This window comes from Streptomyces sp. HUAS YS2 (assembly GCF_033343995.1).
Classification (GTDB): domain Bacteria; phylum Actinomycetota; class Actinomycetes; order Streptomycetales; family Streptomycetaceae; genus Streptomyces; species Streptomyces solicathayae.
The window spans coordinates 3,456,236-3,683,538 of sequence record NZ_CP137573.1 but is presented as its reverse complement, the minus strand read 5'-3'; the positions used below and the strand labels follow the sequence as shown (position 1 = coordinate 3,683,538).

General features: G+C 71.4%; 212 protein-coding genes, 3 rRNA genes and 1 pseudogene (2 of these 216 running past the window's edge). 132 read left to right on the top strand and 84 right to left on the bottom strand.

Annotated elements, in window-relative coordinates:
- A protein-coding gene (locus R2D22_RS16795; protein ID WP_318104392.1) for an MFS transporter crosses the window boundary here: on the top strand, positions 1-489 show its final stretch. The gene continues 810 nt to the left of window position 1, outside the view; the window shows 489 of its 1,299 coding nt (coding positions 811-1,299); its start codon lies beyond the left edge, outside the window; the stop codon is at positions 487-489.
- Here R2D22_RS16795 and R2D22_RS16790 read toward each other — a convergent pair.
- Complete coding sequence (locus R2D22_RS16790) at positions 468-1,409, bottom strand: sigma-70 family RNA polymerase sigma factor (RefSeq protein WP_318104389.1); 942 nt, start codon at positions 1,407-1,409, stop codon at positions 468-470. The two genes, R2D22_RS16795 and R2D22_RS16790, sit on opposite strands and share 22 nt — an antisense overlap.
- A gap of 49 nt (positions 1,410-1,458) precedes the next feature.
- Complete coding sequence (locus R2D22_RS16785; RefSeq protein ID WP_318104388.1) at positions 1,459-1,860, bottom strand: DUF6479 family protein; 402 nt, start codon at positions 1,858-1,860, stop codon at positions 1,459-1,461.
- A 149-nt stretch (positions 1,861-2,009) separates the two neighbouring features.
- On the opposite strand from R2D22_RS16785, the gene R2D22_RS16780 reads away from it, so the two are divergent.
- The gene (locus R2D22_RS16780; protein WP_318104387.1) at positions 2,010-2,519 is read left to right on the top strand and encodes a SigE family RNA polymerase sigma factor; all 510 of its coding nucleotides are present in this window, start codon (positions 2,010-2,012) and stop codon (positions 2,517-2,519) included.
- A gap of 80 nt (positions 2,520-2,599) precedes the next feature.
- Complete coding sequence (locus tag R2D22_RS16775) at positions 2,600-3,919, top strand: hypothetical protein (protein ID WP_318104384.1); 1,320 nt, start codon at positions 2,600-2,602, stop codon at positions 3,917-3,919.
- Positions 3,920-3,936: 17 nt separating this feature from the next.
- Here the strand turns inward: R2D22_RS16775 and R2D22_RS16770 are convergent, their stop codons facing one another.
- The 5 genes from R2D22_RS16770 to R2D22_RS16750 form a co-directional block, all read right to left on the bottom strand.
- A complete protein-coding gene (locus R2D22_RS16770) occupies positions 3,937-5,634 on the bottom strand; it encodes a bifunctional 3'-5' exonuclease/DNA polymerase (RefSeq protein ID WP_318104382.1) in 1,698 nt (565 codons plus the stop codon).
- 70 nt (positions 5,635-5,704) lie between these two features.
- Positions 5,705-6,268, bottom strand: a complete 564-nt coding sequence (locus R2D22_RS16765; RefSeq protein ID WP_318104381.1) for a sugar O-acetyltransferase — start codon at positions 6,266-6,268, stop codon at positions 5,705-5,707.
- Between the two features lie 332 nt (positions 6,269-6,600).
- Complete coding sequence (locus tag R2D22_RS16760; RefSeq protein ID WP_318104378.1) at positions 6,601-8,799, bottom strand: FtsX-like permease family protein; 2,199 nt, start codon at positions 8,797-8,799, stop codon at positions 6,601-6,603.
- Positions 8,793-9,584 carry an ABC transporter ATP-binding protein gene (locus tag R2D22_RS16755; protein WP_318104377.1) on the bottom strand — a complete coding sequence of 264 codons (792 nt, stop codon included), beginning with the start codon at positions 9,582-9,584 and terminating at the stop codon, positions 8,793-8,795. Before R2D22_RS16755 ends, R2D22_RS16760 begins: the two co-directional genes overlap by 7 nt.
- 97 nt (positions 9,585-9,681) lie before the next feature.
- Complete coding sequence (locus R2D22_RS16750; protein WP_318104374.1) at positions 9,682-11,835, bottom strand: FG-GAP repeat domain-containing protein; 2,154 nt, start codon at positions 11,833-11,835, stop codon at positions 9,682-9,684.
- Positions 11,836-11,924: 89 nt separating this feature from the next.
- Here R2D22_RS16750 and R2D22_RS16745 point away from each other — a divergent pair, with 89 nt between their 5' ends.
- On the top strand, positions 11,925-13,055 hold the full coding sequence (locus tag R2D22_RS16745; protein WP_318104372.1) for a DUF2786 domain-containing protein: 1,131 nt from the start codon (positions 11,925-11,927) through the stop codon (positions 13,053-13,055).
- 10 nt (positions 13,056-13,065) lie between these two features.
- On the opposite strand, the gene R2D22_RS16740 is transcribed toward R2D22_RS16745, so the two are convergent.
- Entirely contained in the window at positions 13,066-13,557 is a 492-nt protein-coding gene (locus R2D22_RS16740) for a hypothetical protein (RefSeq protein WP_318104370.1), read from the bottom strand.
- Positions 13,558-13,800: 243 nt separating this feature from the next.
- Here R2D22_RS16740 and R2D22_RS16735 point away from each other — a divergent pair, with 243 nt between their 5' ends.
- Positions 13,801-14,013: a DUF397 domain-containing protein gene (locus R2D22_RS16735; protein WP_318109808.1), complete on the top strand. Its 213-nt coding sequence runs from the start codon at positions 13,801-13,803 to the stop codon at positions 14,011-14,013.
- 113 nt (positions 14,014-14,126) lie between these two features.
- Here R2D22_RS16735 and R2D22_RS16730 read toward each other — a convergent pair whose 3' ends face one another.
- Positions 14,127-14,624: an ATP-binding protein gene (locus tag R2D22_RS16730; RefSeq protein ID WP_318104368.1), complete on the bottom strand. Its 498-nt coding sequence runs from the start codon at positions 14,622-14,624 to the stop codon at positions 14,127-14,129.
- A 314-nt stretch (positions 14,625-14,938) separates the two neighbouring features.
- On the opposite strand from R2D22_RS16730, the gene R2D22_RS16725 reads away from it, so the two are divergent.
- The 6 genes from R2D22_RS16725 (at position 14,939) to R2D22_RS16700 (ending at position 20,538) form a co-directional block, all read left to right on the top strand.
- The gene (locus R2D22_RS16725; protein WP_318104367.1) at positions 14,939-15,811 is read left to right on the top strand and encodes a helix-turn-helix domain-containing protein; all 873 of its coding nucleotides are present in this window, start codon (positions 14,939-14,941) and stop codon (positions 15,809-15,811) included.
- Between the two features lie 76 nt (positions 15,812-15,887).
- Positions 15,888-17,345: an aldehyde dehydrogenase family protein gene (locus R2D22_RS16720; protein ID WP_318104366.1), complete on the top strand. Its 1,458-nt coding sequence runs from the start codon at positions 15,888-15,890 to the stop codon at positions 17,343-17,345.
- 138 nt (positions 17,346-17,483) lie between these two features.
- A complete protein-coding gene (locus R2D22_RS16715; protein ID WP_318104364.1) occupies positions 17,484-18,023 on the top strand; it encodes a DinB family protein in 540 nt (179 codons plus the stop codon).
- A 42-nt stretch (positions 18,024-18,065) separates the two neighbouring features.
- Positions 18,066-18,716: a PadR family transcriptional regulator gene (locus tag R2D22_RS16710; protein WP_318104363.1), complete on the top strand. Its 651-nt coding sequence runs from the start codon at positions 18,066-18,068 to the stop codon at positions 18,714-18,716.
- A gap of 101 nt (positions 18,717-18,817) precedes the next feature.
- On the top strand, positions 18,818-19,774 hold the full coding sequence (locus R2D22_RS16705; protein WP_318104362.1) for an ATP-binding cassette domain-containing protein: 957 nt from the start codon (positions 18,818-18,820) through the stop codon (positions 19,772-19,774).
- A complete protein-coding gene (locus R2D22_RS16700) occupies positions 19,771-20,538 on the top strand; it encodes an ABC transporter permease (RefSeq protein ID WP_318104361.1) in 768 nt (255 codons plus the stop codon). Before R2D22_RS16705 ends, R2D22_RS16700 begins: the two co-directional genes overlap by 4 nt.
- Before the next feature lie 60 nt (positions 20,539-20,598).
- On the opposite strand, the gene gad is transcribed toward R2D22_RS16700, so the two are convergent.
- On the bottom strand, positions 20,599-22,005 hold the full coding sequence (gad, locus tag R2D22_RS16695) for a glutamate decarboxylase (protein WP_318104360.1): 1,407 nt from the start codon (positions 22,003-22,005) through the stop codon (positions 20,599-20,601).
- A gap of 43 nt (positions 22,006-22,048) precedes the next feature.
- On the bottom strand, positions 22,049-23,362 hold the full coding sequence (locus R2D22_RS16690) for an ion channel protein (protein ID WP_318104359.1): 1,314 nt from the start codon (positions 23,360-23,362) through the stop codon (positions 22,049-22,051).
- 111 nt (positions 23,363-23,473) lie between these two features.
- Between R2D22_RS16690 and R2D22_RS16685 the strand changes: the two genes are divergently transcribed.
- Positions 23,474-24,253 carry a MerR family transcriptional regulator gene (locus R2D22_RS16685; protein WP_318104358.1) on the top strand — a complete coding sequence of 260 codons (780 nt, stop codon included), beginning with the start codon at positions 23,474-23,476 and terminating at the stop codon, positions 24,251-24,253.
- Positions 24,254-24,335: 82 nt separating this feature from the next.
- On the opposite strand, the gene R2D22_RS16680 is transcribed toward R2D22_RS16685, so the two are convergent.
- Entirely contained in the window at positions 24,336-24,704 is a 369-nt protein-coding gene (locus R2D22_RS16680) for a YbjQ family protein (protein ID WP_318104356.1), read from the bottom strand.
- Between the two features lie 131 nt (positions 24,705-24,835).
- Between R2D22_RS16680 and R2D22_RS16675 the strand changes: the two genes are divergently transcribed.
- On the top strand, positions 24,836-25,525 hold the full coding sequence (locus tag R2D22_RS16675) for a DedA family protein (protein WP_318104355.1): 690 nt from the start codon (positions 24,836-24,838) through the stop codon (positions 25,523-25,525).
- A 64-nt stretch (positions 25,526-25,589) separates the two neighbouring features.
- Here R2D22_RS16675 and R2D22_RS16670 read toward each other — a convergent pair whose 3' ends face one another.
- Positions 25,590-27,272 carry a threonine/serine exporter family protein gene (locus R2D22_RS16670; protein WP_318104353.1) on the bottom strand — a complete coding sequence of 561 codons (1,683 nt, stop codon included), beginning with the start codon at positions 27,270-27,272 and terminating at the stop codon, positions 25,590-25,592.
- 143 nt (positions 27,273-27,415) lie between these two features.
- Positions 27,416-27,907, bottom strand: a complete 492-nt coding sequence (locus R2D22_RS16665) for an inorganic diphosphatase (RefSeq protein ID WP_318104352.1) — start codon at positions 27,905-27,907, stop codon at positions 27,416-27,418.
- A gap of 102 nt (positions 27,908-28,009) precedes the next feature.
- On the opposite strand from R2D22_RS16665, the gene dacB reads away from it, so the two are divergent.
- The 7 genes from dacB to R2D22_RS16630 all read left to right on the top strand — a co-directional run bounded on the left by dacB (position 28,010) and on the right by R2D22_RS16630 (position 36,429).
- The gene (gene dacB / locus R2D22_RS16660; RefSeq protein ID WP_318104350.1) at positions 28,010-29,434 is read left to right on the top strand and encodes a D-alanyl-D-alanine carboxypeptidase/D-alanyl-D-alanine endopeptidase; all 1,425 of its coding nucleotides are present in this window, start codon (positions 28,010-28,012) and stop codon (positions 29,432-29,434) included.
- Positions 29,435-29,506: 72 nt separating this feature from the next.
- The gene (locus R2D22_RS16655; protein ID WP_318104349.1) at positions 29,507-30,637 is read left to right on the top strand and encodes a zinc-dependent metalloprotease; all 1,131 of its coding nucleotides are present in this window, start codon (positions 29,507-29,509) and stop codon (positions 30,635-30,637) included.
- Positions 30,638-30,835: 198 nt separating this feature from the next.
- Complete coding sequence (gene tilS, locus R2D22_RS16650; RefSeq protein ID WP_318104347.1) at positions 30,836-31,873, top strand: tRNA lysidine(34) synthetase TilS; 1,038 nt, start codon at positions 30,836-30,838, stop codon at positions 31,871-31,873.
- Positions 31,874-31,914: 41 nt separating this feature from the next.
- Positions 31,915-32,454: a hypoxanthine phosphoribosyltransferase gene (hpt, locus tag R2D22_RS16645; protein WP_067161225.1), complete on the top strand. Its 540-nt coding sequence runs from the start codon at positions 31,915-31,917 to the stop codon at positions 32,452-32,454.
- Positions 32,455-32,626: 172 nt separating this feature from the next.
- A complete protein-coding gene (gene ftsH, locus R2D22_RS16640; protein WP_318104345.1) occupies positions 32,627-34,654 on the top strand; it encodes an ATP-dependent zinc metalloprotease FtsH in 2,028 nt (675 codons plus the stop codon).
- A gap of 98 nt (positions 34,655-34,752) precedes the next feature.
- Complete coding sequence (gene folE / locus R2D22_RS16635) at positions 34,753-35,358, top strand: GTP cyclohydrolase I FolE (RefSeq protein WP_318104344.1); 606 nt, start codon at positions 34,753-34,755, stop codon at positions 35,356-35,358.
- Between the two features lie 78 nt (positions 35,359-35,436).
- Entirely contained in the window at positions 35,437-36,429 is a 993-nt protein-coding gene (locus tag R2D22_RS16630; RefSeq protein ID WP_318104343.1) for a hypothetical protein, read from the top strand.
- Between the two features lie 8 nt (positions 36,430-36,437).
- On the opposite strand, the gene R2D22_RS16625 is transcribed toward R2D22_RS16630, so the two are convergent.
- The 6 genes from R2D22_RS16625 to R2D22_RS16600 form a co-directional block, all read right to left on the bottom strand.
- Positions 36,438-36,926: a DUF3180 domain-containing protein gene (locus tag R2D22_RS16625; protein ID WP_318104342.1), complete on the bottom strand. Its 489-nt coding sequence runs from the start codon at positions 36,924-36,926 to the stop codon at positions 36,438-36,440.
- A 48-nt stretch (positions 36,927-36,974) separates the two neighbouring features.
- Positions 36,975-37,574, bottom strand: a complete 600-nt coding sequence (gene folK, locus R2D22_RS16620; RefSeq protein ID WP_318104340.1) for a 2-amino-4-hydroxy-6-hydroxymethyldihydropteridine diphosphokinase — start codon at positions 37,572-37,574, stop codon at positions 36,975-36,977.
- Positions 37,571-37,930: a dihydroneopterin aldolase gene (gene folB, locus R2D22_RS16615; RefSeq protein ID WP_315892565.1), complete on the bottom strand. Its 360-nt coding sequence runs from the start codon at positions 37,928-37,930 to the stop codon at positions 37,571-37,573. The genes folK and folB overlap by 4 nt, the downstream gene beginning before the upstream one ends.
- Before the next feature lie 203 nt (positions 37,931-38,133).
- A complete protein-coding gene (locus R2D22_RS16610; RefSeq protein WP_318104337.1) occupies positions 38,134-38,604 on the bottom strand; it encodes a nuclear transport factor 2 family protein in 471 nt (156 codons plus the stop codon).
- On the bottom strand, positions 38,601-39,461 hold the full coding sequence (gene folP / locus R2D22_RS16605; RefSeq protein WP_318104336.1) for a dihydropteroate synthase: 861 nt from the start codon (positions 39,459-39,461) through the stop codon (positions 38,601-38,603). Before folP ends, R2D22_RS16610 begins: the two co-directional genes overlap by 4 nt.
- 47 nt (positions 39,462-39,508) lie before the next feature.
- On the bottom strand, positions 39,509-41,398 hold the full coding sequence (locus R2D22_RS16600; RefSeq protein ID WP_318104334.1) for a phosphatidylglycerol lysyltransferase domain-containing protein: 1,890 nt from the start codon (positions 41,396-41,398) through the stop codon (positions 39,509-39,511).
- A gap of 145 nt (positions 41,399-41,543) precedes the next feature.
- On the opposite strand from R2D22_RS16600, the gene R2D22_RS16595 reads away from it, so the two are divergent.
- Positions 41,544-42,656, top strand: a complete 1,113-nt coding sequence (locus R2D22_RS16595) for an alpha/beta hydrolase (protein WP_318104333.1) — start codon at positions 41,544-41,546, stop codon at positions 42,654-42,656.
- Here the strand turns inward: R2D22_RS16595 and R2D22_RS16590 are convergent.
- A complete protein-coding gene (locus R2D22_RS16590; RefSeq protein WP_318104332.1) occupies positions 42,643-43,617 on the bottom strand; it encodes an ABC transporter ATP-binding protein in 975 nt (324 codons plus the stop codon). The two genes, R2D22_RS16595 and R2D22_RS16590, sit on opposite strands and share 14 nt — an antisense overlap.
- 141 nt (positions 43,618-43,758) lie before the next feature.
- Between R2D22_RS16590 and R2D22_RS16585 the strand changes: the two genes are divergently transcribed.
- The 5 genes from R2D22_RS16585 (at position 43,759) to R2D22_RS16565 (ending at position 47,761) form a co-directional block, all read left to right on the top strand.
- Positions 43,759-44,445: an ABC transporter permease gene (locus R2D22_RS16585; protein WP_318104329.1), complete on the top strand. Its 687-nt coding sequence runs from the start codon at positions 43,759-43,761 to the stop codon at positions 44,443-44,445.
- Positions 44,445-45,110 (top strand): ABC transporter permease, encoded by a 666-nt coding sequence (locus R2D22_RS16580; protein ID WP_318104328.1) that lies wholly within the window; start codon positions 44,445-44,447, stop codon positions 45,108-45,110. Before R2D22_RS16585 ends, R2D22_RS16580 begins: the two co-directional genes overlap by 1 nt.
- A 19-nt stretch (positions 45,111-45,129) precedes the next feature.
- Positions 45,130-46,119 (top strand): ABC transporter substrate-binding protein, encoded by a 990-nt coding sequence (locus R2D22_RS16575; RefSeq protein ID WP_411977029.1) that lies wholly within the window; start codon positions 45,130-45,132, stop codon positions 46,117-46,119.
- Between the two features lie 107 nt (positions 46,120-46,226).
- Positions 46,227-47,297 carry a coiled-coil domain-containing protein gene (locus R2D22_RS16570; protein WP_318104324.1) on the top strand — a complete coding sequence of 357 codons (1,071 nt, stop codon included), beginning with the start codon at positions 46,227-46,229 and terminating at the stop codon, positions 47,295-47,297.
- A complete protein-coding gene (locus R2D22_RS16565; RefSeq protein ID WP_318104323.1) occupies positions 47,294-47,761 on the top strand; it encodes a GNAT family N-acetyltransferase in 468 nt (155 codons plus the stop codon). The genes R2D22_RS16570 and R2D22_RS16565 overlap by 4 nt, the downstream gene beginning before the upstream one ends.
- A gap of 24 nt (positions 47,762-47,785) precedes the next feature.
- Here the strand turns inward: R2D22_RS16565 and R2D22_RS16560 are convergent, their stop codons facing one another.
- Together R2D22_RS16560 and R2D22_RS16555 are read right to left on the bottom strand one after the other, a co-directional pair.
- A complete protein-coding gene (locus R2D22_RS16560; protein WP_318104321.1) occupies positions 47,786-48,928 on the bottom strand; it encodes an NADH-quinone oxidoreductase subunit D in 1,143 nt (380 codons plus the stop codon).
- 77 nt (positions 48,929-49,005) lie between these two features.
- The gene (locus R2D22_RS16555; RefSeq protein WP_318104320.1) at positions 49,006-50,022 is read right to left on the bottom strand and encodes an SAM-dependent methyltransferase; all 1,017 of its coding nucleotides are present in this window, start codon (positions 50,020-50,022) and stop codon (positions 49,006-49,008) included.
- 97 nt (positions 50,023-50,119) lie between these two features.
- Between R2D22_RS16555 and R2D22_RS16550 the strand changes: the two genes are divergently transcribed.
- Genes R2D22_RS16550 through R2D22_RS16540 form a run of 3 tightly spaced genes read left to right on the top strand, consistent with a single transcriptional unit; the run spans position 50,120 to position 52,656 of the window.
- Complete coding sequence (locus R2D22_RS16550) at positions 50,120-51,319, top strand: sensor histidine kinase (RefSeq protein WP_318104319.1); 1,200 nt, start codon at positions 50,120-50,122, stop codon at positions 51,317-51,319.
- A 49-nt stretch (positions 51,320-51,368) separates the two neighbouring features.
- A complete protein-coding gene (locus R2D22_RS16545) occupies positions 51,369-52,043 on the top strand; it encodes a response regulator (RefSeq protein ID WP_318104317.1) in 675 nt (224 codons plus the stop codon).
- 4 nt (positions 52,044-52,047) lie between these two features.
- On the top strand, positions 52,048-52,656 hold the full coding sequence (locus tag R2D22_RS16540; protein ID WP_318104315.1) for an AAA family ATPase: 609 nt from the start codon (positions 52,048-52,050) through the stop codon (positions 52,654-52,656).
- A gap of 44 nt (positions 52,657-52,700) precedes the next feature.
- On the opposite strand, the gene R2D22_RS16535 is transcribed toward R2D22_RS16540, so the two are convergent.
- Positions 52,701-53,792 (bottom strand): DUF5937 family protein, encoded by a 1,092-nt coding sequence (locus R2D22_RS16535; RefSeq protein WP_318104314.1) that lies wholly within the window; start codon positions 53,790-53,792, stop codon positions 52,701-52,703.
- Between the two features lie 101 nt (positions 53,793-53,893).
- Between R2D22_RS16535 and R2D22_RS16530 the strand changes: the two genes are divergently transcribed.
- The gene (locus R2D22_RS16530; protein ID WP_318104313.1) at positions 53,894-54,100 is read left to right on the top strand and encodes a hypothetical protein; all 207 of its coding nucleotides are present in this window, start codon (positions 53,894-53,896) and stop codon (positions 54,098-54,100) included.
- Between the two features lie 13 nt (positions 54,101-54,113).
- Here the strand turns inward: R2D22_RS16530 and R2D22_RS16525 are convergent, their stop codons facing one another.
- Positions 54,114-55,277: a threonine aldolase family protein gene (locus tag R2D22_RS16525; RefSeq protein WP_318104311.1), complete on the bottom strand. Its 1,164-nt coding sequence runs from the start codon at positions 55,275-55,277 to the stop codon at positions 54,114-54,116.
- 125 nt (positions 55,278-55,402) lie between these two features.
- Between R2D22_RS16525 and R2D22_RS16520 the strand changes: the two genes are divergently transcribed.
- From R2D22_RS16520 to R2D22_RS16475, 10 genes are all read left to right on the top strand, one after another.
- A complete protein-coding gene (locus R2D22_RS16520; RefSeq protein WP_318104310.1) occupies positions 55,403-56,332 on the top strand; it encodes a Rossmann-like and DUF2520 domain-containing protein in 930 nt (309 codons plus the stop codon).
- The gene (panC, locus tag R2D22_RS16515) at positions 56,329-57,330 is read left to right on the top strand and encodes a pantoate--beta-alanine ligase (RefSeq protein WP_318104309.1); all 1,002 of its coding nucleotides are present in this window, start codon (positions 56,329-56,331) and stop codon (positions 57,328-57,330) included. The genes R2D22_RS16520 and panC overlap by 4 nt, the downstream gene beginning before the upstream one ends.
- A complete protein-coding gene (locus R2D22_RS16510) occupies positions 57,327-59,057 on the top strand; it encodes an L-aspartate oxidase (RefSeq protein ID WP_318104308.1) in 1,731 nt (576 codons plus the stop codon). The genes panC and R2D22_RS16510 overlap by 4 nt, the downstream gene beginning before the upstream one ends.
- Positions 59,054-60,082: a carboxylating nicotinate-nucleotide diphosphorylase gene (nadC, locus tag R2D22_RS16505; protein WP_318104306.1), complete on the top strand. Its 1,029-nt coding sequence runs from the start codon at positions 59,054-59,056 to the stop codon at positions 60,080-60,082. The genes R2D22_RS16510 and nadC overlap by 4 nt, the downstream gene beginning before the upstream one ends.
- Positions 60,082-60,885, top strand: a complete 804-nt coding sequence (locus R2D22_RS16500) for a type III pantothenate kinase (RefSeq protein WP_318104305.1) — start codon at positions 60,082-60,084, stop codon at positions 60,883-60,885. Before nadC ends, R2D22_RS16500 begins: the two co-directional genes overlap by 1 nt.
- A 124-nt stretch (positions 60,886-61,009) precedes the next feature.
- The gene (locus R2D22_RS16495) at positions 61,010-61,564 is read left to right on the top strand and encodes a hypothetical protein (RefSeq protein WP_318109802.1); all 555 of its coding nucleotides are present in this window, start codon (positions 61,010-61,012) and stop codon (positions 61,562-61,564) included.
- A 14-nt stretch (positions 61,565-61,578) separates the two neighbouring features.
- Positions 61,579-61,755, top strand: coding sequence for a hypothetical protein (locus R2D22_RS16490; protein ID WP_318104303.1), 177 nt, complete (start codon positions 61,579-61,581; stop codon positions 61,753-61,755).
- Between the two features lie 135 nt (positions 61,756-61,890).
- Positions 61,891-62,325, top strand: coding sequence for a BlaI/MecI/CopY family transcriptional regulator (locus R2D22_RS16485; protein ID WP_318104302.1), 435 nt, complete (start codon positions 61,891-61,893; stop codon positions 62,323-62,325).
- 9 nt (positions 62,326-62,334) lie between these two features.
- Positions 62,335-62,877 (top strand): amino-acid N-acetyltransferase, encoded by a 543-nt coding sequence (locus R2D22_RS16480; RefSeq protein ID WP_318104301.1) that lies wholly within the window; start codon positions 62,335-62,337, stop codon positions 62,875-62,877.
- A 144-nt stretch (positions 62,878-63,021) separates the two neighbouring features.
- Positions 63,022-63,357: a histone-like nucleoid-structuring protein Lsr2 gene (locus R2D22_RS16475; protein ID WP_318104300.1), complete on the top strand. Its 336-nt coding sequence runs from the start codon at positions 63,022-63,024 to the stop codon at positions 63,355-63,357.
- Here the strand turns inward: R2D22_RS16475 and R2D22_RS16470 are convergent.
- Positions 63,336-63,887 carry an SCO3374 family protein gene (locus R2D22_RS16470; RefSeq protein ID WP_318104297.1) on the bottom strand — a complete coding sequence of 184 codons (552 nt, stop codon included), beginning with the start codon at positions 63,885-63,887 and terminating at the stop codon, positions 63,336-63,338. The genes R2D22_RS16475 and R2D22_RS16470 overlap by 22 nt on opposite strands.
- A 443-nt stretch (positions 63,888-64,330) precedes the next feature.
- On the opposite strand from R2D22_RS16470, the gene R2D22_RS16465 reads away from it, so the two are divergent.
- A complete protein-coding gene (locus R2D22_RS16465; RefSeq protein ID WP_318104296.1) occupies positions 64,331-66,856 on the top strand; it encodes an ATP-dependent Clp protease ATP-binding subunit in 2,526 nt (841 codons plus the stop codon).
- Positions 66,857-66,933: 77 nt separating this feature from the next.
- Here R2D22_RS16465 and R2D22_RS16460 read toward each other — a convergent pair whose 3' ends face one another.
- From R2D22_RS16460 to R2D22_RS16450, 3 genes are read right to left on the bottom strand one after another with little or no spacing between them, the layout of a single operon-like run.
- Positions 66,934-69,789 carry an NACHT domain-containing protein gene (locus tag R2D22_RS16460; RefSeq protein WP_318104294.1) on the bottom strand — a complete coding sequence of 952 codons (2,856 nt, stop codon included), beginning with the start codon at positions 69,787-69,789 and terminating at the stop codon, positions 66,934-66,936.
- Complete coding sequence (locus R2D22_RS16455; protein WP_318104292.1) at positions 69,786-70,121, bottom strand: trypco2 family protein; 336 nt, start codon at positions 70,119-70,121, stop codon at positions 69,786-69,788. Before R2D22_RS16455 ends, R2D22_RS16460 begins: the two co-directional genes overlap by 4 nt.
- Before the next feature lie 2 nt (positions 70,122-70,123).
- Positions 70,124-73,114 (bottom strand): NACHT domain-containing protein, encoded by a 2,991-nt coding sequence (locus R2D22_RS16450; protein WP_318104291.1) that lies wholly within the window; start codon positions 73,112-73,114, stop codon positions 70,124-70,126.
- A 490-nt stretch (positions 73,115-73,604) separates the two neighbouring features.
- On the opposite strand from R2D22_RS16450, the gene R2D22_RS16445 reads away from it, so the two are divergent.
- Positions 73,605-74,303, top strand: a complete 699-nt coding sequence (locus tag R2D22_RS16445; protein ID WP_318104290.1) for a M23 family metallopeptidase — start codon at positions 73,605-73,607, stop codon at positions 74,301-74,303.
- Positions 74,304-74,323: 20 nt separating this feature from the next.
- Here R2D22_RS16445 and R2D22_RS16440 read toward each other — a convergent pair whose 3' ends face one another.
- A complete protein-coding gene (locus R2D22_RS16440) occupies positions 74,324-74,878 on the bottom strand; it encodes a TetR/AcrR family transcriptional regulator (protein ID WP_318104286.1) in 555 nt (184 codons plus the stop codon).
- Between the two features lie 146 nt (positions 74,879-75,024).
- On the opposite strand from R2D22_RS16440, the gene R2D22_RS16435 reads away from it, so the two are divergent.
- Positions 75,025-76,605 carry an MDR family MFS transporter gene (locus R2D22_RS16435; protein WP_318104283.1) on the top strand — a complete coding sequence of 527 codons (1,581 nt, stop codon included), beginning with the start codon at positions 75,025-75,027 and terminating at the stop codon, positions 76,603-76,605.
- A gap of 67 nt (positions 76,606-76,672) precedes the next feature.
- Here the strand turns inward: R2D22_RS16435 and cseC are convergent, their stop codons facing one another.
- The 5 genes from cseC to R2D22_RS16410 form a co-directional block, all read right to left on the bottom strand.
- Positions 76,673-77,977 carry a two-component system sensor histidine kinase CseC gene (cseC, locus tag R2D22_RS16430; protein WP_318104279.1) on the bottom strand — a complete coding sequence of 435 codons (1,305 nt, stop codon included), beginning with the start codon at positions 77,975-77,977 and terminating at the stop codon, positions 76,673-76,675.
- Between the two features lie 28 nt (positions 77,978-78,005).
- Positions 78,006-78,710, bottom strand: a complete 705-nt coding sequence (cseB, locus tag R2D22_RS16425) for a two-component system response regulator CseB (RefSeq protein WP_318104277.1) — start codon at positions 78,708-78,710, stop codon at positions 78,006-78,008.
- Positions 78,711-78,738: 28 nt separating this feature from the next.
- Positions 78,739-79,413, bottom strand: coding sequence for a hypothetical protein (locus R2D22_RS16420; RefSeq protein WP_318104275.1), 675 nt, complete (start codon positions 79,411-79,413; stop codon positions 78,739-78,741).
- Positions 79,401-79,961, bottom strand: a complete 561-nt coding sequence (locus R2D22_RS16415) for a SigE family RNA polymerase sigma factor (protein WP_318104273.1) — start codon at positions 79,959-79,961, stop codon at positions 79,401-79,403. Before R2D22_RS16415 ends, R2D22_RS16420 begins: the two co-directional genes overlap by 13 nt.
- 217 nt (positions 79,962-80,178) lie before the next feature.
- Positions 80,179-81,117, bottom strand: a complete 939-nt coding sequence (locus tag R2D22_RS16410; protein WP_318104270.1) for an HhH-GPD family protein — start codon at positions 81,115-81,117, stop codon at positions 80,179-80,181.
- Positions 81,118-81,436: 319 nt separating this feature from the next.
- Here R2D22_RS16410 and R2D22_RS16405 point away from each other — a divergent pair, with 319 nt between their 5' ends.
- The gene (locus tag R2D22_RS16405; protein ID WP_318104267.1) at positions 81,437-82,231 is read left to right on the top strand and encodes a hypothetical protein; all 795 of its coding nucleotides are present in this window, start codon (positions 81,437-81,439) and stop codon (positions 82,229-82,231) included.
- Between the two features lie 46 nt (positions 82,232-82,277).
- Here the strand turns inward: R2D22_RS16405 and disA are convergent, their stop codons facing one another.
- Positions 82,278-83,336: a DNA integrity scanning diadenylate cyclase DisA gene (gene disA / locus R2D22_RS16400; RefSeq protein ID WP_318109801.1), complete on the bottom strand. Its 1,059-nt coding sequence runs from the start codon at positions 83,334-83,336 to the stop codon at positions 82,278-82,280.
- 257 nt (positions 83,337-83,593) lie between these two features.
- Positions 83,594-84,997, bottom strand: coding sequence for a DNA repair protein RadA (gene radA, locus R2D22_RS16395; protein WP_318104264.1), 1,404 nt, complete (start codon positions 84,995-84,997; stop codon positions 83,594-83,596).
- A 150-nt stretch (positions 84,998-85,147) separates the two neighbouring features.
- On the opposite strand from radA, the gene R2D22_RS16390 reads away from it, so the two are divergent.
- On the top strand, positions 85,148-86,926 hold the full coding sequence (locus tag R2D22_RS16390; protein WP_318104262.1) for a BACON domain-containing protein: 1,779 nt from the start codon (positions 85,148-85,150) through the stop codon (positions 86,924-86,926).
- Between the two features lie 11 nt (positions 86,927-86,937).
- Here the strand turns inward: R2D22_RS16390 and R2D22_RS16385 are convergent, their stop codons facing one another.
- Positions 86,938-87,810, bottom strand: a complete 873-nt coding sequence (locus R2D22_RS16385; RefSeq protein ID WP_318104260.1) for a DUF3109 family protein — start codon at positions 87,808-87,810, stop codon at positions 86,938-86,940.
- A gap of 40 nt (positions 87,811-87,850) precedes the next feature.
- On the opposite strand from R2D22_RS16385, the gene R2D22_RS16380 reads away from it, so the two are divergent.
- From R2D22_RS16380 to ilvD, 4 genes are all read left to right on the top strand, one after another.
- A complete protein-coding gene (locus R2D22_RS16380; protein ID WP_318104257.1) occupies positions 87,851-88,783 on the top strand; it encodes a Ppx/GppA family phosphatase in 933 nt (310 codons plus the stop codon).
- Positions 88,784-88,858: 75 nt separating this feature from the next.
- Positions 88,859-89,695 carry a sugar phosphate isomerase/epimerase family protein gene (locus tag R2D22_RS16375; RefSeq protein ID WP_318104256.1) on the top strand — a complete coding sequence of 279 codons (837 nt, stop codon included), beginning with the start codon at positions 88,859-88,861 and terminating at the stop codon, positions 89,693-89,695.
- The gene (locus tag R2D22_RS16370) at positions 89,692-90,303 is read left to right on the top strand and encodes a TetR/AcrR family transcriptional regulator (protein WP_318104254.1); all 612 of its coding nucleotides are present in this window, start codon (positions 89,692-89,694) and stop codon (positions 90,301-90,303) included. Before R2D22_RS16375 ends, R2D22_RS16370 begins: the two co-directional genes overlap by 4 nt.
- A gap of 117 nt (positions 90,304-90,420) precedes the next feature.
- On the top strand, positions 90,421-92,274 hold the full coding sequence (gene ilvD / locus R2D22_RS16365; RefSeq protein WP_318104252.1) for a dihydroxy-acid dehydratase: 1,854 nt from the start codon (positions 90,421-90,423) through the stop codon (positions 92,272-92,274).
- 58 nt (positions 92,275-92,332) lie between these two features.
- Here the strand turns inward: ilvD and R2D22_RS16360 are convergent, their stop codons facing one another.
- A complete protein-coding gene (locus R2D22_RS16360) occupies positions 92,333-94,480 on the bottom strand; it encodes a protein kinase domain-containing protein (protein WP_318104249.1) in 2,148 nt (715 codons plus the stop codon).
- 127 nt (positions 94,481-94,607) lie between these two features.
- On the opposite strand from R2D22_RS16360, the gene R2D22_RS16355 reads away from it, so the two are divergent.
- The 6 genes from R2D22_RS16355 (at position 94,608) to proC (ending at position 98,440) form a co-directional block, all read left to right on the top strand.
- Complete coding sequence (locus R2D22_RS16355; protein WP_318104246.1) at positions 94,608-94,901, top strand: SH3 domain-containing protein; 294 nt, start codon at positions 94,608-94,610, stop codon at positions 94,899-94,901.
- 153 nt (positions 94,902-95,054) lie between these two features.
- Complete coding sequence (locus tag R2D22_RS16350; RefSeq protein WP_318109799.1) at positions 95,055-95,315, top strand: peptidase; 261 nt, start codon at positions 95,055-95,057, stop codon at positions 95,313-95,315.
- A gap of 28 nt (positions 95,316-95,343) precedes the next feature.
- On the top strand, positions 95,344-95,868 hold the full coding sequence (locus tag R2D22_RS16345) for a hypothetical protein (protein ID WP_411977142.1): 525 nt from the start codon (positions 95,344-95,346) through the stop codon (positions 95,866-95,868).
- Between the two features lie 95 nt (positions 95,869-95,963).
- Complete coding sequence (locus R2D22_RS16340) at positions 95,964-96,812, top strand: ABC transporter ATP-binding protein (RefSeq protein ID WP_318104242.1); 849 nt, start codon at positions 95,964-95,966, stop codon at positions 96,810-96,812.
- Positions 96,809-97,546, top strand: a complete 738-nt coding sequence (locus tag R2D22_RS16335) for an ABC transporter permease (protein WP_318104240.1) — start codon at positions 96,809-96,811, stop codon at positions 97,544-97,546. The genes R2D22_RS16340 and R2D22_RS16335 overlap by 4 nt, the downstream gene beginning before the upstream one ends.
- 84 nt (positions 97,547-97,630) lie before the next feature.
- Positions 97,631-98,440, top strand: a complete 810-nt coding sequence (proC, locus tag R2D22_RS16330) for a pyrroline-5-carboxylate reductase (protein ID WP_318104238.1) — start codon at positions 97,631-97,633, stop codon at positions 98,438-98,440.
- Between the two features lie 8 nt (positions 98,441-98,448).
- Here proC and R2D22_RS16325 read toward each other — a convergent pair whose 3' ends face one another.
- On the bottom strand, positions 98,449-99,051 hold the full coding sequence (locus tag R2D22_RS16325; protein ID WP_318104236.1) for a cysteine hydrolase family protein: 603 nt from the start codon (positions 99,049-99,051) through the stop codon (positions 98,449-98,451).
- A 75-nt stretch (positions 99,052-99,126) separates the two neighbouring features.
- On the opposite strand from R2D22_RS16325, the gene R2D22_RS16320 reads away from it, so the two are divergent.
- Positions 99,127-100,263 (top strand): GlxA family transcriptional regulator, encoded by a 1,137-nt coding sequence (locus tag R2D22_RS16320; RefSeq protein ID WP_318104235.1) that lies wholly within the window; start codon positions 99,127-99,129, stop codon positions 100,261-100,263.
- Here the strand turns inward: R2D22_RS16320 and trpS are convergent.
- Positions 100,230-101,228, bottom strand: a complete 999-nt coding sequence (trpS, locus tag R2D22_RS16315; RefSeq protein WP_318104233.1) for a tryptophan--tRNA ligase — start codon at positions 101,226-101,228, stop codon at positions 100,230-100,232. The genes R2D22_RS16320 and trpS overlap by 34 nt on opposite strands.
- Before the next feature lie 860 nt (positions 101,229-102,088).
- On the opposite strand from trpS, the gene R2D22_RS16310 reads away from it, so the two are divergent.
- The 11 genes from R2D22_RS16310 (at position 102,089) to R2D22_RS16260 (ending at position 114,198) form a co-directional block, all read left to right on the top strand.
- Positions 102,089-103,612: ribosomal RNA gene (locus R2D22_RS16310) — 16S ribosomal RNA — on the top strand.
- 284 nt (positions 103,613-103,896) lie between these two features.
- A 23S ribosomal RNA gene (locus R2D22_RS16305) occupies positions 103,897-107,013 on the top strand.
- Positions 107,014-107,086: 73 nt separating this feature from the next.
- Positions 107,087-107,203, top strand: a 5S ribosomal RNA gene (gene rrf / locus R2D22_RS16300).
- Together the 16S, 23S and 5S rRNA genes form the textbook arrangement of a ribosomal RNA operon.
- 81 nt (positions 107,204-107,284) lie before the next feature.
- Positions 107,285-107,932: an HAD family hydrolase gene (locus R2D22_RS16295; protein WP_318104231.1), complete on the top strand. Its 648-nt coding sequence runs from the start codon at positions 107,285-107,287 to the stop codon at positions 107,930-107,932.
- Positions 107,933-107,976: 44 nt separating this feature from the next.
- Positions 107,977-109,176: an MFS transporter gene (locus R2D22_RS16290; protein WP_318104229.1), complete on the top strand. Its 1,200-nt coding sequence runs from the start codon at positions 107,977-107,979 to the stop codon at positions 109,174-109,176.
- The gene (locus R2D22_RS16285) at positions 109,145-110,320 is read left to right on the top strand and encodes an acetoin utilization protein AcuC (RefSeq protein WP_318104227.1); all 1,176 of its coding nucleotides are present in this window, start codon (positions 109,145-109,147) and stop codon (positions 110,318-110,320) included. The genes R2D22_RS16290 and R2D22_RS16285 overlap by 32 nt, the downstream gene beginning before the upstream one ends.
- Positions 110,321-110,476: 156 nt before the next feature.
- Positions 110,477-111,292 carry a phosphatase gene (locus R2D22_RS16280; RefSeq protein WP_318104224.1) on the top strand — a complete coding sequence of 272 codons (816 nt, stop codon included), beginning with the start codon at positions 110,477-110,479 and terminating at the stop codon, positions 111,290-111,292.
- A gap of 128 nt (positions 111,293-111,420) precedes the next feature.
- Entirely contained in the window at positions 111,421-111,630 is a 210-nt protein-coding gene (locus R2D22_RS16275) for a helix-turn-helix domain-containing protein (RefSeq protein WP_318104222.1), read from the top strand.
- A 173-nt stretch (positions 111,631-111,803) separates the two neighbouring features.
- Positions 111,804-111,902: a 30S ribosomal protein bS22 gene (locus tag R2D22_RS16270; RefSeq protein ID WP_003948845.1), complete on the top strand. Its 99-nt coding sequence runs from the start codon at positions 111,804-111,806 to the stop codon at positions 111,900-111,902.
- A gap of 167 nt (positions 111,903-112,069) precedes the next feature.
- Positions 112,070-113,116, top strand: coding sequence for an NAD-dependent epimerase/dehydratase family protein (locus R2D22_RS16265; RefSeq protein ID WP_318104219.1), 1,047 nt, complete (start codon positions 112,070-112,072; stop codon positions 113,114-113,116).
- Positions 113,117-113,118: 2 nt separating this feature from the next.
- Entirely contained in the window at positions 113,119-114,198 is a 1,080-nt protein-coding gene (locus R2D22_RS16260) for a lysophospholipid acyltransferase family protein (protein WP_318104216.1), read from the top strand.
- 119 nt (positions 114,199-114,317) lie between these two features.
- Here the strand turns inward: R2D22_RS16260 and R2D22_RS16255 are convergent, their stop codons facing one another.
- From R2D22_RS16255 to R2D22_RS16245, 3 genes are all read right to left on the bottom strand, one after another.
- Positions 114,318-115,520: a DUF5667 domain-containing protein gene (locus tag R2D22_RS16255; protein ID WP_318104214.1), complete on the bottom strand. Its 1,203-nt coding sequence runs from the start codon at positions 115,518-115,520 to the stop codon at positions 114,318-114,320.
- Positions 115,521-115,797: 277 nt separating this feature from the next.
- Positions 115,798-116,589: an ECF subfamily RNA polymerase sigma factor, BldN family gene (locus tag R2D22_RS16250; protein ID WP_318104211.1), complete on the bottom strand. Its 792-nt coding sequence runs from the start codon at positions 116,587-116,589 to the stop codon at positions 115,798-115,800.
- Positions 116,590-116,983: 394 nt separating this feature from the next.
- Positions 116,984-117,928 (bottom strand): HAD family hydrolase, encoded by a 945-nt coding sequence (locus R2D22_RS16245; protein ID WP_318104209.1) that lies wholly within the window; start codon positions 117,926-117,928, stop codon positions 116,984-116,986.
- A gap of 117 nt (positions 117,929-118,045) precedes the next feature.
- Here R2D22_RS16245 and R2D22_RS16240 point away from each other — a divergent pair, with 117 nt between their 5' ends.
- The 6 genes from R2D22_RS16240 (at position 118,046) to hemB (ending at position 124,527) form a co-directional block, all read left to right on the top strand.
- Positions 118,046-118,321 carry a glutaredoxin family protein gene (locus tag R2D22_RS16240; protein WP_318104206.1) on the top strand — a complete coding sequence of 92 codons (276 nt, stop codon included), beginning with the start codon at positions 118,046-118,048 and terminating at the stop codon, positions 118,319-118,321.
- Between the two features lie 272 nt (positions 118,322-118,593).
- On the top strand, positions 118,594-119,397 hold the full coding sequence (locus tag R2D22_RS16235) for a redox-sensing transcriptional repressor Rex (protein ID WP_318104204.1): 804 nt from the start codon (positions 118,594-118,596) through the stop codon (positions 119,395-119,397).
- Positions 119,394-120,749, top strand: a complete 1,356-nt coding sequence (locus R2D22_RS16230; protein WP_318104202.1) for a glutamyl-tRNA reductase — start codon at positions 119,394-119,396, stop codon at positions 120,747-120,749. The genes R2D22_RS16235 and R2D22_RS16230 overlap by 4 nt, the downstream gene beginning before the upstream one ends.
- Complete coding sequence (gene hemC / locus R2D22_RS16225; protein WP_318104199.1) at positions 120,746-121,732, top strand: hydroxymethylbilane synthase; 987 nt, start codon at positions 120,746-120,748, stop codon at positions 121,730-121,732. Before R2D22_RS16230 ends, hemC begins: the two co-directional genes overlap by 4 nt.
- Entirely contained in the window at positions 121,729-123,399 is a 1,671-nt protein-coding gene (locus R2D22_RS16220; RefSeq protein ID WP_318104196.1) for a bifunctional uroporphyrinogen-III C-methyltransferase/uroporphyrinogen-III synthase, read from the top strand. The genes hemC and R2D22_RS16220 overlap by 4 nt, the downstream gene beginning before the upstream one ends.
- A gap of 129 nt (positions 123,400-123,528) precedes the next feature.
- Complete coding sequence (gene hemB, locus R2D22_RS16215; protein ID WP_318104194.1) at positions 123,529-124,527, top strand: porphobilinogen synthase; 999 nt, start codon at positions 123,529-123,531, stop codon at positions 124,525-124,527.
- Here hemB and R2D22_RS16210 read toward each other — a convergent pair.
- Positions 124,481-124,774 carry a winged helix-turn-helix transcriptional regulator gene (locus R2D22_RS16210; protein WP_318104193.1) on the bottom strand — a complete coding sequence of 98 codons (294 nt, stop codon included), beginning with the start codon at positions 124,772-124,774 and terminating at the stop codon, positions 124,481-124,483. The two genes, hemB and R2D22_RS16210, sit on opposite strands and share 47 nt — an antisense overlap.
- 1 nt (position 124,775) lies before the next feature.
- On the opposite strand from R2D22_RS16210, the gene R2D22_RS16205 reads away from it, so the two are divergent.
- A complete protein-coding gene (locus tag R2D22_RS16205) occupies positions 124,776-125,045 on the top strand; it encodes a DUF1876 domain-containing protein (RefSeq protein ID WP_318109797.1) in 270 nt (89 codons plus the stop codon).
- 57 nt (positions 125,046-125,102) lie between these two features.
- On the opposite strand, the gene argS is transcribed toward R2D22_RS16205, so the two are convergent.
- The gene (gene argS / locus R2D22_RS16200; RefSeq protein WP_318104191.1) at positions 125,103-126,881 is read right to left on the bottom strand and encodes an arginine--tRNA ligase; all 1,779 of its coding nucleotides are present in this window, start codon (positions 126,879-126,881) and stop codon (positions 125,103-125,105) included.
- Between the two features lie 178 nt (positions 126,882-127,059).
- Between argS and lysS the strand changes: the two genes are divergently transcribed.
- Positions 127,060-128,781, top strand: a complete 1,722-nt coding sequence (lysS, locus tag R2D22_RS16195) for a lysine--tRNA ligase (protein WP_318104188.1) — start codon at positions 127,060-127,062, stop codon at positions 128,779-128,781.
- A gap of 228 nt (positions 128,782-129,009) precedes the next feature.
- Here the strand turns inward: lysS and R2D22_RS16190 are convergent, their stop codons facing one another.
- From R2D22_RS16190 to R2D22_RS16180, 3 genes are all read right to left on the bottom strand, one after another.
- Entirely contained in the window at positions 129,010-130,359 is a 1,350-nt protein-coding gene (locus R2D22_RS16190) for a DUF2637 domain-containing protein (protein ID WP_318104186.1), read from the bottom strand.
- A gap of 131 nt (positions 130,360-130,490) precedes the next feature.
- Positions 130,491-131,216 carry a DUF3558 family protein gene (locus R2D22_RS16185; protein ID WP_318104184.1) on the bottom strand — a complete coding sequence of 242 codons (726 nt, stop codon included), beginning with the start codon at positions 131,214-131,216 and terminating at the stop codon, positions 130,491-130,493.
- Positions 131,217-131,333: 117 nt separating this feature from the next.
- A complete protein-coding gene (locus tag R2D22_RS16180; protein WP_318104181.1) occupies positions 131,334-132,266 on the bottom strand; it encodes a DUF3558 domain-containing protein in 933 nt (310 codons plus the stop codon).
- Between the two features lie 171 nt (positions 132,267-132,437).
- Between R2D22_RS16180 and R2D22_RS16175 the strand changes: the two genes are divergently transcribed.
- Positions 132,438-133,631 carry an RtcB family protein gene (locus R2D22_RS16175; RefSeq protein ID WP_318104179.1) on the top strand — a complete coding sequence of 398 codons (1,194 nt, stop codon included), beginning with the start codon at positions 132,438-132,440 and terminating at the stop codon, positions 133,629-133,631.
- 78 nt (positions 133,632-133,709) lie between these two features.
- Here the strand turns inward: R2D22_RS16175 and R2D22_RS16170 are convergent, their stop codons facing one another.
- Positions 133,710-134,471: an SDR family NAD(P)-dependent oxidoreductase gene (locus R2D22_RS16170; RefSeq protein WP_318104176.1), complete on the bottom strand. Its 762-nt coding sequence runs from the start codon at positions 134,469-134,471 to the stop codon at positions 133,710-133,712.
- Positions 134,472-134,569: 98 nt separating this feature from the next.
- On the opposite strand from R2D22_RS16170, the gene R2D22_RS16165 reads away from it, so the two are divergent.
- From R2D22_RS16165 to R2D22_RS16155, 3 genes are all read left to right on the top strand, one after another.
- Entirely contained in the window at positions 134,570-135,040 is a 471-nt protein-coding gene (locus tag R2D22_RS16165; protein WP_318104174.1) for a hypothetical protein, read from the top strand.
- A 208-nt stretch (positions 135,041-135,248) separates the two neighbouring features.
- Positions 135,249-136,904, top strand: coding sequence for an alpha/beta fold hydrolase (locus R2D22_RS16160; protein WP_318104172.1), 1,656 nt, complete (start codon positions 135,249-135,251; stop codon positions 136,902-136,904).
- Positions 136,901-138,508 (top strand): alpha/beta hydrolase, encoded by a 1,608-nt coding sequence (locus R2D22_RS16155; RefSeq protein WP_318104170.1) that lies wholly within the window; start codon positions 136,901-136,903, stop codon positions 138,506-138,508. Before R2D22_RS16160 ends, R2D22_RS16155 begins: the two co-directional genes overlap by 4 nt.
- Before the next feature lie 34 nt (positions 138,509-138,542).
- Here R2D22_RS16155 and R2D22_RS16150 read toward each other — a convergent pair whose 3' ends face one another.
- Positions 138,543-139,976: an FAD-dependent monooxygenase gene (locus tag R2D22_RS16150; RefSeq protein ID WP_318104169.1), complete on the bottom strand. Its 1,434-nt coding sequence runs from the start codon at positions 139,974-139,976 to the stop codon at positions 138,543-138,545.
- Between the two features lie 146 nt (positions 139,977-140,122).
- Between R2D22_RS16150 and R2D22_RS16145 the strand changes: the two genes are divergently transcribed.
- Positions 140,123-140,701 carry a TetR/AcrR family transcriptional regulator gene (locus R2D22_RS16145; protein ID WP_318104167.1) on the top strand — a complete coding sequence of 193 codons (579 nt, stop codon included), beginning with the start codon at positions 140,123-140,125 and terminating at the stop codon, positions 140,699-140,701.
- Between the two features lie 100 nt (positions 140,702-140,801).
- Here the strand turns inward: R2D22_RS16145 and R2D22_RS16140 are convergent, their stop codons facing one another.
- Positions 140,802-141,536, bottom strand: coding sequence for a Mut7-C RNAse domain-containing protein (locus R2D22_RS16140; RefSeq protein ID WP_318104165.1), 735 nt, complete (start codon positions 141,534-141,536; stop codon positions 140,802-140,804).
- A 168-nt stretch (positions 141,537-141,704) separates the two neighbouring features.
- Here R2D22_RS16140 and R2D22_RS16135 point away from each other — a divergent pair, with 168 nt between their 5' ends.
- The gene (locus R2D22_RS16135; protein ID WP_318109795.1) at positions 141,705-142,142 is read left to right on the top strand and encodes a GNAT family N-acetyltransferase; all 438 of its coding nucleotides are present in this window, start codon (positions 141,705-141,707) and stop codon (positions 142,140-142,142) included.
- 40 nt (positions 142,143-142,182) lie between these two features.
- Here the strand turns inward: R2D22_RS16135 and R2D22_RS16130 are convergent, their stop codons facing one another.
- Positions 142,183-143,049 carry an AraC family transcriptional regulator gene (locus R2D22_RS16130; RefSeq protein ID WP_318104164.1) on the bottom strand — a complete coding sequence of 289 codons (867 nt, stop codon included), beginning with the start codon at positions 143,047-143,049 and terminating at the stop codon, positions 142,183-142,185.
- A 71-nt stretch (positions 143,050-143,120) separates the two neighbouring features.
- On the opposite strand from R2D22_RS16130, the gene R2D22_RS16125 reads away from it, so the two are divergent.
- Entirely contained in the window at positions 143,121-143,723 is a 603-nt protein-coding gene (locus tag R2D22_RS16125; protein WP_318104161.1) for a TIGR03086 family metal-binding protein, read from the top strand.
- Positions 143,724-143,779: 56 nt separating this feature from the next.
- Here the strand turns inward: R2D22_RS16125 and R2D22_RS16120 are convergent, their stop codons facing one another.
- Entirely contained in the window at positions 143,780-144,034 is a 255-nt protein-coding gene (locus R2D22_RS16120; RefSeq protein WP_318104160.1) for a hypothetical protein, read from the bottom strand.
- A 194-nt stretch (positions 144,035-144,228) separates the two neighbouring features.
- On the opposite strand from R2D22_RS16120, the gene R2D22_RS16115 reads away from it, so the two are divergent.
- Complete coding sequence (locus tag R2D22_RS16115) at positions 144,229-145,107, top strand: ABC transporter substrate-binding protein (RefSeq protein WP_318104158.1); 879 nt, start codon at positions 144,229-144,231, stop codon at positions 145,105-145,107.
- Between the two features lie 270 nt (positions 145,108-145,377).
- Here R2D22_RS16115 and R2D22_RS16110 read toward each other — a convergent pair whose 3' ends face one another.
- Both R2D22_RS16110 and R2D22_RS16105 read right to left on the bottom strand, forming a co-directional pair.
- Positions 145,378-145,779 carry a MerR family transcriptional regulator gene (locus tag R2D22_RS16110; RefSeq protein WP_318104155.1) on the bottom strand — a complete coding sequence of 134 codons (402 nt, stop codon included), beginning with the start codon at positions 145,777-145,779 and terminating at the stop codon, positions 145,378-145,380.
- Between the two features lie 83 nt (positions 145,780-145,862).
- On the bottom strand, positions 145,863-146,417 hold the full coding sequence (locus R2D22_RS16105) for a hypothetical protein (protein WP_318104152.1): 555 nt from the start codon (positions 146,415-146,417) through the stop codon (positions 145,863-145,865).
- A 280-nt stretch (positions 146,418-146,697) separates the two neighbouring features.
- On the opposite strand from R2D22_RS16105, the gene hemL reads away from it, so the two are divergent.
- The 8 genes from hemL to R2D22_RS16065 all read left to right on the top strand — a co-directional run bounded on the left by hemL (position 146,698) and on the right by R2D22_RS16065 (position 154,911).
- Entirely contained in the window at positions 146,698-148,005 is a 1,308-nt protein-coding gene (hemL, locus tag R2D22_RS16100; protein WP_318104150.1) for a glutamate-1-semialdehyde 2,1-aminomutase, read from the top strand.
- Complete coding sequence (locus tag R2D22_RS16095; protein WP_318104148.1) at positions 148,002-148,682, top strand: histidine phosphatase family protein; 681 nt, start codon at positions 148,002-148,004, stop codon at positions 148,680-148,682. Before hemL ends, R2D22_RS16095 begins: the two co-directional genes overlap by 4 nt.
- A gap of 161 nt (positions 148,683-148,843) precedes the next feature.
- A complete protein-coding gene (locus R2D22_RS16090) occupies positions 148,844-150,085 on the top strand; it encodes a polysaccharide deacetylase family protein (protein WP_318104146.1) in 1,242 nt (413 codons plus the stop codon).
- Positions 150,086-150,195: 110 nt separating this feature from the next.
- Positions 150,196-150,801: a TlpA family protein disulfide reductase gene (locus R2D22_RS16085; RefSeq protein WP_318104143.1), complete on the top strand. Its 606-nt coding sequence runs from the start codon at positions 150,196-150,198 to the stop codon at positions 150,799-150,801.
- Positions 150,802-150,805: 4 nt separating this feature from the next.
- Positions 150,806-151,543: a cytochrome c biogenesis CcdA family protein gene (locus tag R2D22_RS16080; RefSeq protein ID WP_318104141.1), complete on the top strand. Its 738-nt coding sequence runs from the start codon at positions 150,806-150,808 to the stop codon at positions 151,541-151,543.
- A 4-nt stretch (positions 151,544-151,547) separates the two neighbouring features.
- Entirely contained in the window at positions 151,548-153,251 is a 1,704-nt protein-coding gene (resB, locus tag R2D22_RS16075; protein ID WP_318104140.1) for a cytochrome c biogenesis protein ResB, read from the top strand.
- Complete coding sequence (gene ccsB, locus R2D22_RS16070) at positions 153,248-154,324, top strand: c-type cytochrome biogenesis protein CcsB (protein ID WP_318104139.1); 1,077 nt, start codon at positions 153,248-153,250, stop codon at positions 154,322-154,324. Before resB ends, ccsB begins: the two co-directional genes overlap by 4 nt.
- Before the next feature lie 56 nt (positions 154,325-154,380).
- Complete coding sequence (locus R2D22_RS16065; protein WP_318104137.1) at positions 154,381-154,911, top strand: SRPBCC domain-containing protein; 531 nt, start codon at positions 154,381-154,383, stop codon at positions 154,909-154,911.
- Between the two features lie 17 nt (positions 154,912-154,928).
- Here R2D22_RS16065 and R2D22_RS16060 read toward each other — a convergent pair whose 3' ends face one another.
- The 6 genes from R2D22_RS16060 to R2D22_RS16035 all read right to left on the bottom strand — a co-directional run bounded on the left by R2D22_RS16060 (position 154,929) and on the right by R2D22_RS16035 (position 162,353).
- A complete protein-coding gene (locus tag R2D22_RS16060; protein WP_318104136.1) occupies positions 154,929-156,470 on the bottom strand; it encodes an ABC transporter substrate-binding protein in 1,542 nt (513 codons plus the stop codon).
- Complete coding sequence (locus R2D22_RS16055; protein WP_318104135.1) at positions 156,467-158,536, bottom strand: hypothetical protein; 2,070 nt, start codon at positions 158,534-158,536, stop codon at positions 156,467-156,469. Before R2D22_RS16055 ends, R2D22_RS16060 begins: the two co-directional genes overlap by 4 nt.
- 110 nt (positions 158,537-158,646) lie before the next feature.
- Positions 158,647-159,555 carry an isopenicillin N synthase family dioxygenase gene (locus R2D22_RS16050; protein WP_318104134.1) on the bottom strand — a complete coding sequence of 303 codons (909 nt, stop codon included), beginning with the start codon at positions 159,553-159,555 and terminating at the stop codon, positions 158,647-158,649.
- Positions 159,548-160,000, bottom strand: coding sequence for a nucleoside deaminase (locus R2D22_RS16045; protein WP_411977141.1), 453 nt, complete (start codon positions 159,998-160,000; stop codon positions 159,548-159,550). The genes R2D22_RS16050 and R2D22_RS16045 overlap by 8 nt, the downstream gene beginning before the upstream one ends.
- Before the next feature lie 40 nt (positions 160,001-160,040).
- Positions 160,041-161,453, bottom strand: coding sequence for an MFS transporter (locus R2D22_RS16040; RefSeq protein ID WP_318104126.1), 1,413 nt, complete (start codon positions 161,451-161,453; stop codon positions 160,041-160,043).
- A gap of 48 nt (positions 161,454-161,501) precedes the next feature.
- Complete coding sequence (locus R2D22_RS16035; RefSeq protein ID WP_318104124.1) at positions 161,502-162,353, bottom strand: NAD(P)H-binding protein; 852 nt, start codon at positions 162,351-162,353, stop codon at positions 161,502-161,504.
- 153 nt (positions 162,354-162,506) lie between these two features.
- Between R2D22_RS16035 and R2D22_RS16030 the strand changes: the two genes are divergently transcribed.
- Both R2D22_RS16030 and R2D22_RS16025 read left to right on the top strand, forming a co-directional pair.
- On the top strand, positions 162,507-162,995 hold the full coding sequence (locus R2D22_RS16030) for a MarR family winged helix-turn-helix transcriptional regulator (RefSeq protein WP_318104122.1): 489 nt from the start codon (positions 162,507-162,509) through the stop codon (positions 162,993-162,995).
- A 133-nt stretch (positions 162,996-163,128) separates the two neighbouring features.
- The gene (locus R2D22_RS16025) at positions 163,129-164,070 is read left to right on the top strand and encodes a DMT family transporter (RefSeq protein WP_318104120.1); all 942 of its coding nucleotides are present in this window, start codon (positions 163,129-163,131) and stop codon (positions 164,068-164,070) included.
- Here the strand turns inward: R2D22_RS16025 and R2D22_RS16020 are convergent.
- Both R2D22_RS16020 and R2D22_RS16015 read right to left on the bottom strand, forming a co-directional pair.
- The gene (locus tag R2D22_RS16020; protein ID WP_318104117.1) at positions 163,961-164,857 is read right to left on the bottom strand and encodes a LysR family transcriptional regulator; all 897 of its coding nucleotides are present in this window, start codon (positions 164,855-164,857) and stop codon (positions 163,961-163,963) included. The two genes, R2D22_RS16025 and R2D22_RS16020, sit on opposite strands and share 110 nt — an antisense overlap.
- Complete coding sequence (locus tag R2D22_RS16015) at positions 164,857-165,252, bottom strand: PLD nuclease N-terminal domain-containing protein (protein ID WP_318104115.1); 396 nt, start codon at positions 165,250-165,252, stop codon at positions 164,857-164,859. Before R2D22_RS16015 ends, R2D22_RS16020 begins: the two co-directional genes overlap by 1 nt.
- A 171-nt stretch (positions 165,253-165,423) precedes the next feature.
- Between R2D22_RS16015 and R2D22_RS16010 the strand changes: the two genes are divergently transcribed.
- Positions 165,424-166,881, top strand: coding sequence for a menaquinone biosynthesis decarboxylase (locus R2D22_RS16010; protein ID WP_318104114.1), 1,458 nt, complete (start codon positions 165,424-165,426; stop codon positions 166,879-166,881).
- Positions 166,878-167,780: a menaquinone biosynthesis prenyltransferase MqnP gene (gene mqnP, locus R2D22_RS16005; protein ID WP_318104113.1), complete on the top strand. Its 903-nt coding sequence runs from the start codon at positions 166,878-166,880 to the stop codon at positions 167,778-167,780. Before R2D22_RS16010 ends, mqnP begins: the two co-directional genes overlap by 4 nt.
- An 18-nt stretch (positions 167,781-167,798) precedes the next feature.
- Here mqnP and R2D22_RS16000 read toward each other — a convergent pair whose 3' ends face one another.
- Positions 167,799-168,410, bottom strand: coding sequence for a rhomboid family intramembrane serine protease (locus tag R2D22_RS16000; RefSeq protein WP_318104112.1), 612 nt, complete (start codon positions 168,408-168,410; stop codon positions 167,799-167,801).
- An 89-nt stretch (positions 168,411-168,499) separates the two neighbouring features.
- Between R2D22_RS16000 and R2D22_RS15995 the strand changes: the two genes are divergently transcribed.
- Positions 168,500-169,180, top strand: coding sequence for a UbiX family flavin prenyltransferase (locus R2D22_RS15995; RefSeq protein ID WP_318104111.1), 681 nt, complete (start codon positions 168,500-168,502; stop codon positions 169,178-169,180).
- Here the strand turns inward: R2D22_RS15995 and R2D22_RS15990 are convergent.
- A complete protein-coding gene (locus R2D22_RS15990) occupies positions 169,177-169,314 on the bottom strand; it encodes a hypothetical protein (RefSeq protein WP_318104108.1) in 138 nt (45 codons plus the stop codon). The genes R2D22_RS15995 and R2D22_RS15990 overlap by 4 nt on opposite strands.
- 113 nt (positions 169,315-169,427) lie before the next feature.
- On the opposite strand from R2D22_RS15990, the gene R2D22_RS15985 reads away from it, so the two are divergent.
- The 4 genes from R2D22_RS15985 (at position 169,428) to R2D22_RS15970 (ending at position 173,124) form a co-directional block, all read left to right on the top strand.
- Positions 169,428-169,883, top strand: a complete 456-nt coding sequence (locus R2D22_RS15985) for an Lrp/AsnC family transcriptional regulator (protein ID WP_318104107.1) — start codon at positions 169,428-169,430, stop codon at positions 169,881-169,883.
- A 48-nt stretch (positions 169,884-169,931) separates the two neighbouring features.
- Entirely contained in the window at positions 169,932-171,095 is a 1,164-nt protein-coding gene (gene mqnE / locus R2D22_RS15980) for an aminofutalosine synthase MqnE (RefSeq protein WP_318104105.1), read from the top strand.
- 70 nt (positions 171,096-171,165) lie between these two features.
- Positions 171,166-171,462, top strand: a complete 297-nt coding sequence (locus R2D22_RS15975; protein WP_318104103.1) for a DUF4229 domain-containing protein — start codon at positions 171,166-171,168, stop codon at positions 171,460-171,462.
- 342 nt (positions 171,463-171,804) lie between these two features.
- The gene (locus R2D22_RS15970; protein ID WP_411977028.1) at positions 171,805-173,124 is read left to right on the top strand and encodes a dicarboxylate/amino acid:cation symporter; all 1,320 of its coding nucleotides are present in this window, start codon (positions 171,805-171,807) and stop codon (positions 173,122-173,124) included.
- Positions 173,125-173,232: 108 nt separating this feature from the next.
- Here R2D22_RS15970 and R2D22_RS15965 read toward each other — a convergent pair whose 3' ends face one another.
- On the bottom strand, positions 173,233-175,473 hold the full coding sequence (locus tag R2D22_RS15965; protein ID WP_318109793.1) for an NACHT domain-containing protein: 2,241 nt from the start codon (positions 175,471-175,473) through the stop codon (positions 173,233-173,235).
- 118 nt (positions 175,474-175,591) lie between these two features.
- On the opposite strand from R2D22_RS15965, the gene R2D22_RS15960 reads away from it, so the two are divergent.
- A complete protein-coding gene (locus R2D22_RS15960; RefSeq protein WP_318104098.1) occupies positions 175,592-175,897 on the top strand; it encodes a hypothetical protein in 306 nt (101 codons plus the stop codon).
- Positions 175,898-176,015: 118 nt separating this feature from the next.
- Here the strand turns inward: R2D22_RS15960 and R2D22_RS15955 are convergent, their stop codons facing one another.
- Positions 176,016-176,264, bottom strand: coding sequence for a hypothetical protein (locus R2D22_RS15955; RefSeq protein WP_318104096.1), 249 nt, complete (start codon positions 176,262-176,264; stop codon positions 176,016-176,018).
- A gap of 41 nt (positions 176,265-176,305) precedes the next feature.
- On the opposite strand from R2D22_RS15955, the gene R2D22_RS15950 reads away from it, so the two are divergent.
- The 3 genes and pseudogenes from R2D22_RS15950 (at position 176,306) to R2D22_RS15940 (ending at position 179,211) form a co-directional block, all read left to right on the top strand.
- On the top strand, positions 176,306-176,686 hold the full coding sequence (locus R2D22_RS15950) for a hypothetical protein (protein WP_318104094.1): 381 nt from the start codon (positions 176,306-176,308) through the stop codon (positions 176,684-176,686).
- 60 nt (positions 176,687-176,746) lie between these two features.
- Positions 176,747-176,905: pseudogene (locus R2D22_RS15945) on the top strand (dicarboxylate/amino acid:cation symporter); the annotation flags it as partial.
- Between the two features lie 320 nt (positions 176,906-177,225).
- Positions 177,226-179,211: an FG-GAP repeat domain-containing protein gene (locus R2D22_RS15940; protein WP_318104092.1), complete on the top strand. Its 1,986-nt coding sequence runs from the start codon at positions 177,226-177,228 to the stop codon at positions 179,209-179,211.
- Positions 179,212-179,290: 79 nt separating this feature from the next.
- On the opposite strand, the gene R2D22_RS15935 is transcribed toward R2D22_RS15940, so the two are convergent.
- Positions 179,291-180,415: a gamma-glutamylcyclotransferase family protein gene (locus R2D22_RS15935; RefSeq protein ID WP_318104089.1), complete on the bottom strand. Its 1,125-nt coding sequence runs from the start codon at positions 180,413-180,415 to the stop codon at positions 179,291-179,293.
- Between the two features lie 175 nt (positions 180,416-180,590).
- On the opposite strand from R2D22_RS15935, the gene R2D22_RS15930 reads away from it, so the two are divergent.
- Positions 180,591-181,235, top strand: coding sequence for a TetR/AcrR family transcriptional regulator (locus tag R2D22_RS15930; protein WP_318104088.1), 645 nt, complete (start codon positions 180,591-180,593; stop codon positions 181,233-181,235).
- Here R2D22_RS15930 and R2D22_RS15925 read toward each other — a convergent pair.
- Together R2D22_RS15925 and R2D22_RS15920 are read right to left on the bottom strand one after the other, a co-directional pair.
- Positions 181,204-182,082 carry a MaoC family dehydratase gene (locus R2D22_RS15925; RefSeq protein WP_318104087.1) on the bottom strand — a complete coding sequence of 293 codons (879 nt, stop codon included), beginning with the start codon at positions 182,080-182,082 and terminating at the stop codon, positions 181,204-181,206. The two genes, R2D22_RS15930 and R2D22_RS15925, sit on opposite strands and share 32 nt — an antisense overlap.
- Before the next feature lie 4 nt (positions 182,083-182,086).
- Entirely contained in the window at positions 182,087-183,412 is a 1,326-nt protein-coding gene (locus R2D22_RS15920) for a 3-oxoacyl-ACP reductase (protein WP_318104086.1), read from the bottom strand.
- A 50-nt stretch (positions 183,413-183,462) separates the two neighbouring features.
- Here R2D22_RS15920 and R2D22_RS15915 point away from each other — a divergent pair, with 50 nt between their 5' ends.
- Together R2D22_RS15915 and R2D22_RS15910 are read left to right on the top strand one after the other, a co-directional pair.
- On the top strand, positions 183,463-184,788 hold the full coding sequence (locus R2D22_RS15915; RefSeq protein ID WP_411977027.1) for an acetyl-CoA C-acetyltransferase: 1,326 nt from the start codon (positions 183,463-183,465) through the stop codon (positions 184,786-184,788).
- 157 nt (positions 184,789-184,945) lie between these two features.
- Entirely contained in the window at positions 184,946-186,829 is a 1,884-nt protein-coding gene (locus tag R2D22_RS15910; protein ID WP_318104085.1) for an AMP-dependent synthetase/ligase, read from the top strand.
- Positions 186,830-186,842: 13 nt separating this feature from the next.
- Here R2D22_RS15910 and R2D22_RS15905 read toward each other — a convergent pair whose 3' ends face one another.
- Positions 186,843-187,478, bottom strand: a complete 636-nt coding sequence (locus R2D22_RS15905; protein ID WP_318104084.1) for an HAD family hydrolase — start codon at positions 187,476-187,478, stop codon at positions 186,843-186,845.
- A 119-nt stretch (positions 187,479-187,597) separates the two neighbouring features.
- Between R2D22_RS15905 and R2D22_RS15900 the strand changes: the two genes are divergently transcribed.
- The 3 genes from R2D22_RS15900 to R2D22_RS15890 are packed head-to-tail and all read left to right on the top strand — an operon-like array spanning position 187,598 to position 191,075.
- Positions 187,598-189,913 (top strand): Tox-REase-5 domain-containing protein, encoded by a 2,316-nt coding sequence (locus R2D22_RS15900; RefSeq protein ID WP_318104083.1) that lies wholly within the window; start codon positions 187,598-187,600, stop codon positions 189,911-189,913.
- Between the two features lie 20 nt (positions 189,914-189,933).
- Entirely contained in the window at positions 189,934-190,656 is a 723-nt protein-coding gene (locus R2D22_RS15895; RefSeq protein WP_318104082.1) for a hypothetical protein, read from the top strand.
- On the top strand, positions 190,653-191,075 hold the full coding sequence (locus R2D22_RS15890) for a hypothetical protein (protein WP_318104081.1): 423 nt from the start codon (positions 190,653-190,655) through the stop codon (positions 191,073-191,075). The genes R2D22_RS15895 and R2D22_RS15890 overlap by 4 nt, the downstream gene beginning before the upstream one ends.
- 314 nt (positions 191,076-191,389) lie before the next feature.
- Here the strand turns inward: R2D22_RS15890 and R2D22_RS15885 are convergent, their stop codons facing one another.
- The 4 genes from R2D22_RS15885 to R2D22_RS15870 form a co-directional block, all read right to left on the bottom strand.
- Positions 191,390-192,748 (bottom strand): SMI1/KNR4 family protein, encoded by a 1,359-nt coding sequence (locus R2D22_RS15885; RefSeq protein WP_318104080.1) that lies wholly within the window; start codon positions 192,746-192,748, stop codon positions 191,390-191,392.
- Between the two features lie 76 nt (positions 192,749-192,824).
- A complete protein-coding gene (locus R2D22_RS15880; protein WP_318104078.1) occupies positions 192,825-193,337 on the bottom strand; it encodes a mycothiol transferase in 513 nt (170 codons plus the stop codon).
- Positions 193,334-193,732: a DnaJ family domain-containing protein gene (locus tag R2D22_RS15875; RefSeq protein ID WP_318104076.1), complete on the bottom strand. Its 399-nt coding sequence runs from the start codon at positions 193,730-193,732 to the stop codon at positions 193,334-193,336. Before R2D22_RS15875 ends, R2D22_RS15880 begins: the two co-directional genes overlap by 4 nt.
- Positions 193,733-193,840: 108 nt before the next feature.
- Positions 193,841-194,044, bottom strand: a complete 204-nt coding sequence (locus R2D22_RS15870; protein ID WP_003967102.1) for a cold-shock protein — start codon at positions 194,042-194,044, stop codon at positions 193,841-193,843.
- Between the two features lie 259 nt (positions 194,045-194,303).
- Between R2D22_RS15870 and R2D22_RS15865 the strand changes: the two genes are divergently transcribed.
- Complete coding sequence (locus R2D22_RS15865; RefSeq protein WP_318104074.1) at positions 194,304-195,179, top strand: menaquinone biosynthetic enzyme MqnA/MqnD family protein; 876 nt, start codon at positions 194,304-194,306, stop codon at positions 195,177-195,179.
- Between the two features lie 9 nt (positions 195,180-195,188).
- Here the strand turns inward: R2D22_RS15865 and R2D22_RS15860 are convergent, their stop codons facing one another.
- Positions 195,189-196,247 (bottom strand): alpha/beta hydrolase, encoded by a 1,059-nt coding sequence (locus tag R2D22_RS15860; protein ID WP_318104072.1) that lies wholly within the window; start codon positions 196,245-196,247, stop codon positions 195,189-195,191.
- Between the two features lie 148 nt (positions 196,248-196,395).
- Between R2D22_RS15860 and mqnC the strand changes: the two genes are divergently transcribed.
- Complete coding sequence (gene mqnC, locus R2D22_RS15855; protein WP_318104071.1) at positions 196,396-197,595, top strand: cyclic dehypoxanthinyl futalosine synthase; 1,200 nt, start codon at positions 196,396-196,398, stop codon at positions 197,593-197,595.
- Between the two features lie 7 nt (positions 197,596-197,602).
- The gene (locus tag R2D22_RS15850; protein ID WP_318104070.1) at positions 197,603-198,202 is read left to right on the top strand and encodes a hypothetical protein; all 600 of its coding nucleotides are present in this window, start codon (positions 197,603-197,605) and stop codon (positions 198,200-198,202) included.
- 182 nt (positions 198,203-198,384) lie between these two features.
- Here R2D22_RS15850 and R2D22_RS15845 read toward each other — a convergent pair whose 3' ends face one another.
- The 3 genes from R2D22_RS15845 to R2D22_RS15835 all read right to left on the bottom strand — a co-directional run bounded on the left by R2D22_RS15845 (position 198,385) and on the right by R2D22_RS15835 (position 200,558).
- Positions 198,385-198,957 carry a DUF3152 domain-containing protein gene (locus R2D22_RS15845; protein WP_411977026.1) on the bottom strand — a complete coding sequence of 191 codons (573 nt, stop codon included), beginning with the start codon at positions 198,955-198,957 and terminating at the stop codon, positions 198,385-198,387.
- 229 nt (positions 198,958-199,186) lie between these two features.
- Positions 199,187-200,017 (bottom strand): hypothetical protein, encoded by an 831-nt coding sequence (locus R2D22_RS15840; RefSeq protein ID WP_318104066.1) that lies wholly within the window; start codon positions 200,015-200,017, stop codon positions 199,187-199,189.
- A 10-nt stretch (positions 200,018-200,027) separates the two neighbouring features.
- Complete coding sequence (locus R2D22_RS15835) at positions 200,028-200,558, bottom strand: SigE family RNA polymerase sigma factor (RefSeq protein WP_318104065.1); 531 nt, start codon at positions 200,556-200,558, stop codon at positions 200,028-200,030.
- 168 nt (positions 200,559-200,726) lie between these two features.
- On the opposite strand from R2D22_RS15835, the gene R2D22_RS15830 reads away from it, so the two are divergent.
- Together R2D22_RS15830 and R2D22_RS15825 are read left to right on the top strand one after the other, a co-directional pair.
- Positions 200,727-201,419 (top strand): demethylmenaquinone methyltransferase, encoded by a 693-nt coding sequence (locus tag R2D22_RS15830; protein ID WP_318104063.1) that lies wholly within the window; start codon positions 200,727-200,729, stop codon positions 201,417-201,419.
- Positions 201,420-201,515: 96 nt separating this feature from the next.
- Positions 201,516-202,799: a geranylgeranyl reductase family protein gene (locus tag R2D22_RS15825; protein ID WP_318104062.1), complete on the top strand. Its 1,284-nt coding sequence runs from the start codon at positions 201,516-201,518 to the stop codon at positions 202,797-202,799.
- On the opposite strand, the gene R2D22_RS15820 is transcribed toward R2D22_RS15825, so the two are convergent.
- Positions 202,765-203,748: a GlxA family transcriptional regulator gene (locus R2D22_RS15820; protein ID WP_318104060.1), complete on the bottom strand. Its 984-nt coding sequence runs from the start codon at positions 203,746-203,748 to the stop codon at positions 202,765-202,767. The genes R2D22_RS15825 and R2D22_RS15820 overlap by 35 nt on opposite strands.
- Before the next feature lie 85 nt (positions 203,749-203,833).
- Between R2D22_RS15820 and R2D22_RS15815 the strand changes: the two genes are divergently transcribed.
- Complete coding sequence (locus R2D22_RS15815) at positions 203,834-204,715, top strand: NAD(P)-dependent oxidoreductase (protein ID WP_318104059.1); 882 nt, start codon at positions 203,834-203,836, stop codon at positions 204,713-204,715.
- A gap of 78 nt (positions 204,716-204,793) precedes the next feature.
- Positions 204,794-206,062: a benzoate/H(+) symporter BenE family transporter gene (locus R2D22_RS15810; protein WP_318104057.1), complete on the top strand. Its 1,269-nt coding sequence runs from the start codon at positions 204,794-204,796 to the stop codon at positions 206,060-206,062.
- Here R2D22_RS15810 and R2D22_RS15805 read toward each other — a convergent pair.
- Together R2D22_RS15805 and R2D22_RS15800 are read right to left on the bottom strand one after the other, a co-directional pair.
- Positions 206,059-206,739 carry a response regulator transcription factor gene (locus tag R2D22_RS15805; protein WP_318104056.1) on the bottom strand — a complete coding sequence of 227 codons (681 nt, stop codon included), beginning with the start codon at positions 206,737-206,739 and terminating at the stop codon, positions 206,059-206,061. The genes R2D22_RS15810 and R2D22_RS15805 overlap by 4 nt on opposite strands.
- Complete coding sequence (locus R2D22_RS15800) at positions 206,736-208,043, bottom strand: sensor histidine kinase (RefSeq protein WP_318104054.1); 1,308 nt, start codon at positions 208,041-208,043, stop codon at positions 206,736-206,738. The genes R2D22_RS15805 and R2D22_RS15800 overlap by 4 nt, the downstream gene beginning before the upstream one ends.
- Positions 208,044-208,232: 189 nt before the next feature.
- On the opposite strand from R2D22_RS15800, the gene R2D22_RS15795 reads away from it, so the two are divergent.
- Positions 208,233-210,053 carry an ABC transporter permease gene (locus R2D22_RS15795; RefSeq protein ID WP_318104052.1) on the top strand — a complete coding sequence of 607 codons (1,821 nt, stop codon included), beginning with the start codon at positions 208,233-208,235 and terminating at the stop codon, positions 210,051-210,053.
- Between the two features lie 67 nt (positions 210,054-210,120).
- Here the strand turns inward: R2D22_RS15795 and R2D22_RS15790 are convergent, their stop codons facing one another.
- Positions 210,121-210,915 carry a C40 family peptidase gene (locus tag R2D22_RS15790; protein WP_318104049.1) on the bottom strand — a complete coding sequence of 265 codons (795 nt, stop codon included), beginning with the start codon at positions 210,913-210,915 and terminating at the stop codon, positions 210,121-210,123.
- Between the two features lie 694 nt (positions 210,916-211,609).
- Between R2D22_RS15790 and R2D22_RS15785 the strand changes: the two genes are divergently transcribed.
- The 14 genes in view from R2D22_RS15785 to nuoN are tightly spaced (at most 17 nt apart) and all read left to right on the top strand, a layout consistent with a single transcriptional unit that may run on beyond the window.
- Positions 211,610-211,969: an NADH-quinone oxidoreductase subunit A gene (locus R2D22_RS15785; RefSeq protein WP_030494815.1), complete on the top strand. Its 360-nt coding sequence runs from the start codon at positions 211,610-211,612 to the stop codon at positions 211,967-211,969.
- A gap of 17 nt (positions 211,970-211,986) precedes the next feature.
- Complete coding sequence (locus R2D22_RS15780) at positions 211,987-212,541, top strand: NuoB/complex I 20 kDa subunit family protein (protein WP_318104028.1); 555 nt, start codon at positions 211,987-211,989, stop codon at positions 212,539-212,541.
- On the top strand, positions 212,538-213,272 hold the full coding sequence (locus R2D22_RS15775) for an NADH-quinone oxidoreductase subunit C (protein WP_318104026.1): 735 nt from the start codon (positions 212,538-212,540) through the stop codon (positions 213,270-213,272). The genes R2D22_RS15780 and R2D22_RS15775 overlap by 4 nt, the downstream gene beginning before the upstream one ends.
- Positions 213,269-214,594, top strand: a complete 1,326-nt coding sequence (locus R2D22_RS15770) for an NADH-quinone oxidoreductase subunit D (protein WP_318104024.1) — start codon at positions 213,269-213,271, stop codon at positions 214,592-214,594. The genes R2D22_RS15775 and R2D22_RS15770 overlap by 4 nt, the downstream gene beginning before the upstream one ends.
- Positions 214,591-215,334 carry an NADH-quinone oxidoreductase subunit NuoE gene (gene nuoE, locus R2D22_RS15765; RefSeq protein ID WP_318104022.1) on the top strand — a complete coding sequence of 248 codons (744 nt, stop codon included), beginning with the start codon at positions 214,591-214,593 and terminating at the stop codon, positions 215,332-215,334. The genes R2D22_RS15770 and nuoE overlap by 4 nt, the downstream gene beginning before the upstream one ends.
- Positions 215,334-216,683: an NADH-quinone oxidoreductase subunit NuoF gene (gene nuoF, locus R2D22_RS15760; protein ID WP_318104020.1), complete on the top strand. Its 1,350-nt coding sequence runs from the start codon at positions 215,334-215,336 to the stop codon at positions 216,681-216,683. Before nuoE ends, nuoF begins: the two co-directional genes overlap by 1 nt.
- A complete protein-coding gene (locus R2D22_RS15755; RefSeq protein WP_318104018.1) occupies positions 216,680-219,163 on the top strand; it encodes an NADH-quinone oxidoreductase subunit G in 2,484 nt (827 codons plus the stop codon). The genes nuoF and R2D22_RS15755 overlap by 4 nt, the downstream gene beginning before the upstream one ends.
- On the top strand, positions 219,160-220,521 hold the full coding sequence (nuoH, locus tag R2D22_RS15750) for an NADH-quinone oxidoreductase subunit NuoH (RefSeq protein WP_318104016.1): 1,362 nt from the start codon (positions 219,160-219,162) through the stop codon (positions 220,519-220,521). Before R2D22_RS15755 ends, nuoH begins: the two co-directional genes overlap by 4 nt.
- Positions 220,514-221,092 carry an NADH-quinone oxidoreductase subunit NuoI gene (nuoI, locus tag R2D22_RS15745; protein ID WP_318104015.1) on the top strand — a complete coding sequence of 193 codons (579 nt, stop codon included), beginning with the start codon at positions 220,514-220,516 and terminating at the stop codon, positions 221,090-221,092. Before nuoH ends, nuoI begins: the two co-directional genes overlap by 8 nt.
- Positions 221,089-221,916, top strand: coding sequence for an NADH-quinone oxidoreductase subunit J (locus R2D22_RS15740; RefSeq protein ID WP_318104013.1), 828 nt, complete (start codon positions 221,089-221,091; stop codon positions 221,914-221,916). The genes nuoI and R2D22_RS15740 overlap by 4 nt, the downstream gene beginning before the upstream one ends.
- Positions 221,913-222,212, top strand: a complete 300-nt coding sequence (gene nuoK, locus R2D22_RS15735) for an NADH-quinone oxidoreductase subunit NuoK (RefSeq protein ID WP_018101339.1) — start codon at positions 221,913-221,915, stop codon at positions 222,210-222,212. The genes R2D22_RS15740 and nuoK overlap by 4 nt, the downstream gene beginning before the upstream one ends.
- An 11-nt stretch (positions 222,213-222,223) precedes the next feature.
- Positions 222,224-224,116, top strand: a complete 1,893-nt coding sequence (gene nuoL / locus R2D22_RS15730; RefSeq protein WP_318104009.1) for an NADH-quinone oxidoreductase subunit L — start codon at positions 222,224-222,226, stop codon at positions 224,114-224,116.
- 5 nt (positions 224,117-224,121) lie between these two features.
- A complete protein-coding gene (locus tag R2D22_RS15725; RefSeq protein WP_318109790.1) occupies positions 224,122-225,726 on the top strand; it encodes an NADH-quinone oxidoreductase subunit M in 1,605 nt (534 codons plus the stop codon).
- Positions 225,723-227,303, top strand: partial view of an NADH-quinone oxidoreductase subunit NuoN gene (gene nuoN / locus R2D22_RS15720; protein ID WP_318104007.1) — the 5' portion only. It continues 69 nt past the right edge of the window; 1,581 of the gene's 1,650 nt are visible here — the first part of the coding sequence; it begins with the start codon at positions 225,723-225,725; the stop codon falls past the right edge of the window. The genes R2D22_RS15725 and nuoN overlap by 4 nt, the downstream gene beginning before the upstream one ends.

The following is a 227,303-nucleotide window of genomic DNA, read 5'->3' as shown; positions in this document are numbered from 1 at the left end:
CTGCTGCTGGGGTCGCGGTGCGCACGGCCGATCGCGGCGCGCCTCGGCTACGGGCGGGCTCTCGGCCTCGCCGGGCTGTGGATGGCGCCGGCCGGGCTGCTCGTGCCGCTCGTGGACCGTGGGCCCTGGCTGTGGATCGCGGGCGCGGGCTGGCTGCTATCCCTGTTCAGGATCGGGACGAACAACGTCCTCGGCGTCAGCCTGCGCCAGCGGATGACCCCCGACCCTCTCCTCGGCCGCATGAACGCGACCTTCCGCTTCCTTCTCACCGGCGCCCTCGCCATCGGCGCCGCTGTGGCCGGACTCCTCGGCGAACTCGCGGGCCTGCACGCGACCCTGTGGGTCGGCGGGGCCATGATCGCCCTCTCCTGCCTGCCCGTGTTCCTCTCCCCGGTACGGGCGCGGCGCGAACTGCCGCAGGAGCAGCCGCTGATGTCCGGTTCCGTCACCGTGGCCGGTGACCGGGATCAGTCCCGTGTAGGGGGCTGAGGGGCGCCGGCCGGGAGCGGGCTCACGGTCAGCCGGTCCAGGTGGTCCTCGTCGGCGACGAGGTCGATCGCGGCGATGCGGTTCTCCAGGACGGTGAAGCCGACGACGCACCGCGGTTTTCCGGCCGGGTCCCACGTCAGGCCGGTCATGCCGTCGATCAGGACCGGGCCTTCGAGCGGGACCGGGACGGCCTCGGCCGCCCGGCCGGCGAAGGTCTCCGCCACGGCGCGGGCGCCGTGCGCCGGAGTCGCGCCGGTCGTGACTGCGGTCGCGTCGGCGCGCAGCACCACGTCCGGGTCGAGCAGGGCGAGCAGGGCCTCGGCGTCGCCGCTCCGCGCGGCGGCCAGGAACGCCGTCACGACCTCCCGCTGGCGCTCCGGATCGGGCTCGGGCAGATCGTCCAGGCCCTGGACGCGTCGCCGGGCCCGGCCGGCGAGCTGCCGGGTGGCCGCCGGGGTGCGGTCCACGATCGGCGCGATGTCCTCGAAGGGCACGGCGAACAGGTCGTGCAGGACGAAGGCGAGCCGTTCGCCCGGCGTGAGGGTGTCCAGGACGGCCAGGAGAGCGGTCTCGGCCGCGTCGGACAGCAGGGCCCGTTCCTCGGGGTGGGTGGTCTCCTCCGGCCGGTGCGGCCCTTCCGTCTCGGTGCGGGACGTACGTGAGTGGAGCATGGTGAGCGAGACCCGGCCGACGGCCGTGGTGAGCCAGTCGGCCAGGTTCTCGATCGCGGCGGTGTCGGCGCGGTTCAGCCGCAGCCAGGTCTCCTGGACGGCGTCGTCCGCCTCGCCGAACGAGCCGAGCATCCGGTACGCCACGGCCCGCAGTCGCCCACGCTGCTCCTCGAAGCGCCGGGCCAGGAGTGCGCGCTCGTGCTCGTACCGGTGCTCGTCCACCACTGCGGATGCCTTTCGCGACGGCATGGCTCACCTCTCCGGGGAGTGACCCGCGGGATCCCCCGGATGGGACGGCTCAGTCGCCGTGCCCGGTGCCGCCGCTGCCGAATCCACCGCTGGAGATGCCGCCCCAGCGCCGTTTCTCCTCGCTCGGCGGCTCCGGCGAGGTCTCGGTGCCGGAGGTGCCGCCGTCGTTGAGCTGGTACGGCATGAGCCGGTGCTCGCCGTCCGTGTGAGGCATCTCCGCCGGCCGGCGGTACTCGATCATCTCACCAGGCAGCTGGTCCGTCTCCGGACGGTGCGGCTGCTCTTCCGGCTTGGGGGTCCGGGACTCGCGGTCGCGGATGTAGCGCCCCCATGCGAAGGCGCCGATGAGCATGGCGACGAGCACCAGGCCGCCGAGGACCTGGCCGAGCCCGTTCTGCCAGACCCCGGCCACCGACATCATGTCTGCGGTCTGCAGGGCAAATGCGTTCATACCCGAACAAATACCCGGTTCGGAGCGTCGTCAGACATGCCTCGGGATCTCGTACGGGAATCGGTGAAACATTCTCCGGGGCCCATCGCGTCAATTCGATGAAGGACGAACGAGGCACACGGCCGAGGGACGAGGGGGAGACGCGGCGCATGAGAAGGTCCCGCACGGAGGAGTTCATGGAGTTCGCCTCCGCCCGGTCCGGGCACCTCTTCCGGTCGGCATGCCTGCTGACCAGCGGCGACACCCACCTCGCCGAGGACCTGGTGCAGGAGACGCTGGGCCGGATGTACACGCTGTGGGGGCGCGTCACCCGGATCGGCAACCCCGCCGGATACGCCCAGACCGTGCTCGTCCGCGCCTTCCTCAGTCACCGGCGCCGGAAGTCCGCCACCGAGCGTCCGCTCGGGGAGCTGCCCGACCGGGCTCCGGACACGGGCGACGACCCGGCCCTGCGGATCGCGCTGCTCGACGCGCTGGCCCAGCTGGCACCGAAGGACCGGGCGGTCGTGGTGCTGCGGTACTGGGAGGACCGCAGCATCGAGGAGACCGCCGACGTGCTGCACGTCAGCTCCGCCGCGGTCCGCACCCGCTCGGTGCGGGCGCTGGCGAAGCTCAGGGAACAGCTCGGCGGCAGCATCACCGAGTTCGCCACCCGCTGACCCGGGCCCCGGGCACGCGCCCGGTCCGCCACCGAACGTTCAGGCTTTTCACCACACACACCGACCGGAGTTGATTCGGCATGCCCCAGGAACAGGACCAGCACCCCTTCGAGGAAGAGCTGGGCGCGGTCATGCACCGCACCGGCGACAGCTTCAGCGCCGCCGCTCTGCCCGACCTCGCCTCGCGCGGCCTGAGCCGGGGGCGGCGTCGGCTGGCGCGCCGCCGCGCCGGCGCCGTGGGCGGCAGCGTGTTGGCGCTCGCCCTGGTCGCCGTCGGCGGCGCGTACGGCGGCGGGCTGCTCGGCGGGAACGGTCCGGAGCGGGTCGACCAGTCCTCGGTCGGCGCCGGGGGCCGGGCGGAGAACGCCTCCGGCCAGGCCTCCGCGGCCCCGGACAAGGGAGGCAAGGGGCTCCGGGAGGCGCAGATCCCGGTCCGCGACCTGGCCGAGATCCTGAGGACGAACACCCCGGCCGGAAAGTGGTCCTTCGAGAACCTCGACGGCACGGGCCAGTCCGTCCTCGGAGTGTTCGACGACGGCAAGGGCAAGGCGGGCGTCTCCGTCGGCCTGTACCGCGCCGGGGAGGGCCGGGAAGCCGGGGCCGACCAGGTCTCCTGCCCGAACGAGGAGTTCGTCCCGTACGACGCCTGCACCAGCACCCGGCTGGCCGACGGCGCGCGGCTGATGGTGCTCCAGGGCTACGAGTACCCGGACCGGCGCGTCGACACCAAGGCATGGCGGGCCGTACTGCTCACCAAGGACGGGTTCCTGATCGACGCGAGCGAGTACAACGCCGCCGCCGAGAAGGACGCCCCGATCAGCCGACCGAACCCGCCGTTCTCGCCGGCGCAGCTCAAGACCCTCGTGACGGCCGAGGCGTGGCGTCCGCTGCTGAAGCAGCTGCCTGAGCCCGTGAAGCCCGCGCCCGGCTCGGGGGGCGCGTACCAGCCGCCCGCGACCCCGTCGGGCAAGGACGTCCAGGCGACGCTGCGCTCCCTGCTGCCCAAGGGCCTGCGGGTGACCTCCAAGGGCGGCGAGGGCGAGTTCGGGTACGTGGTCGTCGACGACGGCAAGGGCAAGAGCCTCGTCCAGATCAACGTGCAGCCCGACATGGGGGACGTGGCGGACCAGCTGTACACCGGCAGCGGCGTGACCACCCTGCCGAACGGCACGAAGGTGAAGCTGGAGAAGAAGCCGGGCGAGAAGGGCGGCGCGGGCGTCGTCTGGTGGACGGCCGACACGATGCGCAAGGACGGATTCCGGGTCGTCGTCTCCGCGTTCAACGCGGGTGCGCAGCACGAGGCCGCGACCCGCGAGGAGCCGGCGCTGACGCTGGAGCAGCTGAAGGGCATCGCGCTGAGCCCGAAGTGGGAGGCGCTGCCGCGCACGGTGCAGCAGTAGCTGCGCCCGGCCCCGGTTCACTTCGCGTCCGAGTACCGCTCCACCGTGGCGGTCGTGAACGGGAAGCGGACCGGGGTCTTGCCGAAGGCGATCCGCCCGGCCTCTTCTCCGGCCGCGCGGATCGCCTCCGTCACCGCCCCGGCCTCCTCGGCCGGGCAGTGCACGATCACCTCGTCGTGCTGGAAGAAGACCAGCTCGGCCCGCATGCCGGCGGTCGCGCGGCGCAGCGCGGCCAGCATCAGCAGTGCCCAGTCGGCGGCGCTGCCCTGCACCACGAAGTTCCGCGTGAAGCGGCCCCGGGCCCGGGCGTCGCCCGAGGCGTACCCGGGGACGAACGCCCCGTCGCCACCGGCCGGTTCGCCCTCGCCGCCCTCCTGCGGGATGCCCGCCTCCTCGGCGTCGCCCGCACCGGCGGCGCGGGGGCTGGTGCGGCCCAGCCAGGTGCGGACGAGCCGACCCTCCTCGCCCGCCTTCGCCGCGTCGTCCACGTACGCCACCGCCCGGGGGAACCTGCGGCGCAGCGCGGCCAGGTTCTTCAGGCCGTCGCCGCTGGTCTGGCCGTAGATCGCGCCGAGCAGCGCGATCTTCGCGTGGTCGCGGTCGCCGGAGAACGCCCGGTCGGACAGGCGGGCGTACAGGTCGTCGTCGTGCCCGGCGACCTCCATCAGGCCGGGGTCCCGGGAGATCGCGGCCAGCACCCGGGGCTCCATCTGGTCGGCGTCCGCGACGACCAGCCGCCAGCCCTCGTCGGCGACGACGGCCTGCCGGATCACCTTCGGGATCTGCAGGGCGCCGCCACCGTTGGTCGTCCAGCGGCCGCTGACCGTGCCGCCGGGCAGGTACTCGGGCCGGAACCGGCCGTCCCGCACCCAGTCCTGGAGCCAGCTCCAGCCGTGTGCCACCCAGATCCGGTACAGCTTCTTGTACGCGAGCAGCGGCTCCACCGCCGGGTGGTCGATCTCCGCCAACTCCCAGCGACGGGTGGACTTCAGCCGGATCCCGGCCGCGGCGAAGGCGCGGATCACGTCGGCCGGCAGGTCGGGGCGGACCCGGCGGCCGAGGGCCGCGGACACCTCGTCGGCGAGCTCGGCGAGGCGGCGCGGCTCGCCGCCGCCCGCGTACCGCTCGCCGAGCAGTTCCCGCAGCAGCTCGCGGTGCACGTCCGCCCGCCACGGCAGCCCCGACCGGTGCATCTCCGCCGCCACCAGCATCCCCGCCGACTCGGCGGCGGTGAGCAGCCGCATCCTGCCGGGATGCTCGGCCGCGTCGTGCCGCCGCTGCTGGTCCGCGTACACCTCCAGGAGGCCCTCGAAGGGAACGGGAGCCGCCGGCTGCGGCTCGAACAGCGAGTCCTGTGAGCCGGGTTCGGCGGCGCGCAGGGGAGGGTCGGGCGGTACGGGCGCGTTCCGCAGCCGGGCCAGCGCGGCCGCCGCGGACCGGGGCTCGCCGAGCCGCCCCTCGTGGCCGAGCAGCAGCAGTTCGGCGTCCTCGACGTCGTAGCAGCGCTCCACGCGCACCCCGGCGGCGAGCAGCCGTGGGTAGACCTCCGCCGTGGACCGCCACACCCAGCGGGCCACGTCCGGCCGCGACCGGACCGCCGCGACGAGATCCGGCTCGTACCGCACGTCCCCGGCGGGCGTCCCGTCCGGACGGAGGGGGACGAGCCGCGCGCCGTCCCCCTCCGCCTCCGGCGCGAGGGCCCAGCGTTCGTTCATGGGTGCGAGTCTGGCAGCCGGCACTGACAGCACGGCGGAGGCGGCGCGGGGGCGGAGCGGGGCCTGTCCGTCATTCCAGCTCGCGCACCACTCGCGCCGGGTTGCCGACCGCGAGGACGCCCGCCGGCAGGTCCTTGACGACCACCGACCCCGCCCCGACCACCGTGTTCGCGCCGATCGTCACTCCGGGGCACACGATCACCCCGCCGCCCAGCCACACGTTGTCCCCGAGGGTGATCGGTATGCCCTTCTCCCAGCCGGCCCTGCGCCGCTCCGCGTCGAGTTCGTGCGTGGGCGTGAGGAGCTGGACGTTGGGCCCGATCTGGACGTCCGCGCCGATCGTGATGGGTGCGACGTCCAGGAAGACCGCGTTGAAGTTCACGAACGTGCCGTCGCCGATGCTGATGTGCCGGCCGAAGTCGCAGTGGAACGGCGGCCGGATCCTGACCCCTTCGCCCACCGACCCCAGCAGCTCCACCAGCAGCTCGGTGCGGCCCGCGAGGTTCGGCAGGACGTCCCCGGTCGCGTTGTACGCCGCGCACAGCCCGGCCGCCCGCCGCGACTCGGCGGCCAGTTCGGGGTCGTCCGGCACGTACCACTCGCCGGCCAGCATCCGCCGCTTGTTCTCGCCCATCGTCCGCCCCTCCCTGCTCCGTGATCCCGTCGGTGAGGGTCTACCCGCGGCTCGCACGACCGTACGCGACCCTGGCGAGAACCGGACACTTGTACGAAGAATGTGGGTCCCTGTGCAGAACCGTCCCGCCGGCGCCCGGCCTGCGCGCGAGCCCTCGCCCGCCCCGCCCCCACCCGAGCCTCTGCCCGCCCCGCCCGCGCCCGCGCCCGCCCCGCCCGCGCCCGCCCCGCCCGCGCCCGCGCCCGCCCCGCCCCGCCCGCGCCCGCGCGTGGCCGGGGCGGGGGCCCCGGCTCCGACCCTGGCCCCCGCCCCGCTCCGTCCACCATCGCCGCTCAGCGCGTCAGCCGCCACGCGGGAAGCACCGCGGCCACCGTCGCGACCACCGCGCAGGTCCCCGCCGCCGCGCCCACCGCGGCCCACGGCACGGCCACCGCCACGGGCGCCGACAGCGACGCCAGCGCCGCCCCCAGCCCCGCCAGACCGACCGCCGTCACGGCCACCCCCAGCACCGACCCGATCGCCACCGAGAAGAGCGCCTCGCCCGCCACGACCCGCAGGATCTGCGCGCGCGTCGCCCCGGTCATGCGCAGCGCGCCGAGCTCCCCGCCGCGTACCGAGGTGGCCATGACCAGCGTGTTCGCCAGCGCGATGACCGTGTACACGACCGCGATGCCGAGCACGAGCATGAGGCCGAGGCGGGTGTTCCGGTTGACCGGAGGGTGGGTCTCGGCCGCCCACGCGTCGGCCGTCCGCACGGTGCCGCCGGTGGCGGCCATGGCCCGCTCCAGCGCGGGACCGCCCGAGACGTCGCCGCCGACGTCGATCCGGTCGACGGTCGTGCCGGGTGCGTTCGCCGTCGTCACGTACGGCCCGTTGTCGCCGGTGCCGGGCGCGAGGACCGCGACGACCCGCAGCGTCGTCGTCCGCCCGTCGGCGAGCCACACCTGCACCCGGTCGCCGATCCGGCGCCGCTCCCACTCCTGGTTGACGACGATCGAGCGGTCGTCGAGGTCCCGTACGTCCCCGGCCAGCACCGGAAGCCGGGCCAGGTCCGCGAAGGCGGCCGGGTCGGCGACGGCCCGCGCGCCGTACTTCACCAGCGCCGCGTCGCCGTCCCGCACGAAGACGGAGGTCGCACCGGTCGCGGACACGGTCGCGCCCGCCACCGCCCGCAGCCCGTCCGCGGACAGCCCCCGGCCGGCGCCGAGGCCGACACCCCGAGCTCCGGCACCCGAAGCCCCGGCACCAGCGCCCCCGGCCCCGCCCTCGCCGCCCGTGATCACGTAACCCGCCGCCGTCTGCTCCCGCGACTCCGCCCCCTTCGCCGTGGTCACCGTGACCGCCGAGCCGAACAGCGAACCGGCGAGCGCGACCGTGACCAGCACGGGCGCGGCGACCGCCGACGTGCGGCGCAGGGCCGCGGCCGTGTTCGCGCGGACCAGCATCCCGGTGACCCCCGGCAGGGGCAGGAGGCGCGCCACGGGCCGTACGAGCAGCGGGGCGAGCAGCGCCACGCCGGTGATCATGATCATCGGCTGCGTCGTGTACGTCTTGCGCTTGAGCAGCGTGTACGGGTCGTCCACGCACGTCCACACGAGCAGCACGACCCCCGTAAGGAGCAGGCCAGCGCCGAGCAGGCGGCGGCCGAGCGGCAGCACGCCGGTGTCTACGTCGGCCTCGCGCAGCGCGGCCGTCGGCCCGATCCGTCCGGCCCGCCGGGAGGCGGCGACCGCGCCGGCGACGGCGACCGTCACCCCGGTCCAGAACGCGGCGTGGAACGGCCAGCGGGCGTCGCCGATGGCGAACCATTCCGGGGCGACGCCCTCGTCCACGAGCAGCCGGGCGAGCCGCGGCGCGGCCCACGCTCCCAGCGCGCAGCCCGCGGCGGACGCGAGGACGCCGACCCCGGCGGCCTCGGCCAGCAGCAGTCGGCGCACCTGGCCGGGGGTCGCCCCCGCGGTGCGCAGCAGCCCGAACTCGCGGCGGCGCAGCGCGACGGCGAAGGCGAAGGTGGAGGCGACGACGAAGACCGAGACGAAGGACGTGACACCGCCGGACGTGCCGAGCAGCGCGTTGAGCGCGACGAGCGCCTGTTCGTCCCGCTCGGGGTCGGGGTCCGCGAGCCGCCGGTCGGCCCCCGTGAGGACCTGGGCGCGGTCGCCGACGAGCGCGCGGACCCGGTCGGCGGGGCCGTGGACCCCGACGGCGTCCGGGCCGCCGGCGACCGTCACCCGCCAGCGGGTGCGCAGTTCGTTCAGCAGTGCGGCGTCCACAGGGTGTGGACGGTCCAGCTTCTGCGCGGCCCGCACGGTGTCCGGCCCGCGCTGTACGTCGACCTCGACGGTGTCCTGCCCCATGACGACGACGGGCGCGGCGGCGAACCGTTCCGGCTGCCGCTCGGGCGCGTGGAGCGTGGACGCGAGCCCGAGGCCCATGGTCGTGAGCAGCCCGACCCCGAGCGCCAGCGCGACGAAGCTTCCGACGAACCCGGCCCAGCGGGTCCGAAGTCCGGTGAGCGCGACGGTCAGCATGCGAAGCCCCCCGCCTCGGCGGCACCCGTCTCCAGCGTCGCCATCCGCGTCGCGACCTGCTGCGCCGTCGGGGACGTCAGTTCGCCGTGGACGCGACCGTCGACGAGGAAGACGACGCGGTCCGCGTACGACGCGGCGACCGGGTCGTGGGTGACCATGACGATCGTCTGGCCCTCGCGGTCCACCAGCTCCCGCAGCATCCCGAGGACGTCGCGGCTCGTGGCCGTGTCCAGTGCGCCGGTCGGCTCGTCGCCGAACAGGACGGCCGGCCGGGTGATCAGGGCCCGCGCGATCGCCACCCGCTGCTGCTGCCCGCCGGACAGCTCGCCGGGCCGGTGCCCGGCCCGCGCCCCGAGGCCGACGCGCTCCAGCGCGCCCCGCACCTCGGCGCGCGAGGGTCGGCGGCCCGCGAGCCGCAGCGGCAGCGCGACGTTCTGGGCGGCGGTCAGCGACGGCAGAAGGTTGAACGACTGGAAGACGAAACCGATCCGGTCCCGCCGCAAAAGCGTCAATCGCCGCTCGCTCAGCCCCTCCAGGGCCACCCCGCCCACCTCGACCCGCCCGGAGGTGGGCCGGTCGAGCCCGGCGGCGCACTGCAGCAGCGTGGACTTGCCGGAGCCGGACGGCCCCATGACGGCGGTGAAGGACCCGGCGGGGAAGGCGAGTTCGACGCCGTCGAGGGCGCGTACGTCGCCGTAGTGGCGGCGGAGTCCGGTCAGGCGGACGGCGGGTGCGGGTGCGGCTGCGGGCCCGGTGGTGTGAGCGGCTGCGGCTGTTGAGGTCATGCCCCAAGCCAACCGCCGCGGAGGCTCCCGATCACGACCCTTGGCGGGCGTCCTGGGGGTAGGGCTGCCCCTACCCCCAGGCTCCCTTCAGCAGGCGTTACTTGATGCTGGCGAAGGACTTCCAGCCGGTGCCGATCTTGGCGCCGGAGCCGATGGCCCCGGTGCCGGTGCCGGCGTAGCGGTACAGGTCACCGGCGGTGGTGCGGCCGATGATGTCGTTCTTGCCGTCGCCGGTGAGGTCGCCGATGCCGATCATGTTGACCATGCCGCCCCAGCCGGAGCCGATCTTCACGCCGGAGCCGATGGTGCCGCGGCCGGTGCCGAGGTAGCGGTAGAGGTAGCCGGTCGACGTGCGGGCGATCAGGTCGGCGTTCTTGTCGCCGTTGAGGTCGCCGGTGCCGACGATGGTCAGCGACTTCCAGCCGGAGCCGATCTTGCCGACGCGGGTCAGTCCGCCGGTCGTCGTGCCGGTGTACAGGTACAGGTCGCCGGTGGAGATCTGGCGGGCGATCAGGTCCGGCCTGCGGTCGGCGTTGAAGTCGCCCGAGTAGGTCAGGGCGTCGAACGCGGCCCAGCCGCTGCTGCCGATCCTGGCGTTGGGCGCGGCCGGCGTGACCGGCGTACCGCAGGCCGGGTTGTAGCGGTACAGCTCCCCGGCGGCGGTGCGGACGAGGGTGTCGTTGCAGCCGTCGCCGTTGAGGTCCCCGAAGGGCACCACGTACGACGTGGTCGGCCACGTCCCGCCGCTGACCTTCGTGGTGAGGGTGTGGTTGGCGTTGCCCTGGTAGACGTACAGCGCGCCCGCGGTGGTCTGCGCGTACAGGTCCGGGAAGCCGTCCTTGCCGACGTAGTCGCGGTGCTTGGCCGGGGCCGGGGGCGTGGTGAGACCGGTGCCGGCGGCCCAGAGCTGGTCCTCCTGCGCCCAGACCGCGGTGGCGTCACCGTCGGGGGCGACGGCGACCCGGCCTTCGGCGTACGAGCTGCCCGCGCGGCTGAGCTGGGAAGGCGCGGTCCACGTCCCGTTGATCCGGGCCGAGGTGTAGAAGCGCCGGTCGTCGTCGGTCGTGCCGCTCTGGGCCCAGCCGACCTGCACGGTTCCGTCGGCGCCGATCGCCGCGTCGAACTGCTCGGGCACGTACCCCGTGGAGAGGGTCTTGACCGCGGTCCACGCGCCGTCCGGGGTCCGCGAGGCGGTCCGCACGCCGATGACGTTGTCCTCGCCGGCAGCGACGTCCTCGGTCCAGACGAAGGTGACCTCGCCCGTCGGACCGACGAGCGGATCGAGGACCGCGGCGAAGTCGCCCATCGGACGCGCCGCGTCGATCGTCCAGCTCCCGCCGCCGGCGGCCCGGACCGCGGTGACGAGGGCCGTGGTCGTCGAGCCGGGGCTCTCGATGTACTTCACCCAGGCCAGCGCGGCCGTGCCGTCCTGGCCGATGCTCAGCTGCGGGGTGCCGCCCTCGTTGGGCGCAGAGACCGGCTTCGGGGCAGTCCACTGCGTGGAGCCCGCGGGCCGCTCGACGCTCATCACGGTCCGGCCGGACTCGGTCTGCTCGTCCCACACGGCCGTGACCGCGCCGTCCGGTGCGATCGCGACCTGCGGCCAGTAGGCCGAGGCGCCGCCCAGAACGCGGGGCGCCGACCACGCGCCGGCGCCCGTGCGCTCCGACACGTACAGGACGCTGCCCTGGCTCGAAGTGCTCTCGCGCCAGACCGCCACGCTCTTGCCGGCGGTCGCGTCGTGCGCGAAGGCCATGTCGCCGATCGCGGCGCGGGTGGCGATCGTGCTCGGCGCCGGCCAGGCGGTCGCCCCCTTCGCCAGGCTGGTCGCCCGCAGGACCGAGGTGCTGCCCAGGTCCTCGACCCAGGTCACGGTCATGGAGCCGTCCGCGGCGGGCGTCAGCCTGACGGACTGCATGCCGTCCTTCGTGGTGCTCAGGACCTTGGCCGGACCCCAGACCGTGCTGCTCGCGGGACGGACCGCGACGTTCAGCTCGGCGTCGAGCGTGCCGGCGGGCCAGCGGTACCAGACCGCGACGGCGGTGCCGTCCGTCGTCGTCGCCACGTCGATGACGGACTTTCCGTCGGTCGCCCCGGTCAGCGCCGTCGGCGTGCTCCAGGACCCCGACTGGGCCGCCGCCGCGACGCCGGCCGTCGCCAGGACGGCCGTCGCGGCGGTTCCGATGCCGATCCCCCCCAGGGCCAGCGCCGGAACCAGTGCCGCAGTGACGATTCTTCTGTTGTGCTTCAAGAAGTGTTCCTCCCCCTTGTACAGGTGCGCGCGACAGTAACAGTCGCCCTGGGAGACCATGAAACGGGTTTCCACTACCGAGGGGTGACGTGAGCAGCACGGTTCAGAAGGCGTTCGAGGCGCTGTACGCGGAGGGCGACCACGCCCTCGACACGGCGGCCTCGCTGCTCGCCGCCGACACCGCCGCCGACGCGGAACTCGCCCGCCGCGGCGCGGAGTTCGTGCGCACGGCCTGGGAGCGCGGCTGGCAGCCCGCGGATCTCGCGCGGATCGTCCGGCGCGACCTCGACGAGCAGCACCTCCGCCTCCTCGCCGGGCTCGTCACCGCCGAGACTCGCCGCTACTCCGTCCTGCCGCCCCGCTGGGACGCGCAGCTCGCGGAGCTGGACGCCGAGCCCTGGCGGGCCGACCGGTTCTCGTACGCGACCGCCGTCCTGGAGCTGTACCGGCTGCTCGTCCGGCTGCCGGCGCTGGAGGCCGTCGGGCCGGTGCCCGGCGACTCGCTCCTGCCGCCGCCCGTCGCAGGCGAGCCGCGCATGCTGACCCGGGTCCGGGCGCTGCTCGCCAAGGCGGAGGGGACCACCTTCCCCGAGGAGGCCGAGGCGCTGACCGCCAAGGCGCAGGAGCTGATGGCCCGGCACAGCCTGGACGAGGCCGCGCTCGCCGCCCGCCGCCCGGACGCCGCCCGCGAGACGCCGGGGGCGGTACGGATCGGGGTGGACGCCCCGTACGAGACGGCGAAGGCGATCCTGCTGGACGCGGTGGCCTCCGCGAACCACTGCCGGGCCGTGTGGAACGAGCCGTACGGCTTCTCGACGGTCGTCGGCTTCGAGGCCGACCTGGAGCCGGTGGAACTGCTCTACACCTCGCTGCTGGTGCAGGGCACGGCCGCGATGACCCGTGCGGAGGCGGCCCAGCGCGCGGGCGGGCGCAAGCGCACGAAGTCGTTCCGGCAGTCGTTCCTGCTGGCGTACGCCAACCGGCTCGGTTCGCGGCTGGCGGCCACCTCGCGGCGCGTCGCCGCCACGGAGCCGACGCTCCTGCCGGCCCTGGCCTCCCGCGAGGTCGCGGTGACGGAGCGGGCGGACGCGATGTTCCCGGAGACCCGTACGACCCGGGTCCGGGCCGCCTGGGACGAGGCCGGATGGACGCACGGAACCTCGGCCGCCGACGCGGCGGCCCTGCACCCGGGCCGGCCGGAGGTCCCGCCGGCGGGCTGAGAGCGGCCGGCTAGGGGAGCTCGATCGCGTCCGAAGCCGATGCGGAGGCGGCCCCCGACGGCGCCGGATCCGCCTCCGTCAGCGTGTCCTTCGTGCCGCTCTTCCAGGCGACGACGAGCTTCTTCCCGTCGTTCGACTCGATGGTCCCCTCGGTCCGCTGGTTCGCCCCGTCGGTGCAGGTCAGGCGCAGAGTGACGGCGTCCGTCAGCTTGCCCTGGCAGACCTGCCCGGCCGCGATGACGACCGCGTGGCTCCTGCCGATGGACAGCCCGACGGGCTTCCCGTCGGTGATCCCCGCCCAGGACCCCTCCGGGCCGGTAGGCGCGGAAGGCACCGGGGAGGCGGTGGCGCGCGACGACGGCGCGGACGTCCGCCCGGCCGACGGCTCGGGGTCGCCCGACCGGTCCGCGGCGGGCTTCCCGCCCCCACTGCATGCCGTCAGGACGAGTGCCGCGGCGGCCACGCCCACCACGGCGGCGGAGCTTCGCTGCGTCGAGAACATCGCGCCAAGCTACCAAGGAGTAGCCGACGGCGTGGGGACCTTCGGGGGACCTCCGGGGCACCTTCACGCGCTCTCCCCGCCTGCCCCGTACGCTCGGTGGCGTAGTCGATACGCCACCCCGCGTGCACGTGCATCTGCTCATGCATTGGCATATGAACACAGCTATGATCCGAGACAGTTGACATCTGCACCAACCGTCTCGGGGAGCTACCAGTGCATCACGCGCACCACGCGTACAACGGCATGGCGGCAACGGAGCTGCGGGGTGTCGTCTGGCAGAAGAGCAGGCACAGCAACTCGCAGGGATCCTGCGTGGAGTTCGCGAAGTTGCCGGGCGGGAATGTCGCCGTGCGCAATTCGCGCCACCCCGACGGGCCCGCGCTGGTCTACACGCGGGCCGAGATCGAGGCGATGCTGCTGGGCGTGAAGGACGGGGAGTTCGACCACCTGGTGTGATCCCGACGTGCGACCACCTGGTGTGATTCCGCCGTACGAGCGGTGCGTGTGCGTGGAGGGCCCCGGCGATCCGAAGTCGCCGGGGCCCTCCTCGTACGCGTACCGCGGGCCGGCTACTCCGGGCCGATCCGGAACAGCGCCCAGACCACCTTGCCCTGGAGCGTCCCGGCCAGCGGGTGCCAGCCCCAGCCGTCGCTGAACGAGTCGACCAGGAACAGCCCGCGCCCCGATTCGGCGGCGAAGTCCTCGTCGCCCTGGCGGGCCTCCGGGCTCTCCTGGCTGGGGTCGCGGACGGCGCAGACCAGCCGGCTCGTCCAGCGCATCAGGTGCAGGCGGACCGACGGGGCCTGGCCGTCCTCGTGCGGGGCGTCGGCCGGGAGTGCGTGCCGCAGCGCGTTCGTGACGAGTTCGGAGACGACCAGGGCGACGTCGTCGAAGCGTTCGTGGAGATCCCACTGGGTGAGCGTCGACTGCGTGAACTTCCTGGCGCCGCGGACCGCTTCGTAGCGGGGCGGCAGGGCGCAGGAGGCGGAGCTGGAGACGGCCGCGGGATCGATCGGCGGAAGCCCCTGCCGTAACGGCTCGAGCATGGTCGATCCATTCGTCCCCATGCGAGGCACTCCCGGGATTCGCGGCTGTGGTGCTACAACACGAACGAGCACGCAGGTGCGCGGGGTCCATGGTTCCGAATGCGACCATCGGATGCAAGGGCAGATGCACGTGCACGCGCCGGACCTGTCCGTCCCCGTGCCGTTTGTTGTGCATATCTTCTGCCGACCACTTTCACGCTGCGGCCGAAGAGGCCCTCTTTCCGTAATCGAATGTGTACGGGCTGAAGCGTTTTGGTGGCAGAATCCGGGGCTCGGAGAGTTCGGGGGTGCTCCCGTCCGAGAACACCAACCGACGCGAAGGGGAGGCCGGAGCCGTGACCGCAGGCGAAACCGGCGGGACGAGCGGGAGTGTCGTGCGACGCATTCTGCTGGGCTCACAGCTCAGGCGGCTGAGGGAGTCGCGTGGCATCACGCGCGAGGCGGCCGGCTACTCGATCCGTGCATCCGAGTCGAAGATCAGTCGTATGGAGTTGGGAAGGGTGAGTTTCAAGGCCAGGGACGTCGAGGACCTCCTCACCCTGTACGGCGTCAGCGACGACATGGAGCGCGGCTCGCTGCTCGGGCTCGCCCGTGAGGCCAACGTGGCGGGGTGGTGGCACAGCTTCGGCGACGTGCTGCCCGGCTGGTTCCAGACGTACATCGGCCTGGAGGGTGCGGCCTCGCTCATCCGCATCTACGAAGTCCAGTTCGTGCACGGCCTGTTGCAGACCGAGGCCTACGCCCACGCGGTGGTCTCGCGCGGCATGCCCGACGCCCCGCGTGCCGAGATCGACCGCCGGGTCGCGCTCCGCCTGGAGCGGCAGAAGGTGCTCGTCTCCGAGAACGCGCCGCACTTCCACGCGGTGCTCGACGAGGCGGCGCTGCGCCGCCCGTACGGCGACCGGACGGTCATGCAGGGCCAGTTGCGGCACCTCATCGAGATCTCCGAGCACCCCAACGTCACGCTCCAGGTGATGCCGTTCAGCTTCGGCGGCCACGCCGGCGAGAGCGGCGCCTTCACGATGCTGAGCTTCCCCGAGTCGGACCTGTCGGACATCGTCTACCTGGAACAGCTGACCAGCGCCCTGTACCTCGACAAGCGCGAGGAGGTCGCGCAGTACGCCCGGGTGATGGAGCGGCTCCAGGGAGACAGCCCCGATCCCGAAGGAAGCCGCGATCTTCTTCGAGGACTCCTTCAACTCTCCTGAGACATAAGTACGATGACGTGACGTCAGTGCAGTCACGTTTCCGATGTCCGCCACCGCGGTCGGGGGGTCTCGTCGTATGTCCTACTTCACCGAGCTGGCACACCAGTACATAGACGGCGAATGGAAGCCCGGCAGCGGCTCGTGGGACATCATCGACTTCGACCCCTACACCGGGGAGAAGCTCGCGGCGATCACCGTGGCCACGGCCGACGAGGTCGACCGCGCCTACCGGGCCGCCGAGCGTGCCCAGACCGCGTGGGCGGAGACCAACCCGTACACCCGGCGGCTGGTCTTCGAGCGGGCGCTGCGGATCGTCGAGGAGCGCGAGGAGCAGATCGCCGAGACGATCGTCGCGGAGCTCGGCGGCACGCGCCTGAAGGCGGCCTTCGAGCTGCACCTGGCGAAGGAGTTCCTGCGCGAGGCGATCCAGCTGGCGCTGCGCCCCGAGGGCCGGATCCTGCCTTCGCCGGTGGACGGCAAGGAGAACCGCGTCTACCGGGTGCCGGTCGGCGTGGTCGGTGTGATCAGCCCGTTCAACTTCCCCTTCCTGCTGTCGATCAAGTCGGTCGCGCCTGCCCTCGCGCTCGGCAACGCGGTCGTCCTCAAGCCGCACCAGAACACGCCGATCTGCGGCGGCACGCTGGTCGCCAAGGTGCTGGAGGACGCGGGCCTGCCGCCGGGCCTGCTCAACGTGGTGGTCACCGACATCGCAGAGATCGGCGACGCGCTCCTGGAGCACCCGGTCCCGAAGGTCATCTCCTTCACCGGCTCCGACAAGGTCGGCCGGCACGTGGCCACCGTCTGCGCGGCCCGGTTCAAGCACGCGGTCCTCGAACTCGGCGGCAACAGCGCCCTGATCGTGCTGGACGACGCCGACGTGGACTACGCCGTCGACGCGGCGGTGTTCAGCCGTTTCGTGCACCAGGGCCAGGTCTGCATGGCGGCCAACCGGATCCTGGTGGACCGGTCGCTGGAGGCGGAGTTCACCGAGAAGTTCGTCGCCAAGGTCAGGACGCTGCGGGTGGGCGACCCGACCGACCCGGCGACCCACATCGGCCCGCTCATCAACGGGCAGCAGGCCGAGGCGGTCACCGCGCTCGTCGAGCAGACCGTCGCCGACGGCGCGACGGCGCTGCTGCACGGCTCCGCCGAGGGCAACGTGGTCTCCCCGACCGTTCTGACCGGGATCGCGGCCGATGCGCCCGTCCTGACCCAGGAGATCTTCGGTCCGGTCGCGCTGATCCTGCCGTTCGACGGCGAGGACGAGGCGGTGCGGATCGCCAACGACACCCCGTACGGCCTCAGCGGAGCCGTCCACACGGGTGATGTCGAGCGCGGCGTGCGGATCGCCAAGCGCATCCACACCGGAATGATCCACATCAACGACGGCACCGTGCACGACGAGCCGATCGTGCCCTTCGGTGGCGAGAAGCACTCGGGCGTCGGCCGGCTCAACGGCGACTCGATGATCGACGCCTTCACCACCCAGAAGTGGATCTCGGTGCAGCACGGCCGCAGCCGCTTCCCGTTCTGACCGTTCTGATCTTTCCGATCATCTCCTGAAGAGGCTCTTGCGGACAGAACCTGTCCGCAAGGGTCCCTAACGTGAGGGGTGTCGAGAGGGCGCAGGGTCCTCCCGGACACCACAGGCCAACACCCCAAGGCGGACAGCATGGTTACCTTCGTTCCCGCGGAGACCCCCGGCGACGAGCGCGGCGCGTTCCTCAACTTCGTCGAGGCGCAGCGCGCGGCGGTCCGCCGCGCGGCGTTCGGCCTGACCGAGGAGCAGGCGGCGAGCCACCCCAGCGCGAGCGAGCTGAGTCTGTCCGGCCTGATCAAGCACGTGGCGGAGGTCGAGCTCAGCTGGCTGCGGATGGCGCAGCAGCGGCCGAACGAGCGTCAGCGCACCAAGGAGACCTGGGCGGACGCCCACCGGCTCGTGGACGGCGAGACGATCCCGGAGACGCTGGCGTTCTGGGACGGCGTGGTGAAGGAGACCGAGGAGTTCGTCCGGTCGGTGCCGAGTCTGGACGACACCTTCCCGCTGCCGCCCGCGCCCTGGTTCCCGAAGGACGGCCGGGTCAGCATCCGCTGGATGCTGCTGCACCTGGTGCAGGAGATCGGTCGGCACGCCGGACACGCGGACATCATCCGCGAGTCCCTGGACGGGAAGAACTCGTTCGAGCTGATCGACCTGGAGCGCGAGGGGTGAGCGCGCCTACCCTGGTCAACGTTGACTAGGGAGGTACGCAGCATGTCGGCGATCCGGCTTCTGGTCCTGGGCGCGGTCAAGCAGCACGGCCGCGCCCACGGCTATCAGGTCCGCAACGACCTGGAGTACTGGGGCGCGCACGAGTGGTCCAACGCCAAGCCCGGCTCGATCTATCACGCGCTGAAGCAGATGGCGAAGCAGGGACTGCTGCACGCGTACGAGATCGCGCCGAGCACGGCCGGCGGCCCGCCGCGGGTCGAGTACGAGCTCACGGAGCAGGGGGCCGAGGAGTACTTCGCCCTGCTGCGCGAGGCGCTGACGACCTACGACCAGAAGATGGACGTCCTCTCGGCGGGCCTCGGCTTCATCGTCGACCTGCCGCGGGCGGAGGTGGTGGAGCTGCTGCGCCGGCGGGTGCGCGCGCTGGACGAGTGGCGCGAGGCGGTCACCACGTACTACACCCCGGAGGGCGGGCCGCAGCAGCTCGGGCACATCGGCGAGATCATGCACTGCTGGGTGCACTCGGCCGACGCCGGCAAGGAGTGGACGCTCGGGCTGATCGAGCGGATCGAGGGCGGGGCCTACGTGTTCGCCGGCGAGGGCGAACCGTTCGTCGGGGTGCTCGCCGAGGGGCAGGAGAACCCCTTCGCGACGGACCGGACCAAGGACGGGATGACCGGCGAGGCCGGCTGATCCCGCCCGGACGAATCAGCTAATCAAGTTTGACCAATCAGATCCGGGGCTATACCTTCCCCAGTGGTCAAGTTTGACTACTGGGTTTTCGGGAGGTGCGGATGACGGACGCGATCGTCGTCGAGGGCGCGCGGAAGCGGTACGGGGACCAGCCGGCCCTGGACGGATTCGACCTGGCCGTGCGGCGCGGCACGGTCCACGGGGTCCTCGGGCCCAACGGCGCGGGGAAGACCACCATGGTGCGGATCCTGGCCACCCTGCTGCGCCACGACGAGGGCGAGGTGAGGGTCGCCGGGTGCGACGTACGGACCGAGGCGGACCGGGTGCGGCGGCGGATCGGCCTGCTCGGCCAGCACGCGGCCCTGGACGAGCAGCTGGGCGGCCGGCAGAACCTGGAGATGTTCGGCCGGCTGTACCACCTGGGCGCGCGGCGCGCCGGGGAGCGGGCCGACGAGCTCCTGGAGCGGTTCGGGCTCTCGGACACCGGGCGCAAGGCGGTCGGGCAGTACAGCGGCGGCATGCGGCGCCGGCTCGACCTGGCGGCCTCGCTCATCACCGAGCCGGAGGTGCTCTTCCTGGACGAGCCCACCACCGGGCTCGACCCGCGCGGCCGCGCGGAGGTGTGGGACTCGGTCCGCTCCCTGGTCGGCAGGGGTACGACGGTGCTGCTGACCACGCAGTACCTGGAGGAGGCCGACCGACTTGCCGACCGGATCGCGGTGGTGGACCGCGGCCGGGTGGTCGCCGACGGCACGCCGGACGAACTGAAGTCGCGGGCCGGGCAGGACCGGATCGACGTGGTCGTACGGGACGCGCGGCGGCTCGCCGAGGCGGCCGGGCTGCTGCCGGTCCCGCCCGGCGACGTGGTGGTGGACCCGGACCGGCGGCGGGTCAGCGCACCGGTGACCGACCGGATGGCCTCGCTCGCCGAGACCGTACGCGCCCTGGAGGCGGCCGGGATCGAGGCGGAGGACATCGCGCTGCGGCGGCCGACGCTCGACGAGGTCTTCCTGCGGCTGACCGGAGAGCGGGACGAGCGCGAGGAGGTGGCCGCATGAGCGCGGCGGCGTACGCGGTGAGCGACTGCTGGACGATGACCCGGCGCGAGCTCACGCACTGGTCGCGGCAGCCGGTGCAGGTGCTGGTCGGCCTGGTGTTCCCGGTGATGATGCTGCTGATGTTCGGCTACCTGGTCGGCGGCGGCCGGGGTGTGCAGGGCGAGTACGTCGACTTCCTGATGCCCGGGATGCTCACGCTGACCATGGTGTTCGGCCTGGAGGGCACCATGACGGCGGTCACCCGGGACCTCGAGAAGGGCGTGATCGACCGCTTCCGCGCCATGCCGATGGCCGACGGCGCGGTGCTCGTCGGCCGGGCGGCCGCCGACATGCTCCAGTCGACGGTCGGGCTGCTGCTGATGACCGGGGTCGGGTACGCGATCGGCTGGCGGACGAGCGGCGGCCCCGGGGCGTTCCTCGGGGCGATGGGGCTGCTGCTCCTGCTGCGCTTCGCGATGCTGTGGATCGGGATCTTCCTGGCGCTGGTCGCGGGGCGGGCGGAGTTGGTGCAGGCCGTGCAGATCCTGGTGTGGCCGATCGGGTTCCTGTCCAACGCGTTCGCGACGCCCGAGGCGATGCCGGGCTGGCTGGGCACGGTCGTGGAGTGGAACCCGATGTCGGCGACGGCGACGGCGGTCCGGGAACTGCTCGGCAACCCGGGCGGCGAACCGGGCTGGACCCTGGTGGCGGTGCTGTGGCCGCTCGCCCTGCTCGCCGTGTTCTTCCCGCTGGCGGTGCGCCGGTTCGGCCGGCTGGGCGCGTAGCCGGCCGAAGGCGTGCTGCGGTGGCCGCCCCGCCCCTGGGGTCCGTCCGGCGGACGGGCTCTAGTGGTGGAAGGCGGTCGCCGCCTGCCGGTCGTCGGTGAACGGGTGCGGCTGGCGGCGCAGTTCGGGCAGGAGCCGGCCCAGGTCCTCGACGAACAGCCCCGCGAGATCCTCGGAGAAGCCGTTGCGGCAGACCACGCGGATCACCGACAGGTCCTCCCGGTTGGCGGGGAACGTGTACGCGGGGACCGTCCAGCCGCGCTCGCGCAGCCGGCGCGAGACGTCGAACACGTCGAAGGAGGTCACGTCGTCGGCGGTGGTGAAGGCGAAGACCGGTAGTTGGTCGCCGCGGGTGAGGAGTCGGAAGTCGCCCAGGGCCTCGATCCGTTCGGCGAGGGAGCAGGCGACGTCCCGGGTGGTCTGCTGGACCGCCCGGTAGCCCTCCCGGCCCAGCCGCAGGAAGTTGTAGTACTGGGCGACGACCTGGGCGCCGGGCCGGGAGAAGTTGAGCGCGAACGTCGGCATGTCGCCGCCCAGATAGTTCACCCGGAACACCAGTTCCTCGGGCAGTTCGGCCTGCGAGCGCCACAGCGCCCAGCCGACGCCCGGGTAGACCAGGCCGTACTTGTGGCCCGAGGTGTTGATCGAGGAGACCCGGGGGAGCCGGAAGTCCCAGACCAGGTCCTCGTCGACGAAGGGCGCGACCATCGCGCCGGACGCCCCGTCCACGTGGACGGGGATGTCGAGGCCGGTGCGCTCCTGGAGGGCGTCCAGGGCGGCGCAGACCTCGGCGACGGGCTCGTACGAGCCGTCGAAGGTCGAGCCGAGCACGGCCACCACGCCGATGGTGTTCTCGTCGCAGAGGTCGGCGGCGGCCTGCGGGTCGAGGTGGTAGCGCTCGCCCTCCATGGGCACCAGGCGGGGCTCGACCTCCCAGAAGTTGCAGAACTTGTCCCAGCAGACCTGGACGTTGACACCCATCACCAGATTGGGCCGGGCCGTCGCCGGATAGCGGTCCTTGTTCCGGGCGGCCCAGCGGCGCTTGAGGGCCATGCCGGCGAGCATGCACGCCTCGCTGGAGCCGGTGGTGGAGCAGCCGACGCCGGCTGACGGGTCGGGGGCGTTCCAGAGGTCGGCCAGCATGGCGACGCAGCGGCGCTCCAGCTCGGCGGTGCGCGGGTACTCGTCCTTGTCGATCATGTTTTTGTCGCGGCACTCCGCCATCAGCACCCCGGCCTGCTGCTCCATCCAGGTCGTGACGAAGGTGGCGAGGTTCAGCCGGGAGTTGCCGTCCAGCATCAGCTCGTCGTGGACGAGCTGGTACGCGCTCATGGGCGGCAGCGGCCCGTCGGGCAGGCGGTGCAGGGGCGGCGCCTCGGTCATGCCGCCGACGGGGTTGGCCTCGCCGAAGAACGGGTTGACGGGGGGTCGGCGGGCCGGTTCGGGAGAGCCTTTGTGCAGGGCCATGGAGTACTCCTGAAGAACGGGGATCGGGGATCGGGGGCGGGGGTCAGTGCAGGGCGTGACCCGAGGCGTCGAGTTCGAGCTGGGGCCGGCCGGTGACGACCAGCCAGGCGGGCAGCGAGGCCAGGCACAGCAGGGCGAGCATCGCGGGCGAGGCGGCGAGCACGGCGGCGGTGAACAGGCTCACCCAGCCCTGCCGGGTGGTCGCCAGGAGCACGCCGAGGACGCCTGCGGCCACGCCGATCGACGGGTCGACCTCCGGCACGACGGCGTGGGCGAACAGGCCGAAGGCGGCTCCGACGAACACGGCGGGGAAGATCCGGCCGCCGCGGAAGCCGCAGGCGGCGGCGACGAGCAGGGCGACGAGCTTGACCGCGGTCATCTTCGCCAGATCCCCGGCGGACCAGGCGCCGATGTCGGAGGTGAGCTCCTTGACCTGCTCCAGCCCTTTGAACAGCGTCAGGGGGCCGCCGAGGGCGCCCAGGAGCCCCAGCAGCAGGCCGCCGAGCGGAAGCATCAGCATCGGGTGCCTGAGTCTCTGGAAGCCCGTGTGGATCGATGGGAAGGCGTAGCAGCCCAACAGCCCGACGAGCGCGGCGAGGGTGGCGACCGTCATGGCGGCCAGGAGGTCCCCCCAGCCCGGGTGGGTGAGCACGGGCAGGTCCATGTCGAAGGTCGGGTGGGCGAGGAGGGTGGTGGTCATCGCGCCGGCCCCGGCTGCCGCCAGCGGCGCGAACAGCCGGTCCCACAGCGAGGCCTCCCCGGGCGAATGGGTGAGTGCCTCGGAGATCACCAGGGCGGCCGCGACCGGAGTGCCGAACAGCGCGCCGATGGTGCCGGCCGAGGCGAGCGACACCCACAGGGCCGCGGGCGCGCCCGGCGCGGCCCGGCGGCCGAGCCAGTGGGCGAGCCCGATGTTTGCGGCGATGATCGGGAACTCGGGTCCCAGGCTGACGCCGCCGGCGAGGGCCAGCGTGCTCGCGATCAGCAGGCCGGGGATGACGCCGGGGGACAGGGGCGGACCGCCCAGTCCGGTGGTGGCGGGGTCAGGGCCGGCGTGCCCGTACACCTTCCAGACCACCAGGCCGACCGCGATGCCGGTGGCGGTGAGCATCGAGATCATCCAGAGGGACGAGTAGCGGCCGATGCCCAGGGCGTCCGGCAGGGTCTCCCAGAGGACGTTCTCGAGGTTCTCCGCGAGCCCCTCGACCGCCAGGAAGAGCAGACTCGTCATCACGCCGACGAGGATCGCGGGCAGGGTGAGCCGCAGCAGGGTCCGCGCGGGCGTCGCCGGATGGACGACTGGCTCGGCCGGGGCGGCGCCGTCGGCGGGGGCGGCTGAGGGGGTATCAGGGGCCACCGACCCACCATAAGCGTCCAAATCCGGCATAACATCCCGAGATTCGGGCTTGAACCTCACGTGACGTGAGGCAGCACGCTGGATCTCGACACCAGAAGGGAGCGGGAAACGGTGAGCTTTTCCGTGGGACAGGTCGCCGGTTTCGCCGGAGTGACGGTGCGCACGCTGCACCACTACGACGAGATCGGACTGCTCTCCCCGAGCGCGCGCAGCCACGCGGGACACCGGCGCTACGACGAAGGCGACCTCGACCGGCTGCAGCAGGTCCTGTTCTACCGGGAGCTCGGCTTCCCGCTCGACCAGGTCGCGGTCCTGCTCGACGACCCCGAAGCGGACCCGCAGGAACACCTGCGGCGGCAGCACGAGCTGCTCTCCGCCCGGATCGCCGAGCTGAAGAAGATGGCCGAGGCCGTCGAGCACGCCATGGAGGCGAAGAAGATGGGCATCAACCTCACGCCCGAGGAGAGGTTCGAGGTCTTCGGGGACAAGGACCCGGAGCAGTACGCCGAGGAGGCCGAGGCCCGCTGGGGCGGCACCGACGCCTACGCCGAGTCCCAGCGCCGCACGGCCCGCTACACCAAGGCGGACTGGAAGCGCATGCAGGACGAGGCCGCCGACTGGGGCAGCCGCTACGACGCCCTGATGGGGGAGGGCGAGCCGTCCGACGGCGAGCGGGCCATGGACATGGCCGAGGAGCACCGGCTGCACATCGACGCGTGGTTCTACGAGTGCGGCTTTCAGATGCACACCTGCCTCGGCGACATGTACGTCGGCGACGAGCGCTTCAAGGCGTTCTACGACAGCATGCGCCCCGGCCTCGCCGAGCACCTGCGCGACGCGATCCACGCGAACGCGCGGCGCCACGGGTACACCCCGGAGGACGTCGGCTAGTCCGTACGGGGGATGGCGGCGCCGTACGGGGGAGGCGGCGCCACCTTCCCCGTACGGCCCGTACCGATCGGGCCCGTACCGCTCAGGCGCGCGGTGCGATCACGGCGGCCGTGCCGTACGCGCACACCTCCGTGCCGACGTCCGCGGCCTCCGTCACGTCGAAGCGGAACATCAGCACCGCGTTCGCGCCGCGCGCCTTCGCCTGCTCCACCAGCCGCTCCATCGCCTGGTTGCGGGTCTCCACGAGGGTCTTCGTCAGACCCTTCAGCTCGCCGCCGACCATCGACTTCAGGCCCGCGCCGATCTGGCTGCCGAGATGCCGGGAGCGGACGGTCAGCCCGAAGACCTCGCCGATGACCTGCTTGACCTCGTACCCGGGCACGTCGTTCGTCGTGACCACCAGGACATCGGCCTGCGGGCGCTGCCCGCCGCCGTACTCGTCGATACTCATGGCGACAGCCTCGCGCCGGAGCGTTCCCCCCGCATCCCGGGAGGGGCCGGTGGAACCCAGGGCGTTCACCGGGCGTTGATAACTTGGGGCAGCCGTCCCCGCCCCCATGCGAACCTGGAGCCCGGATCCCCGTGAATACGCTTGCCCTCGGACCGAGCTGGCTGGACCCGGACTACCTGATCCAGACCTTCGGTCTGATCGGTGTCCTGGTCATCGTCTTCGCCGAGTCCGGACTCCTCATCGGCTTCTTCCTGCCCGGTGACTCGCTGCTGTTCACCACCGGCCTGCTGGTCACCACCGGCAAGCTCGACACCCCGCTGTGGATCGTGTGCACGCTGGTGGTCGCCGCCGCGATCATCGGCGACCAGGTCGGCTACCTCTTCGGCCGGAAGGTCGGCCCCGCGCTCTTCTCGCGCCCGGACTCCAAGCTGTTCAAGCAGGAGAACGTGGAGAAGGCGCACGAGTTCTTCGAGAAGCACGGCCCGAAGTCGCTGATCCTGGCCCGCTTCGTGCCCATCGTGCGCACGTTCACGCCGATCATCGCCGGCGTGAGCCGGATGAACTACCGCTCCTTCCTGATCTTCAACGTCATCGGCGGCGTGCTGTGGGGCGCCGGCGTCACACTGCTCGGCGCGTCCCTCGGCAAGGTCGAGTTCGTGCACAGGCACATCGAGGCGATCCTCATCGCGATCGTGCTCATCTCCGTGATCCCGATCGTCATCGAGTTCCTGCGGGCCCGCTCCCAGAACAAGAAGGCCCAGGCCGCCGAGCAGGACGGCGGCGCCCCGCAGTCCGGCCGCGGCCGCCACGCCAAGCGCTGAGCACGCCGCCGGCCCGCCCGGCGGGCCGGGCCGGAAACGGGCCGGCTCGGAAGCGGGCCGGCCCCTAGAAGCCGCGCGTGCGCTTCGCCGCGCGGCGGGCCGCGCCCGCGCCCGGGGCCCGCATGAACATCCGGGCCAGCTCGCTACCCAGGTTCACGCCGATCGCGATCGCCAGGGCCAGCGCCGCCGCCTTCGCCAGCGAGGCGAAGCCCTGGTCCAGGTTGTTCTGGGCGATCGCGAGCACACCGAAGTACGTCGCCGAACCCGGCAGCAGCGGGCCGATCGCCGCCGTCACGTACGGCAGCGACGAGGTGTGCTCGTACCGGGCGATCAGCTGGCCGAACAGACCCACCAGACCGGCCGCCACCGCCGTCGCCATCACCGACGAGCCGCCCGCCGTCACCGCGATCGACGCGTACACCACCCAGGCGACACCGCCGTTCAGGGTCGCGAACAGCACCGTCGCCCGGCTCTGCTGCAACAGCACCGCGAACGTCAGACACAGCACCATCGCCGCGAGGATCTGCACCACCGGCCGCTCGACCGGCCGCAGCACCCCCTCAGGGCTCAGCTCCACGCCGAACTGCACGGCCACGTACAGCACCGACAGCACACCGACCACGATCGCCACGAAGAAGTACCCGACCTCCAGGAGCCGGGCCGAGGCCGTGATGTAGAAGCCGGTCAGACCGTCCTGCACCGCCGAGACCAGCGCCCGCCCCGGGATCAGCGCGAACAGCCCACCGGTGATGACCGCCGACGGCCGCGGCTCGGCGTGCAGCAGCGTGAGCAGCACCCCCATCGTGGCCGGCGGCATCGCCGCCACCAGGAACTGGTAGAACTCCGGCAGCCCGCGCCCCGCGCACAGCCACGCCAGCCGGTCGCCGAGCACCGCACCGAGCGCCGCCACCAGGAACACCGCGGGACCACCACCGAGCAGCACCGACGCCGCCCCGGCCAGCACGCCCGCCGCCAGGGTCAGCACCCAGCCCGGGTACGGGTGCCGGTTGCGCCGGATCTCCGCGAGCCGCCGGTACGCCTCCTCCGGCGAGACGTCGTGGTCCACCGCGTTGATGTCGGCGAGCAGCTGGTAGACGGCCGCCAGGCGGGTGTAGTCGGTGCCGCGGCGGCGCACCGTCCGGTTCGCCGTGACCGGGGCGTCCACCAGCGACGGCTGGTACGTGACCGAAAGCAGCGTGAACGTCACCGTCGGCTCGCAGCGGTCGAGCCCGTAACTGCGGCAGATCGCGAACATCGCCGCCTCGACGTCCTCCGCGCCCTCACCGCCCGCGAGCAGCAGCTCGCCGATGCGGAGCGTCAGGTCGAGCACACGCGGCACGTTCGGGCCGGTGACACCCTCCGCCGGCGCCTGCTCCGGCACCGGCCGCTCCCCGACCGGCAGCCGCAGCATCGTCCGCATCCGGTCCTGCCACGGCGCGTCCTTCGACAGCCGCACCATCGGCACGCCGTACGCCGGGGTGAACGCGGGCGGCGACGACTTCGCCGTGTACGTCGACGGCGTCGCGAAGGCGGAACCTTCCTGCTCGGCAGGAACCTCAGGCTCCGGGGCCTCGAGCCCCTCCGGCAGCGCGAACTCCGAGGTCGCCTGGTCCTCCTCGGGCGGGGCGGGCTGCTCGACCCCGGCCGGCGGTGTGAACGCGCTGCGCGCCTCGTCCGACTGCGGCTTCTGCTCCTCGGGACCCTCCTGCGGAGCCTCCTCCGAGCCGCCGCCCGGCCTCGCCACCACTCGCCTCGCCCTCACTCACTCCCGGCCCGGACACACGATCGGTCCCAGTATGAACGCGCGACGGGCGGCGCACCCGGCGTGGGGTGCGCCGCCCGTCACGGACAGCGGGGAGCGGACCGGCACGGCGGCCGGACCGGACCGGCTCAGTGGCCGCCCTGCTCCTGGAAGCGCTTGTACGACTTCTCGACCTCGGCCTCGGCCTCGGCGCGGCCGACCCAGTCGGCGCCCTCGACGGACTTGCCCGGCTCCAGGTCCTTGTAGACCTCGAAGAAGTGCTGGATCTCCAGGCGGTCGAACTCCGACACGTGGTGGATGTCGCGCAGGTGCTCGACCCGCGGGTCCGTCGCCGGGACGCACAGCAGCTTGTCGTCGCCGCCGGCCTCGTCGGTCATGCGGAACATGCCGATCGCGCGGCACTTGATGAGGCAGCCCGGGAAGGTCGGCTCGTCGAGGATGACCAGCGCGTCCAGCGGGTCGCCGTCCTCGCCCAGGGTGTTCTCGATGTACCCGTAGTCCGCCGGGTAGGCGGTCGACGTGAAGAGGCGGCGGTCCAGGCGGATGCGGCCGGTCTCGTGGTCGACCTCGTACTTGTTGCGGGACCCCTTGGGGATCTCGATGAGAACGTCGAACTCCACGGGTGGCTCCTCCTGAATCAACACATGTCAATGCTCGCGACGGCGCGCGGTGATTAAGTGTCCCTCACGCAGGTGTGTGATCGCGAAAGGGGCTGGTCAGCGATGCCGGAGCCGAGACTGTGGCAGCTCACGGCGGGCTCGGCCGTCCTGGGGCTCGTCCTGGCCGCCGGAGCGGTGGCCGCGGCCGGACCATGGGACAACGGTCAGCGTAAGGCCGAGCGGGCCAAGGCGGCCGTCGCGGACCGGACAGGTGGCACACATCACGCCGCCGCCCGCTCCGCCGAAGGCCTCCCGCCCGCCCCCGAACCGGCCCCCAGCGCCCCCGGAGTCCTCACCCCGCTCGGCACCTCCGCCCCCGCCGCCGCGGCCGCCGGCCGCCCCGCCGACCTCGCCGCGACCCTCGTCCCGCTGCTCGGCGACCCCGGCCTCGGCCCACTGCGCACCGCCTCCGTCGTCGACGTCGCCACCGGCCGGCAGCTGTACGGGCAGGGCGCGGCCACCCCCATGACCCCCGCCTCCACCGTCAAGATCGCCACCGCCGCCGCCGCGCTCACCGCGCTCGGCCCCGACCACCGCATCGCCACCACCGTCACCGCAGCCCCCGACGGCCGCACCGTCACCCTCGTCGGCGGCGGCGACCCCACCCTCGACCGGACCGGCCTGCGCGCCCTCGCCACCGGCACCGCCCGCGCCCTGCGCGACCGCGGCGTCACCGACGTCACCCTCCGGTACGACACCACCCGCTACACCGGCCCCGCCCTGCACCCCATCGGCCCCAACGACAACCTCGCCCCCGTCAGCGCCCTGATGCTCGACGAGGGCCGGCTCGACCGCTCCACCAGCGGCCCCGCGCCCCGCGCCACCGACCCCGCCGCCGACGCCGCCGACGCGTTCGCCGGCCTCCTGCGCGACACCGGCGTCACCGTCCGCCGCGGCCCCGCCGCCGGCCGCGCGCCCGCCGGGGCCACCGTCGTCGCCAAGACGTACTCCCGCCCGCTCTCCGCCCTCGTCGAGCGCATGCTCACCCACAGCGACAACGACCTCGCCGAGGCCCTCGCCCGCCAGACCGCCCTCGCCGCCCGGAAGCCCGCCAGCTTCGCCGGCGCCCAGCAGGCCGTCCGCGACCGCCTCAAGACCCTCGGCGTCCCCCTCGCCGGCGCCCGCTTCGCCGACGGCAGCGGTCTCGACCGCAACGACCGCGTCTCCGCCGCCACCCTCACCGCGATCCTCACCCGCGCGGCCGACCCCGCCCGCCCCGAACTCCGCCCCGTCCTCACCGGACTGCCCGTCGGCGGCTTCAGCGGCACCCTCAGGACCCGCTACGGCACCGACCGCACCGCCGCCGGAGCCGGCACCGTCCGCGCCAAGACCGGCACCCTCACCGGCGTCAACACCCTCGCCGGAACCGTCGTCACCGCCGACGGCCGGCTCCTCGCCTTCGCCTTCCTGGCCGGCCGCACCCCCTCCCCGTACACCGCCCAGCCCGCCCTCGACCGCCTCGCCGCCGCCCTCGCCCCCAGAGGCTGACCGACCCCCGACCCCAACGGCTGACCGGCCCGAACCCTCACCGATCGCGTCCCGAGAACGTACGGTTGACGCATGACGAGCATCGGTGGTGCCGAGATGGTCGACTGGAATCTCGCGGTCGCGACCGCGACCCGCCTGGTGCGCCCGGGCCCCGAAGTGAGCCGCGACGAGGCCCGCGAGGTCGTCGCGGAGCTCCGCCGCCACGCCAAGGCGTCCGAGGAACACGTGCGCGCCTTCACCCGGATGATCCCCGAGGGCCACGAACCACCCGACACACCCGTCCTCGTCGTCGACCGCGCCGGCTGGATCCGCGCCAACGTCGCCGGCTTCCGCGAACTGCTCTCCCCGCTCCTCGGCAAGATGCAGGAACGCCGCACCGCCACCCCCGGCGGCGCCGTCCTCGGCACCGTCGGCGGCAAGGTCACCGGCGTCGAACTCGGCATGCTCCTGTCCTTCCTCGCCTCCCGCGTCCTCGGCCAGTACGAGACCTTCGCCCCCGCCACCCGCGAACTCCCCGCCGCCGAGAACGGCGGCGGCCGGCTCCTGCTCGTCGCCCCCAACATCGTCCACGTCGAACGCGAACTCGCCGTCGCCCCCCACGACTTCCGGCTCTGGGTCTGCCTCCACGAGGAGACCCACCGCACCCAGTTCACCGCCGTCCCCTGGCTGCGCGACCACCTCCAGGGCGAGATCCAGTCATTCCTCGCCGCCACCGACATCGACCCCGCCACCGTCCTCGAACGCCTCCGCGAGGCCGTCCAGGCCTTCAGCGGCGGCCGCCCCGAGGGCGAGGAGGGGGAACCCTCACCGTCCCTCGTCGAACTCGTCCAGACCCCCGAGCAGCGCGAGATCCTCGGCCGCCTCACCGCCGTCATGTCCCTGCTCGAAGGCCACGCCGACTACGTCATGGACGGCGTCGGACCGCAGGTCGTCCCCTCCGTCCAGGAGATCCGCGAGAAGTTCCAGCAGCGCCGCGCCCGCGGCGCGTCCCGCCTCGACCTCGCCCTGCGCCGGTTCCTCGGCCTCGACGCCAAGCTCCGCCAGTACCGCGACGGCGAACGCTTCGTCCGCGCCGTCGTCGACCAGGTCGGCATGGACGGCTTCAACCGCATCTGGACCTCGCCGAACACCCTCCCGACCAAGACGGAGATCGCCGAACCCGCCGACTGGATCGCGAGGGTGCACCGTAAGGCAGACTCCTGAGCCGGGTGAGGCCGACGACAGAAGAAAGCCCCACCAATCACCCATCCGAGGGACCGTAGGCGAGGGGTAGGCGTGCAATGCTCGGGTAACGGCCAAGTTCTGTCACCATCGTCGCACTCTCAGTGACCGAACCCCTTGTTCCGACCGTTAAGTCACCGACCGAGGCACCCCCTCTCCTCTCCACGAAGGGCACCGGACATGGGTCCCCATCCTGCGGTCGCGGCGATACGCCTGGCGGTCCGCCGCGTACTCCACGACGTCCTCACCGAACACCGGGCCGGCACCGCCGCCCCCACCGACGCGGTTCCCTCCCCGGAACCGACCACCCCGCTGGTGCTCGTCGCCTGCTCCGGCGGCGCCGACTCCATGGCGCTCGCCTCCGCGCTCGCCTTCGAGTCCCGCAAACTCGCCGTCCGCGCCGGCGGCATCACCGTCGACCACGGCCTCCAGGGCGGCTCCGACGTCCGCGCCGCCGAAGTCGTCACCCGCCTCACCGCCATGCGCCTCGACCCCGTCGAGTCCGTCGCCGTCACCGTAGGCCGCGAAGGAGGACCCGAAGCCGCCGCCCGCGACGCCCGCTACGCAGCCCTCGACGACGCCGCCGACCGCCACGGCGCCGCCGCGATCCTGCTCGGCCACACCCGCGACGACCAGGCCGAGACCGTCCTCCTCGGCCTCGCCCGCGGCTCCGGCATCCGCTCGCTCTCCGGCATGGCCGCCGTCTCCGGCGCCGCCCGCCGCTACCGACGGCCCTTCCTCCAGCTCGACCGGCAGACCGTCCGCAAGGCCTGCGTCGCCCAGGAACTCGCCGTCTGGGACGACCCGCACAACAGCGACCCCGCCTACACCCGCTCCCGGCTCCGCCACGAAGGCCTGCCCGCCCTGGAGAAGGCGCTCGGCAAAGGGGTCGTCGAAGCGCTCGCCCGGACGGCCCAGCTCTCCCGCGACGACGCCGACGCCCTCGACTCCTGGGCCGCCGACGCCGAAGCCCTCGTACGCGACGAGGCCGGCCGCCTCGAGTGCGCCAAACTCCACGGCCTCCCGCCCGCCGTACGCCGCCGCGTACTGCGCCGCGCCGTGATCGCCGAAGGCGCCCCCGCCGGCTCCCTCTTCGCCCGCCACATCGAGGAAGTCGACCGGCTGATCACCGGATGGCGGGGCCAAGGGGCCATCAATCTGCCCGGCCGCGTCGAAGCACGACGTCAGGGTGGCAGACTGGTCATCCGGCAAGGCTGACGCAAGCTGCAACGAAAGTGACCCGGGTGAACGAGAAGGACATGGGCACCGACCTCCAGTCGGTGCTCATCACCAAGGAAGAGATCGACGCGAAGCTGGCCGAGCTGGCCGCGAAGATCGACGCGGAGTACGCGGGCAAGGACCTGCTCATCGTCGGCGTCCTCAAGGGCGCGGTGATGGTGATGGCGGACCTCGCGCGTGCGCTGTCCACCCCCGTCACCATGGACTGGATGGCCGTCTCGTCGTACGGCGCCGGCACCCAGTCCTCCGGCGTGGTGCGGATCCTCAAGGACCTCGACACCGACATCAAGGGCAAGCACGTCCTGATCGTCGAGGACATCATCGACTCCGGCCTGACGCTGTCCTGGCTGCTGTCGAACCTCGGCTCGCGCGAGCCGGCCTCCCTCGAGGTCTGCACCCTGCTGCGCAAGCCCGACGCCGCGAAGGTCGCGATCGACGTCAAGTGGATCGGATTCGACATCCCCAACGAATTCGTCGTGGGATACGGCCTCGACTACGCCGAGAAGTACCGCAATCTCCCCTTCGTGGGCACGCTCGCACCGCACGTCTACGGCGGCTGAGCACTTCTGCACACACCGGACGCCGCACGGGAACCCGCACCGCCCTCCCACCGTTGAAGCATGGGAAGGCGGTCGCGGGCGACAATGCTGAGGTACCGTCCGAAGAACAGCTTTTTCTCATAGCAGCATTTACCTACGGGCAGGAGGGACGGGGCGTTCTCGCTCCGTATGGATGGACGTGAAGCGATACTTCCGTGGGCCGGTCATGTGGATCGTGCTGGCCGTCCTCGCCGTGGTCGTGTTGATGCAGGTCGTCGGCTCGTCCGGCGGCTACAAGACGGTGGACACCGCCAAGGTCGTCCAGGCGATCGACGACAACCAGGTCGACCAGGTCAAGCTGACCACCGGCGACGAACAGATCATCAAGGTCGAGCTGAAGGACGGCGCCGACCAGAAGAAGTACGGCGGCGGCGACAAGCTCCAGGCCAGCTACATCGGCACCCAGGGCGCCGACCTCGCCACCACACTCCAGAAGAAGTACGCGGCCGGCGAGATCGAGAACGGTTACACCGTCTCGCCCTCGAAGCAGTCCCCGTTCGTCTCGGTACTGCTCTCCCTGCTGCCCTTCGTCCTCATCGTGGTCGTCTTCCTGTTCCTGATGAACCAGATGCAGGGCGGCGGCTCCCGGGTCATGAACTTCGGGAAGTCCAAGGCCAAGCTCATCACCAAGGACACCCCCAAGACGACCTTCGCCGACGTCGCGGGCTCCGACGAGGCCGTCGAGGAACTCCACGAGATCAAGGAATTCCTCCAGGAACCGGCGAAGTTCCAGGCCGTCGGCGCCAAGATCCCCAAGGGCGTGCTGCTCTACGGCCCGCCCGGAACCGGCAAGACCCTCCTCGCGCGCGCCGTCGCGGGCGAGGCCGGCGTGCCGTTCTACTCGATCTCCGGCTCCGACTTCGTCGAGATGTTCGTCGGCGTGGGCGCGTCCCGCGTCCGCGACCTCTTCGAGCAGGCCAAGGCCAACGCCCCCGCCATCGTCTTCGTCGACGAGATCGACGCCGTCGGCCGACACCGCGGCGCGGGCCTCGGCGGCGGCCACGACGAGCGCGAGCAGACCCTGAACCAGCTCCTCGTCGAGATGGACGGCTTCGACGTGAAGGGCGGCGTCATCCTGATCGCCGCCACCAACCGGCCCGACATCCTCGACCCGGCGCTCCTGCGCCCCGGCCGCTTCGACCGGCAGATCGCCGTCGACCGCCCGGACATGCAGGGCCGCCTGGAGATCCTCAAGGTCCACCAGAAGGGCAAGCCGGTCGCCCCGGACGTCGACCTGGGCGCGGTCGCACGCCGCACCCCGGGCTTCACCGGCGCCGACCTGTCGAACGTGCTGAACGAAGCGGCGCTCCTCACGGCGCGCAGCGACAAGAAGCTGATCGACAACACGTCCCTGGACGAGGCGATCGACCGCGTGGTCGCGGGCCCGCAGAAGCGGACCCGGATCATGTCGGACAAGGAGAAGAAGATCACCGCGTACCACGAGGGCGGTCACGCCCTGGTCGCGGCGGCCTCGCCGAACTCCGACCCGGTCCACAAGATCACCATCCTGTCCCGCGGCCGGGCCCTGGGCTACACCATGGTCCTCCCGGAAGAGGACAAGTACTCCACCACCCGCAACGAGATGCTCGACCAGCTGGCGTACATGCTGGGCGGGCGCGCGGCCGAGGAACTGGTCTTCCACGACCCGACCACGGGCGCCGCCAACGACATCGAGAAGGCCACCGCCACGGCCCGCGCGATGGTCACCCAGTACGGCATGACCGAGCGCCTCGGCGCGATCAAGTTCGGCGGCGACAACACCGAGCCGTTCCTCGGCCGGGAGATGGCGCACCAGCGCGACTACTCGGAAGAGGTCGCCGCGCTCGTCGACGAAGAGGTCAAGAAGCTCATCGAGACGGCGCACAACGAGGCCTGGGAGATCCTGGTCGAGAACCGCGACGTCCTCGACAACCTGGTCCTCCAGCTCCTCGAGAAGGAGACCCTCGGCAAGGAGGAGATCGCCGAGATCTTCGCCCCGATCGTGAAGCGCCCGGCCCGCCCGGCGTGGACCGGCTCGGCCCGCCGCACCCCGTCCACCCGCCCGCCGGTCCTCTCCCCCAAGGAGCTGGCCCTGACCAACGGCGCGTCCCCCGCGTCGGCGGCGACCGTGGACACCACGAAGGCGATCGAGGTCGCTCCGGAGGACACCCCGGAGGCCTGACCGGATCAACCCGGAATGGAAGCCGCGCCCCCACAGGTTCTAGCCTGTGGGGGCGCGGCTCTTATCGCGCAAAGTCAGACAGACGGAACGAGGCACAGATGACCGACCCGGTGACGCTGGACGGCGAGGGCACGATCGGCGAGTTCGACGAGAAGCGCGCCGAGAACGCCGTACGAGAGCTCCTCATCGCCGTCGGCGAGGACCCCGACCGCGAGGGCCTGAGGGAGACGCCGGCGCGCGTTGCACGTGCATATCACGAACTCCTTTCAGGTATGCGGCAGGAGCCTGAGGATGTTCTGACCACGACTTTTGACCTGGGTCACGACGAGATGGTCCTCGTGAAGGACATTGAACTCGTTAGCTTCTGCGAACATCATCTCTTGCCGTTCCACGGCGTGGCCCACGTTGGCTACATCCCGGCGGAGAGTGGCAAGATCACGGGCCTGTCCAAGCTGGCCCGGCTCGTCGATGTCTTCGCGCGCCGGCCGCAGGTGCAGGAGCGACTGACGACGCAGGTCGCCGATTCGCTGATGAAGATCCTTGACGCGCGCGGCGCGATTGTCGTGATCGAGGCCGAGCACATGTGCATGTCGCTGCGAGGCATCCGCAAGCCGGGTGCGAAGACGACGACCTCGGCGGTACGTGGCCAACTGCGTGACGCTACTACGCGCGCCGAGGCCATGTCTCTGATATTGGCCAGGTGACTCAGAAGGCGGCCGTTTGTTCGTGATGCCCCATACCGTCCCGATCAGTGGAATTGATCACTGATCGAGGGGATCGGTATGGGGTACGGGCTTTCCAGCAAGCAGCTGGTGAACCTGGTCGAGGGGTGCGCCCAGGCGAAGACGGTCGTCCCAGGCCAAGCGATGTGGACGCTGGACGGCGACCGGACGGTGCAGACGACCGTCGTCGACGTGACGGCGGTGAAGGGGCGCCAGGCCGTGGAGGTGGTCACCGACCATATGGCCTTCATAGCCAGCCCGGATCTGCTGCTCCTCACGCCGGACGGCTGGACGCACGCCGCGGACGCCGAGGGCGCCACAGTGGCGTGGACGCATGCGCGGAAACTGTGCCGTGAGCGGTTGACGATTTGGCCGGGGTACGAGTTCGGCTACTTCGTCGGCGCGACCTGTGCCGACGGCACGACCGGCAAGAACTACGTGTCCCTCGTCGTCAACGAGGAGTGGTTCGCGTCGCGGTATGCGGCGGCCCTGACCGCCTGCACGGGGTTGCCTGCCAGGCTGGAGCCCGTGACCCGACCGTCCGGCTATCTGAAGCGGGACCTGCCGGGCTTCCGAGTGCGGGTGGTGTCCTCGTACCTCTCCGACGCCCTGCGGCACTACGTGGGCGGCGACGCCCACCACATGCGGCAGCGCTTCCCGCGTGTCGTCCTGCGCGACATAGACACCTTCCAGGGCTTCCTCGACGGGTACATCGACGGTGACGGCTGCGAGAAAGGGGGTGGCTGGGGGCGCTTGATCACGAGTGCCAACGTGCCGTTCCTGATCGAGGTCGCGAGCATCATCGGTGCGAGGTTCACCCCAGCGAAGCGGGGGCTGGCTTCGCAGCTCTGTGTGTCGAATCGCTGGCAGAGCCGTGGCACCTTCGTGCCCGAGCACCACCCCCTCGACCCTCCGGAATCCTCCTGGGTCCAGGTCCGCGAGGTCCGCCCCCGCCCCGCCCTCGGGGCCAAGCCCTTCACGTTCTACAGCTACAGGCTCGAGCCGCACCCGACCTTCATGGTCAACGGGCACCTCGTGCGCGAGTCCTGGTAGTGCTCGCGTTACGACACGTGGGCCGTGCCCGCTCCGTTGTTGTCCTCGTCCTCGGGGAGCTTGCAGACGCGTTCCAGGAAGAGGGCGGCGGCGATGACGGCGATGCCTGCCGCGACCGAGAAGCCGGCGTAGATGGCCTGGTCGCGGCGGGCGGGGACGTCGAGGGAGCCGAGCAGGAAGACGCCGGTGCCGCCGTACATCCCCGAGACGACGGCGGCCACCAGGGCGCTGGCCTGGCCGAAGACGACCGCGCGGGCGGCCATCAGGGGTTCGACGCCCTTCGCGCCGGGCCGTCGTTCGCGCTGCGCCTTGAGGCGGACGCGGATCGACAGGGCCGTGGCGGTGAGGACGACGGCGATCGCGGCGAGCACGATGGGCGCGGCGAGCGGGACGCTCGGCAGCGTGCCGAAGGCGTCCCAGAGCCGGGCCGCGCCCCAGGAGAGGATCCCGGCGCCGAGGAAGAGTCCGGCGAGGACCTTCAGCCGTAGTTGTTTCACCGGGTGCCCTTCGTGGTCGGTCGGCGCAGCTCTCGCTGAGCGTAACGGCTACTCGGGGAGTCGGAGTTCCAGGTCGGGGCGGGGCTCGACGCCGGTGCGGCCGATTTCGGCCAGGAGCTCGGCGACGGGGCCGTGGCCGGCGAGGCGGGCCTCGGGCTCGACGTCGTGCCAGGGGGCGAGGACGAAGGCGCGCTGGTGGGCGCGGGGGTGCGGCAGCGTGAGGACGGGGTCGTCGGAGACGACGTCCGCGTAGGCGACGATGTCGACGTCGATGGTGCGGGCGCCCCAGCGCTCCTCGCGGACGCGGTGGAAGGCCTCCTCGACGGCGTGGGCGCGCTCCAGGAGGGAGGAGGGCGGCAGCGTGGTCTTCACGACGACGACGGCGTTGAGGTACGAGGGCTGGGAGCCGGGTGCGACGCCCCAGGGCTCCGTCTCGTAGACGGGGGAGACGGCCTTGACGCGGACGCCGGGGGTGTCCTCGAGGGCGTCGATGGCGCCCTGGAGGGTCTCCAGGCGGTTGCCGAGGTTCGCGCCGAGGGCGATGACGGCTCGTTTGGGGTTGGACAGCGTGACGTCCGCGGCGTCGACCGTCTCGACCACGGAGGCGGGCACGGGCTGCACGGTCGGGTCACTGTGCGTGGCGTTCATACGCGGCTCCGGGTGATGGTGATGGTGACGTCGTCGAAGGGCACGGTGATCGGCGCGTCCGGCTTGTGGACGACGACCTCGACCTCCTGGACTCCGGCGTGCTTGAGGCACTGCTGGGCGATCCGTTCGGCGAGGGTCTCGATCAGGTCGACCGGTTCGCCCTGCACCACGTCCACGACCTCTTCGGCGACGACGCCGTAGTGGACCGTCTTGGCCAGGTCGTCGTCGGCCGCGGCGGGGCGGGTGTCCAGGCCGAGCACGAGGTCCACGATGAAGGTCTGGCCTTCCTCGCGCTCCTTGGGGAAGACGCCGTGGTGTCCTCGGGCCTTGAGGCCGCGCAGCGCGACACGATCCACGCGAATCACTCCTGCTGTCGTAGTTCTGTGCACACGCCAGCCGGGTGCGGACGGCCGGGTGTCCTTCGTCGAATCTACCTGCGGGCACCGACAGCGCTTGCCCGTGGGGGCGGTGGGCGGGGGGCCGCAGGGGCTGGTAGCCGCGCCTACCCAGTGGCCGGGGTTCCAATCCATCGGGTTCGGCCGGATGGCCTCCTGACCGGTCAGGAACCGGGTTCCTGGCTCTCTTCCTCGTCGTTCTCGGTGAGTACCGGGGAGGCGTGGTGGGACCAGAGTTTCCAGCCGTCGAATGTGCGGCGGAACACATTGGTGGCGACGACGAGCTGGCCGACGAGCGGGCCGAGTTCGGCGCCGTCCTCGGCGGGGCCGCCGCTGAGGATGTTCTCGGTGCAGGTGACGACGGCCACCTCGCCGGCGAGGGCGATCTTGACGTCGGTGAGGAAGAACTGGATGTACTCGGTGTTCGCCATGATCAGGGCGTACGAGCGGAGTACTTCGCCGCGGCCGGTGAGGACGGGCCAGCCGGGGTGGACGCAGGAGATCACGCTGTGCGGTGCGCCGTCGTGGCCGGAGAGCCACAGCTCGGAGACCGTTTCGAAGTCGCCCCGTTCCATCGCCTCGTAGAAGGCGGTGTTGGCGGCCTCGACCGCCCGGGTGTCGGTCTCGCGGGTCACCTGGCTCCTTCGACGGCTCTGGCGACCCGGACGGCGTCGGCGGTGGCCCGGACCTCGTGGACGCGGACGGCCCAGGCGCCTTCGTGGGCGGCTATCGCGGAGACGGCGGCGGTGGCGGCGTCGCGTTCGCGGGCGGGGGGCGGGGTGGTGCGGCCGTCGGCGAGGACGGCGCCGAGGAAGCGTTTGCGGGAGGCGGCGACGAGGAGCGGTCGGCCGAGGTCGTGGAGCTCGGCGAGGTGGGCGACGAGGGCGAGGTCGTGCGGGGCGAGTTTGGCGAAGCCGAGGCCGGGGTCGACGACGATGCGTTCGGGGGCGATGCCGCCGTCGATGACTGCCTCCATGCGGGTGCGCAGTTCGGCGAGGACTTCGCCGACGACGTCGTCGTAGACGGCGAGGTTATTCATGTTGTCGCTGAAGCCGCGCCAGTGCATGACGACGAAGGGGACCTCGGCGGCGGCGACGGCGGGGATCATTCCGGGGTCGGCGAGGCCGCCGCTGACGTCGTTGACGAGTGCGGCGCCGGCGGTGACGGCCTGGGCGGCGACGCTGGCGCGCATGGTGTCGACGGAGACGGTGACGCCTTCGGCGGCGAGGCCCCGGACGACGGGGACGACGCGGCGGAGTTCCTCCTCCTCGTCGACGCGGGTGGCGCCGGGGCGGGTGGACTCGCCGCCGACGTCGATGAGGTCGGCGCCTTCGGCCACCAGTTCCAGGCCGCGCTTGACGGCCGCTGTGGTGTCGAACCAGCGGCCGCCGTCGGAGAAGGAGTCCGGTGTCACATTGACGACTCCCATGACCGCACAGCGGTCCCACTCCGGCAGGCCCCAGGCCGTGCCCCGTCCACGCAACGTACTCATGCGTCCAGCCTAGGGCCCGGCCGTGGGGTAGGGCTCGCGGAGCCCGGTCAGGCGGCGCGGACCTCGTGTTCGGCGGCGGCGGCCGGGGTGGGGAGGTGGGCGCAGGGGCGGCGGGCCGGGGCGGGGCGGCGGGTGAAGGGGCGGGGGAGGGCGAGGTTCACGAAGCCCTCGGCCTGCATGGCGGCGAAGCCGATGCGGGGGAGGTCGCGGCTCTTGCGGTAGACGACGAAGCGGGGTTCCCAGCGGGGCTGGAACTTGGCGTTGAACTTGTACAGCGACTCGATCTGGAACCAGCGGGAGAGGAAGACGAGCAGGCCGCGCCAGATGCGCAGGACGGGGCCTGCGCCGATCTTCTCGCCGCGGGCGAGGGCGGCGCGGAACATGGCGAAGTTGAGGGAGACCCGTTCGATGCCGAGGCGGGGGGATTCCTGGAGGGCGGCGACGATGAGGAGTTCGTTCATGCCGGGGTCGGCGGAGCGGTCGCGGCGCATGAGTTCGAGCGACATGCCGTCGAGGCCCCAGGGCACGAAGTGGATGATCGCCTTCAGGTCCCCGTACGCAGAGGTGTCGTCCGCCCACCCGTCTCCCACCGCCGCCCTGTCGGAGGCGCTGCGCGCCGCCCCGTCCTTCTTGTGCGCGGTGGCGATGACGGCGTCGCCGTCGGCGGGGTCGCCTATCCGGCCCAGGGCCATGGAGAAGCCGCGCTCGGTGTCGGTGCCGCGCCAGTCGGCGGCGGCGCGGCGGACGCGTTCCAGCTCTCCTTCGGAGAGGTCACGGACGCGGCGGACGCGGGTTTCGTAACCATTGCGCTCGATGCGCTTCACCATCTGCCGGACGTTGCGCATGGCCCGTCCGGAGAGCGAGAAATCCTTGACGTCCACCACCGCCTCGTCGCCGAGTTCGAGGGCGTCGAGGCCGGTCTCGCGGGTCCAGACCTCTCCGCCGGTCTCGGAGCAGCCCATGACGGCGGGGGTCCAGGAGTGGGCCTTGGCCTCGTCCATGAAGCGTTCGATGGCGCCGGGCCAGGCCTCGACGTCGCCGATGGGGTCGCCGCTGGCGAGCATGACGCCGGAGACGACGCGGTAGCAGACGGCGGCCTTTCCGCTGGGGGAGAAGACGACGCCCTTGTCGCGGCGGAGGGCGAAGTGGCCGAGGGAGTCGCGGCCGCCGTGCCGGGCGAGGAGGGCGCGCAGCCGGGTCTCGTCGTCCTCGGTGAGCCGGGCGGCCGGGTGTTCGGGCCGGAAGGCGAGGTAGACGGTGGTGAGTGCGGTGAGCATGCCGAGGGCGCCGAGTGAGTAGCCGACGGTCCAGTCGGCGTTGCCGGTGTAGCCGACGGGGCCTTCGACGCCGACGAGTCCGTACATCACGTGTTCGAGGCGGTCGGTGATGCCGGGGCTGCCGATGATGCGGCGCGGGTGGGCGCTGACGACGACGAGGCCGAGGGCGAGGGAGCCGGCGCCCATCAGGATGAAGTTGGCGAGTGCGCGCCAGCGGCTGCGGGGGTCGGGCAGGGCGGCGAACTGGTCGCGGTGGCGCAGCAGCGGCACGAGCAGTGCGAGGGAGAGCAGGACGCCGGTGAGGGAGTGTCGCCAGGCGAACTGGGCGGCGGCGCCGAGGGGCAGCAGGACGACGGCGGCGCGCCAGGCGCGGCGCTTGTTGCGCTTGAGGCCGTGGGCGAGGAGCAGCAGCAGGACGCCGACGCTGAGGGAGAGTGCGGCGGACAGTGGGCTGAGGGTGCCGGGCAGGACCTCGGCGACCGCGTGCATGCGGCTGGCGCGGAATCGGGGGAAGACTCCGGCGGCGATGTCGATCAGGCCGATGAACGTGCAGGCCGTGCCGACGAGGGCGGGGACCGCTTCGGGGCGAGGTCCGTTCAGGATCCGTCGTACCCGAACCGGAACCGATCGTGATTTGTCCCCATCTACCGTGACAGACATCGCTTCCCGTGGCTCCGCGAGAGATTCTGGATCTCCGGCGGCCGGAAGGGCGCTGCCGGAGGAGTTGCGCCCTCTAGGACGGCGCGTGTGGGAAGCGGGTTCACTCGCTCACCGGAAATTCTCAGGAAGAAAGCTCGATCGCCTCATGGGTCTCACCAGCAACAAAGTCCTGGCGCTGGCCGTCGTGCTGGGCGTGGTGCTGTTCGTCGCCACGGTCTGGCTGTGGCCGCGGCTGGCGCGTCGGAACTGGCGTGCGGTGCTGGCCAGGGTCGGCCTGCTGCTCGCGACCCAGCTGGCGTTGTTCGCGGCCGTCGGGCTCGCGGCGAACAAGTCCTTCCTGTTCTACGGGTCCTGGGCGGACCTTTTCGGCCAGGAGCAGGAGCTGGGCGTGGTGGTCGACCACTCGGCCGGCGGCAGGGACGTGAAGGTGGTGGGCCGGCAGCAGCTGGACGTGCCGGGCGGATCGCGGCCGGCGGTCGGGGGGCAGATACAGAAGATCGTGGTGAGCGGCGCGAAGTCGGGCATCACCAGTCCGGCGTACGTGTACCTGCCGCCGGAGTATTTCCAGCCCGCGTACGCGAAGGCCACCTTTCCGGCCTCGGTGGTGCTGACGGGGTATCCGGGCACGGCGGAGAACCTGTTGAAGGGCCTCAAGTACCCGCGGACCGCCTTCCAGCAGGTGAAGGACGGCAAGATGCGGCCGATGATCCTGGTGATGATGCGGCCGACGGTCGCGCCGCCCCGGGACACCGAGTGCGTGGACATCCCCGGTGGCCCGAAGACGGAGACCTTCTTCGCGCAGGACCTGCCGAGCGCGGTCTCGGCGACGTACCGGGTCGGCACCAAGCCGCGGAACTGGGGCTTCATGGGCAACTCGACCGGCGGCTACTGCGCGCTGAAGATCGCCCTGCACCACCCGGAGCGGTACGTGGCCGGCGCCGGCCTGTCGGCGTACTACAAGGCGGCCGAGGACGTGACGACCGGCGACCTGTTCCACGGGGACGACCGGGCACGCAAGCGGGCGAACCTGCTGTGGAGCCTGGACCACCGGCCGCGGGGCGCCTCGTCCTTCCTGGTGACCTCGTCGAAGGAGGGCGAGGGGAACCTGAAGGGGACGCTGGCCTTCATCGACAAGGTGAAGGCCCCGGCCCGGGTCTCGTCGATCATGCTCGACAGCGGCGGCCACAACTTCAACACCTGGAACCGGGAGATCCCGCCGGCGCTGGTGTGGATGAGCGGCCGGCTCAGCGCGAGCTGACGGACCTGCGCAGGGCCTTGTGCAGGGCGGCCGCGGTCAGCACACCGACCTCGCGGCCGCCTTGGCCGGGGTCGGTGACGGGGACCCAGTCGGCGTCGTGCAGCAGCAGCGTGGACAGCGCGTCCTTCAGCGGCGCGCCGAGGGCGACGGCGGGCGGGGCCGTCCGCTTCGCGGTGTCCGGGCCGCGCTGTTCGAGGTCCGTCGCGGTGATGGGGGTGACGGCGAGCCGCTTGAGGCCGCGGTCCGCGCCGACGAAGTCGGCGACGTACGGGTTGGCGGGCGCGCCGAGCACGGCGGCCGGGGTGTCGAACTGTTCGATGCGGCCCTGCCCGTAGACGGCGATACGGTCGCCGAGCCGGACGGCCTCCTCCAGATCGTGGGTGACGAGCAGGACCGTCTTGCGGACGGTGGCCTGGAGGCTCAGGAACTCGTTCTGCAGGTGCTCGCGGACGACCGGGTCGACCGCGCCGAACGGCTCGTCCATCAGCAGGACGGGCGGGTCGGCGGCGAGCGCGCGGGCGACGCCGACGCGCTGGCGCTGGCCGCCGGAGAGCTGCTCGGGGTAGCGGTGGCCGAAGGTGCCGGGGTCGAGGCCGACCAGGTCGAGGAGTTCGGCGGCGCGCTCGCGGGCCTTGTGCTTCTTCCAGCCGAGCAGCGCGGGGACGGTCGCGGTGTTGTCGAGGACGGTGCGGTGCGGGAAGAGGCCGACCTGCTGGATGACGTAGCCGATGCGGCGGCGCAGGGACACCGGGTCGACCCGGGAGACGTCCTGGCCGTCCAGGAGGATCCGGCCCTCGGTGGGCTCGATCAGCCGGTTCACCATCTTCATGGTGGTCGTCTTGCCGCAGCCGGACGGGCCGACGAGGGTGACCAGTTCGCCCTCGGCGACGTCGAAGGAGAGGTCGTCGACCGCCGTCGTGACGTCGGCGTACCGCTTGGTGACGTGTTCGAACCGGATCATGTGTTCCATTGTGGCGGTCCGGCGCGGGCGGTGTGTGAAGGGCGTGTTGCCGCATCGTGGCGGTCCTCGGCGATTGTCGCTGCCGGGCGTTAGGGTCGCCACACATACGTTCGGGAGATCGCGGCGACCGGGGGGAGTCGTATGAGTGCGGCGAACTGCCTGGTGACGAACGACTGGATCTGCGGCGAGTATCTGCGCACCCGCAGCGCCGAGTTGACCGACGCGACGCTCCAGCATGTGGGCATCACCGTCGTGTCGGTGCTGCTCGGGCTGCTGGTCGCGTTCCCGCTCGCGCTGCTCGTCCGGGCCCGGCCGCGCCTCGCGGCCCCGGTGCTCGGCCTGACGACACTGCTCTACACGGTCCCTTCGCTGGCGATGTTCTCGCTGCTGCTGCCGTTCTTCGGGCTGTCGGCGGCGCTGGTGGTCACCGGCCTGGTGCTGTACTCGCTGACGATCCTCGTCCGGAACATCCTGGCCGGCCTCGACGCGGTCCCGGCCGAGACGCGGGAGGCCGCGCGCGGGATGGGCTACGGCGGGGGCCGGCTGCTCTGGGAGGTCGAACTGCCGCTGGCGCTGCCCGCGGTGATGGCCGGGGTGCGGATGGCGACGGTGTCGACGATCGCGCTGACGACCGTCGGGTCGATCGTGGGCCGCGGCGGCCTCGGCAATCTGATCGAGGACGCGCTGCCGACCTTCTTCAAGGCGCAGGTGCTGGCCGCGTCCGTGCTGTGCGTGCTGCTCGCGGTGGTCGCGGACCTGGCCCTGCTGGGCGTACAGCGGCTGTTGACGCCCTGGGCGCGGATACGCACCACCCGGGGGGCGGTCTGATGGGCGCGGTGTCCGGCGCCTGGTCGTGGCTGACCACGGGCGCCAACTGGGCCGGGAACGGCGGCGTCTGGCAGCGCCTCGGCGAGCATCTGTACGTGAGCGGGGTCGCGCTGCTGGTGGCGTGCGCGCTCGCGCTGCCGCTCGGGCTGTGGCTGGGCCACCTGGGCCGGGGCGGCGCGGTCGCGATCAACGTGTCCAACGCGGGCCGGGCGGTGCCGGTCTTCGCGGTGCTGGCCCTGTTCATGGTGTCGCCGCTGCGCAACGCCGGCTACGTGCCGACGGTGACCGCGCTGGTGCTGTTCGCCGTGCCGCCGCTGCTGACCCACGCGTACGTGGGGATGCGCGAGGTGGACCGGGCGGTGGTGGAGGCCGCGCGCGGGATGGGCATGTCCGGCGGCCAGTTGTTCCGCCGGGTCGAACTCCCGCTGGCCCGGCCGATGCTGATGACCGGTCTGCGGTCGGCCGCCGTGCAGGTGGTCGCCACCGCGACGATCGCCGCGATGGTCGGCCAGGGCGGGCTCGGCCGGATCATCACCGCCGGGTTCGCCACGTACGACACCCCGCAGGTGGTGGCGGGCGCGCTCCTCGTGGCGCTGCTCGCCCTCCTTGTGGAGGCGCTGCTGGTGGGCGCGGACCGACTGCTGGGCCGCAGGAGGCCCCTGTGACGAACGAACGACCAAGGAAATGGGTGATCTCGTGAGCAGGACCTCGCGTGTGGCGGGTGCGGTACTGGCCGTCGCGGCACTGACCGGAGGGCTGGCCGCGTGCGGCGGCGACAGCCTGGAGAACGCCGGCGGCTCCGGCGCGGGCGGCGCGGGCGGCGGGAAGAAGGGGACGCTGGTCGTCGGCGCCGCGGCCTTCACCGAGTCCAAGGTGCTGGCGGAGCTGTACGCGCAGATTCTCGCCGACGCCGGATACGACACCTCGGTGACCACGGTGAAGAACCGTGAACTGTACGAACCCGCGCTGGAGAAGGGCGAGATCGACGTCGTACCGGAATACGCGGCGACGATCGCGGAATTCCTGAACGCGAAGGCGAACGGCCCGAAGGCGCCGGAGGAGAAGCCGGTCGCTTCCGGTGACGCGGCCGCCACGACGGAAGCGCTGAAGAAGCTCGCGGAACCGCGCGGGCTGAAGGTGCTCGCGTACGGCGAGGCCGTGGACCAGAACGCGTTCGCGGTGACCAAGGAATTCGCCGCGAAGAACAAGCTCACCACCCTTTCCGATCTCGGTACCGCGAAGCTGAAGGTGAAGATCGCGGCCGGTGACGAATGCGCGGTGCGCCCCTTCTGCGCGCCGGGCCTGAAGAAGACGTACGGGATCGAGGTAGCCGGGATCGACCCCAAGGGCGTCGGCACCCCGCAGGCCAAGCAGGCCGTGAAGGACGGCGTGGACCAGCTGGTCCTGACGACCACGACGGACGCCACGATCGAATCGTTCGGCCTGGTCTTCCTCACCGACGACAAGAAGCTGCAGAACGCCGACAACGTGCTGCCGGTGCTCAATGCGAAGGACGCCGGGGCGCCGGAGATCGCCGCCGCGCTCGACAAGATCACCAAGGTGCTCAGCACCGCCGATCTCGCCGAGTTGAACCGCAAGGTGGACGCCGAGCGGGCCAAGCCGGAGGACGTCGCGAAGGCCTATCTGGAGTCGAAGGGGCTGCTCGGGAAGTAGCCGCCAGACAAGGGGAGTCACTCATTCCGGAAGTGCCGGAAGAGACGACGGAAGAGATTGCGGGGGCGGCCCCCCACGGGCCGCCTACGCACGGTAAATTTCAGGCCATGCCACGTGGACGCCACCGTCATTCCCCGCCCCTGCACAAGCTCCTGCCGCCCTCCGCGGTCGCCGGCGCTTCCGCTGTCTGTGCGGTAGGCGCCTGGCTGTTCGCGGATCCGCTGGTCCTGCGGCTGCTCGTGGCGGCCGCCGCGGCCGCCGCCGTAACCGGCGCCGTGATCATGCGCGGCTGGGACCGGGCCGCCGGCCGCAAGGTCGCCGAGCTGGGCCGCATGCGCACCGCGGACCAGTGGAAGGCCGAGGAGCGGCTCGCCGAGCTGGAGTCCGACCTCGAGGAGTCCCGCGAACTGCGTGCCCGCCTCGACACCAAGCTGCGCGCCAAGCGGGTCGAACTGGCCGCGCTGCGCGGCGAGCACGCCGAGCTGCTGCGCCGGTACGCCACCGCCGAGACCGAGCGGGCCAGCGCCCTGGAGGGCCGCCGGCAGCTCGCGCTCGAAGCGGCCGCCCCCGTCAAGGAGCTGACCGCCGCCGGGTCCACGCCGACCCCGGACGCGTACCGCCGGGCCGCCCGGGCCCTGAAGGACCTCCCGCGCAACGCGGCGGCCCAGGAGGCCCGGCGCACCGCCGAGGCCGCCCGCAGCCGCGACCTGGCCGAGCGGGCCCGGGAGGCGGAGGAGCCGCAGGGGAAGCACGCGGCCGCCGCCGGGACCGAGCAGCACGCCCGTCCGACGGCCGCCCTGCCGGCGGCTCAGGCCGCCCCCGCCGCCGCACCCGCGATGCGGCCCGTCCCGGCCGCGGCCGCGATCGCCCCGTACGCCGCCCGCCGGCCCGCCCCGCGCCCCGAGGGCACCTTCGACTTCTTCGGCACCCAGGGCGGTCAGGCAGGCCAGGCAGGTCGGGCCGTGAAGGCACTGCAGGGCGCCCAGAAGGCCGTCGCCGCGATCGAGGCGGTGCAGAACGAGGACCTCGCCGACGTGGTGGGCGAGGAGGTCCTCGCCGAGGCCGAGGCGCGGCAGCCCGCCCCCGAGCGGGTCATCGGCCAGGTCATCGACCTGACCGCGCACGACGAGACCGAGCAGCTGGACGTGGCCGAGCTGCGCGGAGCCGTCAACTCGTGAACCTGAAGGCGGTGGCCGACCCCGGCGCCCTGCGGGACGAACTGATCGCCCTGTGCGCGCAGGCGTTCTGCGGCCCGCCCTGGCACGATCCGCCGCGCGGCGCGGTCCGCACCGTCGACCGCCTGGTCGACATGGCCGGCCGCCCCGGCTGGCGGATGGTCGCCGCCCATGACGCCGACGGCGCGCTGACCGGCTTCGCGGCCGGCCGCCCCGACACCTTCCTGTCCGGCGGGGACGAGAGCTTCGAGCTGTTCGAGCTCGTCGTGGCCCCCGCCCAGCAGGGCCGCGGCCTCGGCCGCGCCCTGCACGACGCCCTGCTCGTGGACGCCCCGGCGCCGCGCCTGCTGATGACCCTGGACGTGCCGGAGCTGCGCGGCCGGTACGAGCGGTGGGGCTGGTACGTCGTCCGGCAGGTGCGCCCGGAGAAGGACCCGCGGGCCTATGTCGTGATGCGGGCGGACTGAGCCGCCCGCCCCGCTGCCCGTCGACTACTTGTCGATGTCGCCGACGACGAAGAACAGCGACCCCAGGATCGCGACCATGTCCGCGACCAGCGTCCCCGGCAGCAGCACGGTCAGCGCCTGGATGTTGTTGTACGAGGCCGAGCGGAGCTTGAGCCGGTACGGCGTCTTCTCGCCCTTGGACACCAGGTAGTAGCCGTTGACCCCGAGCGGGTTCTCCGTCCAGGCGTACGTGTGACCCTCGGGCGCCTTGAGCACCTTCGGCAGCCGCTGGTTGATCGGCCCGGGCGGCAGCTCGTCGATCCGGTCCAGGCAGACGTCGGCCAGCTCCAGCGAGTTGTGCGTCTGCTCGAGCAGGCACTCGAAGCGGGCCAGGCAGTCGCCCTCCTCGCGGGTGACCACCTTCAGGGTGTCCTGGAGCTCCCCGTACGCGAGGTACGGCTCGTCGCGCCGCAGGTCGAAGTCGACGCCGGAGGCACGGGCGATCGGGCCGGTGACACCGAAGGAGTGCACCGCCTCCGGCGACAGGACGCCGACGCCGCGGGTGCGGCCGCGGAAGATCTCGTTGCCGAGGACCAGCCGGTCGTACACGTCCATCCGCGACCGGACGTCGGCGATCGCCGCGCGGGTGCGCTCCAGCCAGCCGGCCGGCAGGTCCTCCTTGAGGCCGCCGACCCGGTTGAACATGTAGTGCATCCGGCCGCCGGAGACCTCCTCCATCACGGCCTGGAGCTCCTCGCGCTCCCGGAAGGCGTGGAAGACGGGGGTGATGCCGCCGAGTTCGAGCGGGTACGAGCCGAGGAACATCAGGTGGTTGAGCACCCGGTTCAGCTCGGCGAGCAGCGTGCGCGTCCAGACCGCCCGCTCGGGCACCTCCATGCCGAGCATCCGCTCCACGGCCATGACGACGCCGAGCTCGTTGGAGAACGCGGAGAGCCAGTCGTGGCGGTTGGCCAGCATCACGATCTGCCGGTAGTCGCGCGCCTCGAAGAGCTTCTCGGCGCCGCGGTGCATGTAGCCGATGACCGGTTCGGCGTGCCGGACGACCTCGCCGTCGAGCACCAGCCGGAGACGGAGCACGCCATGGGTCGAGGGATGCTGCGGCCCGATGTTCAGCACCATGTCGGTGCTCTCCGCCGCCCCGCCGATTCCGACCGTCGTCTCCGTCATGGGGACAGTATCCCTGCCGGGCGAACCCTCGTGTCGCCGCGTTCCGCAGGCCGGTACGGGGCGCGCCGTCAGGACCGTCAGGACCGTCCGCCCGGCACGTCGTGCCGCAGCCACAGGAAGTCCCCGAGCCCGCCGCGGGCGGTCAGCTCGGCCGCCTCCCCGGCCGAGGCGAGCGCCCGCAGGTACGCGGCCGGGTCGGAGGACGCGAGCGCGAGGGACGGCCGTTCGCCGGTCACCCCCAGCTCCCGCAGCGCCTCCCGCTGCGAGACGAGCTCCCCGACGCCCCCGACCCCGACGCCCGCCACACCAACGCCCCCGACGCCCTCCGCGACCGCGTCCATCGCCACATGCGCCGTCACGTCGCACGTCCCGTCCGGTACCGGCGCGACCTCCCGCCCGCCCCGGAACCCGGCCAGCGTCCCGAACGGCGGCCGGGCGTCCCGTACGTGCCCGTAGTCCACCGCCACCGCCGTGCCGGCCGCCACCCGGGACACCGCCGCCGCCCACGCCTCGTCGCGCGGCCGGCCGATCTCCGCCCGCTCGCCCGGCTCCCGCAGCGGCCACCACCGGCGCAGCCACGCCGCGTCCGCGCCGGTCACCTCGGCGCCCGGACGCTCGGCGCCGTCCGGCCGTACCTCGACGTACCGCGCGACGCCCGAGGCGTCCGCCTCGGCGACGTCCACCGGCACGTTGTCCAGCCACTCGTTCGCGAACAGCAGGCCCCGTACGCCCTCCGGCACCCGGTCCGTCCACACGATCCGCGGGTCGAGCCCGGCCGGCCGGTCCGCGCGTTCGACGCCGTACGCGCGCACCGCCAGGCCCTCCGGGACGGCCGCCAGGACGCCCGCCAGCAGTTCGCCCCGGCCCGCGCCGACGTCCACGAGGTCGACCTCGGCCGTCCCCAGCCGCTCCGCCACCGAGGTCAGCAGCCGGGCCACCGCCGTCGCGAACAGCGGCGAGGCGTGCACGGAGGTGCGGAAGTGGCCCGCCGGGCCCTCCGGCCGCAGGTAGAAGCCGCCGGGCCCGTACAGCGCCCGCTCCGTGGCCTCCCGCCAGCCCCGCCACTCCTGTCCCTGACACGTCTCATCCGTCACGCGCCCCAGTCTCCACCTTGCGGAGTACGGTGCTCGCGGCAAGGATCGGCCCTCCGGTTGACCCCTGCACCTATCCCCCTTCCCTACGCTGGGTCACGTGCAGCGCCTCTACGACTTCCTCCGCAGACACCCGACGGGCGTCGACGGCTTCTGGGCCGTCGTCCTCTTCGGGTTCTCCGTGCTGTGGGTGGTCAGCAGCTACCCGTCGGTGGAACGGCCCGTCGCGTACGGGGCCGTCGGCGCGCTGTTCTCGGTCGTCGTGGCGCTGCGGCGCAGGATGCCGGAGCGGATGCTGCTGCTGGCCGTCGCTCTGGGCGTCGTGCAGCTCGCCTTCGGCCTGATGCCGTTCTTCGCGGACTTCGCGATGTTGGTGATCATCTACACGGTCGCCGCGCACGACGGCCCGCGCTGGGCGTCCCGGCTGGCTCTGGCCGGCGGACTGAGCGCGGCGACGCTGGCGCAGCTCAGGTGGCCGACGGAGAGCCAGGGCTCGTCGGCGGCGCACGTCTTCTTCACCGTGATCATGACCGTGCCGTTCGTGCTCGCCTGGGTGCTCGGCGACTCGCTGCGCACCCGCCGCGCCTACTTCGCCCAGCTGGAGGAGCGCGCCTCCCGGCTGGAGAAGGAGCGCGAGGCGCAGGCCAAGGTCGCGGTCGCGGCCGAGCGCGCCCGGATCGCCCGCGAGCTGCACGACGTCGTCGCGCACAACGTGTCCGTGATGGTGGTCCAGGCGGACGGCGCCGCGTACGTCCTGGACAGCTCGCCCGAGCAGGCCAAGCAGGCCCTGGAGACGATCTCAGGCACCGGCCGCCAGGCCCTCGCCGAGATGCGCAGGCTGCTGGGCGTGCTGCGCACCGGCGAGCACCAGGAGGCGGGGGAGTACGTGCCGCAGCCGGACGTCCAGCAGATCGAGGACCTGGTCGAGCAGGTCCGCCAGGCCGGCCTGACCGTCGACTTCCGGATCGAGGGGTCCCCGCGCCCGCTGCCCAGCGGCGTCGAGCTCACCGCGTACCGGATCGTCCAGGAAGCCCTCACGAACACCCGCAAGCACGGTGGCCCGGAGGCCGGCGCGAGCGTCCGGCTGGTCTACTTCGACGACGGCCTCGGCCTGCTCGTCGAGGACGACGGCCGCGGCGCGACCCAGGAGATGTACGAGGACGGGGGCGCCGACGGCAGCGGCCACGGTCTGATCGGCATGCGCGAGCGGGTCGGCATGGTCGGCGGCACCCTGGACGCGGGCCCGCGCCCCGGGGGCGGCTTCCGGATCAGCGCCCTGCTCCCCCTGAAGCCGGCGTGAGGCGCCGCGTGAAGTCCGTCCCCCGATCCCGAGGAACCGAAGGAACCCCATGTCCATCCGCGTGATGCTCGTCGACGACCAGGTGCTGCTGCGCACCGGCTTCCGCATGGTCCTGGCCGCCCAGCCGGACATGGACGTCGTCGCGGAGGCGGGCGACGGCGCGGAGGCGATCGAGATCCTGCGCTCCACCGCGGTGGACGTGGTCCTGATGGACGTCCGCATGCCGCGCCTCGACGGGGTCGAGGCGACCCGGCGGATCTGCGCGGAGCCCGAGCCGCCGAAGGTGCTCATCCTGACCACCTTCGACCTCGACGAGTACGCGTTCTCCGGCCTGAAGGCGGGGGCGAGCGGGTTCATGCTGAAGGACGTGCCGCCGAGCGAGCTGCTCGGCGCGATCCGCTCCGTGCACAGCGGCGACGCGGTCGTCGCCCCGTCGACCACCCGCCGGCTGCTCGACCGGTTCTCCCCGATGCTGCCGTCCTCCGGCAAGGAGCCTCATCACAAGGACATCGACAAGCTGACCGACCGGGAGCGCGAGGTGATGATGCTGGTCGCGCAGGGCCTGTCGAACGGAGAGATCGCGGCCCGTCTCGTGCTGTCCGAGGCGACGGTGAAGACGCACGTCGGCCGCATCCTGACCAAACTGGCGCTGCGCGACCGGGTGCAGGTGGTGGTCCTCGCGTACGAGACCGGCCTGGTGCGGGCGGGCGGCGGGGCGGGCTGAGCCCGTGCTGCTCTGGATCAACGGGCCGTTCGGCGGCGGCAAGACACAGACCGCGCACGAGTTGCTGCGGCGTCTGCCCGGCAGCGCGATCTGCGACCCCGAGCACATCGGCTTCGGCCTGCACCGGACCCTGCCGCGTGGCCTGAACGAGGACTTCCAGGACCTGGTGGCCTGGCGGCAGGGCGTGTACGAGGTGCTGGACCTGGCGCTGCGTCGGCACGAGGGCCCGCTGCTCGTGCCGATGACTCTGGTGGAGCCGGCGTACTTCGAGGAGGTCGTGGGCCGGCTGCGGGCGGCGCACGGGCCGGAGCGTGTGCGGCACTTCGCGCTGCTCGCGGAGCGGGAGACCGTCCTGAAGCGGCTCACCGAGCGGGGTCTGGGGCGCGGCCTCAAGTGGGAGAGCTTCGCGGTGCGGCGGCTCGACCACTGCCTGGAGCGGCTGAACGGGCCGGAGTTCGGCGACCACATCCGTACCGACCGGCTGACCGTCCCGCAGGTCGCGGACCGGATCGCCGGGGCGGCGGGTCTGCGGCTCGCGCCGAACACGTACGGGCCGCTGCGGCACCGGCTGCGGCGGATCCGGGTCGGCCTGTCCCACATCCGCTTCGACTAGCGCGCGGGGCCGTCCGCTCGACGCCCGTCCCGCACCGGCCCCCGCTAGCGCAGCAAACCCTCCAGGAAGTCGCTGCCCAGCCGGGCGACGGCCGAATGGTCCAGCTCGTGCAGGACGTAGCGGCCCCGGCGCCGGGTGGTGAGCAGTCCGGCCTTCTTCAGGACCGAGAGGTGCCGGGAGACCTCCGGCGCGGTGATGCCGTACACGTCGGCCAGCTCGCCCGTCGAGTGCGCCCCGCGCACCAGGGTTCGGCACAGGTTCATCCGCAGGGGGTGGGCCAGTGCCTCCAGGCGGAGCTTCACCGTCTCGATCGACTCGGTGCCGCCGACCTCATGAGCAGCGACCGGGTACTGGATCACCGGCTGCCAGCCGGGGGTGTACAGGGCGAAGAGGTGCGGCCAGCCGAAGACTGACGGGATCAGCGTCAGGGCGGTGCCCCGGGCCTCGGTGCGGCGCTGGACCAGCTTGTCGACGACGATCCGGCGGCCGCGCTCGTCCTGTTCCAGGCTCAGCGCCGGGGAGGCGGCGGTCAGGGCCTCGGCCAGGCCCTTGCGGCGCAGCAGCTCGGTCTTGTGCCGGGCGTCTGCGGCGAGCTGGACCCGGACCCGGCGCCAGGTGTCGCCGAAGAACGCGTCCTCGCAGTCCTCCAGGAGCCGGCGGATCCACGCCCGGGTGGCGGCCGGCTCGGCGAGCATCCGGTCCACGAACGCCGCCTGGCGCGGGCCGCGCGCGGCGGCCAGGTCGAGGGCGCGGCGCCGGGACGACGCGTCGACGAGCGGGGACGGGACGGGCCGGCCGGTGTTACCGATGAAGCAGGTGATCTCCAGGGCGGCGCCGACGAATGTCTCGTCGTCCATGCGGTCGAGGTCGTCCAGCTCCTCCGCCAGGGTCTCCCGGGGCTGGGCGGGCATCAGGAAGTCGGAGCGCGCGGACCGCCACATGAAGTCGGCCTCGTGGAGCCGGTCGGCCAGCTCCGGCTTGAGCGCGGCGGCGGTCGAGGTCGTCCACGCGTGCAGCCGGGCGTGGTGGGCGGGCTCGGACAGTGCGTGCAGGGCGTTGCCGAGCTCGGCCAGCGGCGAGGGGCAGAAGGAGATCCGCTCGGGCGGCAGTCCGGTGATGTCGATGGTCACGCTCACGGGTCCATGGTGCGGGCTGCCCCGGGGGTGCTGTCGCGCCGTTTGACGGGGCCGGTCAATCGGCGGGCCCGCCGGGCCGGGACGGGCGCACGGTGAGGTGCATGAACGCTCTGCACCAGTACCTCTTCGACACCTACCGTGCGGCGCGGTTGGAGGAGGCGATGCCTCCGGCCCCCGGGACCCACGACCTCGCCGTGCTGCGCGCCGTCCGCGACCACCGCCGCTTCACCCGGGTGCTCGCGGGCCGCCCGGCCGGCGGCCGCCTCCGGTACGCCCTGACGCGCCGGCGCCGCCCGAGGCCCTGCTGAGTCCGCCCGAGGCCTACCGGCCCAGTCGCGCCAGGAAATTCCGGGCCGCCTCCCGCACGTCCGCCGGTGTCCAGTCCAGGCCCGGGGCCGCGACCGTCACCTCGGTCGCCGCCACGCCCGGCGGGCCGCCCGCCGGGGCGGGGGACCAGCGACGGAAGAGGACGGTGTCGGTCTCCTCCGCCAGGGCGACCGAGGCTGCCGTCAGCTCGTCGGGCCCGTACGGGAGCCAGACCTGGAACTGGTGGGTGTGCGGCTCCGCCGGGTGCACCCGGAACCACGGGAGCCCCGCCTCCGCGAACGCCTCCCGCAGCGCCGCCGCCACCGTCCGCGCGTGCGCCACGTACGCCGGGAGCCGCGGCAGCTCCGTCTTCAGGCCCGCCAGCGCGGCCAGGGCGGCCGGGTACTGCTGGAAGACCAGCCCGCCGTACCGGTGGAGCCACACCCGCGCCTCCTCGACCAGGTCCTCCGGACCGGCGAGCGCCGCCCCCGACATGCCGCCGAGCGACTTGTAGAAGGACACGTACACGCTGTCCGCGAGCCCCGCGATCTCCCGCAGCTCCCGGCCGAAGTGCGGGCCGCACTCCCACAGCCGCGCGCCGTCGAAGTGGACGACCGCGTCCCGCTCCCGGGCCGCCTGCACCACGTCGACCAGTTCGTCCCAGTCCGGCAGCACGAAGCCCGCGTCGCGCAGCGGCAGCTCCAGCATCAGCGTGCCGAACGGCTCGGGGTGCTCCCGCACCTCCTCGGCCGTCGGCAGCCGCGGGGCGTCCGTCGGGTGCACCGTCCGCAGGCCGCTCACCGCCCCGAGCGCGCCGTTCTCGTGCACCTCCGGATGGGCGAGCGGGTGCAGCGCCACCACGTCGCTGCCCGTCCGGCCCGCCCAGCAGCGCAGTGCCACCTGCTGGGCCATCGTCCCGGTCGGGAAGAACACCGCCGCCGGGAAGCCGAGAAGGTCCGCCACCTGCCGCTCCACTTCGGCGACCGGACCGCCGCCGTAGGTGTCGACCAGCTCGTGGGGGTCCATGAGGGTGTGCCCGAGGTCCGCAAGCTCGCGCAGCGCGGCCAGCCCTTCGCCGACCGACCGCTCGACCTGGGTGTGCCACAGTTTCCGCGTCGCGCCGGACCACACCGTGGCACGGTGCCTGCGCGCTCGCTCCGAGTGTTCCGCGTCGTTCATGCGCCGATCATCACACCATCGCCAACAGGCTGTGGACGGCCGCGAAACCGTGCGAAACGCTGGCGTAGCATGGCGAGAAATCGTCCGGTACCCGCCGAGGACTGGAACGGAAGGCCGCCGTCAGCGTGAACGCACCACCAGAGTCCCGAGCCGAGGACCGCCCCGCCCGTCTCACCGTCGGCGTCGTCGGCGCCGGCCGGGTCGGACCGGCGCTCGCCGCCTCGCTCCAGCTCGCGGGCCACCGTCCGGTCGCCGCCTCGGGGGTCTCCGACGCGTCCCGCCGCCGCGCCGCGGCCCTGCTGCCCGACGTGCCGCTGGTGCCGCCCGCCGAGGTGCTGGCCCGCGCCGAGCTGGTCCTGCTGACCGTCCCCGACGACGCCCTGCCGGGGCTCGTCGAGGGACTCGCGGACACCGGCGCCGTACGGCCCGGGCAGCTCATCGTGCACACCTCCGGGCGGTACGGGGTCCAGGTCCTCGACCCCGCCCGGCGGGCCGGCGCGCTCCCGCTCGCCCTGCACCCCGCCATGACGTTCACCGGCACCCCCGTCGACGTGCAGCGGCTGGCCGGCTGCTCCTTCGGCGTGACCGCCCCCGAGGAGCTGCGGCTGGCCGCCGAGGCCCTGGTCATCGAGATGGGCGGCGAGCCCGAGTGGATCGCCGAGGCGAACCGGCCGCTCTACCACGCGGCCCTCGCCCTCGGCGCGAACCACCTGGTCACCCTGGTGGCCCAGTCGATGGAGCTGCTCCGCACCGCCGGGGTCGCCGCCCCGGACCGCATGCTCGGCCCGCTGCTCGGCGCCGCCCTCGACAACGCCCTGCGGTCCGGGGACGCGGCGCTGACCGGCCCGGTCGCCCGCGGCGACGCCGGCACGGTCGCCGCGCACGTCGCCGAGCTGCGCAAGCACGCCCCCGGCACGGTCGCCGGCTACCTGGCGATGGCCCGCACCACCGCCGACCGGGCCCTCGCGCACGGCCTGCTCAAGCCCGAGCTCGCCGAGGACCTGCTGGGGGTCCTGGCCGAGCGCCCCGCCACCTCCCAGGGAGACGACCGATGAGCCTCGCCCCGGTCCGCACGGCCGCCGAGCTGCGCACCCAGGGGTCGGCCGGCCCCCGCGCCGTCGTCATGACCATGGGCGCCCTGCACGACGGCCACGCCACGCTGATCCGCACCGCCCGGGCGCACGTCGGCCCCGAGGGTCACGTCACCGTCACCGTCTTCGTCAACCCGCTGCAGTTCGGCGCGGGCGAGGACCTCGACCGCTACCCGCGCACCCTCGACGCCGACCTGAAGATCGCCCAGGAGGCCGGTGCGGACGCCGTGTTCGCCCCGTCCGCCGACGAGGTCTACCCGGGCGGCGAGCCGCAGGTCCGGATCACCGCGGGCCCGATGGGCGAGCGGCTCGAAGGCGCCTCCCGCCCCGGCCACTTCGACGGCATGCTCACCGTCGTCGCCAAGCTGCTCCACCTCACCCGTCCGGACGTGGCGTTCTTCGGCCAGAAGGACGCCCAGCAGCTCGCCCTGATCCGCCGGATGGTCCGCGACCTGAACTTCCCGGTCGAGATCGTCGGCGTGCCGACGGTCCGCGAGGCCGACGGGCTGGCCCTGTCCAGCCGCAACCGCTACCTCTCGCCCGACGAGCGGCGCACCGCGCTCGCCCTGTCGCGGGCGCTGTTCGCCGCCCGCGACCGGCTCGGCGCCCAGCACGCGCTGCGCGCCCGGGCCGCCTCGCTGCCGGCCTCCGCCTCCGAGACCCGCGCCGAGGCGCTGTCGCAGATCGGCGAGGCCCGCGCCGCCGCCGACGTGCACGCCGTCGCGCAGGCCGGCGAGGGCGGCGGCGCCGACGCCGTACGGGCCGCGGCCCGCGGCGTCCTGGACGAGGCCGGCTCGGCGCACCCGCCGCTGACCCTGGACTACCTCGCCCTCGTCGATCCGGCCGACTTCACCGATGTCGCCGACGACCACGACGGCGACGCGATCCTCGCCGTCGCCGCGCGGGTGGGGTCCACGCGGCTCATCGACAATCTCCCCCTGAACTTCGGAGCCGCCCAGTGACCGGTAGCCATGAGACAGGCATACGGGCGGACGAGCCCGGCATCCGGCTGGACGCGCCCGCGCCCGGCTGGGCCGTCGAGGCCGACGTCGTGGTCGTCGGCTCCGGCGTCGCGGGCCTGACCGCCGCCCTGCGCTGCAGCGCCGCGGGGCTGCGCACGGTCGTGGTCACCAAGGCTCGCCTGGACGCCGGCTCGACCCGCTGGGCGCAGGGCGGCGTGGCCGCCGCGCTCGGCGAGGGCGACACCCCCGAGCAGCACCTCGACGACACCCTCGTCGCCGGTGCCGGGGTCTGCGACGAGCCGGCCGTACGCACCCTGGTCACCGAGGGCCCCGGCGCGGTCCGCCGTCTGATGGCCACCGGCGCCGAGTTCGACCGGAACGCCGACGGCGAGATCGCGCTGACCCGCGAGGGCGGCCACCACCGCAACCGGATCGTGCACGCCGGCGGCGACGCGACCGGCGCCGAGATCTCCCGCGCGCTGGTCGAGGCGATACGCGAGCGGGGCGTGCGCACCGTCGAGCACGCCCTGGTCCTGGACCTCCTCACGGACGCCGCCGGCCGCACTGCGGGCGTCACCCTGCACGTCATGGGGGAGGGCCAGCACGACGGCGTCGGCGCCGTCCACGCCCCGGCCGTGGTCCTCGCCACCGGCGGCATGGGCCAGGTCTTCTCCGCCACCACCAACCCGGCCGTCTCCACCGGCGACGGCGTCGCCCTCGCGCTGCGCGCCGGCGCCGAGGTCTCCGACCTGGAGTTCGTCCAGTTCCACCCGACCGTGCTGTTCCTCGGCTCGGACTCGCAGGGCCAGCAGCCGCTGGTCTCCGAGGCGGTACGCGGCGAGGGCGCCCATCTGGTCGACGCGGACGGCGTCCGCTTCATGGTCGGCCAGCACGAACTGGCCGAGCTCGCGCCCCGCGACATCGTCGCCAAGGGGATCACGCGCCGGATGCTGGAGCAGGGCGCGCGGAACATGTACCTCGACGCCCGGCACTTCGGCGCCGACATGTGGGAGCACCGTTTCCCGACGATCCTGGCCGCCTGCCGGGCGCACGGCATCGACCCGGTGACCGAGCCGATCCCGATCGCCCCCGCCGCCCACTACGCCTCCGGCGGCGTCCGCACCGACCTGCACGGCCGGACCACCGTGCCCGGCCTGTACGCGTGCGGCGAGGTCGCCTGCACGGGCGTGCATGGCGCGAACCGGCTGGCCTCGAACTCGCTCCTGGAGGGCCTGGTCTTCGCGGAGCGCATCGCCGACGACATCGTCGCGTCCGGGCCGCACCGCGAGGGCGTCCCGGCCGTGCACCGCGTCCCCACGGTGATGCCGCTGCTGGAGCCGTCGGCGCGCGCGGAGATCCAGCGGATCATGAGCGGGTACGCGGGTGTGCTGCGGTCCGAGGAGAGCCTCCGCAAGGCGTCGGCCGCCCTGGAGGACCTGGCGCGGGACCCGGTGGTGCGCCACCCCGACCTGACGGCCGGGCCCGGCACCGAGTCCTGGGAGACCACCAACCTCCTGCACGTCTCCCGCGCCCTGGTCACCGCCGCTCTCCGGCGCGAGGAGACCCGCGGCTGCCACTGGCGCGAGGACTTCCCCGAGCGCGACGACGAGAAGTGGCGCCGTCACCTGATCGTGCACATGTGCGGTGAAGAGCTCACCCTGCACCCCACCGCCACCGCAGACTTTCCGCCCGTAACCCCCGACACCACCAGGGAGCCGCAGTCGTGAGCACGCCCGAAGAAGCACGTCCGCAGCCCGTGGACGTGCCCCTGATCCACATCAACGCCCCGGCCGAGTCCACGGGCGGCTGCGGCGACGGCTGCGGCTGCGCGGAGGGCGACGAGGTGTACGAGTGCGGGCTCGACCCGGCCCTCGCCGAACTCCTCGCCGAGGCCGGCCTCGACCCGATCCAGGTCGAGGACATCGCCCACCTGGCGATCGCGGAGGACCTCGACGGCGGGGTGGACGTCACCACCGTCGCGACCGTCCCCGAGGACGCCGTCGCCACCGCGGACTTCACCGCCCGCGAGGCGGGCGTCGTGGCCGGCCTGCGGGTCGCCGAGGCGGTCCTGTCGATCGTCTGCACCGACGAGTTCGAGGTCGAGCGGCACGTCGAGGACGGCGCGCGGGTCGAGGCCGGGCAGGTCCTGCTCTCCGTCACCAGCCGCACCCGCGACCTGCTGACCGGCGAGCGCAGCGCGCTGAACATCCTGTGCCGGCTCTCCGGCATCGCCACCGCCACCCGCAGGTGGGCGGACGCCCTGGAGGGCACCAGGGCCCGGGTCCGCGACACCCGCAAGACGACGCCGGGCCTGCGCGCCCTGGAGAAGTACGCGGTGCGCTGCGGCGGCGGCGTCAACCACCGCATGTCCCTCTCGGACGCGGCGCTGGTCAAGGACAACCACGTGGTAGCCGCGGGCGGCGTCGCGCAGGCCTTCAAGGCCGTCCGCGAGCAGTTCCCGGAGGTCCCGATCGAGGTCGAGGTCGACACGATGCACCAGGTCCGCGAGGTCCTGGACGCGGGCGCCGACCTGATCCTGCTCGACAACTTCACCCCCTCCGAGACCGAGGAGGCCGTCGCCCTGGTCGCCGGCCGCGCGGCCCTGGAGTCCTCCGGCCGGCTGACGCTGGACAACGCGGCGGCGTACGCGGCGACCGGCGTCGACTACCTGGCGGTCGGCGGCCTCACGCACTCGTCGCCGATCCTGGACATCGGTCTCGACCTGCGCGAGGCCTCCGAGGCGGCCGTCTGATGCTGCTCACCATCGACGTCGGCAACACCCAGACCACTCTCGGCCTCTTCGACGGCGAAGAGGTCGTGGAGCACTGGAGGATCTCGACGGATCCGCGCCGCACTGCCGACGAGCTGGCGGTCCTTCTGCAGGGACTGATGGGCATGCATCCGCTGCTGGGCGAGGAACTGGGCGACGGCATCGAGGGCATCGCGATCTGCTCGACGGTGCCGACGGTGCTGCACGAGCTGCGTGAGGTGACGCGCCGGTACTACGGGGACGTCCCGGCGGTCCTGGTGGAGCCGGGCGTCAAGACGGGCGTCCCGATCCTCGCGGACAACCCGAAGGAGGTCGGCGCCGACCGCATCGTCAACACGGTCGCCGCGGTCGAGCTGTACGGGGGCCCGGCGATCGTCGTCGACTTCGGCACGGCGACGACGTACGACGCGATCACCGCGCGCGGCGAGTACGCGGGCGGCGCGATCGCGCCGGGCATTGAGATCTCGGTGGAGGCGCTGGGCGTCAGGGGCGCCCAGCTCCGCAAGATCGAGCTGGCCCGGCCGCGCAGTGTGATCGGCAAGAACACCGTCGAGTGCATGCAGTCGGGCATCGTCTTCGGCTTCGCCGGCCAGGTCGACGGCGTGGTGGCCCGGATGAAGCGCGAGCTGGCCGGTTCCGGCGACCCGGCGGACGTCACGGTGATCGCGACGGGCGGCCTGGCGCCGATGGTCCTGGGCGAGTCCACCGAGATCGACGCCCACGAGCCGTGGCTGACCCTGATCGGCCTCCGCCTGGTCTACGAGCGCAACACCGCGCGGCTCTGAGTCGAGGAGGGGGACCCGGGGCGGGGCGGCCGATCGGCGCGCCACAAAAGCACAGATAAGCGAAGTTTGTCTGATTAGCGCGTATCGTCGCCGCATGCCCACGCCATACGGATCCCGCGGCGGACTGGCCTTCGGTGCGGACGAGCTGCGCGTGCTGCGGCGCGCGCTCGCCAGTGCCCTGTGCCCGACGCCCCTCGACCATGAGGACGTGCAGGACTGCCTGCGGCTCGCGGACGCGCTCGACGAGGCCGTCCGCGAGGCCGGGCGACTGCGCGCGTTCCTGCTCGCCGACCTCGGCCGCTACCGCGCCACCCTCCCCGGCTCCGCCCCCGGCTACCTGGAGCTGCTCCAGGACGCCCTGGCGGCCGGCTACGACCCCCGTCCCGAGGACCTCGCGGCGCTGCGCTCGCTGCGCGAGCGGCCGGTCGCCGCGGCGCTCCTGGAGCGCTGCGCGGTGCTCGCCGAGCGGTCGCTGCGGACCCGGCTTGCCAAGGCCGCCCCGGCGCCCCGCACCCGGCTGCTCGCGCTGCCCGGCGGGCGCGCCGCGGAGGAGAAGCCCAAGCCCGGCAGGCCCGCGCCGAAGCCGGACGAGCGCCCGGTCCCCAAGCCGTCCGAGGTCTTCCCGCCGCGCCGCCGGCCCGTCCCGCCGCCCCCGCCCGAGGAACGCGCCGCCGGATAGCTACTCTGGACGCCATGGAATACGTATCCGCGCTCCTGCCCCCCGTCGTGATGGCCGCCTTCTTCATCGGCCTCGTCGTGACGATCGTCAAGAGCCAGGGCGGACCCAACAAGGCCAAGGAGGACGCGGCCGTGGACGCGGCGATCGCTCGCGCCGAGGCCGCCCGCCCGGCGGACGGCGCCGCCCGCTAGCCGGCCCGTCACCCCGAGAGGGCGTACGACCACTTCGGTGGCGTGCGCCCTTTTTGTGTGTACTTCACTCGGTTCGCCCCGTCCGCCACGGCAATAACCGGCCATTTCGGCGGGATCGCGGACTAAGGTGGCAATGTGCCCCGTCAATTGGGAGAGCTCGAAGACGCCGTCATGACACGCGTCTGGCAATGGAACCGCCCGGTGACCGTCCGGGAAGTCCTGGAGGATCTCCAGCAGGAACGGTCCATCGCCTACACCACCGTCATGACCGTAATGGACAATCTCCATCAGAAGGGCTGGGTACGCCGGGAAGTCGACGGCCGGGCCTATCGATATACCGCGGTCTCCACCCGGGCCGCGTACTCCGCAGCCCTCATGAACGAGGCTTGGGCGCAGAGCGACAACCCCGCCGCCGCCCTGGTCGCCTTCTTCGGCATGATGTCCGCCGAGCAGCGCGAAGCCCTCGACGACGCCGTCCGGATCGTCCAGCGGGACACCCCCAATCCGCCGGAAGGGCTCTCCCGGAGCACCGCGGAGGGTGGCGAGGACACCTCTGAGCCGGGGCGATAACGTCCCCTCATGTCGACGTCCTCCGCATCCGTCTCCGAAGCCGCGGCGAAAGCCGTCACCGTCCGCCGCGCCCGCACCTCCGATGTCGCCGCGGTCCGCCGGCTCGTCGACCCGTTCGTTCGCCGCGGCATCCTGCTCGACAAAGCGACGGTCACCCTTTACGAGGACATCCAGGAGTTCTGGGTCGCCGAACGCGACACCGACGGAGTCGTCGTCGGCTGCGGTGCTCTCCACGTGATGTGGGAAGACCTGGCGGAAGTGCGCACGCTCGCGGTCGACCCGGACTTCCGCGGCGCCCGGGTGGGACATCAGGTGCTGGACAAGTTGTTGCACACCGCCCGATGGCTCGGCGTCCGCCGGGTTTTCTGCCTCACCTTCGAAGTCGAGTTCTTCGCAAGGCACGGCTTCGTCGAGATCGGCGAGACGCCCGTCGACGGAGATGTCTACAGCGAGCTCCTGCGTTCCTATGACGAGGGCGTCGCGGAGTTCCTCGGTCTCGAACGAGTGAAGCCGAACACCTTGGGCAACAGTCGGATGCTTCTGCACCTGTGATCGTAAGCTGCGCCCGGATCCCTATGTCCGAATCGCGCACGTTTCCCGCGTTGCCGAGCTTCTGAACCTCTGCCAGGGGTTTGTGTTTTTCCGGGAAAAGCGGTTTCCTTTCCGCGTACTGCATTTTCGATGAAAGGAAATCCGGTGGCACAGAAGGTTCAGGTCCTTCTTGTCGACGACCTCGACGGTGGCGAGGCGGACGAGACGGTGACGTTCGCTCTGGACGGCAAGACCTACGAGATCGACCTCACCACCGCCAACGCGGACAAGCTCCGCGGCCTGCTCGAGCCGTACACCAAGGGCGGCCGCCGCACCGGTGGCCGTGCCGCCACCGGCCGTGGAAAGGGCCGTGTCGCGGTCGGCGGGAACAAGGACACCGCCGAAATTCGCGCCTGGGCCAAGGCGAACGGTTTCGAGGTCAACGACCGCGGCCGCGTCCCGGCCTCCGTGCGCGAGGCCTACGAGAAGGCCAACGGCTGAGCCGTCCGCGTCAGCCGGAGCCGGTGGCATTCCGTCGCCGCCGCCTCCACCAGTCGTACGAGACCGGGGGCATCCCCATCGCCGCCTACCACCGGCAGCCCCGGCAACGACGACTCGACCTCGCGGCCGGGCACGGGGGGCCGCAGCCACACCGCGGCGCCCGGCCGGTCGGAACCGCTCCATCCTGGGGGAACGGGAGCGGTCATCCGGCCGCCCGGCCCCAGGCCGGCGAGGTCCAGGGCGATCCCGCCCCACTCCAGCCAGCCGAGCAGCCCCGGCAGCTCCTCCGCGCTCCCCGCGGCCACGAGCAGCCGCATCCTGCGCCCCATGAGGGCCACGGGGCCGGTGGCGCCCACCCGCCGCAGTACCGCGTGTCCCGCCGCCGCGGGAAGCTCGAGCACGTCGAACCGGATCCCGGTCGGCAGCAGCAGCGGCGGCCCGTCGGCGGTCGGCCAGCCGAGCTCGTGCTCGTACCACCGCGCGAGGCCGTACTCGGACGGTGAGCGGGGGAGCGGGACGGTGAGCGCCATGCCCGGGGAACTCCCGCGACTGCCGAATGGTTACGCCTCATGGTGACGCACGGTTCACCACCCGTCGCACGCCGTGTTCACGGCGGGGGCGTGCGGACGCATTCGGCGGCGCAAGGGTGTTCGCCCGTAGCGGAGGGAACCGGGGTATGCCGCATGGAGTGTCAGTGCTTACGGGTAAGACATTCCTAGTGGGGAGGGGCGACACGCGGGCTTTGGCGTCTCACGTTCGCCATCGGCGTACTGATGGCACGGGTAACTGCCTGGCCTGCGGGAACATCGTCTCGCACCATCGGGTTAGGACGGTTGTCGGCGTTCGGGGTCAGGAGGCCAAGGACGGGTGTCGGCAGTTGGAATGAGCGGTCCCCGCTTGCGGGACTAAGCTGCGGAAGGACAGGGAGGGGATCGACCCCTAACTGACTGACCGCTCTGAGGAGCGATTAACGATGTTCGAGAGGTTCACCGACCGCGCGCGGCGGGTTGTCGTCCTGGCTCAGGAAGAAGCCCGGATGCTCAACCACAACTACATCGGCACCGAGCACATCCTCCTGGGCCTTATCCACGAGGGTGAGGGTGTCGCCGCTAAGGCCCTGGAGAGCCTCGGGATTTCGCTCGAGGCGGTCCGCCAGCAGGTGGAGGAGATCATCGGTCAGGGCCAGCAGGCCCCGTCCGGGCACATTCCCTTCACCCCTCGCGCCAAGAAGGTCCTGGAGCTGTCGCTCCGCGAGGCCCTCCAGCTCGGCCACAACTACATCGGCACCGAGCACATCCTGCTCGGCCTGATCCGCGAGGGCGAGGGCGTCGCCGCCCAGGTGCTCGTGAAGCTGGGCGCCGATCTCAACCGGGTGCGGCAGCAGGTCATCCAGCTGCTCTCCGGCTACCAGGGCAAGGAAGCCGCCACCGCGGGCGGCCCTGCCGAGGGCACGCCCTCGACGTCCCTGGTCCTCGACCAGTTCGGCCGGAACCTCACCCAGGCGGCCCGCGAATCCAAGCTCGACCCGGTCATCGGGCGCGAGAAGGAGATCGAGCGGGTCATGCAGGTGCTGTCCCGCCGCACCAAGAACAACCCGGTTCTCATCGGCGAGCCCGGCGTCGGCAAGACCGCCGTCGTCGAGGGCCTGGCGCAGGCCATCGTCAAGGGCGAGGTGCCCGAGACCCTCAAGGACAAGCACCTCTACACCCTGGACCTCGGCGCGCTGGTCGCCGGCTCCCGCTACCGCGGTGACTTCGAGGAGCGCCTGAAGAAGGTCCTCAAGGAGATCCGCACCCGCGGCGACATCATCCTGTTCATCGACGAGCTCCACACCCTGGTGGGTGCGGGTGCCGCCGAGGGCGCGATCGACGCCGCCAGCATCCTCAAGCCGATGCTGGCCCGCGGTGAGCTCCAGACCATCGGTGCCACCACCCTCGACGAGTACCGCAAGTACCTGGAGAAGGACGCGGCCCTCGAGCGCCGCTTCCAGCCCATCCAGGTCGCCGAGCCGTCGCTGCCGCACACGATCGAGATCCTCAAGGGCCTGCGCGACCGGTACGAGGCCCACCACCGGGTCTCCATCACCGACGAGGCCCTCGTCCAGGCCGCGACGCTGGCCGACCGGTACATCTCGGACCGCTTCCTGCCGGACAAGGCGATCGACCTGATCGACGAGGCCGGCTCCCGGATGCGCATCCGCCGGATGACCGCGCCGCCGGACCTCCGCGAGTTCGACGAGAAGATCGCCGGCGTCCGCCGCGACAAGGAGTCCGCGATCGACTCGCAGGACTTCGAGAAGGCCGCCTCCCTGCGCGACAAGGAGAAGCAGCTCCTCGCCGCGAAGACCAAGCGGGAGAAGGAGTGGAAGGCCGGCGACATGGACGTCGTCGCCGAGGTCGACGGCGAGCTGATCGCCGAGGTCCTCGCGACCGCCACCGGCATCCCGGTCTTCAAGCTGACCGAGGAGGAGTCCAGCCGCCTGCTCCGCATGGAGGACGAGCTCCACAAGCGCGTCATCGGCCAGAAGGACGCCGTCATCGGCCTCTCGCGGGCCATCCGCCGTACCCGTGCGGGTCTGAAGGACCCGAAGCGTCCCGGTGGCTCGTTCATCTTCGCCGGCCCGTCCGGTGTCGGTAAGACCGAGCTGTCCAAGGCGCTCGCCGAATTCCTCTTCGGTGACGAGGACGCGATGATCTCCCTCGACATGTCGGAGTTCAGCGAGAAGCACACGGTTTCGCGTCTCTTCGGTTCGCCGCCCGGATACGTCGGCTACGAAGAGGGCGGCCAGCTCACCGAGAAGGTGCGCCGCAAGCCGTTCTCCGTCGTGCTCTTCGACGAGGTCGAGAAGGCCCACCCCGATATCTTCAATTCCCTTCTCCAGATCCTGGAGGACGGTCGCCTGACCGACTCCCAGGGCCGGGTCGTGGACTTCAAGAACACGGTCATCATCATGACGACCAACCTCGGGACCCGGGACATCTCGAAGGGCTTCAACCTCGGCTTCGCGGCCCAGGGCGACACGAAGTCCAACTACGAGCGGATGAAGGCGAAGGTCAGCGACGAGCTGAAGCAGCACTTCCGCCCGGAGTTCCTCAACCGTGTGGACGACATCATCGTCTTCCCGCAGCTGACGCAGGAGGACATCCTCCAGATCGTCGACCTGATGATCAGCCGCGTGGACGAGCGCCTGAAGGACCGGGACATGGGCATCGAGCTCTCCCAGTCCGCGAAGGAGCTCCTCGCGAAGAAGGGCTACGACCCCGTCATGGGCGCCCGGCCGCTGCGCCGGACGATCCAGCGCGAGGTCGAGGACACCCTCTCCGAGAAGATCCTCTTCGGCGAGCTGCGCCCCGGCCACATCGTGGTCGTGGACACCGAGGGCGAGGGCGAGGAGAAGAAGTTCACCTTCCGCGGCGAGGAGAAGTCGGCGCTGCCCGACGTCCCGCCGATCGAGCAGGCGACGGGCGGAGCAGGCCCGAACCTCTCGAAGGAGGCGTGAGGCCGCGCCGAGCGGCTGAGCGACCGAGCAAAGGGGCGGCCCCCGGAACCGAACCGGTTCCGGGGGCCGCCCCTTTGCTAGCTGTGCACGGTCAGACGGGAGCCGAGGGCCGCACGGCCGGTGATGCGGCGTTCGGGGACGCCGAACGCGTGCACGTGAAGCCGCCGCGACGCCGCGTGCAGGGGAGTCAGATCGAGCCCCCCGTCGGCCGCCTCGGGCACGAGGTACAGCTTGGCGAGGCCGGACAGTTTGGCGACGGCCTCCAGATCCCCGGCCCCCAGCCGTTGGTCGACCAGATGCAGCTCGTCCAGTGAGTCGAGCCCGGTGAGTGCGGCGATCTGGACGTGTGGGCACTGGTCGATCCGTAGCGTCCGGAGATCCCGCCCACAGGAACGCAGGAAGCCGAGATCGCCGAGGACGCCGTTCTCCCGGATCACCAGCGTGTCCGCCGTCCGCCCGGTGAGTGCGTCGGTCAGCGTGTTCGCGTCGAAGGAGCCGCGGAAGTAGAGCCGACGGGCCTGCGGCAGCGTACGCAGCAGAGGCAGCTGGTCGGGCTCGCTCACGAGCAGCACGGCGTTCGCCAGATCGGCTCGAGAGAGTACCTCGCGGGCGTACAACTGGGTGGGGAATCTGGCCCAGTTCACCGCCAGTGTGGCTGTCGGATCCGACCCGGCGAAGTCCCGGGCGTACGGGACCGCCTCCGAGCCGCCGACCTCGCAGATCAGCGAGACGATCATCGTCAGCGCGTCCTTGGGCGTCTTCTCCGGGGACGGCAGAAGGGGCAGCAGGTAGGGGCCGAGGGCGGCGAGCTGGGGCAACTGGGTGGCGTTGCGGGGCGGCAGCACCGACTTCACCGCCTTGCGGACCCGGGCGTGCAGCGGCTCGGAGAGCCACGCGGCGTGCTGGGCGCAGCGCGCCGCCAGGACGTACAGGGTCGTCTTCCGGCCCCGGTCGCGGACGGCCGAGCCGGCCTCGAGCACGCCCTCGACCAGGAACGGCAGTTCGCGCCGGGAGCAGTGCCCGGCCGCCAGCAGCAGGACGTCGTGCCACTGCTGGTCCCGCACATGTTGCAGCATCTCGTGGACGAGGTCGTCCTCGACGAACTCCTTGGCCGCCAGGAAGTCCTGGAAGGTGCGGTGGGCGAACTGGAAGACGTCGTCGGCGCGTTCCTGGAGCAGGCCGCTGCGGTTGAGCAGGTGGGTCAGTATCTCCGTCGGCGTGCCCTGGGCGGCGACCCGCGGCATCCCCGGCAGGGCGCGGGCGAGCTGGTGCAGCGCCTGCTGCCGGGTGAACTCCGTCTGCCCGCCGCGCACCAGCCAGGCCGCGATCCGCTGGAGCAGCTGCAGGTGCTCCTCCACGGACATGCGGATGCCGTCCGGGGCATCGATCCGGCGGCGCTTGTCCCGGTCGCCGAGCAGCAGTTGCAGCGCCGACTGGTACAGCGCCCAGCGGGTGTCGGGCAGGAAGCCCTCGCGCAGCCGGTGCAGCGCGCAGATCACCGCGCAGAGCAGCGGGGTGCGGGCGAGGTCGGCGAGGACCGGATTGTGGCTGAACTGGAGAGCCAGGTCCCGTTCGAGCACGTCGAGGCCGGCCGGGTCGACGTCGTCGAGGCGGGCCGCGGCGTGCCAGGCGGCGACGAACGCCTGGATGTCCGCGTCCCGCATGGGCAGCAGCGTCAGTTCCTCGAAGTTCTCCGAGCCGAGCCAGTCGGGGTCGACGGCGAGCGGCCGCACGGTCGCCACGCAGCGGGTGCGGGGGTAGCGGGCCAGCAGGCCGGACAGCCAGGCGTGGGCGGCCTCCCGCTCCTCCTGCGGCACCTCGTCGAGACCGTCGACCAGCAGCAGTCCCCGGCCCGCGGCGAGCACCCGGCCGGCCCATCCCCCGGGTGCGGCGTCGACCACGAGGCCCGCGACACCGGGGAGTTCGGCGAGTCCGGGGAAGCCCGTGTCGCGGGCGCGCAGCGTACGGAGCGGGACGACGAAGGGCACGAGCCCGTTCAGCTCGGCGAGGTGGGGTCCGAGCGTCCCGGCGGCCGCGTGCGCGGCCAGCCACCACAGCAGCGTGGTCTTGCCCGCGCCCGCGTCCCCGCGGATCAGGACCCGGGGCCGCGCGGCCAGCAGCTCGTCGATCCGGTGCGGGACGGGCTCGGCGCCGCCGCGGTTCCTGGCGGCGGCCTCCAGGGACAGGTAGGCGGTGTCCAGATCCCACTCGGAGGCCCGGCGGTCCAGCTCGTCCAGGCCGAAGATCTTCGTACGGCGGTAGGCGACGCCGAGGGCGTCCGCGTACTCCCGCTCGTACGGCCGGTCCCCGGGGTGGGTGCGGGTGACCGGGGCGGGCGGGGCGAAGTCGCGGGGCAGGAGCCGGCGGACGTCCGGGTGCTCGAGGACGGCACTGAGCGGCACGCACTCCAGACGCCGGTGGCCCCGGCCGCGCGGGACGGCGCGCACGATGCCGATGAGCCCGTCGTCGGCGTAGACGGGCGCGCCGGAGAGGCCCGCGAGGGGTGAGGGGCCGTGCTCGTCGGCGGTGACGGGCGGGCCGTCCAGCTCGACGGAGAGCGTCCGGCGCACGAGGCCGGCCATGGGCAGGGCGGTGCCGGTGAACTGGTCCAGATCGAGCCGCTGCCCTTCGTACCGCTGGATCCGGGGGAAGCCGAGGATCTCGCAGCCGGGCACCGGGCGGTCGGTGGCGAGTGCGCCGAGCACGGGAGCGGGGCCGAGGGGCTCCTCGCTGTGCAGGAGCGCGAAGTCGAGCTCGTCGTCGGACCTGATCACACGTAACGCGAGCGGCCCGGCCCGGCCTATGGCGGCGACGCCGGCGTACTCGTTCTCGCCGACGACATGGGCGCTGGTCAGGACGAGATGCGGGGTGAGCAGGACGCCGCTGCCCTGCTGCGGCCCCAGCACCGCGAAGACGTGTCGCGCGGCGGTCACCGGGGCTCGTGCCCTCCGCCGAAGCCGGACACGTCGGCCGCGTCGTCGTTGCCGACCAGCCACGCGCCGCCGGTCGCCGCGTTGCGCGGCTTGAGCGTGAAGGAGACGCGGTGCGTCTCGCCCCGGGCACGGGTGGCGTCCGCCCCGGCCTCGACGACCCAGGCCTTCACCTTGCCCCCGCCCTTCACCTCCTTGCGCAGCTCGATCGTGAACTCCATCTCGATGTCGCCCACTTCGAAGGCGACGGCCCGCCCGGTGGCCCGCGAGGCGGCCTCGACGAGCTGGTCGCGGACGGACTCGATGGCGTCGGCGAGTTCGATGTCGGTGGTCATGGTCAGGATCCTTGGATGACGATCTGGACGGTGGGCGGGAGGTGTTCGACGCCGGTGACTTTCGCGTACTCGATCGTGACCTGCTCGAGGCTTTCCAAGGCCGCGAGGGGCGCGAGGTCATGGACCGCTTCGGGATGGCGCCAGTCACCCATGAGTCGCAGGCGGCGAAGTCCCGGAAAGATCTGGGCGATTCGTTCGCAGGACGGAGAGGTCTCGGTGCGTACGTGGAGCTCCTGCACACGAGGGAGACGGCGTGTCGGAGGGCACCAGTCGACTGCCTCGGCATCGATGGCGAGGCTCTCAAGGAACTCGAGCTCGGCGAGCGGCTCCCAGTCCGTGCGGTTCAGGGAGCCGAGGACGCTGAGCGACGTGAGTCGGGGAAGGGCGCGGACAACGTCGAGCCAGTCGTCGATGGTCAGGTGAAGGCTCCTGACCTCGTTATCCGCGGGAACCGCTGACGACCAGTCTCCGAAGGCGGTGACCTTGAGGTTCCTCGCGGTTCCGAGCAAGGGGCTCAGCGCGTCCAGCCCGTGCTCGGAAACCAGACGGATGTCGAGGTTGTCGGGGCGCATTCCGATCCGGGCGAGCTCGACGGCCTGTTCGTCGGCTTGGACGGTGAAGTAGAGGCCGTCCGGATCCAGCCGGGTGATGATCTCCTCTGCGTACCTCTTCGTGTCGAATCGTGCCCAGGCCCACATCAGCTGGGAGCGCACCACCAGCGCGGGGTGCTCGACGAACTTCGCGAGATACGGCAGTGCGGCGTCGTCGCCGACGTGCGTGGCGGTGATCACGACGTTCAGCGCCGTCTCGTCGTCCAGGCCCTCCGGGCCGGGCAACAGGTCCAGGACGGTACGTCCCACCGATGCCAGCTCGCGGGCCTCCTCCCGACCCTGCGGCGGGATGACCGCGGCCGTCCGGGCCAGAACGCGTTCACGGATCTCCGGTGCCACCTCCGTCGCGTGGTCGAGTGCCGTCGCCGCCACGACGAGGATGCGGAGCTTGGCGGGACGGCCCTGGGCCGCGTCCACCGCCTTCAGCAGCTCCCCGAAGATCTCCGCGCATTCGCGCGGCCGCGCGTGGGCGACCGCCATGCGGATGACGTCCTCCCACTGGTCGTCGCCGGCGTGGTCGACCAGGACGCCGATGTCCCACTGGTCGACGAGCGCCTTCGCGGCCAGGTAGTCCTGGAAGGTGCGGTGGACGAAGTCCACGGTTCCGGCGGTCGGTTCGCGCAGCAGGCCGCTGCGGTGCAACAGGTGGGTGAAGACCGCGTCGGGGTCGCCGTGCGCCGCCGCCTCCGGGATCGCGGGGACTGCGGCCCGTACGACGGACTCGGCGTGCGAACGGTCCATCTGCGTGCGGCCGTTGAGCGTGAGCCAGTACGCGAGCCGCTGGATCAGCTGGATCTGCGCGGGCTCGCCGAGCTCGATCCCGTACGGGTTGCCCATGTCGCGCTCGCGGTCGCGGCGCAGGAGCAGCATCGACAGCGCGGCCTCGTACAGTGCCTTGCGGCCGCGTGGCAGGAAGCCGCGGCGGTCGCGGTGCAGGGCGCAGATCAGCCCGCACATGAGCGGGTTGGTGGCGAGCGCGGCCACGTCCGGGGTGGTGCGCAGCGCGTCGAGGAGGGGTCGCTCGTACGAGGCGGCCTCCGGCCCGGCCGCCCGGTGCCAGCGCTGGACGAAGGTGGTGACCTCGGCGGTCGACATGGGGGAGAGGGTCAGCTCGGCGAAGCCGTCCTCGGCGAGCCAGTCGTCCCGTACGGCGGTGGGGCGCGAGGTGACCAGCCACCGGTTGTCGGCGTCGTACGTGTCGAGGAGGTCCCGCAGCCAGCGGCGGGCCCGGTCGCGCTCGGCCTCGGGGATCTCGTCGATCCCGTCGATCAGGATCAGCCCGCGGCCGACGCTCAGCACCCGGTCCGCCCAGCCCTCGGGCGGGGAGAGCGGGCAGCCGACGGCCTCCAGGAAGCGGTCGGGCGCCGGCAGCCGCTCGCCGTGGCGGGTGAGGGCGCGGAGCGGGAGCACGAAGGGAACGCGGTCCCGCAGGTACGCCATGTCCTCGGGCAGCTCCTCCCGCGCGGCGGAGACCGCCAGCCACTGCACGAGCGTGGTCTTCCCGGACCCGGCGAGCCCGCGCAGCAGGACCTTGCTGTGGCGGGCGAGGGCGAGGTCGGCGCGGGTGGCGACGTCGTTGCGAGGAAAGAGAAGGTCGGGATCGAACGAGACCGGCAGGTTCGGCCCGCGCAGCTCGGCCTCCAGCAGGGCGCCCATGCGCCCCGCCTCCACCCCCGTCGCCTCCAGCGACAGATACGCCACGTCCAGCGGCCACCGGTCCGCCGAGTCGTGCAGGTCGATCCCGTAGATCGTCAGCTTGCCGTGCTTCTTCGCCAGGTACGCGAGGTACCGGCGCTCGAACTCGACGTCCCGGCCGTCCGGCCGGGGCACGCGGCGGATCAGTTCGTCGACCTTCGCGTCCGTCGCCTCCTGGCCGCGTGACTGTTCCACCAGCGTGCGGGCCACGAACGAGGGGCGCTGGGTGAAGAACTCCAGGATCTGCAGGCAGGCCCACTCCGTGAGCGTGTCCAGGACGTACGCCGAGTCCGTCGAGAGGCCGGCCGGCGGCGCGCCCGTCGCTTCCTTCAGGCGGCGGGCCAGTGCCCGGTGCCCGAGCCGGACCGCCTGGACGTCGTCCATGTCCAGGTCGCCGAGCGCGACCAGCGTCCGGCCCAGCGCGTCCGTCACCGCCTCCGTCTCGTCCGCCGGGAACGGCGGCTCGCCGGGGCCGGAGACGGCCCCGCCGACCAGCGCGGCGGCGAGCCGGCGCACGTCCGCCTCCGTGAGCGTGCGCTTCTCGCCGCGGAAGGAGACCAGGCGGGAGAGGCGTACCGGGGCCTTGCCCGCGAGGCCCGCGCCCGGGGGCTCCTGGACCAGCAGCTTCTTCAGGAGGGGGCCGATCGCCGCCGTGGCCAGTCGGGTGCCGATGAGTGCCGGATCCACGTGTCCCCCCGGAGCGTGTCGCGTGCGTGATCGCTCATGATCGCGAGAGGTCAGCGTATCCGGGGACGGGTTTCCGGAGCGCCCGGTTGCGTGACCCAGGTCGCAATGGCAGGGGTGCGCTGGTGACAAGGCGCACAGGCGTTTTCGGGGGTACTAGCCGGAATAGTGGTGCCGTTCCCCTCCCGATCGGAACATTTCGGGTGAGTCCGGCGGGACCTTGGTCCCGGAGGTCCCGAATCGGGTCCCATCCCATGTTTAGGTCAGATCCGACCGGTCCCCACATGCGGTTAAACAGATCTGTTCATCGGCTTTTGTCCGTTTTTTGAGCGCCCCCGCGAGGCCGTCAAGAGCCGATCCGCCACCGAGATCGCTACGACGCAATGTCGTAGATGGGGTGTTTTGGCCTGGCCGGGGGTGCGGGTTACCAAGGGATGGCCAGCCCGGCACGGCACTCGTGTCGGGATCGTTCTTCCCGGAGGTTTTCCCCCGTATGTCGAAGCGCGTCATGAACCCCGCCCGTACCGCCGTCGTCGCCCTCGCCGCCGCGGGTCTGGGAGCGTCTGTGGTGGCCGGAGCAGGGTCCGCCTTCGCCGCCGAGGGCAAGGCCCCCGCCAAGGCCCTCGCCGCCGCCCCCGCGTCCGCCGCCGTCGCCGCCCAGGCCGGCGCCCAGGCTCAGGCCGCCGCCAAGACGGCCGCCGCCGTCAAGCAGGCCGCCGCGAAGGCCAAGGCCGTCAAGGCGAAGGCGGCGAAGCCGGCCAAGGCGAAGAAGGCCGCCTGGGTCAAGCCGGTCAGCCGCTACACGCTGACCGCCAGCTACAACCAGGGCGGCGCCATGTGGGCCCACAAGCACTCCGGCCAGGACTTCGCCGTCCCGGTCGGCACCCCGGTCAAGGCCGCCGCCGCCGGCACCGTCGTCAAGGCCGGCCCGTACGGTGGCGGCGACGGCCCGGCGTACGGCAACGCCATCGTCGTGAAGCACGCCAACGGCAAGTACTCGCAGTACGCCCACCTGTCGAAGATCAACGTGCACATCGGCCAGAAGGTCGGCGCCGGCCAGAAGATCGCGCTGTCCGGCAACACCGGCAACTCGTCCGGCCCGCACCTGCACTTCGAGATCCGCAACACCCCGAACTACGGCTCGGCGCTGAACCCGGCGGCCTTCCTGCGCACCGTCGGCGTCAGCATCTGACCGGCACAGCTCCCCCTCGCTCAGGCGTCGTGCGCCTGAGCGAGCAGATCGAGGGCGACCTCGAGGACGGCGTCCTGCTTGTCCTCGGGGTCGCCCTCGACGTTCTGCATGAAGAACGCGCCCGCGTGCAGGGTGAAGATCGCGCTGATGCAGCGGACCTGGTCGACCATCGCGAAGTCCGGCTCCTTCACCAGGCCGGTCAGTTCGATCATCCGCTCCTTGAAGGTCAGGCCGACGCTCAGTTCGCGGACGGTGGCCTGGTTCTCCTGCATGAAGCGGAACAACGGCGCCGCGTCGAGCAGTGCGGCCTGGTACCGGCGCAGGACCTCCTGCCGGGTCTCCAGGGAGCGGGGCTGCGCCTTCGCCCACTCGATCAGCTCGTCCATGGGGCGCGTGAGGTCGTGGAAGAGCCCGATCAGGATGTCTTCCTTGGTCTTGAAGTGGTAGTACAGCGCCGCCTTCGTGACGTCGAGCCGCTCGGCGATCTCGCGCAGCGAGGTCTTCTCGTACCCCTGCTCGGCGAACAGTTCGAGGGCGACGTCCTGAATGCGCTGGCGGGTGTTGCCTCTGGCCACGATCTGCTCCCAGCTCCCACACGGCTCGCTCGATCAAAACTTACTTGACGCCCGGCTAGTGGAGCGTCTACCTTCCCCGATTGTAGTAACTAGCCGGGCGGCAAGTAAGTGCGTGTCCGCGGGGGCGGACGCAGGGAGCAGGGACCATGACCACCGAGACCGTGAAACAGGCACCCTCCGGGGAGCCGGCGGCGCAGGAGAAGCCGGCGCGCAGCGTCCGGGTCGTCCTGCTCGCCCTGATGATCGCGATGCTGCTCGCGATGCTCGACAACATGATCATCGGTACGGCCATGCCGACGATCGTCGGCGAACTGGGCGGTCTGGAGCACCTCTCCTGGGTCGTCACCGCCTACACCCTGGCCACCGCGGCCTCCACCCCGATCTGGGGCAAGCTCGGCGACATGTACGGCCGCAAGGCCGTCTTCCTCACCTCGATCGTGATCTTCCTGATCGGTTCGGCGCTGAGCGGCATGGCCCAGGACATGGGCCAGCTCATCGGCTTCCGCGCGGTCCAGGGTCTCGGCGCCGGTGGCCTCATGGTCGGCGTGATGGCGCTGATCGGCGACCTGATCCCGCCCCGGGAGCGGGGCAAGTACCAGGGCATGATGGCCGGCGTGATGGCCCTGGCCATGATCGGCGGACCGCTGGTCGGCGGCACCATCACCGACCACTGGGGCTGGCGCTGGTCGTTCTACATCAACCTGCCGCTGGGCGTCGTCGCGCTCGCGATGATCACCACCGTGCTCCACCTCCCGAAGAAGGACCGCCCGGCGCAGAGCCGGATCGACTTCCTCGGCGCCGGGCTGCTGACCGTCGGCATCACCTCGATCGTGCTGGTCACGACCTGGGGCGGCACGGAGTACGCGTGGGACTCCGGCGTCATCGTCGGCCTGGGCGTCACCGGCGTCGCCGCGCTCGCCGCGTTCCTGTGGGTGGAGACCCGGGCGTCGGACCCGATCATCCCGCTGCACATCTTCCGCAGCCGCAACTTCACCCTCATGTCGGTGATCGGCTTCCTCACCGGCTTCGTGATGTTCGGCGCGGTGCTCTTCCTGCCGCTGTTCCAGCAGTCGGTGCAGGGCGCGTCCGCGACCAACTCCGGCCTGCTGCTCCTGCCGATGCTGCTGGCGATGATGGTCGTCTCGCTGATCTCCGGCCGGATCACCACCAACAGCGGCAAGTACAAGATCTTCCCCATCCTCGGCGGCGCCCTCATGGTCCTCGGCCTGTTCCTGCTGGCGCAGATGGACACCGAGACCTCGCGGCTGACCTCCGGCCTCTACATGGCCGTCCTCGGCGCCGGCATGGGCTTCCTGATGCAGATCACGATGCTGGTGGCGCAGAACAGCGTCGAGATGAAGGACATGGGCGTCGCCTCGTCGGCGACGACGCTGTTCCGCACCCTGGGCTCGTCCTTCGGCGTCGCGATCATGGGCGCGCTGTTCACCGACCGCGTCCAGGACGAGATGGCCGCCCGCGGCGGCGGCGCCGCCACGGCGCACTCCGCCCAGCTGGACGCGGCGAGCCTCGCGAAGCTGCCGGAGGCGGTGCGCGACGCGTACCAGCACGCGGTGGCCTCCGGCACGCACGGCGCGTTCCTGGTGGGCTCGGCGGTCGCGGTGATCGCGTTCGTCGCGGCGTTCTTCGTCAAGGAGGTCGTGCTGCGCGGCACCGGCCCGCAGAAGCCGGCCCCGGAGGCCGCCGCCGCGGAGCAGACCGCGGCCTGACGGGCGTACGACGGGAGGGGCCGGGGGCGCGTGCACGCGCCCCCGGCCCCTTCTTCGTGCCGGTCCCTCAGACGTCCCTCAGGACCGGGAAGCTGCCCGTGTTCGTCGGGGCGTGGTCCGGCAGCCACAGGACCGCGATCGCGCCGCCCTCCGACGCCGCGTTGCGGAACGTCAGCCGGGCGCCGAGCACCCGCGCCTGGCCGGTCGCGATCGTCAGGCCGAGCCCGTGCCCCTGCCCCGCCCGGTCGCTCGACCCGGTGCGGAACCGGCTCGGGCCCTCCCGCAGCAGCTCCTCAGGGAACCCGGGGCCGTGGTCCCGGACCCGTACCACCCGGCCTTCGACGGTGACCTCGACCGGCCCGCCGCCGTGCTTGGCCGCGTTGGCGAGGAGATTGCCCAGGATCCGCTCCAGGCGGCGCGGATCGGTGCTCACCCACGACTCGTGCACCACGTTGACCACCGCGTCCGGGTTCAGCACCCGCACCCGCCGCTCCACGAACTCGCCGAGCGCGATCTCCTGGAGCTCGGCCCGCTCCGACGCGCTGTCGAGCCGGGCCACCTCCAGTACGTCCTCGACCAGCGTCCGCAGCGCCTGCGCCCGGTCCCTTACGAGCTCCGACGGCCGACCCGGCGGCAGCAGCTCCGCCGCCGTCAGCAGCCCGGTCACCGGGGTGCGCAGCTCGTGCGCGATGTCGGCGGTGACCCGACGCTCCGCCTCGATGCGCCCGTTCAGCGCGTCGGTGAGCGCGTCGACCGCGCGGGCCAGCTCGTCCGTCTCGTCGCGTACGACTCCGCCGATGGCGTCCCGTACCCGCACCTCGGTGTTGCCCTGGGCGACCTTCCCCGCCGCGGCGGCCGCCTTCCGCAGCCGGCGGGAGAGCTGACCGCCGATCAGCACGCCCAGCGCGCAGCCGCCGAACACCACCGACACCGAACCGATGATCAGGGTCCGGTCGAGCTCCTTCATGATCGTCGCGCTGCGGTCGGCGAACGGGATGTGCAGTGACAGTACGTCCCCGTTGGCCAGCGGCACCGCCGCCCACACGTCCGGCGCGCCGCCCGAGGCGTGCTCCTGCACGTAGGTGCCGCGCCGCCCGTTCCGCATCAGCTGGTCCAGCTGACGCGGCAGCAGCGGGTCGTTGAGCTTCGCGCCGAACCGGAGCCGGGCCTCGCGCTGCTTGGGCGTCGACTCGTACGCGAGCTGGGCGAGCAGCAGCCGGTCCATGTGGACCTCGCGGGCGTTGTCGAGCATGGAGACCCGCGCCGAGTTGTGCACCACGATCGACAGCGCGGCGGCGACCAGGGCGCCGACCGCGGCGATGGCGATCGAGATCTTCCAGCGGACCCCGGTGCGCAGGGCGGGCCGGCTCATACCGTGTGCCTCATGGCGTCCGTCCGCCTCATGCCCTGAGCTTGTAGCCGAAGCCGCGGACCGTCTCGATCCGGTCCTGCCCGATCTTCGTCCGCAGCCGCTGCACATGGACGTCCACGACCCGGGTGTCGCCGCCCCAGCCGTAGTCCCAGACCCGCTCCAGGAGCTTGTCCCGGGACAGCACGGTGCCCGGCGCCGACGAGAACTCCAGCAGCAGCCGCATCTCGGTCGGGGTCAGCGAGACCGGGGCGCCGGAGCGCCGGACCTCCATGCCGTCCGTGTCCACCGCCAGGTCGCCGAAGACCAGCACCCCACCGGCGGCCGGGTCCGCCCCGGAATCCGCCGCGCCGCCCGGTCCGCCCGCGTGCCCGAAGCGCCGCAGCACGGCGCGGATCCGGGCCACCAGTACGGCCCCGTCGAACGGCTTGGTGACGTAGTCGTCCGCGCCGGCCTCCAGGCCGAGGACCACGTCGATGGAGTCGGCCCGTGCCGACAGCATGATCACCGGGACCGTGGACTCGTCGCGGATCCGCCGGCACAGGCTGACCCCGTCCATCCCCGGCAGCATCACGTCGAGCAGCGCGATGTCCGGCTGCTGCGTCCGGAAGGCCTCCAGACCGGCGAGCCCGTCGGGCATCGCCGTCACCCGGAAGCCGTCCCGCTCCAGGGCGAGCTGGGTGGCCTCGCGGATGACGTCGTCGTCCTCGACGAACAGCACATGGGTCTCCGCCATCGCGTGCTTCCTCGGTTCTCGCTCGTTCTCAGTTGCTGGGGGCGGCCGTTGCCGGACCGTCGATGCCGCCGTCGCCGACCGCCTTGCTGAACTCGTTGTGCACCCAGTCGTGCTGGGTGAACTTGTTCCCCGCCCAGCGGTACGTGAGCACATCCTCGCCGGACGGGTACGCGACCGGATCGCCCTTGGCGTAGATCTGCTTGGTGACGATCAGGTCGCCCCGGTCGATCGTCGCGTACACCGCCGCGTCCTCGGCCTTGAAGACGTTCGCGTACTCCTGGTCCGCCCCGGCCTTCCTGTACACGTAGGTACCGATGCCGACCGCGTCGCCGCAGGTCATCACGTTCACGACCACGTCCGGCGCGGCGCCGCCGGTCAGGTTCCCGTACGAGGCGTCCACCGGGTACGTGTCCGCCGAGCAGGGCTTCACGCTCTCCTTGATCCGGTTGCCGATCTTCGGGTCCGCCTTGAGCAGCGCGATCGGGTCCGGCCGGTCCGTGCTGGTGTACCCGGTGCCCGTGGACGGGCCGGGGGAGGCCACGGAGCTGCTCGGCGTGCTCGCGTCGGCGCGCGCGGCGCCCTCGTCGCGGGAGCCGGTGCCGCCGGTCGAGCAGGCGGTCAGGAACAGGCCGGCGGCGGCCAGCGCGGCGATCGCCGCCGGCCCGCCGCCGCTCGTACCGGATCTGCGCCCTAGGCCGCGCACCGCTCCTGCCCCCGTTCGTCCCGTCGGTCGTTCCGCTCCAGCGCCCGCGCGTCGATGTCGCGGCTCTCCAGCTCCTGGCGGAGTCGCGCCAGTGCCCGGTGGAGCGTGCTCTTCACCGTACCGGTCGACATGCCCAGCGCCGCGGCGGTCTCCTCGGTGCTCATCTGTTCCCAGTGACGCAGCACGACGACGCTGCGCTGCTTGGGCGCGAGGACCTTCAGGATGTCCATCAGCAGGGCCCGGTCCGCGTGCTGCTCGGTGGCGTCGTCGACGGACGCGTCGTCGGGCAGCTGCTCGGTGGGCACCTCCTCCAGCTTGCGGGCGCGCCACCACTCGGTGCGCGTGTTGATCATCACCCGGCGAAGGTACGCGTCGGCGAGCGACTTGTCCGCGATGCCGTCCCAACGGCCATACGTGCGGAACAGCGCGGTCTGCAGCAGGTCCTGCGCGTCCACCGGGTCCGGGACGAGCCGGCGGGCGCTGCGCAGCAGGGCCTCCTGCCGCGTGCGTACGTACTCCTCGAAGTCGAGCACCTCGCCGTGCGCCATCCGAACCGCCTCCGTTCCCCGGATCATCCCCGTGACCACCCGTTTTCCGTATGGCGAGGACGCTACGGAGCGGTTGTCACGGGGCTGTCCGAACGAGCCGTCGGAGGACGCACGGCTGGCCATCGGTTTTGTAACAGCGATTCGGGGTAGGACTCTTTGCTTCGACTTCCGGTTCGACTTCCGGTGCGGCGCCGCATCCGCGTCGCCCCGGCCGCCGTCAGGTCAGCGGGAGGCGGTACAGGCCGTCCGGGAGGGGTTCCACCAGGCCGTCGGCGACCAGTCCGTCCAGGGCCCGGGCTCGCTGCACCGGCTCGTTCCAGACCGCGTCGAGCTCGGCCTGCGGGACCGGCACGACCGCCTCGCGCAGCACGGCCAGCAGCTTGCCGCGCACCTGCCGGTCCGTGCCCGCGTACGTCTGGCCCCGGCGCGGCGGCCCGTCGTGTGCCGGCTTGCCGGACAGCCGCCAGGCGCACGCGTCGGCGATCGGGCAGCGCCCGCAGTCCTCGTTCTTCGCCGTGCACACCAGCGCGCCCAGCTCCATCGAGGCCGCCGCCCAGCGCGCCGCCGTCCCCTCGTCGTCCGGCAGCAGCGCCCGCGCGAGCCGGCGCTCCGCCGCGGTCGTCGCGTTCGGCGGGTACTGGATGCCGGTCGCGGCCCGGGCGAAGACCCGGCGGACGTTGGTGTCCAGGACCGGGTACCGCTGCCCGTACGCGAAGGAGGCCACCGCCGCCGCCGTGTACTCGCCGATCCCCGGCAGCGCGAGCAGCTGCGCGTGGTCGCTCGGGACGTCGCCGCCGTGCCGCTCCGTTATGGCCACGGCCGCGCCGTGCAGCCGCAGCGCGCGCCGCGGGTAGCCGAGCCGGCCCCAGGCGCGCACGGCCTCGCCGGGCGCCTCGGCGGCGAGGTCCGCCGGGCGGGGCCAGCGGGCGAGCCACTGCTCGTACACCGGCAGGACCCGGACGACCGGGGTCTGCTGGAGCATGAACTCGCTGACCATCACGCCCCAGGCGCCCGCCTCGGGGCGCCGCCAGGGCAGGTCCCGGGCGTGCCGGTCGAACCAGGCGAGGACGGGGGTGTGGAGCGCGGCGGGCTCGGGGAGCCCGTCCGGCGCGGGGGCGGACTGGGGCACGGGGGCGGGGGCGTCGGTGGAAGTCATGGCACCTCCGATCCTGGCACGTCCACAGGGGCCGGTCCCGCACACCCTCGGGGCGCACGGGGGCGTGCTGCCGGGGCCCGCGCCCCGCGCACCACGACACCACCGGCGTGGCGGTCGGCCGGTGCCGTCACGGCGGGCCGTGCCGAGGGTCGCGGCGGGCCGTCGGTCGGTGGGGCCTCCGTCCGGAGTTCCGCGGGCCGTTGGAGCCGGGGCGGGGTCGTCCTCCGGCCTCTTTCCGGTATGTGATCATCGGCAAAACTTGGCGCTGGGGCGGCGGGTGGGGCGGGAGTCGGCCGCGATCTCTCGTAAGGTTCGTGCCGTGGGATCTCTGCGCAATCCGGTCGGGCCGCTTCCCTCCTCCATCTACTGGCGACGGAGGGCGGTCGCGCTGTGCCTGATGGCGCTGCTGGCGGCGCTCGCCCTATGGGCCGTCAGTTCCGGTGGCAGCGGCGGGAAAAGCCCGAGTGACGGCGCCAACGGCGCTTCTCCGGCGCCCTCGATCACCCCCGGCCCGTCCTCCTCCGGTCCCGCCATCAGTGAACAGCCGGGCGGGCGCGACGAGTCGGGAGACTCGGGCGGCGACGGATCGGGCGACGCGGACACCGGCGGCTCCGCCGGCGGCGACGGCAAGAACGGCGACACCACGAACGGTGGCGGCGCCGGCGGCGCGGGCGGAGCGAACGCGGCCCAGCAGGTTCCGGCCACCTCTCCGCTGCCGAACTGCGCTCCCGGAGCACTGAAGTTGACGCTGCGGAGCCTGAAGGTGTCCTACGAGCAGGGCGAGAAGCCCGGCTTCGAGCTGATCGCCCGCAACACCTCGGCAGCCGAGTGCAAGGCCGACTTCGGGCCGAAGAGCGCGGTGTTGACCATCAGTGACGCCCAGGACGACGAGGTCTGGTCCTCGAAGGACTGCCCGCGTCCGGCAGCCGGTGTGTTCCTGCGGATCCCGGCGGGCACGTCGGTGACGCACACCGTCCAGTGGGACCGGCGGCCGAGCGCCCCGCTGTGCGCGACCCCGCCGGCGGGCACGGCGGCCCCCGGCACGTACCTGGTCGAGGCGGCCTTCCCGGGGACGACGGTCCTGCCGGCGTCCTTCACACTGGCGAAGGACTGAAGCCGATCCGGCCCGCGAGGGGCCGGATCCGGGGCCCGTACGAGGGCTACACGTACCGTTCGAGGATCGAGGACTCGGCCAGCCGGGACAGGCCCTCGCGGACGCTGCGGGCCCGCGCCTCGCCGACGCCGTCCACCGTCTGCAGGTCGTCGACGCTCGCCGCGAGCAGCTTCTGCAGTCCGCCGAAGTGCTCGACGAGCCGCTCGATGATCGCGCCCGGCAGCCGCGGCACCTTCGCCAGGAGCCGGTAACCGCGCGGCGAGACCGCCGAGTCGAGCGTCTCCGGGGAGCCGGTGTAGCCGAGGGCCCGCGCCACGATGGGCAGTTCGAGCAGCTCGGCGTGGCTGAGCGCGTCGAGCTCCGTGAGCGCCTCGGTGACCGTGCGGGAGCGCTTGGCCGTCGGCTCGGGCACGTAGTCGCGGACGACCAGCTCGCGCTCGGGCTCCACGCCCGCGATCAGCTCGTCGAGCTGGAGCGAGAGCAGTCGGCCGTCGGTGCCGAGCTCGACCACGTACTCGGCGATCTCGGTGGCGATCCGGCGGACCATCTCCAGGCGCTGGGCGACCGCGGTGACGTCCCGTACGGTCACCAGGTCCTCGATCTCCAGGGCGGAGAGCGTGCCGGCGACCTCGTCGAGCCGGAGCTTGTACCGCTCCAGGGTCGCCAGGGCCTGGTTGGCGCGGGACAGGATCGCCGCCGACTCCTCCAGGACCCGGCGCTCGCCGTCCACGTACAGCGCGATCAGGCGCATGGACTGGGAGACGGAGACGACCGGGAAGTTGCACTGCTTGGAGACGCGGTCGGCGGTGCGGTGCCGGGTGCCGGTCTCCTCGGTCGGGATGGACGCGTCCGGGACGAGCTGCACACCCGCCCGAAGGATCTTGGTGATGTCCTTGTCCAGGACGATGGCGCCGTCGAGCTTGCACAGCTCGCGCAGCCGGGTGGCGGTGAACTCGACGTCGATCACGAAGCCGCCGGTGCACATCGACTCGACGGTCTTGTCCATGCCGAGGACGATGAGACCGCCCGTGTTGCCCCGCAGAATGCGTTCGAGACCGTCACGCAGGGCGGTGCCGGGGGCGACGGCGCTGAGCGACGCACGCATCAGTGCTTCGTTGTCCTTGGCTGCCACTGCACTCCTCCGGCTCGTACGGATGGGCGAGACCAGGGCAAAGTCTAGCGACCCCGCCCCGCCCCGGTTCGCCGCGAGCCGATTCGCCCCAGCAACCCGCGCGAACTTCTGCCCCGTCCGTGCCCGGGCCATGCCCCGTGCACGCCCTCCGGAGGCCCGTTCGAACGCCCGCCCGGGCGCCGGAGCACGCGCCCCACCGTGGCCCGCGCCGCCCTGCCCGTCCGCGTCCCCTAGCCCGTCGGCTCCTCCGCCTTCGGGGCCCGGCGGCTGCGCGGGAGGACCCGCAGGGCGTCGCCCATGTCCGCGACCTCCGTCACCTTCATGCCCGGCGGCACCTTGCCCGGGTCGCCCGGCACCAGGGCGTGGGTGAAGCCCAGCCGGTGCGCCTCGGCCAGCCTGCGCTGCACGCCGGTGACCCGGCGGACCTCGCCCGCGAGGCCGACCTCGCCGATCGCGACCAGGTTCTTCGGCAGCGGGGTGTCGCTGGCCGCCGAGGCCAGCGCGAGCGCGATCGCCAGGTCGGCGGCGGGCTCGGACAGCTTCACGCCGCCGACCGTGGCCGAGTAGATGTCCCGCTTGCCGAGCGCGCTGATCCGGCCGCGCTGCTCCAGGACCGCCAGCATCATCGAGACCCGGGAGGTCTCCAGGCCCGAGGTGGTCCGGCGCGGCGAAGGGATCTGCGAGTCGACCGTCAGAGCCTGCACCTCGGCCACCAGCGGCCGGCGGCCCTCCAGGGTCACCGTCAGGCAGGTGCCGGGCACGGCCACGTCGCGCCGGGTCAGGAACAGCCCCGACGGGTCGGCCAGGCCCGTGATCCCCTCGTCGTGCAGCTCGAAGCAGCCGACCTCGTCGGTCGCCCCGTACCGGTTCTTCACGCCGCGGACCAGGCGGAGCCGGGCGTGCCGGTCGCCCTCGAAGTGCAGTACGACGTCGACCAGGTGCTCGAGCAGCCGCGGACCGGCGATCGCGCCGTCCTTCGTCACGTGGCCGACCAGCAGCGTGGACATGCCGCGGTCCTTCGAGGCGCGGATCAGCGCCCCGGCGACCTCGCGGACCTGCGCCATGCCGCCCGGCGCGCCGTCGATCTCCGGGGAGGCGACCGTCTGCACCGAGTCGAGGATCAGCAGCGACGGCTTGACCTCGTCGAGATGGCCGAGGACGGCCGACAGGTCCGTCTCGGCGGCCAGGTAGAGGTGGTCGCTCAGCGCGTCGATCCGGTCGGCACGCAGCCGGACCTGGCTCGCGGACTCCTCGCCCGTCACGTAGAGCGTGCGGTGCGCCTCGCTCGCCGCCTTCGCGGCGACGTCGAGCAGCAGCGTGGACTTGCCGACGCCCGGCTCGCCGGCGAGCAGCACGACGGCGCCGGGCACCAGGCCCCCGCCGAGCACCCGGTCGAGCTCGTCGACGCCGGTGGTGCGGGCCGTGGCCTGCCGGCCGTCGACCTGGCCGATGGGCAGCGCGGCCGTGGAGACCCGGCCGGCGGCGGTCGTGCGGACGGCGGGCGCGCCGTACTCCTCGACCGTTCCCCAGGCCTGGCATTCGGGGCAGCGGCCGAGCCATTTGGCGGTCGTCCAACCGCATTCGGTGCAGCGGTAGGACGGCCGGTCCTTGGCGGATTTCGTACGGGCAGCCATGGGCCACACCGTAACGGGCCGCACCGACAACGCCGGTCCGGACGCCTCCTGACGGAATCGTGTCCCCTTTTGAGGGATACGTTCACCCGTAAGGATTAAAAGTGTTCAAGCGGTACGAACGGCCCACTCTCCACTGCCTACCGTCGCCGGGTGACGAGCAGCAGGCTGGATCCCCCCACCCACACCACCGGCGCACACCGGGCGCACCGGCGCGACGACGAAGGCCCCCGCACGCTCGGCCAGCGCCCGCCCGCCCGCTACGAGGAGTACCTCGACGGCCTGTTCACGTACTGCCTCTCCGTGCTCCACGACCACGACACGGCCACCGCCGTCCTCGGCGACGTCCTGGCCGTCGCCGAGCGCCGGCACCCGCGCTGCCCCGACGACGAGGAGGGCCGCCGGGCCTGGCTGTACGCGCTCGCCCGCTGGGCCTGTCTGCGCAGCCTCGCCGAGCAGCGCGGCAAGCGGCAGGGCGCGCACACAGGCCGTCCCGCTACCGTCCCGGCCCGCCCGCCGAAGGTCTCCGAGGAGACCGCCGAGCGCCGCCGCGCCGAACTGGCCCGGCTCGCCTGGCCGGAGGCGGCCGGCACCACGCCCGAGCAGCGCGAGGCCCTGGAGCTCGCCGTCCGGCACGGCCTGAGCCGCGAGCAGGTCGCCGCCGTCCTCGGCCTGGACGCCCTGGCCGCCCGCGAACTGCTGGCCTCCGCCGCCTGCGAGGTCGAGCGCACCCGGGCCGCCCTCGCCGTCGTCGAGACCGGCACCTGCCCGACCGTCGCCCGGCTCACCGACGACCACCAGGTGCTGCTCTCCGCCGCCCTGCGCACCGAACTGGTCCGGCACGTCGACGACTGCCCGCGCTGCCGCCGGGTCGCCGAGCGGGCCGGCGCGGCCGCCCCCTGGCCCGGCGCCACGGTCGGCCGGGAGGCCCTGCCGCTGATCGAGGCGCCGCGGGCCGCCGCGTACGTGGCGATGCTGCACGTCCCGCGCGCCCGGGCCGGCGCCCCGCGGTTCGGCCCCACCGGCTTCCCGCTCGACCCCAAGGACCACGCCGCCCGGCGCGACCGGATGCGGGCCCGCGCGGTGACCACGACCGTGGTCGCCGCCGTGGTCGCGGCCCCGGTGCTCGCGCTGTGGGCGGCGTACCGCGGCGCGCCGCTGACCGGGGAGGGCCGCGACGGCGGCGCGGTGACCGCGAGTGAGGACGAGGGCGGCGAAGGCCGCGACGACGGGTACGACCGCTACGAGAACGCGGGCAACGCGAGCACCCGGCCCGACCCCCGCTTCACTCGCGGCAGCCGGTCCCCGGACGTGTCCGTCGAGGTCATCGACCCCGGCGCGCCCGCCGGTCCCGCTGCCCCCGGGCAGCCGGGCCCCGGCCGGCTCACGGTCGCCGCCCGCTCCTCCGGCGACACGACGGTGCTCACCCTCACCGCCTCCGGCGGCTCGCCCGTCGCCTGGTCGCTGTGGTCGGACGCGCCCTGGCTGTACGTGAGCCGGTCGTCCGGCACCCTGCGACCCGGCGAGTCCGTCACCCTGTACATCTCCGTGGACCACGCGCGCGAGCCGTCCGGCGCGTGGAGCGCCCGGGTGGGCGTGCAGCCCTCGGGCGCGGTCCTGAAGATCGACGGCCACGGGGCCTCCGGCCCCGGCCCGAGCGATCCGGGCCCCGGCGATCCCGGTCCCAGCGATCCGGGTCCGAGCGACCCCGGCCCGAGCGATCCGGGCCCGAGCGATCCCGGTCCGACCGACCCGTCGCCCACGGACCCCGGCCCGAGCGACCCCGGCCCCACCGACCCGACGCCGACGGACCCCGGCCCCGGTCCGACGGGCCCGGCGCCGACCGGGGACCCGGCCCCGTCGGACGACCCGCCACCGTCCTCCGGCGACCCGGGGACCTCGGGAGGCCCGCAGTCCCCGTCGTCGTCCTAGCCGTCCAGGACCTAGAGCTCCCGGCCGACCGGGTCCGCCGGGTGCGGCGCCACCAGCGGCAGCTGGGAGGCGAGCCGCGCCTCGCACAGTTCCACCAGCACGTCGTACGCCGCCTTGCCCATCAGCTCCGTCAGCTCCGGCCGGTACGTGACGTACACCGGCTCGCCCGCGCCGTGCGCCGACGTCGCCGAGGTGCACCACCAGTGCAGGTCGTGGCCGCCGGGGCCCCAGCCCCGGCGGTCGTACTCGCCGATCGACACCTGCAGGATCCGGGTGTCGTCCGGCCGGTCGATCCAGTCGTACGTGCGCCGCACCGGCAGCTGCCAGCAGACGTCCGGCTTGGTCTCCAGCGGCTCCTTGCCCTCCTTCAGGGCCAGGATGTGCAGCGAGCAGCCCGCACCGCCGGCGAAGCCCGGCCGGTTCTGGAAGATGCAGGAGCCGTCCCAGCGCCGGGTCTGCCGCTCGCCGTCCTCGTCGAGCTGCACCCAGCCCGTCTCCTTGCCGACGTCGTGGAACTGCCACAGCTCCGGCGTCAGCCGGTCCACGTACGAGGCGACCCGCTGCTCGTCGTCCTCGTCGGAGAAGTGGGCGCCCAGCGTGCAGCAGCCGTCGTCGGCGCGGCCCGCCTGGATGCCCTGGCAGCCGCTGCCGAAGATGCAGGTCCAGCGCGAGGTCAGCCAGGTCAGGTCGCAGCGGAAGACCTGCTCGTCGTCCGCCGGGTCCGGGAACTCGACCCAGGCACGGGGGAAGTCCAGGCCCTTCTCGTCCGGCTCGGCGGCACGCGCACCCGCCTTCGCCGCCTTCAGGGCCGCGTCGGGGTTCTTGGGAGTCTTGCCGGCCTTGGCGCTGTCTTTGCCCGGCTTCGCCTTTTTCGTCTTTGGCACACAGCAAGCGTATGCGGGCGGGCGCAGTAGCGTTCCGTCCATGAGACTCGGAGTCCTCGACGTCGGTTCGAACACAGTGCACCTCCTCGTGGTGGACGCGCACCCCGGTGCCCGGCCGCTGCCCGCCCACTCGCACAAGGCGGAGCTGCGCCTGGCCGAGCTGCTCGACGGGCAGGGGGCGATCGCCCCGGCCGGTGTCGAGCGGCTCATCGCCACGGTCGCCGACGCGGTGCGGGTCGCCGAGGACAAGGGCTGCGAGGAGATGCTGCCGTTCGCCACCTCCGCGGTCCGCGAGGCGTCCAACGCCGACGCCGTGCTCGCCCAGGTCAAGACCGAGACCGGCATCGACCTCCAGGTCCTCACCGGCGAGGAGGAGGCCCGGCTCACCTTCCTGGCCGCGCGCCGCTGGTTCGGCTGGTCCGCGGGCAAGCTGCTGCTGCTCGACATCGGCGGCGGCTCGCTGGAGATCGCGTACGGCATCGACGAGGAGCCCGACGCGGCGGTGTCGCTGCCGCTGGGCGCGGGCCGGCTGACCGCGGGCTGGCTCCCGGGCGACCCGCCGGAGACCGACGACGTACGGACGCTGCGCCGTCATGTACGCGCCCAGATCGCCCGGACCGTCGGCGAGTTCACCCGCTTCGGCCGCCCCGACCACGTCGTGGCCACCTCCAAGACCTTCAAGCAGCTCGCCCGGATCGCCGGCGCCCCGGGCTCCGGCGAGGGCCTGTACGTGCAGCGGTTCCTCGGTCGTGCCGCTCTGGAGGAGTGGGTGCCGCGCCTCGCCGCGATGAGCGCGGGGGAGCGCGCGGCGCTGCCCGGCGTCTCCGAGGGCCGCGCCCCGCAGCTCCTGGCGGGCGCTCTGGTGGCCGAGGGCGCGATGGACCTCTTCGGCGTGGACGCCCTGGAGATCTGCCCCTGGGCGCTGCGCGAGGGCGTGATCCTGCGCCGTCTGGACCACCTGCCGGAGGAGTAGCGGGCCGCCCCGCACCGGGGGCCGTGGCCGGAACCACATGCCCGCCGGGCAGGGGCTGCCCGTACCCTGTCCTTCGTGGCAGAACCAGTGGTGCGCGTCCCGGATGCGAAGGTCGCCCTGTCGACGGCCTCGGTCTATCCGGAGTCGACGGCGACGGCCTTCGAGGTCGCCGCGCGCCTCGGCTACGACGGTGTCGAGGTCATGGTGTGGACCGACCCGGTCAGCCAGGACATCGAGGCGCTGCGCCGGCTCTCGGACTACCACCAGGTCCCGATCCTGGCCGTGCACGCCCCCTGTCTCCTGATCACCCAGCGCGTCTGGTCCACCGACCCGTGGGTCAAGCTCCAGCGCGCCCGGGCGGCGGCCGAGAAGCTCGGCGCGTCCACCGTCGTCGTCCACCCGCCGTTCCGCTGGCAGCGCCAGTACGCGCGCGACTTCGTCACCGGCGTCTGGCGGATGGCCGACGAGACGGACGTACGGTTCGCCGTCGAGAACATGTACCCCTGGCGGTACCGCGATCGCGAGATGCTCGCGTACGCCCCCGAGTGGGACGTCACCAAGGACGACTACCGGCACTACACCGTCGACCTGTCGCACACCGCGACGGCCCGCACCGACGCCCTGGCGATGGTCGACCGGATGGGCGACCGACTCGGCCACGTCCACCTCGCCGACGGCCGGGGCTCCGCCAAGGACGAGCACCTGGTGCCCGGCCGCGGCACCCAGCCCTGCGCCGAACTCCTGGAGCGGCTGGCCGTCAGCGGCTTCGACGGGCACGTCGTCATCGAGGTCAACACCCGGCGCGCGATGTCCGCCGCCGAACGTGAGGCCGACCTCGCCGAGGCCCTCGCCTTCACCCGGCTCCACCTCGCGTCCTCGGCCTCCCGGCCGTCCCGGACGCCCGGCTCATGACGGAGCAGGCCCCCCGCAGGCGCGGCCGCCCGTCCCGTACCGCCGAGGACAGCGGCCCCGGAGCCCGCGAGCGGATCCTGGAGGCGGCCCGTACGCAGTTCGCCGAGCGGGGCTACGACAAGACGTCCATGCGCGGCATCGCGAAGGCGGCCGGCGTCGACGCGGCGCTCGTCCACCACTACTTCGGCACCAAGGACGAGGTCTTCGCGGCGGCGATCGAGGTGTCCTTCGAACCGGCGCTGGCGATCCCGGTGATCCTCGGCGCGGGGACCGAGGGCATCGGGGAGCGGCTGGCCCGCTACTTCATAGGGGTCTGGGAGAACCCGGCGACCCGCGCCCCGCTGCTCGCGATCATCCGCTCGGCGCTGACGTACGAGGCGGCGGCGAAGGTGCTGCGCGGCTTCGTACTGCGCCGGCTCCTCGAACGGGTGGCCTCGGAGCTGGACGTGCCGAACCCGACGTTCCGCGCGGAGCTGGCCGCCTCGCACATGATCGGCATCGCGATCCTGCGGTACGTGATCAAGGCGGAGCCGCTGGCCTCGGTGGACACCGAGGAGATCGTCGCGATGGTCGCCCCGACCCTTCAGCGCTACCTCACGGAAGCCTGACGCGTCCGCTGACCGAAAGCTGAACAGCCCGTCCGCGATACGGACGCGTTGTCCGGATCTTGGAGCCGGAGCGTACGCTCGACATCAAGCACATCCATCACTGAGGAGCGAGCGACGATGCCCGAGCTGAGGTCCCGCACAGTCACCCACGGCCGCAACATGGCGGGCGCACGCGCCCTTATGCGCGCCTCCGGTGTACCGGGCGCGGACATCGGCAGGAAGCCGATCATCGCCGTCGCCAACTCCTTCACCGAGTTCGTGCCCGGCCACACCCACCTGGCGCCGGTCGGCCGGATCGTCTCCGACGCGATCACCGAGGCGGGCGGCATCCCGCGCGAGTTCAACACCATCGCCGTCGACGACGGCATCGCGATGGGCCACGGCGGCATGCTCTACTCGCTGCCCTCCCGCGACCTGATCGCGGACAGCGTCGAGTACATGGTCGAGGCGCACTGCGCCGACGCCCTGATCTGCATCTCCAACTGCGACAAGATCACCCCCGGCATGCTGATGGCCGCGCTGCGCCTCAACATCCCGACGGTCTTCGTCTCCGGCGGCCCGATGGAGGCCGGCAAGGCCACCCTGGTCGACGGCACGGTCCGCACGCTCGACCTGGTCGACGCGATGTCCGAGGCCGTCAACGACAAGGTCTCCGACGAGGACATGCTCCGCATCGAGGAGAACGCCTGTCCGACCTGCGGCTCCTGTTCCGGCATGTTCACCGCCAACTCGATGAACTGCCTCACCGAGGCCATCGGCCTCTCCCTGCCGGGCAACGGCTCCGTCCTCGCCACGCACACCGCCCGCAAGGCGCTGTACGAGAACGCCGGCCGCACGGTCGTCGAGCTGACGAAGCGGTACTACGACGAGGACGACGCCTCCGTCCTGCCCCGCAACATCGCCACCCGCGCCGCGTTCGAGAACGCCATGGCCCTCGACATCGCCATGGGCGGCTCCACCAACACGATCCTGCACCTGCTCGCCGCCGCGCAGGAGGCCGAGCTGGACTACGGGTTGGCCGACATGGACGAGGTCTCGCGCCGCGTCCCCTGCCTCGCGAAGGTCGCCCCGAACGTGGCCCCCGGCGGCACGTACTACATGGAGGACGTGCACCGCGCCGGCGGCATCCCCGCGATCCTCGGCGAGCTGTACCGCGGCGGCCTCCTGAACGAGGACGTCCACACCGTCCACTCCCGCAGCATCAAGGAATGGCTCGACGCCTGGGACGTCCGCGGCGGCTCCCCGTCGCCCGAGGCCGTCGAGCTGTGGCACGCGGCCCCCGGCTGCAAGCGCTCCGCCACCGCCTTCTCGCAGTCCGAGCGCTGGGAGTCCCTCGACACCGACGCGGCCGGCGGCTGCATCCGCGACGTGGCCCACGCGTACTCGAAGGACGGCGGCCTGGCGGTCCTCAAGGGCAACCTGGCGGTGGACGGCTGCGTCGTGAAGACGGCCGGCGTCGACGAGTCGATCTGGACCTTCGAGGGCCCGGCCGTCGTCTGCGAGTCGCAGGACGAGGCCGTCGAGAAGATCCTCATGCAGCAGGTCAAGGAGGGCGACGTCGTCGTCATCCGCTACGAGGGCCCCAAGGGCGGCCCCGGCATGCAGGAGATGCTCTACCCGACCTCGTACCTGAAGGGCCGAGGCCTGGGCAAGGCCTGCGCCCTGGTCACCGACGGCCGCTTCTCCGGCGGCACTTCGGGCCTCTCCATCGGCCACGCCTCCCCGGAGGCGGCGTCCGGCGGCACGATCGCCCTCGTCGAGGACGGCGACCGGATCCGCATCGACATCCCGTCCCGCTCGATCGAACTCCTCGTCGACGAGGCCACCCTGGCCGCCCGCCGCGAGGCCCTCGGCGGCGTCTACGCCCCGAAGAACCGCGACCGAAAGGTCTCGGCGGCCCTGCGCGCGTACGCGGCGATGGCCACGAGCGCGGACAAGGGCGCGGTCCGGGACGTGACGAAGCTCGGCTGACGCGTTGACGACGGCGGGGCGTGAGCGGCACAGCCACTCACGCCCCGCCGTCGTTCGTTCACCAGGCCGCGGGGTCGGCCGCGCCTACGGCGAAGACGGATCCGTCGGGGGCGGTGGCGACGACGAGGGGGCCCAGGACGACGGGGGCGGACAGGGCGGAGGCGTACCGGAGCCGCCCACCGGGCAGCCGGGGCTTCGTCTGGCCGAGGAGCGCTCCGCGCCCGGTGTCGACGGCGACGAGCCGCCCGTCGGCCGCGGAGAGGTACAGCCGCCCATCGGGTCCGATCACCGGGGAGGAGACCTGACCGGCCGCCGTCTCCAGCTGCCACAGGTCCCGCCCGCCCTCGGCGGCGGTGTCGACGGCGACGAGCGTGCCCACGCGGTCGAGCAGATAGACCACGCTGCCCCGCACGGCGACGCCTGGGTTCTCCAGGAGGGACGGCAGCCGCACCCGGTTCGAGGTCCGGAGCGCCGGGTCGTAGCGGACGACCGCGTCGACCTGCGAACCGGCGCCCCGAGAGGTCAGGACCACGGTCCCGTCCTCGCCGAGCGCGGCCGGAGTGAGCTCGCCGGCCAGGCGCCGCTGGTGGACGACTTCGCCGGTCCGCGCCCGTACGGAGGTGATCAGGGTGCGTCCGCCGGCCGACTCCTCGAAGAGGTGGACGAGCCCGGTCGCGGCGTCGTACGGGCCGAGGCGCGGGGCCGAGTGCCCGCGCAGCGGGTGCCGCCAGAGCGGCTTCCCCGTCGCGCCGTCCAGGCCCGTCACCGTGCCGGAGGCCGAACCGAGGAGCAGGACGTCCCCGCAGGGCACCGCGTCGGCGAAGTACCCCGTGGCGTCCGCGCTCCAGCCGGGTCGGCCGGTGCGCGCGTCGAAGGTGGTGAGCCGGTTGCCGGTGAGCGTCACGACGTGCCCGCCCACGGGCACGCGCGCCGGGCCGACGTCCTCGACCCGTGCCGGTCGCGACCAGGCGACCTTGCCGGTCGCGGCGTCGAGTCGTGCCGCGCCGATCCCGCGCGCCGTGCAGATCAGCCCGCCGTCGGACGCCGCACAGCTGGGGGCGGCGTCGCCCTGCGCCCGCAGGTGCGTCTGCCAACCGACGGCCGACTGCGCCGCGGTCGGCTGCCGCCGGGTCTCCGGGACGCTGTCGCCGTCCTGCCGGGCGAGGACGGCGCCGCCCGCCGCGAGTGCCGTGACCACGAACGCCGCCACGACGGCCAGCGGCCACCGGCGTATGCGCAGGGCACGGGTGGGCTGCCCGGCCCCGACGGCCTCGGTGGTGTCACTGCCGGATTCGCGCTTTCCGAGCGTCCGGGTCTCCAGGTCCGGCACCGGCGCCGCCGACGGCCTCCGCTGCGCGGGGATGAACGCCGCCGCCTCGTACGACGGCGGCTTCAGCGCCGCCATGATCTCGTCCGGGGTGGGCCGGTCGCTCGGCTCCTTGGCGAGGCAACGGGCCACCAGCGGAGCCAACTCCTCCGGCACGCCCGTGAGATCGGCCTCGTCGTGCACGACCTGGTACGCGACGATGTACGGGCTGTCCGAGTCGAACGGCCCGGTCCCGGTCGCCGCGTGCACCAGCACCGAACCGAGCGCGAACACGTCGGCCGCCGGACCGACCTCCCGGGGCCGCTGGAACTGCTCGGGCGCCATGAACGGCGGCGAGCCGATCAACTTGCCCGTCTCCGTGCGCACATCGCTGTCCGACGGCCGGGAGATGCCGAAGTCGATGACCTTGGGCCCGCTGTCCGTCAGCAGCACGTTGCCCGGCTTGAGATCCCGGTGCACCACTCCCGCGCGGTGGATGTCGCGCAGCGCCTCGGCCAGCCCGGCGGTCAGTCGCCGTAGCTCCGCGGGGCTCAACGGCCCGCTCCTCTTGACCTGTTCGGCGAGCGTCGGCCCGGGCACGTACAGCGTGGCCATCCAGGGTCGCTCCGCTTCCGGGTCGGCGTCGACGACGGGCGCGGTGAACGCGCCGCTCACCCGCCGCGCCGCGGCGACCTCCTGCCGGAACCGGGCCCGGAACTCCGGATCGGACGCGTGGGTCTCATGGACGATCTTGATGGCGAGCCTCAACCCGGAGGCGGACCGAGCCAGATGGACGACGCCCATGCCGCCCGCCCCGAGACAGGCGCCGAGCCGGTACTCGCCCGCGTACTCCGGATTCTCCGCTTCCCGGCCGACGCCGGTACTGCGCAACGGTGGCATTGCCCCACCCCGTGTGATTCCCCGTCAATTCGTGCGCGCGCACGACGCACGGAGCCTATTGCATGAGGCGTGGTTTCCGGACATGGCTTGGTAGCCTGCGCGCGTCATCCGAACGGGGGGTTCAACCATGTCCATTGACGAGTCCGCAGAGTCGGCCGAAGCGACGGCGTCGAGTCTTCGCTACCCGATCGCGCCGGGCACCCGCGTGAACGTCCGCTCCGGCCCGGGCACCAAGTACCGCATCGTCCGCAGCCTGCCGCCCGGCTCGTACGTGAACGTCTACTGCCAGACGCCGGGCGAGACGATCACCGGGCCGTACGGCACCACGAACATCTGGGACAACATCGCCAACGGCGAGTTCGTCTCGGACGCGTACGTGAAGACCGGCCGCGACGGCTACGTCGCCCCGCGCTGCTCCTGAGCGCCGGGCACCGAGTACAAGAACGAAGAGGTAAGCATGTTCCGCAACAGAGCGACCACCCTCGCCGCCGGCGCCCTCGCCGCGCTCGGACTGGTCGTCTCCGCCGCCGGCGTCTCCACCGCGCAGACGGCTTCGTACCAGGCCGGGGTCTCCATGGCCGCCGCCGCGACCAGCTACCCCATCGCCCCGGGGTACCAGGTGAACGTCCGCTCCGGCCCGGGGACCCAGTACGCGATCGTGAGGACCCTGCCGATCGGCGCGTACGTGATGATCCGCTGCCAGATGTACGGCCAGACCGTCACCGGTCCCTACGGCACCTCGAGCATCTGGGACAACATCGGCAACGGCGAGTTCGTCTCTGACGCGTACGTGAAGACCGGCGCCGACGGCTTCGTCGCCCCGCGCTGCGCCTGACCGTCGTCCGTCGTCGCTCACGGGGATAATCGATCCCGTGAGCGACGACGACAGCCCCCGCACCCCCGCCGCCGGCACCCCTGCCGGGCCGCAGCCCGAGGAGATCCGTTTCTTCGGGACGACCTGGGTCGGGCACGACGGCCACTACGGGCTGCGCCGCGTCGCCGTGGCCGTCGGGTCGCTGCTGGCCGCGGCCGCAGGCTGCCTGGTCCTGCGCTTCGCGTACCAGGGCCTGGAGATCGCCGAGGTCGGCGGTTTCGTGAACATCCTCGTGGTCGTCATGTTCGCGATCTGCAGCGCCATCGCCTTCCGCAAGACCTGGGAGGGCTTCTCCCGCCGCCCGGCCGACCCGGCCCGCGAGGAGTCGCTGCGCAGCCTGAAGGCGATCGGCTTCATCGGCTCCCTCCTCGCGTACTTCTTCCGCTCCCTCACCGAGGCGCCCGGCGAGCAGCTCCACCGCACCGAGTACGAGACGGCCCGCGCCCAGTACGAGAAGCGCCGCGCCTCCCGGGCCGGCAACCCCTCCGCGCGCAAGAAGCCCAAGCGGAAGTAGGCACCACCCCCCGCACCCCCCGCACGCACCTCCGTCGCCGTCCCGCCCCGTCCGGATGCTTGACGGCCGGCACCCCCAGGCGCAGTATTCATCGCATGATGAATAAAACCGGTGACGCCCCGGCGACCGGTGCGATCGTCGCGCGCGGCCTCACCGTCGTACGCGGCGACCGCGCCGTCCTGCGCGGCATCGACTTCACCGTCCCGCCGGGCCGGATCACCGGCCTCCTCGGCCCCTCCGGCTGCGGCAAGACGACCCTCATGCGCGCCGTCGTCGGCACCCAGGCCAAGGTCACCGGCACCCTCGACGTACTCGGCCGGCCCGCCGGAGACGCCGATCTGCGCTCCCGCATCGGCTACGTCACCCAGGACCCGTCCGTCTACGACGACCTCACCGTCCACCAGAACCTCGACTACTTCGCCGCCGTCCTCTTCCCCGGCCGCGCCCGCCGCGAAGAACGCCGCACCGCCGTCGAACGCGCCATCACCGACGTCGACCTCGCCTCCCACGCGCACGACCTCGCCGGCCGGCTCTCCGGCGGCCAGCGCAGCCGCGTCTCGCTCGCCGTAGCCCTCCTCGGCACGCCGGAACTCCTCGTCCTCGACGAGCCCACCGTCGGCCTCGACCCCGTCCTGCGCCGCGACCTGTGGAACCTCTTCCACCGCATCGCCGCCGACCGCGGCACCACGCTCCTCGTCTCCTCGCACGTGATGGACGAGGCCGAGCGCTGCCACCGGCTGCTCCTCATGCGCGAGGGTGAGATCCTCGCCGAGGACACCCCCGAGGACCTGCGCCGCCGCAACGACGCCGCCACCGTCGAGCAGGCCTTCCTCCACCTCGTCGACGCCGCCGACGCCCGCGCGGAGGAAGCGGACGGAGCCGCCCGCGCATCCGAGGCCGCCGGCCACGCCGCCCGTCCCGTACACGAGGAGCACCAGCCGTGAACCCGGACCGCACACTCGCCACCGCCGCCCGCGTCCTGCGTCAACTGCGCCACGACCCGCGCTCGATCGCCCTCATGCTGTTCGTCCCGTGCGTGATGCTCGTCCTGCTCCGGTACGTCTTCGACGGCAGCCCGCGGACCTTCGACAACATCGGCGCCTCGCTGCTCGGCATCTTCCCGCTGATCACGATGTTCCTGGTGACCTCGATCGCCACCCTGCGCGAACGCACCTCCGGCACCCTCGAACGCCTCCTGGCCATGCCCCTCGCCAAGGGCGACCTCATCGCCGGCTACGCCCTCGCCTTCGGGCTCCTCGCCATCGTGCAGTCCGCGCTCGCCACCGGCCTCGCCCTGTGGTTCCTCGGCCTCGACGTCGTCGGCTCGCCCTGGCTGCTGCTCCTGGTCGCGCTGCTCGACGCACTCCTCGGCACCGCCCTCGGCCTGTTCGTCTCCGCCTTCGCCGCGTCCGAGTTCCAGGCCGTCCAGTTCATGCCGGCCGTGATCTTCCCCCAGCTGCTGCTCTGCGGGCTGTTCATCGCGCGGGACCAGATGCAGCCCGTCCTCGAAGGGATCTCGAACGTCCTGCCCATGTCGTACGCCGTCGACGGCATGAACGAGGTCCTCCGCCACACCGACGTCACCGCCGACTTCGTCCGCGACGCCCTCGTCGTCGCCGGCTGCGCCGTCCTCGTCCTCACCCTCGGCGCCGCGACCCTCCGCCGCCGCACGGCGTGACCGCCCCTCGGACACGGAAGCACCACCGGTTCGGCCGGTGCGAGGATGGCGACACGTACCCCCTCCGGCGAGGTGAACAGAGCCATGACCCAGACCGTCGCAGTCCTCGGCACCGGCAAGATCGGTGAAGCGCTCCTCAGCGGCATGATCCGCGCCGGCTGGCGCCCCGCCCACCTGCTCGTCACCGCCCGCCGCTCCGAGCGCGCCCAGGAACTGCGCGACCGCTACGGCGTCGAGGCGGTCTCCAACGCCGACGCCGCCAAGCGCGCCGACACCCTCATCCTCGCCGTGAAGCCCCAGGACATGGGCCGGCTCCTCGACGAACTCGCCCCGCACGTCGCCGCCGACCGCCTCGTCATCAGCGCCGCCGCCGGCATCCCCACGTCCTTCATCGAGGAGCGGCTGACCACGGGCACCCCCGTCGTCCGCGTCATGCCCAACACCCCGGTCCTCGTCGACGAGGGCATGTCCGTGATCTCGGGCGGCAGCCACGCCACCCCGGAGCACCTCGCCCACGCGGAGGAGATCTTCGGAGGGGTCGGCAAGACCCTGCGCGTCCCCGAGTCCCAGCAGGACGCCGCCACGGCCCTCTCCGGCTCCGGACCGGCGTACTTCTACTTCCTCGTCGAGGCCATGACCGACGCGGGCATCCTCCTCGGCCTGCCCCGCGCCCAGGCCCACGACCTGATCGTCCAGGCCGCCATCGGCGCCGCCGTGATGCTCCGCGACAGCGGCGAGCACCCGGTCAAGCTCCGCGAGGCGGTGACCTCCCCGGCCGGCACCACCATCAGCGCCATCCGCGAGCTGGAGAACCACGGCGTACGCGCGGCCCTCATCGCCGCCCTGGAGGCAGCCCGCGACCGCAGCCGCGAGCTCGCCTCCGGCAACGGCTGACCCCTGGCCTAGCGGGCCGCGCCCTTCAGCACGTCCTCCGTGGTCACGACCCGGGCGAACTGCCCGCCGTGCAGCGACACCGCCGTCGCCCGGGTCAGCTCCTCCGCCGACCGCGACCAGCCGAACGGCCCCGCCAGGTCGAAGGTGTGCATCGCGTCCAGCGGGAACAGCACGTCGTACCCGAGGTTCCCGCCCATCCGCGCGGTCGTCTCGTTGCACATGTTCGTCTGGATCCCGACGATCACGATCTGCTCGATGCCGGCCCCCCTCAACCAGGCGTCCAGATCCGGCTCCCCGTAGAACGCCGAGTTCACGCTCTTCGTGACGAGCAGCTCCGGCCCCGAGCCCTTCCCCCGCCGCTCCTCGACGAAGTCCTTGAACGCGTTGCCCTCGGTCCCCGGCTCCAACGGCGACCCCGCCCGCAGCGAGTCGTGCCGTACGAACACCACCGGACGCCCCGTCTCCTGCCAGGCGTCGATCAGCGCCGCGATGTTCCGCTCGGCCCCGGGGTTGTCCCGCCGGCCCCAGAACTCGTCCTCGAAGCCCTTCTGCACGTCGACGACGACCAGGGCCGTGTCCGCTGCGATCTCTGTGTGCTCCGTGATCTCCATGCCTTCGATCCTGCTGCCCGGCGGCCCGCTGTCCCAGCGGCAGGAAAGCCGAGGATCGATGGTTTACTGCCACACGTGACGACAGCCGCCGTCCCGGCCATCCAGCGCATCGCCCTCCTCTGCTTCCCCGGCGTCCGCGCGTTCGACGTCTCCGTCGTCAACGAGGTCTGGGGCCGCGACCGCGCCCCGCGCGGCGTCCCCGCCTTCGAACTCCGCCGCCTCGCCGCCGACCCGGCCGCCCCCATCCCGCTCACCGGTGGCCTCGGCCTCACCCCCGACGACGGGCTGGCCTGGACGACCCACGCGGACCTGGTCCTCGTCCCCGGCATCGAGGACCCCGACGCGCCCGTCCCCGACGCCGTACTCGACACCCTGCGCGCGGCCCACGCCGCCGGCACCCCCGTCGCCTCCCTCTGCGCCGGGGCCTTCGTCCTCGCTCGCGCCGGTCTCCTCGACGGCCGCCGCGCGGTCACCCACTGGGCCCTCGCCGAACGCCTCCGCGCCCGCCACCCCCTGGTCCGGGTCGAACCCGACGCCCTGTTCGTCGAGGACACCGGCGTCTGGACCGCCGCCGGCGTCGCCGCCGGCATCGACCTCTGCCTCCACCTGGTCCGTACCGCCCACGGCGCCGAAGCCGCCGCCACGATCGCCCGCTCCATGGTCACCGCCCCCTTCCGCACCGGCACGCAGGCCCAGTTCATCGAGCGCCCCACCCCGCGCGCCGACCGCGACGCCGACGCCCTCGCCGACGTACGCGCCCACGCCCTCGCCCACCTCGACGAACCCCACACCGTCGCGAGCCTGGCCGCCCGCGCCGGCATGTCCCCCCGCACCTTCGCCCGCCACTTCCAGGCCACCACCGGCACCACCCCGGTCCACTGGCTCATCTCCCAGCGTGTCGCCGCGGCCCAGAAGCTCCTCGAACAGACCGACCACCCCCTGCCCGAAGTGGCCCGGCGCGCGGGGTTCGGCAGCGAGGTCACGATGCGCCAGCACTTCGCGACCCACCTCGCCACCAGCCCCCGCGACTACCGGACCGCCTTCCGCACACCGGCGCGGGCCGCCGAGGCGGCCCGCGCCGCCGAGCCGGCCCGCGCCGCCGAGCCGGCCCGCGCCGCCGAGCCGGCCCGCGCCGCCGAGCCGGCCCGCGCCGCCGAGCCGGCCCGCGCCGCCTCCCTTCAGGCCGCCGGCAGCAACCCGATCGCCCGGTAGGCCCGGTCCACCCACGGCCGCGCCATGCCCCGCGCCCGCTCGGCCCCCTCCCGCAGCACCTCGTCCACGTACCCCGGCTCGGCAGCCAGCTCCGCGTGCCGCTCCCGCACCGGCCGCAGCAGCTCGACGACGGCCTCCGCCGTGTCCCGCTTCAAAGCGCCGTACGAGTCGTACCCACCGGCCAGGTCCACCGGATCCCCACCGGTGGCCGCCGCCAGCAGCTCGAGCAGGTTGGCCACCCCCGGCCGCGCCGCCTTGTCGTACGCGACATCCGTCGCACTGTCGGTCACGGCCCGCATGACCTTCTTCCGCACCACGTCCGCGTCGTCGAGCAGATAGACGATCCCTGCCCCGTTCTCGTGCGACTTCCCCATCTTCGACGCGGGGTCCTGCAGATCCATGACCCGAGCCGCCACGGCCGGATGCGTCGCCCGCGGGACGGTGAAGGTGTGCCCGTACCGCTGGTTGAACCGGACCGCGAGATCCCGCGCCAGCTCCACGTGCTGCCGCTGGTCGTCACCGACCGGCACCTCGTCCGTCCCGTACGCCAGGATGTCCGCCGCCATCAGCACCGGATACGTGAGCAGCGACAGCCGCACGCTCTCCCCGGACCCGCGAGCCCGGACGCTCTTCTCCTTGTACTGGATCATCCGCCGCAGCTCCCCGTCCGTGGCGGTGCATTCGAGCAGGTACGACAGCCTGGCGTGCTCGTCCACGTGGCTCTGCACGAACACCGTGCACCGCTTCGGGTCCAGCCCCGCCGCCAGCAGCAGCGTCGCCGCCTGCCGGCTGAGCCGCCGCACCCGCGCGGGATCGTGCTCGACGGTCAGCGCGTGCAGGTCCACGACGCTGAACAGCGCGTCCGACCGGTGCTGGTCGACCTCGACCCACCGCCGTACGGCCCCGAGGTAGTTGCCCAGCGTCAGATGCCCGGTGGGCTTGACCCCGCTGAAGGTCCGCTTCATCGCGTCCGTTCTCCCTGTGTCCGTGGCGCCGATCCGGCGGCCGGTCCCCGGGAGGGGGATACGCGAACGGCCGCCGAGGCGGCGGCCGCTTGGTGCATGCGCGAGTGCGGGCCGCCGTCAGGCGGCCCACCACTGGGTGGTGTGCGCATGCGTAGTCATGGGGGAGAGCGTACGCGCCCATGCCCGGGGTTGACACCGGTTTGCTGGATCCGTAGTGTTCTCCGAGTTGTCCGACGTGAGCACCGACTCCGGTCGGCCCCGGACAGCCACTCCGCAAGAACCACTACAAGCAAACGATGCTTCGTCGCGTCGTCATGCTTTCCGTGCGCTTTTGCGAAATGAGGAATCCGTGTTCGAAGGTTTGAGCGCGTGCCGCCCGATTAGCGTCGGAGGCAAGGAATCCGCTAAAGTCTCACTCGTCGGAACGGCCCAACAGCCGGAAAGACAACCCCCGCTGACTGGGAATCAGACGCCGAAAGGATCTGATAGAGTCGGAACCGCCGGAAGGGCCCGGAGCGAAAGCGAAAGGGACCGGAAAGCAGCCGAAAGGCACCGAGGAAATCGGATCGAAAAGATCTGATAGAGTCGGAAACGCAAGACCGAAGGGAAAAGCCCGGAGGAAAGCCCGAGAGGGTGAGTACGAAGGAAGCGTCCGTTCCTTGAGAACTCAACAGCGTGCCAAAAATCAACGCCAGATTAGTTGATACCCCGTCCATCTTCGGATGGTCGAGGTTCCTTTGAAGTCCTACTGGCCCATGTGGCAGGTAGGCAACATACACAGCGAGGACGCTGTGAACGTTCGGTCCTATTCCGACCGGACGTTCCGCTCAACGCGAGTGTCACCGGATAACCGGTAAACATTCACGGAGAGTTTGATCCTGGCTCAGGACGAACGCTGGCGGCGTGCTTAACACATGCAAGTCGAACGATGAAGCCCTTCGGGGTGGATTAGTGGCGAACGGGTGAGTAACACGTGGGCAATCTGCCCTTCACTCTGGGACAAGCCCTGGAAACGGGGTCTAATACCGGATACGACCTGGGAAGGCATCTTCCCGGGTGGAAAGCTCCGGCGGTGAAGGATGAGCCCGCGGCCTATCAGCTTGTTGGTGGGGTGATGGCCTACCAAGGCGACGACGGGTAGCCGGCCTGAGAGGGCGACCGGCCACACTGGGACTGAGACACGGCCCAGACTCCTACGGGAGGCAGCAGTGGGGAATATTGCACAATGGGCGAAAGCCTGATGCAGCGACGCCGCGTGAGGGATGACGGCCTTCGGGTTGTAAACCTCTTTCAGCAGGGAAGAAGCGAAAGTGACGGTACCTGCAGAAGAAGCGCCGGCTAACTACGTGCCAGCAGCCGCGGTAATACGTAGGGCGCAAGCGTTGTCCGGAATTATTGGGCGTAAAGAGCTCGTAGGCGGCTTGTCGCGTCGGATGTGAAAGCCCGGGGCTTAACCCCGGGTCTGCATTCGATACGGGCAGGCTAGAGTGTGGTAGGGGAGATCGGAATTCCTGGTGTAGCGGTGAAATGCGCAGATATCAGGAGGAACACCGGTGGCGAAGGCGGATCTCTGGGCCATTACTGACGCTGAGGAGCGAAAGCGTGGGGAGCGAACAGGATTAGATACCCTGGTAGTCCACGCCGTAAACGTTGGGAACTAGGTGTTGGCGACATTCCACGTCGTCGGTGCCGCAGCTAACGCATTAAGTTCCCCGCCTGGGGAGTACGGCCGCAAGGCTAAAACTCAAAGGAATTGACGGGGGCCCGCACAAGCAGCGGAGCATGTGGCTTAATTCGACGCAACGCGAAGAACCTTACCAAGGCTTGACATATACCGGAAAGCATTAGAGATAGTGCCCCCCTTGTGGTCGGTATACAGGTGGTGCATGGCTGTCGTCAGCTCGTGTCGTGAGATGTTGGGTTAAGTCCCGCAACGAGCGCAACCCTTGTCCTGTGTTGCCAGCATGCCCTTCGGGGTGATGGGGACTCACAGGAGACCGCCGGGGTCAACTCGGAGGAAGGTGGGGACGACGTCAAGTCATCATGCCCCTTATGTCTTGGGCTGCACACGTGCTACAATGGCAGGTACAAAGAGCTGCGATGCCGCGAGGCGGAGCGAATCTCAAAAAGCCTGTCTCAGTTCGGATTGGGGTCTGCAACTCGACCCCATGAAGTCGGAGTTGCTAGTAATCGCAGATCAGCATTGCTGCGGTGAATACGTTCCCGGGCCTTGTACACACCGCCCGTCACGTCACGAAAGTCGGTAACACCCGAAGCCGGTGGCCCAACCCTTGTGGAGGGAGCCGTCGAAGGTGGGACTGGCGATTGGGACGAAGTCGTAACAAGGTAGCCGTACCGGAAGGTGCGGCTGGATCACCTCCTTTCTAAGGAGCACAGCACCGATTGCAGACAAACGTTCTGCACGGTCAGCTCATGGGTGGAACGTTGATTAGTTGGCACGAGTGACCTGAAGGTCTTCCCAGTACTGCTTCGGCGTGGAAAGGAACGACACGGACGGGACTCGTGCCTGGCACGTTGTTGGGTATCTGAGGGTACGGCCGTAACGGTCGACCTTCGCGATGCCGGCCCCAGTGAACTTGCTGCTTGCAGCAGGGTGATGGGTGGCTGGTCGTTGCTTGAGAACTACACAGTGGACGCGAGCATCTGTGGCCAAGTTTTTAAGGGCGCACGGTGGATGCCTTGGCACCAGGAACCGATGAAGGACGTGGGAGGCCACGATAGTCCCCGGGGAGCCGTCAACCAGGCTTTGATCCGGGGGTTTCCGAATGGGGAAACCCGGCAGTCGTCATGGGCTGTCACCCATGCCTGAACACATAGGGCATGTGGAGGGAACGAGGGGAAGTGAAACATCTCAGTACCCTCAGGAAGAGAAAACAACCGTGATTCCGGGAGTAGTGGCGAGCGAAACCGGATGAGGCCAAACCGTATGCGTGTGATACCCGGCAGGGGTTGCGCATGCGGGGTTGTGGGATCTCTCTTTCACAGTCTGCCGGCTGTGAGGCGAGTCAGAAACCGTATGGATAGGCGAAGGACATGCGAAAGGTCCGGCGTAGAGGGTAAGACCCCCGTAGCTGAAATCTGTACGGCTTGCTTGAGAGACACCCAAGTAGCACGGGGCCCGAGAAATCCCGTGTGAATCTGGCGGGACCACCCGCTAAGCCTAAATATTCCCTGGTGACCGATAGCGGATAGTACCGTGAGGGAATGGTGAAAAGTACCGCGGGAGCGGAGTGAAATAGTACCTGAAACCGTGTGCCTACAAGCCGTGGGAGCGTCGGACGTGCTTGCACGTCTCGTGACTGCGTGCCTTTTGAAGAATGAGCCTGCGAGTTTGCGGTGTGTTGCGAGGTTAACCCGTGTGGGGAAGCCGTAGCGAAAGCGAGTCCGAATAGGGCGATTCAGTAGCGCGCTCAAGACCCGAAGCGGAGTGATCTAGCCATGGGCAGGTTGAAGCGGAGGTAAGACTTCGTGGAGGACCGAACCCACCAGGGTTGAAAACCTGGGGGATGACCTGTGGTTAGGGGTGAAAGGCCAATCAAACTCCGTGATAGCTGGTTCTCCCCGAAATGCATTTAGGTGCAGCGTCGTGTGTTTCTTGCCGGAGGTAGAGCACTGGATAGGCGATGGGCCCTACCGGGTTACTGACCTTAGCCAAACTCCGAATGCCGGTAAGTGAGAGCACGGCAGTGAGACTGTGGGGGATAAGCTCCATGGTCGAGAGGGAAACAGCCCAGAGCATCGACTAAGGCCCCTAAGCGTACGCTAAGTGGGAAAGGATGTGGAGTCGCAGAGACAACCAGGAGGTTGGCTTAGAAGCAGCCACCCTTGAAAGAGTGCGTAATAGCTCACTGGTCAAGTGATTCCGCGCCGACAATGTAGCGGGGCTCAAGCGTACCGCCGAAGTCGTGTCATTGCAGCAATAGGGCCAACGCCCGCTGTGATGGGTAGGGGAGCGTCGTGTGCCGGGTGAAGCAGCCGCGGAAGCGAGTTGTGGACGGTTCACGAGTGAGAATGCAGGCATGAGTAGCGATACACACGTGAGAAACGTGTGCGCCGATTGACTAAGGGTTCCTGGGTCAAGCTGATCTGCCCAGGGTAAGTCGGGACCTAAGGCGAGGCCGACAGGCGTAGTCGATGGACAACCGGTTGATATTCCGGTACCCGCTTTGAAACGCCCAATATCGAGCCCATTAATGCTAAGGCCGTGAAGCCGCCCCGGAGCCTTCGGGCAAAGGGGAGTGGTGGAGCCGCTGACCCAAGGTGGTAGTAGGTAAGCGATGGGGTGACGCAGGAAGGTAGTCCAGCCCGGGCGGTGGTTGTCCCGGGGTAAGGGTGTAGGGCGCTGTCTAGGCAAATCCGGACAGCACGTAGCCTGAGACCTGATGCCGAGCCGATTGTGGTGAAGTGGATGATCCTATGCTGTCGAGAAAAGCCTCTAGCGAGTTTCATGGCGGCCCGTACCCTAAACCGACTCAGGTGGTCAGGTAGAGAATACCGAGGCGTTCGGGTGAACTATGGTTAAGGAACTCGGCAAAATGCCCCCGTAACTTCGGGAGAAGGGGGGCCACGTCTGGTGATGAGTCTTGCACTCTGAGCTGGGGGTGGCCGCAGAGACCAGCGAGAAGCGACTGTTTACTAAAAACACAGGTCCGTGCGAAGCCGTAAGGCGATGTATACGGACTGACGCCTGCCCGGTGCTGGAACGTTAAGGGGACCGGTTAGCTCTGTTTCGACAGGGCGAAGCTGAGAACTTAAGCGCCAGTAAACGGCGGTGGTAACTATAACCATCCTAAGGTAGCGAAATTCCTTGTCGGGTAAGTTCCGACCTGCACGAATGGCGTAACGACTTCTCGACTGTCTCAACCATAGGCCCGGTGAAATTGCACTACGAGTAAAGATGCTCGTTTCGCGCAGAAGGACGGAAAGACCCCGGGACCTTTACTACAGTTTGATATTGGTGTTCGGTTCGGCTTGTGTAGGATAGGTGGGAGACTTTGAAGCAGCCACGCCAGTGGTTGTGGAGTCGCCGTTGAAATACCACTCTGGTCGTGCTGGATGTCTAACCTCGGTCCGTGATCCGGATCAGGGACAGTGTCTGATGGGTAGTTTAACTGGGGCGGTTGCCTCCCAAAGGGTAACGGAGGCGCCCAAAGGTTCCCTCAGCCTGGTTGGCAATCAGGTGTTGAGTGTAAGTGCACAAGGGAGCTTGACTGTGAGACCGACGGGTCGAGCAGGGACGAAAGTCGGGACTAGTGATCCGGCGGTGGCTTGTGGAAGCGCCGTCGCTCAACGGATAAAAGGTACCCCGGGGATAACAGGCTGATCTTCCCCAAGAGTCCATATCGACGGGATGGTTTGGCACCTCGATGTCGGCTCGTCGCATCCTGGGGCTGGAGTCGGTCCCAAGGGTTGGGCTGTTCGCCCATTAAAGCGGTACGCGAGCTGGGTTTAGAACGTCGTGAGACAGTTCGGTCCCTATCCTCTGTGCGCGCAGGAATATTGAGAAGGGCTGTCCCTAGTACGAGAGGACCGGGACGGACGAACCTCTGGTGTGCCAGTTGTCCTGCCAAGGGCATGGCTGGTTGGCTACGTTCGGGAGGGATAACCGCTGAAAGCATCTAAGCGGGAAGCCTGCTTCGAGATGAGTATTCCCACCTCCTTGAGAGGGTAAGGCTCCCAGTAGACGACTGGGTTGATAGGCCGGATGTGGAAGCCCAGTAATGGGTGGAGCTGACCGGTACTAATAGGCCGAGGGCTTGTCCTCAGTTGCTCGCGTCCACTGTGTTAGTTCTGAAGTAACGAACTCCCTTTGCCGGTTGAGTTCAACTTCATAGTGTTTCGGTGGTCATAGCGTTAGGGAAACGCCCGGTTACATTCCGAACCCGGAAGCTAAGCCTTTCAGCGCCGATGGTACTGCAGGGGGGACCCTGTGGGAGAGTAGGACGCCGCCGAACAATCATTGTGGGAAAGCCCCGCACCTTATGGTGCGGGGCTTTTCTGCGTTTACGGCATCCTTCGGCGCCTAGGGTGAACTCATGCGCTATGAACTGGTCGTCTTCGACAACGACGGGGTGCTCGTCGACAGTGAGCCGCTCGCCAATACCATCCTGGCCGGCTATCTCACCGAGCTCGGGCATCCCACCTCGTACGAGGAATCCCTGCGTGACTACATGGGCTCCGCGGTGCACCGGGTGCACGATCTGATTCTCGAGCGGACCGGGCGGCGGTTGCCGGAGGAGTTCGACGAGACGCTGCACGCGCGCACATTCGCTGCCTTCGAACGGGAGTTGGAGCCAGTGCCGGGCGTCGTCGACGTGTTGAAGCGGCTCGTCGACGAGGGCGTGCCGTACTGCCTCGCCTCCTCCGGGAGCCATGAGCGGATCCGCGTCGGGCATCGGAAGACGGGGCTGGACGCCTGGTTCCGGGACGAGAACATCTTCAGTGCGCAGGACGTCGGGCGGGGCAAGCCGGCGCCGGACCTGTTCCTGCACGCGGCCGAGCGGATGGGTGTGGCGCCCGAGAGGTGCGTCGTAGTCGAGGACAGCCGGCTCGGCGTCCAGGCGGCGGTGGCCGCCGGGATGGACGTGTACGCGTTCACGGCCATGACGTCGCACGAGCGGCTGGCCGGGGCCACACGGTACTTCGGGCGCATGGACGAGCTGCCCCCGAGATTGGGCCTGTGATCTATCTACCCACGAGTAAGGTCCGGGCCCTACGCTGTGCCGCCATGACAGATGAGCGGTTGCGGGGTGGGCGCAGATCCCTCGCGGTGAGTTTCTTCGTTCAGGGCGTCACCTTCGCCCTGCTCGTGACCCGAATACCGGCGATCCAGGACCAGTACGGGATCTCGGACGGGCTGCTGCCCGTCTTCCTGGCCGCCGTGCCGATCCTGGCCGGAGTCGCCAGCGTGGTGACCGAGAAGGTCGTCGCCCGGTCCGGGCCGGCGGCGCTGCTGCGCTGGGCGCAGCCGGTGGTGCTGCTCGCGCTGGTGGGCGTCGGGGCCGGTTCGCAGCTGTGGCACGCGGCCGTCGCGCTCGGGCTCTTCGGTCTGGCGGTGGGCGCTCTGGACGCCTCCATGAACATGCTGGGGGTGAGCCTCCAACGGGCTTACGGGCGGAGCATCATGCTCGGCTTCCACGCCTCGTACAGCCTCGGTGGCATCGCCGGCGCCTCGCTGGCCTGGGTGGGGGCGCACTGGCACCTGTCGCTGTTCGCGTCCTATCTGCCGGTGGTGGCGCTGCTGCTGCCGGTCGCGTTCGTCGGCAGCCGCTGGTACGTGAACGGCGAGCCCGCGCCGCAGGGGACGGGGCACTCCCAGGTGCGGGGTGGGGTCGCGTTCAAGTTGCTGATGCCGCTCTGTCTCGTGATGACCTTCGCGTACATCGGGGACTCCACGGTCTCCAACTGGTCGGCGAAATACCTCCAGGACGTGCTGCACAGCTCGGAGGAGATGGCGACCGTGCCGTACAACGCGTACATGGTGACGACGCTGCTGGGCCGTTCGGTCGGCGACTTCGGGGTGCGGCGCTTCGGTGCGGCGGCCGTGGTGCGTGCCGGGGCGGTGCTCGCGGCGGTCGGGTTCGCCGTCGTGGCGGTGGCGCAGGGCGCCCGGGTGGGGATGGCCGGGTTCACGGTCCTCGGGCTGGGGCTGAGCGTGGTCGTGCCGCAGACGTTCGCGGCGGCCGGGCGGCTGTTCCCGGAGCACAGCGACGCGGCCGTGGCGCGGCTCAACGTCTTCAATTACGTGGGCTTCCTGATCGGCTCCCCGCTCGTGGGGGCGCTCGGCGATGCGTGGAGCTACCGCGGGGCGATGCTCGTGCCGATGGTGTTGGTCCTGGTGACGGTGGTGTATGCCACGTCGTTCGGCGCGCGACCGGCCCGATACGGTGGCGGGCATGAGCAGCCGCGCACTGTTGATGTGGGATGACGCTGTCACGGCGTACGACTTCGGTCCCGACCATCCGATGGACCCGGTACGGCTCGCGCTGACCATGGGGCTGGTGCGGGCGTACGGGCTGGACCGGCGGGTCGACGTGGTGGCGGCGAAGCCGGCGGGCGATTCGACGCTGCGGCTCGTGCACCGCGAGGACTACGTGGCGGCCGTCCGGGCCGCGTCCGCGGACCCGCGGGCGGCGGACCAGGCGTACGGGCTGGGCACGGTCGACGACCCGGCGTTCGCGGGGATGCACGAGGTGTCCGCGCTGATCGCCGGGCAGTCGGTCGGCGCGGCGGAGGCGGTCTGGCGCGGGGAGGCCGCGCACGCGGTGAACTTCGCGGGCGGGCTGCACCACGCGATGCCGGGGGCGGCGTCCGGGTTCTGCATCTACAACGACGCGTCGCTGGCGATCGCCCGTCTCCTGGAGCTGGGTGCGGAGCGGGTCGCGTACGTGGACGTGGACGTGCATCACGGCGACGGGGTGCAGGCGGCGTTCTGGGAGGACCCCCGGGTTCTGACGATCTCGCTGCACGAGCACCCGCGCACGCTGTTCCCGCAGACCGGCTGGCCGGAGGAGACCGGTGCGCAGGGTGCCGGCGAGGGCGGTGCGGTGAACGTGGCGCTGCCGGCGGGGACGGGGGACGCGGGCTGGCTGCGGGCGTTCCACGCCGTGGTGCCGGAGCTGATCGCGGACTTCCGGCCGCAGGTCCTGGTGACGCAGCACGGGGCCGACACGCACTTCGAGGACCCACTGGCCCATCTGGCGGTGTCGCTGGACGCGCAGCGGGCGGTGCAGGAAGCGTGCCACGACCTGGCGCACCAGTACGCCGACGGGCGGTGGGTCGCGCTGGGCGGTGGCGGGTACGCGGTGGTGGACGTCGTGCCGCGGTCGTGGACGCATCTGGTGGGCATCGCGGCGCACGCGCCGGTGGAGCCGGAGTCGGTCATCCCGGTGGAGTGGAAGGACCAGGTGTACGCGCGGACGCGGCAGCTGGGTCCTGGACGGATGACGGACGGCCGGTGGCCGGTGGGGTGGCGGGACTGGTCGGAGGGGTACGACCCGGCCGACCGGCTGGACCAGGCGGTCCTCGCCACTCGTAAGGCGGCGTTCCCGCTGCGCGGGCTGCTGCCCTGAGCCGGGAGGGCGCCCGGGCCCTCGTAGCGCCTTACCGGGGCCCTCGTGGCCCCGTACCCGGGGACATTCGGACAGTCTGCGGCGGCGTTACGCCAACTGTGGTGTCTGTGGCGGGTTTTGACGTTTGCGGGCGGGGTCTGCGGCAGCATCGAGAGGGTGCTGAGTACCGGGGCGTTGCGTGCGCATCTGTTGGCGGCGAGGTTGGCCGGGCCCGTGTCGACCTCGCGCGAGGAGAGTCTGCGGAGCTACCGGCTCTTCGCCGCGCGCGATCCGCGGGTGACGCTGGGGCTGCACCCCGACCGGCGCTGGGACGAGCAGGAACTGCTGCGGCTGATGGTGGCCAAGTGCGGGGTGTCGGACGACCCACGGCACCGTACGGGGCCCGATGTCATCGACCCGGAGCGGACCCTGCACGGCCTCGACGCGTTCGCGGTGCGGCTGCGGGCGGCGGCGGCGCGGCGGGCTCCGGTGCTGTTCGGGACGGGGCATCCGCACCGGCTGCTCGGGTTCTACGCCGGGCTCGCAGACGCGATGTCGGCGGCGGGATGTCTTGTCCTCACCCCGTCGCAGGGGCGATGTGTCGACATAACGACCCGGTTCGGTCTACGTACGTACAACCTCGACTACGTACGGGGAGTCGCGTTCGTGCGCGAACCCGGAGCGCCCGCAGCCGGGCGTGAACCGGGGGCGCACACGCACTCGCCGCTCCCGGTCAGGGCCGCTCTGGAGGGCGCGGCCGACGCCGGCCTGCCGCTTCCTGAGCTCGTCGTGGGGGACCACGGCTGGGTCTGCGGGGCTGGTCAGCTGGGCCTTGAGGCCATCGGGCTGGCCGACACGGACGATCCGGCGCTGTTCGTGGGGGAGGCGGAGGGGCGGGTGTCCGTCGCGGTTCCGCTCGATGACGCTGTGCGGTCCGCCTACTACCGCCCGCTCACGCGCTATGTACTCAATCGAGCGTGTCTGTCACAGTAGGCCGCCGATGGCTGCTCCTCTTCCCCACTCGCATCACCCGCCCCTAGTCTGGGGAGTGAGCGCACAGCGACGCAGGGTCACCGGAGGGGAAGCCGGTGGGCGTCGTGTGCGGAAGGTACAGGTGGGTCATGGCTGCAGGCGAGAGGCCTCTCAACGAGGTCAAGTTTCTGACCGTGGCGGAAGTCGCCTCGGTGATGCGTGTGTCGAAGATGACCGTGTACCGCTTGGTGCACAGCGGTCATCTGCCGGCGATCCGGGTGGGAAGGTCCTTCCGGGTCCCGGAGCAAGCGGTGCACGAGTACCTCCGGGACTCCTTCGTGGGGGTGGAGACCGCGTAGCCGGGAGTTCTCCGGGGGATCTCCCAGAGATCCCCGGGGGTTCCCGTACCCCTCGGATTACAAGCTCGGCGCTCGGGCCGGTAGGCTAGGCCGACGTAGGTCGTGTGGGCCCAGACGCCCCGCACCGATCCCCGCTGGCGCGGGGATGTTCCGAGAAGTGAGCGAGGGTAGTCGTGGGCTCTGTTATCAAGAAGCGGCGCAAGCGGATGGCGAAGAAGAAGCACCGCAAGCTGCTCAAGCGCACCCGCGTTCAGCGTCGCAACAAGAAGTAAGCGGCAGCTGTACGCGACGGGCTTCATGCGCGTCGGGCGTGGCCCCTTCACCGTTCCGGTGGAGGGGCCACGTCGTTTTTCGCGTGGTTGCACCCGGTGGTCATCACAGCGCAACAGGCAACCGCTACGGTGGCGCACAGGCGAGGACCGAAGGGAAGGCGCTGGTCTTGGGAAAGGTCGTGCTCGTCACCGGTGTGGCCCGGCAGCTCGGCGGCCGTTTCGTCCGCCGCATCCAGCGGGACCCCGACGTGGAGCGGGTGGTCGCGGTGGACGCCGTGCCGCCCGAGCACCGTCTCGGCGGCGCGGAATTCGTCCGGGCGGACATCCGCCAGCCGACGATCGCGAAGGTGCTCGCCGAACACGACGTCGACACGGTGGTCCACATGGACGTCACCGGCACGGCGCTCGGCGCCGGCGGCCGTACGTCGGTCAAGGAGACCAACGTCATCGGCACCATGCAGCTGCTCGGCGCGTGCCAGAAGTCGCCGCGGATCAAGCGGCTGGTGATCAAGTCCAGTACGAGCGTGTACGGCTCCGCGCCGCGCGACCCGGCCGTCTTCACCGAGACCACCCCGCCGAAGTCGCTGCCGAGCGGCGGCTTCGCGAAGGACGCGGTCGAGGTCGAGGGGTACGTACGGGGCTTCGCCCGGCGCCGCCCGGACGTGGCGGTGTGCGTGCTGCGGTTCGCGAACATCCTCGGGCCGTGCGCGGACTCCCCGCTCGCCGAGTACCTGTCGCTGCCGGTGCTGCCGACGGTGTTCGGCTACGACCCGCGGCTGCAGTTCGTGCACGAGGACGACGTGATCGACGTGCTGCGGATCGCCTCGCGCGAGCCGCGCCGGGCGACGCTGAACAGCGGCACGTTCAACGTGGCGGGCGACGGGGTGCTGCTGCTCTCGCAGTGCGCGCGGCGGCTCGGCCGGCCGACGGTGCCGGTGCTGTTGCCGGCGGTGACGTGGGTGGGCCAGGCGCTGCGGACGGTCGGGGTGACGGACTTCTCGCCCGAGCAGATCCGGCTGCTGACGCACGGCAGGGTCGTCTCCACCGTGCAGATGCGCGAGACGCTCGGCTTCGCGCCCCGGTTCACCACGGCCGAGACCTTCGCGGACTTCGCGCGCAGCCGCGGGCCGGGTCTGCTGCCGCCTGAGAGCCTGGCGGGAGCGGTGGACCGGGTCGCGGCCCGGCTGACGACGAGTACGAGGGAGCGCGCGTAACGATGGCGGACGCCAAGGTCATTCCGTTCGACGACGACCGGCCGCGGCCGCCCCGGCGGCGGTCCGCGGCGGCGCGGGACACGGCCGTCAGCCCGCTGCCCGGCCGGCAGCGGACGCCGCTGGAGGTCGCGCAGACGGCCTCGGAGACGGCCTCGGGAGCCCCTGAGGGCCGTGGCGGGGCCGAGGGCGCCCAGGAGGCCCAGGGGGCCGCCGGGGCGGCCCCGGGCGCGGAGTCGGCCCGGAGCGGCTGGGAGCGGCGGCTCGCGGGCGGTCTGGCGTTCCTGCGGCGCCGGGTGACGGGCGAGTACGACGTCGACGAGTTCGGGTACGACGAGGAGCTCACCGACCAGGTCCTGATGTCGCTGCTGCGCCCGATGTACGAGAAGTACTTCCGGGTCGAGGTCAAGGGCATCGAGAACATCCCCGCCAAGGGCGGGGCGCTGGTGGTGGCCAACCACTCCGGGACGCTGCCGCTGGACGGGCTGATGATGCAGGTCGCCGTCCACGACAACCATCCGGCGGGCCGGCACCTGCGGCTGCTCGCCGCCGATCTGGTCTTCATGCTGCCGGTGGTCAACGAGCTGGCCCGCAAGGCCGGGCACACGCTGGCGTGCGCGGAGGACGCGGAGCGGCTGCTGAGTCGCGGCGAGATCGTGGGCGTGATGCCGGAGGGCTTCAAGGGCATCGGGAAGCCGTTCGGCGAGCGGTACAAGCTGCAGCGGTTCGGGCGGGGCGGGTTCGTCTCGACGGCGCTGCGGGCCGGGGTGCCGATCGTGCCGTGCTCGATCGTCGGGGCGGAGGAGATCTACCCGATGATCGGCAACGCGAAGACGCTCGCCCGGATCCTGGGTTTCCCGTACTTCCCGATCACGCCGACGTTCCCGTGGCTGGGGCCGCTGGGCGCGCTGCCGCTGCCGACGAAGTGGACGATCCAGTTCGGCGAGCCGATCCCGACGGACGGCTACCCGGCGGAGGCGGCCGAGGACCCGATGCTGATGTTCAACCTGACGGACCAGGTCCGCGAACAGATCCAGCACACGTTGTACAAGCTGCTGGTGCAGCGGCGGTCGGTGTTCTTCTGAGGGGTACGGGGCGCGCGCCGCTCGTACGGCCCCGTACCGCTCGTACGCGAAAGGGGCGCTCCTCCGTTGCCGGAGGGGCGCCCCTTTCCTGTGCTGTGCCGCTCTTCTGCCGTGCCGCGCTAGTCGGTGCTCTCGCTGTCGATGCCGAGGCCCGGGAGGAGGCCCGGCAGCAGGGGCGGGAGGGTGACGTCGGGGCGGGGGGCGGTGGACTGGCCGCCGGACGGGGCCGGGGTGGCGCCCGTCGCGGGCGGGTCGAGCAGGCCGCCCGTGTTGCCGCCGAGCAGGCCGTCGTCCTCCCGGTCCTTGGAGCCGGAGCCGGATCCCGACGGGCGGGGCTGCGTCTCCGTGCCGGACGCGCCGGGGGAGGTCGCGGAGGACGGCGTGCGCGAGCCGGTCCCGCTGCTCGGGGTCGTGCCGTCGCCGGGGACGGACGTGCCGCCGGGGCCCCTGTCCAGGGTGCGGGGGAGCACCGACTGGAGCGGCTCGACGTCTTCGTCTATGGCGTTGAAGACGTCGTTGACCTGGTTGCCGACGTCGGTCAGCTGCGCGGGGAGCCGGCCCCGCAGGCCTTGCCAGGTGGCGCGGTGGGACTGTGCGAACGCGTTCAGCCGCGCCATCGGGGCGATCTCGCCGTCCCGGTCGTAGGCGAGGCGGAGCAGCCGGTGGCCCTCGGCGGCGTCGTGCTGCATGCCGCCCAGCGCACGGCGGATCTCGGCGAGCGACTCGTGGTCCAGGGCGCCGGCGCGGTCCCGTTCCATGAGTCGGCGGGCCTCGCTGAGCCGGGTCGACGCCTGGTCGAGGTAGATGCCGCCGCGGTCCGCGTCGTCGTCCGCCATCCCGAGCTTGAGGTCCTCCATGCCGCGCTTGAGCCCGTAGAGCGAGTCACCGGGCAGGGCGTCGGAACTCGCAGCAGCCACACCGCTGAAAGCGCCGGCGGCCACACCGACGGTGAGCCCGCCCGCCGCGATGCCCTTCGTCCACCGGGATCGGGGACGCAATTTCCGGAGCGGCGAGGCCCGGTGGGCTCCCCGGCCGCTCGGGGCCCGTTGCTCCGGCACGGTAGGGCCCGCGGCCGCGGTCCCCTCCGCGAACATCGCCTCCATGGCGGCCACGAGCTGGGCTCGCTGCACCACCTTGGTCTCGGGATCCATTGCGGGCTTCGGCAGCTCGCCCAGACCGTTCGCCAGGGCCAACAGCCGCCCCTGTTCGGCCGGTTCGGCCGAAACCTCGGGCTGCTCGGCCGCCGTGCCCTGAAGCGTCCGATCCTCCAGGGCCTGGGCGAAGGCGTTCGCCCGCCGGTGCGCCGAAACGTTCGCGATCACTGGCGGCACCTCCTCTCGTCATGACGGTCGACTCCCCTTGGGGTCCGGAAGGTTGCACACCTTGAGCACATCCACACGAAAGAGTGAGTGGAAGTGGACATGGCGTGACCATAGGGAGCCTGCATCCCGCACAACGAGCGGCGCGGCACTTGGGTTACGCGCGAAAGATGATCGGACCAGTGCGTCATCGAGGCGTCACCGACGGTGAGTTGAAGTGGGCGTGGAAGGGCGGGGGGTGGGGTGCTGCAGGGGGTGGTGAGTGGGGGAGGGGGTGAGGTCAGCGGGCGTCGTCCGGGAGGAGCCGGGCCAGGGTGCGCACGGCCCGGTACTGGAGCGTCTTGATCGCACCCTCGTTCTTGCCCATCACCCGGGCGGTCTCGGCGACCGAGAGCCCCTGGAGGAAGCGCAGGGTCACGCACTCCTGCTGCTGCGGATTGAGCCGGCGGACGGCTTCGAGCAGCGCGGCGTTGGACAGGGACTCCAGGACGGAGTCCTCCGGGCTGCGCTCGACCTCGTTCGCGTCGAGCATCTCGCCGGTGGTGACCTCGAGCCGGAACCGGCTCGACTTGAAGTGGTCCGCGACCAGGTTGCGGGCGATGGTGACCAGCCAGGCGCCGAAGTCGCGGCCCTGCCAGGTGAAGGTGGAGATCCGGCGCAGGGCGCGCAGGAAGGTCTCGCTGGTGAGGTCCTCCGCCGTCGCCTTGCCGCCGACGCGGTAGTAGATGTAGCGGTAGACGGTGTCGCTGTACTGGTCGTAGAGGCGCCCGAAGGCCTCGGCCTCGCCCGCCTGGGCGCGCTCGACGAGGTCCATCATGCGGGCGCTGTCGCTGTCGGCCGTGGGGCGGCGGGCCGTGGTCGAGGTGCCCGTGCCGCCCCGTCCGCCCCGTCTGCCCACGGCGGCACCGCCGTCGGCCAGGGCATAGCAGGGGCCGGCCGGAGCCGGTGTGGCGAAGGCGGGGACGGAGACGGGGACGGCGTACGCGGTGGGGACGAAGCCGCGCAAGTGGTCGAGGACCGTTGCGCGCAGCGTAGCCAGGCCCGAGGCGTCAACCCCGACGTGTGGGTACACGGGACTCCCAGAGGCAGAGCTTCCATCACGTGCAGTGCGGGACCGTTCACCCGTCGTAGCGACGCGTGGGTTCCGGTATGCGTCTGAGGAGAATAACGCTTCGTACAGGCGGCGCTACACCCAGTTGCTCAAATCATCGATTCGGTCGCATCTGTTACCGCTCATGGACGGATCAAGTCGCACTTGTTGACCGGAAGTTGATCGAATTGCTTCGTGATCTGTCGATCTGCACGTTGCGTTGTGCCCGACCGCAGACAATGCGACTGGCAGGCCCCGGTGCGGGGTAGGAAACGCAGATTGGCCAGATGCCGCCCGGCGTGGCGCTGTTCGACCACGGACGGGTGACAGGCGCCTGTCCCACGTAGTCAGAGACGATCGCGGACGGGCAGAAGGTTCAGCGGCGGCGGCGGTGCAGCGCCACCGCGGCGGCGGTGCCGCCGGCCAGCGCGCCCACCCCGGCGGCCGCCGGGATGCCGACCTTGGCCGCCTTGCGGCCCGTCCGGTAGTCGCGCAGCCGCCAGTCGCGCGCCTTCGCGTGCTTGCGCAGCTTGGTGTCCGGGTTGATGGCGTACGGGTGCCCGACGAGCGAGAGCATCGGGATGTCGTTGTGCGAGTCGCTGTACGCCGCGCAGCGGGACAGGTCCAGGCCCTCGGCCGCGGCCAGCGCCCGTACCGCCTCGGCCTTGGCGGGGCCGTGCAGCGGCTCGCCGACCAGCTTGCCGGTGTACACGCCGTCGACGGACTCGGCGACAGTGCCGAGCGCGCCGGTCAGGCCGAGCCGGCGGGCGATGATCGTCGCCGTCTCGACCGGGGCGGCCGTGACCAGCCAGACCTTCTGGCCCGCGTCCAGGTGCGCCTGGGCCAGCGCCCGGGTGCCCGGCCAGATGCGGTCGGCCATGTACTCGTCGTAGATCTCCTCGCCGATGGTCATCAGCTCGGCGACGCGGTGGCCCTTGACGATGGACAGCGCGCTGTCGCGGGCGTCCTGCATGTGCTCGGGGTCCTCGACGCCGGCCATCCGGAACCACGCCTGCTGCCAGGCGAACCGGGCCAGTTCGCGGCGCTGGAAGAACTTCCGCTTGTACAGGCCGCGTCCGAAGTGGAAGATCGCGGCGCCCTGCATGACGGTGTTGTCGAGGTCGAAGAAGGCGGCGGCCTCCACGTCCCCGACGACGGGGAACGCGGGCTCCGCGGGCTTCTCGGCGGTCGCGTCCGCGGTCGCGACCGACTCCAGCTCCTGCGACGTCTTGCGCGCTGCCTCTGCCGCGGCCTCTCCGGCCAGGACGCTGCGCGCGGTCGCGGAACGCTTACGAGGGGTGAGCCATCCCAGTGCGGCCATGTCGTGAGCATAGCCAGTCTGTTCGGCACCTCCCGACCCGTGGCGATACCGGAGCGTGAACACTGCGGGACTCCCCTGTTAAGCGGACGCCCACCGGCGCGGCGCGGACGGCGCAGAATGGACGGCATGTTCGGACGTACGAAGAAGAAGGCCGGCCCGCGCACCGTGACGCTGATCGGCAAGCCGGGGTGTCACCTCTGCGACGACGCGCGGGCGGTCGTGGAGGCCGTCTGCGTGGAGACGGGAGCACTCTGGGAGGAGAAGGACATCACCCAGGACGAGGAGCTCCATCGGGCCTACTGGGAACAGATTCCGGTCGTACTCGTCGACGGTGAACAGCACACCTTCTGGAAGGTGGACGCGGGACGGCTGCGGCGCGAACTGGGGGCCTGACCGAAAGGCGGCTACCATCGTGGACGTTTTGTTGGCTTTCGGGGGCGGGGTCATGAGGAGAGTGTGCGGTTTTGCCCCCTTCGGGTCTTCAACGGGCTGACGCGCTCCGCGGTTCCGTCCTGGCGCGAACCGGTCGCGTGACCCCGGTCACTTTGGCCGGACAAAACGGACACCATCTTTGTGCACGCGTTCACAAAGACATAGCCTGCATTCGACGGGGCGGTCCTGGGACGTATGGCCGCCTGCAGCCCCGCTCATCCCGCAGGAGCACCGTGGCAACTGGCCGAACTCACCGACCGGCGACCCGCAGCCGAGGAATCCCCGAGGCCACCGTCGCCCGGCTTCCGCTGTATCTGCGTGCGCTCACCGCACTGTCGGAGCGCTCCGTACCCACGGTCTCCTCCGAGGAGCTCGCAGCCGCCGCGGGGGTCAACTCCGCGAAGCTGCGCAAGGACTTCAGCTACCTCGGCTCGTACGGCACCCGCGGTGTCGGCTACGACGTCGAGTACCTCGTCTACCAGATCTCCCGCGAGCTCGGCCTGACCCAGGACTGGCCGGTCGTGATCGTCGGTATCGGTAACCTCGGCGCGGCCCTCGCCGGCTACGGCGGCTTCGCCTCCCGCGGCTTCCGCGTCGCGGCGCTGATCGACGCCGATCCCGCCATGACCGGCAAGCCGGTCGCCGGGATCCCCGTCCAGCACAGCGACGACCTCGAGAAGATCATCGCGGAGGACGGCGTCTCCATCGGGGTCATCGCCACCCCGGCCGGTGTCGCCCAGCAGGTCTGCGACCGGCTCGTGGCCGCCGGCGTCACCTCCATCCTGAACTTCGCCCCGACCGTGCTGTCCGTGCCCGACGGCGTGGACGTGCGCAAGGTCGACCTCTCGATCGAGCTGCAGATCCTCGCCTTCCACGAGCAGCGCAAGGCCGGTGAGGAGGCGGGCGCCGAGCCCGGCGCCCTGCCGTCCGCCCCCGCCCCCTACGCCGCGACCGAGGGCGACGCTCCCGCGCGTGGCGGCAAGGGCGGCGGCCGCAAGGGACCTGACGGGGACGCCCCCGCCGTGATGCCGGCATGAGCCTCCTCGTCGTCGGACTCAGTCACCGCAGCGCCCCGGTCAGTGTTCTGGAGCGGGCCGCGCTGTCCGGGGACACCCAGGTCAAGCTGCTGCACGACACCCTCGCCGCCGAACCGGCCGTCGAGGGCACCGTGCTGGCCACCTGCAACCGCATCGAGCTGTACGCCGACGTGGACAAGTTCCACGCGGGCGTCGCCGAGCTGTCCACGCTGCTCGCCCAGCACAGCGGCGTGGGCCTCGAGGAGCTCACTCCTTATCTCTATGTGCACTACGAGGACCGGGCCGTCCACCACCTCTTCTCGGTGGCCTGCGGACTCGACTCGATGGTCGTCGGCGAAGGCCAGATCCTCGGCCAGATCAAGGACGCCCTCGCGCTCGGCCAGGAGCAGCACACCGCCGGCCGGCTCCTGAACGACCTGTTCCAGCAGGCGCTGCGGGTCGGCAAGCGGGCGCACAGCGAGACCGGGATCGACCGCGCCGGCCAGTCCCTGGTCACCTTCGGCCTGGAGCAGCTCGCCGACGGCACCCCCGTCGACGCCTGGGCCGCCGGCAAGCGCGCCCTGGTGATCGGCGCCGGCTCGATGTCCTCGCTGGCCGCCGCCACGCTGGCGCGCGCCGGGGTCGCCGAGGTCGTCATCGCCAACCGCACCATGGCCCGCGCCGAGCGGCTCGCCGAGATCCTCGCCGAGCCCGGAGGCACCGGGGTGGCCGCCCGCGCGGTCGAGATGGTTGCCGTCGGCGACGAACTGACACGTGCCGATGTCGTCGTCTCCTGCACCGGTGCCACCGGACTGGTCCTGACCGGCGAGGCCGTCGAGGCCGCGACGACGGGACGTACCGCCCCGCTCGCCCTGCTCGACCTCGCCATGCCGCGTGACATCGACGCCGCCGCCCACCGGATGACCGGTGTCCGGCTCGTCGACATCGAGTCGCTGGCCGAGGCGTCCGCCGACGCCCCGATGGCCAACGACGTCGACCAGGTCCGCTCGATCGTCTCGGACGAGGTCGCCGCGTTCGGCGCCGCCCAGCGCGCCGCGCACATCACGCCGACCGTGGTCGCCCTGCGCACCATGGCCGCCGACGTGGTCGCCGGCGAGGTCGCGCGGCTCGAGGGCCGGCTGCCCGGCCTCGACGAGAAGCAGCGCGCCGAGATCACCCAGACCGTACGGCGCGTGGTGGACAAGCTGCTGCACGCGCCGACCGTGCGGGTCAAGCAGCTCGCCAGCGAGCCCGGCGGCGCCGGGTACGCGGACGCGCTGCGGACCCTCTTCGACCTCGACCCGGAGACGGTCGCCTCCGTCTCCCGGGCCGACCTGAATGACGCCGACGTCAAGAACCGAGGGCGAGTATGACCGAGAGGGCACTGAGGCTCGGGACCAGGCGCAGCAAGCTCGCCATGGCCCAGTCCGGGCATGTGGCCGACGCCGTCCGGCGGCTGACCGGCCGGCCCGTCGAGCTCGTGGAGATCACGACGTACGGGGACGTCTCCCGTGAGCACCTCGCGCAGATCGGCGGCACCGGCGTGTTCGTCGCCGCGCTGCGCGACGCGCTGCTGGCCGGCGAGGTCGACTTCGCCGTCCACTCGCTCAAGGACCTGCCGACCGCCCAGCACCCCGACCTGGTGCTGGCCGCGATCCCGGAGCGCGAGGACCCGCGCGACGTCCTGATCGCGCGCGACGGCCTGACGCTGGAGACGCTGCCCGACGGCGCCCGCGTGGGCACCGGCTCGCCGCGCCGGATGGCGCAGCTCAACGCGTTCGCGCGGTCCCACGGGCTGCGCATCGAGACCGTGCCGATCCGCGGGAACATCGACACCCGCGTCGGATACGTGCACAAGGGCGAGCTGGACGCGGTGGTTCTCGCCGCGGCCGGCCTCAACCGCATCGGCGGGACCGAGGAGCTCACCGGCTCCCTGTCGCTCGACTTCCTGTCGGTCGACACCGTCCTGCCCGCCCCCGGCCAGGGGGCCCTGGCGATCGAGTGCGCGGCGTCGAACGCCGACCTCGTCACCACGCTCGGCGCTCTCGACGACCCGCACACCCGGGCCGCCGTGACCGCCGAGCGGACCCTGCTCGCCGCCCTGGAGGCCGGCTGCTCCGCACCCGTGGGTGCGCTGGCCGACCTGCTGGCCGAAGATTCCGGCCGCGGGCAGATTTTCACCGAAATGCGCCTGCGTGGCGTCGTCGGCACCACCGACGGTTCCACGCTCGTGCAGCTGTCCACCACCGGTCCCGTGCCCACGTCGAACGACGCGGCGACGGCCCTCGGACGCGAACTCGCGGCCGAGATGCTCGCCAAGGGTGCGGCCGGTCTTATGGGGGAGCGAGCACTTTGAGCCCCACCAGCCCGACTGCCAGCCACGCGTCGTCCCTTCCCTTCGGGCAGGGACACGTCACCTTCCTCGGCGCAGGCCCCGGTGATCCCGGACTGCTGACCCTGAGGGCCGTCGAGGCCCTGGCGGGTGCCGACGTCCTGATCGCCGAGCCGGACGTGCTCGACGTCGTCCGCGGCCATGCCCGCCCGGGCGTGAGCACGCCCGAGCTGACGGTCGTTGACAAGGCGTCAACAACCGCCGATGTCCCCGTGTTGAGGGATGCGGCCAATCTTGTCATGGAGGCCGCACGGGGCGGCAAGCGGGTCGTCCGTGCGGTGACCGGTGACCCCGGCCTCGACGGTGACGCCGGCGCGGAGATGCTCGCCTGCGCCGCAGCGGGCGTCCCCTTCGAGGTCGTCCCCGGAGTCGCGACGGCGGTGGGCGTGCCCGCGTACGCCGGTGTCCCGCTGCGCGACGCGCAGGGCACCGACGTCCGTTTCGTCGACGCCAGGACCGCGGACGACCGCTGCTGGGCCGAGGTGGGCACGTCCGACGGGACCGTCGTGGTCTCCACGTCCCTGGACGCCGTCGCGGCGGCCGCGGGCGAGCTGGTGGCGGCAGGCCGTAAGCCGGACACCCCGCTCACCGTGACCGTCGCCGGCACCACCACCCGGCAGCGGACCTGGAGCGCGACGCTCGGCACGATCGCGCAGGTCTTCAAGCAGGGCAAGGTCCTGCCGTCGCCCGACGGCCACCAGCCCGTCATAGCCGTGGTCGGGGAGCGGTGCGCCCCGGCCCAGCGTGACCAGCTCGCGTGGTTCGAGTCCAAGCCGCTGTTCGGCTGGAAGGTCCTCGTACCGCGCACCAAGGAGCAGGCCGCCTCGCTCTCCGACCAGCTGCGCTCGTACGGCGCGGTGCCGCACGAGGTGCCGACCATCGCCGTCGAGCCGCCGCGCACGCCCCAGCAGATGGAGCGCGCGGTGAAGGGCCTGGTGACCGGCCGCTACGAGTGGATCGCCTTCACCAGCGTCAACGCGGTCAAGGCCGTCCGGGAGAAGTTCGAGGAGTACGGGCTCGACGCCCGGGCCTTCGCCGGGATCAAGGTCGCGGCGGTCGGCGAGCAGACCGCGAAGGCGCTCATCGACTTCGGCGTGAAGCCGGACCTCGTGCCGAGCGGCGAGCAGTCCGCGGCGGGCCTCCTGGAGGACTGGCCGCCGTACGACCCGGTCTTCGACCCGATCGACCGTGTCTTCCTGCCGCGCGCCGACATCGCGACCGAGACGCTGGTCGCGGGCCTGATCGAGCTCGGCTGGGAGGTCGACGACGTCACGGCCTACCGGACCGTGCGCGCCTCGCCGCCGCCGGCAGACACCCGCGAGGCGATCAAGGGCGGCGGCTTCGACGCGGTCCTGTTCACCTCCTCGTCGACGGTGCGGAACCTCGTCGGCATCGCCGGCAAGCCGCACAACGTGACGGTCATCGCCTGCATCGGCCCGGCGACGGCGAAGACGGCCGAGGAGCACGGCCTGCGGGTCGACGTCCTCTCCCCGGAGCCGTCGGTCCACAAGCTCGCCGAGGCGCTGGCGGACTTCGGCGTCCGGCGCCGCGAGGCGGCGCTGGAGGCGGGCGACCCGGTGACGCGGCCGTCCGAGCGCCGGCCGGGCGCGCGGCGCCGCCGCACGACGTGACCGAAGGGGCGCGGGACCGGACGGGTCCCGCGCCCCTCGCGCGTCCGGGGGCGTGGGGGCAGGCGCGGCCTTCCTGGTCCGGCAGGGTGTCGGTAAATGCACCCTCTGTCCGGGCGTAGCCTCGGGCGTATGAACTCGTACGGATCCTTTCCCGGGGCGCGGCCGCGGCGGCTGCGGACGACTCCTGCCATGCGGCGGATGGTGGCCGAGACACGGCTCAGCCCGGCCGACCTGATCCTGCCCGCCTTCGTGCGGGAGGGCATCAGCGAGCCCGCCCCCATCTCCGCGATGCCCGGCGTCGTGCAGCACACGCGCGACACCCTGCGGAAGGCGGCCGTGGAGGCGCTGGAGGCCGGGGTCTCCGGGATCATGCTCTTCGGCGTGCCGGAGGACGCGAAGAAGGACGGCGCCGGCACCGCGGGCACCGACCCCGACGGGATCCTCCAGGTCGCCATCCGCGACGTGAAGGCCGAGGTCGGCGACGACCTCGTCATCATGTCCGACCTGTGCCTCGACGAGTACACCGACCACGGCCACTGCGGCGTCCTGGACGCCGACGGTCGCGTCGACAACGACGCCACGCTGGAACGTTACGCCGAGATGGCCCAGGTCCAGGCGGACGCCGGCGTCCACGTCGTCGGCCCCAGCGGCATGATGGACGGCCAGGTCGGCGTGGTCCGGGACGCCCTGGACACCATCGGCAAGGAGGACGTCTCGATCCTCGCGTACACCGCGAAGTACTCCTCCGCCTTCTACGGCCCCTTCCGCGAGGCCGTCGGCTCCTCCCTGCAGGGCGACCGCAAGACCTACCAGCAGGACCCCGCCAACGTCCGTGAGTCCCTGCGCGAGCTGGCGCTCGACCTGGAGGAGGGTGCGGACATGGTCATGGTGAAGCCTGCGGGGCCCTACCTTGACGTGCTCGCGAAGGTCGCCGAGGCCGTGGACGTCCCCGTCGCCGCGTACCAGATCAGCGGCGAGTACGCGATGGTCGAGGCGGCCGCCGAGAAGGGCTGGATCGACCGCGACAAGGCGATCCTGGAGACCCTCACCGGCATCCGCCGCGCCGGCGCGCAGATGATCCTCACCTACTGGGCCACCGAGGCCGCGCGGAAGCTCCGCGAGAGCTGAGCCCCGCAGCCCCACCCAGCTCAGGAACCCCTTTCCGCCTCGGCGGGAGGGGGTTTTCCGTCTCCCGTCCCCGCTCGGACCAGGCGATCAGCGAGGCGACCTCCGTCGACAGGGTCGCGCCGACCGGCGTCAGCGCGTAGTCGACCCGGGGCGGCGACGTCGGCGTCACCGTACGGGCCGTCGCCTGATTGGTGGGGAGCGGCACGGCGGCGCACTCTGGAGGGGTACCGCTGGAGGTGGTCCTCATGATGCAGACGCTCGTCGGATGGCACATCGAGATGGAGTTCCAGGAGGAAGGCGACCGTACGAGGGCGGCGGCCATGGTGCGGCTCGGCGACGGCACCGAGTTCCGCGCCCACGGGACCGCCAATCGGCACCCGTCGGATCCCGATCAGCTGCGGGTCGGCGAGGAGATCGCGGGTGCGCGGGCCCTGATGGACCTCGCCTCCCAGCTCCTGCAGAAGGCCCACACGGAGATCGACGAGGTCTCCGGCCGCACCTCGCGCCCCATCCACTGACGACGAAGCCCCGGCACGGAGAACCGTGCCGGGGCCTTCGTCGTACGGATCAGGCCGTCAGAGGCGCTCGGGCGCCTGGATGCCGAGCAGCGCCAGGCCGCGCTGCAGCGTCCGCGCCGTCAGGTCGATCAGGAACAGCCGGTTCTCCTTCTGCTCCTGCGTGTCCGCCTTCACGACCGGACACTGGTCGTAGAACGCGGTCAGGTGCGAGGCCAGCTGGTAGAGGTACGCGGCCAGCTTGTGCGGCGCGTACTCCTCCGCCACCTCGGCGATCGCGGCACCGAACTGGTCCAGGTGCAGACCGAGCGCGCGCTCGGCCGGGGCCAGCTCCAGCTCCGGGTGGGCCGTCGGCACGGCGTCGCCGGCGTTCCGCTTGATCGACTGGATACGGGCGTACGCGTACTGGATGTACACCGACGTGTCGCCGTTCAGCGACACCATCTGGTCCAGGTCGAACTTGTAGTCGCGCACGGCGGAGGTCGACAGGTCGGCGTACTTCACCGCGCCGATGCCGATCTGGGCGCCGTTCTCGACGATCTCCTCCTCGGTGAGGGCGATCTTCTCGTTGTTCTTCTCGCGCACGACCTCGGTCGCCCGGTCGATCGCCTCGTCCAGCAGGTCCACCAGCCGGACCGTCTCGCCCTCACGGGTCTTGAACGGCTTGCCGTCCTTGCCGAGGACCGTGCCGAACGCCAGCTGGAACGCCGTCACCTCGTCGTTCAGCCAGCCCGCGCGGCGGGCCGTCTCGAAGACCATCTTGAAGTGCAGCGACTGCCGCGCGTCCACCACGTACAGCAGCGTCGACGCCTTCAGGTTCTGCACGCGGTCCCGGATCGCCGACAGGTCGGTGGCCGCGTAGCCGAAGCCGCCGTCCGACTTCTGCACGATCAGCGGGACCGGGTTGCCCTCCGGGCCCTTGATGTCGTCGAAGAACACGCAGAGCGCACCCTCGGAGCGGACCGCGACGCCCGACTCCTCGAGCAGCCGGCAGGTCTCCGCCAGCATGTCGTTGTAGCCCGACTCACCGACGATGTCGGGGTCCTGGATGTCCATGTCGAGCTTCTCGAAGACCGAGTAGAAGTAGATCTTCGACTCGTCCACGAACCGCTGCCACAGCGCCAGGGTCTGCTCGTCACCGGCCTGGAGGTCGACGACACGGGCCCGCGCCCGGGTCTTGAACTCCTCGTCCGAGTCGAACAGCGCCCGCGAGGCCTTGTACAGCCGGTTCAGGTTGGACATGGCCTCCTCGCCGGAGACCTCCGTGTCCGCGCCCTCGGCCTTGTGGTCCAGCTCGTGCGGGTGCTCGATCAGGTACTGGATGAGCATGCCGAACTGGGTGCCCCAGTCGCCGATGTGGTGGCGGCGGACCACCTTCTCGCCGGTGAACTCCAGGATCTCGACCATGGCCGCGCCGATGACCGCCGACCGCAGGTGGCCGACGTGCATCTCCTTCGCCACGTTCGGCTGCGCGTAGTCGATCACCGTGGTGCCGGCGGCCTCGTCGAACGGCACGCCGAGCCGGTCGTCCGCGGCGCGCGCCGCCAGCGTCCGCACGATCGCCGCGTCGGTCACCGTGATGTTCAGGAAGCCGGGGCCGGAGACCTCGATCTCCTTCAGCACGTCGTTCGCCGGGATCGCCCCGACGACCTTCGTGGCCAGCTCACGCGGGTTGCCCTTGAGCTGCTTGGCCAGCGCCAGGATGCCGTTGGCCTGGAAGTCGGCCCGGTCGCTTCGTCGCAGCAGCGGGTCGGCGGAACCGGCCTCCGGCAGGGCTGCCGAGAGACCTTCCGCGAGGCGCTGCTGCACGGTCGAAGCGAGGGAAGGGACCGAGGCCATGAGCTTCCGTTCCTGTCGGTGGTGTTCTGGGCTATATCGCTTGTCAAGTGTCCCACGGGTGGGCAACGTGTTTTCTCCACCTGTGGACAACCTCGGAGTGCTCCGTTCCGTCTGGGAGAATGGCTGACGTAAGGCTGCAAGGCTTTCGAGGGAATCAAGGAAGAAGGACGTACCGACCGTGGCTCAGAGCAGCACCGAGACCGACTGGGTCTCCCGTTTCGCGGACGAGGTCATCGCCGAGTCGGAGCGACGTGCGCCTGGCAAACCGGTCGTCGTCGCGTCCGGCCTCTCCCCGTCCGGCCCGATCCACCTCGGCAACCTCCGCGAGGTCATGACCCCGCACCTGGTCGCCGACGAGATCCGCCGCCGCGGGTACGAGGTCCGGCACCTCATCTCCTGGGACGACTACGACCGCTACCGCAAGGTCCCGGGCGGCATCGCCGGCATCGACGAGTCCTGGGCCGAGCACATCGGCAAGCCGCTCACGTCCGTCCCGGCCCCGGCCGGCTCGCCGCACGCCAACTGGGCCGAGCACTTCAAGGCCGCCATGGTCGAGTCGCTCGCGGAGCTGGGCGTCGAGTACGACCCGATCAGCCAGACCGAGCAGTACACCTCCGGCGTCTACCGCGAGCAGATCCTGCACGCCATGAAGCACCGCGCCGACATCGACGCCATCCTCGACCAGTACCGGACGAAGAAGGCGCCGAAGAAGCAGTCGCAGAAGCCGGTCGACGAGGCCGAGCTGGAGGCCGCCGAGGGCTCCGGCGCGGCCGCCGAGGACGACGGCTCCGGCGGCAGCGCCGGCTACTTCCCGTACAAGCCGTTCTGCGGCCGGTGCGAGAAGGACCTGACCACCGTCACCTCGTACGACGACGAGACCACCGAGCTGGCCTACACCTGCACCTCCTGCGGCTTCGCCGAGACGGTCGCGCTCAGCGAGTTCAACCGCGGCAAGCTGGTCTGGAAGGTCGACTGGCCCATGCGCTGGGCCTTTGAGGGCGTCATCTTCGAGCCCTCCGGCGTCGACCACTCCTCGCCCGGCTCGTCGTTCCAGGTCGGCGGCCAGATCGTGCGGATCTTCGACGGCGTGCAGCCGATCGGGCCCATGTACGCCTTCGTCGGCATCAGCGGCATGGCCAAGATGTCCTCGTCGCGCGGCGGCGTGCCGACCGCGGCCGACGCGCTGAAGATCATGGAGCCGCAGATCCTGCGCTGGCTCTACGCCCGCCGCCGGCCCAACCAGTCCTTCAAGATCGCCTTCGACCAGGAGATCCAGCGGCTCTACGACGAGTGGGACAAGCTGGAGGCCAAGGTCGAGGACGGCAGCGTGCTGCCCGCCGACGCCGCCGCCTACGCCCGCGCCGCCCGCACCGCCGCCGGTGAGCTGCCGCGCACGCCGCGGCCGCTGCCGTACCGCACGCTGGCCTCGGTCATGGACATCACGGCCGGCCACGACGAGCAGACCCTGCGCATCCTCACCGAGCTCGACCCGGAGAACCCGGTCACCGCGCTCGACGAGGTCCGCCCGCGGCTCGACCGCGCGGAGAACTGGATCACCACCCAGGTCCCGGCCGACCAGCGCACCGTCGTCCGCGACGAGCCCGACGCCGAACTCCTCGGCTCGCTCGACGACGAGGGCCGCGAATCGCTCCGCCTGCTCCTGGAGGGCCTCGACACCCACTGGTCGCTCGACGGGCTCACCACGCTCGTCTACGGCGTCCCGAAGGTCATGGCCGGTCTCGACCCCGAGGCCAAGCCCACGCCCGAGCTGAAGCTCGCCCAGCGCGCGTTCTTCGCCCTGCTCTACAAGCTCCTGGTGAGCCGGGAGACGGGCCCGCGCCTGCCCACCCTGCTCCTCGCGGTCGGCGCCGACCGCGTGCGCAAGCTGCTGGGCGCGTAGCCGCACGGGGGCACGCGGGCGGCCGGCTGGTCGGCGGACGGAGTCCGGCGCAGCCGGCCGAAGCCCGAGAGGCCCCCTGGGGCCGAGCGGTGCGAGGCCGGCGTCAGGGAGGGGTCCGCGTGCGCAAGCTGCTGGGCGCGTAGCCGCTCACGCCGTACGGCGACGTACGGCGAAGGGCCGCCAACCGGGAGACCGGGTGGCGGCCCTTCGCCGTTGTGAGCGTGAGGATCAGGGGATGTAGTTCTCCGCCATCTCCTGCTCGATCCGCTGCCGGATCCGCGGGTGCAGCTCGCGCAGTATCGACGCGCTGCGCGGGTGCTGGACGCTGTACATGTCGCTGAGCCTTATGTCGAGCTGCTCCACCGTCGGGAACTGCTGCTGCTCGTCGACGAAGTCCCACATCGCCTTGTACGCGGCCTCCGCGAACTCCTCCATGCCCGGCTCCACGTAGGCCGGAACGGCCTCCTCGCGCGGAGCGGGGATCACGGCCGCCTCCTCAGGGCCCTGCGGCACCGCCACCGCGGTCGGCTCCAGGCCGTCGACGTACGTGGGGTCGTAGCCGCCCTGGTACGCCTCGGGCGGGAGCTGCTGCTGGTTGTAGAACCAGTGGTTCGCGGCCTCGGAAGCGGCCTCGGGGGCGGGGCCCTGCGCGACGGCCTCCTGCGGGACGGCGTCCTGCGCCGGGGCCGCGACCTGCTGCTCGTTTGGCTGCGGCTGCCCCTGCGCCTCCGCCTGGACCTCCGCCTGCGCCTGCTCCTGCTGGGCCGCGTGGCCCTGCTCCAGCTCCGGCGTCTGCGCCACCGCCGGCGCGGCCGCCGCCGGGATCGCCGCCACCGGCTGCGCGGCCGTGGCCTGCTCCTGCGGTGCCGGCTGTGGAGGCAGCAGCACCGGCTCGATCCCGGCCGCCGCCAGCCCCGACGCCGCCGTCTGCGACAGCGGCACACCGAGATGCGCGAGCCGCAGCGGCATCAGCGCCTCCACCGGCGCCTTGCGCCGCCACGCCCGGCCGTAACGGGCCTGCAGCCGTGCCTGGTAGATCAGCCGGTCCTGCTCCAGCTTGATCACTTGCTCGTACGACCGCAGCTCCCACAGCTTCATCCGCCGCCACAGCCGGAACGTCGGCACCGGGGACAGCAGCCACCGCGTCAGCCGCACGCCCTCCATGTGCTTGTCCGCCGTGATGTCCGCGATCCGGCCCACCGCGTGCCGCGCGGCCTCCACCGCCACCACGAACAGCACCGGAATCACGGCGTGCATGCCCACACCCAGCGGGTCCGGCCACGCCGCCGCGCCGTTGAACGCGATCGTCGCCGCCGTCAGCAGCCACGCCGTCTGCCGCAGCAGCGGGAACGGTATCCGGATCCAGGTCAGCAGCAGATCCAGTGCCAGCAGCACACAGATGCCTGCGTCGATGCCGATCGGGAAGAAGTAGGAGAAGGTGCCGAAGCCCTTCTGCACGGCGAGCTCGCGCACAGCGGCGTACGAACCCGCGAAACCGATCCCGGCGATGACCACCGCACCGGCGACCACGACACCGATCAATATCCGGTGTGTCCGTGTCAGCTGCATCGCGGCCATCCCGCGACCCCTCCCGTCGTACGACTACTCGCGCGGCACAGCCTGGCACACGCCGACGGAGCCCGGTCTCCTGGGGAGGGCCGGACTCCGCCAAAGCAGGTGCGACGCGGGTTACTTGCCCACCACTCGTCCTACTTGTTCGCCGCGGCCACCGCCGCCACCGCGTCCTTCGTCGCCAGCACCGCGCTGTCCATCAGCTTCTGCGCGACGGGCTTCTCCGCACCCGCGTAGCCCGCGCCGTTGTAGTTGATGACGATCATGACGTTGCCCGTGCGGGCGACCGTCGTCGCGTACACGAAGTCCGTGCTCGTCTTGCGCAGCTGGTACGACACGGCCGTCGTCGCGTCGCCCACACCGTTGGCCGGCGACTCGCGCACGCCCTTGGCGCCCTCGGTCGCCTTCAGCTTCGCGACCTCCTTCGCCATGTTCTCCGTTGCGCGCTCCTCGCCGCTGCCGAGCGTCGGGTTCGACTCGTACCGCAGGAACGAGACGTCCAGCCAGCGGTACTCGGAGCCCTTCAGGCCCTTGTCGACCAGACCGTTCCACGAGCAGCTGCTCCGGCTGGACAGGTCCGTCGACTTGCCCGCCGTGCCGGTCTTCGTCTTGGCCTTCGGCACCAGGGCGTCGACCGTCTTGGCCGTGATCGCCTTGCAGGCCTCCGGGAGCTTGGCGAACTTCGCCGGGGCGACGGTCGGGGTCGCGTCCTTGGGCGTCTTGGACGAGCCGGCGGAGGACTCTGCGGCGCCCTTGCCCGGCGTCTCGCCGTCGGAGTCCGAGGAACAACCGGCGACGACGAGCATCACCGGGACGGCGGCGCAGGCGAGTATGCGGGTGAGTCGCGGGGCTGATCGGTGCATGGTTCCTTCAGTCGGTCGCTGACGTACGCGGGTCTGCCGACACGTTACGCGGCGGGCGGTGGGCGGAGGGCGTGCGGACGGGCCCGGAGCCGGTTCGGGGCCGGACCGGCGGGGACACTAGTCCTCCAGCCGGTCCGCCAGCTGACGGGCCAGACTCTGCGCCTTTTCCTGCAGTTCCTTGCTGTCGGGCAGCTCGGCGGTGGCGGTGACCTGCTCGGTGTACTCGACGGTCACGATCACGTTCGATGTGCGGAAGACCACGCTCACGGTCCGCTGACGGGACGCCGAGCCGGCTTCGGTCAGTACATCGTTGAGGAACGCGGCGTGACCGAGCCCCTCCAGGACACGGGGCTCCAGACCCGTGGCGCCGGCCGTCGCACCCGGCGGGGCTACGGAGCCGGCGGGGGCGGAGCCGCCGGGCGCGGAAGGGGAGACCGGCGGGGAGGCCGGAGCGGTGGGGGACGCGGGGGGCGTCGCCGGGGTGGAGCCGGGAGCCTTGCTCGCGGTGCCCGTGCCGGTGGTGCCCGTCGCCGGGGGCGGGGACACCGGGGGCGAGGGCAGATGCGCGGCGATCTGCTTGCCTGAGTAGACCTGCTGCGCGCGGTCGTCGTCGCTCACGGCGGGGTCGTAGGAGACGACGCGCTCGAGGTCGAGGGTCAGCTCGTGCGAGGTGTCGGGGCCGTCGGCGTTCCAGGTGCAGCCGACCCGCCGGCCGTTGTCGTACGTGACGGCCGGGGCGCCCGCGTAGACCTTCTCGCGCTGCTCGTCGGGCAGCTCGGCGGCGCCGGGGAGCAGGTCCTTGAGGGTGGCCTGCTCGACGGAGCCGCACGGCTCGAAGAGCGTGCTGTACCGGCCGGGCGGCACCGTGCGCGGCCCGGCGGTGCCGGCCTTGGCGTCGGCCGCCAGACCGTCGGCGGAGGTGCCGGCCGAGCAGCCGGTGAGGCCGGCGCCGAGCGCGACGACGGCGGCGGCGAGGGCGGCCGTGGTGAGCGCCGCGCGGTGGCGCGCGGGGCGCGCCGCGTGGCCGGGGTCGTACGCCTTTCGCTGCACGAGCGCAGGCTCCCTTCTCCCGTGACTCCCGAAAACTGTTTGCCGCCCGGACCGGGCCGGTGGACACAATGTGTATCGCACGCACTGCCGTTGATGCCGGTCCGTCGTCACCTGTACGGGCCTTGATGCCGGTTTTTGCGTTTTCTGTCTTTTTGGGGGAATCGAGGAAGTATGTCGTACGTAGAGGTGCCGGGCGCGAAGGTGCCCATCCGCTTGTGGACGGACCCCTCGTCGGTCGAGGACGGGGCCATGCGGCAGCTCCAGAACGTGGCGACGCTGCCTTGGATCAAGGGCCTGGCCGTGATGCCTGACGTGCATTACGGCAAGGGCGCGACGGTCGGCTCGGTGATCGCGATGCACGGGGCGGTCTGCCCGGCGGCGGTCGGCGTGGACATCGGCTGCGGCATGTCGGCGGTGAAGACGTCGCTCACGGCGAACGACCTCCCCGGTGACCTCGCCCGCCTCCGCTCCAAGATCGAGCAGGCGATCCCGGTGGGCCGGGGGATGCACCGGGACATGGTGGACCCGGGGCGGCTGCACGGGTTCCCGACGGCGGGCTGGGACGACTTCTGGCAGCGGTTCGACGGGGTCGCGGAGTCGGTCAGGTTCCGTCATGACCGGGCCGAGAAGCAGATGGGAACGCTCGGATCCGGAAACCACTTCGTCGAGTTCTGTCTCGACGAGACCGGTGCCGTCTGGCTCATGCTGCACTCGGGCTCCCGGAACATCGGCAAGGAGCTCGCCGAGTACCACATCGGCCAGGCGCAGAAGCTGCCCCACAACCAGGGCCTGATCGACCGCGACCTGGCGGTGTTCGTCTCGGACACCCCGCAGATGGCGGCGTACCGGCACGATCTCTTCTGGGCGCAGGAGTACGCGAAGTACAACCGCGCGATCATGATGGCGCTGTTCCAGGACGTGATCCGCCGGGAGTTCAAGAAGGCGAAGCCGACCTTCGACCCGGTGATCTCCTGCCACCACAACTATGTGGCGGAGGAGCGGTACGAGGGCATGGACCTGCTGGTCACCCGCAAGGGCGCGATCCGCGCGGGCGCCGGTGAGTACGGGATCATCCCGGGTTCCATGGGAACCGGCTCGTACATCGTGAAGGGGCTCGGCAACGAGGCGGCGTTCAACTCGGCCTCGCACGGAGCCGGCCGGCGGATGAGCCGGAGCGCGGCGAAGCGCCGGTTCTCGACGAAGGACCTGGAGCAGCAGACGCAGGGCGTCGAGTGCCGCAAGGACGCCGGCGTCGTGGACGAGATCCCGGGCGCCTACAAGCCGATCGAGAAGGTCATCGACCAGCAGCGCGACCTGGTCGAGGTCGTCGCCAAGCTGAAGCAGGTCATCTGCGTGAAGGGCTGACGCGGGACGGGCCGGGGCCCGGACCGCCGGAGTTCCGGGCCGCCCCGACGGGGCGGCCCTTCGCCGTTCCCCGGGCGGTCAGAGCTCGCGGTGGACCTTGGTGTTCGAGGCCTGCGCGCGGGGGCGGACGACCAGGAGGTCGATGTTGACGTGGGGCGGGCGGGTGACGGACCAGGTGATGGTGTCGGCGACGTCCTCGGCGGTGAGGGGTTCGGCCACGCCGGCGTAGACCTTGGCGGCCTTGTCGGTGTCGCCGCGGAAGCGGGTGGTGGCGAACTCGTCGGTCTTGACCATGCCGGGGGCGATCTCGATGACGCGGACCGGGGTGCCGACGATCTCCAGGCGGAGGGTCTCGGCGAGGACGCGGGTGCCGTTCTTGGCGGCGACGTAGCCTGCGCCGCCCTCGTAGGTGGCGTGGCCGGCGGTGGAGCCGACGACGACCACGGTGCCGTCGCCGCTGGCGGTGAGCGCGGGGAGCAGGGCCTGGGTGACGTTGAGGGTGCCGATGACGTTGGTCTCGTACATGCGGCGCCAGTCCTCGGGGTCGCCGGTGGCGACGGGGTCGGCGCCGAGGGCGCCGCCGGCGTTGTTGACGAGGACGGCGATGGTGCGGAAGGCGGTGGCGAACTCGTCGACGGCGGCGCGGTCGGTGACGTCGAGGGGGTAGGCGGTCGCCTGGTGGCCGGCCTCGGTGATCTCGGCGGCGAGGGCCTCGATGCGGTCCTTGCGGCGGGCGGTGAGGACGACGCGGTAGCCGGCGGCGGCGAGTTGGCGGGCGGTGGCGGCACCGATGCCGCTGCTCGCTCCGGTGACGACGGCGATCCTGTTACCGGCGGACATGCGTGCTCCTCGGGCGTGTGGTCGATGCCCGGTCAGGATAGACGCGCCGGACTGACCGGTAATCAGAACATATGCGTCGCAATCGGTATCTTCGCCCCATGAGTGTCTTGCGCAAGACCCTTCCGGCTGTGGTTCTGGCGGCGACGACGGTTCTCGGTGCGGGGGGCGGCGCTCGTGCGATCGCCCCGGAGGCGGATGTGGCCCACCACGGGCACGTCACGCTGTGGAAGGGGCGGATCGGCGTCCTGCTGGAGAGCGGGAACCACGGTCCTTCCCCGCTTCCGGGTGCGACGGTGCGGCTGACCTTCTCCGCGCCGCCGGCGCCGGGTCAGGAGCTGCCGGCGGCGTGCCTGTGGGGTGGTGACCGGGTCGTGCTGTGCGGGACGGGGCCGCTGCGGGCGTCCGGGGCGGTGCGGGAGCTGGCGCTGGAGCTGCGGACGGCCGGTGAGCCGGAGGAGCTGACGGTCGAGGTCGACACGGCGTGGAACGGCGGGGCGAGCGACCGGAACCCGAAGAACAACGAGCACGAGGTGCTCGTGCTGGCGACGGGCGACCCGTACGTCTTCTGATCCGCACGTCTTCCAGGGGGCGTCCTCCGGGACCTCAACTCCGCAAGAGTGAAGCGGGGCTCCGAGTGGAGCCCACGAGTGGTGAGCGTCTTTCCCCGCGCACAGGCTGACGTACGCAGAGCCCGCCCCGATCTTGCGGCGGCGGGCGGAGCCACGCGGTGCCGTCCCGGTCGGGGCTGCCGCGCACGTCAGAAAGACGGAATCACACATGGCGGAACGGGATGTCGATCCTGGGTGCCCGCCGTCCGTACGGGGGAGCGGCGGCAGGACCGTACGACAGCGGGCGCGGCGCCCGCACGCATGGCGGCGCTTCCGGGGCGCGCGCACCGGGGCGGCGCTCGCCGCGGCCGGTCTGGCTCTTCTGGGCGCGGCCGGGCCGGTGCCCGGCAGTGCGGTGGCGGCGCCGGTCCGCGGGCCGGGGCCGGATCACCCGGCGCGGTTCGTGCCCGGGCCCTGCCCGCAGGCGCCCGATCCGATCCCCGGGCGGTGCGGGCTCCTGGAGGTGCCCGAGAGCCGGGAGCATCGCGGCGGGCGGACGATCAAGCTGACGGTCGCGATCATTCCGGCGGCGTCGAGGACGCCGGCCGGGGATCCGGTGGTGTTCATGGAGGGGGGTCCCGGCGGCGACGCGATCGGGGCCATCCCGTTCCTGATCGACTCCGGGGTGAACCGGGACCGCGATCTGATCGTCATGACCCAGCGCGGCGGGCCCTACTCGCAGCCGTACCTCGCCTGCCCGGAGCTCGACCGGTTCAACTCGGACGCCGTGGGGCTGCCCTACGACGCACCTTCGACCGGGCGGCTGCTGGTGCGGGCGGCGAAGGCGTGCCGGGACCGGCTGACGGCCGACGGAGTCCGGCTGAGCGCCTACAACACCACGGAGAACGCCGCGGACTTCGCGGCCCTGCGCAAGGCGCTGGGCATCAGGAAGTGGAACGTCTACGGCTACTCCTACGGCACGGACCTGGCACTCACCTACCTGCGCCGGCACCCCGAGGGGATCCGCTCGGTGGCGATCGACTCGGTCGTGCCTCCGCAGATCGTGAGCCTGCCGTGGGCCTGGGACAGCGCGCGGGAGGGGGTCGAGACGGTCTTCGCGGCGTGCGAGGCCCAGCCGGCCTGCAAGAGCCGCTACCCGGACCTCCGGCGGAAGCTGACGGAACAGGTCCGGCGGCTCGAGGCGAACCCGCTGACGCTGACGGTGCGGCCGCCCGGGGGAGGGGACCCGGTGAAGGTGGTCCTCGACGGGGGCACACTGATCAATCTGCTGGTCACCGACGGCGGCGCCCTGCCGGCCGTGGACGTCCCCGCGGCGATCGACGAACTCGCCCGCGGCAACCCGGAGCGCTTCGCGCAGGCACAGGCCGCCGGCGCGGGGACGCCGGTCGTCCCGCAGGCGCACGGTCTGACGCATTCGGTGGTGTGCAGCGAGTGGGCGCCGGGCTTCACGAAGTCGGACCTCCTGAAGGCGGGGCGCCGGGCGTTCCCCGGGTGGCCGGACACGGTTCTGGCCCATGCGCCGCAGCTTCCGTTCGAGTACGACCTCTGCCGTGTCTGGAACGTCCCGGACCGCACCGCGATCCAGCGGGTGACCACGTTCAGCAAGGTGCCGACGCTGATCGTCTCCGGCACGTTCGACGCGAAGACCGGGGCGAGCTGGGGGCCGTACGCGGGCCGCACGCTGCCTCGCTCGACGGCCGTGCTGATTCCCGGGATCGGCCACTTCGTGGTCCCGCAGTCGCCCTGCGCGCAGAGCGTTCTGGCCTCCTTCCTCGCGCGTCCGACCGCGCCGCCCGACACCGGGTGCGTGGCAGGACTCGCGCCCAAGCCGTTCACCATCACCCCTGAGTCGGAGACCTCATGATGTCCCTCAGCCCACTTCGCCGCCGACGCGCGTCGCGCCGGCTCCCGGCCGTGCTCGCCGGGGCCACGGCCGGCGCTCTCGTCCTCGGCCTGGCCGCGGTGCCCGCACAGGCCGAGTCCGGCGCCGGAGCGTGGCTCGGCACCGTCGCCCGGACGGCGGGCGACGCCCGCTTCGAGCCGGGTCCGTGCCCGAGGACGGCGGACCCGATCCCCGATCTGGAGCGCGCCTACTGCGGAACGCTGACCGTGCCCGAGAAGCGGTCCGGGCACACCGGGCACAAAGGCGGACGGAAGAAGATCAAGCTCGCTGTCGCGATCATCCCCGCGGCCAACGGCAGACCGGCGCCCGACCCGATCGTGTGGCTGGCCGGCGGGCCCGGCGACGACGCGGTCTCCGAGATCCCGATGGCGCTCGCCGGCGGCCTGAACCGCGACCGCGACGTGATCTTCATGTCCCAGCGCGGGACGTACTCGGCCACCCCTGAGCTGACCTGCCCGAACGTCGACGAGTTCGTCGCGAACAACCTCGATCTCGTCTTCGGTGCGCCGTCCACCGGGCGCCTGCACGTCGCGGAGACGCGGAAGTGCCGTGACCGGCTGGTGGGCCTCGGGGCCGACCTCAGCGCCTACAACGGCACCGAGAGCTCCGCCGACTACGACGGCCTGCGCAAGGCGCTGGGGATCCGGCAGTGGAACGTGTTCGGCATCTCGTACGGCACCGACCTGGCCCTGCAGTACATGCGCCTGCACCCGAAGGGCATCCGGTCGGTCGGCATCGACGGCGTCCTGCCACCGTCCCTGGCCGGTGGGGCCGTGACCTGGAAGGCCGCGCGGGAGGGCTTCGACAGCATCTTCAAGACCTGCGAGGACCAGCCCGCCTGCAACACCCGCTACCCGAACCTCAAGGCCACCTTCGAGCGCCTCGTCGTCGAACTGGAGGCCCGACCGATCACCACCACCGTGACGGTTCCGGGTCGACCGGCGCCGGTGAAGGTCACGCTGGACGGCGGACTGCTGGTGAACTGGCTGACCTTCGCCAGCCATCTCGCGGCCGGAGTGCCCCGCTCCATCGACGAGTTGGCGCACGGCAACCCGCAGCGGATCGCCGAGCAGTACGCGGGCGGGAAGCTCAGCCCGCAGGCCATCGGGAGGGTCTCGCACGGGCTCGTCTTCGGCGTCTTCTGCAGCGAGTGGACACCGTTCGAGAGCGAGCAGGACGTGATCCGGGCGGGGCGGCGTCTGTTCCCGTCGTTCCCCCGCTCGGTGCTGGCCAACGCTCCGCTGCTCAGCTGGATGCACGCGGACTGCCGTGCCTGGGACATCCCCGCGGCGCACCCCTCGATCCGGGACGTGACGTGGAGCGACATCCCGACGCTCGTCCTGTCCGGCGGGTTCGACTCGCAGACCGCGCCGAGCAGCGGCCCGTACGCCGCCCGCACGCTGAGCCGGTCCACCGAGGTCACGGTCCCCTACGTGGCCCACGTGGTCTTCGCCGACTCGGCGTGTGCGCAGCAGATCACCGTCTCGTTCTTCGACAATCCGACCGGGCCGGACACGGGATGTCTGGCGGGTCTCCAGCCGCCGGCGTTCGAGATCGGGCCGTGAGTCCCGGTCCCGGTCTCGAACCCGAGGCTCCCCGTCAGGCGCTCGCCGGTATGCGGGTCTCCCAGAAGACGTAGCCGTCGGGGCGGACCAGCATTGCCGTGCGGCGCGCGGGGTCGGCCCAGGCCGCGGTGGCGACCCGGCCGGGGGTCTTCGGGGCGCCGGGCGGCGTGAGCTCGGTGCCCTGGGGGGTGACGAGGACGAATGCGCCCTCGCGGAGCAGTTCGTAGAGCCGGCCCCCGACGAGTTCCGCGTCGGGGGCTCGGTGGCCTCCGGTGCGATGGGCGGCGGGGCCGGCGCCGTAACCGATGCCGATGCCGCTGATCATGCCCATCACCTTGTCGGTCGCGGGGCGGGCGGAGTTGAGGAAGCGGGTGAGCAGGGCGCGGCCGGCGCGCTGCAGCGGGGTGTGGGCCATGGCGAGCCGGATGATGGCGCCGCTGCTGCGCAGGACGGTCGCGGCGACGGGGTGCCGTTCGCTCTGGTAGCTGTCGAGGAGCGCCTCGGGGTCGGCGGCGTCGCCGCGGAGGACGGACGTGAGCTTCCAGGAGAGGTTGGCGGCGTCCTGCAGACCGGTGTTCATGCCCTGGCCGCCGGCCGGGGAGTGGACGTGGGCGGCGTCGCCTGCGAGGAAGACCCGGCCGGAGCGGTACGCGGGGGCCTGGCGTTCGTCGCTGTGGAAGCGGGAGATCCAGCGGGCGTCGTGCATGCCGTAGTCGGTGCCGAAGGCCTGGCGGGCGATCTCGCGGATCTCGTCGATCTCGACGGGCTCGGTGTCGGGGACCTGCCGGGTGCGGTTCCAGCCCATGACGCGGTACCAGCCGTCGCCGAAGGGGGCGATGAAGGCGAAGGTGTCCCCGGCTCCGTTGACGGTCAGGAGGCTTTCCGGTTCCTGGGCGAGGCGGACGTCGGCGAGGACGATGGAGCGGATGACGGAGACGCCGGGGAAGGGGAGCCCGAGGGCGGTGCGGACGGCGCTGCGCAGGCCGTCGGTGCCGACGAGGTAGCGGGCGGTGAGGGCGGTGACGTGGCCGTCCGGGTCGGCGAGTTCGGCGGTGACGGTGTCGGCGTCCTGCCGCAGGCCGCGCAGCTCGGTCGCGTACCGGAACTCCACGCCGGCTTCCTGCGCCCGGCGTTCCAGGAGCCGTTCGACCTCGTACTGCGGGGTGATGAGGAGGAACGGGAAGCGGCTGGCGAGCCGGCTGAGGTCGAGGGAGAGGCGGCCGAAGAGCCGCGTGCCGCTGAGGGGGGTGCCGGTCTTGACGAGTTCGTCGGCGAGATCGCGGGCGTCCAGCAGCTCCAGGGTGCGGGCGTGGACGGCGAAGGCGCGGGTCATGTTGCTGATGCCGTGCGGGCGGCGCTCGACGAGCGTGACCCGCAGGCCGGAGGCCGCGAGGTCTCCGGCGAGCAGAAGGCCGGTGGGACCTGCGCCCACGACCAGGACGTCCGTGTCGGTCTTCGTGTGCTGCACGACTGCCTCCCCGGGGTGGCCGACCGGTGCCGGTCGCTGCCGGTCGGTCCGCGATGGATTGCCAACGTTTGTTGGTCAACGCTTGTTGGCAACCGTAGGCCCGCGGCGAGTGGCGTGTCAACACCTGTTGGCCTACAGTCGTTGGCATGACGACCGCACCACGCCGCTCCGACGTCACCCGCGCCGCGATCCTGGAGGCCGCCCGCGAGCGCTTCGCCTCGGACGGCTACGAACGCGCCACCATCCGGGCCATCGCCCGCGACGCCGGGATCGACCCGTCGATGGTCATGCGCTACTTCGGCAACAAGGAGGGGTTGTTCGCCGCCGCCTCCGCCTTCGAGCTGGAGCTGCCCGAGTTCGGCGCGCTGCCCGCGCGGCACATCGGCGCGGTCCTCGTGAACCACTTCCTCGACCGCTGGGAGCGGGACGAGGTGTTCACCGCGCTGCTGCGCGTCGCCGTCACCAACACGGGGGGCGCGGAGCGGATGCAGGCGATCTTCAAGGAGCAGGTGGGGCCGATCGCGGCCGGCTTCTGCGCCGACCCCGCCGAGGCGCCGGTCCGCGCGGCGCTCGCCAGTTCGCAGATCCTGGGCATGGCGCTCGCACGGTACGTGCTGCGGTTTCCGCCCGCCGTGGAGATGTCCCGCGAGGAGGTCGTCGCCTGGCTGGCCCCGACGGTGCAGCGGTATCTGACGGAACCGGCGCCGGAGGTCGCCGGCTCGTAGGTCCGTTTCATGCCTCGGGCCCCCACGAGCCCCGTGGTTGAGTGGCCCGTGGTCGAGTGGCCCGCGGTCGCATGGCCCGGGCCGAGTGTCCCGCGGTCCGTCAGGCCGCCGCGCCGCCGAACTCGCGCATCGCCTCGGAGACGATCTCGTCCAGGCGGGCGTGGTGGGCGCCCCGCCAGTACACCCGCTCGCAGTCGGCGCACTGCGCGAACACGTCGTACGTCCGCTCCGTGCCCTGCTCCAGCTGCTCGCGCACCGAGTCCTTGTCCGCCTCGGTCAGCCGCCCGTTGCACGCGGTGCAGCGGGACCACGGGGAGAGCCGCGGGGCGAACCGCTCCAGGACGTCGCGCAGCTGCTCGTCGGGCCGGTCGCTGTAGATGTACGCCCCCGCCCACAGCTCGCGCCGCCGCAGCAGGCCGCGGTCCCGGGAGAGCATGACCCGCTGCTCCTTCGCGGAGAGCGTCGCGAGCGCCGGGTCGCCGATGTCCTCGCTCTCGTACGCCGCGTCCACGCCGAGCAGCCGCAACCGCCGTGCCAGCGTGCCGAGATGGACGTCGAGCAGGAACCGGAGCGGCGCGCCCGGAACCTGCTGCGGGCGCGTCACCCCCGCCACTTCGACGGTCTCGCCGGCGGCAGGGATGTGGGAGACATCGACCGGGCGGCCGTCCACCAGGAGCTGCCCCACCTCGGTCAGCGGTACACCCAGCGACTCGACGACATGGCCGAGCGTGGACGCGCCGTCCGTGGTCAGGGCGGTGCGCCCCGCGCGGCGCTCCGAGGCGACGAACAGCCGCAGTTCGGGGGCGAAGCTGATGTGGATCTCCGGTCCGTTCACGGGGACAGGATGTCATCGGCGCGGCGGGCCCGGCCAGGTATTTCGGCCGTGCGGCAGGCGGCCGGGGCAGGCGGCCGTGTCGGGCGGTCGCGGGCCACCGGTCGCCGCCCTGTCGTGGTGCTGAGGTACCGTCCCCGCATGAAGATCACGGACGTGGACGCCCCCGATGTGAAGATCGTCGACCTCGAGCCCGGCGACGACCGGCTGACCGGTGAACTCCTCCCCGTCCTGCGCGAACTCCGCCCGCACCTCACCGAGGAGCTCTTCCGCGAGGTGTGCGCCCATGGCCACGCCCAGGGGCTGCGCTTCACCGCCGCGTACGCGGAGGACGGCACGTGCGTCGGCGCGGCCGGCTGGCGGATCGTCGACAACACCAGCGCCATTCGCAAGCTGTACGTGGACGACCTCGTGACCGCCGCGCACGCCCGGTCCACGGGCGTCGGCCACGCCCTCCTCGCGCATCTTGAGGCGCACGCCCGCGCGGCCGACTGCTACGAGCTCAATCTCGACTCCGGCACCCAGCGCACCGGCGCCCACCGGTTCTACCTGCGGGAACGATTCGACATCGCGGCGTTCCACTTCGTGAAGGAACTCAAGGAGTTCTAGGAGTCCGAGGAGGCGTGGGCGACCTCAGGGCGCCTACAGCTCAAGACGCCCTTAGCGCACGTGCGTACGCGGTCGGCGGTACGCCCACCGTCGCCGTGAAGTCCCGTACGAGATGGGCCTGGTCGCTGTAGCCGAGTTCGGCGGCGAGCGCGGCCCAGTCGGGTTCGGCCGCACGGTCCGCCTCCGCGCGCTCCAGGGCCTCGTGGATGCGGTAGCGCAGGACGACCCACTTCGGGGCGACGCCCACGTACGCGGCGAACAGGCGCTGCAGCGAGCGGACCGACAGGCCCGCGCGGTCCGCGAGTTCGTCCACCCGGCGCACCGGGGGGCCGTCGCCGCCCGTCCTGATCAGGTCGACCAGTTCCATCGCCCGCTCCGCCGCCGGGTCGGGGCGGAAGCCTTCCGGTCCGCCGCGGGTCAGGAGGAACGCATCCAGGGCCGCGACGCGGGCCTCGTCCGTCGGTGGATCCAGGATTGCGTGCGGCGTTGTCGCGTCCGCCGTGTCCGGGAACGTGTCCGGGAACGCGTCCGGGAACGCCTCCGTGAGCGGAACCCGACGACCCGTCCAGTCCGACACCGGCCGTCCCGGCGCGAACGGGCGGAAGCCGCCCGGGCGGAACTGCACGCCGCAGACCCGTCCGACGCCCTCCAGCTTCTGCTCGAACAGCTCCAGGCCGATCCCCGACACCTCGGCCGAGGAAGCGTCTCCGTACCGCTGGAAGACGATGTTCACCGACGGATGCGGGACGACGTTGCTCGCGTACGGCGTCTCCAGGTCCCAGTCGATCAGCCAGTAGTGCTCGACGTACGGGCGGAGTGCCGGTGCGACCGGGTCGTGCCGGCGGAACCGGACGCGTGTGAACAGCGCTTCGGCGTCGACGATCCCCCGGGTGTCCTGGCGCGGCATGTGTCGATGCTAGGCGCTGGGCGTCGTGTTTCTTCAAGACCGGAAGGCCCGGTCGTGGCTACGTTCGGCGCATGAGCCAGAGCGAGAGCCAGAGCCAGAAGCGGATCAGTGACCTGCTCGACGTGGCCGCGGCGCAGGCCGTGCCCGTGCTGCGCGGGATCGGGAGCGACGAGAAGTTGCTCGGCGCGCGGACGCCGTGCGCCGAGTACGACGTACGGGCGCTGGTGAACCACCTGTTCCAGGTGGTCGTGCAGTTCCAGGAGCTCGCCGCCAAGCGGGACGCGGACTTCTCCGCCTCCCCCGACTACGTCGCCGAAGGCGGCGGCGCCTGGGCCGACCGGTTCGAGGCGGAGACCCGGAAGCTGGTCGCCGCCTGGGCGGAGCCCGGGGCGGAGGAGGGTGCCTCCGGTTCGATGGGGCTGCCCGCGCGTACGGTCGGCTCGATGGCGCTGCTCGACCTGACCGTGCACGCCTGGGACCTCGCCCGCGCGACCGGGCGGCCCTTCGAGCCGGACCCGGCGGTGGTCGACGGCCTCGCGCCGGAGGTCGAGCGGATGGCGCCGATGGGACGCCGGATGAACGTCTTCGGCGACGCCGTGTCGGTGGGCGACTCCGCCACGGCGTTCGAGCGGCTGCTCGCGGTGACGGGGCGGGACGTGCGGGTCTGGGCGTAGCCCCGGGGGTGCGGGTGCGGGTGTGGGTGTGGGTGTGGGTGGGGCCGGGCCTTCTTCTACCGCCTTGCGCCGAAGGTCAGGTGGGAGACGACCTCGTCGAAGGCGTCCTCCTCTGCGGGGGTGAGGGTGACGGACTCCTGCGGGTGCCACACCCGGTCCGACGACGGCGCCGGGCGGTCGCGGCGGAGGCGGGCGGCATACCTCCCCAGAGCCACCCACACCGCCGCCGCCGACAGGGCGAGCAGGCCCAGCAGGCCGAGGACGAAGAGGGCGGGGACACGGAGGTCGGAGAACTGGCCTGGCACGGACATGGCGGGCTCCAGGGCGCGAGGGGTGATTCCTGCTGATTCCTCCCGACTCGCTCAGTTAACACCCAAAGGGGGCTCGGCGGCAGGGGTACCGAGGGGTACCCCCGCTTGCTCCTGACACGGCCCTCTTGTGCGGGCCCAGGCTCCGTCTCAAGGTGGCGGGGTAGGGGTTTCCGGCCGGGAGGGAGTGCGGCGGCATGGGTGCGGACGCGAGCGGGTGGGAGTTCACGGACGACAGGGGTGCGGCGTTACGGCTGCCGCGCAGGCCGCGGCGGGTGGTCGCGTACGTACGGGCCGGCGCCGCGCTCCTCGATCTCGGCGTCGTCCCGGTGGCGGTGTACGGCTCCGGCCACGACGGCGACGGGCTGGACCCGGTCAAGGCGGGGGAGCTGGGGGCGACCGGGGTGCCGTATCTCGGGCCGGGCCGGCTGCTCGACGGGGATCCGTCGGGGGCGCTCGGCGCTGTGCGGGCGGACCTCGTGGTGGACGTGACGTACGACGGCAAGAGCGGCTACGCGCTGGACGAGGCGGTGGCGGAGGGGCTCGGAGTGCCGATGGTCGCGCTGTCGGTGGGTGGAGAGGTGACGCTGGCGCGGATCTTGGAGCGGTTCGGGGGGTTGGGGGCGGGCCTTCTGGGGGCGGCGTCGGCGCCGGAGGCGCCTGGTTCGGTGGCCGAAGCTGAGATGGCGCTCGCTTCGGCTGCGGCGTCGGGGCGCAGGCCGGTGGTTCTGGCGTTGTCCGGTGCCGGGCCTGAGCAGGTGCATCTGGCGCGGCCGCAGGCGTGGCCCGAGCTGGCGCGCATGGTCGAGCTGGGGGTGCGGATCGTGGAGCCGGGGCCTGGGGCGGGGGCGAGCTGGCTCACCGCGGACTGGGAGCGGGCGGCGGAGCTGCGGCCGGATGTGGTGCTGGTCGATTCGCGGGCGAATGCGGTGTGGCCGGAGGGATCGGAGGCGTACCCGGAGGTTTGGCGGGCCGTGGTGGGTGGCTCGCGGGTCGTGCCGTGGAATCCCGAGACGCCGCCGAGTGCGGTGGCGTTCGGCCGGTTCTTCCGGGAGGTCGCGGCGGCGCTGGGCTGAGGCGTGGGGACGGGTGCCGTGGGGGTGGGTGCCGCGGGGGCCGTTCCGGGGTCGCATTAGGGACTGCATGACTTACGGCGCGTGCGGGGACTCCGAACAGCCGGCCCGTCCTGTGCGCCACGAATCACGCTTTACGTCCCGAACGCGACCCCCTCCACGTCCCCGCTCCCGTCCAGGGCGCCCGTCCGTCCGCGCCGCGCTCCCGGGGGTGTACGGGCGGGTGGGTTCTCCCGTCCGGGTTCCAACCGCCGTCGGGTGCTTCAGGGCCCCTCAGCGCCTTGCTTCCGCCTGGGTCCGTCTTGTGCGGAGGGAGGCGGCGAATTCCTCTGCTCTCGACAGGACCTCGCGGAGGTCCTCCACCCTCGCTTCCGCCGCCTGTTCGTAGCGGCGGACCCGGGTGAGGAGGCGGGTGCGTTCCGCTTCCGAGTCGGCGGCTTCCAGGCGGTCCACCGCGTTCAGCAGGTCGCGCGTCTCGTCGAGCGTGAAGCCGAGGGGCTTCATGCGGCGGATCACCATCAGCCGGGCCACGTCCGCGTCCGTGTACAGCGGGAATCCGCCCTGGGAGCGCGCGGACGGGATGACCAGCCCGGCGTCCTCGTAGGAGCGGATCGTGCGCAGCGGAAGTTCCGTCCGCGCGGCGACCTCGCCGATCTGCAGGTGTTCACCGGCCACGGTTTCGTCCTCTCCGTATCCCCCTGGCCGTCAGTTTAGGGAAACTTGTCCCAATTTCGGGTGATATGGAGTGGCGGTGTCGCTCAGGGCCAGACCAGGCAGTACGGCTGGTGGCCGGCCTCGTGGAGGCGGACGGAGAAGTCCTGCCATTCGTGCAGCAGCTGGTACACGTTGAACGCGTCGCGCGGGCCGCCGCGGTCCGGGACCGTGGACCAGATGAAGGCCGCCGCGCCGACCGACTCCTCGCCGATGCCGCGCAGCGGGTCGACGACCGTCATGGGCAGCTTCACCACGGCGTAGTCGGGGTGCAGGACGACCAGTTCGAGGGGCGGGACCTTGTGCAGGGGCATGCCCTGGATGCCGGTCAGCACCATCGCGGCTATGGTCTCCGGCTTGATCTTGGTGAACATGCCGCCCATGCCGAGCTCGTCCCCGCCCAGCTCCTCAGGGCGCATCGAGATCGGGACGCGGGCCGCCGTCGCGCCGTCCGGTGCGCCGAAGTACTTGTACGTCACCCCCAAGCGGCCACCCCTGTTCGCCGGCTCGTCAGTCTCCCGTCGGCGCCGGTGCTTCCCCCGCCGGGCAGGCTCCGGACCCAGGTCGTCCGTCCCCTCGCCCAGTCCGCCACCGCGATGCATATCTCCACCCGACTGCCTTTAGCAGGCAACACGACCCCGCCGCGCAACCCGATCATCGTGCCAGTGACCTCCCCCACCCGCGTGCGGTGAAACACCTGTTCCGCAAGAACGTCCGGGCCTCTGACACCATGGTTTCCGTGAGCCATCCCTATGACGTCCCAGTTTCGCAGACGTGGCGCGCGGACGCCCCGTCGTAATTCGGGGAGCATTCCGGTAGCTCACGCCACCGATCGCCGGTAGTTCGTCAGCCGTCTTTCCTTACTCGCAGGTCAGGACCACAGTGCCGTATTCATACGAAGCCCCAGTCTCACAGACGCTTTTCGACCGCGCGTCCCTCGTGACGCCCGGCGGCGTGAACTCACCGGTCCGCGCCTTCCGGGCCGTGGGCGGTACGCCCCGGTTCATGGTGTCCGGAAGCGGCCCGTACCTCACCGACGCGGACGGTCGCGAGTACGTCGACCTGGTCTGCTCGTGGGGTCCGATGATCCTGGGCCACGCCCACCCCGAGGTCGTCGCCGCCGTGCAGGACGCCGTCGCCCGCGGCACCTCGTTCGGCACGCCCGGTGAGGGCGAGGTCGAACTGGCCGAGGAGATCGTCGCGCGGATCGAGCCCGTCGAGCAGGTTCGGCTGGTTTCCAGCGGGACCGAAGCCACCATGTCGGCCATCCGGCTCGCCCGCGGGTTCACCGGGCGGGCCAAGGTGATCAAGTTCGCCGGCTGTTACCACGGTCACGTGGACGCGCTGCTGGCCGCGGCCGGCTCCGGTCTCGCCACCTTCGCGCTGCCCGACACGCCCGGGGTGACCGGCGCGCAGGCCGGCGACACGATCGTGCTGCCGTACAACGACCTGGAGGCCGTCCGGGCCGCGTTCTCCGCCCACCCCGGTGAGATCGCGTGTGTGATCACCGAGGCCTCGCCCGGCAACATGGGCGTCGTTCCGCCGCTGCCCGGGTTCAATCAGGGGCTCGCGGACGTGTGCCGGGAGAACGGGGCGCTGTTCATCTCCGACGAGGTCATGACCGGGTTCCGCACGTCGAAGGCCGGTTGGTTCGGCGTCGACGGCGTCAAGCCCGATCTGATGACCTTCGGCAAGGTCATGGGCGGCGGCTTCCCGGCCGCGGCCTTCGGCGGCCGTGCCGACGTCATGGGTCACCTGGCCCCGGCGGGCCCGGTCTACCAGGCCGGCACGCTCTCCGGTAACCCGGTGGCCACGGCCGCGGGCGTCGCGCAGCTGCGGCTGCTGGACGACGCCGCGTACGACAAGGTCGATGCCGTGTCGAAGGAGATCCAGGGGCTCGTCACCGACGCGCTCGCCAAGGAGGGCGTGGCGCACCGGCTGCAGACCGCGTCCAACATGTTCTCGGTGTTCTTCACCGCCGACGAGGTGCGGAACTACGAGGAGGCGAAGACGCAGGAGGCGTTCCGGTTCAACGCCTTCTTCCACTCGATGCTGGCGAACGGGGTCTACCTGCCGCCGTCCGCGTTCGAGTCCTGGTTCGTCTCCACCGCGCACGACGAGAAGGCTGTGGAGCGGATCGCGGCGGCGCTGCCCGCCGCCGCCCGCGCCGCTGCGGAGGCCACGGCATGAGCAACGACGAGATCACCGTCGTCCACCTGATGCGGCACGGCGAGGTGCACAACCCGGACGGCGTGCTGTACGGCCGCCGGGCCGGGTACCACCTGTCCGAGCTCGGCCGACAGATGGCCGACCGGGTCGCCGAGCACCTGGCCGACCGGGACATCACGCATGTCGTCGCCTCGCCGCTGGAGCGCGCGCAGGAGACGGCCGCGCCGGTGGCCAAGTCCCACGGTCTGACGCTCGACACGGACGAGCGGCTGATCGAGGCGGCGAACGTCTTCGAGGGCAAGACCTTCGGTGTCGGTGACGGGGCGCTGCGCAAGCCGGGCAACTGGAAGCACCTCACCAATCCGTTCCGGCCGTCCTGGGGCGAGCCGTACCTCGACCAGGTCGTGCGGATGATGGGTGCGCTGGACGCGGCGAAGGAAGCGGCCCGCGGGCACGAGGCGGTCTGTGTGAGCCACCAGCTGCCGATCTGGATCGTGCGCAGCTTCGTGGAGAAGCGCCGGCTGTGGCACGACCCGCGGCGCCGGCAGTGCACGCTGGCCTCGCTGACCTCGTTCACGTACCGGGGCGACAAGATCGTCTCGGTGGGTTACAGCGAGCCGGCGCGGGATCTTGTGCCTGCTCATCTCCTGGCAGGTGCAAAACCTGTGAAGGGAAAGGCAAAAGCGTTCGGAGCGTAGTTCTCCGGGGGGATGATCAGGGCGATCGGATGGCGTGAAAGTCATCTGGTCGCCCTGAATTTTTTGCGCTAATGGCAGGAACCGTCGTGTTCCTCCCTGCATCTCACTCATTGTCGGTTTGGATGATCTATCGGTCATACACGGGTGCGGATGGGGACGAGATGAGCGGGATCAGTCGAAGGGGCCTGCTGGGAGCGGGGGTTGGCGCCGCCGCGGCGATCGGGGTCGCGGGGTGCGGCTCCAGCGGCTCGGGCGGGGAGGGTCGTTCCGGCCCCGGCAAGGGCGGAGCGGGGTCGGCCGACCCCAGCCCCTCCGCCCCGCCGGTCAAGCTCATCGGCGACGGCTCCACCGCCGACACCGGCCCGCAGCCCCACCAGCCGCCCAAGCCGGTGCCGCTCGAGCCGGGCCAGACGCCACCGCAGTTCGTGATCTTCTCCTGGGACGGGGCCGGCGAGGTCGGCAACGGGCTGTTCCCGCGCTTCCTCGAACTCGCGAAGAACCACGACGCCGCGATGACCTTCTTCCTCTCCGGCATCTACGTGCTGCCCGAGTCGAAGAAGAACCTCTACCGCCCGCCGAACAACCGCATCGGCGCCTCCGACATCGGCTACCTCACCGACGACCACATCAAGGAGACCCTCAAGAACGTCCGTCAGGCCTGGCTCGACGGACACGAGATCGGCACCCACTTCAACGGCCACTTCTGCGGCGGCCACGGCTCGGTCGGCAACTGGACCCCGGCCCAGTGGCAGAACGAGATCAACCAGGCCGTCTCCTTCGTCACCGAGTGGAAGACCAACAGCGGCTGGACCGACCTCGACCCGCTGCCCTTCGACTACAGCAAGGAACTCGTCGGCGGCCGCACCCCCTGCCTGCTCGGCCAGGACAACCTGCTGCCCACCGCCAAGCGGCTCGGCTGGCGCTACGACGCCAGCTCGCCCGGCGGCCGGCAGATGTGGCCGACCAAGCGCCAGGGCATCTGGGACCTGCCGCTGCAGGCCGTGCCGTTCCCGGGGCACTCCTTCGAGGTGCTGTCGATGGACTACAACATGCTCGCCAACCAGTCGAAGAACACCACCCGTGGTATGCCCTCGCGCTACCCGGGCTGGCGGCAGCAGGCCACCGAGGCGCTCGTCGCCGGCTTCGACCGCGCGTACGAGTCCAACCGCGCGCCGTTCTTCATCGGCAACCACTTCGAGGAGTGGAACGGCGGCATCTACATGGACGCCGTGGAGGCCGCGCTGAAGAAGATGGCGGCCAAGAAGGACGTCCGGCTCGTCTCGTTCCGCCAGTTCGTCGACTGGCTCGACGCGCAGGACCCGGTCGTCCTCGCCAAGCTGCGCACACTGGAGGTCGGACAGTCCCCGGCCGGCGGCTGGAACGCCTTCCTCAAGGCGGCCTGAGCGGGGATGCCGCCCCGCGACGCGCCCGCTTAGACCGTCTTGACAAGGGGCTTTCCGGGCACGTAGGGGGGTGCCCAAGATCCGCGAAACGCCCATGCGAAACTTTTCACATGAGCTACAGCCGTGCCCCTCGACGCACCCTGCTCGCCGTCGGAGTCCTGTCGGCCGCCCTCGTGCTCTCGGCCTGCACCTCGGACTCCAACGGCAAGTCCGGCGGTGGCGGTGACACCAACTTCGTCACCGACACGGGCGGTATCGACACCGTCGCCCGGGGCGAGCGCCAGGCCACGAACACGATCAAGGGCGAGACCCTCGACGGCAAGCAGCTCGACGTCGCCGACCTCAAGGGCAAGGTCGTCGTCCTCAACGTCTGGGGCTCGTGGTGCCCGCCCTGCCGTGCCGAGGCCCCGCACTTCGCCAAGGTCTCGGCCGAGCTGAAGGCCAAGGGCGTCGAGTTCGTCGGGATCAACACCCGCGACGGCGAGAAGAGCCCGGCCCTCGCCTTCGAGAAGGACTACAAGGTCACCTACCCGAGCCTGTACGACCCGGAGGGCCGGCTCATCCTGGAGGGCTTCCCCAAGGGGACGCTGCTCCCGCAGGCCATCCCCTCCACCGTGGTGCTCGACCGGGACGGCAAGATCGCCGCCCGCTCGCTCAAGGCCCTCAACGCGGAGGATCTCCGGTCGATGATCGAGCCGATCGCCGCGGAGAAGTGACCCGATGAACGAGACCGTATCCAGCGGAGCGCTGCTCCTCGCCCTGCCCGTCGCGGTGCTCGGCGGCCTGGTCTCCTTCTTCTCGCCGTGCGTCCTGCCCCTGGTACCCGGCTACCTGTCGTACGTGACCGGCGTCACCGGCACCGACCTGGCCGAGGCACGGCGCGGCCGGATGGCGGTCGGGGCCTCGCTCTTCGTCCTCGGCTTCTCGGCCGTGTTCGTCTCCGGCGGCGCGCTGTTCGGCTACTTCGGCTGGACCCTCCAGCAGCACCGGGACCTCCTGACCAACATCCTCGGCGGGCTGATGATCGCTATGGGTGTGTTCTTCATGGGCCTCATGCCCTGGTTCACCCAGCGCGAGTTCCGCTTCCACAAGAGGCCGGTCACCGGCCTGGTCGGCGCGCCGCTGCTCGGCGCGCTGTTCGGTATCGGCTGGACCCCCTGCATCGGCCCCACCCTCGCCTCGGTCAGCGCGCTGGCGGCGAAGGAGGCCAGCGCCGGCCGCGGCGCCATACTGACCTTCGCGTACTGCGTCGGCCTCGGCCTGCCGTTCATCTTCGCCGCGGTCGCCTTCCGAAAGGCCCTCGGCGCCTTCGGGTGGGTCAAGAAGCACTACGCGTGGGTGACGCGGATCGGCGGCGTGATGATGATCGTGACCGGGCTGCTGCTGCTCACAGGTGTGTGGGACAGCATGGTCTCCGCGATGCAGACCTGGACCAACGGCTTCACGGTGGGGATCTAGTTCCATGAGCAAGACAGAGGCGACCGGCGCGACCGACGCCGGCGACCAGCAGGACCTCGGCGAGGCCGGGGCCCAACTGTCCACCGCGCCCAAGGAGGAGGCCCCCTCGGCCGTCGGTGGCCCCACGCTCGGCGTCGTCGGCTGGATCCGCTGGTTCTGGCGGCAGCTGACCTCGATGCGGGTCGCCCTGATCCTGCTGTTCCTGCTGTCGCTCGGCGCGGTGCCCGGTTCGCTCATCCCGCAGACCAGTGCCGACGAACTGAAGGTCACCCAGTTCAAGGCCGCCCACCCGACGCTGTCGCCGATCTACGACAAGCTCCAGCTCTTCGACGTCTACAGCTCGGTGTGGTTCTCCGCGATCTACATCCTGCTGTTCGTCTCCCTCATCGGCTGCATCGTGCCCCGCACCTGGCAGTTCGTCGGCCAGCTCCGCGGCCGCCCGCCGGGCGCGCCCGGACGGCTGACCCGGCTGCCCGCGTACACGACCTGGCGCACCGATTCCGAGCCGGAGCAGGTCCGCGAGGCCGCCCTCGCCCTGCTGAAGTCCCGCCGGTTCCGGGCCCACACCGTGGGCGACGCGGTCGCCGCGGAGAAGGGCTATCTGCGCGAGGTCGGCAACCTGCTCTTCCACATCGCGCTGATCGTGATGCTGGTGGCGTTCGCCTGGGGCCAGCTGCTCAAGTCCGAGGGCGGCAAGCTGATCGTCGAGGGCGGCGGGTTCTCCAACACGCTCACCCAGTACGACGACTTCAAGTCCGGCTCCCAGTTCAGCACCCACGACCTGGAGCCGTTCGGCTTCACGCTCGACTCCTTCACCGGCACGTACGAGAAGGCCGGCCCGCAGCGCGGCACCGCCCGCACCTTCGAGGCGGCCGTCACGTACTTCGAGGCCGGGAAGAAGGAGAAGAAGGCGGTCATCCGGGTCAACGAGCCGCTGAAGGTCGGCGACTCGAAGGTCTATCTGATCGCCCACGGCTACGCGCCGGTCGTCACCGTCAAGGACGGCCGGGGCGCTGTCGTCTACCGGGGCGCGGTCCCGCTGCTGCCGATCGACAACAACATCACCTCGACCGGCGCGATCAAGGTGATGGACGGCTACCGCGACAAGAACGGCAAGAAGCAGCAGCTCGGCTTCCAGGCGTTCTTCGTGCCGACGTTCGCCGGCGCGGGCAAGGGCAGCATGTTCTCCCAGTTCCCGGCGCTGGACTTCCCGGTGATGGCCCTCACCGGCTACACCGGGGACCTGAAGGTCGACGGCGGGCTGCCGCAGAACGTGTACCAGCTCGACAAGACCCGCATGAAGCAGTTCACGGACAAGGACGGCAACAAGCTCGCGCAGCGGCTGCTGCCCGGCGAGACCATGACGCTGCCCGACGGCGCCGGCTCGATCACCTTCGAGAAGGAGATCAAGGAGTGGGCCAGCTTCACCGTGACCCAGCAGCCGGGCGACGGCCTGGCGCTGGCCGGGGCGCTCGCCGCGATCGCCGGCCTGTCGGCCTCACTGTTCATCCAGCGGCGCCGGGTCTGGGTCCGCGCCGTACGGGGGGACGACGGCACGACCGTCGTCGAGATGGCGGGCCTCGGCCGCAGCGAGTCCGCCAAGCTCCCCGAGGAGCTGGCCGACCTCGCGGTCACGCTCCACGCGAAGGCGCCGACCGCGCCCGAACCTGCTGAACCTGCCGAGGCAGAAAGGCCTGGGAACAAGTGAATCTCGCCGCCGCCACGAACGAGAGCCTGGCGCAGATGAGCAACACGCTCATCTACTCCTCGATGGCCGTCTACACGCTGGCCTTTCTCGCGCACATCGCCGAGTGGGTGCTCGGCAGCCGCAGCAAGGTCGGCCGCACCGCCGCCGCGCTGACCCAGCAGGCCGCCGAGGCCCCCAAGGTCACCGTGCAGGTCAAGGGAGGAGGCACCGCCGTCCTCGACAAGCCGAAGGTGGTCACCCGCTCCGCGGCCGGCTCCCGGGACGTCCCGGACGGCCCCGGCGCGGCCGGCGGCACCGTCAAGGGCGACCTGTACGGCCGGATCGCCGTCTCGCTGACCGCGCTGGCGTTCCTGATCGAGGCTGGCGGCGTGCTGACCCGCGCGCTGTCCGTGCAGCGGGCCCCCTGGGGCAACATGTACGAGTTCTCGATCACCTTCTCCACGGTGGCCGTCGGCGCGTACCTCGGCTTCCTCGCGGCGCGGAAGAACGTCCGCTGGATGGGTCTGGCGCTGGTCACCACGGTCCTGCTGGACCTCGGCATCGCCACCACCTGGCTGTACACCGAAAGCGACCAGCTCGTCCCGGCGCTGCACTCGTACTGGCTGTGGATCCATGTCTCCACCGCGATCTTCTGCGGCGCGGTGTTCTACCTGGGCGCCGTTGCCACGCTGCTGTACCTGTTCCGGGACTCGTACGAGAACAAGCTCGCGACCGGTGGGAACCCGGGCTCCTTCGCCCGCTCCGTCCTGGAGCGGCTGCCCGCCGCGGCGTCCCTGGACAAGTTCGCGTACCGGGTGAACGCGGCGATCTTCCCGCTGTGGACCTTCACGATCATCGCGGGCGCGATCTGGGCCGGCGACGCCTGGGGCCGCTACTGGGGCTGGGACGCCAAGGAGGTCTGGTCCTTCATCACGTGGGTCGGCTACGCGGCCTACCTGCACGCCCGTGCCACCGCCGGCTGGAAGGGCCGCAAGGCGGCGTACATCGCGCTGATCGCGTTCGCCTGCTTCCTGTTCAACTACTACGGCGTCAACATCTTCGTCAGCTCCAAGCACTCGTACGCGGGCGTCTGACCTGCGCGACGGCGTCCGGGTTCGCGTCCCGGGCGCCGCGGGGAGACGCTGGAGGCATGACCGAGACGATCTCTCACGGCATCGGCGCGACGCAGGACGGCGACGAGCACACCCTGAGGTTCGTACTGGACCTGCCCCATCCACGGGTGGCGGTCTGGGTGGCCGTCGCCACACCGGAGGGTCTGCCGCAGTGGCTGTGCGCGGCGGATCCGCTGGAGCCCCGGCTCGGCGGGCGGGTGACGCTGCGCTGGCTCAACGGGGACACCGTGGTCTCGGGTCGGGTGACCGCCTGGGACCCGGAGGTGGTGGCCGAGTACACGGTCGATCCGCCGCACGGACGGATCCGGTTCCATCTGGAGCAGGGCCCCGGCGGCGGGTCGACCGTGCTGCGTTTCACCAACGCGTTCCGCGGCACGCGGGAGGAGAAGCTCGACACCCTGGCGGGCTGGCACGACCACTTCGAACGGCTCGCGCGGGCGCTGGACGGGCACCCCACCGACTGGCGCACCTGGACCGCGGAGCGCTGGCAGCACCTGCGGGACCTGTACGAGCGGGACGAGGCGCCCTGGCCGAAGTGGGAGCCGTAGGCCCCGGGCCCGGCGTCCTACCCCTTCCCCGGCGGCAGGCAGTCCGGGGCCGGCGGGCTGCCCTCCGGCCAGGCGATCTGGACGAAGCGCTGCGAGCCGTCGGGGGCCAGCTCCACGATCGGGACCGCCTTGTTGTACGGGTTGCCGTGGTTGTCCAGGCAGATCCAGCCGCTCGCGCCGCGCACCCGCAGCGAGCCCTTCACCTGCGGCCACTGTGTGACCACGTCCGCGAGCTCCGGGTGCTGCTTCCCCTCGCCCGTCGCCTGCCGGATCGCGTGCACCGCCATCGCCATAGCGTCGTACGCGACGATCGCCTGCCCGTCCTCCAGCGCCACCGGGTCCTTCGACGCCGCCGCGAGGTCCGCCACGAACCGGTCGTAGTCCGCGGTGGAGCCGCCCGCCGCCGGGACCGGCCGGCCGGCGGCGGGCCGCCACGCGTCCGGGTGCGCCAGCGAGGCGTACCGCACCGTCAGCCGGGCCTTCAGCGCGGCCCGGTCGAGGCGGCCGTCCGCGCCCAGGTACGAGCCCTCGTCGCCGGTGAGCACGGTGAAGGAGCGCTCCGCGCAGCCGCGGTCGCCGAGCGCGTTGATGAACTGCCGCAGCTGGGTGTGGCGGCCGGCGAAGAACACGGTGTCCGCGCGGGTGTCGCAGATCAGGTGGGTGATCTGGCGGAAGGTGTTCGCGGTGGTGCCCTCGTCGGCCGGGTCGGGCGGCGAGGTGAACAGCTGCGGCTCGTACGGCGCGCCCTTCAGCGACTCGGCGAACGCGGACTTCAGTGTGTCCGTGTAGTGGTCGCCGGAGCGGGTGTCCTGGACCAGCAGCGCCTTCGCGGCGTCGACCCGGCCGAAGTGGGCCAGTGCGTTCGCCTCGTCGGAGTTGGTGGGGGAGACCCGGGCCAGGCCGGGGAAACGGTCCCGGGTGGCGCTGTTGGCGAGCGTGTCGGCGGTGATGCTCGTGCCGACGACCGCGATCCCGGCGCCGGTCAGTTCTCGTACCGCCTCCTGGACCGGGGTCGTGCTCGTGGCTATGCCGGACACCGCGCGCAGCCGGTCCGGCGCGCCGGTCATCGTCTTCAGCCGGTCGACCGCCGTCCGCCAGTGCGCGTTGCCCCGGCCGGTGTTGGCGAGCACCAGCCGGATCTTCGGGGTCTGGTCGTTGGAGGCGTGGTTGGCGCGGTACTGGTAGGCGTACGCACCCTGCAGCTCGTGCAGGACCTTGATCCGCATCCCGGCGTCGGGTGAGGTCAGCGGCAGCAACAGCGCGACCGTCGCGTACGTGCCGTCCTTCAGGGTCCTGTTCTCGCGGGCGATCGCGGCGGCGGCCGCGGTGAGCGCGGGGACGCCGAAGTCGTGCCCGTCGCCGTTGACGCCGACGCACTCGGAGCTGCCCGCGGGACGCTCGACGCCCGCCGCGCAGGAACGGTCCTCCGGAGTGGTGACCCGGTCGACGGCGTATCCGCCGGCGGCGACGAGAACGGCCACCGTCAGCACGGTCGTGACGATCTTCTGGCGGGTGGTGTAGAAGACGCGGTAGCGCAGCCGGTCGAGCAGGGGCGTCATGGTCGGACTCCGTCCTCCCGGCCGGGCGGGATGCCGATCTCCCGCCAGGCGCGGATGTCCCTCGGCCAGTGGGTGGCCGCGTCCCACAGCGGACTGTTGCCGGTCAGATGGTGGCCGGACAGCTGTCGCAGCTCGTGCGCCAGCTTCTCCAGCACGTCGTCGTCGGGCAGGGCGAGCGGATCGGTGAGCAGCCACAGCGCGTGCAGCAGCCGCCCCAGGCACAGGTGCAGTTCGGCGTCCTCGTCGTCGAGCCCGGCCGGCAGGCTTCCCGCGGGCTCCCGGCCGAGCGCGATCGCACGGCGCGGGTCCGGGCCGGTGCGGTGCTGCTCGCGCGGGTACGGCGCGCCGGCGAGGAACCGCAGCCGGCCCAGCCAGCCGAGCACGTCCGGCGCGGGGAAGGTGAGCCGCAGATGCGTCACGGCCTCCTCGGTCCGGCCGAGCGCCAGGTCGTGGTGGAGCCGGTACGGGTCGGGGGCCGGGCCGTAGTACTGGCGCAGCGTCTCGTGGACGGCGCGCCAGGACGCGTACGCGGGCCCGTCGCCGTCGTGGAAGCGCAGCCGATGCAGCAGCAGGGCGCGCAGCATCGGGTCCGCGACGAAGTGCTCCGGGCCCTCCGGCCAGTCCTCGGCGCGCAGCATGTCGCGGACCCTGAGCGCCAGGTCACCGTCCGGGGCCTCGGCGCGCAGCCGGGTCCGGGCCAGCATCCGCGCCGAGTCCTCGTCGTGCGCGGCGGCCAGCACCGCGAACGGGCCGCGCCGGACCGCCGGCAGCAGCGCCTTCAGCAGGGTCGCGGCGACCGGGACGGGCGGGCTGTCCTCGCGCAGCTCCACCGTCAGGTCGAGCAGCGCGGCCGGGGTGAGCGAGGCGCGCAGCGGGGCCGGTGCCTCGGCGGCCGCCCGGCCGAGCAGGGCGACGCCGAGGGGCCGGCCGCCGGTCAGCCGGTGGACGGCGCGGGCGAGTTCGGCGGGGGTGCGGCCGGCCGGGTCGAGCCGGTCGAACGCGGACTGGGTCTGGGCGGGGGAGAGCGGGGTCAGCTCGACGGCGAGGATGCCGGAGGTGACGTCGGTGCCGCGCGGGCAGGGCGCGCGGTGCGCGGTCTCCGGCAGCCGCAGCCGGGTGGCGTGCCGCATGCCGTCGTGGTCGCGGACCCGGGAGGCGGCGAGCACCACGACCCGGTCGCGGCGGCCGTCGGCGCGGGCCCGCAGCAGGGGTTCGACGAGCCGGCGGCCGAGCGGTTCGTGGGCGTTGTCGAGCAGCAGCACGGGACGGCCGCGGCGGGTGCCGACGCGGGTCAGGCCGGTGTAGGCCCGGCCGAGGTCCTCGATCATCGCGCCGACGAGGAAGTCCTCGGCCTCGCGGCGGCGCCGGCCGCCCTGCTCGAAGTCGACGGCGAGCTGCTGGAGTCCGGCCTTCCCCCGGCCGCCCGCGTTGCGGTACGCGCCGTACCAGGCGTCGGCGCGCTGCTGGAAGCGGCCGAACACCTCCTCCAGGACGGTCTCCACGGTCGCCTCGGCGAGCAGCCCGGCCATCGGCGCGGTCGTCTCGGCCGCGCGCGCGGCGAGCTTGGAGAGGACCTTGGTGACCCAGTTCGCGGCGGCGCCCTTGGTCGCGTCGACGGTCGACAGCACCGGTCCGAGGCGCTGGAGGTCGCGCCGGGCCCGCTCGTCGTCCTCCTGCGACCAGCCGATCGACGCGACGGCGACGAGTCCGAGCGACAGCCGTGGGAACTGCACCGTCTTCGCCGCGTGCACCTTCGGCGACAGCTGCACGGCGATCTCGGCCAGCGCCCCGGTCAGCGGGTTCCAGCCGGGCCCGTGATCGGCGGGCGGCTCGACGCGGGCGCAGTCGAGCAGCGCCAGCGGGGTGGCGTCCCGGTAGGCGTTGCGCAGCTGCTTGAGCAGTGCGGTCTTCCCCATCCCGCGGCCGCCGGTGAAGACGGTGACGGGCGGGTCGTCGCCGTGCTCGTACGCGACGCGGGCGAAGCCGTTCGGGCTGAGGCCGACGAGCCGGGCGGCGAGCCCGGATTCCTGGAAGACCGCTTCGCGGCCGTACAGCTCCCTGTCCACGACCTGACCCCCGGTGTCCCTGCGAACATCCCCCGCCTCAGCGTCAAGTCCAGTTTATCGAGCGGCTGTTGGGAACGCGCCACGCTTTCGCACAGAGTGTGAACGACTCGTCACCCGGTTGTGATCGCCTCGAGTTGGGATCGCAGGTAGCCGTGCGACTCGAGCCCGTGGATGGTCGTCCCCGGGTCGCACTCGTAGAAGTAGACCAGCGACATCAGCTCCTCGTCGGGCGCGTCGGCGGGCGGCGGCAGCACCCGGTGGCGGCCGGAGCGCCAGCGCCCGCCGGTCCAGCCCGCCATCAGGTCTCCGATGTTGACGGTGAACGCGGCGGGGTCGTACGGGGCGTCCTGCCAGCCGCCGCGGTCGGTGTACACCTGGAGCCCGCCGCGGCCCGCCTGTCGGTCGAGGACGGTGACGGTGCCGAAGTCGGTGTGCGGGCCGATCCGGAACTGCCCCGGCTCCGGTTCGCCGGTCAGCGCCCGACCCGGATACCAGTTGATGTTGAAGCCGAACGTGGGGTGCCCGGTGTGCCGGGTGAAGAAGTCGGCGCCCTCGCCGAGCGCGGTGCCGAGCAGATCCAGGATCCGGTCGGAGAGCTCCCGCATCTGCCCCAGGTACGTCTCCACCAGCGGCTTCAGCTCGGGGACCTCGGCGGGCCAGGTGTTCGGCAGGAACCACTCGGCGTCCACGGCCGCGTTCCCGGTCGGCTCCTCCGCCGCGAAGGACAGCGACTCCTTCAGGTCGGGCGGGGTCACCGTGCCCTCCGCGTACCCGTTCGCCTCCGCGCCGGGCCCGAGCCACCCCCGGCCGCCGACCTTCACCGCGTACGGCTCCTTCACGGCGGCCGGCAGGCGGAAGAACTCCCGGGCGACCGCGCGGATGTCGGCCCGCGGGCCCGGGTCCACGCCGTGCCCGGTCACCAGCAGGAACCCGGCCTCGCGCAGGGCCCGGTCGATGGTCCGCAGCGCGCGGTCCGGGTCGTCGGCCAGATCGATCGTCGGAATCAGGGGCTCACTCATCACCGATGTCCTCACTCCACAGGGCCGGGTGCCGGGCGACGAACTCCCGCATCAGGGCGGTGCATTCGGGATCGTCCAGGACGAGGACCCGCACCCCGTGCTCGGCCAGCCAGTCGTGGCCGCCGTGGAAGGTGCGGGCCTCGCCGACGACGACCCGGGAGATGCCGAACTGGCGGACCAGGCCGGAGCAGTACCAGCAGGGGGAGAGGGTCGTCACCATCGTGGTGCCGCGGTACGAGCGCTGCCGGCCGGCGGCCCGGAAGGCGGCGGTCTCCGCGTGCAGGGACGGGTCGCCGTCCTGTACCCGGCGGTTGCGGCCGCGGCCGAGGAGCGTTCCGTCGGCGGCGTAGAGGGCCGCCCCGATCGGGATCCCGCCCTCGTCCCGCCCGGCCCGCGCCTCCGCGAGGGCGATGCCGAGCCACTGCCGGGCGCGGGTCTCGTCCATGGGGTCCATGTCCTCGACTCTTCCCCGGCGAGGGCCGGCGTCACGCCTGATGGTGGGGGGACTGCGCCGTGCGGGGCAGCAGGCGGACGAGGGCGCAGCAGACGAGGACGGCGGCGGCGACCAGGGCGAGGCTGCGGCCGGCGGCGTCCGCGGAGGCGCCGGAGGTGTGGAAGTACACGGTGGTGACGGCCGCGGCGCCGATGCTGTTGGCCAGCTGGGAGACGGCGTTCAGCGAGCCGGAGGCGCTGCCGGCCTCCTTCGGGGCGATGTCGCCGAGGGTGACCTCGTAGACGGTGCCGAAGCAGGTGCCGAGGCCGAGGCCGGTGACGAACACCGGGACGAGCAGCGTCCCGGTCGTCGGGGTGGTGCTCTGCACGAGGGCGAGCAGGGCCAGCGTTCCGGTGAGCGTGAGCAGCAGGCCGACGAGGATCAGGGTGCGGCCGAGGCGGGCCTTGAGGCCGTGTGCGGCGATCGAGGCGACGATGATGCCGGCGGCGACGGGGGCGAGGCCGAGCGAGGCGCCGGTCGGCGAGCGGTGCAGGCCGTCCTGGAGGTACAGGGACAGGACGAAGAGCAGGCCGGCGACCGCCGCGTAGAAGACGAGGCCGAGGACCAGGCCCGAGGTGAAGCCGCGGTTGCGCAGCAACGACGGCTCGATCAGCGGGGCGGCGGCGCGGCGCTGGCGCAGGCAGAACAGGGCGAAGAAGCCGGCGCCGGCGGCGAGGGAGAGGACCGGGAGGAGGGTCCAGCCGTGGGCGGCGCCGTCGATCAGACCGTGCAGCAGGCCGAGCATCGTCGCGGCGAGCAGCGCGGATCCGGGACCGTCGAGCGTGACCGCGCGGTCGCCGGTGTCGCGGGGCAGCAGGCGGACGGCGAGCACGATCGCCAGGCCGCCGAGCACGATGTTGATCAGAAACATGGAGCGCCAGCCGAAGGAGTCGATGAGCAGGCCGGCGAGGACCGGGCCGCTGATCGCCGAAAGGCCGAGGCAGGGGGCGAAGACGCCGAACGCCTTGCCGATCTCCTTCGGCGGGAAGACCGCGCCGAGGATGCCGAAGCCCTGCGGGACGACCAGGGCGCCGAAGCCTCCCTGGAGCAGGCGGAAGCCGATGACGGAGGCGGGGTCGAAGGCGAGTCCGCAGGCGACGGAGGCGAGGGTGAAGCCGGTGAGGCCGATCAGGAACAGCCGGCGCCGGCCGTACCTGTCGCCGAGCCGGCTGCCGACCACCAGCAGGACGCCCATGGACAGGGCGTAACCGGCACCGAGCCACTGGACGAGGGACTCGCCGCCGCCCAGGTCGGCGGCGATGGTCGGGGCGGCGATGTTGGTGATCGTCGCGTCGAGGAGGTCGAGGACCGCGGCGAACAGGACGACGGCGAGGACGGCCCACCGGCGGCCGGTGTCGGGCGGGGAGGCGTCGGCGGCCTCTGCCGGGGCGCGGGTGAGGGACATGGGCGGGGTCTCCTTGGAGGACGGGGTGGCCGGTCAGTGCTGTGCCGGTCAGTGCTGTGGGGCGAAGGCGCCGGCGTTGTCGCGGGCCCATTCGCGGTAGGTGCGGGCGGGGCGGCCGAGCAGGGTCTCGGTGGTGTCGGCGACGGTGGCGGGCCCGTGCGAGGCGGCGGACCACAGGTCGAGCAGCGAGCCGACCATGGCCGGGGGCATGAAGCGGCCCATCTGCTGCTCGGCTTCGGCGCGGGAGATCTGCTCGACGGGGATCGGGCGGCCGACGGCGTCGGACAGGACGGCGAGCTGCTCGCGGAAGGTGAGCGACTCGGGGCCGGTGAGCGTGATCCGGCGGCCGGTGAGGGCCTCCCCGGTCAGCGCCTCGAAGGCGATGTCGGCGATGTCCTCGGGGTGGATCGGCGCGATGTGCGCGTCGGGGTACGCGAGCTGGACCGGCAACGAGCCGCCGACGACGTACGCCCAGCCGAGGGAGTTGCTGGCGAAGGCGTCGGGCCGCAGGAAGGTGCAGGTCAGGCCGGAGTCGGCGAGGGCGCGCTCGACCTCCAGGCTGTGGCTCGCCAGCGGGTCGTTCTCGGCGTCGGGGCCGAGGACGGAGGACGAGGAGAGCAGGACGACGTGCTCGACGCCGGCGGCCTCGGCGGCCTTGATCAGTGTGTGGATGCCGGCGGGGTCCGGATAGAGGAAGACCTGGCGGACGCCGCGGAGAGCGGTGTGGAGGGCGTCGTCGTCCGGGCTGCCGAGGGCGAGCGCGACGGTCTCGACGCCCTCGGGGACGGTCAGTTCGGCGGGGGCGGCGCTGGCGGCGCGGACGGTGTGGCCGGCGGCGTGCAGACGGGCCACGAGGCCCTGGCCGACCTTGCCGCGGGCGCCGGTGACGAGCGTGGTCATGGGAAAGCTCCTTCGTTCGAAGGTCGAAGTCCGTTGCGGGGAAGCGCCGTTCGGCGTCCGGTGCGTGCCGTTCGGTATATGCATGCTTGCATGCACACGTTTGAGAGTCAACACATGCCTTCGTGGAGGCATTCATGTCTGTACGATGAGGGCATGACGAAGCGAGAGCCGGAGACGGCGGACGAGCTGCTCAACGCTGTGGGCCCGGCCTTCGGGAAGCTCCGGCGCTCCTCACTCCTGGAGGTCGAGGACCCGATCTCCGAGAAGGACCTGAGCCGCACGCTGGTGCTCCGGATCGTCCTGGAGGCCGAGCAGGAGGACACCGGCGAGGTCACGGTCGGCGGGGTCGGCAAGCACCTGGGCGTGGACCCGTCGGTGGCCAGCCGCATGGTCTCCGACTGCATCGCGGCCGGCTACCTCGTGCGGGCCGCCTCCCAGCAGGACGGCCGCCGTACGGTGCTCCATCTCAGCGCCGAGGGCCGGGAGCTGATGACCCGCTTCGGCCGCCACCAGCGTCAGGCCTACGAGTACATCACCGAGGACTGGCCCGAGCGGGAACGCCTGGAGCTCGCCCGCCTCATGCTCAAGTACGTCGCCTCGCAGGACAGCCTGGCCCAGCGGGCCAAGGACGCGAACCGCTAGCGCCAACCGCCGGCGCGAACCCCTGGCGCGGGCTCCCGCCCGACGCGCCCATCGGCCCGCCCGATGGGCCCATCGGGAGGACGCCCCACTGGCTCGTGGACCGGGCGGGGCGGTCGTTCGTAGCGTCGTTCCCATGAGAAACGAGACCAGGGGAACCGTCGAACTGACCCTCGCCATGGTGCTGTCCGGCACCCTCGGCATCTTCGTCGTCGAGTCCGGGGCGTCCGCCTTCAACGTGGTGTTCTTCCGGTGCCTGTTCGGGGCCCTCGCGCTCGGGGCGTACAGCCTCGCGCGGGGCTACTTCACCGGGCACGGGTTCACGCCGAAGAAGCTCGGGCTCGCCGCGCTCGGCGGCGTGTTCATCGTCTTCAACTGGGTGTTCCTGTTCGAGGCGTACGAGGCCGTCTCGATCTCCTTCGCCACCGTCGTCTACCACACGCAGCCGTTCTTCCTGGTGCTGCTCGGCGCGGTGCTGTTCCGGGAGCGGATCACCGCCGCGAAGTTCGGCTGGCTCGCCGTGGCCTTTGCCGGCCTGGTCCTCGTCTCCGGCGTCCGGCCGGGCGACACCGCCTCGCTCAAGGGGCTCGGGCTCGCGCTCGGCGCCGCCGTGCTCTACGCCCTGTCCACCGTCGTCACCAAGCGGATCACCGGCGTCCGGCCGCACCTGATCGCCCTCGTGCAGGTCCTCGTCGGGCTCCCGCTGCTGCTGCCCTTCGCCGACTTCGGCGCCGCGGCCGGGCTCGGCGCCGGCTGGGGCTGGCTCGCCGGGCTGGGGCTCATCCACACGGGACTGATGTACGTGCTGATGTACTCGGCCTACGCCAAGCTGCCCACGGCCAAGATCGCCGTGCTCGCCTTCACGTACCCGGCCGTCGCGATGGTCGCCGACTGGGCCGTGTACGGGCACCACATCGGTCTCGTCCAGGCGCTCGGCGTCCCGCTGATCGTCCTGGCCGGCCTGAAGGTCACGCTTCCGGCGACCCGGACTGCTCCCGCACCAGCCGACGCGCCTGCTCCACGAACAGCCGGACGTGCCCCGGCAGCTGCTTCCCCCGCCGCCACGCGATCTGCGTGAAGAGCGTGAACGGCACCTCCCAGTCGAGGGCCGTCAGCGCCCCGGACGCCAGCTCCTCGGAGACGGTGATCCGGGGCAGCAGCGCGAGCCCCAGCCCGCCCGCGACCGCCTTCTTGGTCGCCTCGATCGTGCCGAACTCCATGAACGGCGGCGCCCACTCCCGCAACTCCTCCTCGAAGAGGTCGCGGTAGGGACAGCCCGGCTCGGTGCCCACCAGCGGCGCCGCCGCGAGGTCCGCGCTCGTGAGCCCGGCGCGTCCCGCCAGCGGATGACCCGGGCCGGCCACCAGGACCAGCGGCTCCGGCGCGAGGACCTCCGACTCCAGACCGGGGTGCTCCGTCTCACGTTCCATCAGGAACCCGATGTCGTACGTCCCGTCGAGGAGCGCCTGCCGGGTCGCGTCGCCGAGCGTGGGGCGCAGCGTGAGACGCACCTTCGGGTGGCGGTGGTGGAACAGTTCGAGGAGCGGCGGCAGCCGGTAGGAGGTCAGCGACTCCATGGTGCCGACGGCGATCGTCCCGGCCGGCTCCTCGGCCCCGGCGACCGCGGCCCGGGCCTCCTCGTTCAGCTCGATGATCCGCCGGGCGTACGGCAGCAGCCGCTCGCCGGCCTCGGTGAGCCGGATCCGGCTGCCGAGCCGCTCGAACAGCTCCACGCCGAGCGAGGTCTCCAGCGAGCGGATCTGGCCGGTGACGCTGGACTGCGCGTACTTCAGCTCGGCGGCGGCCCGGGTGAAGGAGAGGACGGCGGCGACCTTCTCGAAGGTCACCAGGTGCCGCAGCTCCATCAGCTGTCCGCGTCCTTCTCGCCCTCGCCCTGCTCGCGCTTCTTCAGCTCCTCCTCGCGGCGGCGCAGGTCCGCCTCCCAGTCCTTGAGGAGCGACTCGTCCTTCTGGTTCTCCTCGCGGAGCGACTTCAGGAACTCGGGGTTGTCGTCGGGCGCGACCCATTCGTGCCGGTGGTTGCGGTGCCACTCGGACGGCGTACGACCTCCGGCGGGCGCGTGGCGCATCTTGCCGGCGGCGAACCACACGATCGGACCGACGATCCAGAACAGCAGGATGATGAAGATCCAGGCCACCTTCGGCAGATGCTTCGCCTCGTCCTCGGGGGTGTTGAGGCAGTCGATGAAGGCGTAGATCGTCAGCGCCAGCGGCAGGATGTACATCAGTGCCCTGAGCATGTGGGACAGCCCCCTGGAAGCAATGGCGAGGCACGTTCGTACGGCCCCGGTGACAGGCTCAGCCTAGCCCGTGACCGCTGTGCTGTTCCGGGGGACGACCCCCGGACCCCCGGCAAGACGCGCCCGGCCCCGGGGCGGGAGCGCCTGCGGTGCTCAGGGATACTTGGCGCCATGGCTTACGACGATCTCCGCTCGCTGCTCAGGGCCCTGGAGCGCGAGGGCGACCTCAAGCGCATCAAGGCCGAAGTCGATCCGTACCTGGAGGTCGGGGAGATCGTCGACCGGGTGAACAAGGCGGGGGGCCCGGCGCTGCTGTTCGAGAACGTCAAGGGCGCCTCGATGCCCCTGGCGATGAACGTCTTCGGCACGGACCGCCGCCTCCTCAAGGCCCTCGGCCTGAAGTCGTACGACGAGATCAGCGAGAAGATCGGCGGGCTGCTCAAGCCGGAGCTGCCGCACGGCTTCGTCGGCGTCCGGGAGGCCTTCGGCAAGCTGGGCTCGATGGTCCACGTGCCGCCGAGGAAGGTGAAGTCCGAGAACGCTCCGGTCCAGGAGGTCGTCCTCACCGGGGACGACGTCGACCTGGACCTGCTGCCGGCGCTGTTCACCTGGCCCAAGGACGGCGGCTCCTTCTTCAACCTGGGGCTGACCCACACCAAGCACCCGGAGACGGGCGTCCGCAACCTCGGCCTGTACCGCCTCCAGCGCCACGACAAGCGCACCATCGGCATGCACTGGCAGATCCACAAGGACAGCCGCAACCACTACGCGGTCGCCGCCGAGCGCGGCGAGCGGCTGCCGGTCGCGATCGCCTTCGGCTGCCCGCCGGCCGTCACGTACGCCTCGACCGCGCCGCTGCCCGGTGACATCGACGAGTACCTGTTCGCCGGCTTCGTGCAGGGCAAGCGGATCGAGATGGTCGACTGCAAGACCGTTCCGCTCCAGGTCCCGGCGAACGCCGAGGTCGTCGTCGAGGGCTGGCTGGAGCCCGGCGAGATGCTGCCGGAGGGTCCCTTCGGCGACCACACCGGCTTCTACACGCCGCAGGAGCCGTTCCCGGCGCTGAAGATCGACTGCATCACGATGCGAAAGCGTCCGCTGCTCCAGTCGATCGTGGTCGGCCGGCCGCCGACCGAGGACGGCCCGCTGGGCCGCGCGACGGAGCGGTTCTTCCTGCCGCTGCTGAAGATCATCGTGCCGGACATCGTGGACTACCACCTGCCGGAGTCGGGCGGCTTCCACAACTGCGCGATCGTCTCGATCGACAAGAAGTACCCGAAGCACGCGCAGAAGGTCATGCACGCCATCTGGGGCGCGCACATGATGTCGCTGACCAAGCTGATCATCGTGGTGGACAAGGACTGCGACGTCCACGACCTGCACGAGGTGTCCTGGCGGGCGCTCGGCAACACCGACTACGCGCGCGACCTCACCGTCGTCGAAGGCCCGGTGGACCACCTGGACCACGCCTCGTACCAGCAGTTCTGGGGCGGCAAGGCGGGCATCGACGCGACGAAGAAGCTGCCCGAGGAGGGCTACACCCGGGACGGCGGCTGGCCGGACATGGTGGAGTCGGACCCGGCGACCGCGGCCCTGGTGGACCGCCGCTGGAAGGAGTACGGCCTGTGACGACCGCTGCCGTCCCGGGCGCGCAGCCGGGCCGTACGAAGGCGTTCCTGCGGCTGGTGATGATCGAGCACTCGGTCTTCGCGCTGCCGTTCGCGTACATCGCCGCGCTCACCGCGATGTTCCAGCTGGACCGGAAGATCCACTGGTGGACGCTGTTCCTGGTGACGGTCTGCATGGTGGGCCTGCGGACCTTCGCGATGGCCTGCAACCGGATCATCGACCGGGAGATCGACGCGCGGAACCCGCGCACGGCCAATCGTGAACTGGTGACGGGCGCGGTGTCGGTCCGCTCGGCGTGGACCGGCGCCGGCATCGCCGTCGTGGTGTTCCTCGGCGCGGCGGCCCTGCTGAATCCGCTCTGCCTGGCGCTGGCGCCGCTCGCCGTGGTGCCGATGGTGGTCTACCCCTACGGGAAGCGGTTCACGAACTTCCCGCACGCGATCCTGGGCCTGGCGCAGGCGATGGGACCGGTCGGGGCGTGGCTGGCGGTGACCGGGGAGTGGTCCTGGGACGCGGTGATCCTGGGGCTCGCGGTCGGTGTGTGGATCGGCGGGTTCGACCTGATCTTCGCCTGCCAGGACGTGCAGGCGGACCGGGCGCACGGCGTGATGTCGGTGCCTGCCCGGTTCGGCGTCCCGGCGGCGCTGTGGGGCGCGCGCGCCTCTGCGGTCGTCACGACGGGCCTGCTGGTCTGGTACGCGCTGGCGACGGACGCGGGGCTGTTCTTCTGGGGCGGCCTGGTGATCGTGGTGGTGGCGTTCTGCTACGAGCACACGATCGTGAAGCCGAACGACCTGTCCCGGCTGAACCGGGCGTTCTTCACCACGAACGGCTTCATCGGGATCAGTCTGTTCGTGTGCGCGCTGCTCGACCTGCTGGTGCGCGGCCTGACGGTGTGACGGCCGGCCGCGCGGGGATCACGTGGTGAGGGCGGCGCGGCGCCGGGCCGGGCGGAAGAGGAAAGCGGCGCCCACGCCGGCCACCAGGCCGACGAGGTGGCCCTGCCAGCTGACCGTGGTGTTGGCGGGGGAGATGCCGACCAGGACGGAGCCGCCCCAGAGGGCGGCGATCGTCAGGCCGACGGCGATGCCGAGGGGCTTGCGCTCCACGAAGCCGCGGACCACGAGGTAGCCGAAGAGACCGAAGACCAGTCCGGACGCGCCCGCGGTGACGGAGTTCGACGGGGAGATCAGCCAGACGCCGACGCCGTCGGCGAGGATGATCAGCGCGCAGACGGCGAGAAAGCGGCGGATGCCGCCGAGGGCCGCGACGAAGCCGAGGATCAGCAGCGGGACGCTGTTGGAGGCGACGTGTCCGAAACCGAAGTGCAGGAACGGCGCCGCGAGGATTCCGCCGAAGCTGTCCGTGTCGCGGGCGACGATGCCGTACGCGTCGAGCGCGTGGCCGGTGGCGAGGTCGACGGCTTCGAGGATCCAGAGCAGGGCCACCCAGCCCGCCATCAGCTGTATCGCCGCCTTCGCCCGGTCGGACGTACGCCACTGTGGTGTTTCGAGCTCTGTCATGGCCATCCCCCTGGGCTCTTCCGTCCTGTGTAGGGGAGAACGTACGGGACCCCGTGCGGAGTTCTCGTCCCGGGCCTCCGGATAGGCTCGTCGGCGTGGAGCCGGTAGAGAAGCAGCAGCGTCGTCCCTGGGTGGTCGGGGTGTCCGGGGCGTCAGGAACCCCGTACGCGGCCGCCGTCCTGAGGGGGCTGCTCGCAGCGGGGGAGAGCGTCGATCTGGTCGTCTCGCGTGCGTCGCGGCTGACGCTGCTCGACGAGACGGGGATCGCGTTCCGGGACGCGCACTGGCGCGAGGACCTGGCGGAGTGGCTGGCGCGGGGCGCCGACGGGAAGCCGGGGACGTTCGCTCCCGACATCGACGACGTGCGGTACTGGAGCGCCGGGGATCTGGCGGCGGGGCCGAGCAGCGGATCGTACCCGGTGAAGGGGATGCTGATCGTTCCCGCGTCGACCGCATCGGTGGCGGGTGTGGCGCTGGGGCTTTCGAAGGACCTGCTGCAGCGGGCGGCGAGCGTGATGCTCAAGGAGCGGCGGCCGCTGGTGGTCGCGGTGCGGGAGACCCCGCTGAGCGGGCAGACGCTGAAGCATCTGGTGGCGCTGGACGAGGCGGGCGCAGTGGTGCTGCCCGCCTCTCCGGCGTTCTACGCGGGGGCGACGCACATCCAGGATCTGGTGGACTTCGTCGCCGGGCGGGTGCTCGACGCGGCAGGGGTGCCGCACCGGCTGTACCGCCGTTGGGAGGGAGAGCTCGGTGGAGCTGCCTCCCGGGGGGATTAGCGCTTCTTGGCGGCGCGCTTCCTGGCGGCGCGCTTCGAAGCGGACGGCTGGTGGGCACGCGAGCGGTTGGCCAGGTCCTGCAGCTCGCGCATACGGGCGTAGGCCATCTCGATCGTGTACACGGTGAACACCACTCCTGAAAGATCGTCTTTGATCAACTGAAAGATTCGCAGGGTGTCGGCCCTGCATGCCTTAGATTCTATACCTATACTCGCGGTATCGCTGGACAATGGAAGGCTTCATACCTATGGACGCCGTGGACAGGCAGCTCATCCAGGCCCTCCGGGAGAACGGCAGGGCCTCGTACGCCGAGCTCGGCCGCCTCGTCGGGCTCTCCGGCCCCTCCGTCACCGACCGCATCAACCGGCTGGAGGCGGCGGGCGTCATCACCGGCTACCGCGCCACCGTCGACGCCGCCTCCCTCGGCCTGGGCGTCACCGCGCTGATCGGCATCTCCCTCTCCGACGCCGCCGACCACGAGGACGTGGCCCGCAGGCTGAAGGACCTCGCCGAGATCGAGGACTGCTGGTTCATCGCAGGCGACGACTCGTACATGCTCAAGGTGCGGGTGGACGACGTCGACGGACTGGAGAAGACCATCCGCCGGCTCTCCGGCACCAAGGGCGTCTCCCGCACCCGTACGACGATCGTGCTCTCCACCAAGTGGGAGAACCGGGTCGGGGATCTGCCCGAGGAGGGCTGAGAGTACGGTGGGTGGAGCCTGAAATCGTCAGACATGGGAGGCGGCCGCATGGACGCGGGACTCAAGCGCGAGCTGGAGCAGAAGGTCCGTTCCGGAGAGCGGCTGAGCCGCGAGGACGGCATCGCTCTGTACGAGTCCGACGACCTGGCCTGGCTCGGCGGCCTGGCCCACGAGGTCCGGACCCGCAAGAACGGTGACGTCGTCCACTTCAACGTCAACCGCCACCTCAACATGACGAACGTGTGCACCGCGTCCTGCGCGTACTGCTCGTTCCAGCGCAAGCCGGGCGAGAAGGACGCGTACACGATGCGCATCGAGGAGGCCGTCCGCCTCGCCAAGGCGATGGAGAACGAGAACCTCACCGAGCTGCACATCGTCAACGGGCTTCACCCCAACCTGCCCTGGCGCTACTACCCGCGCTCGCTCTCCGAGCTGAAGAAGGCGCTCCCGAACGTCTCGCTCAAGGCGTTCACCGCCACCGAGATCCACCACTTCGAGACCATCTCGGGCATGTCGGCCTCGGACATCCTCGACGAGCTCATCGAGGCCGGCCTGGAGTCGCTGACCGGCGGCGGCGCGGAGATCTTCGACTGGGAGGTCCGCCAGCACATCGTGGACCACCGCACCCACTGGGAGGACTGGTCCCGGATCCACCGCCTGGCGCACGAGAAGGGTCTGAAGACCCCCTCCACGATGCTGTACGGCCACATCGAGGAGCCGCGCCACCGCGTGGACCACGTGCTGCGGCTGCGTGAACTCCAGGACGAGACCGGCGGCTTCCAGGTCTTCATCCCGCTGCGCTACCAGCACGACTTCGTCGACATGCAGGACGGCAAGGTCCGCAACAAGCTCCAGGCGCGCACGAAGATGGCGACCGGCGCGGAGGCCCTGAAGACCTTCGCGGTCTCCCGGCTGCTCTTCGACAACGTGCCGCACGTCAAGGTCTTCTGGGTCATGCACGGCGTCCAGACCGCCCAGCTGGCGCTCCAGCACGGCGCGGACGACATGGACGGCTCGGTCGTCGAGTACAAGATCACGCACGACGCGGACAACTACGGCACGCCGAACAAGCTGGGCCGCGAGGACCTGCTCGAGCTGATCCGGGACGCCGGCTTCCGTCCGGTGGAGCGCAACACCCGGTACGAGATCATCCGCGAGTACCCGGGCCCGGACGCCGACCGCCGCGAGTCGCCGCAGCCGATGCGCGTCTGACGCGACGGGTGCCGGATTGATCGATTTCGGCACATGTTTCACTGTTCGGAGTCCACAGAAAGGGGCCGTCGTGTCCGCCAACGGCACGGGTGCAGCCACCCTCAGGTACACCCTCATGCGGCTCGGCGTCTTCGTCGGCTGCTTCTTCGCCCTGTGGGGTCTCGTCTACGTGGGTGTGCTGCCGCGCGGCCTCGGTGACTCGAACCTGCTCTGGGTCGTGCTGCTCGCCATCGTGATCTCCGCTCCGCTCAGCTTCGTCCTGCTGCGCCGGCAGCGCGACGCGATGTCCGAGCAGATCGTCGCGAAGGTCGACGAGGCGAAGGGCCGCCTGGAGGCCGCCCGTTCGCAGGAGGACGCGGCGGCATAAGCGCCACGTAAGCTTCCTCACACACGTACACCCCTGTCAGGGGCCTCGAAGGCTCCTGACAGGGGTGTTCTGCGTTTCGCAGGCGTGCCGGGCTCCACGCACCTCAAAGAACAGCTTTGAGTATCTCAAAGTTCAAGTGTTAACGTGTCGCCCATGAAGACAGCAGTGCGCCTCCCCGATGCCATGAGCACCCCGCTCGTGGCGCGCCTGCATGTCGATCTGTGCCGCTGTATGTCCGCGGTCTGTTGCCGCGAGCTCTGACCCCGGCAGCCATGCAGCGGCGCCGCCCCCCTGTGCGCGGGCGCCGCGTTCCGTTCCCTCCCCCTTGAACGCACCCGTGGAGTGTGTCCGTTGTCCGCGTCCAAGCGCATACCCAAGTTCCCGTTCTGGGCCCAGATCGTGGCCGGTCTGGCCATCGGCGTCCTGCTCGGCTGGCTCGCCCGAAGCCAGGACATCAACTGGCTGAAGGAGACCCTGACCCAGGTCGGCGGCATCTTCGTCCAGCTCCTGAAGCTCGCCGTCGCGCCGCTCGTCTTCTTCGCGATCCTGGTCTCGATCACCAACCTGCGGAAGGTCAACAACGCGGCCCGGCTGGCCGCGCAGACCCTCATCTGGTTCATGATCACCTCGCTGGTCGCGGTCGCCATCGGCCTCACCATCGGCCTGATCACGAACCCGGGCGCCGGCACCGGCCTCACGCCGAAGGACGGCAAGCTCCCCGAGCACCAGGGCAGCTGGATCGACTTCCTGACCGGCATCATCCCGACGGACGTCATCACGCCGTTCACCGAGCTGAACGTCCTGCAGATCGTCTTCATGGCAGCCGTCGCCGGCATCGCCGCCCTCCAGCTCGGCGAGAAGGCCCAGCCGATCCTCACGCTCTCCGAGTCGGTCCTGGAGCTGCTGCAGAAGGCCCTGTGGTGGGTCATCCGCCTCGCCCCGATCGGCACGGCCGGCCTCATCGGCAAGGCGATCGTGACGTACGGCTGGGACCTCGTCGGCAAGTACGCGACGCTCACCGCCGACATCTACATCGGTTGCGCGCTGGTCCTGTTCGGCGTCTACCCGCTGCTGCTCGCGACGGTCGCCAAGGTCAACCCGATCCAGTTCTTCAAGGGCGCCTGGCCCGCCATCCAGCTGGCCTTCGTCTCCCGCTCCTCCGTCGGCACGATGCCGGTCACGCAGCGGGTCACCGAGCGCCTCGGCGTCCCGAAGGAGTACGCGTCCTTCGCGGTGCCGTTCGGCGCGACCACCAAGATGGACGGCTGCGCCGCGATCTACCCGGCGCTCGCCGCGATCTTCATCGCGCAGATCTTCGACGTGCAGCTGGGCATCAAGGAGTACCTGCTCATCGTCTTCGTCTCGGTCATCGGCTCGGCAGCCACCGCCGGCCTGACCGGCGCGACGGTCATGCTGACCCTGACCCTCTCGGCCCTGGGCCTCCCCCTGGAGGGCGTCGGCCTCCTGATGGCCATCGACCCGATCCTGGACATGGTCAGGACGGCCACGAACGTGGCCGGTCAAGTTGTAACTCCTGTGCTCGTGTCGGCCCGGGAGGGCATCCTCGACCAGGACAAGTACAACTCGGCTTCGGCCTCCCCGATCGACGAGGCGAAGCCGGCCGACGTCGAGCGTGAGGTTGCGGTGCCTGTCGCTGCGTAAGATCTGCGTTGCAGTGGCTGAAGCGCCCCAGACCTTGGATGGTCTGGGGCGCTTCAGCGTGCATCCTGGGACGTATGCAAGGCAGTCCCATCGCCTGATCAGTGGGCTCTACGTGTCCGACGGCTCTGCGATGCCGAGCCGCTGCCTTGCGGCGGGTGACAAGCGATCCTTGACAACTCTGGCATTCACCCAGCTGAAGGAAAGATCGCAAGTCTTGTCGTCCAACCTGCGCAGGGTGATCTCGACCTGTCGGTCATTGAGGTTGATGGCTCGGGGCAGCGACACCTTTCCAGCCACGGATTCCGGGCCGGGCGTGTCGTTTTTGACGACGAACCGGGCTAGTGCGAGCTTTCCCAGCGCTAGCCTCACTTCAACGGAGGAACCCGGACATCCGTTGGCGCTCGCAGAGCCATCCAAGTCGACTATGGCGAGTTTCTCTTTGTTCCCAACAGTGAGAGCCGTCTTCCAGCGGGAACTCTGCGGCAGCTCCCATTGCAGTCTAAAGCTGGGCGTGCACGCGGCGGGCGTGTTTGCGTCACACGGCGAGATGATATAGAGCTCTGGCTCGGCCCAGGAACTGTAGGACAGTGGGACTTGATTGATCTGTGTAAAGAATCCGTTGACCAATAAGAGCCCGAACATCGCGAGTCCGATCTGAGCGCCGCTGGGTGCCAAGGGCAGTAGGATCTTCCAATGGCTGCCACTGGTCCACGGGCGGCGCACCGAGCGAGGGGTTCGGTGGTGTTCGTCAGTCAGTTGGGTCTGGATTCGGGCATGGTTGAACTGGTAGACGGCTCCGTTCTGGCGTAACACCCCAAGGGAACGGGCGTTATCGAGGAATTTCAGCAGCGGCCACGGTAGCCGACGTGTCAACGAGAACCAGGTGCGCGATACTTGGTATGAACCCCATGTCGACCCAAGTAGCGTGGCGAGTCCTGCGGATCCTCCGGCGAGAAGCCCGTGGCGCCAGGCCTGTGCTGATCCTGCATCCAGCATTCCTATCAGTAGAAGACCTACGGCTGTAGTTGTGCCACCGGCGGAGATGAGGCCGGCGAGCAGGCCGATGCCTGCGTATTGGGGAAGGGTGCTTTTCGGATCGTGGTGGGCATCCTCTGCGATGTGAACCTGTCGGAGTTCCTCTCTCACGGCGGTGTGTGCCAACCACCCTGCAGTCCCAGCAGCGAGGCCGCAGGAAATGCCGACGAGCGGTCCGTACAGTGCAAAGAACAGCCAACCCCAGACCAATCCGAAGGCGGTTCCCGCCAGCGGTCCGGTAACTCTGGCGTTAATTTGCCACCACGCGAAGTCGAATGTTCCGTCGCGCCACATCTGTTGTGCGATGGTAGTTAGATAGCGCCGTGCAGAATCGACCTGGCGTTTACTGATGGTCGGCTCGGCGTACACGGTGTGAAGGTAGCTGTCTAGCAGGTGTGACTCAATTGCCGCAGGAGTGGGGAAGCGATCCGGTTTCAGCAGGTCGCGAGGGTCGTTCTCGATTCGCCGGCAGACAGTCAGCGCCAAGTACAGCATCAAGGGAGAAGACAGCGCCTTCGTCAAGGCAGAATCCGGATTCTTCTCCAAGTGGTCGTGGACAGGGCCCCAACGGCTGTCTCTGGTAACCGTCGAATCTCTCAGGTAGGTAATCGCCTGGTCAGGTGTGACGGCTTCAAGCTCCACAGCGATGGCTCTGGTGAGGTGGGTCCCAGTACGTGTGATGCTCTCGTACTCCGATGCGCGGCAAGTCACCAGCAACCAGAGACCCTCGGCGATGGCTGCATCGATGGCTTCAACGGCCAAAGCATGCAGAGCCTCTGGCAACTCATCCAAGCCGTCCAGTATCAGCATGATCCTGCGCTCGCTGATGAGCCTCTTTGTGACGTCCTTGCCGAACTCTCGCTCATCCGCAAGGTCTGGGCAGAACGTTGTGATACGGCGCGTGATCCAAGTGAGTAGCCTGATCGTAGGCCGCCAGGATGACAGCGGCAGCAGAACTGGTACGGGATCGCTAGGACGCGTTGATTGGAGAAAGTCCCAGGCCAGCAACAGGGAGAGGACGCTCTTGCCTGCACCGGGTGGGCCCAGCACCACTAGTTGGTGATCCGGCAGCTCACGGAGAAGGGCAGGTATATCGGCGAGATTGCCACTCTGGGGCAGATCCGCGGCCTCTCGTGCCGCCTTGCGTGACTGGACCTGGCGTTCGGTAAGCGACCAGCCGACCTGAATTGGATCAGGCTGCTTGAGTCTCCGCCGTGCGATCTCTGTCTCAAGGCTGGCCTGTACATTCCCCCGAAGTCTATGGACGGCCTGGTTCAGATCGTCCTCTGCCGAGCGGCGCGTGCTTTGGATCATGGTCACAGAGCCATGGACCACCGCGTTCCCGATCTCCTGCTTGAATCTGCGACGCATACGCCCCCCAGGTGTGCAGACTTGGATCTGTCATGTTACGTACGCCGCAGGGAGTTGAGAGATGCAGTTGGCTACCAAGCGTGCGCTGGCCGCGGGGGCAACGGTTGCGGTGGCAGCGGCAGTCAATGTGTCAACAGGCATGCTGACGCAGAAGTGGTCTCTGGCGTGGGGGGCATGCGCAGTCGCACTGGTGATCGTTGGTGTCGGTCTGCAAGTCTGGCTGACACATAGCGAGGCCACACCAAGCGCCCGCCAGCACATTGAGGACGTCCAAGCTGGCTCGGTGCACATGGAGATGGGGGGATCCGGCGAGCAGGTAGTGAAGCGGGTTAAGGCAAAGCGCAAATTCACCCAGCGTCAAGGGTGACCAGAACCGCCCATTTTGGTGAGCTTGTCAGCTATGCCGGAAGGCTGGCTACGGCCGCGTGGTCCACTTGGGCCCGGTTCCTCGAATGAAACCGGGCCCAGTCATTGGATGTCAGTGATCAGAACGGAAGGCCTGGGGTGCTCGCGCCGCGGGTGATGGTCACCTTGATCTCGCCGTGGCCGGCCTCGTCACCGATCCGGAGGGCCGCTGCCTTTCTGAGGTTGGCGGCCTCGCGGCGGTCCCGGTCGTACTGGACGCACGCGTTGAGCAGGAAGAGCCATCCGGCGTCGACGAGGAGCTCACGCGGCTCGTCGCAGCTGTCATCGGCATCGACCCACACGCTGCCCTGATCTACCTTGCTGATCACATCGACCCCTGTGCTCGACCAGTACCAGCAGAGGAACCGACATGCGGCATCTCACCCCGGCCTTCGCCCTCGGCGCCCTCAACCGCGGGAAGCAGATCGAGCAGTTTCTCGGCTCCATCGAAAGCGGTAGCCGCCACGGGCTCCGATGGATCGCCCTCAGTCCCGGCCGGACAGGGACCAGTGTCTTCCTGAGCGACGTCGAGGACGCCGGCACCGACACATTCCTCGACATCACCGAGTTGCGACCCATGGACCCCGAAGAAGAGACCTGGGGACGCGAGATCGCTGTTCTGCCCACCCCCGAGGAGGCCCTGTACCTGGCCGAGCGCGACTTCGCCGCAGACCCCCGGCGCTGGGTCAACCAGGGCCTGGTCTGCGATGAGTACTACGACTTCTGGACCGCGCGCCGAACGAACCCGTGACGTTTCGACGGTGCCTCACAGGGGTTGGCCGGAGCATGTTCGGTTCGGAGAGCGTGTGGGGCCACGAACGTGGCCGGTCAGGCGCTGGTGCCGGTGGTCGTGTCGGCCCGCGAGAAGATCCTGGACCTGGACAAGTACAACTCGGCTTCGGCCTCGCCGATCGACGAGGCACAGCCGGCCGACGTCGAGCGCGAGGTCGCGGTGCCCGTCGCCGCGTAGGACCGACCCGCACCTCGCATCGCCAGAAGCGCCCCGGATCTTCGGAGATCCGGGGCGCTTCTGCACGCGAGCCCGGAGCACCCCCCGAACCATGATCACCCTCCTGCGTGGGGGTGGTTCAGGTGCTGTTAAGGTCGCGCGCACCTGTACAAGGGGGGTAATTCACTTTGCGACACACAAACAGAAGAATCGTCACTGCGGCGCTCGTTCCGACGCTGGCCCTGGGGGGGATCGGCCTCGGAACCGCCGCAACCGCCGTCCTCGCGACGGCCGGAGTGGCTGCGGCGGCCCAGTCGGGGGCGTGGAGCACGCCCACGCCGATGCCGGGCATCGGTGACGGCATGATCATCAAGGACCTCGTGACGAGGGCGGACGGGTCCGCGGTGGCCGTCTGGTACCACCGGGCTCCCGGATCGTCGACAGCCGAGCTCCTGACCTCGATCCGGCCCGCCAAGAGCACCGTCTGGGACAAGCCCGTCCAGCTGGACATGGTCCGGGCCGAACTCGACAGCGTGCGGCTGTGGCCGGCATCGGACGGTTCGGTGTCCCTGACGTGGGTCGGCGGCCTGTCGTCCCCCACGACCACCGTCAACACGGCGATGCTCGCCAAGGGCGCGACGACCTGGTCCCAGCACGCCGACATCGCCTACGGTTCCGGTTTCTCCGAGGTCGGCTTCGCCCATGACCCGGCCTCGGGCAAGCGGGTGGCCGTGTGGCGACGCGCCGCGGACGACAGGCTCTACGTCTCCGAGAGCGCCGACGGCCGCGCATGGTCCGAGCCGGTCGCCGGCGCCACGACCACGAGCGGGCCCCAGGTGGCCGTGGCCCCGAACGGTACCTTCACCGTCGCCTGGTTGGGACGCGACGCCGATGGCCGTTCCGGCGTATTGGCCATGGACAAGGCGCCGGGGGCCGCCCGGTGGGGCAGCACGGTGTCGATCGCCCCGCCGGACGAGGGCGGTGCGCCCCTGCTCGCCGTCGGCGCTGACGGCACGGCGGCCCTGACCTGGACCACCTACGGGGGTGGGGACGACAGCTCGGGTGAGGATGCCGGCTACGTAGTCACCGCCGTCCGCCCTGCGGGCGCCACGGCATGGAGCGCCCTGGAGAAGTCCGGGTACGGCGGCCGGACTTATGTCCAGGCACCGCTGATCGGCGCGAACGGCGACGTCACTTTCGTGTGGTCCGCGCATTACAGCGACGGGGTGTCGGTCAGCTCCGTCACGCGGACGGCCGGCGGTGGCTGGAGCGCCATCCAGCCCCTCGGCCAGGGCTGGATCACCGACATCGACGCGAGCATGGGCGCGGACGGCACGATCCAGGTCGGCTGGGCGCAGAGCAGCGGCACCAGCGGCAGGGACTTCTTCACCGTGGCCCGGATCGACGGCGTCTGGGCCGCCGGGCCCAAGCGGCTCAGCACCGCCTCGACCTCGACGGCGCAGGGCGCCGTCGCCGTGGGCCCCGACGGCAATGTGACCGCGGTCTGGGCGCAGGGCGCGCAGCTGTACGCGGCCGGCACCGGGCTCGTTCCGGTGCCGCCCAGGTTCCGTGACTACGCGGGCTGGAGCGGCAACCCGGACCTGTACTCGCGGAGCACCCGGGGTGGGCTGGTGGTCCACCACGGGAACGCGAACCAGACCCTGTACGTGAGGTCCGACGGCGGGAGTTGGCCGACCTCGTCGCTCGTGCTCCCCTTCGGGGACCTGGACCGGGACGGGTGCAACGACACCCTCGTGCGCACCGGCGCGGGCGCGCTGTACCGCTACAGCCCGGCCTGCGGCCAGGCCGTCACCCCGACGTCGCCCGCCACGAAGATCGGCAGCAGCGGCTGGGGCGCGTTCGACGTGCTGACGTACTCCGGCGACTTCACCGGGGACCGGCTGCCGGACCTGGTCGCCCGTCAGGCCTCCACCGGAGACCTGTACCTGTACCAGGGCACGACGACCGGCCGCGTGTCCAAGGTCGGGAAGATCGCGACGGGCTGGAAGACCAGGACGGTCGTCGGCTCGGGCGACCTCAACGGCGACGGCCACGCCGACCTCGTGGCCCGTACGTCCACCGGCTCCCTGTACCGGTACTTCGGCACCGGCGCCGGGGCCATCGGCTCCGGTGTGAGGGTCGGTTCGGGCTGGGGCGGCATGGTGGACATCGTCGGCATCGGTGACCTGACCATGGACGGCAAGAACGACCTGGTCGCCCGCAACACCGCCGGTGACCTCTTCCGCTACGCCGGTACGGGCACCGGAGGCTTCGGCGCCGGAGTGAAGATCGGCACCGGTTGGCAGTACGAGGCGAGCATCCGCTAGCAGTCGGTCCGCGGTGGTTAAGGGGGCAGGGCGGTCCGCCCTGCCCCCTTTCCCGCGCCGTCACGCACCGAACCGATGCTCACCTTGCGCCGAGTCGTCTCAGCTCGGCGGCGAGTTCGGAAAGTCCGTTCTCCTCGGCCCCGGTGATCATGATGTCCAGATACGCACGGGGCACATCGGACGGAACCTCGGGCACGGTGGAAACGGGAACGTGGGTGTAAGCCTCTTTATGTATTCCGTCGAGCTTGATTCCCACACGTTCGGGTCTGTACCCGCCTTGCTCGATCGCATCAAGTCGTTGTTGGTCCGGTACGGTCATCTCGTACGCGACCCCGACCACGTGTGAACCGTCATTGTCGCTTCTCTGTATGCCGGCGGCGAGGCCGTCCAGATGAGGCGCCGGAACACAGAAGCTTCGCCGCCATCCATACAGGTGCGCGATTCCGAGCGGCCGTGCACTCGGGCACCGCTCTCGCATCTGTTCGCCGGACATGTTGGAGCCGTAGGCGAAATAGATCGGTGCATTGGCGAGCTTCCGCACCTCGTCGCCGGTCATCCGGTGGAGGATCCGCACGTGTTCCTCGAACTGCTGCTGCAGGCTTATCGCGAGAGCCGGCTGACTGCGCAGGAACAACGCGGCAGCGCCCCGATGGCGCGGGCCGCCCGCGGTGAGCTCGTGGGACTCAAAGAGCAGCTGGATCACGGGGGAGGAGCCGTACGCGTCGATGACCGCCACGTTGACCAGTGGATTCTCGCTGTAGCCGGCGAAGATCCTGAGGTGCTCGGGATAGCGCTCGGTCAGATCGGCGTACGCTTTCGACCATTTCTCGCTCGCCGAGGGACTCGATTGGATCCTCGTCACCTCGACGCCATTGCGCAGCGCCGTCTCCTCGGCGCGTATCAGGTCGTTGATCACTCTCTCGTGACGGGGCCGGGCGAAACCTCGCCCGGATCGGTAGATGCTCTCCTCCGCCGCGATGATGCTCTTCGTCAAGGCCTTGTAGAAGGAGTCCTCTCCCTCCGGGGACGACAGGTCGAATGTCTCCCACTGCTGAGTTTCGCGGCTGTTTCCCGGCGGGTCGTCCCTGCGTCTACGGCGGCGGACCTCCACGGCCACATAGATGGCGACCGCCGCCAGGCCCGCCAGAGCGCCGATCCCCTGCCACGCAGGGCTGGCCAGGATTCCTTCTGCGAACTCCTGCATGGCGCGCCCCCCATGTGCGTGTCTGCGTGGGTTCATGGTGGCAGCGTCGGGGCTGCCACGCCATAACCCGGCGGATCCCTGATCGGCGATGTGCCCCCCGCCCCCGGGTGGGCACGGGGCACGTACGCTTTCGGGCGGAGACACGACAGCGGGTGGGGGCGGAAGGATGTCCGACGTGGGCGGCGCGAAGGCCAAGCGGATGCCGCGGGCGGTGCGCGAGCGGCAGATGATGGACGCCGCCGTGCAGACGTTCGGGCAGCGGGGGTACCAGGCCGCCTCCATGGACGAGATCGCCGAGCTGGCCGGGGTCTCCAAGCCGCTGGTGTACCTGTATCTGAACTCCAAGGAGGAGCTGTTCGTCGCGTGCATCCGGCGCGAGGCGAAGGCGCTCCTGGACTCCGTGCGGGCCGCGGTCGAGCCGGGGCTGCCGGCCGACAAGCAGCTGTGGGCGGGACTGCTCGCCTTCTTCACGCACGCGGCCGAGAACCCGGACGGCTGGGCGGTGCTCAGCCGGCAGGCGCGCACGGAGCCGTTCGCGGCGGAGGCCGCGCTGATGCGGGACGAGATCGTCGCGTACGTGGCCACGCTGATCGGTGCCGCGGCGGAGGAGACGCACCGGCAGACCCAGCGCGACCCGGAACTCGCCGAGCGGGACGTGGCCGGCCTGTCCCAGGCCCTCGTCGGCGCGGCCGAGTCGCTGGCGATCTGGGCCAACGAGACGCCGGGGATGACGGCCTGGGAGTCTGCGGCGACGCTGATGAACTTCGCCTGGGCGGGGCTCGGCAACCTCATGCGGAACGAGCGCTGGTCTCCCCGATGAGGTGCACCCGGTCCCCGCTGCGCAGCTGGAACCGGCCGCTCGCACGGCCTGCGACGCCGCCGCCCGCGTCGCCGTCGGCCGCGGACGCGTAGGTCACGACGGCCGGCAGGAGGACGGGCGCGCGGAACTCTGCGCGGACGTGCGTGACCGCGCTCGCGCCCCGGTCCCTGTCCCGGTCCTGGTCCAGCTCGGCCAGGCATCGCGCGAACGTCCACATCCCGTGCGCGATGGCCCTCGGGAAGCCGAACGCGCGGGCGGTGAGCGGGTGGAGGTGGATCGGGTTGCGGTCCCCGGACACCGCCCCGTACCGCCGCCCCAGGTCGGCGGGCAACTGCCATTCGGCGACGGCGGGGAGGAGCGGGGCGGCAACGGGAGCCTCGGTGTCCGGGTACGGCTCCGGGCGCGCGTGCCGCGCCAGGTAGCCGCTGCGCGACTCCCACACCCGCTCGCCCGCGACCCGCGCCTTCGTCACCATCGTGACCTCGGTGCCGCGCCGGTGCGGCGCCAGGGACTCGGCGTACACCGTGATCTCCGGCCGGTCGTCGGACGTGAGCGGCGCGTACCGCTCGATCGTGATCCAGGTGTGCACCAGTCCGAGCAGCGGCAGCGGGAAGTCCCGCCGGCTCATGATCCGCATGGCGAGCGGGAAGCCGAGCAGGTGCGGGTACGGGAGCGGCAGTCGTGGGTCCGGCGCGAAGCCGCACAGTTCTCCGTACCGGGCCAGGCGGTCCCGGGGTATGTCCACCGGGCCGCGCGTCAGGCGTGCCTCGGGGAGGCCGGCCGCCGCGTGCGGGCGCTTGAAGGGTGAGGTGACGACGCCCTCCGCGAGGGCGAGCAGGGTGCGCATCGTGTCACGCGCCCAGGAGGCTCTGGCCGCAGACGCGGACGGTCTGGCCGTTGACCGGGGCGGAGGCCGGGTGGGCCAGCCAGGCGGTCGTCTCGGCGACGTCGACCGGGAGGCCGCCCTGCGCGAGGGAGTTCATCCGCCGGCCCGCCTCGCGGATGAAGAGCGGGACCGCGGCGGTCATCTTCGTCTCGATGAAGCCCGGTGCGACCGCGTTCACCGTCACCCCGTGCTCCGCGTACGCGCGCGGCGCCAGCGACCGGACCAGGCCGACGATGCCCGCCTTGCTCGCCGCGTAGTTCGTCTGCCCGTTGTTGCCCGCGAGGCCGGCGATGGACGCGGTCGCCACGATCCGCCCGCCGTGCCGCAGCGTGCCCGCCTTCAGGAGCGCGTCCGTCGTGTCGAGGACCGACGTCAGGTTGACGGCGATCACCGACGCCCAGCGGTCCGCCGGCATGTTGGCCAGCCGGCGGTCGCGGGTGATCCCCGCGTTGTGGATCAGGATGTCCAGCGCCCCGTCCGGCGCCGCCGCCGCGATGCGCTCCGCCGCGTCCGCTGCCGTGATGTCCAGGGCCAGCGCCTCGCCGCCCAGCCGCGCCGCCGTCCGCTCCAGGTCCTCGGCCGCCTGGGGGACGTCCAGGCAGATCAGCCGCGCCCCGTCCCGCGCGAGGGTCTCCGCGACGGCCGCGCCGATGCCCCGTGCAGAGCCGGTGACCAGCGCGGTGCGGCCGGCGAGCGGCCGGTCCCGGTCGCCGACGGCCTCGGGCTCCGCGTCGCCGACCGTCACGACCTGGCCGCTCACGTACGCCGACTTCGGGGACAGCAGGAACCGCAGCGTCGACTCCGCCGCAGCGGCGCCGCCTTCGAGGCGTACGAGGTTGACCGTGACGCCCTTGCCGACCTCCTTGCCCAGGGAACGGACGAAGCCCTCCAACCCCTGCTGCGCCGAAGCCTGGTGATGGTCCGTCGTCGAAGGGGGCGCGCCCAGCACCACGATCCGCCCGCTCGCCGCGACCGACCGTACGACCGGGTGCAGCGCCGCGTGCACCTCGGCGAGCCCGGCCGCGTCGGCGACGCCCGTCGCGTCCAGCACGACCGCCGCGACGGCGCCCGCCGCCGTATCCGTCGTACGCGTCAGTCCCGTCCGCGCGAGGACCGCGTCCAGCTCCTCCGTATGTGTCGACCGCCCCGCCGTCAGGTGCAGCAACGAGCCCTCCAGGCGCGGGCGCTCGGCCGACCAGCGGTGCAGCGCGGCCGGCTGCGGCAGGCCGAGCCGGCGGGTGAGGAAGCGGCCGGCGGAGGTGCCGGTGAAGTGCAGATAGCGGTCGGCCATTGTCCAGACTCCCTGCGCGGTCGTAGATTTACCCTTGAGTAAGGTTACTCATGGGTCAGGAGCTGGTCGAGATGCCGCAGAAGCCGTTCACGCCGATCGCCCCGCGCGCCGTGCGTCGCGTCGCCGTCCTCGGTGGCAGCCGTGTCCCGTTCGCCCGCTCCGACGGCCCCTACGCCACCGCCTCCAACCAGGAGATGCTCACCGCCGCGCTCGACGGCCTCGTCGAGCGGTACGCGCTGCGCGATCCGGGCGCGGTCGGCGAGTTCGTGGCCGGCGCCGTCCTCAAGCACGCCCGCGACTTCAATCTGGCCCGCGAGACCGTCCTCGGCTCCGCGCTCGACCCGCGCACACCCGCCTACGACATGCAGCAGGCATGTGGCACCGGACTCCAGGCCGTCGTCGCCGCCGCGAACAAGATCGCCCTCTGTGCGCTCGACTCCGCGGTCGCCGGCGGCGCGGACACCGCGAGCGACGCCCCGCTCGGCGTCAACGACGACCTCCGGCGGGTGCTCCTCGAGGCCCGCCGGGCCAGGTCCGCCGGCGCCCGGCTCAAGGCCCTCGTCCGGATCCGCCCCGGTCACCTCGTCCCCGACATCCCGCGCAACGCCGAGCCCCGTACCGGCCTGTCCATGGGCGAGCACGCCGCGATCACCGCCCGGAAGTGGGGCGTCTCCCGCGAGGACCAGGACCTGCTCGCCGCCACCAGCCACCAGCGGCTCGCCGCCGCGTACGAGCGCGGCTTCCTCGACGACCTCGTCGTCCCCTTCCGTGGCCTGGCCCGTGACCAGAACCTCCGCCCCGGCTCGACCGTCGAGAAACTCGCCACGCTGAAGCCCGTCTTCGGCACGGACCACCCCGGCGAGGCGACGATGACCGCGGGCAACTCCACCCCGCTCACGGACGGCGCGGCGACCGTCCTGCTCGCGAGCGAGGAGTGGGCCGAGGCGCGCGGCCTGCGCCCGCTGGCCTTCCTGAGCCTGTACGAGACCGCCGCCGTCGACCACGTCCACGGCGACGTCGCCGACGGCGAGGACGGGCTGCTCATGGCCCCCGCGCACGCCGTGCCGAGGCTCCTGGAGCGGGCCGGGCTCGGCATCGAGGACTTCGACCTCTTCGAGATCCACGAGGCGTTCGCGTCCCAGGTGCTCGCGACCATGGCGGCGTGGGAGAAGCAGGGCCTGGCGCCTGTGCCGCGGCACAGTCTCAACGTCGCGGGTTCGTCTCTCGCGACAGGACACCCCTTCGCGGCCACCGGGGCCCGTATCGTGGCAACGCTCGCCAAGCTGCTCTCGGAGCGGGACACTCCGGGCCGCGGCCTGATCTCCATCTGCGCGGCGGGCGGCCAGGGCGTGACAGCGATCCTCGAACGCCCGTAATCCCCAGGCTGTGGGCAGCCGTTCCGCAGGGGCGGCGCCCTCCCCGCCCATGCGCCCCACCCCGGCGCGCCCCGCACCCCCGCGCACTGCGCCCCGCGCCCCGCACCCCCGCACCAGGAGCCCGCCCGCCCCAAGCCCCCCCGACGAGGAGCCGCTCGTGTCCGACGCCCGCCGCGCCACCGACCCGCCCGCCCCCGTCCCGCCCCGCACCGTCTCCCTCGACGGCCGCGTCCGCGAGGCGTACGTGCCACCGCTCGTCCCCCGCGCCCCGCGCGGCTCGCTCGCCGACCTCCCGTACGAGAACGCCCACCAGGCCCCCGACGACGTCGCCTTCTCCCGCAAGCGCCCCGACGGCGTCTGGGAGGACGTCACGGCCGGCCGGTTCGCCGCCGAGGTGCACTCCGTCGCGAAGGGCCTCATCGCCGAGGGGCTGCAGCCCGGCGACCGGATCGCGATCATGGCGCGCACGACGTACGAGTGGACCCTGCTCGACTTCGCCGCGTGGGCCGCCGGCCTGGTCACCGTCCCGGTCTACCCGACCTCCTCCGCCTTCCAGACCCGCTGGATCCTCCAGGACTCCGGGGCCGTGGCCTGCGCCGTCGAGGGCATGGACGAGGCCCGCGTGGTCTCCGCCGAGCGCCGCCAGATACCGGGCCTCGCCCACCTGTGGGTCTTCGGCACCGGCGCGATCGACAAACTCCGCCGGGCCGGCGCGCACGTTCCCGACGAGGCCGTCACCGCCCGCCGCGGCCTGCTGACCCCCGACACGATCGCCACCCTGATCTACACCTCCGGCACCACCGGCCGCCCCAAGGGCTGCGCCCTCACCCACGCCAACTTCTTCGCCGAGGTCGACAACGCGGTCGAGTTCCTGCATCCGGTCTTCCGGTCCCTCATCAAGGAGCCGACCTCCACGCTCCTCTTCCTGCCGCTGTCGCACGTCTTCGGCCGGATGGTCGCCATCGGCTGCATCCGCGCCCGGGTGCGGATCGGCCACGCGCCCTCGATCGAGGACGACGACCTCCTCACCGACCTCGCCGGGTTCCGTCCGACGTTCCTGCTCGCCATCCCGTACGTCCTGGAGAAGGTCTTCAACTCCGCCCGCGCCACCGCCGAACGCATGGGCCGGGCAGCGTCCTTCGACCGCGCGTCGAAGGTGGCTCAGCGCTACGGCGAGGCCCGCGAGGCGGCCACGCCTTCGCTGTCCCTGAAGGCCGCGCGGGCCGTGTACGACCAGCTGGTCTACCGCCGCATCCGGGCCGCGCTCGGCGGGCACGTCCGGCACGTCGTCTGCGGCGGATCGCCGCTCGGGCAGCGGCTCTCGGCGTTCTACGCGGGCGCGGGCATCGAGGTGTACGAGGGGTACGGCCTGACGGAGACCACCGCGGCCGCCACCGTCACCCCGCCGCAGCGCCCCCGGGCCGGCACGGTCGGCTGGCCGTTGCCCGGCACGGCGGTGCGGATCGCCGACGACGGCGAGATCTGGCTCAAGGGCGGCATCGTCTTCGCCGGCTACTGGGACGCGCAGCACGGCCAGGCCGTGCCGTACACGGCCGACGGCTGGTTCCCCACCGGGGACCTGGGGTCCCTCGACGAGGACGGCTACCTGCGGATCACCGGCCGCAAGAAGGAGATCATCGTCACCTCGGCCGGCAAGAACGTCGCCCCGGCGCCGCTGGAGGACTGGCTGCGCGCCCATCCGCTGGTCGCCCAGTGCCTGGTCGTCGGCGACAACCGCCCGTACGTGACCGCCCTGGTCACCCTCGACCAGGACGGCCTGGCGCACTGGCGCCGCATGCGGCAGAAGGACCACGTCTCGCTCGCCGACCTCACCCGGGACCCGGACCTGCTGGCCGGTCTCCAGCGCGCCGTGGACGAGGCCAACCGCCTGGTCTCGCGCGCCGAGTCGATCCGCCGCTTCCACGTCCTGCCCGGAGAGTTCTCCGAGCGCGGCGGCCACCTCACGCCGTCGCTGAAGCTGAAGCGTCGGGCGATCGCCCGGGACTTCTCCCGCGAGATCGACGCGATGTACCGGGACTGACGGCGGCCCCCGGTCAGGCGCCGCTGAACGCCAGGATCTCCGGGGCCGCCGCGGCCAGCGTCGGGAAGTGTCGGTGCGAGTCGGGGGTCGGGCCCGGGGAGTTGACCGTCCACACCGTCATGCCCGCCGCGCGCCCGGCCCGCGCGCCCGAGGGCGCGTCCTCGACGACCAGGCAGCGCTCCGGGCGAGCGCCGAGGAGCGAGGCGGCGCGCAGGTACGGGGCGGGGGAGGGCTTGCCCTCGGCGACGGCGGTCGCGTCCACCACGAGCGGCGGCACCGGCAGTCCGGTCCGCGCGAACCGTCCGCGCACCCGGTGCTCGTAGTTCGAGGTGACCAGCGCCCACGACCCGGGCCGCAGCGCGCGCAGCAGCTCCGCCGCGCCCGCGAAGGCGTCGTACGTGCCGATTTGCACGTCCTCGTCCTCCAGCGCGTGCAGCAGCGCCAGGCATTCGTCCGGGTCGGCGTCCGGGGCGACCTCGGCGAAGGTGTCCACCGGCCGTGTCCGCAGGGCCACTTCGTATACCGCGTCCCCGTCGAGGCCGTACCGCCCGGCCCAAGTCGCCCACATGCGTCGCTGGTTGGCGATGGCGTTCATCAGGGTGCCGTCGACGTCGAAGAGGACGAAGTCCGCGGATTCATGTCCGGTCATGGCCGAGATCGTACGTGAGGCCGAATTTGGGCCCAGGGGCCCAAGACTGCGGCGTCCGGTCACCGTAACGTAGGCAGGCTTGAACTCTTGTACGGATACGGAACGTTGAGGGGGCCCGCATGTCGTCCGTGGGCGGAGGCATGTTCGCCGGTGGAGGTGCCGTGTACGCGGGGCCGGGAGCGGCCGGGAGGCGCGACCTTCCCCGGGTCCTCGTCGTCACCCGTGTCCTGCTCACCGTACTTCTCGTGGCGACCGTCGTCGGCGGGCTCGGCCTCTTCGGCTCCGCGCTCGCGGCGGACGCCGTCGAGGCGTCCCTCTTCGGCCTGCTCGCCTGGGGCGCCGTCCCCGGCGTCGCCGGATGGTGGCTCGGCCGGCGGATGTGGACCGGCGGCGACCGGATCCGGTACGGGCTCCTCGGCGTCCAGGCCTGGTTGATCCTCGGCGGCATCGGGAACATAGCCGCAGGCTCGCTCCACGGTTTCACCGAGCTCTTCCTGCCGGCGCTGATCGTCTACTTCCTGAGCCGCCCGGAGGGCCGGGAGTGGTTCCGGCTCGCCGAGAACGAGCGACAGCCCGCGCCCGAGCGGCTGTTCCGGCCGAACCGCGACCGCGGTCAGGGCGCGCTCGAGTACACCGGGCTGATCATCCTGGTCGTCGCGATCGTCGTAGCGCTGCTGATGAGCGGGGTCGGCGGACAGGTCTCCGAGGGCTTCCGGTCGGCGGTCTGCGAGGTCGTCGGAACGTCCTGCCCGGCCGGCGACGGCGACACGTCGACGCAGGCGGGCCAGGGCGAGGACGGCACCGGCGACAGCGCGGGCGCGTCGGGCGGCAGCGGCGGTACGGGCGGCACCGGGGGCACGGGCGGCACCGGGGGCACGGGCGGCCCCACCCTGCCGGGGCAGAACAACGGCAACGGCCCCGACGGCCCGACCACCTCCCCCGACACCTACCCCGAGACCAGCGAGGAACCCGAGGCCAAGTACGACGAGATCGACGTCTCGGGCGGGGACGACTCGAAGGGCGGCGACGACAAGGGCGGCGAAGAGGAGGACTGCAGCGGCTGGGGCTTCCTCGGCTGTGCCTGGGACCGTACGTACCAGGTCGGCGCGGGCCTTCTTGTCGACGGCGTCTGGGGCGATGTCAGCGGCATCATCGACCTGTTCAAGCCGGAGACCTGGTCCGGACTGAAGGACTACGGCGTTCAGCTCGGCGACCAGTGGGTGAAGGACTCCAAGGACGCCGGCGAGAAGTGGAAGAACGGCGACTACCTCGACGCGTTGACCGACTGGGGCGGGGCGTCGGTCAACACCGTCATCAAGGTCGGCGACGACATGTTCGTCGGCGACGAGGTCCGGGAGCGCTGGAACAACGGCGAGAAGACGCGCGCCGTCACCGACGTCGTCTGGAACGTCGGATCGATGTTCATCCCCGGCTACAACGGCGCCAAGGTCGTCGGAAAGCTCAGCAAGCTCGGCAAGCTCGGCAAGGCGGCCGCCAAGGTCGCCGAGGCCGCGAACAAGGCCGGGGACGCGGCCAAGCGGGCCAGGAAGGCCGCCGAGGCCGGCGACGTACCGGGTGCGCAGAAGGCCGCGAAGGAGGCCGACGAGGCGGCCGACGAGGCCGAGGACGCGGCCCGCAAGACGGGCTGCACCATCGCCTCCGGACCTCTGACCCCCCGTCCCTTCACCGGAGTTCCCGGCTCCGGCACGGGCGTCCTCGCCGCCGGCGCTCCGAAGTACGTCGTCCTCGCCGAGGAAGAGTGCGACGCGGAGGCCCAGGAGAACGCCCGAAAGGCCCGCGAGGAGGCCAACAAGGCGTGGGTGGCGAAGAAGGCCGCGGAAGAGCCGGAGCGCGCCCGCAAGGCCGCCGAGGACTTCAAGCAGCACCCGGAGCCGCAGCGCAACGACGACTCGGACCCCCGCAACTACAATCCGCCGTCCTGGGCCAAGGACCTCAAGGATCACGAGCTCGGCGAACTGGACAACGGTGACGGCTTCTGGTCCAGCCGCGACCGCAACCCGCAGCCCAACTGGAAGAACGAGTCCTGGCTGCAGTACCAGGAACAGATCACCGGCAGCACCCGCGGCAAGGAGTACACCGTCCCGCACCCGGACCCGGACAAGCCGGCGGTCGACTACGACGGCTGGGACTCCTCCCGCCAGACCTACCTGGAGGCCAAGAACGGCTACGACAGCTACCTGGCCAAGCCGGGCAAGAAGGAGCTGACGCCGTCCGGCAAGGAGAAGTTCCTCTACGAGGCGAGGCGCCAGGTCGAGGCGGCCAACGGCAAGGCCATCGAATGGCACTTCTCCGACCCCGAGGTGGCCAAGGCTGCCCGCAAGGCGTTCCGGGACGCGGAACTGCCGATCAAGGTCTTCCACACCAAGCAGTTCCCGAAGGAGAAGGGCCTCAAGAAGCCCGAGCAGTTCGACTAGCGAGGGGTAGGGTCGGGCGCATGGAGCGTTTGGTACGGGTGGCCTGGGGGCCGCGTCAGGAGTCCGTAGAGGCCGTGGCCGGACGGTGGAAGCAGACCTTGGACGGTCTTGCCGCGCTGCTCCCGGACGCGGGTTCCGGCACGGAGACGAACGGCCTGTGGACGTGGCAGCACGTCCATGTCTCCGGGCCCGCGACCGAACTGCGCCCCGACGGGGAGTCGCTCCTCACCGCGCTGCGTGCGGAGCAGGAGGCGGACGGCTGGTCGGACCGGACGGGCTACGGTCTCGCGCTCGTCATCGAGGGCAAGCCGGGCTGGAAGATCGACATCACCAGCCGGGCGGGCGGTTCACCGGAGTTCCTGCTCCAGACCATGGGGATCCGCATCACCTCACCGGACGAGGTGGCGACCCCGGACGCCGAGCTCCTCACGGCTCTCGTCGAGGCGTGGGACCCGGACTACGGCGGCGCGTTCGACGACGACCTCCTGGACGCGCTGGAGGACGACGCCGGGTTCGTCGTCGGCGAGCCCTCCGTCGGCTGGATCGGCCACCTGTCCGCCCGCCGCGCGGCTCTCGTCCCGGACGACCTCCCGGCGGCACGCCGCGAGCTGCCCGGCGGCGGTGTCGTCCTCGGCATCGCCCCGCAGGACGACACGGAAGCCGTGGTCCAGGCCTACGTACGCCTCCGGGACGCCGGGGCTCTGGCCCCCCTGCCCCGCCCGATGGACCGGCCGCACCTGTGACGGAGCTGGACGCGCTCCTGGAGGGTCCGCTCCCGCCCGAGGGCTTCGCGATCCTCCAACTGTGGGAGGGCCCGAGCCTGATCGGGGTGTACGAGCAGGAGTGGGCGGAGGCCGAGGCGACGGCCGAGGCCCGCCTCGCTGCCGTCCGGGACGCCCTCGACGCCCGCTGGGGCCCGCACCGGAAGGTCGGCATGCGGGTTCCGATCTTCCGGGCGAGCCGTGACACGCTGATGCCGCCGTTCTTCCAGGCTCTGGTCGACCGTTACCTTCTGGGCGACCTGGCGGTGTGGGGCCCGGTCGGCGACCAGGCTCGTTACGTCGGCGTCTCGCTCAACCAGTCCGACGGCGATGCCCCGATGATCGTCGCAGCGGCCGTCTCCGAGCACCCGATCGTCGAACTCGAGGACGAGGATGACTGACCGCCGGCCCGACCTGCCGGTCTCGGAGCGGCTCCGATGCTGTGTGTGCGGCGGCGGGACGGCCGGCGCGGCGGACTACGTTCAGGGCGGGCAGCGCTGACCGGGGCGCAAACGACTGTGGGGCGGTTCTTCTTCATCCACCGGGCCGAGGCGTACCGGGACGAGGGGAGTGGGCGGACCGAGCTTTCGCGGCGTTGCGCAACCGCAGCGGCGACGACGCGTACGAACGCCTGATGGCGGAGCTGCCGCCCGGGCCCGGCGCTGCGTGACCGGTTCCGTGACCGAGGCCGGTCGCGAGGGGCGCGACACTGACGTCACTCTCGCGGGCCCAGGTCGCCCTCGACGACGGTTCGGGTGAGTGGGGGGCGGTTCCAGAGGGCGAGGATCTCGTCGGTCAGGTCGGCGATCTCCAGCAGGTGGTCGCGGTGGGAGCGGGTTTCGACGGCGGCGGCCTTGAGGGTGGGCGGGACCGCTTCGGCGTCCAGGAGGGTGCGCCAGTCGGACGGGCAGAGTTCGAGGAACTCCAGTCCGGTGAGGCGGGCGATCTCCAGGGGGTCGGCGAGTGTGCCGGGGTAGGCGGTGAGGGTGCGGAGGCGGGGGAGTTCCATGACGGGCTCCAGGCTCAGCGGCTCTCCTTTGTGGACGCCGAGGCACAGGACTTCCAGGGCCGGGTGGGCGGCGGCCTCCACGTCGGGCAGGGAGGCGTGGTTCACGTGGGCCACGGCCGGACGGTCCCAGGGGCGGCCGACGCGCCGTTCCGGGGTCCGGTCGAGCACCAGGTCGGTGAGGGAGTCGGCGACCAGGGCGGCTCCGATGGAGCCCTCGTGGCCGATCACGATGATCTGCCCGACGTGACCGCGCGGGCCCGGCGTCAGGTCGACGGCTATCGCGTCGCCGCCGCCGGTGTCGCCGAAGACGATCCAGCCGGCCGAACCCACCAGGTCCTGCACCGCGTCGTCGGGCGTCGGCTCGGCCGCCCTGGTGGCCGCGTGCCGCCACGAGCACGGGCGGGTCGCGGGCTCGGCGGCGTACAGCCGGTCGAGGTCGAGCAGCTCGCAGCCGACCTGGGTGAAGACGTGCATGGCGTTGTCGTAGTCGTCGTCCCAGTCCTCCCAGTGCGCCCGCACCACCCGGTAGAGCGTCCTGAGCTCCTCGGGGAGCGTGATGCCGAGGCGCGCCTCCGCGGCGGCGATCTCCTGCTCGGTCGCGCCGACGGCGTCGGGGAGCCGCTCGCGGAGCGTCCGCTCGAGGAGGGCGGGGTCGGCCGTCGGGGCCGGTACGGCTCCGGGGACCGGCTCCGGCAGCCGGCGCCACGGCTCGGCCACGGCGCCCTCGACCAGGAGCAGCGCCTCCGGGAACGGCCCGCCGATGCCGGGCTCCACGGAGGAACCGCCGAGCAGGTGGAGTCGGGCCCGGCCGTCCGGCGCGAACTCCGCGGCGAAGGCGACGTCCTCCGTGCCGTCCTCCGCGAGCGCCTCCCTCACGCGCTTGACCGCCGCGGTCTCGTCCATCCAGTCGTCCGCGAGCGAGGCCCGCCCGCGGTCCCGGCCCGGCACGCTCCAGCTGCCCCGGCCGATCCGGCCGGCCGTCCGCCCGCCCGGTCCGCCGGCGCCGCGGGCGCGCATCAGCCTCAGCAGTGGTTCCCAGGTCGCGAAGTCGTGCAGCGAGGACAACAGGGGCCTCCGGTCTTGCCGTCGTCGGACGTGACGGAGGCGAGTATGTCGGGCCCCTGTGACAGCCGGCCGACAGTCAGCCCCGTCGCTCCGCCAGCCCCCGCACGTACGCCGCCTGCCCCGCGTGCTGGAGGTCGTCCGCGATGACGCTGATCAGGCGGACGCCGAGGGTGACCGGCGGGTTCCAGGAGGTGTCGACGATCCGCTCCAGCTCGGCGTTCGTCAGGCCGGAGACCTGTTCCAGCGTGCGGGCGTGGACCGCGTCGTAGTAGCCGAGGAGCAGGTCGCCGGGGGCGCGGACGGCCGCCACCTGCTTGCTCGTGAAGCCGAAGCCGGTCGCGGCGGGGGCGAAGGGGAGGTCGAAGCGGTCCGCCCAGCCTTCCGTGGTCCACAGCTGGGCGTCGAGGCCGAAGGCGTCGGTGATGTGATCGTCCTGGATGCGGGTGAGGTGCCAGACCAGCCAGGCGATCGAGTTCGCGTCGCCGTCCGGCCGGTAGGCCAGTTCCTCGTCCAGCAGGCCTTCCACCGCTTCGTGGACGGCTTCCTGCACGCGGCCGAAGGCGTCGGCGAGCAGCTCGGGGGTCCTCATGACCGGTGCTCCTTCCAGGCGGCGACCTCGGCCTCGACGTCGAAGGGCCGGAGGTTCAGCGGCGGGCCCTCGGGGGGCCGGCGCAGGGCCGCCTCGATCTTCTCGTTGATCTCGTCGAGGATGCGCCGCACCTGCTGTTCCGAGACCGCCGCGGCGGCCTTCTCCGCCGCGTCCTCGGCCTCCTTGCGCAGCGCGAGCGAGGGCGGCAGGACGGTCAGGCCCTCGCGGTGCATCTTGCCCTTGACCCACCACAGCGCGTCGTAGGGCGCCGTGTCGTCGGGCAGTGGTTTTCCGAATCCGGCCAGTCTGCTGAAGTCGCCGCGTCGCTCGGCGTCACGGATCTGACGGTCCACGAAGGACTCGAAGTCGACCCCCGGCGGTTTGCGCTCGGTCATGGGTCCAGCGTAGGCAAAAGGCAGGAGCCCCGCTGCCGCACCGGAAGGTGCGGGAGCGAGGCTCCTTGGGTACTGCTCTAGCCGTGCGCGATCGCCGACCCGGGCAACTTAGGCCGGGGTGACGTTCTCCGCCTGCGGGCCCTTCGGGCCCTGGGTGACGTCGAAGTTCACGACCTGGTTCTCCTCGAGGGAGCGGAAGCCAGACGCGTTGATCGCGGAGTAGTGGACGAAGACATCCGGGCCGCCGCCGTCCTGGGCGATGAAGCCGAAGCCCTTTTCAGCGTTGAACCACTTGACGGTTCCGGTAGCCATAAGCCCTCCTTGGGCCAAAGGGTTGCCCTGCTCCAGAACCTGCAAACAAGTCTGAAAACTACAAAAGCCTGCGGGTCACATGCTCCGCAGGCTCTGTACTGCAAGGGAAACCAAACTGCAACTTGCGTTGAGCGTAGCACGCAGAGTGCACATCACGGTAGAGGGAAAGATCACGTCACTCTCATGTTTGACATGCTCCGTGCGCGCCGACGGCCCACCCGGCGATGTCCGTCGTACGAGACAGGTCTAGCCTCGCGCTGTGGACAATGCAACCGACGACCACCAGCGCAACCGCCCCCGGGTCGGTCACATCCAGTTCCTGAACTGTCTGCCGCTCTACTGGGGGCTGGCGCGGACCGGAACGCTCCTGGATCTCGAGCTCACCAAGGACACCCCGGAGAAGCTCAGCGAACAGCTGGTCCGCGGCGACCTGGATATCGGCCCCGTGACGCTCGTCGAATATCTCCGCAACGCCGGTGATCTCGTCGCACTGCCGGACATCGCGGTCGGCTGCGACGGCCCGGTGATGTCCTGCGTGATCGTCTCGCAGCGGCCGCTGGCCGAGCTGGACGGGGCGCGCGTCGCGCTCGGGTCCACCTCCCGCACCTCCGTGCGCCTGGCGCAGTTGCTGCTCGCCGAGCAGTTCGGGGTGACGCCCGACTACTACACGTGCCCGCCCGACCTCGGGCTGATGATGCAGGAGGCGGACGCGGCCGTGCTCATCGGCGACGCGGCGCTGCGCGCCTCGCTGCACGACGCGCCGCGGCTCGGGCTCCAGGTCCACGACCTGGGCACGATGTGGAAGGACTGGACGGGGCTGCCGTTCGTCTTCGCGGTGTGGGCCGCGCGAAAGGACTACCTGGCCCGCGAGCCGGAGACGGTCCGCGAGGTGCACGAGGCGTTCCTGGCCTCGCGCGACCTGTCGCTGGTGGAGGTCGCCAAGGTCGCCGAGCAGGCGGCCCGCTGGGAGACCTTCGACGCGGCGCTCCTGGAGCGGTACTTCACCACCCTGGACTTCCGCTTCGGACCCGAGCAGCTCGCCGGCGTCCGGGAGTTCGCCCGCCGCACCGGCCCGACGACCGGCTTCCCGGCGGACGTGAAGGTGGAGCTGCTGCCGCCCCGGCGACAGAGCTAGGCGACAGAGCTAGGGGGCGGACACCGGGCCCTGCATGTGCTCGCTGATCCACTGGATCGAGCCGTCGCCCATGCCCCGTACATACGTACGGGCGTTGTGTCCGCCGTCGGGTATGACCTGGAGGCGCGTCTTCACCGGACCCTTGGTGTACGTGTGGATGAACGCCTTCAGGTTCTTCAGGCCGGACTCCCGTGTGCCGATCTGGAACGCCAGGTAGACGTCGTTCGCCGGGCCGGCCGGCTTCGCTCCGTACAACTGGGCCAGGCGCTCGGGGTTGTTGGCCTGCCGCTCCTGCTCGTGGCCGGACCAGAGCGGGGAGTCGGGCTCGGTGTCGGGCCCGGAGGCGATGACCGCCTTGAACTTCTCCGGGTGCCGGAGAACGGACTTGAGGCCGACGAACCCGCCCGACGACGAACCCATGAACGCCCAGCCGTCGCGCGACGCGAACGTGCGGAAATTGGCCCGGACGAAATCCGGCACGTCCTCCGTCATCCAGGTGCCCATTTTCGGCCGCCCCGGAATATCGCTGCCGTCGTAGTAGAACCTGTCGTCCGGGTTGAGCACGGGCATCACGACGATGAACGGCAGGCTCTTTCCGGCGTCCGCCCACTTGCTGATGCTGCTCTGCAGTTTCAGGTCGGTGCCCATCCAATAATTGTTCGGGTAACCGTTTCCGCCCGGCAGTGCGATGAGGACCGGGAAGCCGCTGTTCGCGTACTTCGGGTCGAAATACTGCTTCGGCGCCCACACCCACACCTTGCCCGTGAAACCGGACTTCTCGCCCTGCAGGGTGGCCATGCCGATCTTGGTGCCGTCGTCGAGCGTGTTCTGGGTGGTGAACCGCGCCTTCGGCCCGGTCGGCAGGACCGTCCGCGGCCCGGAGGGCGGCGCGGACGTGCGCGCCGACGTGGGCGCGGGGGCCGGCCGGGAAGCCTCGGAGGCCGGGACGGACGGCCCGGCGCTCGGGCCGTCGAAGGAGACCGGCTCGCCCTCGTCGGAGCAGCCGGTCACCAGGGCGACCGAGGCGAGGGCGAGTGCGGCGGCGAGGGTCCGGGTGCGCTGGTTCACGCCACGGAAGAGGGGACGGGGCGGCGATCGGTTGCCCGAACCCCCTGGCGTAGGCTGGCTCGGTACGCCCACCCGCCTCCCACCACCACCCCGAACGAGGCGCTGCGCGCCACACCTCTTGATTCAACCCCTCCGAAAGGGACACCCGGTGACCGAGAAGGCCGACCTTCAGTCCGTCCTCGACCGTGCCGCCGCGGGTGGCCGGATCACCCCGGAGGAGGCGCTCGAGCTGTACCGCTCCGCGCCGCTGCACGCGCTGGGCGCGGCCGCCGACGCGGTGCGCCGCCGCCGGTACGCGGGTACCGAGCACATCGCGACGTACATCATCGAGCGCAACATCAACTACACGAACGTGTGCGTGACGGCGTGCAAGTTCTGCGCCTTCTACGCGCCGCCCAAGGACACCGCCAAGGGCTGGACCCGCGACCTCGACGACATCCTGCGCCGCTGCGCGGAGACCGTGGAGCTGGGCGGTACGCAGATCATGTTCCAGGGCGGGCACCACCCGGACTACGGCGTCGAGTACTACGAGAAGCACTTCGCCGCCATCAAGGCGGAGTTCCCGCAGCTGGTCATCCACTCCCTCGGCGCGTCCGAGGTCGAGCACATGGCCCGCATCTCCGGCGTCTCCGTCGAGGAGGCCATCACGCGGATCCACGCGGCCGGCCTCGACTCCTTCGCCGGCGCCGGCGCGGAGCTGCTGCCGGAGCGGCCGCGGAAGGCGATCGCCCCGCTGAAGGAGAGCGGCGAGCGCTGGCTGGAGATCATGGAGATCGCGCACGGGCTGGGCGTCGAGTCGACGTCCACGATGCTCATGGGCACCGGCGAGACCAACGCCGAGCGCATCGAGCACCTGCGGATGATCCGCGACGTGCAGGACCGGACGGGCGGCTTCCGGGCCTTCATCCCGTACACGTACCAGCCGGAGAACAACCACCTGAAGGGCCGGACGCAGGCCACGATCTTCGAGTACCTGCGCATGATCGCGATCGGTCGGCTCTTCATGGACAACATCGCCCACATCCAGGGCTCGTGGCTCACCACGGGCAAGGAGATCGGCCAGCTGACCCTGCACTACGGCGCGGACGACCTCGGCTCGATCATGCTGGAGGAGAACGTCGTCTCGTCCGCGGGCGCGAAGCACCGCTCCAACCTGCGCGAGATGATCGACATGATCCGCACCGCCGACCGTGTCCCGGCGCAGCGCACCACCACGTACGAGCACATCGTGGTGCACGACGACCCGGCGAACGACCCGGTCGACGAGCGCGTCGCCTCGCACATCTCGTCCACGGCGATCGAGGGCGGTACGGCGCACCCCGAGCTGAAGCTGCTCGACGCCAACTGACGCGCCGGTGCTGACACTCCACGTCGCCGAGGCGTCGCCCGAGACCGCCGTCCTGGTCGACGGCGCGTACGTCGCCGCCGTCGGCCCGTACGAGGAGCTGGCCGCCGTGTACGAGGACGCGCGGCTGCGGCGCTGGCCGGGCATCCTCACGTCCGGGCTGCTCAACCCGTACGGTCCCGAGCTGCTCGAAGGCATGTACCACCCTGATCCGCGCGAGGCCGACGAGTTCGGCACCGAGCCGATCACCGGCCCACGCGCGCAGGCGATCTTCCGGGCCGACCCCGCGCGGCTGGGCGCCAGCGCACGCCGCGGGGTGCAGCGATTGCTCGCGCACGGCACGGTCGCCGTCGCCGGGGAACTGCGCGGCCGGGCCGCCAAGGACGCGGTGCGCAGGGCCGGGCTCGCCGTGGGGCAGCGCCCTCAGGCGATGCCGGGGCCGCCGTCCTTCTCGCCGACCCCGCTGGTGCTGCTGCCCGCCCTGACGGTGGGCGGACCGGCGCGGTTCGCCGTGTTCGACGTCCCGGACCGGGCCGCGCTCGTCCGGCAGGGGGCGTCCACCTGCGTGGCGACGGTCCTCGCCGGCCGACTGGTGCACCGCCGGCGGTAGCGCGGCGTAGGGTGCCCGAATGGCTTACCTGGCGTGGGCGTCGGGCGTGATTCCGGTCGTCGCCGTCGATCCGATGATGGGGGTGCCCGCGCCCACCTGGTCCGATCAGCTCGACCGCGCGCTGCCCTCGCTCGCCGCCGCCGGCGCGGCCCTGGCGGCCGTGCTGTTCGGGGTACGGCTGGTCAGGGGACCGCGGGGCCGCCGAGATAGCGGCCGGCGTCGTCGTACGGCCAGGCGTTGGCGACGCAGCCCTTCAGGCCCTTGATCTGCTGCATCATCGCCGGGGCCGGGCGGCCGGGGCCCGGGCAGGTCGCGTGGCCGCGGCCCAGCCAGTGGCCGACCTCGTGGTTGACGATCAGCGCCCGGTACTCGGCGAGCGGCCCGTCGAACTGCGGCGAACCGCGTTGCCAGCGCTTGAGGTTGACCAGCACGAGCACTCCGTTGCGGCAGTTGAGCTCGCCGCCCGTGTCCTCGCCGCACTGCCGGTCCACGGTCGCCGGGGTGGCGATCCGGACGACCAACCCGGCGGTGCGGTCGTCGACCCTGCGGAAGGACCGGACGCCGCCGTGCGACCAGCCGCGCGGGTGCGCGAGGAAGCCGGCGATCTGCTCGGCCGCGGCGGCCGGGTCGACCCCGGAGCCGTCCTCCACCTCGACGCGGTAGCGCAGCGTCCCGTGGCTCCCGCCCGGGGGCGCGGTCGCGAAGGTGCCGGGCCCGGAGAGCGGGACCGGCGGTGGGGCGGGAGGCGGGGCCATGGTCCTCTCCGGCGGGGGAGCCAAGGGCGGCTCAGCTGTCGCTCCGGCCCGGGCCCGCGGGCCCGCGGAGCCGTCGGCGTGGCTCCCCGAGACCCGCAGGCCGGTCAGTACGGCGACCCCGGCCAGGAACACCGCGACGGCCGTCCGCCGCCGCGCGCTGCGCCGCCGTGCCCGGCGTGCGACGGCCCGCCCGCCCCGGCGCGCGCCGCCGCTGCCACGTCTGCGGTGCTCAGCCGCCACGGACCGGCGACCGGTAGGTCTCCACCGGGTTCTTCTCCGCGTCGGCGACGAGGTCGGTGAAGCCGCGGTCCTCGGCGAGGGCGGTCAGCTCCCGCGCCGTCACCGGCGACGACAGGCTCTTCTTGCCCGGCTCCTCCGAGGGGCTGATCTCGACCGTCACCCGGCTCTTGCCGTACGCGAAGGCGATCCGCGCGCCGAAGGTGTCCATCTCGTTGACCGGCGCCCGGTAGGCGTACGCCTCGCGGCCTCCGTCGAGCGCGACCTTCTCGCAGGTCCCCCCCTTCGCCGGGAATCCCGTGCAGGTGAGCGGGCCGTCGTCCGCCTGTACCGGCCGGATCGTCAGCTTCAGTGTGAAGTTCCGTCCCTGCGCCCGTACCTGGTACAGGTTCACCCGGCCGTCGACCGGCCGGACGTCGGTGACCACCGGCGGCAGCAGCTCGTCGAAGAGGCCGGCGGCCCGCTGCTGGAACCGGGCCTGCCGGTCGCGTTCCGCCTCGGGCACCGCCGGTCCGGACTCCTCGCCCGGCGTCGGGTCGATCTTCACCGGTGTGCGGTACGGGGTGGGCGGGGCCTCCGGGGCCGCTCCCACCCCGCCCACGGCCGGGCCGCCGCCCGCGTCGCCGGGCAGCAGCGTCAGTCCGAGCGCGGCGGCGGTCACCGTCGCGAACGCGCCGCCGACGACGGTCAGCCGGGCGCGGGCGCGCCGCCGGCGGCCCAGCCGGACCGCGACGGGCGCGAGGTCGGGGAGGGGCGGCAGCCCCTCGGTCGTGCGGTCCATGGCTTCGCGGATCATCGTGGTGTCGTCCGTCGTGTCGGTCACGGCGGCCTCCTCAGCTTCCGTTGGCGTGATGGGCGTACAGGTGCGCCTCGCCGAGCCGCTCGCGCAGCCGGGCCAGTGAGCGCGAGCACTGGCTCTTGACGGTGGACTCGCTGCACCGCAGCAGCCCTGCGACCGTCTCCACGCTGAGGTCCTCCCAGTAGCGCAGGACGACCATGGCGCGGGCCCGCGGCGGCAGCTCCCCGAGCGCGGCGAGCAGGGTGACCCGTACGTCCGCGTCGCCGGGCCCGGCCGTCGCGGCCGTGTCCGGCCGGCCGGCCCGGGTGTACGCGAGCAGGTCGCGCAGCCGGCGCCGCCGCTCGGCGAGGAAGCTGCGGGTCAGCACCGTCTTGGCGTACGCGTGCGGATGGTCGGCCGCGCCGGCCTTCCGCCAGTGCTGGAAGACCTTGGCCAGCGTGGTCTGGGTCAGGTCCCGGGCCTGCTCGGCGTCGCCGCAGAGCAGGTACGCCGTGCGGTACAGCCGCTGCTGCCCGGCCCGTGCGAACTCCTCGAACCCGCCGTCCGGGTCGTGTGCCGCGTCCATCGCACTCCCTTCGTCGCCGCGTCGCAGCGTGTCTGCGTGTCTTGTGTTCCGTCGTCCGTCCTTGAGTGCGCCCGCCCCGGAAAGGTTGAAAGGGTCCCAGGGAAATTTCCGGGCGGCTTCGGGGGGACGGGCCGAGGCTCGCGGGGAGGCGGCTGCGACAATGGCCGCGTGACGCGAGCAACCCTGGACAAGCAGCCGCACGAAGTCGCCACGATGTTCGACGACGTGGCGGCGAACTACGACCTGACCAACGACGTGCTCTCGCTGGGCCAGGACCGGCGCTGGCGCAAGGAGGTCGCCAAGGCGGTCGACGCCCGTCCCGCGCAGAAGGTCCTCGACCTGGCGGCGGGCACCGGCACGTCCTCGCTGCCGTTCGCGGCGACCGGCGCGTACGTCGTGCCCTGCGACTTCTCGCTCGGCATGCTCCGCGAGGGCAAGAAGAAGCACGGCTGGCTGCCGCTGACGGCCGGCGACGGCACGAAGCTGCCGTTCCGCGACGAGGTCTTCGACGCGGTCACGATCTCCTTCGGGCTGCGGAACATCCAGGACACCGAGGCCGCGCTGCGCGAGCTGTACCGGGTGACCAAGCCCGGCGGCCGGGTCGTGATCTGCGAGTTCTCGCACGCCACCTGGGCGCCGTTCCGCAAGGTGTACGAGGAGTACCTGATCCGGGCGCTGCCCCCGATCGCGCGCGCGGTGTCCTCGAACCCGGACGCGTACGTCTACCTCGCCGAGTCCATCCAGACCTGGCCGGACCAGCCCGCCCTCGCCGCGCTGATGCAGAAGGCCGGCTGGTCGAAGGTGGCCTGGCGCAACCTGTCCGGCGGCATCGTGGCGATGCACCGCGGCTTCAAGGCGTAACACCACGTCCGTGGTCCCGTGGCCCCCGCCGGGGCCGCGGGACCCGCGCAATACACTTCCAGACGACCAGCCCTCGACTCTTCGGGAGACCCCGCCGTGACCGAGCCGCTCTCCGAGCACAGCGCAGATGTGATCGTCGTCGGGGCGGGCCCGGCCGGTTCCACGACCGCGTACTACCTCGCCAAGGCCGGACTGGACGTCCTGCTCCTGGAGAAGACCGCGTTCCCGCGCGAGAAGGTCTGCGGCGACGGCCTCACCCCGCGCGCCACCAAGCAGCTCGTCTCCATGGGGATCGACATCTCCGAGGAGGCCGGCTGGCTGCGCAACAAGGGCCTGCGGATCATCGGCGGCGGCGTCCGGCTCCAGCTCGACTGGCCGGACCTCGCCTCGTACCCGGACTACGGACTCGTCCGCAAGCGCGACGACTTCGACGAGCAGCTCGCCCGGCAGGCGCAGAAGGCCGGCGCCCGGCTGTACGAGCGCTGCAACGTGGGCGCCCCGATCGTCGACGACCGCACCGGCCGGATCACCGGCGTGCACGCCAAGCTCGGCGAGGAGAAGCGCGAGGTCACCTTCCACGCGCCGCTCGTCGTCGCCGCCGACGGCAACTCGACCCGGCTGTCCCTGGCGATGGGCCTGCACCGGCGCGAGGACCGGCCGATGGGCGTCGCGGTACGGACGTACTTCACCTCGCCCCGGCACGACGACGACTACCTGGAGTCCTGGCTGGAGCTGTGGGACCGGCGCGGCCCGCAGGACCGCCTGCTGCCCGGCTACGGCTGGATCTTCGGCATGGGCGACGGCACGTCCAACGTCGGCCTCGGCATCCTCAACTCCTCGAAGGCCTTCCGCGAGCTGGACTGGCGCGAGGTGCTCAAGGCCTGGTGCGCCTCCATGCCGGAGGACTGGGGCTACACCCCGGAGAACATGACGATGCCGATCCGCGGGGCCGCCCTGCCGATGGCGTTCAACCGCCAGCCGCACTACACGAAGGGCCTGCTGCTCGTCGGCGACGCGGGCGGCCTGGTCAACCCGTTCAACGGCGAGGGCATCGCGTACGCGATGGAGTCCGGTCAGATCGCCGCGGACGTCATCGTCCAGGCGCACGCCCGGGCCACCCCGGCCCAGCGCGAACTGGCCCTGCACAACTACCCGAAGATCCTCAAGGACACCTACGGCGGGTACTACACGCTCGGCCGGGCGTTCGTGAAGATGATCGGCAACCCGAAGGTCATGAAGATCGCGACGCAGCGCGGTCTGACCCACCCGCTCCTGATGAAGTTCACGCTGAAGATGCTGGCCAACCTGACCGACCCGACGGGCGGCGACGCGATGGACCGCATCATCAACGGGCTCTCGAAGGTGGCCCCGAAGGCGTGAACGAGCGCCGGTAGGCGGTGGGGGAGACCCCGACGGTCCGGGTGAAGTGGCGGCGCAGGTTCGCCGCCGAGCCCAGGCCGCTCTCCTCCCCGATCCGCTCCACCGGCAGGTCGGTCGACTCCAGGAGCGTCTGCGCGCGCGCCACCCGCTGTTCGAGCAGCCACTGCAGCGGGGTGGTGCCGTGCGTCTCGCGCACCCGGCGGTGGAAGGTGCGCGCGCTCATCCGGGCCCGCCGGGCCAGACCGTCCACCGTCAGCGGCTCGTGGAGGTGCTCCAGGGCCCACTGGAGCGCCGGGCCGAGCGTGTCCGCCTCGTCGGCCGGAACCGGCGAGGCGACGAACTGGGGCCGGTCGCCGGGCCGGTGCGCCGGGACGACCAGGCGGTCGGCGAGCGCGCCCGCGACGGCCGCGCCGAGGTCCTTCCGTACGAGATGCAGGCACAGGTCCAGGCCGGCCGCGGCGCCCGCGCCGGTCAGCACCGTCCCGTCGTCGGTGTAGAGGACCGACGGGTCGACGTGCACACGGGGGTGACGGGCGGCCAGCTCGGCCGCGTACGCGCGGTGCAGGGTGGCCCGGCGGCCGTCGAGGACCCCCGCCGCGGCCAGCGCGAACGCGCCGCTGCACATCGACACCGTCCGCGCCCCGGAGTCCGCCGCCGCGCGCACCGCCGCGATCAGGTCCGCCGGCAGTTCCTGGCGCCCCTCGACCACCCCGTCCGGTACCGACGGCACGATCACCGTGTCCGCGCCGGCCAGCCCGTCGAACCCGGTCGTGCCGGGCGTCCCGTACGGGGCCGGGCCGCAGACCCGCAGCTCGTACCAGGGGTCCGCCAGATCCGTGTGCGGCATTCCGAACACCATGGAGACGGTGGAGAGTTCGTACAGGTCGTACGGCGAGATCCGCCCCTCCGCGTCGGGTACGAGGGCGACGGCGACGACTCCGGTGCTCATGTCCGCGACCCTATGGCAGGAATCGTGCGCCGGACGGCGGTCCTGGTCCTGTCGGCCGGTTCTCGCCGCTGCGAGCGTGATCCCCATGAGCAACACGAACAAGCAGAACGTCACCGTCATCGGGCTCGGCCGGATGGGCGCGGCTCTCGCCGCCGCCTTCCTCGACGCCGGGCACCCCACCACCGTCTTCAACCGCACCCCGGACAAGGCCGGTCCGCTCGTCGCCCGCGGCGCCCGCCACGCGGCCACCGTCGCCGAGGCGGTCACGGCGAGCGAGCTCGTCGTGGTCTGCGTCCTCGACTACCCGGCGGTCCGCGCCCTCCTCGAACCCGTCGCCGACGCGCTGCGCGGCCGGGTCCTGGTCAACCTGACCTCCGGCTCGCCCGAGCAGGCCCGCGAGGAGGCCGCCTGGGCCGCCGGGCACGGCATCGGCTACCTCGACGGCGGGATCATGACCACCCCGCCCGGCATCGGCGACAGCGCCAACATGATTCTCTACGCGGGCGGTCCGGGCCTCCTGCAGACGCACCGCCCGGCCCTGGAGGTCCTCGCCGATCCGGTGGACCTGGGCGCGGACGCGGGGCTCGCCTCGCTGTACGACGCGGGTCTCCTCGGACTGATGTGGTCGATGTTCGGCGGCTGGCTGCACTCCACCGCGCTGACCGGGGCCGACGGGGTGTCGGCCAAGGACTTCACGGCGGTCGTGGTGCGCTCGCTGGGCACGATGGCCTGGTTCATGACCACCTACGCCGAGCAGATCGACGCGGGGAAGTACCCGGGCGACGACGCGACGCTCGACGTGCACGTGGCCTCGATCGCCCATCTGCTGCACGCGGGGGAGAAGCGCGGGATCGACGCCCGACTGCCCGAGCTGCACCTGGAGATGATGCGGGAGGCGATCGAGGCCGGCCACGGCGGCGACAGCTACGCCCGGATCATCGAGGCGTTCCGCCCGGCGCCGCGGTAGCCCGGCCGCTCCCGGTGGCGGCGCGTGCGGGAGCATGGGCTCGGCGCGCGAACGTGATTCGGGGGATGACACAACATCATGACCACGCACATATCGGAGATCCGGCGGCTGCCGTGGACGGCGGTGACCGCCGGGATCGTGGCCATGACCGTCTCGTACGCGGGGCCGCTGGCGATCATCCTGGCCGCGGCCGACGCCGCCGGGCTGACCGCCGCGCAGAGCTCGTCGTGGGTCTGGGCCGTGTCCATCGGGGCCGGCCTGACCTGCCTCGGGCTGAGCTGGTGGAGCAGGGCGCCGATCATCACGGCGTTCTCGACGCCGGGCGCGGCGATCCTCGTCACGGCGCTGCCGCAGCACGGGTACGCCGAGGCGGTCGGCGCGTTCGTGGTGGCGGGCGTGGCGGCCACGGCCCTGACGGCGACCGGGGTGTTCACCCGCCTCCTCGCCCGGATCCCGGAGGGCGTCGTCTCGGCGATGCTGGCCGGGATCCTCTTCTCGTTCGGGACCGGGATCTTCACCTCGGTCCGCTCCGCGCCGCTGCTCGCCGGCGGGATGCTGCTCGGCTACCTGCTGGCGCGGCGGTTCCTGCCCACGTACGCGGTGGTGTGCGCGCTCGCCGTCGGCCTCGTCGTCGCCGGTGCGACCGGCGGCCTGGACGTGGCCGTGCCGGGCGCCGGGCTGGCCCTGCCGCACCTGACCGTGCCGGAGTTCTCCGTCGGGGCGCTCGTCGGCATCGGCGTGCCGATGCTCGTGGCGACCCTCGCCGGTCAGTACGCGCCGGGCATGGCCGTGCTGCGGGCCGACGGCTACACGCCCGACGAGCGGGTGGTGTGCGGGACGACGGGCGCGGTGTCGGTGCTGCTCGCGCCGTTCGGTTCGCACGCCGTCAACCCTGCGGCGATCACGGCCGCGATCTGCACCGGCCCGGACGCGCACCCGGACCCGGCGCGGCGCTGGGTCGCCGGGGTGAGCTGCGGGGTCGGCTATCTGGTGGTCGGCTGCTTCGGCTCGACACTGGTGGCGCTGTTCACCGGCCTGCCCGACGCGCTCGTCGCGACGCTGGCCGGGGTGGCGCTGCTCGGCGCCCTGTCGGGGAGCCTGGTGCGGACGGTCGCGGCCGAACGGGGCCGCGAGGCCGCGGTGGTGACCTTCCTGGCGACGGCCTCCGGGGTGACCATCGCCGGCGTCGGCTCCCCCTTCTGGGGGCTCCTCGCCGGCCTCCTCACGTACTTCCTGGCCGAGGCCCGCCGGGCCGACGGCGATCCGGCCGCCCTGGCGGGAACCCCCGGTCCGGCGTCCGAGCCGGCACCCGGGACGGCGGCCGAGACCACCGGCGCCGCGCGCTAGACCCCGCCGCCCGGCGCGATGAGCCCTGTCTCGTACGCCAGGATCACGGCCTGGACCCGGTCGCGCAGGTCCAGTTTCGACAGGATGCGGCCGATGTGGGTCTTGACCGTGGTCGGGCTGAGGACCAGGCGCTCGGCGAGTTCTGCGTTGCTGAGGCCCGTCGCGAGCAGGCGCAGCACCTCGAGCTCGCGCGGGGTCAGGCCGGACAGGTCCCGGTGCAGGGAGGCGGCCTTCACCTCGTCGGGCTGCGCGAAGCGCTCGATCAGCCGGCGGGTGATCGCCGGCGCGAGCAGCGCGTCGCCGGACTGCACCATGCGCACGGCGGCCACCAGATGCTCCGGGCTGACGTCCTTGAGCAGGAAGCCGCTGGCGCCGGCGGTCATCGCGGCGTACACGTAGTGGTCGAGGTCGTACGTCGTGAGGATGATGACCCGGGCGCCGTCCGGGCCGCCGTCGGCGAGGATGCGCCGGGTCGCCTCGATGCCGTCCATCTCCGGCATCCGGATGTCCATGAGGACGACGTCGGGCCGGGTCCGGCGGACCGCGGCGACGGCCTCCGCCCCGTCGGCCGCCTCGGCCGTCACCTCGATGCCGTCCGCGGCGAGGATCATGCCGAAGCCCGTGCGCACCAGGGCCTGGTCGTCGGCGATGACGGCGCGCAGCGGTGTCCCGCTCATGCGGTCCTCCACGGGACCCGCGCCGCGATCCGCCAGCCCCCGGAGAGGGTCGGCCCGGACGTCAGTTCGCCCCGGTAGACCGCCAGCCGCTCCCGCAGGCCGATGAGGCCCCGGCCGTTGCCGTCCGCCGGCGCGTCGTCCCGTACCCCGCCGGTGTTCGTCACCTCGATCTCCAGCCAGTGCTCCCGGTGGCCGATCACGACGGCGGCCTCGGCGCCCGGCGCGTGCTTGATGGTGTTCGTCAGCGCCTCCTGGACGACCCGGTACGCCGCGAGGTCCACCCCGGGCGGCAGCGGGTCCGGCGGCAGCGACACGGCGACCCGCACCGGCGTCCCCGCCGCGCGGACCCGGTCGGCCAGGGCGTCGAGCCGGCCGAGCCCCGGCTGGGGTTCGAAGCCGTCCGGGCGCTCGTGGTCCGGGGCCGCCAACAGGCCCATCACATGGCGCAGTTCGGCCATGGCAGCCCGTCCCCCCGCCTCGACCGCGAGCAGCGCCTGCTTCGACCGCTCGGGCGCCGTGTCCATCACCTTGCGTGCCGCACCCGCCTGGATGACCATCACGCTCACATTGTGGGTCACCACGTCGTGCAGTTCGGCGGCGATCCGGGACCTCTCCTCCTCGACGGCCCGGCGGGTGGCCTCGTCCTGGGCCTCCCGCAGTCGCGCGTACCGGTCTCTGCTCGCCACCAGCTGCCGCTGCCAGAACCGGACCAGAGCCGCCGACACCCCGGCGATCAGCAGCACGACCGCCGGGCTCGTCCAGCCCGGAAGAATCGGCTCCGTCTCCCGGAAGGCGAGGCCCGCGAGCACGGCGGCGACGACCAGTCCGGCCATCGCCCCCATCCGGTGACGGCTGTGGACGACGGCGCTGAAGGCGCCGATGACGCAGGTCAGCACGTTCATCCAGGTGGCGTCGTCGACCATGACCAACGTCGCGCCCAGCACCACCGCGAACACGGTGAGCGGATACCGGCGCCGGTACGCCAGCGGCAGCGCCGACAGCACGACGAGCGGCCAGATCGCCGACGAGGGCTCGGCCTCCCGCAGCGGGACGACCGGCGGCGGCTCCGGAGGCAGCGGGAACGGCGCGTCCCCCTTGATGCGGACCGGCCCGCTGTCGGGGTAGCGCACCGCGACGACCAGCGAGACGACGGTCAGCACGACCGCCAGCACCACGTCGAAGCGGAACGCCCGCCGCGACAGCGGTGCCGGCCTCGCCTCCGGGCGCAGCGCGTCGGGCAGTTGCCGGTGCCATTCGCGCCATCCGCGCCGCCCGCGCCATCCGCCCCACCCGCCCGTGTCCACGGGCTCATTGTGCGACCCGTCCGCTCAGGACCGCATCAGCCTGTGCGGCCGGGGACCTGCCCGTGAGGAGTACGCCGCAGGGATGACGCCGCGGCAGGATCCTTCGCGGGGAGGGCCCGATGTCGGTGCCGCGGCCGACGCGCCCGCCGCCCGCCCGCTCCTACCGACGCCTGGGCCACCGCCGCCCAGGTGCGCGCGCTGGCGTCGAAGAACAGCCCGGTCACCGGCCAGATGCTCTACCGCTTCGACTCCGCGGGGACCAAGGAGGAGATCGCCGCCCAGCGGAAGAAGCTCGCCGCCGCCGTCCCATCCGCAGCGCTGCTGGGCAGCGAGTCCTGGCTGGACACCAAGCGCGCCGCCGACCAGGGCGCGGCGCCGACCATCCCGTTCCTGATCGCGTTCGGTGTGCTCGGCATCGTGATGTCCGTGATCATCATCGGCAGTGTGATCAGCGGTGCGGTCGGCACCGGCCTGCGCAGAATCGGGGTGCTGAAGGCCATCGGCTTCACCCCGGCCGAGGTCGTACGGGCCTACGTCGCGCAGGCGCTCGTCCCGGCCGGAGCGGGCATCGCACTGGGGGTCGGCCTCGGCAACGTCCTGGCGGTGCCGCTGCTCGAGGACACCGAGTCGGTGTACGGCACCGCCTCGCTCACGGTGGCCTGGTGGGTGGACCTCGTCGTGCCGGCCGCCGCGCTGCTCGTCGTCGCGCTCGCGGCGCTGGTGCCCGCGCTGCGTGCCGGGAGGCTGCGTACGGTCGAGGCCATCGCCGTCGGCCGGGCGCCGCGTACCGGACGGGGCCGGTGGGCGCACCGCGCGGTGGGACGGCTGCCGCTGCCGCGGGCGGTGACCTACGGCCTCGCCAGTCCCTTCGCCCACCCGGTCCGCACGCTCGCGATGCTGCTGGCGGTGGCCTTCGGCACGATCGCGGCGACCTTCGCGCTGGGGCTGACCGGCTCGTTGAACGTGGTCGGCGAGATCCAGGACCCCGAGGAGCACGCCGCTGTCACCGTCCTCGGCGGCGTACCGGGCGCCAACGCGGGACCTTCGCCCGCGGGTCGGAGCCGGCAGCCCCAGCAGACCGGCCAGAAACCCGTCGGAGCCGACCCGGCGAAGATGCGCGCCGCGATCGACGCGCAGCCGGGCACCTCCTCGTACTACGGCAAGACCTTGGAGGACGCCACGGTCGCCGGGGTCTCCGTCCCGGTCAGGGCCGCCCTCTACCAGGGCGACGCGGGCTCCGGCGCCTACGCGATGATCTCCGGACACTGGATCACCGGCCGCGGCCAGCTCGTGGTGCCGTCGCGCTTCCTGGAGCGGACCGGCACCGAGATCGGCGACACGGTACGGGTGACACTCCGGCAGCACACGGCGTCGCTGCGGATCGTCGGCGAGGCCTTCGACACCTCGGACGAACAGCTGGAGATCCACGCGGACCTCGCCGACTTCCCGGCGCTCCGGCCCGACGTCTTCCTCGTCGACGTGAAGCCGGGTGTCCTGCCCGCCGAGTACGCCGAGAAGCTCGCCGCCGTGGTGCGGCCGCTGGGGGGCGAAGTCATGGCCAACTCCTCCTCGGAGGGGGAGAACACCATCCTGATCCTGGAGGCCATGGCGGTGCTGCTCACTCTCATGCTGGTCTCCGTGGCGGGCCTCGGCGTGCTCAACTCCGTCGTCCTCGACACCCGGGAACGCGTTCACGATCTCGGCGTCTGCAAGGCGATCGGCATGACGCCGCGGCAGACCGTGAGCCTCGTGCTCGCCTCGGTGGCGGGGATCGGCGTGGTCGGCGGACTGCTCGGCGCGCCGGCCGGGATCGCGCTGCACGGCTACGTGCTGCCGGTGATGGGGCACGCCTCGGACACGGAACTGCCGCCGTCGGTCCTCCAGGTGTACGACACTCCGGAGCTCGTCCTGCTGTGCCTGGCCGGGATCGTCATCGCCGTGCTGGGCGCCCTGCTCCCGGCGGGCTGGGCCGCCAGGGCCCGTACGGCCACGGCATTGCGGACGGAATGAAGCGAAACGGGCGAAGGGCCTCACTCCCCCGAGGAGTGAGGCCCTTCGCCCGTATGAAGAGCGGAGATCAGAGGATGCGCACCGCGCCGGACGGGCGGTCCCAGTCCAGGGAGCGCTCGACGACGCCGGTGGACGGGTTCTGCGCGCCGACCCACTGGCCGCCGCCGATGTAGATCGCCACGTGGTACGAGCCGCTGCGGCTGCCCCAGTAGAGGATGTCGCCGGGCTGCAGGCTGTCCAGGGAGACGGACCGGCCCATGCTCGACTGGTCGCTGGAGATGCGCGGCAGGTCGATGTTGGCCTGGCGGTAGGCGGCCTGGACCAGGCCGGAGCAGTCCCAGGAGTTGGGACCGGTGCTGCCCATGACGTACGAGTCGCCGATCTGCGCCTTGACGAAGGCGACGATCGCGGCCGCGGAGCCGGTCGCCTGCTGCGTGCCGTAGGACGAGCCGCCGGCGGAGAGCGAGGTGCGCGCGGAGGTGCGGGAGGCGCGCTCCTGGGACTCGCGGGCCTTCTCGGCGCGCTCGGCGTCCGCCTTGCGCTCCGCCTCGGCCTTGGCCTTCTTGGCGGCCTTGGCGGCCTGCACGTTGGCGGCGTTCTCCTGGACGCGGAGTTCCAGGTCGAGCGCCTCCTGCTGGGAGGCGTCGGCGGCGGCGGCGACGGCGGTCGACAGCTCCGTGTCGAGCGAGCCGATCGTGGGCATCTCGATGGTCTCGGTCACCGGCTCGGCATTCGCCGGCCCGGCAGCACCGGCCACCGCGATGGTGCTGAGGACGCCACCGGCAACTCCGGCCCGGAGCGCGAGCTTCGAGGCGCTGCGGCGGGGCTTCCGGTGGCTGGGTATGTGAGCGGTGTGGGACATGAGTACAACCGCTATCAGCCCCCACGGGTTCCCTTCAAGAAACGTGTGTTGCGCCACAGTTACGTTCGGAACCTCATAATCCGCTTCCCTCCCAGCCTTATTGACGGCACAACGGACAATACGGGCGCGACCCATCAGGGGCTTGATCAAGGGTTTTCATCGAAACGCCCGAATTGACCCGCGCTTACCACTCCTTCACGCCGGTGGCCAAGCCCCGCTTTTTTCGGGCTCTCGTGATGTGATGCAGGTCACACCTAAGGGTCGCCCGGGCGGTCTCGGGTACGCGAAGGCGCCCGCGTGTCCACTTCCGTACCGCCGGCCCCCCGACCGAGCGACGGCGGACCGCCTATATCACCGCGTCGCAGTCCACTGCCAATTTGCTTGTACTGCCCACGGCTTGGTAGTGCGGCACCCCTCCGACCAGCGATTTCCGGTGCGGATGTCACATCTGGTGATCACCTGCGTGCTTCGCGTGTCAAGATCACCGCTCATCCGACTTCATGATCCTTCGTCAGGTGGTGGAGATCACAAAGTCCTTGGTGTACCCCGTGTCGCAGATCACAGAGAGGCAGGCATAAGATGCGGGGCAGTCGGGCTTGTGAACTGCCTCACATGTGCACGATCTTCGCGAGGCGGCGAGACGGGATGCCCGGTGCGGTCCAACGGTCAAGGACGACTGGAAGGAGCGAGGAGCATGAATGCGTACGCGCCCATCCTCGTGCTCGGTGCCCTCGGCGCAGGGTTTGCGATCTTCTCCGTGGTCATGGCCACGCTTATCGGCCCAAAAAGGTACAACCGGGCCAAACTTGAGGCGTACGAGTGCGGTATCGAGCCGACGCCCACTCCGGCCGGAGGCGGCCGCTTCCCCATCAAGTACTACCTGACGGCGATGCTCTTCATCGTCTTCGACATCGAGATCGTCTTCCTCTACCCCTGGGCCGTCACCTTCGACGCCCTGGGGCTTTTCGGGCTCGTGGAGATGCTGCTCTTCGTGCTCACCGTCTTCGTCGCCTACGCCTACGTGTGGCGGCGCGGCGGCCTGGAATGGGACTGAGGGGCTGAGGAGCACCCATGGGACTCGAAGAGAAACTGCCGAGCGGCTTTCTGCTGACGACGGTCGAACAGGCCGCGGGCTGGGTGCGCAAGGCGTCCGTCTTCCCCGCCACCTTCGGCCTCGCCTGCTGCGCCATCGAGATGATGACCACCGGCGCCGGCCGCTACGACCTGGCGCGCTTCGGCATGGAGGTCTTCCGCGGCTCGCCGCGCCAGGCCGACCTGATGATCGTGGCCGGTCGGGTCAGCCAGAAGATGGCGCCCGTCCTGCGCCAGGTCTACGACCAGATGCCCAACCCCAAGTGGGTGATCTCCATGGGGGTTTGCGCTTCATCGGGCGGAATGTTCAATAATTACGCGATTGTGCAGGGTGTTGATCACATTGTTCCGGTTGACATCTATTTGCCGGGTTGCCCGCCGCGCCCGGAGATGCTGATGGACGCGATCCTCAAGCTCCACCAGAAGATCCAGACCTCCAAGCTCGGCGTGAACGCCGAGGAGGCCGCCCGCGAGGCGGAGGAGGCGGCGCTCAAGGCCCTGCCGACGATCGAGCTGAAGGGCCTGCTCCGGTGAGTGACGAGACCCCCAACCCCGAGAAGGACCTCAGCGCGCAGAACCTGCCGGGCCAGCGCGGCGAGCACGGCGAGGAGGTCCGCGTCCAGCGCGGCATGTTCGGCGCCAACAACGGCGGCGACACCTCCGGCTACGGCGGCCTCGTCCGCTCCGTACGTCTGCCGGGACCGGCCACCCGCCCGTACGGCGGCGACTGGTTCGACGAGGTGGCCGACGAGCTGGAGGGCGCCCTCGAAGAGCAGGGCCTCGTCCCCGAGAACGCGATCGAGAAGACCGTCGTCGACCGCGACGAGCTGACCTTCCACATCGCGCGCGAGCACCTCGTCCGCGTCGCCCGCACCCTGCGCGACGACCCCGCGCTCCGCTTCGAGCTCTGTACCGGCGTCTCCGGCGTCCACTACCCGGGCGACAAGGGACGCGAACTGCACGCGGTCTACCACCTGCGCTCGCTCACCCACGGCCGGCTGATCCGCCTGGAGGTCTCGGCGCCCGACGCCGACCCGCACATCCCGTCGCTCGTCCCGGTCTATCCGACGAACGACTGGCACGAGCGCGAGACGTACGACTTCTTCGGCATCGTCTTCGACGGCCACCCCGCCCTCACCCGGATCATGATGCCGGACGACTGGCAGGGCCACCCGCAGCGCAAGGACTACCCCCTCGGCGGCATCGCCGTCGAGTACAAGGGCGCCCAGATCCCGGCTCCGGACCAGCGGAGGTCGTACTCGTGACCAGCCCCAACGCGTCCTCTGCACGCGAGACCACCGAGGGGACCGTCTACACGGTCACCGGCGGCGACTGGGACGAGGTCGTCCGGTCCGCGGCCAAGGCCGACGACGAGCGGATCGTCGTCAACATGGGTCCCCAGCACCCGTCCACGCACGGCGTGCTCCGGCTCATCCTGGAGATCGACGGCGAGACCGTCACCGAGGCCCGCTGCGGCATCGGCTACCTCCACACCGGCATCGAGAAGAACCTCGAGTACCGGACCTGGACGCAGGGCACCACCTTCGTCACCCGCATGGACTACCTCACCTCGTTCTACAACGAGACGGCGTACTGCCTGGGCGTCGAGAAGCTGCTCGGCATCACCGACCAGATCCCGGACCGGGCGAGCATCATCCGCGTCCTGCTGATGGAGCTCAACCGGCTCTCCTCGCACCTGGTCTGCATCGCCACCGGCGGCATGGAGCTCGGCGCCACCACGATCATGATCTACGGCTTCCGGGACCGCGAGATGATCCTGGACCTGTACGAGCTGATCACCGGCCTGCGCATGAACCACGCGTTCATCCGCCCCGGCGGCCTCGCCCAGGACCTGCCGCCCGGCGCGGTCGACGCGGTGCGGGAGTTCGTGAAGACCATGAAGAAGAACCTGCCGGAGTACGACAAGCTCGCCACCGGCAACCCCATCTTCAAGGCCCGCATGCAGGACGTCGGCTACCTCGACCTCACCGGCTGCATGGCGCTGGGCGCCACCGGACCGATCCTGCGCTCCGCGGGCCTCCCGCACGACCTGCGCAAGACCGACCCGTACTGCGGCTACGAGACCTACGACTTCGAGGTGGCGACGGCCGACAGCTGCGACTCGTATGGCCGTTTCCTCGTCCGCCTGGAGGAGATGCGCCAGTCGCTGCGGATCGTCGAGCAGTGCCTCGACCGCCTGGAGCCCGGACCGGTCATGGTCGGCGACAAGAAGATCGCCTGGCCCGCGCAGCTGGCACTCGGCCCGGACGGCCTCGGCAACTCGCTCGACCACATCAAGAAGATCATGGGCACCTCCATGGAGTCCCTGATCCACCACTTCAAGCTGGTGACCGAGGGCTTCCGGGTCCCGGCCGGCCAGGCGTACGCGGCCGTCGAGTCCCCCAAGGGCGAGCTGGGCGTCCATGTCGTCTCCGACGGCGGAACCCGCCCGTTCCGGGTCCACTTCCGCGACCCGTCGTTCACCAACCTCCAGGCCATGGCCGCGATGTGCGAGGGCGGCCAGGTCGCCGACGTCATCGTGGCCGTCGCGTCCATCGACCCCGTGATGGGAGGCGTCGACCGATGACGGACGGACACACCAGTCTCGGGATGCCCCAGCTCCCCGCCCCCGACTACCCGGCCGACGTCCGGGCCCGCCTCGAGGCGGACGCGAGGGAGATCATCGCCCGCTATCCGGGGTCCCGCTCCGCCCTCCTGCCGATGCTGCACCTCGTGCAGGCGGAGGAGGGGTACGTGACCCGCACCGGCATGCGGTTCTGCGCCGACATGCTGGAGCTGACCACCGCCGAGGTCACCGCCGTCGCCACCTTCTACACGATGTACCGGCGCAAGGAGTCCGGCGACTACCAGGTCGGCGTCTGTACCAACACGCTCTGCGCGGTCATGGGCGGCGACGCCATCTTCGAGGAGCTGAAGGAGCACCTCGGCGTCGACAACAACGGGACCACCGAGGACGGCAAGGTCACGCTGGAGCACATCGAGTGCAACGCGGCCTGCGACTTCGCGCCCGTCGTGATGGTCAACTGGGAGTTCTTCGACAACCAGACGCCCGAGTCAGCCCGCCGGATGGTGGACGACCTCCGGGCCGGCCGGCCCGTCGCCCCGACCCGCGGCGCGCCGCTGTGCACCTTCAAGGAGACCGCGCGGATCCTGGCCGGCTTCCCCGACGCGCGCGAGGGCGCCGTCGAGGCCACCGGCGGAGCCGGCCCCGCTTCGCTCGTCGGGCTCCGCCTGGCCAAGGGCGAGACCCCGCACCACAAGATCGTCCACCCGCGTGGCGAAGCAGCCAGTGGGGAGGGGGAGTGATGACCTTGGCAGCCGAGCTCAACAACAGCAGCCCCGAGAAGCTTCTCGCGCCCGTCCTCTCGGCGTTCTGGGACCAGCCTGACTCCTGGACGCTGGAGACGTACAAGCGGCACGAGGGCTACGAGGGCCTCCGCAAGGCCCTCGCGATGTCGCCCGACGACCTCATCGCGTACGTAAAGGACTCGGGTCTGCGAGGCCGCGGCGGCGCGGGCTTCCCCACCGGGATGAAGTGGCAGTTCATCCCGCAGGGCGACGGCAAGCCGCACTACCTCGTCGTCAACGCGGACGAGTCCGAGCCGGGCACCTGCAAGGACATCCCGCTGCTCTTCGCCAACCCGCACTCCCTCATCGAGGGCATCGTGATCGCCTGCTACGCGATCCGCTCGAACCATGCCTTCATCTATCTGCGCGGCGAGGTCGTGCCCGTCCTGCGGCGGCTCCACGAGGCGGTCCGTGAGGCGTACGAGGCCGGGTACCTCGGCACGGACATCCTCGGCAGCGGACTCGACCTCGAACTCACCGTGCACGCGGGCGCGGGCGCGTACATCTGCGGCGAGGAGACCGCGCTGCTCGACTCGCTCGAAGGGCGCCGCGGCCAGCCCCGGCTGCGTCCCCCCTTCCCCGCGGTCGCCGGTCTGTACGCCTGCCCCACCGTGGTGAACAACGTCGAGTCCATCGCGTCCGTTCCCGCGATCATCAACCGGGGCAAGGACTGGTTCAAGTCGATGGGCAGCGAGAAGTCCCCCGGCTTCACGCTGTACTCGCTCAGCGGCCATGTCGCCTCGCCCGGCCAGTACGAGGCCCCGCTCGGGATCACGCTGCGCCAGCTGCTCGACATGAGCGGCGGGATGCGCCCCGGCCACCGGCTCAAGTTCTGGACGCCGGGCGGCTCCTCCACCCCGATGTTCACCGACGAGCACCTCGACGTCCCGCTGGACTACGAGGGCGTCGGCGCGGCCGGCTCGATGCTCGGCACCAAGGCGCTGCAGTGCTTCGACGAGACCACCTGCGTGGTCCGGGCGGTCACCCGGTGGACCGAGTTCTACGCGCACGAGTCCTGCGGCAAGTGCACGCCCTGCCGCGAGGGGACGTACTGGCTGGTCCAGCTGCTGCGTGACATCGAGGCCGGCAAGGGCGTGATGTCCGACCTCGACAAGCTGAACGACATCGCCGACAACATCAACGGCAAGTCGTTCTGCGCGCTCGGCGACGGCGCCGCGTCCCCGATCTTCTCCTCGCTCAAGTACTTCCGCGAGGAGTACGAGCAGCACATCACCGGCCGGGGCTGCCCCTTCGACCCGGCCAAGTCGACCGCCTGGGCGGACAACCACAAGGAGGTGACGGCATGACGGTCACCACGGCCGGCCCGTCCGGCGGAGGTTCGCCCGCGGTACCGCCGGAGGATCTCGTCACGCTGACCATCGACGGCGTCGAGATCTCCGTCCCCAAGGGGACCCTGGTCATCCGCGCGGCCGAGCAGCTCGGCATCGAGATCCCGCGGTTCTGCGACCACCCGCTCCTCGACCCGGCCGGCGCCTGCCGCCAGTGCATCGTCGAGGTCGAGGGCCAGCGCAAGCCGATGGCCTCCTGCACGATCACCTGCACCGACGGCATGGTGGTCCGGTCGCAGCTGACCTCGCCGGTCGCCGAGAAGGCCCAGCACGGCGTGATGGAGCTGCTGCTCATCAACCACCCGCTGGACTGCCCGGTCTGCGACAAGGGCGGCGAGTGCCCGCTGCAGAACCAGGCGATGTCGCACGGCCAGGCCGAGTCCCGCTTCGAGGGGAAGAAGCGGACCTACGAGAAGCCGGTGCCGATCTCCACGCAGGTGCTGCTCGACCGCGAGCGGTGCGTGCTGTGCGCGCGCTGCACCCGGTTCTCCAACCAGGTCGCCGGCGACCCGATGATCGAGCTGATCGAGCGCGGCGCGCTCCAGCAGGTCGGCACCGGCGAGGGCGACCCGTTCGAGTCGTACTTCTCCGGCAACACGATCCAGATCTGCCCGGTCGGCGCGCTGACCTCGGCGGCGTACCGGTTCCGCTCCCGCCCGTTCGACCTCGTGTCGTCGCCGGGCGTCTGCGAGCACTGCGCCGGCGGCTGCGCGACGCGCACCGACCACCGGCGCGGCAAGGTCATGCGGCGGCTCGCGGCAGAGGACCCCGAGGTCAACGAGGAGTGGATCTGCGACAAGGGGCGGTTCGGGTTCCGGTACGCGCAGCAGCGCGACCGGCTCACCACGCCCCTGGTGCGCAACCCCGACAGCGGCCGGCTGGAGTCCGCCTCCTGGCCGGAGGCCCTGGAGGCGGCGGCCCGCGGCCTGGTCCGCGGGCGCACCGGCGTCCTTGCCGGTGGCCGGCTGACCGTCGAGGACGCGTACGCGTACGCCAAGTTCGCCCGGGTCGCCCTCGACACCAACGACGTCGACTTCCGGTCCCGGATCCACTCCAGCGAGGAGGCCGACTTCCTGGCTTCCGCCGTCGCCGGACGCGGCCGGGACCTGGACGGGACGGGCGTCACGTACACCTCGCTCGAAGCCGCGCCGGCCGTGCTGCTGGCCGGCCTGGAGTCGGAGGAGGAGGCCCCCGGAGTCTTCCTGCGGCTGCGCAAGGCATGGCGGAAGAAGGGACAGAAGACGTACGGGCTCGCCGCGTTCGCGACCCGCGGCCTGGAGAAGGCGGGCGGCACGCTGCTGCCCGCGGCCCCCGGCACCGAGCCCGAGTGGCTGGACGCGCTCGCCGCCGGTACCGGCCTGGAGGGCACGGGCAGCGAGGCGGCCGAGGCGCTGCGCACCGAGGGGGCCGTGATCGCCGTCGGCGAGCGGCTCGCGGGCGTGCCCGGCGCTCTGACCGCGGCCGTCCGGCTCGCCGCGGCGACCGGCGCGCGGCTGGTGTGGATCCCGCGCCGGGCCGGTGAGCGGGGCGCGGTCGAGGCGGGCGCGATCCCGTCGCTGCTGCCCGGTGGCCGCCCGGCCACCGACCCGCGGGCCCGCGAGGAGGTCGCCGCGGCCTGGGGCGTACGGGAACTCCCGCACGGTTACGGCCGCGACACGGGCCAGATCGTCGAGGCCGCGGCCATCGGCGAACTGGGCGCGCTGCTCGTCGGCGCGGTCGAGGTCGGGGACCTGCCGGACCCGGCGCGGGCCCGCGAGGCGCTCGACGCGGCGTTCGTGGTCTCCCTGGAGCTGCGGCCGAGCGAGGTCACCGAGCGCGCCGACGTGGTCCTGCCGGTCGCCGCGGTCGCGGAGAAGTCCGGAACCTTCCTCAACTGGGAGGGCAGGGCCCGGCTGTTCGAGGCCGCGCTGAAGCCGGAGCAGATGACCCGGCCGCTCGCGCCGACCGACGCCCGGGTGCTGCACATGCTCGCCGACGCGCTCGACGCGCATCTGGCGCTGCCCGACCTGCGCTCTGCCCGGCGCGAGCTGGACCGGCTCGGCGGCTGGGACGGCGAGCGGGCCTCCGCGCCCGCGGAGCCGGCGCAGCCCGCGGCCCGGCCCGGCGACGGCGAGGCCGTCCTGGCCGGCCACCGGCTCCTGCTCGACCTGGGCAGGCTCCAGGAGGGCGACACGGCCCTGGCCGGCACCCGCCACGCGGCGCTCGCCCGGCTGTCGCCGGCGACGGCCGCGGACACCGGGGTGAAGGACGGTGACGTCGTCGCGGTCACCGGCCCGGCCGGCACCGTCGAACTCCCCCTCCAGGTCACGGACATGCCGGACCGCGTGGTCTGGCTCCCGCTGAACTCGCCCGGCTCCGCGGTCCTCTCCACCACCGGCGCCCACCCCGGCGACCTGGTCCGCATCGGCCCGGCGACGTCCAAGGAGGTGCAGGCATGAACACGCTGCTCGCCGCCGAGGACCTGTCCATGTTCGGGCAGGACCCCTGGTGGCTCGTGCTGATCAAGGCGGTCTTCTGCTTCGCCTTCCTGATGGTGACCGTGCTCTTCTCCATCGTGTGGGAGCGCAAGGTCGTCGCCTGGATGCAGCTGCGCATCGGACCCAACCGGCACGGCCCCTGGGGCATGCTCCAGTCGCTCGCCGACGGCATCAAGCTGATGCTGAAAGAGGACGTGATCGTCAAGAAGGCCGACAAGGTCGTCTACGTCCTGGCGCCGATCATCGCCGCGATCCCCGCCTTCATGGCGATCGCCGTGATCCCGTTCGGCCCCGCGGACAACGAGGTCTCGATCTTCGGCGTCCGCACCACGATGCAGCTGACCGACCTGCCGATCGCGATGCTCTACGTCCTCGCGATCGCCTCCGTCGGCATCTACGGCATCGTGCTCGCCGGCTGGTCGTCCGGCTCCACGTACCCGCTGCTCGGCGGCCTGCGCTCGTGCGCGCAGATGATCTCGTACGAGATCGCCATGGGCGCCGCGTTCGCCTCGGTGTTCCTCTACTCCGGGTCGATGTCGACCTCGGCGATCGTCGAGGCGCAGGCGGACCGCTGGTTCATCGTCCTGCTGCCGGTGTCGTTCATCATCTACGTCGTCACCATGGTCGGCGAGACGAACCGCGCCCCGTTCGACATGCCGGAGTCCGAGGGCGACCTGGTCGGCGGGTTCAACACCGAGTACTCGTCCATCAAGTTCGCGATGTTCATGCTCGCCGAGTACGTGAACATGGTGACGGTCTCCGCGGTCTCCGTGACGCTCTTCCTGGGCGGCTGGCGGGCCCCGTGGCCCGTCTCCACCTTCTGGGAGGGCGCGAACCACGGCTGGTGGCCGATGCTCTGGTTCGTCCTCAAGGTGCAGCTGCTGCTGTTCTTCTTCATCTGGCTGCGCGGCACGCTGCCCCGCGTCCGCTACGACCAGCTGATGAAGCTCGGCTGGAAGGTCCTCATCCCGGTCTCCGTCGTCTGGCTGATGCTGGTCGCCACCGTCCGGGCGCTCCGCAACGAGAACTACGACTTCCAGACGATCGTGCTGTACGTGGCGGGAGCCGTGCTCACCGTCCTGCTCCTGTCGTTCGTCGCCGACATGTTCCGCGACCGGCGCGGCGCGGCCGCGCAGGCCGAGCCCGAGGACGGGCGCCCGTTCGACCCGATGGCCGGCGGGTTCCCCGTACCGCCGCTGCCCGGACAGACCCTGCCGCCCGTGCCGCGCAGGCGGCCTCGCTCCGAGCGAGAACTGATTGTCAGTGGCGGACCCGATACTGCTACCGAGAGTGACGGAAAGGAGACGGACGGTGTCTGATTTCCAGAATCCGGTGGCCGGCTTCGGCGTGACCTTCAAGGCCATGTTCAAGAAGCGGCTGACCGAGCAGTACCCGGAGCAGCAGAAGACGACGGCGCCGCGCTTCCACGGCCGGCACCAGCTCAACCGTCACCCCGACGGTCTGGAGAAGTGCGTCGGCTGCGAGCTGTGCGCCTGGGCCTGTCCGGCCGACGCCATCTACGTGGAGGGCGCGGACAACACGGACGAGGAGCGCTACTCGCCCGGCGAGCGGTACGGCCGCGTCTACCAGATCAACTACGCCCGCTGCATCCTGTGCGGGCTCTGCATCGAGGCCTGCCCGACGCGGGCGCTGACGATGACCAACGAGTTCGAACTGGCCGACTCCTCCCGCGAGAACCTGATCTACACCAAGGAGCAGCTGCTCGCGGGTCTCGAAGAGGGCATGGTCGACACCCCGCACGCGATCTTCCCCGGCATGGACGAGCAGGACTACTACCGCGGCCTGGTCAGTGAGGCCGCGCCGGGTACGGTCCGTCAGGTCGCCGCCTCCGAGGGAGAGAAGGGCGAGCCGGAAGAGGTGGACGCATGAGCGCCGCCCTCGCCGCCGCCACGACCTCCACGGGCGAGGCCTTCCAGTTCTGGGTCCTCGGCACCGTCGCGGTGATCGGTGCCCTGTGCACCGTCCTGATGAGGAAGGCCGTGCACAGCGCGCTCTGCCTCGCCGGGACGATGATCATCCTCGCGGTCTTCTACCTGGCCAACGGCGCGTACTTCCTCGGCATCGTCCAGATCGTCGTCTACACCGGCGCGATCATGATGCTCTTCCTCTTCGTCGTCATGCTGGTCGGTGTCACGGCCGCCGACTCGCTGAAGGAGACGCTGAAGGGCCAGCGCTGGTGGGCCGCCGCCTGCGGCCTCGGCTTCGGGATCCTGCTCGTCGCCGGCATCGGGAACGCCTCGCTGACGGAGTTCGCCGGACTGGGCGCCGCCAACAGCGCCCAGGGCGGCAACGTCGAGGGCATCGCGGCCCTCATCTTCACCAAGTACGTCTTCGCCTTCGAGATCACCGGCGCGCTGCTCATCACCGCGGCCGTCGGCGCGATGGTGCTCACCCACCGGGAGCGTACCGAGAAGGCCCGCACCCAGCGCGAGCTGGCCGAGCAGCGCGTGCGCCGCGGCACCCAGGTGCCGCCGCTGCCCGCCCCCGGCGTCTACGCCCGGCACAACGCCGTGGACGTCGCCGGTCTGCTGCCGGACGGCACCCCGGCCGAGCTCTCCGTGATGCAGACCCTGCGCAAGCGCGGTCAGATCCGGGACGTGTCGAGCGAGGCGCTGGCCGATCTCAAGGCGCTGGAACAGCGCTCCGAGGAGCGGCTCGGCCGCGACCGGGACGAAGAGGAGGCCAACCGGTGAATCCGGTCAACTATCTCTATCTCGCCGCCCTGTTGTTCACCATCGGCGCGGCCGGCGTGCTGATCCGGCGGAACGCGATCGTGGTCTTCATGTGCGTCGAGCTGATGCTCAACGCCTGCAACCTCGCGTTCGTGACCTTCTCCCGGATGCACGGGAACCTCGACGGTCAGATCATCGCGTTCTTCACGATGGTCGTCGCCGCCGCCGAGGTCGTGGTCGGCCTCGCGATCATCGTGTCGTTGTTCCGTTCCCGCCACTCGGCCTCGGTCGACGACGCCAGCCTGATGAAGCTGTGAGGGGCTGAATCGTGGAGAACCTGATTGCGCTGCTCATCGCGGCGCCGCTGCTCGGAGCGGCCGTGCTGCTGTGCGGCGGGCGGCGGCTGGACCGGGCCGGGCACTGGCTCGGCACGCTGCTCGCGGCCTCCTCCTTCGTCATGGGCCTGGTGCTCTTCGCCGACATGCTCGGCAAGCCCGCCGAGGACCGCGCGCTGGACGCCACGCTCTACACCTGGATCCCGGTCGAGGGCTTCCAGGCGGACATCGCCTTCCAGCTCGACCAGCTGTCGATGACCTTCGTCCTGCTGATCACCGGCGTGGGCTCGCTGATCCACGTGTACTCGATCGGGTACATGGAGCACGACGAGCGCCGGCGCCGCTTCTTCGGCTATCTGAACCTGTTCCTCGCGGCCATGCTGATCCTGGTCCTCGCGGACAACTACCTGCTGCTGTACCTGGGCTGGGAGGGCGTCGGCCTCGCCTCGTACCTCCTGATCGGCTTCTGGCAGCACAAGCCGAGCGCGGCCACCGCCGCGAAGAAGGCCTTCCTGGTCAACCGGGTCGGCGACATGGGCCTGTCGATCGCGATCATGCTGATGTTCACCACTTTCGGGACCTTCGCCTTCGGGCCGGTCCTGGGGTCGGTGGACCAGGCGTCCGAGGGCAAGCTGACGGCGATCGCGCTGATGCTGCTCCTCGCCGCCTGCGGCAAGTCGGCCCAGGTGCCGCTGCAGTCCTGGCTCGGGGACGCGATGGAGGGCCCGACCCCGGTCTCGGCCCTGATCCACGCGGCCACCATGGTCACCGCCGGCGTCTACCTGATCGTCCGCTCCGCCGACATCTTCAACGCCGCCCCGGACGCGCAGCTCGCCGTCACCGTGGTCGGCGCGGTCACGCTCCTCTTCGGTGCGATCGTCGGTTGCGCGAAGGACGACATCAAGAAGGCCCTGGCCGGTTCGACGATGTCGCAGATCGGCTACATGATCCTCGCGGCCGGCCTCGGCCCGATCGGCTACGCCTTCGCGATCATGCACCTGGTGACGCACGGCTTCTTCAAGGCCGGGCTGTTCCTCGGCGCCGGATCAGTCATGCACGGCATGAACGACGAGGTGGACATGCGCCGTTACGGCGGCCTGCGGAAGTACATGCCGGTCACCTTCGTCACCTTCGGCCTCGGCTACCTCGCCATCATCGGCTTCCCGGGCCTGTCCGGCTTCTTCTCCAAGGACAAGATCATCGAGGCGGCCTTCGCCAAGGGCGGCACCGAGGGCTGGATCCTCGGCGCCTGCGCCCTGCTGGGCGCCGCCATCACCGCGTTCTACATGACCCGCGTGATGCTGATGACCTTCTTCGGCGAGAAGCGCTGGCAGCCCGACGAGAAGGGCGAGCCGCCGCACCCGCACGAGTCGCCGAAGTCCATGACCATCCCGATGGTCCTGCTGGCCTTCGGTTCGGTCGGCGCCGGCGCGCTCTTCGAGTACGCCGGGTTCGTCGAGTGGCTGGAGCCGGTCACCGGCTTCGAGCACGGGCACTCGCCGCTCAGCGCGGCGGCCGTCACCTCGGCCACCGTCGCGGTGATGCTGCTCGGTGTCGGCCTCGCCTATCTCCAGTACGGGCGCCGGCCGGTTCCGGTCACTGCCCCGCGCGGCTCGCTCCTCACCCGGGCCGCCCGCCGCGACCTGCTCCAGGACGACTTCAACCACGTCGTCTTCGTCCGCGGCGGCACGCACCTCACCCGCTCGCTCGTCTACGTCGACCACAGCCTCGTCGACGGGGTGGTCAACGGCACCGCGGCCTCGGTCGGCGGCCTCTCCGGCCGGCTGCGCAAGCTCCAGAACGGCTACGCCCGGTCGTACGCGGTCTCCATGTTCGGAGGTACGGCGGTGCTGATCGCCGCGACCCTGCTGATGAGGGCGGTGTGACTGCCATGTCCCAAGCGGTCAACGCGGGCTTCCCGCTCCTGACGGTGACGGCCGCCGTGCCGGCGGCCGGTGCGATCCTCACCGCCGCCGTCCCCGCGGCCCGGCGCAACGCCGCCAAGGTGCTGGCGTTGCTGGTCTCCCTGGTGACGCTGGTGCTCGCCGCGGTCGTCACGGTCCGCTTCGAGCCGGGCGGCGACCGGTACCAGCTCGTCGAGTCGTACGCCTGGATCAAGGACTTCGGGGTCCGCTACGAACTCGGTGTGGACGGCATCGGGGTGGCGCTGATCGCGCTCACCGCGCTGCTGGTCCCCTTCGTGATCCTGGCCGGCTGGCACGACGCCGACCCCCTGGAGACCAAGTCCACCCGGTGGCGGCCGACCCAGGGCTTCTTCGCCCTGATCCTGGCCGTCGAGGCGATGGTGATCCTCTCCTTCGAGGCCACCGACGTCTTCCTCTTCTACATCCTCTTCGAGGCCATGCTCATCCCGATGTACTTCCTCATCGGAGGCTTCGGGGACCGGGCCCACAGCGGTTCGGACGAGAACGCGGCGGCCCAGCGCTCGTACGCGGCGGTCAAGTTCCTGCTCTACAACCTGGTCGGCGGCCTGATCATGCTCGCCGCGGTCATCGGGCTCTACGTGGTGGCGGGGAACTTCTCGCTCACCGAGATCACGGCCGCCCGGGCCGAGGGCACGCTGGACATGGCCACGAACACCGAACGGCTGCTGTTCCTCGGCTTCTTCTTCGCCTTCGCGGTGAAGGCGCCGCTGTGGCCGCTGCACACCTGGCTGCCCAACGCGATGGGCGAGTCGACCGCCCCGGTCGCCGTGCTCATCACCGCCGTGGTCGACAAGGTCGGCACCTTCGCGATGCTCCGCTACTGCCTCGGGCTCTTCCCGGAGGCGAGCAAGTGGGCCACCCCGGCGATCGTCGTCCTGGCGCTGATCAGCATCGTGTACGGCGCGCTGGTCGCGGTCGGCCAGCGGGACATCAAGCGCCTGGTCGCGTACGCCTCGATCTCGCACTTCGGCTTCATCATCATGGGCATCTTCGCGATGACCAGCCAGGGCCAGAGCGGCGCGACGCTGTACATGGTCAACCACGGGATCTCGACGGCCGCGCTGATGCTGGTGGCCGGATTCCTGATCTCCCGGCGCGGCTCGCGGCTCATCGCCGACTACGGCGGTGTGCAGAAGGTCGCCCCGGTGCTGGCCGGCACCTTCCTGATCGGTGGTCTGGCCACGCTGTCGCTGCCGGGTCTCGCGCCGTTCGTCAGCGAGTTCCTGGTCCTGGTCGGCACCTTCAGCCGGTACCCCGTGGCGGGCATCGTCGCCACCACCGGCATCGTCCTCGCCGCGCTCTACACCCTCGTCCTCTACCAGCGGACGATGACGGGCCCGGTGAAGGAGGAGGTGCGGTCCATGCCCGACCTGCGGGTGCGTGAACTGGCGGTGGTCGCACCGCTGATCGCCCTGCTGATCTTCCTCGGTGTGTTCCCGAAGCCGCTGACGGACATCGTCAACCCGGCCGTGCAGTACACCATGTCCGACGTGCAGCAGAAGGACCCCGCGCCTGCTGTGCCCATCCAGAACGTGGAGGCGGCCAAGTGAGCACAACGGCTGTCCACAGCCTGTGGACGACGGCGGCCGAGCCGATCGGCAAGATCCCGTCCCCGGAGATCGAGTACGGGCAGCTCGCGCCCGTCCTGATCGTCGTCGGCGCGGCGATCGTCAGCGTCCTGGTCGAGGCCTTCGTGCCGCGCAAGGGGCGCTACCACACCCAGGTCTTCCTGACCGTGGTCGCCCTGGCCGCCTCGTTCGCCGCCGTCGTCGGCCTCGCGGCCGCGGGGCACGGCACCACCAAGGCGGGCATCGCGGCGATGGGCGCGATCGCCGTCGACGGGCCGGCGCTGTTCCTGCAGGGCACGATCCTGCTGGCGTCGGTCGTCGCGGTCTTCACCTTCGCCGAGCGCCGGCTCGATCCTGCCGACCACGGCCACAAGGTCGACTCGTTCGCCGCCGAGGCCGCCGCCGTGCCCGGCAGCGAGCAGGAGCAGGCGGCGGTCAAGGCCGGGTTCACCACCACCGAGGTGTTCCCGCTCGTGCTGTTCGCGATCGCCGGAATGCTGGTCTTCCCGGCGGCCAACGACCTGCTGACGCTCTTCGTCGCCCTGGAGGTCTTCTCCCTCCCGCTGTACCTGCTCTGCGCCGTCGCCCGCCGCAAGCGGCTGATGTCGCAGGAGGCGGCCGTGAAGTACTTCCTGCTCGGCGCGTTCTCCTCGGCGTTCCTGCTCTTCGGCATCGCCCTGCTCTACGGCTACGCGGGCTCCGTCTCGTACGCCACGATCGCGAGCGTCGTCGACGGCTCGGTCGGCTCGGTCGCCCCGGCCCTCGCCGACACCATGGGCAACGACGCGCTGCTGCTGATCGGCTTCGCCATGGTCCTGATGGGCCTGCTGTTCAAGGTCGGCGCGGTGCCGTTCCACATGTGGACGCCGGACGTCTACCAGGGCGCGCCGACCCCGGTCACCGGCTTCATGGCCGCGGCCACCAAGGTCGCCGCGTTCGGCGCGATGCTCCGCCTGCTGTACGTGGTGCTGCCCGGCCTCACCTGGGACTGGCGGCCGGTCATGTGGGCGGTCGCCATCGTGACCATGCTGGGCGGCGCGATCGTCGCGATCACCCAGACCGACATCAAGCGACTGCTCGCCTACTCCTCGATCGCGCACGCCGGGTTCATCCTGGCCGGTGTCATCGCGGCCACCCCGAGCGGCGTCTCGTCCGTGCTGTTCTACCTGCTGTCCTACTCCTTCGTGACGATCGGCGCGTTCGCGGTCGTCACGCTGGTCCGGGACGCGGGCGGCGAGGCCACCCACCTGTCCAAGTGGGCCGGTCTGGGCCGTCGGTCGCCGCTGGTCGCGGCGGTCTTCGCGGTGTTCCTGCTGGCCTTCGCCGGCATCCCGCTGACCTCCGGGTTCTCCGGGAAGTTCGCGGTGTTCACGGCGGCGGCGGAGGGCGGCGCGGGAGCGCTGGTCGTGGTCGGTGTGGTGTCCTCGGCGATCGCCGCGTTCTTCTACATCCGGGTGATCGTGCTGATGTTCTTCAGCGAGCCGAAGGCGGACGGCCCCACGGTCGCCGTGCCCTCGCCGCTGACGATGGCGACGATCGGTGTCGGGGTCGCGGTCACG

Coding starts and splice junctions, on each gene's coding strand:
- cseB (WP_318104277.1), bottom strand. CDS start 78,710: ATGGCGGAGACCCATGTGCTGTTCGTCGAGGACGACGACGTCATCCGC.
- R2D22_RS16030 (WP_318104122.1), top strand. CDS start 162,507: ATGACGAAGCGAGAGCCGGAGACGGCGGACGAGCTGCTCAACGCTGTG.
- R2D22_RS16765 (WP_318104381.1), bottom strand. CDS start 6,268: ATGGGCGAGAACAAGCGGCGGATGCTGGCCGGCGAGTGGTACGTGCCG.
- R2D22_RS15965 (WP_318109793.1), bottom strand. CDS start 175,473: ATGATCCAAAGCACGCGCCGCTCGGCAGAGGACGATCTGAACCAGGCC.
- R2D22_RS16570 (WP_318104324.1), top strand. CDS start 46,227: ATGCCACGTGGACGCCACCGTCATTCCCCGCCCCTGCACAAGCTCCTG.
- R2D22_RS16445 (WP_318104290.1), top strand. CDS start 73,605: ATGTCGAAGCGCGTCATGAACCCCGCCCGTACCGCCGTCGTCGCCCTC.
- R2D22_RS16700 (WP_318104361.1), top strand. CDS start 19,771: ATGAGCGCGGCGGCGTACGCGGTGAGCGACTGCTGGACGATGACCCGG.
- R2D22_RS16285 (WP_318104227.1), top strand. CDS start 109,145: ATGAGCAGCCGCGCACTGTTGATGTGGGATGACGCTGTCACGGCGTAC.
- R2D22_RS16035 (WP_318104124.1), bottom strand. CDS start 162,353: ATGACCACGCTCGTCACCGGCGCCCGCGGCAAGGTCGGCCAGGGCCTC.
- R2D22_RS16000 (WP_318104112.1), bottom strand. CDS start 168,410: ATGGCCATGACAGAGCTCGAAACACCACAGTGGCGTACGTCCGACCGG.
- R2D22_RS16120 (WP_318104160.1), bottom strand. CDS start 144,034: ATGTCCGTGCCAGGCCAGTTCTCCGACCTCCGTGTCCCCGCCCTCTTC.
- R2D22_RS16275 (WP_318104222.1), top strand. CDS start 111,421: ATGGCTGCAGGCGAGAGGCCTCTCAACGAGGTCAAGTTTCTGACCGTG.
- R2D22_RS16455 (WP_318104292.1), bottom strand. CDS start 70,121: ATGACCACCGACATCGAACTCGCCGACGCCATCGAGTCCGTCCGCGAC.
- ilvD (WP_318104252.1), top strand. CDS start 90,421: ATGCCCGAGCTGAGGTCCCGCACAGTCACCCACGGCCGCAACATGGCG.
- R2D22_RS16090 (WP_318104146.1), top strand. CDS start 148,844: ATGAGCGGGATCAGTCGAAGGGGCCTGCTGGGAGCGGGGGTTGGCGCC.
- R2D22_RS16790 (WP_318104389.1), bottom strand. CDS start 1,409: ATGCCGTCGCGAAAGGCATCCGCAGTGGTGGACGAGCACCGGTACGAG.
- R2D22_RS15875 (WP_318104076.1), bottom strand. CDS start 193,732: ATGACCGAGCGCAAACCGCCGGGGGTCGACTTCGAGTCCTTCGTGGAC.
- R2D22_RS16735 (WP_318109808.1), top strand. CDS start 13,801: ATGGCGGCAACGGAGCTGCGGGGTGTCGTCTGGCAGAAGAGCAGGCAC.
- R2D22_RS16730 (WP_318104368.1), bottom strand. CDS start 14,624: ATGGGGACGAATGGATCGACCATGCTCGAGCCGTTACGGCAGGGGCTT.
- R2D22_RS16130 (WP_318104164.1), bottom strand. CDS start 143,049: ATGCCGCGCCAGGACACCCGGGGGATCGTCGACGCCGAAGCGCTGTTC.
- R2D22_RS16715 (WP_318104364.1), top strand. CDS start 17,484: ATGGTTACCTTCGTTCCCGCGGAGACCCCCGGCGACGAGCGCGGCGCG.
- radA (WP_318104264.1), bottom strand. CDS start 84,997: ATGGCTGCCCGTACGAAATCCGCCAAGGACCGGCCGTCCTACCGCTGC.
- R2D22_RS16105 (WP_318104152.1), bottom strand. CDS start 146,417: ATGCATCGCGGTGGCGGACTGGGCGAGGGGACGGACGACCTGGGTCCG.
- dacB (WP_318104350.1), top strand. CDS start 28,010: ATGCCGGAGCCGAGACTGTGGCAGCTCACGGCGGGCTCGGCCGTCCTG.
- R2D22_RS16410 (WP_318104270.1), bottom strand. CDS start 81,117: ATGACTTCCACCGACGCCCCCGCCCCCGTGCCCCAGTCCGCCCCCGCG.
- nuoH (WP_318104016.1), top strand. CDS start 219,160: ATGAACACGCTGCTCGCCGCCGAGGACCTGTCCATGTTCGGGCAGGAC.
- R2D22_RS16020 (WP_318104117.1), bottom strand. CDS start 164,857: ATGGAGCTGCGGCACCTGGTGACCTTCGAGAAGGTCGCCGCCGTCCTC.
- R2D22_RS16290 (WP_318104229.1), top strand. CDS start 107,977: ATGACAGATGAGCGGTTGCGGGGTGGGCGCAGATCCCTCGCGGTGAGT.
- R2D22_RS16530 (WP_318104313.1), top strand. CDS start 53,894: ATGAACGCTCTGCACCAGTACCTCTTCGACACCTACCGTGCGGCGCGG.
- R2D22_RS16655 (WP_318104349.1), top strand. CDS start 29,507: ATGACGAGCATCGGTGGTGCCGAGATGGTCGACTGGAATCTCGCGGTC.
- R2D22_RS16545 (WP_318104317.1), top strand. CDS start 51,369: ATGTCCATCCGCGTGATGCTCGTCGACGACCAGGTGCTGCTGCGCACC.
- R2D22_RS16205 (WP_318109797.1), top strand. CDS start 124,776: ATGCAGACGCTCGTCGGATGGCACATCGAGATGGAGTTCCAGGAGGAA.
- R2D22_RS16585 (WP_318104329.1), top strand. CDS start 43,759: ATGAGTGCGGCGAACTGCCTGGTGACGAACGACTGGATCTGCGGCGAG.
- R2D22_RS15925 (WP_318104087.1), bottom strand. CDS start 182,082: ATGCGCACCCTGCTCGCCCTCGCGGAGGGCGTCGTCACCTCACCCTTC.
- R2D22_RS16240 (WP_318104206.1), top strand. CDS start 118,046: ATGGACGGCATGTTCGGACGTACGAAGAAGAAGGCCGGCCCGCGCACC.
- R2D22_RS16045 (WP_411977141.1), bottom strand. CDS start 160,000: ATGGACGAGACCCGCGCCCGGCAGTGGCTCGGCATCGCCCTCGCGGAG.
- R2D22_RS15985 (WP_318104107.1), top strand. CDS start 169,428: ATGGACGCCGTGGACAGGCAGCTCATCCAGGCCCTCCGGGAGAACGGC.
- R2D22_RS15950 (WP_318104094.1), top strand. CDS start 176,306: ATGCGGCATCTCACCCCGGCCTTCGCCCTCGGCGCCCTCAACCGCGGG.
- gad (WP_318104360.1), bottom strand. CDS start 22,005: ATGGCCCTGCACAAAGGCTCTCCCGAACCGGCCCGCCGACCCCCCGTC.
- R2D22_RS16465 (WP_318104296.1), top strand. CDS start 64,331: ATGTTCGAGAGGTTCACCGACCGCGCGCGGCGGGTTGTCGTCCTGGCT.
- R2D22_RS16720 (WP_318104366.1), top strand. CDS start 15,888: ATGTCCTACTTCACCGAGCTGGCACACCAGTACATAGACGGCGAATGG.
- R2D22_RS16245 (WP_318104209.1), bottom strand. CDS start 117,928: ATGGCCGCACTGGGATGGCTCACCCCTCGTAAGCGTTCCGCGACCGCG.
- proC (WP_318104238.1), top strand. CDS start 97,631: ATGACCCAGACCGTCGCAGTCCTCGGCACCGGCAAGATCGGTGAAGCG.
- R2D22_RS16560 (WP_318104321.1), bottom strand. CDS start 48,928: ATGACGGAGACGACGGTCGGAATCGGCGGGGCGGCGGAGAGCACCGAC.
- R2D22_RS16145 (WP_318104167.1), top strand. CDS start 140,123: ATGACGACCGCACCACGCCGCTCCGACGTCACCCGCGCCGCGATCCTG.
- R2D22_RS15880 (WP_318104078.1), bottom strand. CDS start 193,337: ATGAGGACCCCCGAGCTGCTCGCCGACGCCTTCGGCCGCGTGCAGGAA.
- panC (WP_318104309.1), top strand. CDS start 56,329: ATGAGCCTCGCCCCGGTCCGCACGGCCGCCGAGCTGCGCACCCAGGGG.
- R2D22_RS15915 (WP_411977027.1), top strand. CDS start 183,463: ATGGGTCAGGAGCTGGTCGAGATGCCGCAGAAGCCGTTCACGCCGATC.
- argS (WP_318104191.1), bottom strand. CDS start 126,881: ATGGCCTCGGTCCCTTCCCTCGCTTCGACCGTGCAGCAGCGCCTCGCG.
- R2D22_RS15780 (WP_318104028.1), top strand. CDS start 211,987: ATGGGACTCGAAGAGAAACTGCCGAGCGGCTTTCTGCTGACGACGGTC.
- R2D22_RS16050 (WP_318104134.1), bottom strand. CDS start 159,555: ATGAGTGAGCCCCTGATTCCGACGATCGATCTGGCCGACGACCCGGAC.
- R2D22_RS16260 (WP_318104216.1), top strand. CDS start 113,119: ATGGCGGACGCCAAGGTCATTCCGTTCGACGACGACCGGCCGCGGCCG.
- R2D22_RS15820 (WP_318104060.1), bottom strand. CDS start 203,748: ATGAGCACCGGAGTCGTCGCCGTCGCCCTCGTACCCGACGCGGAGGGG.
- R2D22_RS15870 (WP_003967102.1), bottom strand. CDS start 194,044: ATGGCTACCGGAACCGTCAAGTGGTTCAACGCTGAAAAGGGCTTCGGC.
- nuoF (WP_318104020.1), top strand. CDS start 215,334: ATGACCTTGGCAGCCGAGCTCAACAACAGCAGCCCCGAGAAGCTTCTC.
- R2D22_RS16095 (WP_318104148.1), top strand. CDS start 148,002: ATGAGCAACGACGAGATCACCGTCGTCCACCTGATGCGGCACGGCGAG.
- R2D22_RS15755 (WP_318104018.1), top strand. CDS start 216,680: ATGACGGTCACCACGGCCGGCCCGTCCGGCGGAGGTTCGCCCGCGGTA.
- R2D22_RS16595 (WP_318104333.1), top strand. CDS start 41,544: ATGGGTCTCACCAGCAACAAAGTCCTGGCGCTGGCCGTCGTGCTGGGC.
- R2D22_RS16775 (WP_318104384.1), top strand. CDS start 2,600: ATGCCCCAGGAACAGGACCAGCACCCCTTCGAGGAAGAGCTGGGCGCG.
- R2D22_RS16190 (WP_318104186.1), bottom strand. CDS start 130,359: ATGGCCGCGATGCAGCTGACACGGACACACCGGATATTGATCGGTGTC.
- R2D22_RS15805 (WP_318104056.1), bottom strand. CDS start 206,739: ATGAGCGGGACACCGCTGCGCGCCGTCATCGCCGACGACCAGGCCCTG.
- R2D22_RS16785 (WP_318104388.1), bottom strand. CDS start 1,860: ATGAACGCATTTGCCCTGCAGACCGCAGACATGATGTCGGTGGCCGGG.
- R2D22_RS16065 (WP_318104137.1), top strand. CDS start 154,381: ATGACCGAGACGATCTCTCACGGCATCGGCGCGACGCAGGACGGCGAC.
- R2D22_RS16040 (WP_318104126.1), bottom strand. CDS start 161,453: ATGTCCCTCACCCGCGCCCCGGCAGAGGCCGCCGACGCCTCCCCGCCC.
- R2D22_RS15940 (WP_318104092.1), top strand. CDS start 177,226: ATGCCGGGCATCGGTGACGGCATGATCATCAAGGACCTCGTGACGAGG.
- R2D22_RS15740 (WP_318104013.1), top strand. CDS start 221,089: ATGAGCGCCGCCCTCGCCGCCGCCACGACCTCCACGGGCGAGGCCTTC.
- R2D22_RS16025 (WP_318104120.1), top strand. CDS start 163,129: ATGAGAAACGAGACCAGGGGAACCGTCGAACTGACCCTCGCCATGGTG.
- folK (WP_318104340.1), bottom strand. CDS start 37,574: ATGAACGCCACGCACAGTGACCCGACCGTGCAGCCCGTGCCCGCCTCC.
- R2D22_RS16160 (WP_318104172.1), top strand. CDS start 135,249: ATGGCGGAACGGGATGTCGATCCTGGGTGCCCGCCGTCCGTACGGGGG.
- R2D22_RS16115 (WP_318104158.1), top strand. CDS start 144,229: ATGGGTGCGGACGCGAGCGGGTGGGAGTTCACGGACGACAGGGGTGCG.
- trpS (WP_318104233.1), bottom strand. CDS start 101,228: ATGAAGCGGACCTTCAGCGGGGTCAAGCCCACCGGGCATCTGACGCTG.
- R2D22_RS16680 (WP_318104356.1), bottom strand. CDS start 24,704: ATGAGTATCGACGAGTACGGCGGCGGGCAGCGCCCGCAGGCCGATGTC.
- R2D22_RS15935 (WP_318104089.1), bottom strand. CDS start 180,415: ATGCAGGAGTTCGCAGAAGGAATCCTGGCCAGCCCTGCGTGGCAGGGG.
- R2D22_RS16575 (WP_411977029.1), top strand. CDS start 45,130: ATGGGTGATCTCGTGAGCAGGACCTCGCGTGTGGCGGGTGCGGTACTG.
- R2D22_RS16590 (WP_318104332.1), bottom strand. CDS start 43,617: ATGATCCGGTTCGAACACGTCACCAAGCGGTACGCCGACGTCACGACG.
- nuoE (WP_318104022.1), top strand. CDS start 214,591: ATGACGGACGGACACACCAGTCTCGGGATGCCCCAGCTCCCCGCCCCC.
- R2D22_RS16470 (WP_318104297.1), bottom strand. CDS start 63,887: ATGGCGCTCACCGTCCCGCTCCCCCGCTCACCGTCCGAGTACGGCCTC.
- R2D22_RS16760 (WP_318104378.1), bottom strand. CDS start 8,799: ATGCTGACCGTCGCGCTCACCGGACTTCGGACCCGCTGGGCCGGGTTC.
- R2D22_RS15900 (WP_318104083.1), top strand. CDS start 187,598: ATGTCGTCCGTGGGCGGAGGCATGTTCGCCGGTGGAGGTGCCGTGTAC.
- ftsH (WP_318104345.1), top strand. CDS start 32,627: ATGGACGTGAAGCGATACTTCCGTGGGCCGGTCATGTGGATCGTGCTG.
- R2D22_RS15920 (WP_318104086.1), bottom strand. CDS start 183,412: ATGGCCGACCGCTATCTGCACTTCACCGGCACCTCCGCCGGCCGCTTC.
- R2D22_RS16060 (WP_318104136.1), bottom strand. CDS start 156,470: ATGACGCCCCTGCTCGACCGGCTGCGCTACCGCGTCTTCTACACCACC.
- R2D22_RS16600 (WP_318104334.1), bottom strand. CDS start 41,398: ATGTCTGTCACGGTAGATGGGGACAAATCACGATCGGTTCCGGTTCGG.
- cseC (WP_318104279.1), bottom strand. CDS start 77,977: ATGAGCCGGCCCGCCCTGCGCACCGGGGTCCGCTGGAAGATCTCGATC.
- R2D22_RS16355 (WP_318104246.1), top strand. CDS start 94,608: ATGTCCATTGACGAGTCCGCAGAGTCGGCCGAAGCGACGGCGTCGAGT.
- R2D22_RS15905 (WP_318104084.1), bottom strand. CDS start 187,478: ATGACCGGACATGAATCCGCGGACTTCGTCCTCTTCGACGTCGACGGC.
- R2D22_RS16710 (WP_318104363.1), top strand. CDS start 18,066: ATGTCGGCGATCCGGCTTCTGGTCCTGGGCGCGGTCAAGCAGCACGGC.
- R2D22_RS16015 (WP_318104115.1), bottom strand. CDS start 165,252: ATGCTCAGGGCACTGATGTACATCCTGCCGCTGGCGCTGACGATCTAC.
- R2D22_RS15960 (WP_318104098.1), top strand. CDS start 175,592: ATGCAGTTGGCTACCAAGCGTGCGCTGGCCGCGGGGGCAACGGTTGCG.
- R2D22_RS15725 (WP_318109790.1), top strand. CDS start 224,122: ATGTCCCAAGCGGTCAACGCGGGCTTCCCGCTCCTGACGGTGACGGCC.
- R2D22_RS16755 (WP_318104377.1), bottom strand. CDS start 9,584: ATGACCTCAACAGCCGCAGCCGCTCACACCACCGGGCCCGCAGCCGCA.
- R2D22_RS16350 (WP_318109799.1), top strand. CDS start 95,055: ATGGCCGCCGCCGCGACCAGCTACCCCATCGCCCCGGGGTACCAGGTG.
- R2D22_RS16630 (WP_318104343.1), top strand. CDS start 35,437: ATGGGGTACGGGCTTTCCAGCAAGCAGCTGGTGAACCTGGTCGAGGGG.
- R2D22_RS16230 (WP_318104202.1), top strand. CDS start 119,394: ATGAGCCTCCTCGTCGTCGGACTCAGTCACCGCAGCGCCCCGGTCAGT.
- R2D22_RS16370 (WP_318104254.1), top strand. CDS start 89,692: ATGACGGAGCAGGCCCCCCGCAGGCGCGGCCGCCCGTCCCGTACCGCC.
- R2D22_RS16155 (WP_318104170.1), top strand. CDS start 136,901: ATGATGTCCCTCAGCCCACTTCGCCGCCGACGCGCGTCGCGCCGGCTC.
- R2D22_RS16175 (WP_318104179.1), top strand. CDS start 132,438: ATGTCGTACGTAGAGGTGCCGGGCGCGAAGGTGCCCATCCGCTTGTGG.
- R2D22_RS16295 (WP_318104231.1), top strand. CDS start 107,285: ATGCGCTATGAACTGGTCGTCTTCGACAACGACGGGGTGCTCGTCGAC.
- R2D22_RS16770 (WP_318104382.1), bottom strand. CDS start 5,634: ATGAACGAACGCTGGGCCCTCGCGCCGGAGGCGGAGGGGGACGGCGCG.
- folE (WP_318104344.1), top strand. CDS start 34,753: ATGACCGACCCGGTGACGCTGGACGGCGAGGGCACGATCGGCGAGTTC.
- R2D22_RS15810 (WP_318104057.1), top strand. CDS start 204,794: ATGACCACGCACATATCGGAGATCCGGCGGCTGCCGTGGACGGCGGTG.
- R2D22_RS16740 (WP_318104370.1), bottom strand. CDS start 13,557: ATGTTCTCGACGCAGCGAAGCTCCGCCGCCGTGGTGGGCGTGGCCGCC.
- R2D22_RS16415 (WP_318104273.1), bottom strand. CDS start 79,961: ATGGCGCACGGCGAGGTGCTCGACTTCGAGGAGTACGTACGCACGCGG.
- R2D22_RS16525 (WP_318104311.1), bottom strand. CDS start 55,277: ATGAACGACGCGGAACACTCGGAGCGAGCGCGCAGGCACCGTGCCACG.
- R2D22_RS15785 (WP_030494815.1), top strand. CDS start 211,610: ATGAATGCGTACGCGCCCATCCTCGTGCTCGGTGCCCTCGGCGCAGGG.
- R2D22_RS16210 (WP_318104193.1), bottom strand. CDS start 124,774: ATGAGGACCACCTCCAGCGGTACCCCTCCAGAGTGCGCCGCCGTGCCG.
- hemC (WP_318104199.1), top strand. CDS start 120,746: ATGACCGAGAGGGCACTGAGGCTCGGGACCAGGCGCAGCAAGCTCGCC.
- R2D22_RS16080 (WP_318104141.1), top strand. CDS start 150,806: ATGAACGAGACCGTATCCAGCGGAGCGCTGCTCCTCGCCCTGCCCGTC.
- hemB (WP_318104194.1), top strand. CDS start 123,529: ATGAACTCGTACGGATCCTTTCCCGGGGCGCGGCCGCGGCGGCTGCGG.
- R2D22_RS16780 (WP_318104387.1), top strand. CDS start 2,010: ATGAGAAGGTCCCGCACGGAGGAGTTCATGGAGTTCGCCTCCGCCCGG.
- R2D22_RS16435 (WP_318104283.1), top strand. CDS start 75,025: ATGACCACCGAGACCGTGAAACAGGCACCCTCCGGGGAGCCGGCGGCG.
- R2D22_RS16380 (WP_318104257.1), top strand. CDS start 87,851: ATGAGACTCGGAGTCCTCGACGTCGGTTCGAACACAGTGCACCTCCTC.
- hpt (WP_067161225.1), top strand. CDS start 31,915: ATGGGCACCGACCTCCAGTCGGTGCTCATCACCAAGGAAGAGATCGAC.
- R2D22_RS16165 (WP_318104174.1), top strand. CDS start 134,570: ATGAGTGTCTTGCGCAAGACCCTTCCGGCTGTGGTTCTGGCGGCGACG.
- R2D22_RS16185 (WP_318104184.1), bottom strand. CDS start 131,216: ATGCACCGATCAGCCCCGCGACTCACCCGCATACTCGCCTGCGCCGCC.
- R2D22_RS16360 (WP_318104249.1), bottom strand. CDS start 94,480: ATGCCACCGTTGCGCAGTACCGGCGTCGGCCGGGAAGCGGAGAATCCG.
- R2D22_RS15815 (WP_318104059.1), top strand. CDS start 203,834: ATGAGCAACACGAACAAGCAGAACGTCACCGTCATCGGGCTCGGCCGG.
- R2D22_RS16010 (WP_318104114.1), top strand. CDS start 165,424: ATGGCTTACGACGATCTCCGCTCGCTGCTCAGGGCCCTGGAGCGCGAG.
- mqnE (WP_318104105.1), top strand. CDS start 169,932: ATGGACGCGGGACTCAAGCGCGAGCTGGAGCAGAAGGTCCGTTCCGGA.
- R2D22_RS15845 (WP_411977026.1), bottom strand. CDS start 198,957: ATGGCCCCGCCTCCCGCCCCACCGCCGGTCCCGCTCTCCGGGCCCGGC.
- R2D22_RS16500 (WP_318104305.1), top strand. CDS start 60,082: ATGCTGCTCACCATCGACGTCGGCAACACCCAGACCACTCTCGGCCTC.
- R2D22_RS16480 (WP_318104301.1), top strand. CDS start 62,335: ATGTCGACGTCCTCCGCATCCGTCTCCGAAGCCGCGGCGAAAGCCGTC.
- resB (WP_318104140.1), top strand. CDS start 151,548: ATGAGCAAGACAGAGGCGACCGGCGCGACCGACGCCGGCGACCAGCAG.
- R2D22_RS16705 (WP_318104362.1), top strand. CDS start 18,818: ATGACGGACGCGATCGTCGTCGAGGGCGCGCGGAAGCGGTACGGGGAC.
- disA (WP_318109801.1), bottom strand. CDS start 83,336: ATGCGTGCGTCGCTCAGCGCCGTCGCCCCCGGCACCGCCCTGCGTGAC.
- R2D22_RS15790 (WP_318104049.1), bottom strand. CDS start 210,915: ATGTCCCACACCGCTCACATACCCAGCCACCGGAAGCCCCGCCGCAGC.
- R2D22_RS16325 (WP_318104236.1), bottom strand. CDS start 99,051: ATGGAGATCACGGAGCACACAGAGATCGCAGCGGACACGGCCCTGGTC.
- tilS (WP_318104347.1), top strand. CDS start 30,836: ATGGGTCCCCATCCTGCGGTCGCGGCGATACGCCTGGCGGTCCGCCGC.
- R2D22_RS16170 (WP_318104176.1), bottom strand. CDS start 134,471: ATGTCCGCCGGTAACAGGATCGCCGTCGTCACCGGAGCGAGCAGCGGC.
- R2D22_RS16490 (WP_318104303.1), top strand. CDS start 61,579: ATGGAATACGTATCCGCGCTCCTGCCCCCCGTCGTGATGGCCGCCTTC.
- folP (WP_318104336.1), bottom strand. CDS start 39,461: ATGAGTACGTTGCGTGGACGGGGCACGGCCTGGGGCCTGCCGGAGTGG.
- R2D22_RS16085 (WP_318104143.1), top strand. CDS start 150,196: ATGAGCTACAGCCGTGCCCCTCGACGCACCCTGCTCGCCGTCGGAGTC.
- R2D22_RS15895 (WP_318104082.1), top strand. CDS start 189,934: ATGGAGCGTTTGGTACGGGTGGCCTGGGGGCCGCGTCAGGAGTCCGTA.
- R2D22_RS15835 (WP_318104065.1), bottom strand. CDS start 200,558: ATGGACGCGGCACACGACCCGGACGGCGGGTTCGAGGAGTTCGCACGG.
- R2D22_RS16125 (WP_318104161.1), top strand. CDS start 143,121: ATGAGCCAGAGCGAGAGCCAGAGCCAGAAGCGGATCAGTGACCTGCTC.
- R2D22_RS16340 (WP_318104242.1), top strand. CDS start 95,964: ATGATGAATAAAACCGGTGACGCCCCGGCGACCGGTGCGATCGTCGCG.
- R2D22_RS16580 (WP_318104328.1), top strand. CDS start 44,445: ATGGGCGCGGTGTCCGGCGCCTGGTCGTGGCTGACCACGGGCGCCAAC.